This window comes from Pseudomonas helleri (assembly GCF_009600315.1).
GTDB lineage: Bacteria > Pseudomonadota > Gammaproteobacteria > Pseudomonadales > Pseudomonadaceae > Aquipseudomonas > Aquipseudomonas helleri_A.
Genome location: NZ_WIWC01000005.1, coordinates 1 through 183,996 on the forward strand (window position 1 = coordinate 1; position 183,996 = coordinate 183,996).

184 protein-coding genes, 3 tRNA genes and 11 pseudogenes are annotated in these 183,996 nt (G+C 56.3%); 89 read left to right on the top strand and 109 right to left on the bottom strand.

What is annotated here, in order from left to right:
- Positions 1-354: 354 nt before the first annotated feature.
- The 5 genes from GHN86_RS04495 to tpx all read right to left on the bottom strand — a co-directional run bounded on the left by GHN86_RS04495 (position 355) and on the right by tpx (position 10,254).
- Positions 355-1,857, bottom strand: coding sequence for an efflux transporter outer membrane subunit (locus tag GHN86_RS04495; protein ID WP_153382190.1), 1,503 nt, complete (start codon positions 1,855-1,857; stop codon positions 355-357).
- Positions 1,854-4,961 (bottom strand): efflux RND transporter permease subunit, encoded by a 3,108-nt coding sequence (locus GHN86_RS04500; RefSeq protein WP_153382188.1) that lies wholly within the window; start codon positions 4,959-4,961, stop codon positions 1,854-1,856. Before GHN86_RS04500 ends, GHN86_RS04495 begins: the two co-directional genes overlap by 4 nt.
- Positions 4,958-8,059, bottom strand: a complete 3,102-nt coding sequence (locus tag GHN86_RS04505; RefSeq protein WP_153382186.1) for an MdtB/MuxB family multidrug efflux RND transporter permease subunit — start codon at positions 8,057-8,059, stop codon at positions 4,958-4,960. Before GHN86_RS04505 ends, GHN86_RS04500 begins: the two co-directional genes overlap by 4 nt.
- Entirely contained in the window at positions 8,056-9,351 is a 1,296-nt protein-coding gene (locus GHN86_RS04510; protein ID WP_153382185.1) for an MdtA/MuxA family multidrug efflux RND transporter periplasmic adaptor subunit, read from the bottom strand. Before GHN86_RS04510 ends, GHN86_RS04505 begins: the two co-directional genes overlap by 4 nt.
- A gap of 402 nt (positions 9,352-9,753) precedes the next feature.
- Positions 9,754-10,254 carry a thiol peroxidase gene (gene tpx / locus GHN86_RS04515; RefSeq protein WP_153382183.1) on the bottom strand — a complete coding sequence of 167 codons (501 nt, stop codon included), beginning with the start codon at positions 10,252-10,254 and terminating at the stop codon, positions 9,754-9,756.
- 248 nt (positions 10,255-10,502) lie between these two features.
- On the opposite strand from tpx, the gene GHN86_RS04520 reads away from it, so the two are divergent.
- Positions 10,503-11,294 (top strand): hypothetical protein, encoded by a 792-nt coding sequence (locus GHN86_RS04520; protein ID WP_153382181.1) that lies wholly within the window; start codon positions 10,503-10,505, stop codon positions 11,292-11,294.
- A 52-nt stretch (positions 11,295-11,346) separates the two neighbouring features.
- On the opposite strand, the gene GHN86_RS04525 is transcribed toward GHN86_RS04520, so the two are convergent.
- A complete protein-coding gene (locus GHN86_RS04525; RefSeq protein WP_153382179.1) occupies positions 11,347-12,015 on the bottom strand; it encodes a DUF3313 domain-containing protein in 669 nt (222 codons plus the stop codon).
- A gap of 221 nt (positions 12,016-12,236) precedes the next feature.
- Between GHN86_RS04525 and tal the strand changes: the two genes are divergently transcribed.
- On the top strand, positions 12,237-13,160 hold the full coding sequence (gene tal, locus GHN86_RS04530; protein WP_153382176.1) for a transaldolase: 924 nt from the start codon (positions 12,237-12,239) through the stop codon (positions 13,158-13,160).
- Between the two features lie 76 nt (positions 13,161-13,236).
- Here tal and rfaD read toward each other — a convergent pair whose 3' ends face one another.
- Together rfaD and GHN86_RS04540 are read right to left on the bottom strand one after the other, a co-directional pair.
- A complete protein-coding gene (rfaD, locus tag GHN86_RS04535; RefSeq protein ID WP_153382174.1) occupies positions 13,237-14,226 on the bottom strand; it encodes an ADP-glyceromanno-heptose 6-epimerase in 990 nt (329 codons plus the stop codon).
- Positions 14,227-14,340: 114 nt separating this feature from the next.
- Positions 14,341-15,618, bottom strand: a complete 1,278-nt coding sequence (locus GHN86_RS04540) for a serine/threonine transporter (protein WP_153382172.1) — start codon at positions 15,616-15,618, stop codon at positions 14,341-14,343.
- 228 nt (positions 15,619-15,846) lie between these two features.
- Between GHN86_RS04540 and GHN86_RS04545 the strand changes: the two genes are divergently transcribed.
- Positions 15,847-16,380, top strand: a complete 534-nt coding sequence (locus tag GHN86_RS04545) for a DUF4946 domain-containing protein (protein ID WP_153382170.1) — start codon at positions 15,847-15,849, stop codon at positions 16,378-16,380.
- 30 nt (positions 16,381-16,410) lie between these two features.
- On the opposite strand, the gene GHN86_RS04550 is transcribed toward GHN86_RS04545, so the two are convergent.
- Complete coding sequence (locus GHN86_RS04550; protein ID WP_153382168.1) at positions 16,411-16,791, bottom strand: RidA family protein; 381 nt, start codon at positions 16,789-16,791, stop codon at positions 16,411-16,413.
- 196 nt (positions 16,792-16,987) lie between these two features.
- On the opposite strand from GHN86_RS04550, the gene GHN86_RS04555 reads away from it, so the two are divergent.
- Positions 16,988-18,181 (top strand): GAF domain-containing sensor histidine kinase, encoded by a 1,194-nt coding sequence (locus tag GHN86_RS04555; protein ID WP_153382166.1) that lies wholly within the window; start codon positions 16,988-16,990, stop codon positions 18,179-18,181.
- 72 nt (positions 18,182-18,253) lie between these two features.
- Here the strand turns inward: GHN86_RS04555 and GHN86_RS04560 are convergent, their stop codons facing one another.
- Both GHN86_RS04560 and GHN86_RS23940 read right to left on the bottom strand, forming a co-directional pair.
- Complete coding sequence (locus GHN86_RS04560; RefSeq protein WP_153382164.1) at positions 18,254-18,451, bottom strand: hypothetical protein; 198 nt, start codon at positions 18,449-18,451, stop codon at positions 18,254-18,256.
- Between the two features lie 43 nt (positions 18,452-18,494).
- On the bottom strand, positions 18,495-19,394 hold the full coding sequence (locus GHN86_RS23940) for a helix-turn-helix domain-containing protein (RefSeq protein WP_153382162.1): 900 nt from the start codon (positions 19,392-19,394) through the stop codon (positions 18,495-18,497).
- 297 nt (positions 19,395-19,691) lie between these two features.
- Here GHN86_RS23940 and tynA point away from each other — a divergent pair, with 297 nt between their 5' ends.
- Both tynA and GHN86_RS04575 read left to right on the top strand, forming a co-directional pair.
- On the top strand, positions 19,692-21,962 hold the full coding sequence (tynA, locus tag GHN86_RS04570) for a primary-amine oxidase (RefSeq protein ID WP_153382160.1): 2,271 nt from the start codon (positions 19,692-19,694) through the stop codon (positions 21,960-21,962).
- 177 nt (positions 21,963-22,139) lie between these two features.
- Entirely contained in the window at positions 22,140-22,763 is a 624-nt protein-coding gene (locus tag GHN86_RS04575) for a flagellar biosynthesis protein (protein WP_153382158.1), read from the top strand.
- Between the two features lie 383 nt (positions 22,764-23,146).
- On the opposite strand, the gene GHN86_RS23850 is transcribed toward GHN86_RS04575, so the two are convergent.
- From GHN86_RS23850 to GHN86_RS23595, 12 genes and pseudogenes are all read right to left on the bottom strand, one after another.
- Complete coding sequence (locus tag GHN86_RS23850) at positions 23,147-23,281, bottom strand: hypothetical protein (RefSeq protein ID WP_267129114.1); 135 nt, start codon at positions 23,279-23,281, stop codon at positions 23,147-23,149.
- Positions 23,282-23,544: 263 nt separating this feature from the next.
- The gene (locus GHN86_RS04580) at positions 23,545-23,964 is read right to left on the bottom strand and encodes a hypothetical protein (RefSeq protein ID WP_153382156.1); all 420 of its coding nucleotides are present in this window, start codon (positions 23,962-23,964) and stop codon (positions 23,545-23,547) included.
- 97 nt (positions 23,965-24,061) lie between these two features.
- The gene (locus GHN86_RS04585; protein WP_153382154.1) at positions 24,062-24,844 is read right to left on the bottom strand and encodes a glycoside hydrolase family 19 protein; all 783 of its coding nucleotides are present in this window, start codon (positions 24,842-24,844) and stop codon (positions 24,062-24,064) included.
- A 96-nt stretch (positions 24,845-24,940) separates the two neighbouring features.
- Positions 24,941-25,339 carry a hypothetical protein gene (locus GHN86_RS04590; protein ID WP_153382152.1) on the bottom strand — a complete coding sequence of 133 codons (399 nt, stop codon included), beginning with the start codon at positions 25,337-25,339 and terminating at the stop codon, positions 24,941-24,943.
- Between the two features lie 26 nt (positions 25,340-25,365).
- The gene (locus GHN86_RS04595) at positions 25,366-25,548 is read right to left on the bottom strand and encodes a hypothetical protein (RefSeq protein WP_228384972.1); all 183 of its coding nucleotides are present in this window, start codon (positions 25,546-25,548) and stop codon (positions 25,366-25,368) included.
- 40 nt (positions 25,549-25,588) lie between these two features.
- The gene (locus tag GHN86_RS04600; RefSeq protein WP_323369533.1) at positions 25,589-25,897 is read right to left on the bottom strand and encodes a hypothetical protein; all 309 of its coding nucleotides are present in this window, start codon (positions 25,895-25,897) and stop codon (positions 25,589-25,591) included.
- Positions 25,894-26,166, bottom strand: coding sequence for a hypothetical protein (locus GHN86_RS04605; RefSeq protein WP_153382149.1), 273 nt, complete (start codon positions 26,164-26,166; stop codon positions 25,894-25,896). The genes GHN86_RS04600 and GHN86_RS04605 overlap by 4 nt, the downstream gene beginning before the upstream one ends.
- 84 nt (positions 26,167-26,250) lie before the next feature.
- Positions 26,251-26,862, bottom strand: a complete 612-nt coding sequence (locus GHN86_RS04610; RefSeq protein ID WP_153382147.1) for a DUF2589 domain-containing protein — start codon at positions 26,860-26,862, stop codon at positions 26,251-26,253.
- A gap of 19 nt (positions 26,863-26,881) precedes the next feature.
- Positions 26,882-27,376 carry a DUF2589 domain-containing protein gene (locus tag GHN86_RS04615; protein ID WP_323369532.1) on the bottom strand — a complete coding sequence of 165 codons (495 nt, stop codon included), beginning with the start codon at positions 27,374-27,376 and terminating at the stop codon, positions 26,882-26,884.
- 176 nt (positions 27,377-27,552) lie between these two features.
- Positions 27,553-28,605, bottom strand: a complete 1,053-nt coding sequence (locus GHN86_RS04620; RefSeq protein WP_228384973.1) for a helix-turn-helix domain-containing protein — start codon at positions 28,603-28,605, stop codon at positions 27,553-27,555.
- A 354-nt stretch (positions 28,606-28,959) separates the two neighbouring features.
- Positions 28,960-29,496 (bottom strand): annotated as a pseudogene (locus GHN86_RS04625) (DNA adenine methylase); the annotation flags it as partial.
- Positions 29,497-29,787 (bottom strand): annotated as a pseudogene (locus GHN86_RS23595) (late control protein); the annotation flags it as partial. It abuts the pseudogene before it with no gap.
- A 164-nt stretch (positions 29,788-29,951) separates the two neighbouring features.
- Between GHN86_RS23595 and GHN86_RS04635 the strand changes: the two are divergent.
- Entirely contained in the window at positions 29,952-30,230 is a 279-nt protein-coding gene (locus tag GHN86_RS04635; protein WP_153382145.1) for a ribbon-helix-helix domain-containing protein, read from the top strand.
- Positions 30,231-30,532: 302 nt separating this feature from the next.
- On the opposite strand, the pseudogene GHN86_RS04640 reads toward GHN86_RS04635, so the two are convergent.
- The 8 genes and pseudogenes from GHN86_RS04640 to GHN86_RS04675 all read right to left on the bottom strand — a co-directional run.
- Positions 30,533-30,685 (bottom strand): annotated as a pseudogene (locus GHN86_RS04640) (tail protein X); the annotation flags it as partial.
- Positions 30,686-30,844: 159 nt separating this feature from the next.
- Positions 30,845-31,093 carry a hypothetical protein gene (locus tag GHN86_RS04645; protein WP_153382142.1) on the bottom strand — a complete coding sequence of 83 codons (249 nt, stop codon included), beginning with the start codon at positions 31,091-31,093 and terminating at the stop codon, positions 30,845-30,847.
- A 150-nt stretch (positions 31,094-31,243) separates the two neighbouring features.
- Positions 31,244-31,806 (bottom strand): annotated as a pseudogene (locus GHN86_RS04650) (phage baseplate assembly protein V).
- The gene (locus tag GHN86_RS04655; RefSeq protein ID WP_323369954.1) at positions 31,803-32,108 is read right to left on the bottom strand and encodes a hypothetical protein; all 306 of its coding nucleotides are present in this window, start codon (positions 32,106-32,108) and stop codon (positions 31,803-31,805) included. Before GHN86_RS04655 ends, GHN86_RS04650 begins: the two are co-directional and overlap by 4 nt.
- A 134-nt stretch (positions 32,109-32,242) precedes the next feature.
- Positions 32,243-32,908 (bottom strand): hypothetical protein, encoded by a 666-nt coding sequence (locus GHN86_RS04660; RefSeq protein ID WP_153386175.1) that lies wholly within the window; start codon positions 32,906-32,908, stop codon positions 32,243-32,245.
- Entirely contained in the window at positions 32,905-33,225 is a 321-nt protein-coding gene (locus GHN86_RS04665; RefSeq protein ID WP_323369488.1) for a hypothetical protein, read from the bottom strand. The genes GHN86_RS04660 and GHN86_RS04665 overlap by 4 nt, the downstream gene beginning before the upstream one ends.
- A gap of 2 nt (positions 33,226-33,227) precedes the next feature.
- Positions 33,228-33,389, bottom strand: a pseudogene (locus GHN86_RS04670) (major capsid protein); the annotation flags it as partial.
- Positions 33,390-34,167: 778 nt separating this feature from the next.
- Positions 34,168-34,791 carry a DUF6602 domain-containing protein gene (locus GHN86_RS04675; RefSeq protein WP_153381671.1) on the bottom strand — a complete coding sequence of 208 codons (624 nt, stop codon included), beginning with the start codon at positions 34,789-34,791 and terminating at the stop codon, positions 34,168-34,170.
- 175 nt (positions 34,792-34,966) lie between these two features.
- Between GHN86_RS04675 and GHN86_RS04680 the strand changes: the two genes are divergently transcribed.
- On the top strand, positions 34,967-35,290 hold the full coding sequence (locus GHN86_RS04680) for a hypothetical protein (protein ID WP_228384871.1): 324 nt from the start codon (positions 34,967-34,969) through the stop codon (positions 35,288-35,290).
- 197 nt (positions 35,291-35,487) lie between these two features.
- Positions 35,488-35,727 (top strand): annotated as a pseudogene (locus GHN86_RS04685) (site-specific integrase); the annotation flags it as partial.
- 102 nt (positions 35,728-35,829) lie between these two features.
- On the opposite strand, the gene GHN86_RS04690 reads toward GHN86_RS04685, so the two are convergent.
- From GHN86_RS04690 to thrS, 9 genes are all read right to left on the bottom strand, one after another.
- Positions 35,830-35,906, bottom strand: a tRNA-Pro gene (locus GHN86_RS04690).
- 88 nt (positions 35,907-35,994) lie between these two features.
- Positions 35,995-36,351: a MerR family transcriptional regulator gene (locus GHN86_RS04695; RefSeq protein WP_122782897.1), complete on the bottom strand. Its 357-nt coding sequence runs from the start codon at positions 36,349-36,351 to the stop codon at positions 35,995-35,997.
- A complete protein-coding gene (gene ihfA, locus GHN86_RS04700; RefSeq protein ID WP_002553164.1) occupies positions 36,332-36,634 on the bottom strand; it encodes an integration host factor subunit alpha in 303 nt (100 codons plus the stop codon). Before ihfA ends, GHN86_RS04695 begins: the two co-directional genes overlap by 20 nt.
- A 3-nt stretch (positions 36,635-36,637) precedes the next feature.
- Positions 36,638-39,016, bottom strand: a complete 2,379-nt coding sequence (gene pheT / locus GHN86_RS04705; protein WP_153380918.1) for a phenylalanine--tRNA ligase subunit beta — start codon at positions 39,014-39,016, stop codon at positions 36,638-36,640.
- 26 nt (positions 39,017-39,042) lie between these two features.
- Entirely contained in the window at positions 39,043-40,059 is a 1,017-nt protein-coding gene (gene pheS / locus GHN86_RS04710) for a phenylalanine--tRNA ligase subunit alpha (protein WP_153386177.1), read from the bottom strand.
- A 109-nt stretch (positions 40,060-40,168) separates the two neighbouring features.
- Positions 40,169-40,525: a 50S ribosomal protein L20 gene (rplT, locus tag GHN86_RS04715; protein WP_003442184.1), complete on the bottom strand. Its 357-nt coding sequence runs from the start codon at positions 40,523-40,525 to the stop codon at positions 40,169-40,171.
- Positions 40,526-40,554: 29 nt separating this feature from the next.
- Positions 40,555-40,749 (bottom strand): 50S ribosomal protein L35, encoded by a 195-nt coding sequence (rpmI, locus tag GHN86_RS04720; protein WP_002553160.1) that lies wholly within the window; start codon positions 40,747-40,749, stop codon positions 40,555-40,557.
- Positions 40,750-40,809: 60 nt separating this feature from the next.
- Positions 40,810-41,361 (bottom strand): translation initiation factor IF-3, encoded by a 552-nt coding sequence (gene infC, locus GHN86_RS04725; protein WP_169835808.1) that lies wholly within the window; start codon positions 41,359-41,361, stop codon positions 40,810-40,812.
- Positions 41,361-43,283 (bottom strand): threonine--tRNA ligase, encoded by a 1,923-nt coding sequence (gene thrS / locus GHN86_RS04730; protein WP_153380941.1) that lies wholly within the window; start codon positions 43,281-43,283, stop codon positions 41,361-41,363. Before thrS ends, infC begins: the two co-directional genes overlap by 1 nt.
- 364 nt (positions 43,284-43,647) lie before the next feature.
- Between thrS and GHN86_RS04735 the strand changes: the two genes are divergently transcribed.
- The gene (locus GHN86_RS04735; protein WP_153380914.1) at positions 43,648-43,959 is read left to right on the top strand and encodes a hypothetical protein; all 312 of its coding nucleotides are present in this window, start codon (positions 43,648-43,650) and stop codon (positions 43,957-43,959) included.
- Positions 43,960-44,251: 292 nt separating this feature from the next.
- A complete protein-coding gene (locus GHN86_RS04740) occupies positions 44,252-44,464 on the top strand; it encodes a cold-shock protein (RefSeq protein ID WP_003179963.1) in 213 nt (70 codons plus the stop codon).
- A gap of 70 nt (positions 44,465-44,534) precedes the next feature.
- Here the strand turns inward: GHN86_RS04740 and GHN86_RS04745 are convergent, their stop codons facing one another.
- Both GHN86_RS04745 and GHN86_RS04750 read right to left on the bottom strand, forming a co-directional pair.
- A complete protein-coding gene (locus GHN86_RS04745) occupies positions 44,535-44,843 on the bottom strand; it encodes an I78 family peptidase inhibitor (RefSeq protein ID WP_153380912.1) in 309 nt (102 codons plus the stop codon).
- 160 nt (positions 44,844-45,003) lie between these two features.
- Positions 45,004-45,309: a hypothetical protein gene (locus GHN86_RS04750; protein WP_153380911.1), complete on the bottom strand. Its 306-nt coding sequence runs from the start codon at positions 45,307-45,309 to the stop codon at positions 45,004-45,006.
- Positions 45,310-45,463: 154 nt separating this feature from the next.
- Between GHN86_RS04750 and GHN86_RS04755 the strand changes: the two genes are divergently transcribed.
- Complete coding sequence (locus GHN86_RS04755; RefSeq protein WP_153380909.1) at positions 45,464-45,670, top strand: hypothetical protein; 207 nt, start codon at positions 45,464-45,466, stop codon at positions 45,668-45,670.
- Positions 45,671-45,714: 44 nt separating this feature from the next.
- Here GHN86_RS04755 and GHN86_RS04760 read toward each other — a convergent pair whose 3' ends face one another.
- Positions 45,715-46,716, bottom strand: coding sequence for a LacI family DNA-binding transcriptional regulator (locus tag GHN86_RS04760; protein WP_153380907.1), 1,002 nt, complete (start codon positions 46,714-46,716; stop codon positions 45,715-45,717).
- Positions 46,717-47,144: 428 nt separating this feature from the next.
- Here GHN86_RS04760 and GHN86_RS04765 point away from each other — a divergent pair, with 428 nt between their 5' ends.
- The 5 genes from GHN86_RS04765 (at position 47,145) to lpxO (ending at position 51,422) form a co-directional block, all read left to right on the top strand.
- Positions 47,145-48,224 carry an asparaginase gene (locus GHN86_RS04765; protein WP_153380905.1) on the top strand — a complete coding sequence of 360 codons (1,080 nt, stop codon included), beginning with the start codon at positions 47,145-47,147 and terminating at the stop codon, positions 48,222-48,224.
- 201 nt (positions 48,225-48,425) lie between these two features.
- Entirely contained in the window at positions 48,426-48,677 is a 252-nt protein-coding gene (locus GHN86_RS04770) for a DUF1654 domain-containing protein (RefSeq protein WP_153380903.1), read from the top strand.
- Positions 48,678-48,681: 4 nt separating this feature from the next.
- A complete protein-coding gene (locus GHN86_RS04775) occupies positions 48,682-49,371 on the top strand; it encodes an endonuclease (protein WP_153380901.1) in 690 nt (229 codons plus the stop codon).
- Between the two features lie 154 nt (positions 49,372-49,525).
- Positions 49,526-50,254, top strand: coding sequence for a GntR family transcriptional regulator (locus GHN86_RS04780; protein WP_153380940.1), 729 nt, complete (start codon positions 49,526-49,528; stop codon positions 50,252-50,254).
- A gap of 268 nt (positions 50,255-50,522) precedes the next feature.
- Positions 50,523-51,422 carry a lipid A hydroxylase LpxO gene (lpxO, locus tag GHN86_RS04785; protein ID WP_153380899.1) on the top strand — a complete coding sequence of 300 codons (900 nt, stop codon included), beginning with the start codon at positions 50,523-50,525 and terminating at the stop codon, positions 51,420-51,422.
- A 99-nt stretch (positions 51,423-51,521) separates the two neighbouring features.
- Here the strand turns inward: lpxO and bkdR are convergent, their stop codons facing one another.
- Positions 51,522-52,010: a Bkd operon transcriptional regulator BkdR gene (gene bkdR, locus GHN86_RS04790; RefSeq protein ID WP_153380897.1), complete on the bottom strand. Its 489-nt coding sequence runs from the start codon at positions 52,008-52,010 to the stop codon at positions 51,522-51,524.
- A 207-nt stretch (positions 52,011-52,217) separates the two neighbouring features.
- On the opposite strand from bkdR, the gene GHN86_RS04795 reads away from it, so the two are divergent.
- From GHN86_RS04795 to GHN86_RS04825, 7 genes are all read left to right on the top strand, one after another.
- Positions 52,218-53,450, top strand: a complete 1,233-nt coding sequence (locus GHN86_RS04795; protein ID WP_153380895.1) for a 3-methyl-2-oxobutanoate dehydrogenase (2-methylpropanoyl-transferring) subunit alpha — start codon at positions 52,218-52,220, stop codon at positions 53,448-53,450.
- 4 nt (positions 53,451-53,454) lie between these two features.
- Positions 53,455-54,510 (top strand): alpha-ketoacid dehydrogenase subunit beta, encoded by a 1,056-nt coding sequence (locus tag GHN86_RS04800; protein WP_122782914.1) that lies wholly within the window; start codon positions 53,455-53,457, stop codon positions 54,508-54,510.
- Positions 54,511-55,785, top strand: a complete 1,275-nt coding sequence (locus GHN86_RS04805; RefSeq protein WP_153386179.1) for a dihydrolipoamide acetyltransferase family protein — start codon at positions 54,511-54,513, stop codon at positions 55,783-55,785. It begins immediately after the preceding gene.
- A gap of 2 nt (positions 55,786-55,787) precedes the next feature.
- A complete protein-coding gene (gene lpdA, locus GHN86_RS04810) occupies positions 55,788-57,176 on the top strand; it encodes a dihydrolipoyl dehydrogenase (RefSeq protein WP_153380891.1) in 1,389 nt (462 codons plus the stop codon).
- 132 nt (positions 57,177-57,308) lie between these two features.
- Positions 57,309-58,685 (top strand): nucleobase:cation symporter-2 family protein, encoded by a 1,377-nt coding sequence (locus GHN86_RS04815; RefSeq protein WP_153380889.1) that lies wholly within the window; start codon positions 57,309-57,311, stop codon positions 58,683-58,685.
- A gap of 151 nt (positions 58,686-58,836) precedes the next feature.
- Positions 58,837-59,097, top strand: coding sequence for a helix-turn-helix domain-containing protein (locus GHN86_RS04820; protein WP_153380887.1), 261 nt, complete (start codon positions 58,837-58,839; stop codon positions 59,095-59,097).
- 29 nt (positions 59,098-59,126) lie between these two features.
- A complete protein-coding gene (locus GHN86_RS04825) occupies positions 59,127-59,456 on the top strand; it encodes a DUF6388 family protein (RefSeq protein WP_323369440.1) in 330 nt (109 codons plus the stop codon).
- Positions 59,457-59,480: 24 nt separating this feature from the next.
- Here the strand turns inward: GHN86_RS04825 and GHN86_RS04830 are convergent, their stop codons facing one another.
- The 5 genes from GHN86_RS04830 to GHN86_RS04850 are packed head-to-tail and all read right to left on the bottom strand — an operon-like array spanning position 59,481 to position 64,221.
- Positions 59,481-60,086 (bottom strand): ATP-binding cassette domain-containing protein, encoded by a 606-nt coding sequence (locus tag GHN86_RS04830; protein ID WP_153380883.1) that lies wholly within the window; start codon positions 60,084-60,086, stop codon positions 59,481-59,483.
- Positions 60,079-60,870 (bottom strand): ATP-binding cassette domain-containing protein, encoded by a 792-nt coding sequence (locus GHN86_RS04835; protein ID WP_153380881.1) that lies wholly within the window; start codon positions 60,868-60,870, stop codon positions 60,079-60,081. The genes GHN86_RS04830 and GHN86_RS04835 overlap by 8 nt, the downstream gene beginning before the upstream one ends.
- Positions 60,870-61,676 carry an ABC transporter permease gene (locus tag GHN86_RS04840; RefSeq protein WP_153380879.1) on the bottom strand — a complete coding sequence of 269 codons (807 nt, stop codon included), beginning with the start codon at positions 61,674-61,676 and terminating at the stop codon, positions 60,870-60,872. Before GHN86_RS04840 ends, GHN86_RS04835 begins: the two co-directional genes overlap by 1 nt.
- Positions 61,673-62,656, bottom strand: coding sequence for an ABC transporter permease (locus tag GHN86_RS04845; RefSeq protein WP_153380877.1), 984 nt, complete (start codon positions 62,654-62,656; stop codon positions 61,673-61,675). The genes GHN86_RS04840 and GHN86_RS04845 overlap by 4 nt, the downstream gene beginning before the upstream one ends.
- Entirely contained in the window at positions 62,641-64,221 is a 1,581-nt protein-coding gene (locus GHN86_RS04850) for an ABC transporter substrate-binding protein (RefSeq protein ID WP_153380876.1), read from the bottom strand. Before GHN86_RS04850 ends, GHN86_RS04845 begins: the two co-directional genes overlap by 16 nt.
- A 287-nt stretch (positions 64,222-64,508) precedes the next feature.
- Here GHN86_RS04850 and GHN86_RS04855 point away from each other — a divergent pair, with 287 nt between their 5' ends.
- Positions 64,509-65,000: a hypothetical protein gene (locus GHN86_RS04855; protein WP_153380874.1), complete on the top strand. Its 492-nt coding sequence runs from the start codon at positions 64,509-64,511 to the stop codon at positions 64,998-65,000.
- 17 nt (positions 65,001-65,017) lie between these two features.
- Here GHN86_RS04855 and GHN86_RS04860 read toward each other — a convergent pair whose 3' ends face one another.
- Positions 65,018-66,349 carry a PLP-dependent aminotransferase family protein gene (locus GHN86_RS04860; RefSeq protein ID WP_153380872.1) on the bottom strand — a complete coding sequence of 444 codons (1,332 nt, stop codon included), beginning with the start codon at positions 66,347-66,349 and terminating at the stop codon, positions 65,018-65,020.
- Positions 66,350-66,446: 97 nt separating this feature from the next.
- Here GHN86_RS04860 and GHN86_RS04865 point away from each other — a divergent pair, with 97 nt between their 5' ends.
- The 4 genes and pseudogenes from GHN86_RS04865 to GHN86_RS23605 form a co-directional block, all read left to right on the top strand.
- Positions 66,447-67,343, top strand: coding sequence for a DMT family transporter (locus GHN86_RS04865; protein ID WP_153380870.1), 897 nt, complete (start codon positions 66,447-66,449; stop codon positions 67,341-67,343).
- Between the two features lie 153 nt (positions 67,344-67,496).
- Positions 67,497-69,035, top strand: a complete 1,539-nt coding sequence (locus GHN86_RS04870) for a cryptochrome/photolyase family protein (RefSeq protein ID WP_153380868.1) — start codon at positions 67,497-67,499, stop codon at positions 69,033-69,035.
- On the top strand, positions 69,032-69,166 hold the full coding sequence (locus GHN86_RS04875) for a DUF2256 domain-containing protein (RefSeq protein ID WP_153380866.1): 135 nt from the start codon (positions 69,032-69,034) through the stop codon (positions 69,164-69,166). Before GHN86_RS04870 ends, GHN86_RS04875 begins: the two co-directional genes overlap by 4 nt.
- A 26-nt stretch (positions 69,167-69,192) precedes the next feature.
- Positions 69,193-69,573 (top strand): annotated as a pseudogene (locus tag GHN86_RS23605) (LysR family transcriptional regulator); the annotation flags it as partial.
- A 9-nt stretch (positions 69,574-69,582) separates the two neighbouring features.
- Here the strand turns inward: GHN86_RS23605 and GHN86_RS04880 are convergent.
- Both GHN86_RS04880 and GHN86_RS04885 read right to left on the bottom strand, forming a co-directional pair.
- Positions 69,583-70,512: a 2-hydroxyacid dehydrogenase gene (locus GHN86_RS04880; RefSeq protein ID WP_153380864.1), complete on the bottom strand. Its 930-nt coding sequence runs from the start codon at positions 70,510-70,512 to the stop codon at positions 69,583-69,585.
- Positions 70,496-71,836: an MFS transporter gene (locus GHN86_RS04885; RefSeq protein WP_153380862.1), complete on the bottom strand. Its 1,341-nt coding sequence runs from the start codon at positions 71,834-71,836 to the stop codon at positions 70,496-70,498. The genes GHN86_RS04880 and GHN86_RS04885 overlap by 17 nt, the downstream gene beginning before the upstream one ends.
- A gap of 242 nt (positions 71,837-72,078) precedes the next feature.
- Here GHN86_RS04885 and GHN86_RS04890 point away from each other — a divergent pair.
- A pseudogene (locus tag GHN86_RS04890) lies at positions 72,079-72,824 on the top strand (alkaline phosphatase family protein); the annotation flags it as partial.
- A 267-nt stretch (positions 72,825-73,091) separates the two neighbouring features.
- Here GHN86_RS04890 and GHN86_RS04895 read toward each other — a convergent pair.
- Positions 73,092-73,541, bottom strand: a pseudogene (locus tag GHN86_RS04895) (DNA adenine methylase); the annotation flags it as partial.
- Between the two features lie 196 nt (positions 73,542-73,737).
- Here GHN86_RS04895 and GHN86_RS04900 point away from each other — a divergent pair.
- Positions 73,738-74,289, top strand: a complete 552-nt coding sequence (locus GHN86_RS04900) for a tyrosine-type recombinase/integrase (RefSeq protein ID WP_397462863.1) — start codon at positions 73,738-73,740, stop codon at positions 74,287-74,289.
- Between the two features lie 190 nt (positions 74,290-74,479).
- Here the strand turns inward: GHN86_RS04900 and GHN86_RS04905 are convergent.
- Positions 74,480-74,570, bottom strand: a tRNA-Ser gene (locus GHN86_RS04905).
- Between the two features lie 129 nt (positions 74,571-74,699).
- Between GHN86_RS04905 and GHN86_RS04910 the strand changes: the two genes are divergently transcribed.
- The 8 genes from GHN86_RS04910 to GHN86_RS04945 all read left to right on the top strand — a co-directional run bounded on the left by GHN86_RS04910 (position 74,700) and on the right by GHN86_RS04945 (position 79,279).
- Entirely contained in the window at positions 74,700-75,371 is a 672-nt protein-coding gene (locus GHN86_RS04910) for a Bax inhibitor-1/YccA family protein (RefSeq protein ID WP_153379259.1), read from the top strand.
- A gap of 108 nt (positions 75,372-75,479) precedes the next feature.
- Entirely contained in the window at positions 75,480-75,872 is a 393-nt protein-coding gene (gene tusD / locus GHN86_RS04915; protein WP_153379362.1) for a sulfurtransferase complex subunit TusD, read from the top strand.
- A gap of 1 nt (position 75,873) precedes the next feature.
- Positions 75,874-76,236, top strand: coding sequence for a sulfurtransferase complex subunit TusC (tusC, locus tag GHN86_RS04920; RefSeq protein WP_323369351.1), 363 nt, complete (start codon positions 75,874-75,876; stop codon positions 76,234-76,236).
- Positions 76,236-76,535: a sulfurtransferase complex subunit TusB gene (tusB, locus tag GHN86_RS04925; RefSeq protein ID WP_153379263.1), complete on the top strand. Its 300-nt coding sequence runs from the start codon at positions 76,236-76,238 to the stop codon at positions 76,533-76,535. Before tusC ends, tusB begins: the two co-directional genes overlap by 1 nt.
- The gene (locus GHN86_RS04930; protein WP_153379363.1) at positions 76,532-76,867 is read left to right on the top strand and encodes a TusE/DsrC/DsvC family sulfur relay protein; all 336 of its coding nucleotides are present in this window, start codon (positions 76,532-76,534) and stop codon (positions 76,865-76,867) included. Before tusB ends, GHN86_RS04930 begins: the two co-directional genes overlap by 4 nt.
- Entirely contained in the window at positions 76,864-77,865 is a 1,002-nt protein-coding gene (locus tag GHN86_RS04935) for a glycosyl transferase family protein (RefSeq protein WP_153379265.1), read from the top strand. The genes GHN86_RS04930 and GHN86_RS04935 overlap by 4 nt, the downstream gene beginning before the upstream one ends.
- 87 nt (positions 77,866-77,952) lie before the next feature.
- Positions 77,953-78,951, top strand: a complete 999-nt coding sequence (locus tag GHN86_RS04940) for a glutathione S-transferase family protein (RefSeq protein ID WP_153379267.1) — start codon at positions 77,953-77,955, stop codon at positions 78,949-78,951.
- 100 nt (positions 78,952-79,051) lie between these two features.
- Positions 79,052-79,279, top strand: a complete 228-nt coding sequence (locus tag GHN86_RS04945; protein WP_153379269.1) for a YheU family protein — start codon at positions 79,052-79,054, stop codon at positions 79,277-79,279.
- Here the strand turns inward: GHN86_RS04945 and GHN86_RS04950 are convergent.
- Both GHN86_RS04950 and GHN86_RS04955 read right to left on the bottom strand, forming a co-directional pair.
- The gene (locus GHN86_RS04950; protein ID WP_153379271.1) at positions 79,276-79,479 is read right to left on the bottom strand and encodes a carbon storage regulator; all 204 of its coding nucleotides are present in this window, start codon (positions 79,477-79,479) and stop codon (positions 79,276-79,278) included. The two genes, GHN86_RS04945 and GHN86_RS04950, sit on opposite strands and share 4 nt — an antisense overlap.
- 175 nt (positions 79,480-79,654) lie before the next feature.
- Complete coding sequence (locus tag GHN86_RS04955) at positions 79,655-79,987, bottom strand: YnfA family protein (protein WP_153379273.1); 333 nt, start codon at positions 79,985-79,987, stop codon at positions 79,655-79,657.
- 200 nt (positions 79,988-80,187) lie between these two features.
- On the opposite strand from GHN86_RS04955, the gene GHN86_RS04960 reads away from it, so the two are divergent.
- A complete protein-coding gene (locus GHN86_RS04960; RefSeq protein WP_314481981.1) occupies positions 80,188-80,346 on the top strand; it encodes a DUF3309 family protein in 159 nt (52 codons plus the stop codon).
- Between the two features lie 75 nt (positions 80,347-80,421).
- Here GHN86_RS04960 and GHN86_RS04965 read toward each other — a convergent pair whose 3' ends face one another.
- From GHN86_RS04965 to GHN86_RS04985, 5 genes are all read right to left on the bottom strand, one after another.
- Positions 80,422-82,509 (bottom strand): LTA synthase family protein, encoded by a 2,088-nt coding sequence (locus tag GHN86_RS04965; protein WP_153386181.1) that lies wholly within the window; start codon positions 82,507-82,509, stop codon positions 80,422-80,424.
- Between the two features lie 391 nt (positions 82,510-82,900).
- Entirely contained in the window at positions 82,901-83,776 is an 876-nt protein-coding gene (gene speE, locus GHN86_RS04970; RefSeq protein WP_153379279.1) for a polyamine aminopropyltransferase, read from the bottom strand.
- A 205-nt stretch (positions 83,777-83,981) separates the two neighbouring features.
- Positions 83,982-84,173 carry a PLDc N-terminal domain-containing protein gene (locus GHN86_RS04975; RefSeq protein WP_122782940.1) on the bottom strand — a complete coding sequence of 64 codons (192 nt, stop codon included), beginning with the start codon at positions 84,171-84,173 and terminating at the stop codon, positions 83,982-83,984.
- Between the two features lie 84 nt (positions 84,174-84,257).
- Positions 84,258-84,788, bottom strand: coding sequence for a hypothetical protein (locus tag GHN86_RS04980; RefSeq protein ID WP_153379281.1), 531 nt, complete (start codon positions 84,786-84,788; stop codon positions 84,258-84,260).
- Positions 84,789-84,857: 69 nt separating this feature from the next.
- On the bottom strand, positions 84,858-85,391 hold the full coding sequence (locus GHN86_RS04985; protein ID WP_153379283.1) for an ankyrin repeat domain-containing protein: 534 nt from the start codon (positions 85,389-85,391) through the stop codon (positions 84,858-84,860).
- Positions 85,392-85,704: 313 nt separating this feature from the next.
- Here GHN86_RS04985 and GHN86_RS04990 point away from each other — a divergent pair, with 313 nt between their 5' ends.
- Positions 85,705-85,983, top strand: coding sequence for a DUF3509 domain-containing protein (locus GHN86_RS04990; RefSeq protein ID WP_153379285.1), 279 nt, complete (start codon positions 85,705-85,707; stop codon positions 85,981-85,983).
- Between the two features lie 72 nt (positions 85,984-86,055).
- Here the strand turns inward: GHN86_RS04990 and mtnC are convergent, their stop codons facing one another.
- The 5 genes from mtnC to aroC form a co-directional block, all read right to left on the bottom strand.
- On the bottom strand, positions 86,056-86,739 hold the full coding sequence (gene mtnC / locus GHN86_RS04995; protein WP_153379287.1) for an acireductone synthase: 684 nt from the start codon (positions 86,737-86,739) through the stop codon (positions 86,056-86,058).
- A gap of 9 nt (positions 86,740-86,748) precedes the next feature.
- Positions 86,749-87,294 carry a 1,2-dihydroxy-3-keto-5-methylthiopentene dioxygenase gene (locus GHN86_RS05000; RefSeq protein WP_153379288.1) on the bottom strand — a complete coding sequence of 182 codons (546 nt, stop codon included), beginning with the start codon at positions 87,292-87,294 and terminating at the stop codon, positions 86,749-86,751.
- Positions 87,295-87,395: 101 nt separating this feature from the next.
- Positions 87,396-88,016 carry a methylthioribulose 1-phosphate dehydratase gene (locus GHN86_RS05005; RefSeq protein ID WP_153379290.1) on the bottom strand — a complete coding sequence of 207 codons (621 nt, stop codon included), beginning with the start codon at positions 88,014-88,016 and terminating at the stop codon, positions 87,396-87,398.
- Complete coding sequence (locus GHN86_RS05010) at positions 88,013-89,161, bottom strand: MFS transporter (protein ID WP_323369353.1); 1,149 nt, start codon at positions 89,159-89,161, stop codon at positions 88,013-88,015. Before GHN86_RS05010 ends, GHN86_RS05005 begins: the two co-directional genes overlap by 4 nt.
- 34 nt (positions 89,162-89,195) lie before the next feature.
- Complete coding sequence (gene aroC, locus GHN86_RS05015; protein WP_122782948.1) at positions 89,196-90,287, bottom strand: chorismate synthase; 1,092 nt, start codon at positions 90,285-90,287, stop codon at positions 89,196-89,198.
- A 146-nt stretch (positions 90,288-90,433) separates the two neighbouring features.
- On the opposite strand from aroC, the gene GHN86_RS05020 reads away from it, so the two are divergent.
- The gene (locus GHN86_RS05020) at positions 90,434-91,429 is read left to right on the top strand and encodes an alpha/beta hydrolase (RefSeq protein WP_153379292.1); all 996 of its coding nucleotides are present in this window, start codon (positions 90,434-90,436) and stop codon (positions 91,427-91,429) included.
- Positions 91,430-91,488: 59 nt separating this feature from the next.
- On the top strand, positions 91,489-92,280 hold the full coding sequence (locus GHN86_RS05025; RefSeq protein WP_153379294.1) for a hypothetical protein: 792 nt from the start codon (positions 91,489-91,491) through the stop codon (positions 92,278-92,280).
- Between the two features lie 137 nt (positions 92,281-92,417).
- On the opposite strand, the gene GHN86_RS05030 is transcribed toward GHN86_RS05025, so the two are convergent.
- Together GHN86_RS05030 and GHN86_RS05035 are read right to left on the bottom strand one after the other, a co-directional pair.
- Entirely contained in the window at positions 92,418-93,686 is a 1,269-nt protein-coding gene (locus GHN86_RS05030; protein ID WP_153379296.1) for a HAMP domain-containing sensor histidine kinase, read from the bottom strand.
- Positions 93,683-94,366: a response regulator transcription factor gene (locus GHN86_RS05035; RefSeq protein WP_153379298.1), complete on the bottom strand. Its 684-nt coding sequence runs from the start codon at positions 94,364-94,366 to the stop codon at positions 93,683-93,685. Before GHN86_RS05035 ends, GHN86_RS05030 begins: the two co-directional genes overlap by 4 nt.
- A gap of 227 nt (positions 94,367-94,593) precedes the next feature.
- Between GHN86_RS05035 and bamA the strand changes: the two genes are divergently transcribed.
- The 13 genes and pseudogenes from bamA to GHN86_RS05100 all read left to right on the top strand — a co-directional run bounded on the left by bamA (position 94,594) and on the right by GHN86_RS05100 (position 113,064).
- Positions 94,594-96,960, top strand: coding sequence for an outer membrane protein assembly factor BamA (bamA, locus tag GHN86_RS05040; RefSeq protein WP_153379300.1), 2,367 nt, complete (start codon positions 94,594-94,596; stop codon positions 96,958-96,960).
- A 486-nt stretch (positions 96,961-97,446) separates the two neighbouring features.
- Positions 97,447-98,540: pseudogene (gene wecB, locus GHN86_RS05045) on the top strand (non-hydrolyzing UDP-N-acetylglucosamine 2-epimerase).
- Between the two features lie 504 nt (positions 98,541-99,044).
- Positions 99,045-99,932 (top strand): hypothetical protein, encoded by an 888-nt coding sequence (locus tag GHN86_RS05050; protein WP_153379302.1) that lies wholly within the window; start codon positions 99,045-99,047, stop codon positions 99,930-99,932.
- A gap of 21 nt (positions 99,933-99,953) precedes the next feature.
- Entirely contained in the window at positions 99,954-101,243 is a 1,290-nt protein-coding gene (locus GHN86_RS05055) for a hypothetical protein (protein WP_153379304.1), read from the top strand.
- A gap of 31 nt (positions 101,244-101,274) precedes the next feature.
- Positions 101,275-102,921, top strand: a pseudogene (locus GHN86_RS05060) (glycosyl transferase family protein); the annotation flags it as partial.
- Between the two features lie 56 nt (positions 102,922-102,977).
- Entirely contained in the window at positions 102,978-105,776 is a 2,799-nt protein-coding gene (locus tag GHN86_RS05065) for an NfrA family protein (RefSeq protein WP_153386183.1), read from the top strand.
- A 24-nt stretch (positions 105,777-105,800) separates the two neighbouring features.
- Complete coding sequence (locus GHN86_RS05070; protein WP_194286539.1) at positions 105,801-106,799, top strand: alginate O-acetyltransferase AlgX-related protein; 999 nt, start codon at positions 105,801-105,803, stop codon at positions 106,797-106,799.
- Between the two features lie 3 nt (positions 106,800-106,802).
- A complete protein-coding gene (locus GHN86_RS05075; protein WP_228384870.1) occupies positions 106,803-107,918 on the top strand; it encodes an alginate O-acetyltransferase AlgX-related protein in 1,116 nt (371 codons plus the stop codon).
- Positions 107,908-109,488 carry an MBOAT family O-acyltransferase gene (locus tag GHN86_RS05080; RefSeq protein ID WP_153386187.1) on the top strand — a complete coding sequence of 527 codons (1,581 nt, stop codon included), beginning with the start codon at positions 107,908-107,910 and terminating at the stop codon, positions 109,486-109,488. Before GHN86_RS05075 ends, GHN86_RS05080 begins: the two co-directional genes overlap by 11 nt.
- Before the next feature lie 25 nt (positions 109,489-109,513).
- The gene (locus GHN86_RS05085; RefSeq protein WP_153379314.1) at positions 109,514-109,762 is read left to right on the top strand and encodes an acyl carrier protein; all 249 of its coding nucleotides are present in this window, start codon (positions 109,514-109,516) and stop codon (positions 109,760-109,762) included.
- 37 nt (positions 109,763-109,799) lie between these two features.
- Positions 109,800-111,272, top strand: coding sequence for an AMP-binding protein (locus GHN86_RS05090; RefSeq protein WP_153379316.1), 1,473 nt, complete (start codon positions 109,800-109,802; stop codon positions 111,270-111,272).
- Positions 111,269-111,928, top strand: coding sequence for an alginate O-acetyltransferase AlgF (locus GHN86_RS05095; RefSeq protein WP_153379318.1), 660 nt, complete (start codon positions 111,269-111,271; stop codon positions 111,926-111,928). The genes GHN86_RS05090 and GHN86_RS05095 overlap by 4 nt, the downstream gene beginning before the upstream one ends.
- 8 nt (positions 111,929-111,936) lie before the next feature.
- Positions 111,937-113,064, top strand: coding sequence for an acyl-CoA dehydrogenase family protein (locus tag GHN86_RS05100; protein WP_153386189.1), 1,128 nt, complete (start codon positions 111,937-111,939; stop codon positions 113,062-113,064).
- Positions 113,065-113,106: 42 nt separating this feature from the next.
- On the opposite strand, the gene GHN86_RS05105 is transcribed toward GHN86_RS05100, so the two are convergent.
- From GHN86_RS05105 to GHN86_RS05115, 3 genes are all read right to left on the bottom strand, one after another.
- Positions 113,107-114,117: a DUF4434 domain-containing protein gene (locus tag GHN86_RS05105; RefSeq protein WP_153379322.1), complete on the bottom strand. Its 1,011-nt coding sequence runs from the start codon at positions 114,115-114,117 to the stop codon at positions 113,107-113,109.
- A gap of 119 nt (positions 114,118-114,236) precedes the next feature.
- Positions 114,237-115,583, bottom strand: coding sequence for a glutamine synthetase family protein (locus tag GHN86_RS05110; RefSeq protein ID WP_153379369.1), 1,347 nt, complete (start codon positions 115,581-115,583; stop codon positions 114,237-114,239).
- 18 nt (positions 115,584-115,601) lie between these two features.
- Positions 115,602-116,156, bottom strand: coding sequence for a helix-turn-helix domain-containing protein (locus GHN86_RS05115; RefSeq protein WP_153379324.1), 555 nt, complete (start codon positions 116,154-116,156; stop codon positions 115,602-115,604).
- A 308-nt stretch (positions 116,157-116,464) separates the two neighbouring features.
- Between GHN86_RS05115 and GHN86_RS05120 the strand changes: the two genes are divergently transcribed.
- The 5 genes from GHN86_RS05120 to GHN86_RS05140 all read left to right on the top strand — a co-directional run bounded on the left by GHN86_RS05120 (position 116,465) and on the right by GHN86_RS05140 (position 121,400).
- Positions 116,465-116,539: transfer RNA gene (locus GHN86_RS05120), tRNA-Gln, on the top strand.
- A gap of 201 nt (positions 116,540-116,740) precedes the next feature.
- Complete coding sequence (locus GHN86_RS05125) at positions 116,741-118,381, top strand: GMC family oxidoreductase (protein WP_153379327.1); 1,641 nt, start codon at positions 116,741-116,743, stop codon at positions 118,379-118,381.
- 1,805 nt (positions 118,382-120,186) lie between these two features.
- On the top strand, positions 120,187-120,360 hold the full coding sequence (locus tag GHN86_RS05130; RefSeq protein WP_153379329.1) for an integrase: 174 nt from the start codon (positions 120,187-120,189) through the stop codon (positions 120,358-120,360).
- A 21-nt stretch (positions 120,361-120,381) separates the two neighbouring features.
- A complete protein-coding gene (folE, locus tag GHN86_RS05135) occupies positions 120,382-120,927 on the top strand; it encodes a GTP cyclohydrolase I FolE (RefSeq protein WP_048366310.1) in 546 nt (181 codons plus the stop codon).
- 101 nt (positions 120,928-121,028) lie between these two features.
- Positions 121,029-121,400 (top strand): glutathione S-transferase N-terminal domain-containing protein, encoded by a 372-nt coding sequence (locus GHN86_RS05140; protein WP_323369955.1) that lies wholly within the window; start codon positions 121,029-121,031, stop codon positions 121,398-121,400.
- A 103-nt stretch (positions 121,401-121,503) separates the two neighbouring features.
- Here the strand turns inward: GHN86_RS05140 and GHN86_RS05145 are convergent, their stop codons facing one another.
- The gene (locus GHN86_RS05145; RefSeq protein ID WP_153379333.1) at positions 121,504-122,106 is read right to left on the bottom strand and encodes a glutathione S-transferase family protein; all 603 of its coding nucleotides are present in this window, start codon (positions 122,104-122,106) and stop codon (positions 121,504-121,506) included.
- A gap of 11 nt (positions 122,107-122,117) precedes the next feature.
- Complete coding sequence (locus tag GHN86_RS05150) at positions 122,118-123,284, bottom strand: PLP-dependent aminotransferase family protein (RefSeq protein WP_153379335.1); 1,167 nt, start codon at positions 123,282-123,284, stop codon at positions 122,118-122,120.
- A gap of 82 nt (positions 123,285-123,366) precedes the next feature.
- On the opposite strand from GHN86_RS05150, the gene GHN86_RS05155 reads away from it, so the two are divergent.
- Both GHN86_RS05155 and GHN86_RS05160 read left to right on the top strand, forming a co-directional pair.
- Positions 123,367-123,807 carry a MarR family winged helix-turn-helix transcriptional regulator gene (locus GHN86_RS05155; RefSeq protein WP_153379337.1) on the top strand — a complete coding sequence of 147 codons (441 nt, stop codon included), beginning with the start codon at positions 123,367-123,369 and terminating at the stop codon, positions 123,805-123,807.
- 102 nt (positions 123,808-123,909) lie between these two features.
- Positions 123,910-124,536 (top strand): LysE family translocator, encoded by a 627-nt coding sequence (locus GHN86_RS05160; RefSeq protein WP_153379339.1) that lies wholly within the window; start codon positions 123,910-123,912, stop codon positions 124,534-124,536.
- A 219-nt stretch (positions 124,537-124,755) separates the two neighbouring features.
- On the opposite strand, the gene uraH is transcribed toward GHN86_RS05160, so the two are convergent.
- A complete protein-coding gene (uraH, locus tag GHN86_RS05165; RefSeq protein ID WP_153379341.1) occupies positions 124,756-125,109 on the bottom strand; it encodes a hydroxyisourate hydrolase in 354 nt (117 codons plus the stop codon).
- A 376-nt stretch (positions 125,110-125,485) separates the two neighbouring features.
- On the opposite strand from uraH, the gene puuE reads away from it, so the two are divergent.
- From puuE to GHN86_RS05210, 9 genes are all read left to right on the top strand, one after another.
- Positions 125,486-126,415, top strand: coding sequence for an allantoinase PuuE (gene puuE / locus GHN86_RS05170; protein ID WP_323369357.1), 930 nt, complete (start codon positions 125,486-125,488; stop codon positions 126,413-126,415).
- Positions 126,412-126,927, top strand: a complete 516-nt coding sequence (gene uraD, locus GHN86_RS05175; RefSeq protein WP_153379343.1) for a 2-oxo-4-hydroxy-4-carboxy-5-ureidoimidazoline decarboxylase — start codon at positions 126,412-126,414, stop codon at positions 126,925-126,927. The genes puuE and uraD overlap by 4 nt, the downstream gene beginning before the upstream one ends.
- Positions 126,928-126,988: 61 nt before the next feature.
- On the top strand, positions 126,989-127,984 hold the full coding sequence (gene alc / locus GHN86_RS05180) for an allantoicase (protein ID WP_153386193.1): 996 nt from the start codon (positions 126,989-126,991) through the stop codon (positions 127,982-127,984).
- Positions 127,985-128,130: 146 nt separating this feature from the next.
- The gene (locus GHN86_RS05185) at positions 128,131-128,634 is read left to right on the top strand and encodes an ureidoglycolate lyase (RefSeq protein ID WP_153379347.1); all 504 of its coding nucleotides are present in this window, start codon (positions 128,131-128,133) and stop codon (positions 128,632-128,634) included.
- Positions 128,635-128,683: 49 nt separating this feature from the next.
- Positions 128,684-129,973, top strand: coding sequence for a urate hydroxylase PuuD (locus GHN86_RS05190; protein WP_323369360.1), 1,290 nt, complete (start codon positions 128,684-128,686; stop codon positions 129,971-129,973).
- Positions 129,974-130,054: 81 nt separating this feature from the next.
- Positions 130,055-131,419, top strand: a complete 1,365-nt coding sequence (locus GHN86_RS05195; protein WP_153379350.1) for a nucleobase:cation symporter-2 family protein — start codon at positions 130,055-130,057, stop codon at positions 131,417-131,419.
- A gap of 149 nt (positions 131,420-131,568) precedes the next feature.
- The gene (locus tag GHN86_RS05200; RefSeq protein WP_153379352.1) at positions 131,569-132,354 is read left to right on the top strand and encodes an outer membrane protein OmpK; all 786 of its coding nucleotides are present in this window, start codon (positions 131,569-131,571) and stop codon (positions 132,352-132,354) included.
- A gap of 380 nt (positions 132,355-132,734) precedes the next feature.
- On the top strand, positions 132,735-133,520 hold the full coding sequence (locus tag GHN86_RS05205; RefSeq protein WP_153379354.1) for an outer membrane protein OmpK: 786 nt from the start codon (positions 132,735-132,737) through the stop codon (positions 133,518-133,520).
- 117 nt (positions 133,521-133,637) lie between these two features.
- Entirely contained in the window at positions 133,638-134,843 is a 1,206-nt protein-coding gene (locus tag GHN86_RS05210; RefSeq protein ID WP_153386195.1) for an MFS transporter, read from the top strand.
- Here GHN86_RS05210 and GHN86_RS05215 read toward each other — a convergent pair.
- Positions 134,840-135,781, bottom strand: coding sequence for a DUF808 domain-containing protein (locus GHN86_RS05215; protein WP_153381277.1), 942 nt, complete (start codon positions 135,779-135,781; stop codon positions 134,840-134,842). The two genes, GHN86_RS05210 and GHN86_RS05215, sit on opposite strands and share 4 nt — an antisense overlap.
- A gap of 133 nt (positions 135,782-135,914) precedes the next feature.
- Here GHN86_RS05215 and GHN86_RS05220 point away from each other — a divergent pair, with 133 nt between their 5' ends.
- Entirely contained in the window at positions 135,915-136,520 is a 606-nt protein-coding gene (locus GHN86_RS05220) for a TetR/AcrR family transcriptional regulator (protein WP_153381279.1), read from the top strand.
- 160 nt (positions 136,521-136,680) lie between these two features.
- Here GHN86_RS05220 and GHN86_RS05225 read toward each other — a convergent pair whose 3' ends face one another.
- Entirely contained in the window at positions 136,681-137,121 is a 441-nt protein-coding gene (locus GHN86_RS05225) for a GlcG/HbpS family heme-binding protein (RefSeq protein WP_153381281.1), read from the bottom strand.
- Positions 137,122-137,387: 266 nt separating this feature from the next.
- On the opposite strand from GHN86_RS05225, the gene gcl reads away from it, so the two are divergent.
- From gcl to GHN86_RS05260, 7 genes are all read left to right on the top strand, one after another.
- Positions 137,388-139,163, top strand: coding sequence for a glyoxylate carboligase (gcl, locus tag GHN86_RS05230; protein WP_153381283.1), 1,776 nt, complete (start codon positions 137,388-137,390; stop codon positions 139,161-139,163).
- Positions 139,164-139,219: 56 nt separating this feature from the next.
- Positions 139,220-140,002, top strand: a complete 783-nt coding sequence (gene hyi / locus GHN86_RS05235; protein ID WP_153381285.1) for a hydroxypyruvate isomerase — start codon at positions 139,220-139,222, stop codon at positions 140,000-140,002.
- Between the two features lie 38 nt (positions 140,003-140,040).
- Positions 140,041-140,931 carry a 2-hydroxy-3-oxopropionate reductase gene (locus GHN86_RS05240; protein ID WP_153381287.1) on the top strand — a complete coding sequence of 297 codons (891 nt, stop codon included), beginning with the start codon at positions 140,041-140,043 and terminating at the stop codon, positions 140,929-140,931.
- Positions 140,932-141,056: 125 nt separating this feature from the next.
- Positions 141,057-141,941, top strand: coding sequence for an urea transporter (locus tag GHN86_RS05245; RefSeq protein WP_153381289.1), 885 nt, complete (start codon positions 141,057-141,059; stop codon positions 141,939-141,941).
- Between the two features lie 39 nt (positions 141,942-141,980).
- Positions 141,981-142,802 (top strand): ion transporter, encoded by an 822-nt coding sequence (locus tag GHN86_RS05250; protein ID WP_153381291.1) that lies wholly within the window; start codon positions 141,981-141,983, stop codon positions 142,800-142,802.
- A 93-nt stretch (positions 142,803-142,895) separates the two neighbouring features.
- Positions 142,896-143,900, top strand: coding sequence for a sulfate ABC transporter substrate-binding protein (locus GHN86_RS05255; RefSeq protein WP_323369956.1), 1,005 nt, complete (start codon positions 142,896-142,898; stop codon positions 143,898-143,900).
- A 108-nt stretch (positions 143,901-144,008) separates the two neighbouring features.
- Entirely contained in the window at positions 144,009-145,937 is a 1,929-nt protein-coding gene (locus GHN86_RS05260; RefSeq protein ID WP_153381293.1) for a DNA topoisomerase III, read from the top strand.
- A 21-nt stretch (positions 145,938-145,958) separates the two neighbouring features.
- On the opposite strand, the gene GHN86_RS05265 is transcribed toward GHN86_RS05260, so the two are convergent.
- The 10 genes from GHN86_RS05265 to ccmA all read right to left on the bottom strand — a co-directional run bounded on the left by GHN86_RS05265 (position 145,959) and on the right by ccmA (position 153,552).
- Positions 145,959-146,354 carry a hypothetical protein gene (locus GHN86_RS05265; protein WP_153381294.1) on the bottom strand — a complete coding sequence of 132 codons (396 nt, stop codon included), beginning with the start codon at positions 146,352-146,354 and terminating at the stop codon, positions 145,959-145,961.
- Between the two features lie 251 nt (positions 146,355-146,605).
- Positions 146,606-147,805 (bottom strand): c-type cytochrome biogenesis protein CcmI, encoded by a 1,200-nt coding sequence (ccmI, locus tag GHN86_RS05270; protein WP_153381296.1) that lies wholly within the window; start codon positions 147,803-147,805, stop codon positions 146,606-146,608.
- Entirely contained in the window at positions 147,798-148,274 is a 477-nt protein-coding gene (locus tag GHN86_RS05275) for a cytochrome c-type biogenesis protein (RefSeq protein WP_153381298.1), read from the bottom strand. The genes ccmI and GHN86_RS05275 overlap by 8 nt, the downstream gene beginning before the upstream one ends.
- Positions 148,271-148,807 carry a DsbE family thiol:disulfide interchange protein gene (locus GHN86_RS05280; RefSeq protein WP_153381301.1) on the bottom strand — a complete coding sequence of 179 codons (537 nt, stop codon included), beginning with the start codon at positions 148,805-148,807 and terminating at the stop codon, positions 148,271-148,273. Before GHN86_RS05280 ends, GHN86_RS05275 begins: the two co-directional genes overlap by 4 nt.
- Entirely contained in the window at positions 148,804-150,777 is a 1,974-nt protein-coding gene (locus GHN86_RS05285; RefSeq protein ID WP_323369456.1) for a heme lyase CcmF/NrfE family subunit, read from the bottom strand. The genes GHN86_RS05280 and GHN86_RS05285 overlap by 4 nt, the downstream gene beginning before the upstream one ends.
- A gap of 14 nt (positions 150,778-150,791) precedes the next feature.
- Positions 150,792-151,250 (bottom strand): cytochrome c maturation protein CcmE, encoded by a 459-nt coding sequence (ccmE, locus tag GHN86_RS05290; RefSeq protein ID WP_323369451.1) that lies wholly within the window; start codon positions 151,248-151,250, stop codon positions 150,792-150,794.
- Positions 151,247-151,423: a heme exporter protein CcmD gene (gene ccmD, locus GHN86_RS05295; RefSeq protein WP_153381305.1), complete on the bottom strand. Its 177-nt coding sequence runs from the start codon at positions 151,421-151,423 to the stop codon at positions 151,247-151,249. The genes ccmE and ccmD overlap by 4 nt, the downstream gene beginning before the upstream one ends.
- On the bottom strand, positions 151,420-152,178 hold the full coding sequence (locus tag GHN86_RS05300; protein WP_323369452.1) for a heme ABC transporter permease: 759 nt from the start codon (positions 152,176-152,178) through the stop codon (positions 151,420-151,422). The genes ccmD and GHN86_RS05300 overlap by 4 nt, the downstream gene beginning before the upstream one ends.
- Before the next feature lie 85 nt (positions 152,179-152,263).
- Positions 152,264-152,932 (bottom strand): heme exporter protein CcmB, encoded by a 669-nt coding sequence (ccmB, locus tag GHN86_RS05305; protein WP_153381309.1) that lies wholly within the window; start codon positions 152,930-152,932, stop codon positions 152,264-152,266.
- Positions 152,929-153,552 (bottom strand): cytochrome c biogenesis heme-transporting ATPase CcmA, encoded by a 624-nt coding sequence (gene ccmA / locus GHN86_RS05310; protein WP_323369457.1) that lies wholly within the window; start codon positions 153,550-153,552, stop codon positions 152,929-152,931. The genes ccmB and ccmA overlap by 4 nt, the downstream gene beginning before the upstream one ends.
- A gap of 191 nt (positions 153,553-153,743) precedes the next feature.
- Here ccmA and GHN86_RS05315 point away from each other — a divergent pair, with 191 nt between their 5' ends.
- The 8 genes from GHN86_RS05315 (at position 153,744) to GHN86_RS05350 (ending at position 161,743) form a co-directional block, all read left to right on the top strand.
- Positions 153,744-155,315 (top strand): flagellar hook-length control protein FliK, encoded by a 1,572-nt coding sequence (locus GHN86_RS05315; RefSeq protein WP_153381313.1) that lies wholly within the window; start codon positions 153,744-153,746, stop codon positions 155,313-155,315.
- On the top strand, positions 155,312-155,629 hold the full coding sequence (locus GHN86_RS05320; protein WP_153381315.1) for an EscU/YscU/HrcU family type III secretion system export apparatus switch protein: 318 nt from the start codon (positions 155,312-155,314) through the stop codon (positions 155,627-155,629). The genes GHN86_RS05315 and GHN86_RS05320 overlap by 4 nt, the downstream gene beginning before the upstream one ends.
- Before the next feature lie 250 nt (positions 155,630-155,879).
- Positions 155,880-157,388 carry a gamma-glutamyltransferase gene (locus tag GHN86_RS05325; RefSeq protein WP_153381317.1) on the top strand — a complete coding sequence of 503 codons (1,509 nt, stop codon included), beginning with the start codon at positions 155,880-155,882 and terminating at the stop codon, positions 157,386-157,388.
- On the top strand, positions 157,385-158,788 hold the full coding sequence (locus tag GHN86_RS05330) for an MFS transporter (protein WP_153381319.1): 1,404 nt from the start codon (positions 157,385-157,387) through the stop codon (positions 158,786-158,788). Before GHN86_RS05325 ends, GHN86_RS05330 begins: the two co-directional genes overlap by 4 nt.
- Before the next feature lie 66 nt (positions 158,789-158,854).
- On the top strand, positions 158,855-159,463 hold the full coding sequence (gene ribA, locus GHN86_RS05335) for a GTP cyclohydrolase II RibA (protein WP_153381320.1): 609 nt from the start codon (positions 158,855-158,857) through the stop codon (positions 159,461-159,463).
- A 2-nt stretch (positions 159,464-159,465) separates the two neighbouring features.
- On the top strand, positions 159,466-160,353 hold the full coding sequence (locus tag GHN86_RS05340; RefSeq protein WP_153381322.1) for a 3-keto-5-aminohexanoate cleavage protein: 888 nt from the start codon (positions 159,466-159,468) through the stop codon (positions 160,351-160,353).
- The gene (locus tag GHN86_RS05345; RefSeq protein WP_153381324.1) at positions 160,353-161,138 is read left to right on the top strand and encodes a class I SAM-dependent methyltransferase; all 786 of its coding nucleotides are present in this window, start codon (positions 160,353-160,355) and stop codon (positions 161,136-161,138) included. The genes GHN86_RS05340 and GHN86_RS05345 overlap by 1 nt, the downstream gene beginning before the upstream one ends.
- The gene (locus GHN86_RS05350) at positions 161,138-161,743 is read left to right on the top strand and encodes a riboflavin synthase subunit alpha (RefSeq protein ID WP_153386197.1); all 606 of its coding nucleotides are present in this window, start codon (positions 161,138-161,140) and stop codon (positions 161,741-161,743) included. The genes GHN86_RS05345 and GHN86_RS05350 overlap by 1 nt, the downstream gene beginning before the upstream one ends.
- A 167-nt stretch (positions 161,744-161,910) precedes the next feature.
- On the opposite strand, the gene GHN86_RS05355 is transcribed toward GHN86_RS05350, so the two are convergent.
- The 15 genes from GHN86_RS05355 to GHN86_RS05425 all read right to left on the bottom strand — a co-directional run bounded on the left by GHN86_RS05355 (position 161,911) and on the right by GHN86_RS05425 (position 176,950).
- Complete coding sequence (locus GHN86_RS05355; RefSeq protein ID WP_153381326.1) at positions 161,911-162,303, bottom strand: DUF2802 domain-containing protein; 393 nt, start codon at positions 162,301-162,303, stop codon at positions 161,911-161,913.
- The gene (locus tag GHN86_RS05360) at positions 162,304-162,786 is read right to left on the bottom strand and encodes a chemotaxis protein CheW (RefSeq protein ID WP_153381328.1); all 483 of its coding nucleotides are present in this window, start codon (positions 162,784-162,786) and stop codon (positions 162,304-162,306) included. It abuts the gene before it with no gap.
- Positions 162,787-162,841: 55 nt separating this feature from the next.
- Positions 162,842-163,609 carry a CheW domain-containing protein gene (locus tag GHN86_RS05365; protein WP_153381330.1) on the bottom strand — a complete coding sequence of 256 codons (768 nt, stop codon included), beginning with the start codon at positions 163,607-163,609 and terminating at the stop codon, positions 162,842-162,844.
- Positions 163,610-163,693: 84 nt separating this feature from the next.
- Positions 163,694-164,482 (bottom strand): ParA family protein, encoded by a 789-nt coding sequence (locus tag GHN86_RS05370; RefSeq protein WP_153381332.1) that lies wholly within the window; start codon positions 164,480-164,482, stop codon positions 163,694-163,696.
- Between the two features lie 41 nt (positions 164,483-164,523).
- The gene (motD, locus tag GHN86_RS05375) at positions 164,524-165,414 is read right to left on the bottom strand and encodes a flagellar motor protein MotD (RefSeq protein WP_153381334.1); all 891 of its coding nucleotides are present in this window, start codon (positions 165,412-165,414) and stop codon (positions 164,524-164,526) included.
- A gap of 2 nt (positions 165,415-165,416) precedes the next feature.
- Positions 165,417-166,157, bottom strand: coding sequence for a flagellar motor protein (locus tag GHN86_RS05380; protein ID WP_153381336.1), 741 nt, complete (start codon positions 166,155-166,157; stop codon positions 165,417-165,419).
- On the bottom strand, positions 166,157-167,299 hold the full coding sequence (locus GHN86_RS05385; RefSeq protein ID WP_153381338.1) for a protein-glutamate methylesterase/protein-glutamine glutaminase: 1,143 nt from the start codon (positions 167,297-167,299) through the stop codon (positions 166,157-166,159). Before GHN86_RS05385 ends, GHN86_RS05380 begins: the two co-directional genes overlap by 1 nt.
- Positions 167,300-167,345: 46 nt before the next feature.
- Complete coding sequence (locus tag GHN86_RS05390; RefSeq protein WP_153381340.1) at positions 167,346-169,505, bottom strand: chemotaxis protein CheA; 2,160 nt, start codon at positions 169,503-169,505, stop codon at positions 167,346-167,348.
- A 71-nt stretch (positions 169,506-169,576) separates the two neighbouring features.
- Positions 169,577-170,365 (bottom strand): protein phosphatase CheZ, encoded by a 789-nt coding sequence (locus GHN86_RS05395; protein ID WP_153381342.1) that lies wholly within the window; start codon positions 170,363-170,365, stop codon positions 169,577-169,579.
- Positions 170,366-170,385: 20 nt separating this feature from the next.
- Entirely contained in the window at positions 170,386-170,757 is a 372-nt protein-coding gene (locus GHN86_RS05400; protein ID WP_194286260.1) for a chemotaxis response regulator CheY, read from the bottom strand.
- 247 nt (positions 170,758-171,004) lie between these two features.
- The gene (gene fliA, locus GHN86_RS05405) at positions 171,005-171,748 is read right to left on the bottom strand and encodes an RNA polymerase sigma factor FliA (protein WP_228384869.1); all 744 of its coding nucleotides are present in this window, start codon (positions 171,746-171,748) and stop codon (positions 171,005-171,007) included.
- Positions 171,745-172,575, bottom strand: coding sequence for a flagellar synthesis regulator FleN (gene fleN / locus GHN86_RS05410; protein WP_153381345.1), 831 nt, complete (start codon positions 172,573-172,575; stop codon positions 171,745-171,747). The genes fliA and fleN overlap by 4 nt, the downstream gene beginning before the upstream one ends.
- Before the next feature lie 116 nt (positions 172,576-172,691).
- The gene (flhF, locus tag GHN86_RS05415) at positions 172,692-174,005 is read right to left on the bottom strand and encodes a flagellar biosynthesis protein FlhF (protein ID WP_153381347.1); all 1,314 of its coding nucleotides are present in this window, start codon (positions 174,003-174,005) and stop codon (positions 172,692-172,694) included.
- A gap of 10 nt (positions 174,006-174,015) precedes the next feature.
- Entirely contained in the window at positions 174,016-176,145 is a 2,130-nt protein-coding gene (gene flhA, locus GHN86_RS05420; protein ID WP_153381365.1) for a flagellar biosynthesis protein FlhA, read from the bottom strand.
- Positions 176,146-176,380: 235 nt separating this feature from the next.
- Entirely contained in the window at positions 176,381-176,950 is a 570-nt protein-coding gene (locus GHN86_RS05425; RefSeq protein WP_153381349.1) for a hypothetical protein, read from the bottom strand.
- A gap of 174 nt (positions 176,951-177,124) precedes the next feature.
- Here GHN86_RS05425 and GHN86_RS05430 point away from each other — a divergent pair, with 174 nt between their 5' ends.
- Positions 177,125-178,234, top strand: coding sequence for an RHS repeat-associated core domain-containing protein (locus GHN86_RS05430; protein WP_153386199.1), 1,110 nt, complete (start codon positions 177,125-177,127; stop codon positions 178,232-178,234).
- 8 nt (positions 178,235-178,242) lie between these two features.
- On the opposite strand, the gene flhB is transcribed toward GHN86_RS05430, so the two are convergent.
- Genes flhB through fliL form a run of 8 tightly spaced genes read right to left on the bottom strand, consistent with a single transcriptional unit; the run spans position 178,243 to position 183,613 of the window.
- Positions 178,243-179,379: a flagellar biosynthesis protein FlhB gene (gene flhB, locus GHN86_RS05435; RefSeq protein ID WP_323369454.1), complete on the bottom strand. Its 1,137-nt coding sequence runs from the start codon at positions 179,377-179,379 to the stop codon at positions 178,243-178,245.
- A complete protein-coding gene (fliR, locus tag GHN86_RS05440; RefSeq protein ID WP_153381352.1) occupies positions 179,379-180,161 on the bottom strand; it encodes a flagellar biosynthetic protein FliR in 783 nt (260 codons plus the stop codon). Before fliR ends, flhB begins: the two co-directional genes overlap by 1 nt.
- Positions 180,162-180,431 carry a flagellar biosynthesis protein FliQ gene (fliQ, locus tag GHN86_RS05445; RefSeq protein ID WP_048360766.1) on the bottom strand — a complete coding sequence of 90 codons (270 nt, stop codon included), beginning with the start codon at positions 180,429-180,431 and terminating at the stop codon, positions 180,162-180,164. It lies immediately after the preceding gene.
- A 3-nt stretch (positions 180,432-180,434) separates the two neighbouring features.
- Entirely contained in the window at positions 180,435-181,178 is a 744-nt protein-coding gene (fliP, locus tag GHN86_RS05450) for a flagellar type III secretion system pore protein FliP (RefSeq protein WP_122783013.1), read from the bottom strand.
- Positions 181,178-181,618, bottom strand: coding sequence for a flagellar biosynthetic protein FliO (gene fliO / locus GHN86_RS05455; RefSeq protein WP_323369455.1), 441 nt, complete (start codon positions 181,616-181,618; stop codon positions 181,178-181,180). Before fliO ends, fliP begins: the two co-directional genes overlap by 1 nt.
- Positions 181,619-182,083: a flagellar motor switch protein FliN gene (gene fliN / locus GHN86_RS05460; RefSeq protein ID WP_153381356.1), complete on the bottom strand. Its 465-nt coding sequence runs from the start codon at positions 182,081-182,083 to the stop codon at positions 181,619-181,621.
- Positions 182,084-182,140: 57 nt separating this feature from the next.
- Positions 182,141-183,109, bottom strand: a complete 969-nt coding sequence (fliM, locus tag GHN86_RS05465; RefSeq protein ID WP_153381358.1) for a flagellar motor switch protein FliM — start codon at positions 183,107-183,109, stop codon at positions 182,141-182,143.
- A gap of 9 nt (positions 183,110-183,118) precedes the next feature.
- Positions 183,119-183,613, bottom strand: coding sequence for a flagellar basal body-associated protein FliL (gene fliL, locus GHN86_RS05470; RefSeq protein WP_153381360.1), 495 nt, complete (start codon positions 183,611-183,613; stop codon positions 183,119-183,121).
- Positions 183,614-183,996 lie beyond the last annotated feature (383 nt).

Sequence of the window (183,996 nt, forward strand, 5' to 3'; positions counted from 1 at the left end):
GGCCCGATCGCGGCTGGCTCGGCGTCCTGCCTCGCCACCCCCATAACAGCACCTGCGTTCAGCCTCCTGTGAGGGGCATTCGCGTCGACCCGAAAATCGCGTGGCAACAGCAAAAGCAAATCAAGAGCAAGAGCAAGAGCAAGAGCAAGAGCAAGGGCTAGGGCAAGCGGCTTCCTGATCCACGCGTAAGCGCCACCCCAACTCATCCAGCAAATCACATCCATCCCGAAGCAAAATCATCGCCACGGCCACTCCCTGTAGTCGCTGCCGAAGGCTGCGATAGCCCGAATTGACCTGCGTAATGGCCAGTAGAGGTAAACGTATAAAGCAACGTTAACACTGCTTTACGCCAGGTTACGGTCGCTCGCCAATGTGCTCATTGGCACTCAGATCAGTATTACCATCCCAGCCCCCGCCCAAGGCGGCAATCAATTGCACGCTGGCGATCAACCGGCTTTGCAACAAATTCAACACGCTACGCTCATTGGATAAGGCCGTCGTTTGCACCGTCACCACGTCCAAATAGGCAATCAAACCCGCCTTGTACTGATTAGTGGTCAAACGCAGCGACTCACGCGCCGACTCCAGCGCTTGCTCCTGCACCACCGACTCATCCCCCAGCACTTTGAGCTGCACCATGTAGTTCTCGACCTCACGCAAACCATCGAGCACGGTCTGACGGTATTTGGCCACGGTCTGGTCGTAGATCGCCTCATTGCGATCGACGTCTGCCGATCGCTGACCACCATCAAACAAGGGCAAGGAAATTTTCGGACCCACCGACCAGAATCGGTTCGGTACGCTGATCCAGTCCTGATACTGGCTGCTGCTGTAACCACCCGACAGGCTCAAACTGAAGTCCGGGTAGTAGGCCGCTTTGGCCACGCCAATGTTGGCGTTGGCGGCGATGATCGAGCGTTCCGCCGAGGCGATGTCAGGACGCCGCTCCAGCAGTTGCGATGGCAGGCTGACGGGAATCTGCGGCAAGCTCGGCACGTCCTGGACTTCGGCCAATTGGAACCCGGACGGCGCTTGGCCCGTAAGCACGGCAATGGCGTTTTCAAACTGCGCACGCTGCCAGATCAGGTCGATCAGGCTGGCTTGGGTGGTGCGCAGTTGGGTTTGTGCCTGAGCCACGGCGTCTTTGCCGGAGATGCCCGCACGGTATTGGTTTTCGCTCATTTTCAATGAGCGCTGGTACGCCTCGACCGTGGCTTCTAGCAGGCGTTTTTGCTCATCGATTACGCGCAGTTGCAGGTAGTTCTGCACCAGTTCCGATTGTTGGCTCAACCGCATCGCCGCCAGGTCGGCCAGGCTGGCTTCGGCGCTGGCTTCGTTGGCTTCCAGTCCGCGACGCAGTTTGCCCCACACATCGGCTTCCCAGCTCACCCCGACCTGTGCGTTCAAGGTGTCGCGGATACCGCTGCTCGATTGGGTCAGGCTGGAACTGGAACTGCCCGCCCCTTGGCTGGAGCGGGTTTTACCTACGCTCAGGTCAGCACTCGGGAAGAAGGCGCCACGCGCCGTGCGCACCAGTGCCTGGGCCTGACGAAACTGCGCTTCGGATTGCGCAACGCTCTGGTTGGAGCGGTTAAGCGTTTCGACCAGTGCGTTCAGTTGCGCATCGCCATACAGTTCCCACCAGGCCCCACGGGCCAAGGCATCGCTGGGGTTGGCCTGGGTCCAGCCCGCCGCTTCTTTGTATTCAAGCGGGGCTGGCGCTTGCGGGCGCTGGTAGTCAGGACCAATCGCACAGGCGCTCAGCAACAGGCCGGTGAATGCCAGGCCCAGCCCACGGGCAAGTGCCCAGCGTTGGGACGACAGGGCCGGAGCGAGGGTAAGCAAACGAGAGGTCATAGCGCAGTTTCCAGAGCAGCATCAGTGCGTACGCCACGCCATTTGTTGAAACGGTGGCGGGCGCGGTCGAGATAGAGGTAAACCACCGGGGTGGTGTAAAGGGTCAGGATCTGGCTGAAGATCAACCCGCCAATAATGGTCAGGCCCAGCGGCTGGCGCATTTCGGCGCCTTCGGCGGTGCTGAGCAAAAGCGGCACAGCGCCCAGAATGGCCGCCAGTGTGGTCATCAGAATCGGCCGCAACCGCTGCAAGCACGCACTGCGGATGGATTGTTCGGGACTGAGGCCGCCATGCCGTTCAAGTTGCAACGCGAGGTCGATCATCAGGATCGCGTTTTTCTTGACCACGCCAATCAGCAGGAACAAGCCCAGCAGTGATATCAGGCTGAATTCGCCCCCCGTCAGGTAGATGCTCAACAACGCCCCTACCCCCGCCGACGGCAGGGTCGACAGGATGGTCAGCGGGTGGATGTAGCTTTCATACAGAATCCCCAGCACCAGATACACCGCCACCAACGCGCCGAGAATCATAAACGGCTGACTCTTTTGCGTGGCCGCGAAGGCATCCCCCGTACCGGCCATTTTGGCGATCACGTCTTCGGGCAAGCCCAATTTGGCAATCGCCCGTTCAATCGCTGCGGTGCCCTGCTCCAGTGACACGCCGGGGGCCATGTCGAATGAAATGGTCTCGGAGGCAAACTGGCCTTCGTGCTCGACGCGGTCGTCTTGCAGGCTGTTTTCGTAGTGGGCAATGGTCGATAACGGCACGCGCTGACCATCAGCGGTGATGACCTGCACCTGGTTGAGGGTTTCAGGGTCCTGGGCGTATTTGGGATTGACCTCCATGACCACTTGATACTGGTTCAGGCTGTCGTAGATGGTCGAAATTTGCCGCTGGCTGTAGGCGTTGTTCAGCACTGCCGTGACCATGTTCATATCAATGCCAAGCCGCTTGGCCTGATCGCGGTCGACCACCAGCGTCACTTGCTGGGCACCCCGCCCTTCGCGGGCGTCGATGGCCGTCAGCTCGGGCAGCGCTTTAAGCGCGGCCACTACTTTCGGGTACCAGGTGCGCAGTTCGTTGAGGTCGCCACTTTGCAGGATGTAGGAGTACTGCGAACTGGTTTGCTCGCGGCCGCCGCCAAACTGCAAGTCCTGGTCAGCCATCAACATCAGGCGCCCGCCGGGTACTTTGGGCAAGGTATTGCGCATCCGTTCGATGACTTTTTGCGCGGAAATCTTGCGCTCGGACACCGGTTTAAGGCGCACGATCATGAGCGCGTTGTTGGTGCCGCCATTGCCGCCAATAAACCCGGCGACACTTTCAACGGCCGGGTCGGCCAACACGGCTTTGCGGAAGATTTCCATTTTCGGCTGCATAACGCTGAACGACAGGCCGTCATCGCCGCGCACAAAACCGATCAGCTGCCCGGTGTCCTGCTGTGGCATGAAGGTCTTGGGCACTATCACGTATAACGCCACGTTGACGCCTATGGTTACCAGCAAGCTGAACAAGGTCAGGCGCTTGTGCCGCAAGACCCAGTCCAGCGAGCGCGCATAGCCGCGCATCATGCGTTCGTTAAGGCGGATGCTCCAGCGCTGCATGGCGTTTTCGCTGCCCGGCACATGGGGCTTGAGCCAGCGGGCGCAGAGCATCGGGGTCAGGGTCAGCGACACCACCAGCGACACCACAATCGAGGCGGCCAGGGTGATGGAGAACTCGCGGAACAGACTCTCGACAATCCCGCCCATAAACAGAATCGAGAGGAACACGGCCACCAGCGACACGTTCATCGACAGCAAGGTAAATCCGACTTCCTTGGCCCCCATGTACGCGGCTTTCATCGGCGCGATTCCGGCGTCGATATGCCGCGAGATGTTCTCCAGCACCACGATGGCGTCGTCCACCACCAGCCCGGTGGCCAGAATCAACGCCATCAACGACAGGTTATTCAGCGAGAAACCGTACAGGTACATGATGGCGAAGGTGCCGATCAACGACACCGGCACGGCTAACGTGGGGATCAGCGAGGCACGGAAATTCCCGAGGAACAGGAACACCACGATAATCACCAGCACCACGGCGATCAGCAAGGTCATTTCGGCTTCGTGCAAGGTGGCCTTGATCACCGGCGAGCGGTCCATGGCCACTTCGAGTTTGACGTTGGCAGGCAGCACGGCCTGCAAGGCCGGCAATTGCGCCTTGATGGCGTTGACGGTTTCGATGATGTTGGCCCCGGCCTGGCGGTTAACCACCAGCAGCACGGCCGCGTCATTGTTGAAGAAGCCGCTGTTGTAGCGGTCTTCAACGCTGTCCTGCACTTTGGCCACATGATTGAGGCGCAAGGCGGCACCGTCCTGATAACGGATAATCAGCGACTCGTAATCCTTGGCTTTTTCCAGCTGGTCATTGGCCTGAATCTGCCAGTTACGCTCGCCATCGGACACCGCGCCCTTGGGCCGACGCACGTTGGCACTGGCAATGGTGCTGCGCACTTCATCCAGCGACACGCCGTACTGGTTCAGCAGTTGCGGTTCCAACTCGATACGCACCGCCGGCAGCGAGCTGCCGCCAATTTGCACTTCACCCACGCCCGGCACTTGAGACAGGCTCTGCGACAGGATGGTCGAGGCCAGATCGTACAGCTCGCCCTTGGACAGCACCTCAGAGGTCAGTGCCAACACCATGATCGGTGCTTGCGACGGGTTGACCTTTTTATAGGTCGGCATGCTCTTCATGCCGCTGGGCAGCAGGTTGCGCGACGCATTGATGGCCGCCTGCACTTCGCGGGCGGCACCGTTGATGTCACGGTCCTGATCGAACTGCAAGATCACCCGTGTCGAGCCCTGACTGGAGCGACTGCTCATGGTGTTGACCCCGGCAATCGAGCCGAATGAGCGCTCAAGCGGGGTGGCTACGGTGGACGCCATCACCTCGGGGCTGGCCCCCGGCAAACTGGCGGAGACCACAATCACCGGAAAATCGATTTGCGGCAGCGGTGATACCGGCAACAACCCAAAGCTCACCCCGCCCAGCAACATGATGGCCAGGCTCAGCAGCATGGTGGCGACGGGGCGCCGGATAAACGGCCCGGACAGGTTCATACCGACGCCTGCTCAGCGCGGGCTGCATCACCCCGCCAACGGCGGCCCATTCGGTCGAAGTACAGGTAAATCACCGGGGTGGTAAACAGGGTCAGCACTTGGCTGACCAGCAAACCGCCGACCATCACCAGCCCCAAGGGTTGGCGCAATTCTGCACCGGAGCCGGTGGCCAGCATCAGCGGTACGGCACCGAACAGCGCCGCCAGTGTGGTCATCAAAATCGGCCTGAAACGCAGCAAGGCCGCCTGATAAATCGCCTGTTCCGGGGCCATGCCCTGATTGCGCTCTGCATCGAGGGCGAAGTCGATCATCATGATGGCGTTCTTTTTGACGATGCCGATCAGCAGGATGATGCCGATAATCGCGATCATCCCCAGGTCATTGCCACTCAGAATCAACGCCAGCAAGGCACCCACCGCCGCCGACGGCAAGGTCGAGAGGATGGTAATGGGGTGGATGTAACTTTCGTAGAGCACGCCGAGGACGATGTACATCGTCACGATGGCGGCCAGAATCAGCAGCAAGGTGCTCGACAACGACGCCTGAAACGCTTTCGCCGCGCCCTGAAACTCGGTTTGCACGCCCACTGGCATGCCGATGTCTTTTTGCACCTGATTAATCAATTCGACGGCTTCACCCAGTGCAACACCGGGCGCAAGGTTGAACGACACCATCACCGAGGGGAACTGTCCGATATGGGAAATCGCCAGTTGCGCCTGTCGTTCTTCCACTTTGGCCAGACTCGACAGCCGGACTTGGCCGCCATCGGTGGTCTTGACGTGAATCTGGTCCAACGCCTGCGGGCCTATTTTCTCGCCATCTTTGGCTTGCAGCACCACACGGTATTGGCTGGCCTGGGTATAGATGGTGGAAATTTGACGTTGACCAAAGGCGTCATACAACGCGTCGGTGATGTTGGCCACCGTCACCCCAAGGCGTGAGGCCGCATCACGGTCAATCACCAGATACACCTGCAAACCCTTGTCCTGAAGGTCACTGGCCACATCGGTCAGCTCCGGCTGATTGGACAGCGCCGTGACCAGCTTTTGCGTCCAGGTGCTGAGCATCTCGGCATCGGGTGACGTCAGGCTGAATTGGTACTGAGTACGGCTGACCCGGTCTTCGATGGTCAAATCCTGCACCGGCTGCATGTACAGGCGAATCCCCGTCAGTTTGTCGACTTGAGGTTGCAGGCGGGCAATCACTTCAGACGCTGTTTCGTCGCGATCACCGTGGGGCTTGAGGTTGATCAGCATGCGTCCGCTGTTGAGGGTCGCGTTGTCGCCGTCCACACCGATGTAAGACGACAGGCTTTGGACCGCCGGGTCTTGCAGAATGAGCTGCGCCAGTGCCTGCTGACGCTGGCTCATGGCACTGAACGAGATCGACTGCGGCGCTTCGGTAATCCCCTGAATCACCCCGGTGTCCTGCACCGGGAAAAACCCCTTGGGTACGACCATGTACAGAAACACGGTCAGTGCCAGCGTGCCGATGGCCACCAGCAAAGTCAGCGGTTGATGCTTGAGCACCCACTGCAACATACGGCCGTACTCGCGGATCATCCAATCGATGAACGCACCGCTGGCCCGGTAGAAACGGCCCTGCTCTTCAGGCTTGGGTTCGGCTTTAAGCAGGCGCGCGCACATCATCGGCGTCAGGGTGAGCGAGACCACCAGCGATATCAGAATGGCCACCGCCAGGGTGATGGCAAATTCACGGAACAGACGCCCGACCACATCGCCCATAAACAGCAGCGGGATCAGTACGGCAATCAACGACAGGGTCAACGAAATCAGGGTAAAGCCGATTTGTTTGGCGCCTTTGAGCGCCGCCTGCATCGGGCTGTCACCTTCTTCGATGTAGCGCGAAATGTTCTCCAGCATGACGATGGCGTCATCCACCACAAAGCCGGTGGCAACGGTCAAAGCCATCAGCGTCAGGTTGTTGATCGAGAACCCCGCAAGGTACATCACCCCGAACGTGCCGATCAGTGACAGCGGCACCGCAATCGAAGGAATAATGGTGGCGCTGAGACGGCGCAGAAACAGAAAGGTCACCATCACCACCAGGGCAATGGCGATCAGCAATTCCAATTGCACATCGCGCACCGAGGCGCGAATGGTTTGCGTGCGGTCGGTCAGCACCGTCACATCAATACCGGCGGGCAGGTTGTCGGTGATGCTGGGCAGCAACGCCTTGATCCGGTCCACCACTTCAATCACGTTGGCACCCGGCTGGCGCTGGATATTGAGCAGCACCGCCTGATTTTCATTAGCCCAGGCGGCAAGGCGCTCGTTCTCGGCGCCATCGACAATTTCGGCTACATCCTTGAGTCGTAACGGCGCGCCATTGTTATAGGCGAGGATCAGCTCAGCGTATTCCTCGGGCGTTTTCAACTGATCGTTAGCGTCCAGCATCGACACCCGGGTCGGGCCGTCGAAGTTACCCTTGGGCTGGTTGACGTTGGAGGCGTTGATCAGCGACCGCACATCCGCGAGGTTGAGGCCATTGGCGGCCAGCGCTTCAGGATTGACCTTGATGCGCACCGCCTGACGTTGACCACCGGCGATACTGACCATGCCGACGCCACTGATCTGGGCAATTTTTTGCGCCATGCGCGTATCGACCAAGTCATTGAGCTTGGGCAGCAGCATGGTTTTTGACGTGATCGCGAGGGTCAGCACCGGGGTGTCGGCCGGGTTGACCTTGTTGTACACCGGCGGGGCCGGTAAATCGCTGGGCAACAGGTTGCTGGCCGCGTTGATCGCCGCCTGCACTTGCTGCTCGGCGACATCCATGTTGATGTCCAGGTTAAAGCGCAACGTCAGCACCGAGGCGCCACCGGAACTGGTGCTGGCCATTTGCGTCAGACCGGGCATTTGCCCGAACTGGCGCTCAAGCGGTGCGGTGACTGCGCTGGTCATCACATCCGGGCTGGCACCCGGATACAGCGTCATGACCCGGATGGTCGGGTAGTCGACCTGAGGCAAGGCCGACACTGGCAGCAAGCGGTAGGCAATGATCCCGGACAACACGATGGCCAGCATGCACAGCGTGGTTGCGACCGGGCGCAGGATAAACAGCCGCGACAGATTCATTCGTGCGCCTTGCCCTTGACGTTGGCTTTGGCATCCGCCGGTGCGGCATTGGCTTCAGCCCCCCCTTGCAGGTGTTGCGCCGCAGTGGCTGGCACTTCTGCGCTGTCGTTGACCACCTCTACCGTACCGCCATCACGCAGCCGGTCGGTGCCTTCCAGCACAACGCGATCGCCGGGTTCAAGCCCTTCTTCGATGACCGTCACATCACCGTCGGTGGCCCCGACTTTGATGCTGCGGATCTTGACTTTGTTGTCACCGTCCATGGCATAGACAAACGAACCATTGGTGCCGTATTGAATGGCCGCCGTCGGTGCCAGAATCACATTTTTCAGCGTGTCGGCCAGCAGATGAACATTGACGAACTGGTTGGGGAACAGCGCCTGATCGCGGTTCTCGAACAGCGCTTTGAACTTCAACGTGCCGGTGGTGATATCAATCTGGTTATCAATGCTGCTGAGAACGCCTGTCGCCAACTCTTTGGTGTCGCCACGGTTCCAGGCTTGCACCGGCAATTGGGCGCCACTGCGGTAACGCTCCAGCACCAGTGACAGGTTGTTTTCCGGCAGGGTGAAGCTGACCACGATGGGCTCGGTCTGGGTAATCACCACCAGCGCGGTGGTGTCATTGGCCGCCACCAGGTTGCCTACGTCCAGTTGACGCAAGCCCACACGGCCGCTGATCGGAGCACGAATTTTGGTGAAGTCGAGGTTGAGCTTGGCGTCGTTGACCGCTGCCTGATTGGTTTTAACCGTGCCCTGATACTGACTCACCAGCGCTTCGGCGGTGTCCAGCGTTTGCTTGGCGATACTGTCTTCGGCATACAGACCGCGATAGCGCTGTACATCGACCTGAGCGTTCTTCAACTGCGCCTGATTCTGCAGCAGCGTGCCTTCAGCTTGCAGCAAGGCATTCTGATAGCTGCGCGGGTCGATTTCAGCCAGCAAGTCGCCGGCTTTGACCATTTGCCCTTCCTTGAAATAGACCTTGACCAGCTCCCCCGCGACTCGGCTACGCACATTGATCGTATTGAGGGCCGTCACCGTACCCAGCGCCTTGTAATAAATCGGGAAGTCCCCGCGCGTCACGTCCGCCACCCGAACCGGCACGGCTTGCGTCGAACCGCCAAAGCCTGGGCGCGCCATTCCTGTTGCACTGGTGCGTGCGCCGGTTTGCGTTCCATCGGTTTTTTTTGCTGACGAGGGCCATAGCCACCAGCACAGGCCAATAATGACCAGCAAGACCAGCAGAGCAACCAGCCAGCGACGAGAAGTGTGGGAAACAGAGGATTGCATTGAATGATCAACCAGTTGGGCGCGAGCGCTTATTATCAGGAGGCTGAACGATAAGCAGTGTCGGCGGTTATGAAAAGGCTCTTTACCGGGTATTTACGTTACAGAGGGCAGATGACAGCAAAAGGGGTGGTTTAGAGCCTTCTTGTACTCGTAGCAGTTGACGAGTAATGCGAGGCTACGATCGGCGGCGTAGCCGTCGTAGATCCTTTTAACCCGGTAAATGGGTTGGCTGTTTCAGATACACCGTGCGCACAGCATTTGCGACGATTGCATCGTCGAACGTAGCCTCGCATTACTCGTCAACTGCTACGGGGGGGTGGGCGATCCACCACCCGCTACAAAATTCGCAAAAAAAAAACGGCCTGGCAATCAATGCCAGGCCGTTTGGGTCTTGCGTGCGACTTACTTCAAAACAGCCAGCGCTGCTTCGTAGTTCGGCTCTTCAGCGATTTCTTTAACCAGCTCGCTGTGCAGCACGTTGTCGTTTTCGTCCAGTACAACCACTGCACGGGCAGTCAGGCCTTTAAGCGGGCCATCAGCGATTGCAACACCGTAGTTTTCGATGAACTCGGCGCCACGCAGGGTCGACAGGTTTTGCACGTTTTCCAGACCTTCAGCGCCGCAGAAACGCGCTTGGGCGAACGGCAGGTCGGCCGAGATGTTCAGCACTACTGTGTTTGGTGCTTCGTTGGCCTTGGCGTTGAACGTGCGTACCGACGTGGCGCAGGTCGGGGTGTCTACGCTTGGGAAAATGTTCAGCACTTTACGTTTGCCGGCAAAGTCAGCCAACGTCACATCGGACAAATTACCGGCTACCAGCGAAAACGCTGGAGCCTTTGAGCCTACTGCTGGCAGTTCGCCGTTGACTTGAACGGGGTTGCCTTTAAGCGTCACTTGAGCCATGAACGATGTCCCTCTTAACAGTTTTTTGAAGAGGCCGAAGTTAAACACGAATTGCGTAAGCGACCTATGACCGGCACATGAAATGTAATCATCCAAATGACAAACGACCGTTGCCGATCGCCAAATCGTCTACTGGCCAGCCCCTGCACTGGCTAACCTGCCATCTTCAACTAGCGTCAATCACTGGCCGCAGCACAACCCGCCAGGATTCACTCACCCTTCATTGCAGCAGTCAGGGAGTCGGACCGATGTCGACGGCACGTATTACTTCTGGATGTTTCCTGGCCCTCGCCTTGATCCCCTTCAGCCTCGCGCTGGCGGATAACGCCGACATCGCCAACAAAAGTAACAACCCGCTAAGCCTGGCGCCGGGCCTGAACCTTCAGGACTACTACACGCCACAGGTCTACGACAGCAACATCCACACCAATGACGCCCTTTTGCGCGGCACATTGCCCGTGGCCGCCGGTGACTTTATCGGTGTACCGCAACTGCTGCGCGCGACCCTGCCGATCAGTACTCGACCCGACCCGCACAACGGCTACAGCACCGGCATGGGCGATCTCAACCTGTTCGATATTTTCCTGCTCAAGACCGAGGGCGTGCCGTTGGGCATCGGCCCGCAAATCACCGCTCCCACCGCCGAACATGACGAGCTGGGCACAGGCAAGTGGCAGGCCGGGCTTGCGGCCGTGGCCATCGACGCGTCACCGCGGGGTTTGCTGGGGGCACTGGTGCAATATCAAAGCTCGTTTGCCGGCGACAGTAATCGCCAGCATGTCGAGAGCGCTACGTTCCAGCCCTTTATCATCCATAACCTGCCCAAGGGCTGGTATTTACGCTCTACCGGCACATGGACCTTCGACCTGAAAAACAACACCCACTACATTCCCGTAGGGCTGGGGGTGGGTAAAGCCTGGAAGGCGGGCACGCACATCCTCAATGCGTTTATAGAGCCGCAATGGACGGTCGAGCGCAAAGGTGATGACTTGCCGCAATTCACCCTGTTTGCGGGCATGAATGTCACATTCGGCAAGTGAGAGCACTGACGGACGCCGCCTTGCACGCGTCGTCCGTTAACGACAATGGCGATTATTTTTTCAATTTCAAATAGGACTGATGCAGGTCAGACGCCCAGCCATCAATCACCGTTTTGAAGTTATCGGCTTTCAGCTCTTGGGTGTTGTTATCCAGCGATTTGCCCGTGCCTTTGCGCACCACCTGCGCGACCACATCCTGACTTTGGCCATCGATAAACACCGCCTCGGTCGACAACTGCGTTTCCTGATCGCGAATACCGGACGCGGTGCTCACCGCCGCCACCACCAGCGCCACCGGAATGTACTCATAAGGGGCCAGACTTTCGGTCTCGCTGCTGACCGCGGTAATGGCGGGCCGCACAATAATCACACCCGGCCCCGGAGCGCTGGCCAATGGCAGTGATTTGCCCAACTCACGCTTCAAGGCTTGATCGTAATAGGCGGTAATGCCGTTCAGGGTTTTTTGGGAAATTTTGCCAGTGGGCTTGGGCGCCGGGTAAAACTGGCTCGGTTCGATATACACGCTGGTGTATTTATTCACATCAAGTTTGGGATCGACCCAGCGCATAACCTCGGCCCCCGAAGGCGATTTGGCCTCGTGGAGGCGACTGTAATCCTTCAAAAAACCAGAGTATTCATTCGGCTGCACCGTCTGACTGGAACAACCGACCACCCCCAGCGAGGCAAGGCATACCGCCCCAAACATTAGCCCAAGCTTCATGCTGTAACTCCTGTAGAGAATGCAACCGCATAGATACGGAAACTTAGGTATAGCTAAACATCGGCAAAACGCCGCAGACAGGTCTTGAATCACCGAGGAAAAATCGCGTATCAGGTTGCACAATGCAGGCGTTGCGCGGCATTCTGCCAGCCTGCCTTCAACGAACTTTTGATCGAAGACACACTCCAACAGCCACTTCCTTATTCAAGACAGAGACGCCCATGACTTCCAAGCTGGAACAACTCAAGCAGTTCACCACCGTGGTCGCAGACACCGGCGACCTCGATGCGATTACCCGCCTCAAACCCGTTGATGCCACCACCAATCCTTCGCTGCTGCTCAAAGCTGCCGCGTTGCCCGGCTATGCCGATTTGCTGAAAAACGCCATCGAGCACGGCAAGGGCGATGTTGGCCTGGCCAGCGACCTGTTCGCGGTGTCGGTGGGTAGCGGTATCTTGAAGGTCATTCCAGGGCGAATTTCGACTGAAGTCGATGCCCGCCTGTCGTTTGACGAAGCGGCTCTGCTGCAAAAAGCCAACCAGTTGATCGAGTTGTACGACAAAGCTGGCGTTGGCCGTGACCGCGTGCTGATCAAGCTCGCCTCGACTTGGGAAGGGATCCGTGCGGCCGAGAAGCTGGAAAAAGCCGGCATCCAAACCAATCTGACGTTGCTGTTTTCGTTTGCTCAGGCCGCTGCCTGTGCTGACGCTGGCGTGTTCTTGATCTCGCCGTTCGTGGGCCGGATCTACGACTGGTACAAAAAATCCACCGGCATTGATTACACCGGTTCCGATGATCCGGGTGTGCAGTCGGTCACGCGCATCTACAACTACTACAAAGCCAATGACTACAACACCGTGGTCATGGGTGCGAGCTTTCGCAACACCAACCAGATCGAACAACTGGCCGGTTGTGATCGCCTGACCATCAGCCCTGACCTGCTGGAAAAGCTGGCCCAGGAACAAGGCACGCTGGAACGTAAACTGGCCCCGGGCAATGGCGGCGAACCACGCCTGATCCTTAGCGAAGCGCAGTTCCGTTGGGAATCGAACGAAGACGCCATGGCCACTGAAAAACTGGCCGAAGGCATCCGCCAGTTCGCCCGTGACCAAGAGAAGCTTGAAGCGTTGCTGGCGGCTAAATAATCCATCGCAGCCTGCGGCAGCGACTACAAATCAGCGCGATTTTGTAGTCGCTGCCGAGGCACGAAGGCTGCGAGTTTCAGCGATTCAATAACGCATCACAATACCGCTCCACCCCCTCCTCCAACGTCAACATCAGCTCGTTGTAACCCGCCTCACGCAAGCGGGTCAGGTCGGCGCAGGTGTAGACCTGATACTTGCTTTTAAGGGCTTCGGGAAACTCGATATATTGCAGAACACCCTCCAGCAGCGCGGTTTCCAGGGTGAGCGCAGGTCTGTCTTCAGCCACTCGCACACTGTTGATCGTCGCCAACGCCAGCGCATTGAATGAGCGCGCCAACCCCGTCCCCAGATTGAAAATCCCGCTGGTCTGCGGGTTGTCCAGCCAGTGCAGATTGACCTTGACCACATCCTCAACTGACACAAAGTCCCGCAGATGCCCGCCCGCCGGGTAACCGCCATAGTCCCCGAACAACTCAACATAACCGCGCTCGCGGTACTGGTTGAAACAGTGCCAGACCATCGAGGCCATGCGCCCTTTGTGCTGCTCGCGTGGGCCGTACACGTTGAAATAACGCAACCCGACTATCTGGCTGCTGGCCGTGGGCAGTACCTGACGCACCCGTTGATCAAACAGAAACTTGGAATAGGCGTACACGTTCAGTGGTCGCTCACATTCGCGACTTTCGCGAAAATCAGGACCGGCCCCATAAACGGCCGCCGAGGAGGCATACAGCAGCGGTATGGCTTGTGCCTGACAGGCCTGCAACAGGTCGCAGCTGTAGCGGTAGTTGTTGTCCATCATGAGCCGCCCGTCACGCTCGACGGTGCTTGAGCAGGCGCCCTGATGCAGCACGGCACGCACACCCGACCATTGGCGGGCAGCAAAACGGGGCAGGAAGTCGCGTTTGTCGAGGTAATCGGCAATATCACAATCGGCCAGATTGCGGCACTTGTCACCGTCAGTCAGATCGTCCACGGCAATGATGTCGCGCTCGCCGCGCAGGTTCAGTGCCTTCACCAAATTGCTGCCGATAAACCCCGCAGCGCCAGTCACGATGATGCTCATGCCTAATCACCCCTGTAAAAGAAGTGACCTTAGACTACGCGGCGCACAGACGTGAGGATTGACGCGAATCAACACAGGGTGTCGCCGCCTGGAACAGCAGCGACACCCCACCGATCAAGGGATCAGCGAGTACACCAGCGACGAAATCGCGATCAGACCGACCACCGTGACAAACACGTTGGACAGCTGACCCGAGTACTGACGCATGGCCGGCACGCGACGGATCGCATACATCGGCATCAGGAACAGAATAGCCGCGATCACCGGGCCGCCCAGGGTTTCGATCATCCCCAGAATGCTCGGGTTGAGTGTGGCCACCGCCCAGCACACCACCAGCATGAACGCAGCAGTCAACCGGTCGAGGGTCTTGGCCCCGGGCCGTTTGCCGGTTTTTAGCACCAGACCTTTAAGGCCTTCGCTGGCACCGATGTAGTGCCCCAGAAACGACTTGGCAATAGCCACGAACGCAATCAACGGCGCGGCAAAGGCAATGGTCGGGTTGCTGAAGTGGTTGGCCAGATACGACAGGATCGACAGGTTCTGCGCCTTGGCCTCAGCCAATTGCGCAGGCGACAAGGTCAGTACGCAACTGAACACGAAGAACAGCACCATGACGACCATCAGCAGGTGCGCGCGGGACAGGATCTGTGAGCTGCGCTGATCGGCGTTCTGGCCATAACGGCGCTTTTGATCGACGGCGAAGGCTGAAATGATCGGCGAGTGGTTGAAGGAGAACACCATCACCGGAATCGCCAGCCATAAGGTGTGCAACAGGGCCGACGGCGCTGGCAGGGTGCTGGCAGTGGTCAGAATGCCGCCGTTCCAGTGCGGGATCAAAAACACCGCCAAAAACAGCAGCGCGACGATAAACGGGTAGACCATCATGCTCATGGCTTTGACGATCACCTGCTCACCGCAGCGCACCACGGCCAGCAAACCGAGGATCAACACCAGTGACAGAATCGCCCGGGGCGGTGGCGTGACATGCAACTGGTTGAGCATGAAGCTGCCCACCGTGTTAGTCAGCGCCACGCTGTAAATCAGCAGGATCGGGAAAATAGCCAGGAAGTACAGGAGGGTGATCAGCGCACCGGCCGTCAATCCAAAATGCTCTTCAACCACATCCGTGATGTCAGAGCCTTCACGACCCGATAAAACGAAACGGGTTAAGCCACGGTGCGCGTAAAAAGTCATGGGGAACGCCAGCAGCGCCAGCACCAGCAACGGCCAAAAGCCGCCTATGCCTGCATTGATGGGCAAAAACAGCGTACCTGCGCCAATGGCCGTACCAAACAGGCCCAGCATCCAGGTGGTGTCATGACGGTTCCAGCGACTGAGGGTCGCTGGGGTCTCGTCGAAGCGTTCATCAACGCTATTAGCCTGGTCATTCATCCGGTCGAATCTCCGCTAGCCGGTCGTTACCACGCGGCCGGGGCGAACGGAAAACACCTTACAGACCACGCCCCGGCCATAAGAGGGGCGCGATTGTCCGGGATTAGACATAAGAAGCAAAGGGTTAGCTGAGGAATGGCGAAAATGATGTGGTACAACAAAGCAATACTTGGACACCTGTTGATACACTCTAATAGCCCATTTTTAGCTGAAAAGGCCCCGCCTGTGATGCCCTTCCCGCTTCGATTCACCGCGCTTTTAGGCGTGTTGTTGTGTACAGCCTTGCCTGCGGCCCATGCCGGCGAACTGATGATCACCTGGCCCGCAGATTGGGAGGTTCAGGCCCTGCCGCCTGCGGCTGACAGCCATAACCTGCGTCAGCGAGCGGTCAAGAATGACGCCAATGGCGATCCGCTAATGGTCATGGAACTGACCCAAACGACGCTGGCGCCCGAGCATCAGGTGAATATGGACGCGGTGTTGCTGCAAATGCGCAAGACCCTGCAAAAAAACTTCGCCAACGGCGGCTATCAAAGTGCCTGCAACAAGATTCATGACAGCACCCTGGGTGGCCTCAAAGCTCTGCAAACCACCTGCAAAATCACTCAAAACGGCAACCACGTGATTACCCAGACCCTGGTGGCCGCCACCCAGGGCAGCAGCGCATATGCGCTCTCCTACGCAGGACCTGCCGAGGGTTACAAGGCCAACGAAGCAGAGGTCAATGGCATCCGTGCCAGCTTGCAGCTAAGTCAACCCTAGCGGCGCACACGACGTGCGCCGGGTCAGTCCTCAAGCCTTGGCAGCCATGGCGGTGACTTCAACACGCATGCCTTCGACCGCCAGTGCGGCCACGCCTACGGCCGCACGAACGGGCCAGGGCTTGGCAAAGAAACGCTTGTAAACCTCGTTGAATGCGGCGCGGTCAGCCATGTCAGTGAGGTAGATGGTCAGGTGCATTACCCGGTCCATCGAGCTGCCCGCCCGCTCCAGCGCTACTTTAAGCGCCTGCAAGGTGCATTCACTTTGTTCGGTAATGCCCCCCAACTCCAGACTGCCATCGGCACGGGTCGGAATCTGGGTGGACATCAGCACACCGGCAAAACCGGCTACGTCGGATGAAATCGAATCTGCATCAGGATCAGGAGTAAAGGTGATGTCGTGGTTAGCCATGCCGTTAGCCTTGGAATCAGGGAAAAGAAGACCGCAGTATAACGGCCTGAGTCGCTGCCAGCTCGAACCTGTAGCCCGCTCACTTTGTGATATCGGGCGTAAGCCTGCGTGTGCCCACAACACCGTCGCGGTATCCGTTAGCCAGCCCTGAGATTAACCGTTAGGCTTAGCCCTTCTCCTACACGACCCCATGCCCATGATCGACTCAAAATTTTCTGCCGACATTGAAGCTATTCGCAGCATCGATGCCGTGCCGGTCATTCTAGGTATGGTCAAACACCTGACCGGAATGCGCTTTGCTGCGGTGGCGCGGGTGACTGAACATAACTGGGTAGCATGCGCGGTCGACGACTCAATCAATTTCGGTTTAACCCAGGGTGGTGAACTGGTGCTTGAGTCGACCATTTGCCATGAAATTCGCCAACACCACATGCCGGTCATTTTTGCCAATGCCAGCCATCACCCTCTCTATTCTCAACACCACACACCCAAGACCTACGGGCTCGAAAGCTACATTTCTATTCCCATCATCAAGGCTAATGGGGACTTCTTCGGCACCTTGTGTGCCATCGACGTGCTGCCTGCCACGCTTGATGAACCTGCGATCATCAAGACACTCACCCTGTTTGCGCAATTGATTGCGATGAGCCTGGACACTCAGAATCATTTGAATAGAACCCAAGCAGCTCTGGAGGATGCCAATGAAAATGGTCGTCTGCGAGAGCAGTTCATTGCTGTACTGGGCCATGACTTGCGGACGCCGCTCAGCGCCATTCAGATGAGCGCTGAACTGCTGAAAACCAAAACGACCGATAAACGATCTTTGGGGCTGATTTCAGCCATACACAACAGTTCGATTCGCATGGGCCGTCTTATCGAGAACGTTCTGGACTTCGCACGGGGACGTTTAGGGGGCGGTATTCCCATCAGGAGTCACTGGGTCGATGACCTGGCAAATACACTTGAATTGACCGTTAGCGAAGTCAGGGCCGCGCACCCCAAAGCCGTCATCAACCTGTCAATAGCGTTACCGGCCGGTATTCATTGCGACCCTTTGCGCATCAGCCAGCTACTGTCGAACTTGCTGGGTAATGCGGTCACCCATGGCGCTCATTCGAGCCCCGTCGACGTCTACGCCTTTATGGAAAAAGACCAGGTCGTTTTGTCCGTGACAAACCAGGGCGCTCCCATACCTGGCTCCTTGCTACCCCTGCTGTTTCATCCCTTTACCCGATCAGAGGCAGGACAACGCGGCGAAGGACTGGGGTTGGGGCTTTATATTGCCTCGCAGATAGTGACTGCCCATAACGGCACGTTGACGGTGACTTCAACTGAAGCCACCGGCACCCGTTTTGTAGCCCGGTTTCAGGCTGGATTACGCCGGGTTTAAACGACGAGCAACCACACTTCAGTAGCGCACCATTTCGCGTGGCCTACCGGAGCCACGCGGACGCCAAATGAATTACTTATCAGGATGTTCGCTGGTGACCGAGTCAGCGGCTTCCACATCTGACATGTCTTCTTCAAGACGCGCATCGTCTTTGGGCGTCACTGGGGTTGCAGGGTCTTTGATTTTTGGGCCAACACCCGTCTCGTTATCTGTGACCCCGGCACGAACTTTCTGCGACACATTGCCTGGTGCATTTTCGTCAATATCCATGATGGCTCTCCGTTTTGAAGCACGGGATGCCCTATGCCACGCATTAACTTCGTTCAAGGTATCGCAAAGCCGACGGCAACTCGTTAAACAGTTTCTGATACTCCAACGTAAAATAACTCGAATGACTAAACCCCCAACGCTCTGCAATATCGGCAATGCTTGCATGGGGATCTTCTTTCAATGCGCGGCGCGCACCGTTCAAGCGAACCGAACGCATATACTGAATAGGTGTAACAGCCGCCACGGATTGAAAACTGTACTGAAGTGTGCGTCGCGATACTTTCAAACGTCGACAAAACTCAAGTACGTTTGTTGAAGCTGCAGGTTCTTCTATTAACCACTGATGACAACGTTCAACCATATAACCGCGGGTACTAGGCCGCGGGATTTCCTGAGGTACATGAATCACTCGCTCCAACCACTCGACGACCATGACCGTCAGCGACTGCAAAGTCTCCCTTGTCGGTGATCCCTCCAGTAAAGACTTGAACATCACTATGCCAGACTCTAAACGGTGTGCTCGCAGGCACACTCGCTTGGGCCGATTTAGTTGCATTAATGCATGGAGTACCGCTTCGTCCAACAGCCCGCGTAACGTTGTATAGGGAATCGACATGCAAAGAACATCCATGCCCGCCGGAGTAAAAACTCGATATTCGTCGTTCGGCAGCAGCACCGTGGCGTACTTTTCGGCCATCACCCCTTGGTCATCCACTGCTGGCCAAGCAAGCGGGAATAAGAGGTTAACCGCATTCTGCGGGAGGCGGATGTGCTGGATAACCTGCTGGTTGAGACGCTCACGAAACAGCTGAACTTCACCCGCCTGGACCACATCCAGCCGTCCTTCGAGGCTGCCGCAACTGAGCTGGTCATAACGCTGACGCCAGCCTGGCAGTGCGTTGGCATGCTCGATAATATCGGTTGTACGAAGGGACTGGCGCACACTGAACCTCTACGGGCAGAACTCTGCAACGGGTAAATGTTACAAATTATTAGCAAGCGTTATGCCAATAGCCCTCCCCCCTTCACTACGTGCTACACCCCCCTGAAGATTCATTTCAAGCACCAACTTAAAGCATCCTTGCATTAAGTTAGTGCACTTCTTAAGCACCAGTAACATTAAAAGCCTCCGGCATGATGAATTGCCAATTTGTGTTAAATGCCGCCAACAACTGCACCTTAAAGTGATTGTGCCTGCTCGCTTACGATTACGTTGCCGGGAACTTTAAGGACTCCACTTATGAGTAAGACACTCAAACACCGTCACTTTAAATTAGCTCCGATGGCCTTGGCGTTGATCTTTGCCGGCCTTACTTCAACCGCCCATGCGCATGGCGGCGCAGTGGAGATGGTGCCCCTAACGTCGACCCTGGAAAATTTTGGGGCCACTGTTAAATGGGACGACTATGCCAACCTCTTCGTTATTTCCAAAGACGGGGCTTATGTTAGGGTAAAACCAAACAGCAACGTGGCGATGCTTAATGGCAAAAGATTTGAGCTTAGCGTTCCGGTGGTATTCAAAAATAACACTGCTCTTATGTCGCATGACTTCATCAATGAAGTATTTCAGTCTGGCCTGAACAAAACCTTTAGCGTCGAAACCCGTCCACATCCACTTAATGCTTTGAGTGCCGACGAGATCAAAGTCGCTGTACAGGCGATCAACCGTTCGGAGCACTACAAACCAAATTTCCGGTTCACGGAGATATCGCTCCGGGGGCCGAAAAAGAGCGAAGTGTGGGACTTTATCTATACCGGAAAACCCGTGAGTCAATCTCGCAAGGCCAATGTGACCGTGCTCGATGGCAGGCACGTTGTCGAAGCCGTGGTAGACCTCGGCACCCAAAAACTCCTGAGTTGGGAACCGATCAAGGATGCGCACGGGATGGTCTTGCTGGACGACTTCGCGACCGTGCAGTCTGTTATAGAAGGCAGCACTGAATATGCTCAGGCGCTGGCCAAGCGTGGCATCAAAGACGCCAAGAAGGTCGTCACCACCCCACTTACGGTGGGCTACTTTGATGGTAAAGACGGCCTTACGCAGGACAAACGCCTGCTGAAGGTGGTCAGCTATCTGGATGTCGGCGATGGTAACTACTGGGCTCATCCGATCGAAAACCTGGTCGCCATCGTCGATCTGGAAAGCAAGAGCGTGATCAAGATCGAGGATGCAGGGATAGTGCCGGTGCCAATGAAGCCTACGCCTTACGACGGGCGCGGACGTAAAGCGGCAACCGTCAAGCCCCTGGAGATTATCGAACCTGAGGGCAAGAACTACACAATCACCGGTAATAGCATCCACTGGCAGAACTGGGACCTGCATCTGGCACTCGATTCGCGGGTAGGCCCGGTGATTTCCACGGTCACTTACAACGATCAGGGCAAGAAGCGCAAAGTCATGTACCAAGGTTACTTGGGCGGCATGATCGTACCCTACGGTGATCCAGACGTGGGCTGGTACTTCAAAGCCTATCTCGATTCGGGGGACTACGGCATGGGCACCCTCACCTCCCAGATCCAGCCCGGCAAGGACGCGCCTCAAAACGCAGTGCTACTGGACGCGACCATCGCCGACTACAAGGGCTCGCCCACCAAAATCCCGCGCGCGATGGCGATATTCGAACGCTATGCAGGCCCGGAATACAAGCATCAGGAAATGGGCCAACCCAACCTCAGCACCGAGCGCCGGGAACTGGTCATTCGCTGGATCAGCACCATCGGCAACTACGACTACATTTTTGACTGGGTCTTCCAGGAAAACGGGGTCATCGGTATCGACGCCGGTGCAACGGGCATCGAGGCTGTCAAAGGCGTGAAGTCCAGCACCCTTCATGACGCCACAGCCAAAGAAGACACACGCTACGGTACCTTGATCGATCACAACATTGTCGGCACCACCCATCAGCACATCTACAATTTCCGCCTGGACATGGACGTAGATGGCGAGAACAATTCGTTGGTCGAACTTAATCCGGTTGTGGTCAAAAACGACCGCGGCGGGCCGCGCACCAGCACCATGCAAATTGACCAAAAGGTGGTCAGCACTGAACAGCAAGCTGCGCAAAAGTTCGATCCTGCGACCATTCGCCTGCTCAGCAACACGAGTAAGGAAAACAAAATGGGATACCCGGTTTCCTACCAACTGATCCCTTATGCCGGGGGGACTCACCCGGTGGCAAAGGGTGCCAATTTCGGCAGCGACGAATGGTTGCTCAATCGACTGAGTTTCATGGACAAGCAAATATGGGTGACCCGTTACGACCCTCAAGAGCGTTATCCCGAAGGCCATTACCCGAATCGCTCGGCAACGGACACCGGTCTGGGTCTGTTCACAGCCAACAACCAATCGATCGAGGATAGCGACAATGTAGTGTGGCTGACCACGGGTACCACTCACGTGGCACGCGCAGAGGAATGGCCGATCATGCCAACCGAATGGGTTCACGTACTGCTCAAGCCTTGGAACTTCTTCGACGAGACACCCACACTGAACCTCAACTCACCGAAATAAGTGCAGCCTCTACAGCCGTTTCCAGCGACCCCCGCTCTGACTTCGATATGTATGTCTCATACGAATAAAGCTTCGCGGGGCCGTCGGGTAATTGAGCTGTGAATTGTCTTCTACACTCCTGTGCGACGAGCTTTTTGGACATGCCTATCAAGGCGCAAACTATGAAGGAGTCAGTAGATGGTTCGAAAAATCTTGGTTGTTGCCGCACTGGTGCTGTTAGCCGGTTGTGCTACCAACAGGGCTGAAGTAAATATTTTGCCGCCAGGTAATAGTCAGACCCCTGCTCCCAGCAATGGAAAAAAAGTCTACATCAGCACCGTTGATGATCGAGTCTTTCATATCAAACCCTCCAGCTTTGATATTCCTTCATTGAAGTACGACGAGATCGACGACAAGTCGATTACCGAACGAGCGATCGCGCGTAAACGCAATAACTACAATATGGCCATCGGCGATGTATTGTTGCCCAAGGGGCGTACTGTTTCAGAACTAGTGGCCGATGCCGTTGCCACCGCTTACCGGCAGGCAGGCTACGAAGTAGTCAGCACTCCCAGTGCCCGTGATGTCAGAGAAGTTAACGTGCAAATCATTGAATTCTGGTCATGGTCCACCACCGAAGGGGTGCTCGATAAAATGCTGCAAAACAAGTCATATTTGCAGATAAAAACCCATGACGCGCCTGCATACAGTGTGAAAACGCTAGTCAACGAGAAGGTAAAAGTGGCCACCGATACCGACTGGAAGCGCGTGACCGAGGCGGGCCTTGAAGCCATTACTCAAGAAACCTTGAAGCAACTTTAAGCGGCTTCAGTGCACAACCACTCTGCGACCGCCTACATCAGTGACCAACTTCATTATTGGTCAAAGGTGTATGCGGTCACTTTTTGTTGCAGCTGGAACGAAAGAGGATTCCAGTGAGCATGGCCGCAACCTTCTCAGCTTTAAGAAAGGAGCCAGTCAGCCCCCCACTGAGTCAGGTAAGGTTTTTTCGAAATAAATGCGCTTGAAACCATCTTCCCGGCATTGCGCTACTTTTCTATAACCGCGCTTGGGGTAAATCGAGAGGTTCAGTGGGCGGAATTTTCACAAAAGCCGATCAGCGCCTTTCCTACATCTCAAGCCCTGACACACAACAAAATCAGAACTGTCCTACACCTCCGTTTCCTCAATACCAAATACTCCCCCTACCCCTTGAAGCCAATGGCGGATACCCAGGCCAGGGGCATGAAAATACAGCCTTGCAGAAACAGAATCTGGAATTTACGCGCGAACCCAAAGCGTGCGAGCAGGCGGATTCCGGGTGACAGAAGAATGGGCATGCTGATGACTCCCTTGGACAACCTGCCTGAAACGACCGACAGCAAAATGCTATGTCATTGATTACACGGGAGCTAGCAAGAAACGCGCCGCGGTTGTGGGGGCTGGAAAAACGCGATTCAACGCTGAACCGCTTGTGTGCAGTGCGCAAAAATGGGGCATAAAAACTCAACACTACTGTCGGGTTGTAATCGTGAGGAGCGCTACACACACCCTTGCGTGCCAGGTTGCACACACAAGGGTGGTCGCTGAATGGTTTGCGAACTTAGCCAGTGACTTCCCGGTGAGCAGTGAGGTCGATGTCCATATTGGTATCGCCCTCGCAACCAAACACTCGCAGGTTAGGCAGCCGTTCATGAATCAACGGTCGCAAATTCAGCCCAAACTCGTAACCGTGGCAAATGTCCAGGTACACGAGCCCGCGCCAAGTCGCAGCGGGATAGGCCAGCAATTCATCTGCGAACTCCCTCACGGAGAAATCACTGAAGGTTCCGTCGGCCTCACCGAACGCCGTCGGCTCGCCATGCGCAGTGATAATCAGGATGTCGTCGCCCTGCAGGCGCCCCAGTGTCTGCACTAGGGCAGCACGGCGGCAGCCGCTGTAGCGGAAGTTGGCCGGATAGCGACGCGCAGCGTCGGACACTTCAGAATCATTGCGACACCAACAAATCAGGGTTGTGCTCATGGTCTTGCTCCTTGAATGACATGGGTTGCGTTAATCACCCTGCCAACACACGCGGCAGGTTTTTTTTGCGCGCTAGCGCAAAGAAAGTGGTCAATTCTTAATTCACCTGCAGCCACTTGGCCCGAGCGAGGAAGGCGGCGCGATCGTCCAGCCCGTTGAAACCGCCGTTGATGATCTGTGTGATCCTGCGCAGGTTGTCTTGATCGGCCAGCGCATTGAGCTTGCGGCTTGCCCAAAACCAGCCAGCGACATCCACAGCCAAAGCCGGGTCGGTGCCGACCAGTGCCGGTGCGTCTTTATTTTCAAAATCACGATTGCATGCCCGGCCGTATTGGCGATAGTTGGCCCGGCCTGTCAGTTGGATCAGCCCGCGCCCTTTGAACAGTGGGCCATCGCCGTCCCTCTCGTTGCCCAAATCCTTACGGCCTTCGTAGGCTTTGCCAGAGGCGATTTCCTGGGTGTAAAGCAGGCACCCGCTTTCATGGCCAATCTGCGCAAGGAAATGCGCAATGCGCAGCGGTGTGTTCATCTCGTAGCGGGCAAGCACATCAAGAATCGGCTGGTAAAACTGGTCGATCCGCGCACGCGTGGCACTGATCATGATCATCCAGAGTTTCTGCGCTACCAGCCCCTGAGGCAGGCCGCGCTTGAGTGCCGTCATGGTCGGATCGCCCGGCGCAACAGGCCTGCCCGGTACGCCGCCAATACCGGTTAAAAAACTGTTGAGGGCAGCACGCGAGCCCCCTCCCCAGACGCCATCAACGGCGAGGTTGCACGTCATGCCGTGCTGGCCACTGTTCATGTTGAGCAGCAATTGCAGGCTGCGTACGTCGGCCTTGGCGTTCATGCCGTCGTCGCCAACCGTTTGAATGATGCACATGGCTTGCTCCTTGCGTGAGGCACACGCTCCCCGTCGGCGACGGATAGGCGTGCCTTGCGCTAGATCAAATTGAGGGTTGGGTTGAAGCGGTGAGAATTACCTGGAGCGGTTCAGGTCCGAGGTGAAGAGGGTCTGCCCCTCCTTGTTCAGCAATTGAATACTGAGTTTTTCCTCCCCGTTTGGCGTGCTTTTCAGGTCGCCAGAAACCAGCGGAGCACAGAGCCCCTTTGCCGGAGGCTTCAGAAAGTAGGTCTCTGTGCCGCCCTCGGTGTCCGTAAATTCGAGCTTGAAATCGCAGCTCCACTCCCCTTTAAACGCGAGCGTGCCGCCCTTCTCTTTGGCATCGGCCAGGCTGAGTGAAACCTGAACTTTACGGACGGCACCGCTAGGTGTTTTGTCCGCAATGGCGCCCGTCCAGACAACCTCCCCCGCGACAGCCGACAGCGCCGTTCCCCACATCATCACCACAGCGAACACATAAGCGATCTGTTTCATTTTGACTCTCCTTGTTAAATGGCTTCTTACATCAACATTGCCAACATACGGCCCGCCAACTGCACGACTTCCATTGCCAGATCCGGCTTCATCACCCCAAGCGCCGTGAGGGCAACCAGGAACGCAACCCCCAACGTGCACAACACCCACGTCGGTATCGACGCTCGAAAAGGCCCAGGCAACCTGGGTTTGATAATGTCTCGCATCATCTTTGTCTCCTCTTGTGAAAGGGTCAGCAACATTGAGCGGTCAGCACGCTTGGTCATCGCCATGCCCCCGGTAACGGGCCAATAAATGGCCATCAATACGAACCGTGATGTCTTCAGCCCCCTCACCCGGCACTTCGATACACAGCTCGTGCACGCTCGCCGTACCCTGAGGAGCACGCCCGATCCGTAGCGCAAGCGCGTTCAAACCATCAACGCGCTCCACGGTGGCCGCCATCGCCACCTGCATGCTCGCCACACGAGTACCCGGCCACACGCGATGCGTGGCGGTCTGTGCCCGGTGCAGTTCGCTGCCAAGCATCTGCACGAACACATCCAGCCGGCGTATCACGACGATTCCTCATCACCAGCAAGCCAATGGGGTTTACGGGCAAAACCCAAGTGATAAATCAGTGCCTGCAATACCACCTGATGTTCGCCGATGTTCAGCAACGTGAAGTTCTTTTCGATGCCCACGATTCGCCCACGAGGCGTTTCAGTGAGGCAACGGTTAAGCAGCGCCGCTTGGGCCTGGACGGCTGCATCGGGTGTCAGCTTTTCCGGATCGGTACTGCCGACCATGATGCGCTTCACGTATCCCACGTTCGTTAGATCGAACATCAAAAGTCTCCTTTCCGGAAAAGCATGACTGCCAGCGTTGGTGAATGGCCTTGCTACACGCCGGCGTTAGTAACGGCTACTCGATCAAGCAGCCTGGGTGATCGCCTTGGGCGCGACGGATTGGGCGATCATGTCGAGCACACGGGCCAGGCCTTCAGGCATGCCGTCGTCAGCGGCATGCACCTCGACGTGGTACTTGGCCGACTGGTCGGTGCTGCGCGTGTTCTCCTTGTGGGAGCTCACAGATCCCGAAATGTTGACCTTGGCGCTGAAAGGTCCCCAACCGAACTTCGCCTCGGCCGACATCGCCTTCTGGGAGTCTTCGGATTCGCGAGACTGCTCCGAATTTTTCACCTCCATATCGAAGCTGATATCGACTTTGTTGATGGACAGGTTGGGCACCTTGACCACGGCCAGCAGCGGGACTTCCAGCTCCACCGTTTCCATCGGTTGAGTCCCGCCTTCGCTTGCAACGCTCTGGGAAGGGCGATCGAAACGAAACAGCACTTTGCGCACATCACCCACCGCATTGGCATCGCCTTCAGTGGTGGGCGGCAAGAAGCCAATCACCTTGATGAAGTCAGCGGTAGCATTGGCCAGGCGTACTTGAGCATCACACGCGGCAGTGAGGGGGCCACCGATCAGGTCGCCCATGGGGAGGCCACGGAACTGGTCACCCGTCGAGAAGTTAGACATAAGTCATCTCCATTTGAACTCAGATTAATTTATCGAGGTTTTGAATCAGCCGAGCCATGCCCTCGGACGAGGGATGGGTCTCGACTCTGAGGGTGACGCGCGCAAGTGGCCCGCCCTCCCCATTACGGCGAACGCCAAGATCGACGCTCAAAGCTTGGTGAGATTCGGTTGGCCATGCAGAGGTATCGTCGTCCTCGGGCGGCATGTCGGCAGGCTGTGGGGCCGTGCCAGACTCATCGGCGTTGAGGCCCACCTCAAACGAGATTTCCATGTCTTTGATAGCCAGCAGCCGCGAGCCGACCAGCGACAGCAATGGCACGCGTACCACGCGCTCCTCGCCTTCCCGTGCATCCTGGGACGTGGAGGGCAGCCGGACGTCGATGCTGACCGGTCGGTTGTCTTCATCAAAATACTTGCTCACCGTGGAAACCTGGAAAAGCTGGATTTTGTCCTGCGCTTCGGCAACAGCACCGGCAATGCTTTGAATGAGAAGGTGAAGAGATTGATTCGCCACGCAAGACACTCCTTGTCAGATTTTGCTTCCAGGGCAGTGATTGCACCGCAAAGCAAACTTACTGTTGGTTAGTGACTGGAGGTTAGGCCTGGCCGCTTTTGATGTATTAGGCCATGCGTCCCAAAAACCTGGATGCGCGTCCCAAAATCCTACAGCCTATAAACAGTCGTCGCAGCTCAGATGCCCATCAACTCCTGGACCCAGTGCGCAAACACCGGTGCCTCTGCCGAACCACTCATCAAACCCGGCATTGCGCCGCGCTGCATGGCCGTTCTTGCCTCACGTGGCGGCATGCCAAAGGCCTTGCGAAAAAGCCGGCTGAAGTGGGCCTCGTCTGCAAAACCGTGCTCGTAAGCAACATCTGCGATTCGTCGGTTGCTGTTACACGGCTCAAACAACGCAAACAGGCACCGGCGAAGACGACGTTGAAGGAGGTAGTGACGAACACCGCCATATGTTTCGAATGCTCGATAAAGCTGGCTACGCGACACGCCCAGCTCCTTGGCCAAGACTGCGGGCGTGAGGTTGTCGCGATGTAAATTCTGCTCGATATATAGGCGCGCTCGGCGCCCCATAGGGGCTGGCCAGCCACGAGCTACCACAGCGTTGCAAGCGGCCACAAGAGACATACAGGCTGCCACCATGCCTAGCAATGGCATGCTGAGACTGAATGCGTGCTCCATTGCAAACCGGGGCGTGGCCACGGCCAGTGATGACAGCAGGCTACCCAGTAATGCGCCCGACGCCGTTTCCCTGCGCAAGACCAAACCATGTAACTGCCCAGTGTCCGGCAGCAATGGTGCAAGCGTTGTACGAGGAATCAACAGGCTGACACCTTCGCTCGCCGCCAGGCGAAAATCCGCCGGCTGCGACAGATCAAGCATCACCACGTCAAACGCACGCACGCGCAGCCCATTGCTACACGCCAAACCTTTTTGTAAAGGTAGATGAAGCAGGTAATGGTCTAGGGTGCACCATCCCAGACGAGCGGCATCGCGCCGATAACGCGCCCCGTCAAGGCGCCCGCTACAGAGCAGAAAACGACTAAAGTGATAGACCGTCACCGAGGCTGAAAAAACTTCTCTTTCCGAAGCCATCGCGTCAAACAGGATATTGATGTCCCGTTGCCAAATCTCAAACCCTTGATCGTCTGGCACATCTGTTGTCGTACGGTGAAACGTTGGAATCGCCGTAGAACCGCTCTCACCCTTAGCAAAATAAAACTCCATTACATCGCCCCATCCATGATTGAATCGGTAACTTGCTTACAGTGAGATCGGTGACGCCGCCACTAATTTGACATCATGTAACAATCTTGATATTGCAGCCATGCGCCTCTGCACTCGTAGTAACGACGCCAGCAAATGCGTACCTTCCCCGCCCCCAGAGAGATATGGACATTGAAAACAATACTCGGCGTCATATGGGCGTAAAAAGTGCTCCGAACAGACAGTCAATGCGTTCCGGCAGCCTGGGTCAAAATCGCAATAGCGACGAACCCTGGTGTGCATCCGCCTACCAACCTAAAACAATCCTCCCCAAGCCTCCGGTTCCCAATTCATAACAATCAACTCCCCCGCCACCTAAGCCTTGCCCTGCCGCTGATTGGTGGTCGTGTACCGGATCTCGGTCGTCTCAAAGTGAAACCCTTCAAGCACCCGCTGAATATCCGGATGGACGTTGATGCTGACCATCACCTTGCCTTTGCAGCGCCGCATAAAATCAGCCATGCGCTCATAGTTTTCAAACGGGAAGTCGACGCCGTATCCAGCGGTCTGCCAGTAAGGTGGATCCATGTAGTGGAAGCTGTGCGGCCGGTCGTAGCGCTCGGCGCACTCAAGCCAGGGCAGGTTTTCGACGTAGGTGCCGGACAGGCGCTGCCAGGCAGCAGACAGGTTTTCTTCAATGCGCAGCAGGTTGATTGCTGGAGCTGGTGTTGCGGTACCGAAGCTTTGACCTGAGACCTTGCCACCGAAGGCATGGTGCTGCAGGTAAAAGAAACGAGCAGCGAGCTGGATGTCGGTCAGGGTTTCGGGGCGGGTCATTTTTTGCCACTCGAAAATCTGCCGTGAGCTGAGTGCCCATTTGAATTGACGCACGAATCATTCCAAGTGGTTCTTGTCGCTGACTTTGCCACGGATCACCAGCGTGTCGGGTGGGCCGGACAGTTCGACCTCGTCCACGGTGTAGCGCCCGAGCCGGATTAAAGCGCTGCCGTTGTAGCCGAGGAACACTTCAATGCTGGCCCCGCGATTGGGCAGCGTCACGGCGTTGTCACGGTCATCAATGCGCAGCTCAAAGTCGTCGGACTCCACCCCGGGTTTGTCGGTGGTGCGCAGCAACAGCAGGCGGTCATTGATCAGTGCGGTGATGTCGGCACCCTCTGCGACGACGCGGAAGGTGGGTGTCATATATCCTCCAGACGGCAAAAGCCCCGCACAGGGCGGGGCTGGAATTTAAAAAACGTCAATTTTTACTGCCTCGGAAGACCGCACGTCATTCGACGAGACTCGGGCCTAGGCGATAAATTAGGGATGGAGTAGGTTTAAATCCTTTTTAAAAATGGGCTCTCATCATGCGCAGCACACAACAATTCAGCATCACGCTACCCAACCAAATGACCGAGGCGGTAAAAGCCAAGGTAGCAGCGGGTGAATACGCGACTGAAAGTGAAGTGATTCGCGACGGACTGCGTGCTCTGATGGCACGTGACCGCGTTCTTGAGAACTGGCTAGTGGGCCAAGTCGCTCCGGCATACGACGCCTTGAAAGCTGATCCCTCGCAAGCACTAAGCTTCGACGAAGTGCGCGCGCGGCTTGCCGCAGAACATCAAAGCACCACGCCCCAATCGTAATGGGATACACGGTCGAATTTGCACCGCAAGCCCTGGAGCAATTGACGGCGCTTTATCGTTATATTGCCTCTGCCGCCACGCCACAGATTGCCCAGCCTTATACCGATGCCATCGTGACGCATTGCTCATAGCTTCAAACACCGAGGCAATCTGCGCGACGACATTCGCCCACGGTTGCGGATCACGAACTATCGCAAGCGTGCGGTCATTGCCTTTGCCGTTGAAGCCAAACGGGTCTACATCCTGGGTATTTATTATGGCGGGCTAGACTTCGAATCAGATCTGCAATCCGATTTGGATGACTAACCCCACAGCATCACCACCTCATCACTCGGTACCGGCAAATCCGGCAGGTGAATAATCACCCCCACCCGAAACGGCTGCGCCTCATCGGCCAGCCCTTGGTTGGCATCGAGCACGACTTCGACGGTGCCGTTGAAGTGGCCGTAGTAGTTCTATTTATTACTGGTGCGGCTTTTTGAAAAACAGGAGTAAGCGAATCAAGGGCTTTGTCGTCGGGTGTATTACTCATAAGTTCTCCAGGACATTAAAAAACCCGCACAAGGCGGGTTCAGCAGAAAACATAACTTAATTTAAATTTTATCGATCGAACTTCAAGGCAGTGAATTATAAGCAGCAAGGAAGCGCTGATAAGATATTTCATCGTCAGGACCGGACGGCCCACCATCACCTCCAATAATATCTATCAACTCATATAGAGTATATTCAGTGAGCAGCGGATTAAGTAAAGTGGGTTCTACCTTGACCTCAAAATTACTAAATGTCACGGGATCGCCCGTAAGGGCTGATGTTTCAAACTTAAGCTTTATCGCAGCTAGCTGGACAGATGTTAATAATCCCACCGAACACCTCCTTTCAAATTACTGAAATAACTAGTTAAGCAGCTGACTTTTGTCCCACGCACAAACTTTCGGCCCGATAAAAATAACTGTCAACTGTCACTTTTTACAGTTGACAAAGACATAAAATCGGGCAAGAGAAGTTCAAATAAATCAATGCCTATGGTTCGGGCTATTACCATCGGTGTCGATAATTTTGCCGAGGCCCGTGATGTCGCCTATTACGTTTAAAGTACCGATGATTCTCACCGGGCCGGTCAAGTCGATGGCGCCGGCTATTAATGTCACGGCGCTATCCGTCACCATCGCCGAGCTGCCCCCCACCGCAATGGTCACGGTGCCGTTGGGCAAGGTGATGCTGTAGCTCTTGGCCTGCCAGTCGTAGACCAGCGAGCCGCCATCATCAAACCGCCACACTTCAACGTGGTCGCGGTTGTCCGGCGGTGCCCCGGCGTCGCCTATAAGCCCGGCACAAAGGTGCCCATGCCCGCTTGGCCGCTGGGGTTAAACAGCACGCCTTGCTCGCCAAGGCTCGGTGAGCGCCAGTGCCGGGCCTTGCCCGCTGCCACGCTGTGCCATCGCACCCAGGCGCTGGTCCAGTTGCCGGTAAAGACCCTGCAAGCCGGTGGCGATGCCGTCAAGTCCACGGCGACCACGTAGCACGGGATCAGCATGGCCGCGATCATCCGGTCATGCTCGGCGGTGGCGTAGCTCATTGCAGATCCTCGGGGGCGTCGTAGTCCTCACGGTTGACGCTGATTAGCAGCGATCCGGGCGGCTCATCGGGCCACGGCCACGACAGCTCACCGAGGTAGACGGTTTGTGTCCACTCGACCAGCCACACGGTGTAGCCGTCCAGTTCAGGACGCGTCCAGTCTTGGGTCGAGCGCTGGAACTCTGCGGCTTGCACGGGCAAGCCCCAGTATTGAGCGCGTAATAACACGGCCAGCTGGGTAGCCAGATGCACTGCTTGCGGATAGTGGTCGGCGCGGATCACGTCGACAAACGATCTCGGCAATGTCGAGAAACACGGCGGGCAGCGGGATGTGGTGCTAAACGTCAGGCCAGAAGCCGACCATTTGTACACCCGGCAAATGCTGCTCAATGTACTGCTCGATGGCCTGATACAACCGGTCGAGGCTAAAGGGTTGCTCAGACACGGCGCGTCCCCTTCAAGTATTTTTGCAGTTTGAAGTTCATCTCTTGCTTGAGGATCTGCATCAAACGGTCGTCGGCTTTGCGGCTCCAGGCTTCAAAGTGGGGCCGCACCGCTTCCAGTGAGATTTTGGCTTTGGGCAGCGGAAAGCGGTCGCTGTTTTCACCCACAAATCCAGAGCTGGGCCCGGTCTGTGAAGTGACGTTGCTGTCAGGGTAATCCGCCGGGTCAAAGTGTTTGCTCGCGGTGCGAATCCACACTTCGGCCTGATTGCCGTAGACCTTTTTATAAAACGCGCCCTGGTAACGCAGCCCGGCCACGGACACCCCGGTTCTGGTCTGCCGGGCGCGCCCGGCCCGGCTGGCTTCCAGCGGGTTGATGCCGAACCACAACTTGCCGCGCAGTGCGCCGCCGTCCACCGGGTAGCTGCGCAAGCGTTGGCGCACCGCTTTGACCGCGATGCGTTCATGCTTGCCCACGGCCCGGGCGATGTGGGAGCGTAACCAGCCCAGGGTTTTGTTGATCGCCCGGCGCTGCGCTTTGGCGGCAGCGCCGGGCACCAAGGTGGCCAAGTCTGCAAAGGCTTTGAGGTCTTCGGCTGAGGCCTGAATATGCAGCATGCCGCTGTTCTTTTTGACTTCACTGAAACTGCCAATATTCATGGGCGTTTGCTCATGATCAGGGACACCAGCCCGTCTCCGCTGGGTTCCAGTTGCAACAGGTCGTAATCGCCGCCACCGTCCAGCGCAGGCAGGTCGATGGTGACTTTAAGGCCTTTGTTCAGGCCGTCCGAGTCCGCGACCCGCACGATAAAATGCGGTTCGCGCAGGCCGGTATTGAGGCGACCGATTTGCGGCTGTTTCCACGGCGCTGAGAACATGCCCAGCACCGGCTCGGCGCGGCCTTCAATGTGGCCGGTGTCGGCCAGCACGTCGAAGATCACGCTGTCGATGTCGGCCACCAGATCGCGGATGCCCACGGTTACAGCTCCAGCAGGATCTGCGCGCGCGGTCGGGTGCAGATGTGCAGCGGGTTGGACTGCGCTTCGCCGGCCATGCCTTTGTTGAACGGCATCGGCTTGATCTTGCTGTAGTACGGAATGCCCTGGGTGTTGACCGTTTCCATATAGTCGGCCGGGGCGAAGGCTGGCCGTCCAAGGCTTCCACAAGGACTACATTATCGATCGCGGCCTGTTCGTCGACCCAGCCACCGGCGCCGAAGAATGGCGCGACATCAACAAAACGAACTAAGTGCGACTAATAGGTAATAGCATATGCCCCATATGAGGCAGAAGCATTGGTCGGGGCAAACGGTGCGGAACTTATAGACTTATACCGGAAATTGGTCGCTTAATTCTCGACTACTCTTTAAATCTCTTACAGAGCTAAATCATTGAACCGCCCAGGTATTGTTTCGAAGAAATTCGTCCTTGAAACAAGCAAACGGGACCACATAGGTCTCCCCATTTATCTCGATACCATGGGCAGGAACAAGCATTGACTCAGAAGCGGAAACTTTACCTCCCTCATGCTTAAATGGATTAGATACCTGAGACATTCCTGGCAATCCGTCCGACTCATAAAGATAGAGCTTTGATTCTAGCTGCCAATCCTCAAGCCCTATTGGTAGCAGTACCAAACTGCTTCAACAACCATTCACGGTTGGTTATTTTTTCTATGAATTTAAAATAGTCTAATAGGTGCTAAATAAAGGCAGCACTTAATCGAAATACTTCTTTGCGACCAAGCTTATTAAACCCTCGTGATTTTTTACCACGTTTCCGCCCACGCGCTGAGACGGCTTGAGGTACTTATGAAGATAAACTGGAAGAAGCTCCATCGATGCCGAGAGGGACAACAACGTAGAGAAAAAATGAAAAAAACATCTTCTTCATAATAAAGTCTGGTAGTCGCAATCGAGGTTAGTATTTGCTCATTTGTGAAGCAGAAGACCAACCCCCTACGATGTGATATATAACACCGACCCCAAGCACAAGAATCATGTTTGGCCAAAATTTCTTTTCTTGGCTTGACTCCCAGCCATGAAGGTTTTCAGCCAATGACTCTAATGAGTTATTCACCAGTCCATCGGCAAAAACAATTCCAAAAGGCCGAGACGCTTTTCGAGCATAAGCAATTGGACCCTTGCTATATTGAACTACAGCATCATCACTCAACATCTTAACGGATTTAATATTATCGAGAGCCTTCAGAAGCTCTTCTTTTGATAGCTTAGACTTAACTTCCACTACGCCATACACGGACTCAACCGGAAACACTTGAACGGTGTCGCTGTACAAAAGAGGTATGCCATTCATGCGATCGAATATTATCAAATCTCTCTGCTTTGATACCTCTCCATGCGAGCTGACAATCTCCCCTGTGCCGAGCCCGTATTTCGATGGCATACGATCAGACGCTAGAAAGTCTCGAAGAGCTCCCTCACGAAAACTTCCTTTATTTCCTTGGTGCTCATACATGGCCGAGACATTGAAATCACTGATTATCTTTGCGCTAACACCTCTGAAAATCCGTTTAACTTCCATGACCCGCCCCCAATCCAAAGTTTAAAGACCCTATCGTGCACGAAACAAGACGATCTTCGAATACAGAACTTAGATCTCCCCCTTCAAAGTCAGCCGCTATAGCGGAAAGGACGAAGTCAAGCCTGAAATTAAGTGCCATCACGGATACTCAATAAGCGTCGGCAATGATCAGTAGGTGTCCACCCTCACAATCGACCAAATGCATTACGCCTGCGAAACAATGGGCGAAAAGATCAAAGCTATCGAAGATGCCCCCAAACGTACGGTATGGCGGGTATGCCGTGGCGGCCTTTGCGAGGCCAACTACCGCGATGAGGATTACGAAAAAGCGGCTGACCACCTGCTTCAAATTTACCAAGAACGGTTTATGTCCGAAGCCGCTGATTGGATTGAAAAGCCACGCGGTTACCTCAACTTCGAGCGGGATCTGCCCCATATAACGCCTGAGCGGGTTTCGCAGCCCGAATATGACACCGAGTGGTTTCCCGCAAAGCCCTAGCCAAATCCATGGCGCTTTTGGCGCAGAGGTAATTTATGGCAAACGCAACAGCAGCAAAAGTATCGGCTTTGATCGGATCGAACTCGATGAGTGGGTAGATTCTTACATCGCAAGCAGGCTGATTGAAAAAAAGCAGTCAATCAGGACAACAATCGACCTCGCAGCGAGCTCCAAGGCAAAGATTACGGAGCTACGCCATGGCCCAAAAAGCAATCACCGGCCTCCAGAAAATGCCGAGCGGCATCTGGAAAATCGACAAAAATTACAGAGGAGAACGAATTCAAGAGAGTACTGGCACTTGTGACCGCAAAGAAGCCGAGCAGTACCTGATCCAATTGCTGGAAAAGCTTCGACAGGAAAAGGTCTACGGCGTCAAAAAGGTAAGCACGTGGCGAGAAGCGGCTAACCGACTCACGCGCACCAGCGCTGACGATCCTGAAGAAGAGGCAGGGATAACAGGAAAACCCAAGGTCACTCGAAAAGTCACTAGGGTAGAAATGCAAAAGCCACCCAAAAGGTGGCTAAGTCATTGAAAAATATGGTCGGGACGGAGTGATTCGAACACTCGACCCCTAGCACCCCATGCTAGTGCGCTACCGGACTGCGCTACGCCCCGACTAGGCGTTACATTTATCTTACAACTTGCAAGAACGTCGAGGAATATACCTTAAGGTTTTGAAATACGGAAGTATTTAAAACCAGGTTTATTTACGAAGCACCTGTAAAACATCTTCGAGCTCAGAGATCGTTTGACGGATTAATTGCTTGTACTGAGTGGTATCGTCCTTGGCCTCATCACCAGAAAGACGCAGTCGCGCCCCCCCAATAGTGAAACCTTGGTCGTAGAGCAATGCGCGAATTTGCCGGATTATCAACACGTCCTGTCGCTGATAATACCGGCGGTTTCCGCGACGCTTGACGGGGTTGAGTTGAGGAAACTCTTGCTCCCAGTAGCGCAACACATGCGGCTTGACACCACACAACTCGCTAACTTCGCCGATGGCGAAGTAGCGTTTGCCTGGAATTGGCGGGAGCTCGTCGTTATGACTTGGTTCCAGCATATGCCTCTACTCGGGCCTTCAACTTCTGCCCTGGACGAAAGGTGACCACACGGCGAGCCGTGATCGGGATTTCCTCTCCCGTTTTCGGATTGCGGCCAGGCCGCTGTCGCTTGTCACGCAAATCAAAATTGCCAAAACCTGACAGTTTGACCTGTTCATTGTCTTCAAGAGCGTGTCTGATTTCTTCGAAAAACAACTCCACCAACTCTTTGGCTTCGCGTTTATTCAGACCCAGCTCCTCATAAAGACGTTCTGCCATTTCAGCTTTCGTCAGAGCCCCCATACGTCACTTCCTTAGCGTGGCGTTCAACCTTTTTTCGAGCGAGGTGAGGATGTTTTGTGTCGTGGTATTCACCTCATCGTCATTAAGAGTGCGCGATGGATGCTGCCAGGTCAAGCCAACTGCCAGGCTTTTTCTAAGCGGATCAATACCTTTACCCTGGTATACGTCAAATAACCTTAGATCAGTGAGCCACTCCCCTGCATTTTCACGTATTACATCCAGTACGGCACTGGCTGCTACTTCCCGATCGACCAGCAACGCCAGATCACGACGAACCTCAGGGAAGCGCGATAGCTCTTGGAATTTAGGCATTTTGCCCAAAGCCACTTCAGCCAAAACCAACTCGAATACAAATACAGGTCGATCCAAGCCTAACGCTTTCGAAAGCTCTGGATGGATTGCGCCCACAAAACCCACTTCGCGACCTTCACGCTCGATACGTGCAGTCTGGCCAGGATGCAGTGCAGGGTGATTGCCAGGCACAAAGGTAAAGGCATCCAGTGCACCTGCAAAACCCAAGACCGATTCGACATCAGCTTTGACATCGAAAAAATCCACGACCTCACGGCCTTGCGCCCAACCTTCAGGCAACCGAGTACCGCAGACGACACCTGCGAGCATTGGCTCTTGCTTCAAGCTTTCTAACTGACCGACAAAACGTAAACCGCTCTCAAATAGACGAACACGATCTTGCTGACGGTTCAGGTTATGCTGAAGCGCTTTGATCAAACCAGGCCACAAGGTCGCACGCATAGCAGCCATATCGTTGGAGATAGGATTGGCCAGCAAAAGCGGCTCCACCCCCGGACTGAACAATTCGAACTGTTTAGGGTCAATGAAGCTGTAAGTAATGGCTTCCTGATAACCACGCGCAACCAGCAAGCGACGCAGCTCTGGCAAGTCGCTACGTGCTTCTGCTTTTGCTTGCGGTGCAAGACGGGCTTGCGGATAACGAACCGGTAAGCGGTTATAGCCGTAAAGACGCGCCAACTCTTCGATCAGGTCTACTTCAAGACTGATGTCAAAGCGATGACTTGGCACTTCAACACGCCACTGCCCTTCTCCCTCAGCGGTAATGCTCAGACCCAGCGCACTGAGCAGACGCTCAATTTCGCTGTCGTCCATTTCCATACCGAGCATCTGACTGATACGGGCTGCACGCAATGTTATGGGGGCAATCGAAGGCAAAAATTGCTCGTTGACAATTTCGACGATTGGGCCGGCTTCACCGCCTGTAATGTCAAGAAGTAGACCTGTTGCACGCTCCATCGCTTCACGGGCCAGCTTCCAGTCCACCCCACGCTCGTAACGATGCGAGGCGTCAGTATGCAGACCATAGGATCGGGCTTTACCCGCTACAGCAATCTGATCAAAAAAAGCACTTTCGAGAAATATATCGCGGGTACTGGTTGATACACCGCTGTGCTCTCCCCCCATGACACCCGCAATAGCCAGGGCTCGGGCGTGATCAGCAATCACCAGCGTATCACTGCGCAGTGTGACTTCTTGACCGTCGAGCAGTACAAGCTTCTCGCCTTCCTCGGCCATTCGCACACGAATGCCACCATTGATTTCGGCGAGATCAAAAGCGTGTAGCGGCTGCCCTAGCTCAAGCATGACGTAGTTTGTGATGTCGACGACAGCATCAATGCTCCGCACATCGGCACGACGCAAGCGTTCGACCATCCAAAGCGGCGCTGGTCGGGACAAATCAACATTGCGGATGACACGCCCTAAGTAACGCGGGCACGCCGCAGGTGCCAGCACTTCAACAGGACGCACTTCGTCATGCATGGCCGGGACTGGGGTCACTACCGGGCGAGTCACCTCAGCTGCATACAACGCGCCCACTTCACGAGCCAAACCGGCCAGAGACAGGCAGTCGCCACGGTTAGGGGTTAAATCGACTTCGATGCTGGCATCTTCAAGGTCAAGGTATACGCGAATATCTTCGCCCACCGGCGCGTCGGATGGCAGCTCCATCAAGCCGTCATTACCTTCGCCAACTTGCAACTCGGCTTGCGAGCACAGCATGCCGTTGGATTCGACACCTCGAAGCTTGGCTTTTTTAATTTTGAAGTCGCCCGGCAGTTGCGCGCCGATCATTGCAAACGGGATTTTCAAGCCAGGTCGCACATTGGGTGCACCACACACAACTTGAAACGTCTCTACACCGTTGCTGACCTGGCAAACACGAAGCTTATCGGCATCCGGGTGTTGCTCGGTGCTCAAGACCTCACCGACTACCACGCCACTGAATTCACCGGCGGCCGGCGTTACGCTGTCGACCTCAAGGCCGGCCATCGACAAACGAGCAACCAGCTCGTCACGATCTACCTGCGGGTTAACCCAACCACGCAGCCATTGTTCACTGAATTTCATCCTGCTCTCCTAAAAATTCGTTACGACTAGCGAAATTGCGCGAGAAACCGCAAGTCGTTGTCGAAGAACAGACGCAAGTCGTTCACGCCGTAACGCAGCATGGCCAGACGCTCCACACCCATGCCGAAGGCAAAGCCGGAAAACTCTTCCGGATCAATACCGGACATGCGCAGCACATTCGGGTGAACCATGCCGCAACCCATGACTTCGAGCCAGCCGGTCTGCTTGCAAACGCGACAGCCTTTACCGCTGCACATCACGCATTCCATATCAACTTCAGCCGAAGGCTCGGTGAACGGGAAGTACGAAGGGCGGAAACGTACGGCCAGCTCTTTTTCGAAGAAAACGCGCAAAAACTCTTCGATGGTGCCTTTCAAGTCTGCAAAGTTGATATCACGGTCGATCAACAAGCCTTCGACTTGATGAAACATCGGGGAGTGAGTGATATCAGAGTCGCTACGGTAAACACGCCCCGGACATACGATGCGGATAGGCGGTTGTTTCGATTCCATGGTGCGAACCTGTACCGGGGAGGTGTGGGTGCGCAACAGCATGTTTACATTGAAATAGAAGGTGTCATGCATCGACCGGGCCGGGTGGTGGCCTGGGATGTTGAGCGCCTCAAAGTTGTGATAATCGTCTTCAACTTCCGGGCCTTCGGCAATGCCGTAGCCAATATGAGTGAAGAACTGCTCAATACGCTCCAGAGTGCGAGTCACCGGATGCAAACCACCCGAGGTCTGACCACGGCCTGGCAGGGTCACGTCAATGGACTCAGCAGACAGTTTGGCGACCAGATCAGCCTCTTCAAACAGTGCCTTGCGAGCATTGAGAACCTCTGTAACACGCTCCTTGGCAACATTTATAAGGGCGCCGACTTGAGGGCGCTCTTCTGCGGGCAAATTCCCCAGGGTCTTCATCACCTGAGTCAATTCACCCTTTTTGCCAAGGTATTGAACCCGGATTTGCTCCAGGGCATTGATATCTTCAGCGCTTTGCACAGCCTCTAGTGCTTGAGAGACCAGCGCATCCAGGTTTTCCATGTACAGACTCCAGATACAAAATAGGGGAAGAGCTTGAAGGCTCTTCCCCTATTTAAGACGTTTAGCACTCAAACCCACACAGGTGAGTTCGAGTAACTGTCGGGGGTACTTAAGCCAAGGTGGCTTTAGCTTTCTCGACAATCGCAGCAAACGCCGCTTTTTCGTTCACTGCCAGATCAGACAGAACCTTACGGTCGATCTCGATGGAAGCTTTTTTCAGGCCGGCGATGAAACGGCTGTAAGACAGACCGTTGATACGTGCACCAGCGTTGATACGAGCGATCCACAGAGCGCGGAACTGACGTTTTTTCTGACGACGGTCACGGTAGGCGTATTGGCCTGCCTTGATTACCGCTTGCTTGGCAACACGGAATACGCGTGAGCGTGCGCCGTAGTAGCCTTTAGCCAGTTTCAGAATTTTTTTGTGACGTTTACGGGCGACAACGCCACGCTTTACACGAGCCATGAGTTACTTCCTCTAGTCTTAACCAAAAATTAACGAAGGCGCAGCATGCGCTCGACTTTTGCCACGTCAGACGGATGCAGCAAGCTGCTACCGCGCAATTGACGCTTACGCTTGGTCGACATTTTGGTCAGGATGTGGCTCTTGAAAGCGTGCTTGTGCTTGATACCGTTAGCAGTTTTCAGAAACCGCTTAGCAGCACCACTTTTAGTCTTCATCTTTGGCATGTTCGGATACTCCGCATTCAGTTGATAAACATAATCAGAAGGCCTGCCGTGCCCAATTGATTACTTCTTCTTTTTCGGGGCGATGACCATAATCAGCTGGCGTCCTTCCATCTTAGGATGCTGTTCTACAGTCCCGTATTCCACAAGGTCAGCTTCAACCCGCTTCAACAGTTCCATACCCAGCTCCTGGTGGGCCATCTCACGGCCGCGGAATCGTAACGATACCTTGGCCCTGTCCCCATCACTCAGGAAACGTACCAGGTTGCGCAGTTTTACCTGGTAATCCCCTTCCTCCGTCCCTGGACGAAACTTGATTTCTTTAACCTGGATTTGTTTCTGGTTTTTCTTCGCTGCGGCAATCTGCTTCTTCTTTTCGAAGATCGACTTGCCGTAATCCATCAGCTTGCAAACAGGGGGTACTGCATCAGCGGAAATTTCCACCAAATCCAGTTTGGCCTCTTCAGCCTTAAGAAGCGCTTCTTCAATCGGGACAATGCCAAGTTGCTCGCCCTCAGCTCCGATTAACCGAACCTCGCGTGCCGAGATATTCTCGTTGATCGGGGCTTTCGGTGCAGCTCGTTTATCTTGTCTCATTTCACGCTTAATAATAATTACTCCGAATCATGGCGACCACGCCGGGAAACCGCTTGTGCGAGGAATTCAGCGAATTGCGCGACGGGCATCGAGCCCAGGTCAGCACCTTCACGTGTACGCACAGCGACAGTCTGCATCTCGACTTCCCGATCTCCGATAACCAAGAGATAGGGAACCTTGAGCAAAGTATGCTCGCGGATTTTAAAGCCGATCTTTTCATTTCTCAAGTCAGACTTGGCACGAAATCCGCTCTGATTGAGAGTTTTTTCAACTTCAGCGGCAAAATCTGCCTGTTTATCAGTGATATTCATGATCACTGCCTGAGTCGGCGCCAGCCACGCAGGGAATGCACCCTCGTAATGTTCGATCAAAATACCGACAAAACGTTCAAACGATCCCAGGATCGCGCGGTGCAGCATAACGGGGTGTTTGCGACTGTTGTCTTCGGACACGTATTCGGCGCCCAGACGGATCGGCAGGTTGAAATCGAGTTGTAAGGTACCACACTGCCAGACACGACCCAGACAATCTTTCAGGGAGAATTCAATTTTAGGCCCGTAGAAGGCCCCTTCACCTGGTTGCAGATCGTATTTCAGACCTGCACTGTCAAGGGCTGAAGCCAGTGCGCTCTCAGCACGATCCCACAATTCATCAGATCCCACACGCTTTTCAGGACGAGTGGACAGCTTGAGCTCAATATCCTTGAAGCCGAAATCTGAATAAACGTCCAGCGTCAGCTTGATGAAAGCAGCAGATTCGGCCTGCATTTGCTCTTCTGTACAGAAGATATGGGCGTCGTCCTGAGTAAATGCACGTACGCGCATAATCCCGTGCAAAGCGCCGGATGGCTCGTTTCGGTGGCAAGCACCAAATTCGGCGAGACGCATTGGCAATTCGCGGTAGCTTTTCAAACCCTGATTGAAGACTTGCACATGGCAAGGACAGTTCATTGGCTTGATCGCGTAATCACGGCTTTCTGACTCGGTCGTGAACATGTTTTCAGCGTAGTTAGCCCAATGACCGGACTTCTCCCACAAGCTGCGGTCAACAACCTGAGGAGTCTTGATCTCCAAGTAGCCATTTTCGCGCTGAATTTTACGCATGTACTGCTCAAGCACTTGATAAAGCGTCCAGCCATTCGGGTGCCAGAACACCATACCCGGCGCTTCTTCTTGAGTATGGAACAGGCCCAGGCGCTTACCGATTTTACGGTGATCGCGCTTCTCGGCTTCTTCGATACGCATGATGTAGGCAGCGAGTTGCTTTTTGTCAGCCCAAGCCGTGCCATAGATACGCTGCAGCTGCTCGTTCTTGGCATCACCGCGCCAGTAAGCGCCCGACAACTTGGTCAGCTTGAACGACTTCAGAAAACGCGTATTCGGCACGTGAGGGCCGCGACACATATCGACGTATTCTTCATGGAAGTACAAACCCATGGACTGCTCATCTGGCATGTCTTCAATCAGACGTAGTTTGTAATCTTCACCACGCTGAGAAAAAAGCTCGATGACTTCAGCACGCGGCGTCACTTTCTTGATGACGTCGTAGTCTTTCTCAATCAACTGCTGCATGCGCTGCTCGATAGCCGCCATGTCATCCGGGGTGAACGGACGCTCATAGGCGATATCGTAGTAAAAGCCTTCGTCAATGACAGGACCGATGACCATTTTGGCCGTCGGGTACAACTGTTTGACTGCATGGCCGACCAAGTGGGCGCAAGAGTGGCGAATGATCTCCAGCCCCTCTTCATCCTTAGGCGTGATGATCTGCAAGGTAGCGTCGTGCTCAATCAAATCACAAGCATCAACCAGCTTGCCGTTGACCTTGCCGGCCACAGTGGCTTTGGCCAGACCGGCACCGATTGAAGCGGCGACCTCGGCAACAGATACCGGATGATCGAATGAACGTTGACTACCGTCGGGAAGAGTAATAGTTGGCATGGCGCCTCCTCTCCTAGTGGTGACCCCTACCAAAGGTCACGTGGGTTGGGATGAGCCAGTACGCGATTCGGAGGTATGCCTGCCTCACAGTGGCAGGAGCCTTACGGCAAACCGAAAACCGAACCAGAGTGACTGGAGTTCAAATCAAAAAGGTTTATGGCTCTGCTTTGATGCGCTGTGCGCATGCAATCGCATTAATGGCCAAGGGCGGCATGCTAGCACAGATGAATTCTCGTCGCCCTTCTCCCTCAAGCATGCACAGAGCAATTAAGTCGCCTTTGCAAAATTGTGAACTTGAGCTTCATTATTCCCTCAGATATTGCATGAACCACTCTCTGCCCCATCGACTTAAAGGAAGATTCACATGCGCATGATTCGTTTCCTCGCCTTTGCAGCTCCCTTGGCCATTTTCTTGCCGTTGACGGCCCAAGCTGACAATTGGCCATCCGGGCAAAAAGCTGACTACATGAAAGAATGTGTTCCTGCAGCGAACAAAACCCTCAAAAATACAAAGCTGGCGGAGCAGCATTGTGCATGCGGTGCGGACAAGCTCTCTGCCAAACTCTCCACAACGGAAATACAACAGCTGATGAACAAAGAAAAACAGCCCGACCAAAATCTGGTCAACAAAGCGCTGACAGCAATAGAGCCGTGCAAGGTAAAAGCAGCAAAATAGATCGTAACGAGGAGTACTTCAGGACCTCGGCCTGATCAAAATGGCCTTAAAAACGTCTTTTGAGTAAAAACCGTACATCTTTAAGCTCTTTTTTTTCCCTGAGAAAATGCCTCAAACCCCCCATAAAACGGGGGTTTCGACCGCACTCCAGGCCAGATAAGAGCTAACAATGCAGCAAACTACTGCTCAGGGGGGGTTCCAAACCGCACATTTCGACTATGATAGCTGAGTGTGCCCAGTTGGCCTGAGCAGCACAGTACTACTGAAAATATAAGTTTCTTGGAGATACACCATGTCTAATCGCCAAACCGGCACCGTAAAATGGTTCAACGATGAAAAAGGCTTCGGCTTCATCACTCCTCAAGGTGGCGGTGACGACCTGTTCGTACACTTCAAAGCTATCGAAAGCGACGGTTTCAAAAGCCTGAAAGAAGGCCAAACCGTTTCCTTCGTGGCTGAGAAAGGCCAAAAGGGTATGCAAGCTGCACAGGTTCGTCCGGAGTAAATCTCCTTCGAACTAAAAAACCCCGTCCATGTGACGGGGTTTTTTGTGTTTGACACATTGCTACATCCGGTTAACCGCAGTTAACACGCGTGATGATTGCGTCTTTGTCCGCGTTCAGATTCAGCCGATCCGAACGATACTCGAGAGTCATGATGTCTGAAGGCAATAAAATGCGGGCCTCTTGCGCACCAGCCTTTATACGGGCCTGCTCCAAAAGCTCGGACGATGCCTTTTGACCAATGGCAAAATCTGCCGCCTTTGCATCGCAACGACTATGCCCCGCAGCAACCACAGGCTCTTTTGCGGACTGAGTAGTACCGCATCCGGACAAGGCTAGAACCGCCGCCAACGACCCCAATGACACTAGCTTCCAAGACATGAAGCCTCCTTAAAATAAATGTTCTGAACCTTTGCGACAGCTCATGAGCAAATAGGTTGCACAGGGTCAACCGCAAAAAGTGATTACACGCGAAGGCTAGAGTTTGCTTGAGCTATTAAAGCGTGCATACACCTGTTCATGACCAAATGTGTATGACACCTCAGTAAACATCAATGTAATCAAACGCGGCAATGGGCCAGTTATCATTCAATGCATTGTAAATCTGCCTGACCCAGACACCATCACTGGCCGCAACCTTGCCAACATAACCTGACCCCGCAGCCCAGGTTTCTAATCTGAACAGCAGCCCGTCGATGTCCACGCCTCCAACTACGCCTGCAGAGATGTAGGCCAAACCGGTTTTGGTAACACGTAATTGTGTATGCATATCGTCACTGGCCGAAGCCAACAACTCGCGCACGGCTCCCTCTGTTAGCGCCTCTGGATTGTTTAAATCAATGTGCATGGCCGCCCTTCCCTAAAAATACCAGTGTGATGCACCCGAGCAGCGTGCGGAAGCTGCATTGCTAGTGATCAACAAGTGATTAAGTTTTTCCTCTTGATAGCGTCTTGCCAGGACTTTGCTAAAATCGTCGCTTGAACGCCCTCTTGAGATACTCATGACTACAGTCACCATCGATGCAAACATAAAAGCCAAATGGCCCCAAGGGCACTGTTCTTACAGCCCAGGAAGCCCTGAAGAGCTTGCGATCATCGGGATTGACCTTTTAGTCAAAGAGCTTGGTACAGATGCAGCCCGGGCCTTTACCAACCAACTATTTGAAAAATACAAAGAGTCGATCGTATCGCCGCCAACGGGAACTTGACTCCTGCGACAAGCTTTAACACCTTCGCCTCATTCGCAAACCGCTCAAGCTGGGTACGCGGCAGTCGATTCTCGCAATACAATACTCGGCGTTACGATACGCTGCTCCACCTCTCGCTCGGGTGCAGAAATACGCCGCAGCAATAACTGCGCTGCCATCTCACCCAATTGCAGAATCGATTGCCCAACTGTGGTTAACGCCGGATAGACATAGCGACTCATCTGCACATCATCAAATCCCATGACTGAAAGTTGCTCCGGCACTCGAACCTTGTATTCTGCCGCCGCACGCAAAACCCCAATTCCCATCAAGTCGTTGCACGCAAAAATGGCAGTTGGTCGACTACCTTCGAACAACCTGACAGCCGCTTGATAACCACCCACACAGCTGAAATCACTCTCCAGCATCCAGTGCTCGGGCACTTGAACCCCTGCGTCAGTCAATGCACGCTGATACCCAGCTATGCGTAACTGGGCAACGCGGGTGATAGCAGGTCCCGTAATACAGGCAATTGCCCGATGCCCCAGATCCAGCAGATGTCGTGTGGCCAAATACGCACCCAGCTCATGATCAATTCGCACGAGATCTGCGTGAATACCTTCTAAATTGCGGTCAACTATTACCATTGGGGTTCGCACACCCAGCAACCCACTTGCCAAACCCACGTCACCTCCGGCCGAAGCGACCACCAGACCGTCCACGCGCTTCTCCAACAGCACCCGCAGATAATTGCGCTGTTTGTCCGGGTCATCGTCGCAGTTGCACAAGATGACGCAATAGTTATTGCGCTCGCAGTAATCCTCAATGCCCCGCGCCAGCTCAGCGAAATAAGGATTCAGACTATTGGCTACCAGCAGGCCAATAGTGGCGGTAGTCTTTGCCTTCAGGGAACGTGCGACTGCGCTGGGCACATAATCAAGATGCGCAATGGCCTCCTCCACTTTTAAACGAACCGGCTCACTGACAGGGCGCGTCTTATTCAGCACATGAGAAACTGTTGTGTAGGAAATACCTGCCATTGCCGCTACATCTTTAATGGTTGCCATCGCTCAATTCCATCGCTGAACCCGTTAACCGGTGTAAATACCCAGTACCACCTTCGTCAATATGACAGTACCCCGGCTGCACGGGAAGAATTCCCACGTTCGTCTGGTCAACGCATCCTGTAAAACCGGCAGTCAGCAGTAGCGGTAAACCCATACGCTTGTCCACGACAGCAAATAAACTGCACAGCAGACGACCGGTCGACTCTCCGAACACAAAACCTGAAATTTGTTCGGGAATCCGTCTTTAATTCACCCCAACGATTCTCATCTTGAAATTTTTGCTTTCAAATCAACGCATTACGGAAACAATTAAGTACGCACTGTATTGGCACAGTAAGTGCTCTCTTATACATATCGTGTTGCCGAACAATGCAACGCGTCGCACCAGATGCCTGGCATCGGCGTGCTCACCAATAAGAGAGAAAACAATGAAAGCATCAGTGTTGAAATCAATTGTTCCTGGCACCTTGGCTCTTCTCCTTGCGCTGCCCTTCGCCCACGCTCAAGAAACCGCAAGCAAACCCAATGTGGTTATTTTGGCAACTGGCGGAACCATCGCAGGTGCCGGTGCGAGCGCTGCTAATAGCGCAACCTATACCGCCGCCAAAGTAGGTGTCGACCAACTGATCGCAGGCGTACCCGAGTTGAGCCAACTGGCCAATGTGCGTGGTGAGCAAGTGATGCAAATTGCATCCGAAAGCATCACCAACGAAAACCTGTTGCAACTCGCTCGTCGTGTCGCTGAATTGGCTGACAGCAAAGATGTCGATGGCATCGTTATTACCCACGGTACGGACACTCTGGAAGAAACGGCTTACTTCCTTGACCTTGTCGAGAAAACCGACAAGCCCATCATTGTTGTCGGCTCCATGCGTCCAGGCACCGCCATGTCAGCAGATGGCATGCTGAACCTGTACAACGCTGTTGCTGTAGCGGGTAGCAAAGACGCTCGCGGTAAAGGCGTGCTGGTCACCATGAACGACGAAATCCAGTCCGGCCGCGATGTCAGCAAAACCATGAACATCAAGACTGAAGCATTCAAAAGCCCGTGGGGGGCTTTGGGTATGGTCGTCGAAGGCAAATCCTATTGGTTCCGCTTGCCTTCAAAGCGTCACACCATGAACTCTGAGTTCGACATCAAAAACATCAAATCTCTGCCGAATGTGGGCATTGCCTATTCGTATGGCAACGTAGATGACAGTGCTTATAAAGCCCTGGCAAAAGATGGCGCCAAAGCCATCATCCACGTTGGTACGGGGAATGGTTCGGTGTCTTCACGTGTAGTGCCGACCCTGCAAGCCCTGCGTAAAGATGGCGTGCAGATCATTCGCTCTTCGCACGTCAATAACGGCGGGTTCGTGCTACGCAACGCCGAACAACCAGATGACAAAAATGACTGGGTGGTGGCTCATGACCTCAACCCTCAAAAAGCCCGCATTCTGGCAATGGTCGCACTGACTCAAACCCAGGACAGCAAAGAACTGCAACGCATATTCTGGGAATATTGATACACCCACGCCGAGCGCTGCCCAGCGCTCGGTTTATCGACTGCTTGTTCACCCGAACGAGCAGTTTTCACATTTGTTTCTAAAAACCTGTGCACTAAAACAAAAAAACACAGTCCCATCCGCAGCCTGAGTGGTTCAAACAGTTGCCAAATGAAGCGCAGTTAAATACTGTATGCCCATACAGCAACCAAGGATCGCATCATGGCTAAAAAACCGGCGAAAGCACCAGCCCTCCCAAGCCCCTATGAAATGTTCGGAGCGCGCATACAAAAAATTATCAGCTCACCGAAAGCCCAGAAAGACAAAATGGCCGTGCTTGAACGGCAAGAGGGGGATAACCCCGAGTTCTGGGAACGCCTGTTAGAGGAAATTTCTGAAAACGATAACGTCACGATCGCTCACCGCGATGATGGCGGGGTCAATGTTTTCTGGACCGTACCAGAGGAAGATTGAATCAATGAGGGTTTGTTTGCTGGCGTTAGTCAGCCTCTTTACCGTATTAAGTGCCCAGGCTGCGGCCCCAAAAACATTCAGTGAAGCCAAAAAAGCCGCCTGGAAACTCTACGCACCGCAGTCCACGGAGTTTTACTGTGGCTGCAAGTACACTGGCAACCGGGTCGACCTTAAAGCCTGTGGCTACGTCCCTCGCAAAAATGCCACCCGGGCAGCCCGTATCGAGTGGGAGCACATCGTTCCGGCCTGGCAAATTGGCCACCAACGTCAATGCTGGCAAAGCGGAGGTCGAAAAAACTGCACCCGCAACGACCCTATCTACAAAGTTGCGGAAGCGGACCTTCATAACCTGGTCCCCAGCATCGGCGAGGTTAACGGTGATCGCAACAATTTCAGTTTTGGCTGGCTGCCTGCACAGTCTGGCCAATATGGCTCGTGCCTGACGCAAGTCGACTTCAAGGCCAAAAAGGTCATGCCCCGACCGTCTATTCGCGGCATGATTGCGCGCACCTACTTTTACATGAGCAAACAATACAATTTGCGCTTGTCCAAGCAAGACCGCCAGCTTTACGAAGCCTGGAACAAGACTTACCCGGTCCAGGGATGGGAACGCCAACGCAACCAAACCGTGGCTTGCGTCATGGGCCGCGGTAACGAGTTCGTCGGCCCGGTCAACCTGAAAGCCTGTAGTTAAAGCCTCCATCAATCATTGTTGTGCATCAGTCTTGAGCCTCCAGGTAATCAAAGGCTCAAGACGCCCTTGCGATTGGGCTATGCCTCAGCCTGTCAGCAAAGCTTTCGACGCTCATTTATTGCCGAACCACTTATGCTCGGCTATTACTCAACGCATGATAAAACCCGCACGCTCCAACGAAAAACAAAGCGCAATTGATGAACTCGTCCATCGCATTAAAAGTGGGCTGTTTGCAGACGGCCATCCGCTGCCCGGAGAAGAGCAGCTGTCGCAGGAATTGCAGGTCAGTACCGGCACATTGCGAGAGGCGCTTGCCGAGCTGGAAAGGCGAAGGTACATCGCCATGCAAACCGAAGGTGGAGCGATCGTCACCTATGATGGCTTCACCCTTGACCAAAGCAATGGCTGGACTCAAGCACTGGCTGATACAGGTGCGCGGATTTACACCGAAGTGTTGCGACTGCAAGCCGTAGAACGCCCCGAACTGGCGTTGCAGTTCGGTATCAGCCACTTCGTAATCCTGGAGCGTCGGCGACGCCAGGAGGATGGTATCGCCATATCTCTGGAACGCTCACTCATGCCCGCCACAGGAGGCCTTGAGGGCTTGCCTCGTGTGGGCCTGATAGACAACTCATTGACTATTACGCTGGCAGCCTATGGCTTCGTCGCTGATCGAGGTGATCAGTGGATTGGCGCGCACCCGCTCAATGAACAAGATGCATTGTTACTTGAGCGCACATCGGGGACCGTCTTTATAAAAGCTTTACGCACGACCTTTGATCGCCAGAACCGTTTTATGGAGCAGGTCGAAAGCTGGCTGGACCCTCAGCACTTTCGGATGTATCAATCTTTCGGCGCCAGGAAGAAGATCAATAACTCCTGATTTTTCTCAATAAAATCATCAGCTTGAAAAACATCCAAAAACGCCTACTCACCTAGGTTCGACACCGGGTGCAACCTGCAACCCGACCAAAGACTGTAAGAAAAAATGTACAAACACGTAAGGAAAAACTGGAAAATGCCGGAAGTGCTGTTTTAACCTTATCTCTTTGGCTACCCACCGAGCAGCACCCGCGCCCGACTCCATCAACAGGATGTCGGGTTGACTGCGTGAATCCGGGCAGCATTTTCTCTGACTTGTGACGTTAATCTTGAAACTCATCATTATTGCTGTTTATGTTTTTTCCATTGCCTATGTCCATCTGCGAGGCAAAGTCCGCCATAAACTAGGACGTCAATTGAGTGACCATTCGACCTTCCTGGCACCCATCAACTGCTTTCTATACCTGTTTTCCAAGGTTCCCAGCCAGCCCTACTACAAACCCGCTGACTTCACCCAATTGCAGCTTTTGCAGGACCATTGGCTGGAAATCCGCGAAGAAGCGCGAAACTTGATGCAAGCGGGTGAAATAAAACGCTCTGATCAACCCAATGATGTCGGTTTTAACTCATTTTTCAAAAGCGGCTGGAAGCGGTTCTACCTGAAGTGGTACGGGGATAATCACCCTTCTGCGGTAGAGATGTGCCCGCGCACTATCGAACTGCTCAATAGCATCGGCACCATCAAAGCGGCCATGTTCGCCGAGCTGCCGCCCGGTTCAAAACTGGTGCGACATCGTGATCCCTATGCGGGTTCATTGCGCTATCACCTGGGCCTGGACACGCCCAATGATCCGGGCTGTTATATCAATGTTGATGGCCAGAACTACTCATGGCGTGACGGCGAAGCGGTTATCTTTGACGAAACCTTTATCCATTACGCAGAAAACACCACCGATAAAAACCGCATCATCCTGTTCTGTGATGTGGAAAGACCTATGCAATTTCGTTGGGCCGCCTCTTTCAACCAATGGTTTAGTCGCACGGTGATGGCCTCTGCCAGCTCACCTAATGATGCCAATGATAAAACCGGCAACCTGAACCGCGCCTTTACCAAACTGTATAAAATCCGCTTGCGCGGAAAAGAATTGAAAAAGCGCAATCGCACGCGCTACTACCTGGAAAAATGGGCCATTTTTGGCGCCCTGCTCGGATTGTTTTTACTGATCTAAGCCCATGCGTAGGCATGACATAGCGACTGAAGCGACTCAGTCGCTACTGATCGCCAGAGGCGGCAAAGTCCCCGGCAATCAAACAGCCGCAACCCCGCATCACTCCTCCAGCACTAAACCACCCGGCGGCAACGGCAGAGCCGTTTTGTACCTGACTTGTTTAAGGGCAAAGCTGGAGCGAATGTTGGCAACGCCCGGCACCTTGGTCAAAAAATCCATCATAAAACGCTCTAGCGCCTGAATGCTCGGCACCAGTACGCGGATCAGGTAATCCGGGTCACCCGCCATCAAGTAGCACTCCATAACTTCAGGACGGTCTGAAATGGCCGCCTCAAACTTGTGCAGGGCCTCTTCTACCTGCTTCTCAAGGCTGACGTGAATAAACACATTGACGTGAAGGCCCAGCATATCCGCGTCCAGCAACGTCACCTGCTCACGAATCAAACCGTGCTCTTCCATCGCTTTGACCCGGTTAAAACAAGGTGTCGGTGATAGATTGACCGAGCGGGCCAAGTCCGAATTGGTGATGCGTGCATTCTGTTGAAGGCTGTTGAGAATCCCGATATCCGTGCGATCCAGCTTACGCATGAGAGAAAACCACCTGTTTTTTATGTTTATGCAGAATTCTTATCTTTAAACCCTTCAAAGCACAACGAACTACAGAAAAATATTCTTCGCCGTCAGGAATATGATGGTTGTAGGACAGTTTTGACAAACAAACGTCAGACAGATCCTGAACAGGACTTTAGCTCCCGCGCCCTAATAAACACGACAAGATCGAGCGTAGAGAAAGCCATGAATGAATATGCACCGCTGCGCCTGCACGTTCCTGAACCGTCTGGCCGTCCAGGCTGCAAGACTGATTTCAGCTACCTTCGCCTGACCGATGCAGGTCAAGTGCGCAAACCCCCCATCGACGTAGAACCCGCCGATACTGCCGATCTCGCCAAAGGCCTGATTCGCGTGCTTGACGATCAAGGCCAGGCACTTGGCCCGTGGGCTGAAGGTGTCTCGTGCGAAGTGATGCGCGCCGGCATGCGTGCCATGCTCAAAACACGCATCTTCGACACCCGTATGGTCGTCGCCCAGCGCCAGAAAAAAATGTCTTTCTATATGCAAAGCTTGGGTGAAGAAGCCATTGGCACTGCTCAAGCGCTGGCTTTGAACATCGACGACATGTGTTTCCCGACCTATCGCCAACAAAGCATCCTGATGGCCCGTGACGTGCCGCTGGTGGACCTGATCTGCCAGTTGCTGTCCAACGAGCGCGATCCGCTCAAGGGGCGTCAATTGCCGATCATGTATTCGGTGCGCGATTACGGCTTTTTCAGTATTTCCGGCAATTTAGCCACTCAATTCGTTCAAGCGGTCGGCTGGGGCATGGCGTCAGCCATTAAAGGTGACACTAAAATCGCTTCAGCCTGGATAGGCGACGGCGCAACCGCTGAGTCCGATTTCCATACAGCCCTCACCTTTGCCCATGTGTACCGCGCTCCGGTCATTCTGAACGTGGTCAATAACCAATGGGCCATTTCGACCTTCCAGGCCATCGCCGGTGGCGAGTCGACGACCTTTGCCGGACGCGGCGTCGGCTGTGGCATTGCCTCGCTAAGGGTTGACGGCAATGACTTTATCGCTGTCTATGCCGCCTCCGTGTGGGCTGCAGAGCGTGCGCGCCGCAACCTCGGCCCCACACTCATTGAGTGGGTCACTTACCGCGCAGGCCCCCACTCAACGTCTGACGACCCGTCCAAGTACCGTCCAGCCGATGACTGGAGCCACTTCCCGCTGGGCGATCCTATTCTGCGGTTGAAACAGCATCTGATTGCCGTAGGCCACTGGTCCGAAGAGGAGCATGCCGCAGTCAGCGCCGAACTTGAGGCTGAAATCATCGGTGCTCAAAAAGAAGCTGAGCGTTTTGGCACGTTGGCAGGCGGGCAGATGCCAAGCGCGGCGACCATTTTTGAGGACGTCTACAAAGACATGCCCGAGCACTTGCGCCGGCAACGTCAGGAATTGGGGTTATAACCAGATGAACGACAATAATAAAATTCAAATGGAGAACGCCGTGAGCACCAGCACCATGACGATGATCCAGGCCCTGCGCTCGGCTATGGATGTGATGCTTGAGCGCGATGACAACGTGGTGGTGTTTGGTCAGGATGTGGGCTATTTCGGTGGCGTGTTCCGCTGTACCGAAGGCCTGCAAGCCAAATACGGCAGTTCACGGGTGTTTGACGCCCCCATCTCCGAAAGCGGCATCGTCGGTGCGGCCGTTGGCATGGGGGCATATGGCCTGAGACCTGTCGCCGAAATCCAGTTTGCCGATTACTTCTACCCGGCTTCCGACCAGATCGTTTCTGAAGCCGCACGCCTGCGCTATCGCTCGGCAGGCGAATTTATTGCACCGATGACCCTGCGCATGCCCTGCGGCGGCGGCATCTACGGTGGCCAAACCCATAGCCAAAGTCCTGAAGCGATGTTTACTCAGGTCTGCGGTTTGCGCACCGTGATGCCATCCAACCCGTATGACGCCAAAGGGCTGCTGATTGCTGCCATTGAAAATGATGATCCGGTGATCTTCCTTGAACCAAAACGCCTGTACAACGGCCCGTTTGATGGTCATCACGAACGCCCTGTGACGCCGTGGGCCAAACATCCTGCCAGTGCCGTACCCGATGGCTACTACACCGTCCCGCTGGATTGCGCCGCCATTGTGCGACCGGGCACTGAAGTTACCATTCTGACCTACGGTACTACCGTGTATGTGGCTCAGGTCGCGGCTGAAGAAACCGGGATCGACGCTGAAGTCATTGACCTGCGCAGCCTGTGGCCACTTGATCTGGATGCGATTGTCACCTCCGTCAAAAAAACCCGCCGTTGCGTCGTTGTGCACGAAGCGACCCGCACCTGCGGTTTTGGCGCCGAGCTGATCGCACTGGTTCAGGAGCACTGTTTCCACTACCTGGAAGCGCCGATTGAGCGAGTGACCGGCTGGGACACGCCCTATCCACATGCTCAAGAGTGGGCCTACTTCCCTGGCCCGGCGCGGGTTGGTGCGGCTTTGCAACGGGTTATGGAGGTTTAAATGGGTACGCACGTCATCAAAATGCCGGACATCGGTGAAGGCATTGCTCAGGTTGAATTAGTGGAATGGTTTGTCAAAGTCGGCGATATGGTCAGCGAGGATCAGGTGGTTGCCGATGTAATGACCGATAAGGCGACCGTGGACATCCCCTCCCCCGTGGCGGGAAAAGTGCTGGCTTTGGGTGGGCAGCCCGGCGAAGTCATGGCGGTCGGCAGCGAGCTGATTCGGATTGAAGTTGAAGGCGCTGGCAACCTGCGTGAAAGTGCTCAGCCACCCGCAGAACCTGTCGCTACACCCGCTAAAGCGGCCCCTCAAGCTCGTATCGAAGTGGCGGCGGTCTCGACTTCAGCAATCAAGCCTGCACCTGCCCAACGTCCAGCGCCTGTAGCCCGTGAAGCCAACGAACGCCCGCTGGCTTCTCCGGCGGTAAGGAAGCGCGCATGGGATGCCGGTATCGAGCTGCGTTTTGTTGTAGGCAGCGGCCCGGCCGGGCGAGTGCTGCATGATGACCTTGAGCTGTATCTGGCTCAGGACAGCCGTTCAGCGTCAGCACCCACCAGCGGATACGCCAAACGTACCGACGAGGAACAAATCCCGGTTATCGGACTGCGGCGTAAAATCGCTCAACGCATGCAGGATGCCAAACGGCGCGCTGCACACTTTAGCTATGTCGAAGAAGTTGACGTGACCGCACTTGAAGAGTTGCGCGCACAACTCAATCACAAATGGGGCGATAGCCGGGGCAAGTTGACCCTCTTGCCGTTTTTAGTTCGGGCAATGGTCGTGGCCTTGCGCGACTTCCCACAAATCAACGTGCGCTACGACGACGAAGCGCAATTAATCACCCGCTTTGGTGCGGCCCATATAGGCGTTGCAGCGCAAAGCGATAACGGTTTGATGGTGCCAGTAGTTCGCCATGCAGAAACCCTGAGCTTATGGGCAGCGGCCGATGAAATCACCCGCCTGGCTAGCGCCGTGCGCACCGGCAAAGCCACGCGAGAGGAGCTGACAGGTTCCACAATCACCCTGACCAGCCTGGGTGCACTGGGCGGCATTGTCAGCACCCCAGTGGTCAATTTGCCGGAAGTCGCCATCGTGGGTGTCAACCGTATCGTTGAGCGGCCAATGGTGGTTAAAGGCCAGATCGTGATTCGAAAAATGATGAACCTCTCCAGCTCTTTCGACCATCGTGTGGTAGACGGTATGGACGCGGCGCAATTTATCCAGGCCATGCGTGGCTTGCTCGAACAACCTGCCACTTTGTTTTTGGAGTAACCATGCAGCCCACTCAACACACCACGCTGCTGATTATCGGCGGCGGCCCCGGCGGTTATGTGGCTGCCATTCGTGCAGGGCAACTGGGCATCCCGACGGTCTTGATAGAAGGCCAGTCCCTGGGCGGCACGTGCCTCAATGTCGGCTGCATCCCTTCCAAGGCGTTGATTCACGTCGCTGAACAGTTTTACACCACGCATCGCTACAGCACAGGCACTTCGCCACTGGGTATCAAGGCACAGCCTCCGACCCTCGATATTGGCCAGAGCGTGCAATGGAAGAACAGCCTTGTGGATCGACTCACTACAGGCGTTGGCGCACTGCTGAAAAAGCATGGGGTCAAGGTTATTCAGGGCTGGGCTACCATTCTTGATGGCAAAGCCGTGGAAGTCGAAGGTCAGCGCATCGAGTGCGAGCACTTGCTGTTGGCCACGGGCTCACACTCTGTCGAACTGCCGGTCCTGCCCGTGGGCGGCGCAATCATTTCATCTACCGAGGCCTTACAGCCCACTGCGATTCCAAAGCGTCTGACGGTTGTGGGCGCAGGCTATATCGGTTTGGAGCTGGGTATCGCTTACCGCAAACTGGGTGCAGAAGTCACGGTGGTTGAAGCGCGTGACCGTATCTTGCCGACTTACGATAAAGAACTGACGCTACCCGTGGCTCAATCCCTTAAATCATTGGGCATAACACTGTATCTGGAGCACAGCGTAGAGGGGTTTGAGGCCAGCACCCATACCTTGTCGATGCGCAACCGCATGGGTGAGAGCCAAACGCTGGAAACGGATCAGGTATTGGTGGCTGTTGGCCGGCGCCCGCGGACCCAAGGTTTCAACCTCGACACCTTGGCGCTGGACATGAACGGCCCTGCGATTCGTATCGATGGCCGTTGCCAGACCAGCATGCGCAATGTGTGGGCCATTGGCGACCTGACCGGGGAGCCGATGCTGGCACACCGAGCCATGGCCCAAGGCGAAATGGTTGCCGAAATCATTGCGGGCAAACACCGCGAGTTCAACCCGGCCGCCATTGCAGCCGTGTGCTTTACCGATCCTGAAATCGTTGTAGTTGGCAAAACGCCGGTCGATGCCGAGGCGGCGGGGCTGGACTTTATTAGCGCCAGCTTCCCGTTCGCGGCCAATGGCCGGGCAATGACCCTGGAATCCAAAAGCGGATTCGTCAGGGTGGTGGCACGGCGAGACAATCACCTGATTGTGGGGTGGCAGGCTGTCGGCGCTGGAGTTTCCGAGCTGGCAGCCGCGTTTGCTCAATCATTGGAAATGGGTGCGTGCCTGGAAGATATCGCGGGCACCATTCATGCTCACCCTACCCTGGGCGAAGCCCTGCAAGAGGCCGCGTTGCTGGCTCTGGGGCATGCACTGCATCTATAAGATGCATGCCTCCATCCTGTGAGGGTCAAAAATGCCGGCTCTCACAGGGTTTATGACCTGTACCCACAAGCAACACTGGGCGTGATGGCCCAAGACCAGTAGAATCGCGCTCTTTTTTCCAGGGCGCTCGTCATGACCTCTCCCAACACTCCAAAAGAAGCCGAGTCCCAGACCAATGAATTGGTCTTTGGCCTTGAAGACCGCCCCAAGCCGTGGATCGCGTTTCTTGCCGCGTTGCAGCATCTACTGGCGATTATTGTGCCTATCGTCACACCCGGCCTGCTGATCTGTCAGGCACTGGGGGTCTCGTCGCGCGACACCAATATGATTGTGTCGATGTCGCTGGTGATCTCCGGCATTGCCACCTTTGTTCAGTGCAAACGCTTTGGCCCTTTTGGTGCAGGCTTGCTGATTGTGCAAGGCACCAGCTTTAACTTTGTCGGCCCCCTGATTGCAGGTGGCGCATTGATGGTGAAACAGGGCACACCGGTTGAGGCCGTGATGGCCGCCATTTTTGGCGTCGTGATTGCCGGTTCGTTTATCGAAATGGGCATTTCGCGGGTCTTGCCTTTTGTAAAACGCATGATCACCCCCCTCGTCACCGGAATCGTGGTGCTGATGATCGGCCTGACCTTGATTAAGGTCGGCTTGATCAGCATGGGCGGCGGCTTTACCGCTATGGGTAACGGCACCTTTGCCAATGGCGAAAACCTGATGCTGTCAGGTGTGGTATTGGCGATTATCGTCATCCTCAACCGAATCCCCCTGGTGTGGATGCGCAGTTGCGCCATCGTTATCGCGCTGGCTGTGGGCTACGCATTGGCCGGTTATCTGGGCCGACTGGACTTCACTGGCATGCACCAAGCCGAATGGTTCCAAGTGCCGGTTCCACTGCATTTTGGCCTGGGTTTCTCTTGGGCATTGTTTATTCCGATGCTGGTGATTTACCTGGTGACTTCTCTGGAAGCCATTGGCGATGTCACAGCGACCAGCAAAGTGTCGCGTCAACCTGTAGAAGGCCCGCTTTGGATGCAGCGCATCAAGGGCGGCGTGCTGGTTAACGGTGCCAACTCGCTGCTGGCAGGCATTTTCAACACGTTCCCAAGCTCGGTCTTTGCCCAGAACAACGGCGTTATCCAGCTCACCGGCATTGCCAGCCGCTATGTCGGCATCTGGATCGCTGGCATGCTGGTATTGCTGGGGTTGTTCCCAAGCGTGGCGGGTGCGATTCAAGCCGTACCTGAACCCGTGCTGGGCGGTGCAGCGATGGTGATGTTTGGCGCGGTTGCCGCTTCGGGGATCAATATTCTGGCCAGCACCACACTTGATCGTCGCGCACTGCTGATTATTGCAGTGTCACTGGCGTTGGGTCTGGGTGTGTCCCAAGTGCCCGAGTTCCTTGCCCACATGCCGGCAGCGCTGCGCAACGTATTGGAATCTGGCGTCGCAACGGGTGGTATTTGCGCCTTGCTACTGAATTGGTTCTTGCCGGAAGCCAAAAAAATCTGATCTCGCCTAAAGAGCTGTTAACCACTCGGTTAGCAGCCTGACGTGATGCGCTGTTTGGCAGAGTAAACAACCAAAATCAGCGCGAGACTTTCCCTATTTCGCTCTTTGGATTACGATTTTTGTAACCCTGAAGCCTACGTGGGCTACGAATATGAGCACTTACGGTGAACGGCTGAAACACGAGCGTTTGCGCCTCAAACTGACGCAGGCGCAGATGGCCGATGCAGGTGGCGTTAAACGTCAGGCACAAGGCTGTTATGAGCGCGATGTGAGCTTGCCGCGCGCCCCTTATCTGGCGGCCATTACATTGCTGGGCGTTGATGTGCTGTTCATCATCACCGGGCGCCCCACCTTGCAAGTAGGTGCTCCTATACAAAAGCCCAACAATAAAAGTTTGCCTTCAGGCTGCTAATGCCTTGCCTATTGTCTAAGGAGATCAGTGTGACCGAACCCGGCCCCCACCATCAAAAAGCCCTAGATCGCTTTCTCAGCGAACATCCGGATGTGGCTCAATCACTGGAAACATTGAACCCATTGGCCGCCCGCGCCATAGGCCAGTCGATGAAAGAGTATCGCCAGGAGCGCTTGAACGAAGCCTTTGAAGCCGAAGCTGAACGTTTGGGATTATTTGCCTGGGAACTGACCTTGCAATTGACCTGTGCCACCCCCCAGGAATTTGAAGAACAGCGTCTGGAGGTTCACCGCGAAGTGGCGCAAATGGCAGGGATGGCATGGGATGAATATTGCGAGATGCATGGTCTCGTGAATTGAAAGCCAACCCGGTAAACAGGCGTTCTACGAAGAGGTCAGGCGATCTGGCCGCCAGATGCTGGTACAGACCTTCTCCAGCAATGCCTGGTTATGGCTAAACACAATCATCCCCAGCTCTCGACGCTTGACCTCTTCCAACAACACTTGCCAGACCTGCGCCTGAATATGGGCATCCAGCTGTGCAGTCACCTCGTCGGCAATCAAGTAACGGGTGCGGGGGTCCAATGCTCTGAGCAAAGCAATACGGGCCAATTCCCCACCCGACAACTCGTCAGGTCGACGCGCCAACCAAGCCGGATTCACTGCCAGACGCGCTAACCACCCAGCATCCGGTGACCAAGCATCGCGCAGGCTTTCACCCGTAGTGCGATAAGGATTGAAGGTTTGCTCGGGGTGTTGCGGCACCAACTGAATGGGGCAATAGCCGGTTTGGGACAAGGGCTGCCCGCCCACTGTAACGCTGCCCGAAACTGCGGTTTGCCATTGCGCCAGCACTCTGCCCAAGGTGGTTTTGCCGTAGCCACTGGGCGCTGATATGCCATGAAGATCACCAGGATTGACCGCGAAGGACACTGAATCCCACAGTCGCCGGCCACCTTGCACAATGGTCAACTGGCGAACTTCAAGCATAGGAAAGACTCCCGTTAGCAAGGAATTGCTGTTCGGGTAACGCGGCCCACAGTGATTGCACCCATGGACTTGCAGCATGTTCACGCAACGCTTGTGGCGTCAGGGTTTCGTGCAGTACGCCACCGTGCAGCACCGCGATTTTGTCAGCAAAGCGCGCCGCCAGCGCCAAGTCATGGGTCACCCACAAAATCCCACGTCCCTGCTGACAAAAACCCTTCAAATGCATCAGTAATTGGCAGGCATGTTCGTCGTCCAGCCACGAGGTGATTTCATCAGCCAGAATATATTGGGCGTGGGTCAGGGCTGCGCAACTGGCCAGAACCCGTTTGGCCATACCGCCCGACAGTTTGCGCGGGAATTCTTCGACTAATTCAGGCTTGAGGTTGTAATGCTGAAGTTGTTCTGCCACCTCGCCCAGGCCCAGTTTGACGCCGCTTAATTGTGCCGCTCGCAGCAACTGCGGCCCCACCTTGATCAGCGGGTTCAAGGCGCTGACACCCTGCGGAACATAGCAAAGCGTTTTACCGCGCTGATCGACCTTCAGAGATTCTCCGAGCACCTGACCATCCAGCAGAATATCGCCGCGACAGCGCATGTTGCCGGGCAATAAACCCAATGTGCTTTGCAGCAACAGACTTTTGCCTTCGCCACTGGAACCTACCAGCGCAACCAGCTCGCCGGGCCTTACTTCAAATGAAATACGGCTCAACAAAGGGTGCCAGGTTTTATGACCGAGCCAATGATACTGGGCAATATCAATCGCGAAATCGGCAAATTTCAGCATCAGGTAATCCTTATCCAGAGTTGCTGCAAAGCGCGTGCAAACTGGTCAAACACCAGAACCAAACTGACCAGAATCAAACCCGGAAAAAAGGCCAGCCACCACGCACCGCTGCTTAAGTGCTTCAAGGCATCCGCCAGTAATAACCCTAGTGACGGGTCATGTGGCGCCAGACCGAACCCCAAGAAACTCAGTGCTGCAGAATGCAGAACCGCGTGGGGAAACATCAGCAAGGTGCCGATGATCCACTGCGGCATCAGCAAAGGCAGCAAATGATGGCGCCAGCGATAGAGGTTGCTGTTGCCCAATCGATGCGAAAGCATCACATAGTCTGTCTCACGAATGCGCAGGATCTCGGCGCGCAAGATCAACGCCAAACGCGGCCAGTGGGTCAGCGCCACGGCCACGATAACCCCCTGTTTGCCGCCACCCAACGTGAAGCAAATCAATACCAGCAACAACAGATGCGGCAAAGCCAGCATGCTGTCGATCACCCCGCGCACCAGATAATCCAGGGTTTTATTCAGTGAGCATAAACTAGCGGCGAACATCGCCAAAAAACCGCTGCTAAACGCCGCTGTCAGGCCGATTTGCAAACTGGTTGTCATGCCCTGAAAACATCGAAGCCACAAATCGCGCCCCAAGCTGTCAGTGCCGAACCAATCTTCGGCCGAGGGCGGTTGACGACGCGCCAGTAAATCCATTGGCACGTCCATGCCGGAGATGGACACGCCATAAGCGATCAACAACAGCAACATGAACAACGAAACACACAGCCTGAGTAACGCCTGATTTGGATTGTAGGTCATGACTGCCGCGCCGCCCCTCGGTTGAGGTGCAGTAACAGCGCATTGGCGATGCTATTACTGGTAAACACCAGTACGGCACAGAACATCACAATCCCCATTAGCAATGGAATATCACCGCGTAAACCCGCATCAATGGTTGCTTGCCCGAGACCAGGGTAGGCGAACACTTTTTCGGCCAGCAGTGAACCGCCAATCAGCTCCCCTACGGATGCAAATTGCAAGCACACAGCAGGTGTGACGGCATGCCGAACAATATGGAAGTTGACCATTGGCCAACCTTTGTCACCTTGCGCATAGGCGTAGCGAATAAATTCACTGTTCATCACTTCGGCCACCCGAGAGCGGGTATGCAGAGCGATGTTCCCTACCCCCAAAACGCCGAGTGCCAACAGCGGAAGGATCAAGTGCCTGAGCTTGTCACCCCACGTTGCTGTTTCAGCGGTGCTGCCTGGGGTCCAGGCACAGCAGATGGGTGCCCAATTAAGGGTCACGGCAAACAAAGACAGCAACAACAGGCCAATCCAGAACGTCGGCAAGGACGCCATCACATAAGACAGGGTAGAAATCAGCCGATCCGGCCAGCGATTCAAATAGCGCCCAGCCGTCAACCCAAGGGCCAGCCCGACAATCCCGGAAAAGAGCCACGCACCCGCCAACAACGCAAATGACGTGGCAAAACGCTCGCCAATGACCTGAGAGACAGGGGCGTTGTAGAGCATCGAATAGCCAAAATCGCCTTGTAACACCTGGCTAAACCAATGCAGGAACCGCTCCCACAACGGCAGATCCAGCCCCCAGCGCGCCGCAATCAAAGGGTATTGTTCAGGCGGCACGTGCAACAAATCATTGCCTATATAGGCACGAACAGGGTCGACAGGAGAAAAACTGAGCAACGTAAAGGTGCCTGCCGCCGTTACCAGCAACAGGCCCATCAATCGCACGACAAAGAGCGCTACACCGCGAATCACTGACAGGTCCATTTCCAGCCATCAAGGCTATTGAGCAACGACCATGAGCCGTGAATTTCCGGAGCGCCTTTACCCAGATCTATGCACTCATCGGTCAGATACGTGTGCTGCACGTTGAGTAACCAGGCCCACGCAGCGTCACCTTTGACCCCGGCACCCGTTTTACCGTCCCACTCCACCTGTTGCCAGAACGGCACGGCCTGCTGCCAGGTCGGCGCATCCAGTGCTTGCTGTAAATGCTGGTCGACCACCGGGTTCTGGTAATAGCCGGGGTTGTAATACTCAACGCCCGCCGCCTTGCTGCTGTAGTGATGATAAAGCTCCATCGGGTCGAGGCTGCCCCAACCGAACAAGGTCGGATTGGCGTGCATATTGCGCTCTACGGTTTCCCAACTACCCGACTTCAAGTCGACATCGATACCGATGGGCTTGAGCATTGAACGCACGGCCTGAGCCAAATCACGGCGCGTCGCATCGCCACTGGCGTACCACAGGGTCACTTTTGCCGGCAGGCCGTTTTTCTCTCGTATACCGCTGGCCGTTTCAACCCAACCCGCCTCATCGAGAATCTGCTTGGCCTTGGCTATATCGCCATCTTTGAAGGCTGCCTGCGGGTTATCCCACGGCAACCCCTGCACCCCGGTGTAAGCGGGAATGGCATGACCTTCGAGAATCTGGTCTGCCAATAATTGACGATCAATGGCGTAGTTGATGGCCTTACGGATCGCCACATCTGCTGTTACATCGTTGCCAATGGGATAGCCATGCGCATCTTTTTTGCCCGCGGGAGTGGTCGGTAGCACAATGCCGCGATTTTCGACGCTGGGCCGCACCCACAGCTTCATGCCGGATGCAGGGGTTACCGCCAATGACGGTGCGATACGCACGATGCCTAATTGCTTGCTTTGTGCCGCCGCAAACGAGCTGTCTTCATCGAGAAACACAAAGACCAACTTGTCGAAATCATTCTTTTGGCCTGCGTAATGCGGGTTGGCCTCGACAATCAGTTGTTGCCCCGGTTGATAGCTGACCAAACGGTAAGGCCCGGCACCAATGGGGTTTTGCGCATAGGTTTTGGCGTTGTACTTATCCGCAGACACGATACCCAGCGATCCGAGGACATTAACGAACGTGCTTTGCGGCGCTTTTAGCTGCATGCGCACCGTCAAGGGATCAACCGCCTCAGCCTTGAGGAAGTTACCCATATCCACTTTGCCGCCACTGGCCGCTGCGTTGTTGTAGGTATAAGCCACATCCTTGGACGTGAGTGGCGAGCCATCGGAGAATTTAAGGTCGGGTTTGAGCTTCAGCGTCCAGGTTTTTCCATCCTCACTGGTCTGGTACTCGCTGAGCAGAAAGCTGTTCCAGGACAAGTCCTCGTTTTGCTTGAGCAAAGGGCTGTGCAAGAGCAAGTAACTGCCATGACTCCACCCCAGCATTGGATCAAACCCTTCCGTTGGCTCATCACCAATGGCCAGTTTCAAGGTTCGTTCCTGAGCTGCGTAAGCAGGTGCCACCAGCACACTCAGCAAAGCAGCAGCCACTAAGGTATTGCGCATCCATGCTGGCTTGGACATCCATCCTCCTGAAATCAAACATGTTTACCGCACGGGTAAGGAACGACCACGGCCACTTGCTACCGCGCCCATCAGTAATAGCACTCTGGTTTCAAATATCCAGCAAGGATGTGATCTTTATGGACAAACCTCATACGTGCCGCATCATTCAGTAACAACCTAGGCCCGGAAAGTAGCGAAAACATCCGCTTCCCAGCCTCTCTGTCAGAGCACCTAAACAGGCTGTGCTATACCGATAGGAATGATTATTCCGTCACAGCTATTGGATTTAACTGACAGAGGTTCCTATGTTCAAAGGTTTAACGAATCACCTCAAAGAGAAGAACGTCCACTCGCTCAACGTCGTGCCGTCCAACAATATCGAACTGTTTGACTGCTATACCGGGTTAATTTTGGGCAATCTGTACCGTAACTTTCCACTGCCGATCACCCTGACGGCAGAAAACTTTATCGACTACAAAGGCGCGGGGGCTGGCAACCGGGCAACTGTTGAAAAAGAAGAAGATCTCTTTATGGGCACTTTGAAATGGCTGGCTGACGTGGGCTATATCCATTTCGACGGAATGTCAGGGGTTTCGTTTTTCGAGGTAGTGTTGACCAATCCCGGGCTGCTGATACTGCGAGCCTTCCCCGAAGGCACAGACACAGCCCAGACCATTGGCGAAAAACTGTCGCACTGCAGCAACAGCGAGAATGAGGCCGAGTTGCGGGAGTTGGTGACTGAGGCGTTGAACCTGGGCAGCCGAATGATCAGACCGATGACTCGGTCGGGGATTTGAGCCAGGTGCTCATAGCCCTATGAATAAGCCTCGACCACCCACCGGACCTTCGCCAAAGCCATTCGCAACGTCCCCATGTCCACAGAACCCAAGGCCAGTCGTATGGCATGTGGCACTTGGGCGGAGGTTGTGAACGGCTGCGCGGTCGAAACGGATACGTGCTCGCGCATCAAAGCAGAGACGACCTGATCGGCTCGGGCATCCTCCGACAAAGGTAACCAGACAAAGTAAGAAAACGGGTGGCGTACAATGGGCAGCCCTGCCAAAACTTCACCCGCAATGATTTGCCTGGCCTGAGCATCCTGACGCTTCTGTCGCTCCAGTTGGCGGACAGTGCCATCGTCCAGCCAGCCAGCGGCAATAGCGGTCATCACCCCCGGAGTATTCCAGGCCGTGACCCGAATCATTCGCTCCAACGCAGCAATCATGGAAGCCGGTGCTGCAACAAACCCAATGCGCAAGCCAGCGGCAACACTTTTGGAAAGGCCTGACACATACAGCGTCCTTTCTGGAGCCAGATCAGCCAACGGTGGAGGTGGGTTCTCGACAAGAAAGGCGTAGGCCGCATCTTCAATGATCTGCAAATCGTAAGTGCGTGCAAGGGTGACCATGCGCTGTCGCTGTTCAAGGCTCATTACCCACCCCAACGGATTGTGCAGCGTAGGCATGCAATAAATCGCGCGAACTGAGCGGCTTCGGCAAAGCTTTTCGAGCGCGTCGAGATCAGGCCCGTCATTAAGGACAGGTACTGCCAGCACCTCCAGATGCAGCGCAAGCGCCAACGCCTTGAAACCCGGATAAGTCAACGCATCAACCGCAATCACATCGCCGGGATTGAGCAGGGTCATGAGCGCTACGGTCAAACCATGTTGTGCGCCATTGACGATCAATACTTGCTCAGCTGGCACATGCAAGCCGCGTGATTCCAAATGGCGTGCGACTGACGCGCGCTCGTGTAGACGTCCGCCATGAGGTTGATAGCGCAATAGCGACTCAAGATCCCCCGATAATGCGAGCTGGCGCAATGCAGTGCGCAGCAGCTCTGCCTGACCAGGCACTGAGGGGTAGTTGTAATTGAGGTCATGCATGCCAGCCGTCACTGCGGGTTGATCAATGCCGTGACCGGGGGGCAATGAGGTCTCCCTGACGAACGTACCCCGACCGGCCTCACCACTAACCAGCCCCATGGCTTCGAGTTCGGCATAGACGCGACTGGCTGTCACCAGCGCCAAACCCTGCGAGGCTGCCAACTGCCGATGGGTGGGTAAGCGCGTGCCAGGGGGCAAGCGCCCGGTACGGATTTGCTCGGCAAAAGTATCAACCAGCGATTTATAACGGGAACGCGGCATTGTGACTGTATCCATGACAATTTTTTGATTGTCATCAATGATCCACCCTAGGATGCGCTGCATGCAATCTTGCAAATGGCCTTGGGTGTGAGACTCGATGCAACGTACCTGTGAACAGCTAAACCGAGCCCCTTCAAAAAATCTGAGCGGATGGTTCAACGGTTTTATTGGCGTCGTAATTTTTAGCGGATCGTTGCCCGCCACACGGGTTGCTGTACTGGAACTCGATCCCGTTTTCCTGACCGTGGCTCGGGCAACCATCGCAGGCACCTTGGCGCTCTGCTTGTTGGTTTTGCTGAAAAGCAAACGCCCTGAACGCAGTCAGCTTTATCCGTTACTGATAGTGGCCATGGGCGTTGTAGTGGGTTTTCCATTACTCACTGCGCTGGCGTTGCAGCATGTTACATCCGCACATTCGATTGTCTTCCTCGGCATGCTGCCACTGGCCACTGCGGTATTTGGTGTACTGCGCGGTGGTGAACACCCGCAACCGGCATTCTGGCTCTTCTCGGTGCTGGGTTGCACTTTAGTGGTGGCGTTTGCCCTGACTCAGGGGCTAACAGCGTCCCCAAAAGGCGACATTCTGATGCTGCTGGCAGTCATTGTCTGTGGTCTGGGGTATGCCGAAGGGGCAAAACTGGCGAGAGTCTTAGGCGGCTGGCAAGTCATCTCTTGGGCATTGGTGTTGTCGCTGCCCGTGATGGCACCGCTGACCTGGGTTTTAGCGCCCTCCTCCTTCGCCTCGATTGGCACACCCGCATGGCTTGGTCTTGGGTATGTGTCATTTTTCAGCATGTTTATCGGATTTATCTTTTGGTATCGGGGACTGGCCCAAGGAGGCATCGCCGCAGTCGGCCAACTCCAACTGTTGCAACCCTTCTTCGGGCTGGCATTGGCGGCGATCCTGCTGCACGAAACCGTCAGCATGGGCATGTTCAGCGTGACGGGAGGCGTGATTTTATGCGTGGTCGCGGCAAAGCGATTTGCGAAATGAACCGTCGGTGCGTGTGATTCGGCTGATCTGGACTGGGAGAGCGAGCAGTCCAAGGGTTTGGGGATTACCCATGAAGCTGGATAACAATTTCCTATACAATAAATCTTAGCTGTATAAGTTTATTGCTCGTTTCAAAATCACTGGACTCTGTTGATGAAGATAACTCGCCGGCTACTCCCCGTTCTGGGTGACCAGCTATCTTTCAACCTCGCCTCATTGCAGGGGCTGGACACTAAAAGCGATACGGTGCTCTTGGCCGAGGTGATGGAGGAAGCCAGCCATGTCCCTCACCATCCGCAAAAGATCACTCTGATTTTTAGCGCAATGCGCCATTTCGCAGAGGCTCTACGACAGCGTGGAGTTCAGGTGCAGTACGTGACGCTCGATGATCCAGAAAATACGGGATCGTTGCCGAGCGAGTTACGACGCTGGCAGGCAGTCATGCAACCAGATGAAATACACATCACGGAGTGCGGAGACTGGCGCCTTGAGCAGTCACTCAAGGATTGTGGTTTAGAAATCCAGTGGCATTGTGATAGTCGTTTTCTCTGCACACGCACAGAGTTCTCCAGCTGGGCGAAAGGCAAGAAGCAACTGCGCATGGAGTTCTTTTACCGTGAGATGCGTCGCAAGAGCACATTACTACTTAATGGTGACGGCAGCCCCGTAGGCGGCGCTTGGAACTTTGATGCGGAAAATCGCAAAGCCCTGCCCAAGAACCTCAAGCCCCCAGCACCCGCCCGATTTACGCCAGACGCGATAACCCAGGATGTTCTTGCCTTGGTTGCAAAGCATTTCACCCGCCACTATGGGGCTCTTGACACATTCGACTACCCGGTGACCCACGCCGACGCCAAAGCCCTGTGGGACTACTTCCTCGACTGGGGCCTTGCGGCGTTCGGTGACTACCAAGACGCTATGGCCAGCGAAGAGCCTTTTCTGTTTCATGCAAGAATCAGCGCCGCGCTCAATATTGGCCTATTGGATCTTCGTCAGCTTTGCAGCGATGTGGAGTCAGCCTACTGGTCTGGCAGCGTTGCACTGAACGCTGCCGAAGGCTTCATCCGTCAACTGATCGGATGGCGGGAATACGTCCGAGGCGTCTACTGGCTGAAGATGCCTGAATATGCCGACGGAAATGAGTTCAGCAACACGAGGTCGCTTCCAGAATTCTATTGGACAGGCCAAACGAAGATGAACTGCATGCGCCAAGCCATCAACCAAAGCCTTCAGCATGCCTACGCTCATCACATCCAACGGCTAATGGTTACCGGCAATTTTGCTTTGCTCGCGGGTATCGCGCCGAGTCAACTATGTGAGTGGTACCTGGCAATCTACATGGACGCGTTCGACTGGGTGGAGTTGCCCAACACGCTTGGTATGGTCATGCATGCAGACGGTGGCTATATGGGGTCTAAGCCTTACTGCGCGAGCGGCCAGTACATCAAGCGCATGTCCGACTATTGTCGAGGGTGCGCCTACAAAGTGAGCGAAAGCACCACAGATGACGCCTGCCCTTTCAATGCTCTTTATTGGCACTTCCTGATGCGTCACAGCGACCGCCTGCGCAGCAATCACCGTATGGGCATGCTGTACAAAAACCTCGACCGGATGCCTGAATCAAAGCAGCAGGCGCTTTGGCAACGAGGACAACAGTTGCTCGCAAAATTGGATCACGGTGAGTCATTTTGAAAAAGAGTGAACTCCCGGTCAAAACTTGCATGACCTGCGGCCTTCCGTTCACTTGGAGGAAGAAGTGGGCACGTTGCTGGGATGATGTGCGCTACTGCTCGGAGCGCTGCCGACGCAATAAGCTTGCTTAATGCTGGGCAAAAAAAAGGGCCTAGAGTATGCCAAGTGCCTGGGCCTAGCGCAGATGCACTGGATCGGGCCGCGGGACGGGCCGGCCCTACAACTCAGGGACGCCCCCCTGCCTATTGCGCAGTGCTGCACCCGGGCGTTGGATACAGCCAATATCCCGTGGTGAATTGCCCTGACCAGCCCCAGCGTTGGTGGCCTCTGGACAGCTGTCGCTGGCGGGCTTGGGATAACCCTGCGTACCCGTATCGGACTGCCGGGCAATCTCAGGGTCATTGACGGTTTACCGCCAATGCCGACCATGGGTTATGTACTGCATGCAAGCGCCGAGCTGCAGTCACCTGCCATCAAACTCCAGGCTGACTTGATCAAAACCGGGCTGCCAGAATGGGCGCAAGGGCTCGCGCCATAAAATAGCAGTTCAAGCCGGGATCGGTGTTGGGTAGGCAGCATCGCTAAAATGCGCGGCCAGATTGGCCAGGGTCAGGTCGGACATCGCTCGACGCGTATCCCAGGTGGCACTGGCCATATGCGGCGCCAACAACACATTATCCAGCTCCAGCAAGCCGGGATGGGGCCGCGGTTCATCCTCGAATACATCCAGCCCGGCCCCCAAAAGGCGCCCCTGGACCAATGCACTGGCAAGCGCGGCCTCGTCAACCACGCTACCGCGCCCCACATTGATCAGGATGCCTTCACTGCCCAGTGCGGCGAGCACCTTGGCATCAACCAGGTGCCGGGTCGACTCTCCACCGCCCACGGCAATCAGCAGAAAATCCACCGCGGCGGCCAGTTCGGTCAACGAGGCGTAGTACGGGTAATCAACAGCCAGCGGACGACGCCCGTGGTAGCTGATGCGCATGTCGAACGCCGCCGCGCGCCGGGCAATCGCCATGCCGATCCGCCCCAGGCCAACGATGCCCAGCCGCGCCCCGCTGACCTTGCGGGTAAAGCCGAACGGACCTTGCTGCCACTGCCCGCTACGCACGAACTGATCGGCTTTGGCAATGCGCCGGGCAGTGCCGAGCATCAAGGTAATGGCGAAATCGGCCACATCATCGGTGAGCACGTCCGGCGTGTGCGTCACCACAATGCCCCGGGCCCTGGCAGCCGCCACATCGATACCGTCGTAGCCGACGCCGAACACCACGATCACTTGCAGGTCGGGCAGCCGCCCGATCAAGTCGGCCCGCACCCGCGACTCGCCATTGGCAACCAGAGCGCGGATCCCCCGGGCCTTTGACGCATCCAGTTCGCTGCCGCTCTCACTGCATTCCAATACTTCATATCGGGCATGCAAACCCTCGCTGAGCATGTCCGGCAAACGCGCAACTTTAAGCACTGTGAACATTTTCGTGGCCCTCCAGGATGGCGTCACGCATGATTTGGCGCTTGCGTTGACCGCCCAGATACAGGCCCAGCATGCCACCGACAAGTAAGGCGACGGCAACCATCAACAAGGCGTAGTCATAGCTTTGAGTGGTGTCCTTTATCCAGCCCATGACCGGGGGCAACGCAAGCCCTGTGATATTGGCGATGGAGTTGATCAAGGCAATTGAAACAGCAGCTGCAGGCCCGGACAGGTATTCGGTGGTGGTGGCCCAGAATACCGGAGTCGCCGCCCAGTTCAGGCCAACAGCCACCACCAGCATCACGTAGGCCAGCCACTGATTGCCGGTAAACACCGCAAGGCCCAGAATGCCCCCGGCCAGCAACAGCGGCCCCCCCAGGTGCCAACCGCGCTCACCGGTGCGGTCGGAATGACGGCCATTGGCGTACATAAATACGCAGGCCAGGAAAAACGGCATTGCCGACAGCAGGCTGACCACAAACGAACCCTGACTGGATACCGACTGCACGATCAGCGGCAAAAACAGGGTGACCCCGATGGTGCCGAAAGCCTGGAGCAACCAGAACAGACTCAGCAGCCACACCTGGCGACTGCGAAACGCCACATGCCAGGCATCCTTGTGCGAGATGACGGTGCTCGCCTGTTCGGCCTCGATGGTGCGGCTGAGCCAGGCTTTTTGCGCGCTGTCAAGCCAGTTTGTAGACGCCGGGGAGTCAGGCATGTAGCGCAAGACCACAATACCCAGCGCCACTGCAGGAATGCCCTGGAGAAAGAACAACCAGCGCCAGCCGTTGATGCCCAGCAAACCGTCCAGATGCAGAAAGGCACCCGACATCGGCAACCCGATCACCGACGCCAGAGCCGCGCCGATGTAGAACCATGACATGGCCTTGGCCCGGTCACTGCGCGGGTACCACTGCGACAGGTAGTAGATGATGCCGGGGGTGAAACCGGCTTCGGCCGCGCCCAACAACAGGCGCATGACGTAGAGCTGGTTAGCGCTCTGGATCAGGCTCATGCCAGCAGCAATGATGCCCCAGGTGATCATGATTCGGGCAATCCAGCGCCGTGCACCGACCCGGGTGAGGATGATACTGCTGGGCACTTCGAACAGAATGTAGGTGAGGAAAAACAGACCCACGCCGATGCCATACATCCGCACGCTCAGCCCGAGGTCGGCGTTCATGGTTAGCGCCGCCACCGAAATGTTCGACTTATCAATGTAAGCCACCATGTACAACAGCATCAGGAAAGGAATCAGCTTCAGATTGAGCGTCTTCATGGTGCTGGCATGCAGACAACTGTCCAGCGATGGACTTGTCATAGGGAAAACCTCTTGTTGTATTTATTTTCGGAACCCGACTGCCGCCAGATCCTTTGGCTTTGTCGAGACCATAAACCAGTCTCGACAACAGTTCAATATATGGCTTTGCAACCCTATATATGGGATGAGGTCTTCTTCCAGTTCTACTTGCTGCCACAGCGCGGTCACAATCCCCTGTTAGCTTCCGGCTCAATAATATTTTGTTATATCCGATCAGGTGCCCGTATGAGCGACCAGAAAGACCAGGACACCCGACTGCTCGCCAGACCAGCCGCCGTCATTTCCTTGAGTCCCAAATCGCCTCGCTACAAGGCGACGACCCCACCGGCACGCGCGTCAAACCGTTAGACAAATCCCCGGCCAGCGCCATGACCGCCGCCCCGCAGTTCGGCCCCAGCGCCCTCACCCCGGACTGTTTTGCCGTGAACACCATGCCTCGCTCTACTGGCCTACCTGGATCCGCGATCCCGAACATCCGAACAATTAAAACTTGATTTGCCCAGCGTGCTGGTGCCCCAGACCCACGAGCACATTGGCGACAAACTGAGCAAAAAGAACATCGACTGGGCCTGGTACACCGGTGCCTGGCAAGCCACCTTGGACCAGTTCAAAGACTCGGGCACCCTTTCGAAGATTCCAAACTTCCAGTACCACCACCAGCCGTTCAACTACTTCGTCCAGCAAGGTCCGCAAAACCCGCTCGAGCGCAGCAAGCGCCTGCGTGACGACGGCCTGGGGGGCTGGTGGGAGCACGTGACGCCGCCCAAAGGCGACCGCTGGGGTCCGGGTACACGAATCCCGGCGCTGATGGTCTCCCCTTTCGCTCGCAAATGGAGGCCACACGGTGTATGACACTGCCTCGATCCTGCGCATGATCACCCGGATGCATCAGTTGGAAGTGCTTGATGGCTTCAAGGCGCATGACGATGCGACGAAAAACCGCGGACAAACGCCCATGGGCGACCTGACCAATGCATTGAAGCTCTGAGACTGGCCAACTCCCACAGGGAGCACAGCAGATGTGTAGGAGCCTGACTTGCCAGCAACGCAGGCGACGCGGCTTTACTGTTAAACCGCGCTCAAATCATCGCTGGCAAGCCAGCTCCCACAGGAGGAGTGAATCGCCTCGGGTTTCGTGACGTAAGGTGACCGCTATTGGCCGATAGCAGCCAGTCGCTAGGGACTACAATCGGCCAAGTAAGGAAATAAGGGGGGCTCTGACAAAATCATAACGGCTGTACTTTGAAAAAAAATCCTAGCTAAAAAGCCCCCCCAGATCACTAGGCATCCAATTCATAACAATCAACTCCCCCGTCACCTCAGCCTTCGCCGGCTCCTGATTCGTGGTCGTATACCAAATCTCCGTCGTTTCAAAATAAAACCCTTCAAACACCCGCCGAATATCCGGGTGGTCATTGATACTGACCATCACCCTCCCCTTACAGCGCCGCATAAAGTCAGCCATGCGCTCATAATTCTCAAACGAAAACTCCACGCCATACCCGGCCGTCTGCCAGCAAAGCGGGTCCATGTAGTGAAAAGTATGCGGCCGGTCATATCGCTCTGCGCAGTCAAGCCACGGCAGATTCTCGATGTAGGTGCCAGACAACCGCTGCCATGCCACAGAGAAGTTTTCTTCGATGCGCAGCAGGTTGATTGCCGGGGCTGTTGTTGCGGTGCCAAAGGTCTGTTCTGAGACTTTGCCGCAGGCGGGTTTGATGGGTTTTTCATCGCTCAGGGCTCGGTAGTGGGCTTGGTCGCTGGCGGCCAGCCATTGTTCCAGTGCGCGGCGCTTGCCCTGCTCCGCCAGGATGAGTGTGGCGTTGGCATTGGCCCTGTCTCACATCTATAACTTTGCCCGCGAATGAGGGCTGACCGACAAAGAAAACCCGGCTGCGGGCGTGCGCAAAAATAAGGAAAACCTGCGTGCTTTCTATGCAAGCGTTGAAATCTGGAGCGCCGTGTACAAACTGGCCTTGCCCGAATTTCGTGACGCTATGGACTTGGCCTACCTGACAGGCCAACGTCCAGCAGACCTGCTTTTTATGCGTGCTGTCGATGTGGTTGATGGTTTCCTGCAAGTCGACCAGGGCAAAACAGCCAAGAAGCTGCGCATCAGGCTGAGCCATGGCGAAAACCTGAATCAGTTAGGCGTTCTGATCGAGCACTTGCTGGAGCAGCGTCGACGCTGGAGTGTGCGCAACCCGTATCTGATCATCACTGAGCGAGGGATGAAGGTAACGGCAGCCATGTTGCGACTGCGCTTTGATGACGCGCGACGTCAAGCCGTTAAAGAGACGCTTGAGTGTCAGGACACGACACTGGCCGAAAGCGTGCGCCAGTTCCAGTTCCGGGATATCAGGCCAAAGGCGGCGAGCGAGATTGACGATCTGGGAGACGCCAGCCGGTTGCTGGAGCATACGGACAAGCAGATTTACACAGTCTGTTTATAGGCGGGTTAGGGAGATTGTGGAGCCGACCCGCTAATTGGCGTCTTTCGAACTAGAAAAAATCATTTAGTCGACATCTGCGGTTGCGGAAACGATCCCAAAAGATGCGGAAACGATTGTCTCTGCGCAGAGGTTTTTCTTAAACCCCAGAAACAACAAAGCCCGCCAAAAGGCGGGCTCTGTCGATGTAATATGGCGGGAAACCAGGGATTCGAACCCTGGGTACGCTATTAACGTACGCCGGTTTTCAAGACCGGTGCATTCAACCACTCTGCCAATTTCCCGGATGCTGCTGTTGTTGCGGGCGCCATAATACCTGAATGAAACACGTTGTCAAACTCTCTTGATCCCTTGTTTCAGAGCCTCTGCTATGATCTTTGCTACTTAACATTTCCAAACACAGGAGTTTCGCTATGCGCGAACAGGATTACGCGGTTAATAACAGCGTGCAGGCCGAGCAGCTAGAGGTTAGCCGTGTCCTGCGCAACACTTATGGTTTACTGGCTCTGACCCTCGCTTTCAGTGGTGTGATGGCTTATGTCTCTCAACAGATGAGGGTCGGCTATCCCAATATTTTCGTCGTTCTCATTGGCTTTTACGGGCTGTTCTTTTTGACCAACAAGCTGCGCAATTCGGCTTGGGGTCTTGTTTCTGCCTTTGCCTTGACCGGCTTCATGGGCTTTCTGCTAGGCCCGATTCTCAACCGCTATCTGGGCATGCAGGGTGGCGCTGAAGTCGTCAGCTCCGCTTTCGCCATGACCGCGCTGGTCTTTGGCGGTTTGTCTGCCTATGTGCTGATCACTCGCAAAGACATGGGCTTCCTGGGTGGTTTTATCACTGCGGGCTTCTTTGTGCTTCTGGGCGCCACGCTGGCAAGTTTCTTCTTCCAGATCAGCGGCCTGCAACTGGCTATCAGCGCCGGTTTCGTTCTGTTTTCTTCGGTCTGCATCCTGTTCCAGACCAGCGCCATCATCCATGGCGGCGAGCGCAACTACATCATGGCAACGATTAGCCTGTACGTGTCCATCTACAACCTGTTCATCAGCCTGCTGCAAATTTTTGGCATCATGAGCCGCGATGACTGAGTAACCCGCTAGATGAAAGCCCGCTTCGGCGGGCTTTTTGTTGTCTGTTGCAAGCATCTTTGGACTTGTGGCTTTATCATTGCCAAAGATTTGCTGACAGAGCCTTCCATGAAACTTGCCATTGCCCTTTATTCGGCAGCCCATGCGCCCTCTTCTCGCCGAGCCCTGCGCTTTGCAGAGGCAGCGTTGGCGGGTGGGCACGAGATTGTTCGGTTATTTTTTTATCAAGACGGCGTTCACAGCGCTTCTAACAATAGTGTGACGCCGCAGGATGAACTCGACCTCGCACACCAATGGGCTGCGTTCGTCAGCAGCAACCAGCTGGACGGCGTGGTGTGTATTGCGGCCGCTTTGCGCCGCGGAGTGCTGAATGAAGAAGAAGCAGCACGCTACCAACGCCGAGCTATTAATTTGCATGCACCCTGGGAGCTGTCCGGGCTCGGCCAGTTGCACGATGCTATTCAGACGGCTGATCGACTGATCTGTTTTGGAGGGCCTTGAGGTGTCTAAATCACTACTGGTAATCAGTCGTCAGGCACCCTGGTCTGGCCCTGGCGCTAAAGAGGCTTTGGACATTGTGCTGGCAGGCGGCGCGTTTGATTTGCCCATTGGCCTGATGTTTATGGATGACGGCGTGTTTCAGCTGCTTGCTGAGCAAAATGCCGCCGCCCTTCAGCAAAAAAATATAACGGCTAATCTGCAGGCCTTGTCGATGTTTGGCGTCGATGATCTTTTTGTGTGCAGCCACAGCCTGACTGAGCGCGGTCTCTCAGCCACTTCGTTTGTAGTCGACGATGCTCAGCTACTTTCGCCAGAAGAAACACGCACGCTTATTGACCGCTACGACCAAGTGATCACCCTCTAATGTCGACCCTACACGTTCTGAGCCACTCCCCCTTTTCTGATACGCGTCTGGCTAGCTGCTTACGCATTCTGGGCACTCGCGACGCGCTGTTACTGTGTGGTGATGCGGCCTATGGCCTGCAGCCAAACACCGCCGTGTGCAAACTGCTTCAAGAAAATGTTGCTTCGCAGAGGCTTTTTATCCTTGAAGAAGACCTTCTAGCGCGCCATCTGGAGTGCCCTCAGTGGGCAACCGCTGTCGATTATTCCGGCTTCGTCCAGCTGTCAATTCAGTACGACAAGGTCAACACATGGCTATGAATGTACTCAACGTCAACGACAAAACCATTGAGCTGGATAAAGACGGCTATCTGGTTGATCTCAACGACTGGTCTACCGAGGTTGCCCAAGCGCTGGCCGAGCAGGCAGGTATTGATTTGAGCCGCGAGCACTGGGAAATTCTTGAGCTATTACGTGAGTTCTATCAGCAATTTGAGCTGTCTCCGGCCACACGCCCGCTGATCAAATACACCGCTCTCAAACTGGGCGCTGAAAAAGGCAACAGCTTGCACCTCAATCGCCTGTTTAACGGCACTCCCGCCAAACTCGCCGCCAAGCTGGCGGGCCTGCCGAAGCCGACCAATTGCTTATGAATCCCCCCACTGCTATGACGCTTGAAACGCCACCCGAACACCCTTTCGCGCAATTTGTACGCATTTTGGGCAAAGGCAAACGCGGCGCCCGCAATTTGACCCGAGAAGAAGCTCGTCAGGCGATGGGCATGCTGCTGGATGAAAAAGCTGAAGACACACAGCTGGGTGCGTTTCTGATGCTATTGCGGCATAAAGAAGAAAGCCCGGAGGAATTGGCCGGCTTTACCGAAGCCGTTCGCGAGCGTCTAACTGCACCCTCCATCCAAGTCGACATTGATTGGCCCACCTATGCCGGTAAAAAACGTCATTTACCTTGGTATTTGTTAGCGGCTAAATGTTTGGCCCAAAATGGCGTGCGTATTGTGATGCATGGGGGTGGCGCTCATACCGCAGGTAGGCTGTACAGCGAGCAACTACTCAATGATCTGGCTATTCCGCTGTGCCGTAACTGGCAAAGCGTGCAAGAAACACTCAGCAAAGACCATTTGGCGTTTATCCCGTTACAGGACTGGGCACCGCAGTTGCAACGCATGATTGATCTGCGCAATACCCTGGGCCTTCGCTCCCCGATTCACTCATTGGCTCGCATCCTCAATCCTTTAAAGGCTCGCTGTGGCCTGCAAAGCATTTTCCATCCGGGCTATCAAAGCGTGCACCGTGAAGCCAGCGGCTTGCTGGGCGATACCAGCATCGTGGTCAAGGGCGACGGCGGCGAAATTGAAATAAACCCCGATACCAACAGCCATCTGTACGGCACCACGGCAGGTGTTAGCTGGGACGAAGAATGGCCTGCACTGTCCGCACAGCGCCATGTAAAACCCGCCTCGCTGGATCCCGCACATCTCAAGGCTGTATGGCGAGGCGATGTTGAAGACAGCTACCCTCAACTGGCCTTGCTTTCAACCATGGCGCTTGCCTTGCGCGGGCTGGGAACGCCCCGTGAACAGGCTTTCGTATTAGCCAAAAGCTACTGGGACAACCGCGATAAATCGATTTAACTGATAACTAGCGCCCATGTTTTGCGCTTTTTGTTCGAACTCAGCCCACTAAACTGAGTTCCAACGAAAAATGCTACGGAGTACCTTATGGGTTTGTTAATCGATGGGCGCTGGCACGATCAGTGGTACGAAAGCAGCAAAGACGGTGCCTTCCAGCGAGAGCAGGCGCAACGCCGCAACTGGGTAACGCCTGATGGCTCGCCAGGCCCAACCGGAGCTGGCGGCTTCGCGGCCCAAGGTGGCCGTTACCATCTGTATGTCTCACTTGCCTGTCCTTGGGCTCATCGCACACTGATTATCCGCCAACTCAAAGGGCTTGAGTCGTTGATAGACGTCTCGGTGGTTAGCTGGTTGATGCTGGAAAACGGCTGGACGTTCGACAAAACCTTTGGCTCGACCGCAGACCCACTGGACGACTTCAGTTTCCTGCACCAGCGCTACACCCGTGATACGCCTGATTATACAGGGCGTGTGACCGTACCCGTGCTTTGGGATACTCAGCAACAGTGCATTGTCAGCAACGAGTCGGCCGACATCATTCGCATGTTCAACAATGCATTTGACGAGTTGACTGGCAACACACTGGACCTGTATCCGTCATCGTTGAGGACTGAAATTGACTACTGGAATGAGCTTATTTACCCGACACTGAACAACGGCGTTTATCGCGCTGGATTTGCTACATCACAATCGGCTTACGAACTGGCTTTCGACGATGTGTTTCGCGAATTGGATCATGTGGAAACACACCTTCAAGACAATCGTTACCTGGCTGGCCAACATTTTACTGAGGCTGATGTACGACTGTTCACGACACTGATTCGTTTCGATGCGGTGTACTACAGCCACTTCAAATGCAATGAACGACGAATAGCCGATTACCCGAATCTATCCAACTGGCTACGCGAGCTTTACCAATGGCCTGGTGTCGCCGCGACAGTAGATTTGGGCCACATCAAAGGTCATTACTACGCCAGCCACCGCATGATCAATCCTACGGGCATCATTCCAAAAGGCCCGGCTCAAAACTTTACAGCACCGCACAATCGTAACCGACTGCCCGGTCAAGCTATTTATCTCAGATAGCACCGCACGCCCTACAAATCGGGGCATGCAGAGTATTAAGACTGGCCGCACACGCCTGCGGCCAGTAGCATCGGATGCACTGATTACGAGAGTCCCGTCCATGCTTATTCCTTACGACCAACTTGAACCTGACACACTCACTCGTCTGATTGAAGACTTCGTGAGTCGAGACGGGACTGATAATGGCGATGACACGCCCCATGAAACCCGCGTGCTACGCGTGCGCCACGCGCTCAGCAAAGGTCAGGCAGTGATTTTCTTTGACCTTGAAAGCCAGCAGTGCCAACTGGTGCCCAAACACACTGTGCCCAAAGAGTTCTTTGATTAGGGCTCGCTCGAAGGTTTGCTCAACTGTTTGGCCGCCAGCTCGGCTTTTATTCGATCGTAAATTTCCGATCGGTGCACACCGATATGCTTTGGCACCTCGATTGCCAGCCTGACCTGCTTACCGTTAGTAGAAATAATACGCACGGTCATGCCTTGCCCCAGTGAAATCATTCCGCCGATGGTGCTAGTCAGTATCCGCATGGCCTTCATCTCAAGAGGTGACAGGCCATCAAGACTGCACGCGGCAAAACAGTGCTTCAATCCCTACAGGGCAATTCATCCAACACCTACACCAATGTGAAATTTTTCCTACAAGAATTAAGGAATAGCCCTGCTTTAAACTCAGAAAACATCTCATCGACAGCTAAAAACAACTCTAGGAAGAGGTAAATCGCGGGCCCAACAAAATAATCGTTGCCCCTGCGACACACAGGCCGAGCCCTATCCAGTCAGAGCTTAATGGTCGAATACGTTCAACCACGGCGAGCCACGCGATGGACGTTACAATGTAAATCCCGCCATAGGCTGCATAGGCCCGCCCCGCATAAACCGCTTCTACCTTGGTCAATAGCACGGCAAAAATCGCCAGACTGAACATCGCCGGTACCAGCCACCAGACGCTCTTGCCCTGACGCAGCCACATCCAAAATCCGTAACAACCGGCAATTTCAAATACGGCCGCCAAAAAAAACCAAATGTAGTTAAGCATGTGCGGCATCTCCGAATGTGCAGCGCGCAACCCTACTCGCGCCCCACGCCCGGATCAATACTGAAATCTTTTTGGGCGACGTTAAATAAAGTTGAATTATCCAGCATCAACAACAGTCGGACTATATAAGCACTGCTCAACTCATGTTCTTCAAGCGGTGCTCTAAACGCGTGACCTTGGCGGAACACATCAACAAGGAAATAATCATGACCACAATCCTTCTCATCATCCTGATCCTACTGTTAATCGGTGGCCTGCCTGTGTTCCCACACTCAAAAAGCTGGGGATACGGGCCGTCAGGCATTATCGGTGTTGTATTGGTTGTACTGCTGGTCTTGCTGTTACTCGGCAAAATATAGCGCTGGCGGCTTAAACCTCCGCGCAATAAAAAAGAGGCCAAAAGGCCTCTTTTTTATTGCTTACCGCCTGACTGCTTACTTCGGATCCTCAACACCTGCCGTGTTATCCAGCAAGCTTTTAGTCGCTGTTTGCAGGAAAGATTCGAGCTTTTGCTTCAGCTCGGCCTCGTCCGGCGTATCAGCCACTACTTTAGCTTCAGGATTGGCCCCCAATGTGTACTTCCACACTTTACCGGGCATATCTTTTGGCTGAACCAGGATGTGGTCGTCACTGATGATCGCCACTGTCTGATCACTGCCCGAAGGCTTGATGATGCCTCGCCCTTTGTCACCTTCCGGCAAGGTGAGCAAATCGCGACCCCAGCACTGCTGACGGAACTCACCGCCCAGACGCCCCATGATGGTCGGCACAATATCGACCTGAGTGCCTACCGTGTCATTGCGCGCGCCAAACTTCTCTTGAATTCCCGGCCCGATCAGCAACAAGGGAACGTTAAAACGGCCCAAATCCATTTCAGAAATCTGCTGTTCGTTACCGAAACCATGATCGCCGACGACTACAAATAGTGTTTCCTTGAAGTAGGGCTCTTTACGCGCTTTTTCGAAGAACTGACCCAAGGCCCAATCGGAATAACGCATTGCGGTCAAATGCTCGTTCAACGAACCTCGATCGGTAACGGGCTCAACAGGCAGCGGTGTCGGCAACGCATACGGCGTGTGGTTAGACAAGGTTTGCAACAAGGCATAGAAAGGCCCCTTGCCTTCACGTTTTTTCAGTTCTTCCAGGCCACGGTTGAACATGTCCTGATCGGACACACCCCACGTGGGATCAGAGAACACAGGGTCCACAAAATCGTTACGACCCACAAACGTGGTCATACCCTGATTGCTAAAGAAGCCCGACTGGTTGTCCCATGCAAAATCGCCGTTGTAGACATAAACGTCATCAAACTGACGAGCACTGAGCAACTCCGGCAGACCGGACAGCTTGTGGCTGCCTTCCGGGGTTTGCATCAGGTATTCAAAACCCGGCAAGTTCGGGAAGCACGCCATGGTCGCAAACATGCCCTGATGGGTGTGCGTACCGTTGGAGAAGAAGCGTTCGAACAGCAGACCTTCTTTGGCTAACTGATCAAAGTAGGGCGTGATGTTACCCGGACGGCCTAAAGCGCCCACTGAATGGCCGGCGAAGCTTTCCATCAGGATCACGACAACGTTTTTGATGGGCAACGTTTTTTCTGCAGGCGGAGTGGTATCGCGGCGTACGGGTGCCGTATCCGGGTCAACCAGCTTATCGTTCTCGGTCAGCAACATATCGCGCACGGTCTGCTGCGCCACCGAATCTTCCAGCGTGGGCTTCCAGACATTGGTGCGGTCATCCGAGAAACGGCTCTTTGCCGCTGCAATCAATGACAGAGAACCATTGAGCCCCAACTGATTGTTGAAGTTGGAGTCTGTTGTGTAGGCATCACCCCAGCGCAGTGGAGGACCTTGGCGCAGCGTGCCTCGGGCAGCTACCACGCACACCAACAGGAGCACAACGAACACGGCAGTACGGCCATACCAGGGTGCTACGCTCGGCGCTTCACTCGATACACCCGATACACCCGATACAGCGCTTGGACGCGTCAGGCGGTCTGCACTGCGAAATGCAGCGTACAAAATGACCGTACCCACCGCCCATGCCAACAGATAGCGAACCACCGGGAAGCCGTACCAGAGCATGCTCATAACGGTTTTGGGGTCTTCCTTCACATACTGGAAAACCAGACCGTTAAGGCGCTGATGGAACTCCCGATAGAAATCCATCTCCATCAGGCCCAAAAACAACGCCAGACTGGAGGCGGCTGTCAGCCAGAAGCGCAGCACGCCTCGGTAAGCCATGGCTTTGACACTAAGGAGTGCCAGTACACACGGAATGCTGAGATAAACCACGATTCGCAAATCAAATCGCAAACCGTTTGCGAACGCCTCCAGAAAAGTAGAGGCCGGGGTATCGAGGATCATTTCTCGGTTATAAACCAGCAACGCCACCCGAAGCAGGGTGAACATCACCATCATGATCAAGGCACAGAGCAGCGTAAACGCCAGATGCGATTTGACGGTCGGTTGCAATACACGCGTAGTCGCATGCTGCTGTTTTGGGGCGTCCGGGATTGCCATGTCGTTTAAGGACCCATTGGTTCAGATTGAAGTGGCTTTTATTGTGCAGTGCCCTGCCCTTGTGATTTTTCTACGATTGGAGGCAATCGATAGATCACGTGGACTGGGCAAATGCTACATGAGCGTCAATGGTAATCCACTGAGGCATAGGCTCTTTATTACGCAAAATTTTCAAACAAGAGGCATTGCCCGCACCGTTTAAGGGAAGCAGAGTCACTCGAAAGCCGAAATTTTGCGCGGGAATTGTCTTAGACCTTCCGTGAAAATTTCGTACAGAGCACATCTTGAAACATAAGAAAACGCGGGGAAAGACTCTCGCAACAGACATAGCCGCCCCCCCCAAGCATCGTGCAGGCCTCTGGGGAGCAGGCTTGTCAGGACTAACCGTCTATTAATCGTTACTTGGCTTGTTAATGGCCTGCAGCACATATTGCGGTAGGGCGAACGCGCCGATATGGATCTCGGGGTTGTAGTAACGGGTCACGATGCCGCTGCCGGCGTAACGCTGACGCAGGGTCTCAAGTGGCAATTTGCGGTAGGACGTGTTGGTGGCCCCCCAAGCAAAGGTCATTGCACCACCAATGTAAGTCGGCACCGCCGCTTGATAGAAATGCCAGTCCGCGAAGAGACTGCGCATACGCCCGGCTGTGGTCTTCACTTCGTTCAGTTGCATGAACGGGGTGCCGTTTTGCGTGACCAGTACGCCGCCATCATTCAGGCAACGATGGCAAGCCTGGTAAAAGTTTTCGGAAAAAAGCACTTCACCGGGCCCGATCGGGTCAGTGGAGTCCGAAATGATGACGTCGAATTTTTCTTCGGTAGTGGCGACAAAACGCATGCCGTCATCAATCACCAGATTGAGGCGCGGATCGTCGTAGGCACCATTGGAGTGGTTAGGCAGAAACTCTTTACACATATCCACCACGGTGCCATCAATCTCGACCATGGTGATGTGTTCGATGCCGCGGTGCTTGGTCACTTCACGCAGCATGCCGCCGTCGCCACCGCCAATGATCAACACGCGCTTGACTGCACCGTGGGCCAGGATCGGCACATGAGTGAGCATCTCGTGGTAAATAAACTCATCGGCTTCGGTGGTCTGGATAACACCATCCAATGCCATGACCCGGCCCATGACCGGGTTTTCGAAAATCACCAGATGCTGGTGCTCGGTACGCACTTCATGCAGCAATTTGTCCATGCGAAAACGCTGGCCATAGCCTTCATAAAGGGTTTCGAGATAGTCGGTTTTTGGTGTTTCAGTCATGGGTAGTCCCTTGAATGCTGGTGGCAACGGACGGTCACCCGCCCATGATCGGCAGTCGAGCCGTGGATCGCATTCGCAATACACCGACACAACTGCTCAGGAAAGGCGCGCATTCTACGTCGAGGAACCTGACAGGTCGAACCTTGACGTTGACTGAATCAGCGGATAGCCACCTTGAAGGTGGCTTAAATCGCTGGTTAAAGGCTCAAATTCGTACATTGCCCCTTGGGCCGGCGATAGCCCAAATGATCAGACCCAGTACAGGGAGCAGGATGATCAGCAAGATCCAGAGAATTTTCGCGCCCGTTCCGGCACCGCTTTTGATCACATTGATAATGGCCCAAATATCCAGCGCCAAAATGATGAGACCAATCAGACCGTTAAACGTAGAACCCATGATGATGCTCCTGAGTGAGTACTTGTCTACTTAGGATAGTCAGCTGTGGCCAGGGTTCCGTTTTTTATTACGGCCTGTACTGGATTAAACGTGGACCGCAATTTTCAGAGCTTCCAGTGAAGGCGCGGCGCTGATGCCGACCGTCTCACACAGTTGCAACACACGCGGCACGTCTTCGCCGTAGACCAGCACAACCTGGAGTTCGTCATCCAGCGGCTGGCTCATATTCATCAGCACGTAACCGCCCTTATCCGCCGACATGCTGCCCATCTGGATCTGAATCCGGTTCAGCGCTGTCAGCGCTTCAGTCTTGGCCAGTTGTTTAGGCTTGATATTGAATGCGACACCCGGGCCAAACGACGCCACGATTTGTTCAAACAGCTCCATGTAGGTATCCGCCTGGAACAAAACAGTTTCAGGCAGGCTACCCATCACCACCCACTCTCCCAGTGAGATCGGGAAAGTATCGTCGTAGTTGATATCTGGATTGGCAGTCAGAAATGCAGCAGGGTCAGCGTAGGCCTGAGCCGCTTCATCAGCGATTTTGGCGATGTCGTCGTCGCTCAGACAGCCAGAGCTGATTTTGCTGATAAGTTCGACGAGAGCAGTTTTCATGGGCAGACCTGTTACAGGAAAAAAGGGGGCGCGCAGGATATATCAAATGCGCCCCCCGAGGACATGCCATCAGCCCAGCAGTTTTTCCAACTGAGCAGTGGTATCGACAGCGCCCATGGTCCTTGCCGCGTCCAGCGCAGTCGTACCACTGGAGTCTTTGGCTTTTGGGTCGGCGCCCTTACTGATCAGGAAATCAATGATTGCCGTACGGTTGAACATGGCCGCCATCATCAATGCCGTGCGACCGTCAAATGAAGCACCTTCGACCTGTGCGCCGCCCTCGACCAAGGCCTGCACCATCGCCAAATCGCCTTTGAACGCAGCACCCTGAATCGGGCTTTGGCCATTGTCATTGCGAATTTCAGGGTCGGCTTTATGCTCCAGCAACACTTTCACGGCTTCTACATGGCCGTGATAGCTCGCCAGCATCAATAACGTATCGCCTTTGTGGTTGCGCAGATTAGGTGGCAAGCCTTTGCTCAACAACGCTGCCAGCATGGCCGCATCACCTTCACGGGCTTTATTGAACACCTGTTCGGCAAATTCGGCGGCTTCTTCTGGGGTCATCTGCCGATTTTGATCTGCTGGCTTGTTATCTGACATATGAGGCTCCGTGTTCGCTACAAAAGAGCCTAGTTTCCTGACCCAACCCCTGCCTGTCACCCCTTTTGTGTGTACGACTCTGATAGAGACAATCAATAAGCGTGCCCATCAGCAGAAATTTATCCCGATGATTAATGGCGAATGGGCAAATTGCAGGGTGAACTTTTAGCACTCATGCAAAATGCACGAGCGAGTGAACGCAGCTATTTATCAACCTATTGATTTATAACGATTTAATTTAATCATTCGAGTGGCACAGTCCCTGCAACTCTTACTCCATACAAGCCTTTCACGCGCTAATGGAGCTGAAGACATGAGTCTGATCCAAGAAAAATTCACTTCCCTGTTCTCGAATCACAAGGTCACCGTCAAGCCTCGCCCGGATGGTGGCGTGTTGCTTACGCTGTGTGACAGCGATGGCAAGCAGACCCAGCGCTCTATTTCATATGCGCAACTGCACACCGCTGAGCAATTGACTTGGGTGATTAGTGCCATTCGCCGCGACCTGGCAGGAAACGCCAGCGAACTGCCGACCATTTCCATGCTGCAAAGCCAGCATCGATTCGCCTTGCCTACGTACCATTCCGCGTAATGGCAACGAGATTCGCGCATAGACAAAAGCCAGCAGTCGCTGGCTTTTTGCTGTGTTGCGGTGCGCCGAGTGTTACAGGTGGGTCACATCAATATCAGCAAAACTGCTGACGGTCTTGTGACCTTGCAATTGCCCCCCTTCGCGAGCCAGTCCACAGGTTTGCAAACCAGCCTCTTGAGCCGCATCCAGCTCCTCGACAATATCTGAAAGAAACAGAATTTTACCCGCTGGGCAGCCTATGGCTTCGGTGATATGCCGATAGGACTGTGCCTCACGCTTGGGGCCTGACGTGGTATCGAAATAGCCGTTGAACAGAGGCGATAGATCGCCCGCTTCGGAGCAGCCGAATATCAATTTCTGCGCCTGGATCGAACCGGACGAATACACGTACAGTTCATACCCCTGCTCATGCCAATCCTTGAGGGCTTTTACCGCATCCGGGTAAACATGGCCCTTCAACTCGCCCGCTTCGTAACCTTGCTTCCAGACCATGCCTTGCAAAGCCTTGAGCGGAGTTGCCTTGCGGTCCTCGGCAATCCATTGGGCGAGAATCTCGATGACCCGCTCGACGTCCGCTTCGGGCTCGCCGCTGTCCAATCGCACTGCACCTAATTGCATGGCCACTTCAGGGTCTTCAGCGTGAGCGCGGACAAAATCGGGCATGTGCTTGGCCGCATAAGGAAACAACACGTCAAAAACGAAGCTGACGGCGCTGGTGGTGCCTTCAATATCAGTGAGGATGGCCTTGATCGGCATGGGAGTTCCTTAATCTTCGAGACGGGGAAAGCGGCTGGCGATGTCTTCACCCGTAAAGTTCGCCACCCAGCCTTCAGGGTTATTGAACAAACGGATCGCCACAAAATGGGGATGCTCGCCCATATCAAACCAGTGAGGCGTGCCTGCAGGCACGGAAATCAGGTCGTTTTTTTCGCACAGGACTGCATAGATATAATCGCCAATGTGCAGCGTAAATAGACCTCGCCCGGCAACGAAAAATCGCACTTCGTCCTCAGCATGACGATGCTCATCAAGAAACTTGGCGCGCAATTCAGCTTTCTGCGGGTGGTCACTGTTCAGACTGATGACGTCCACGGTGATATAGCCGCGCTCAGTCATCAACTGATCAATCTGTTGACGATAAGCACTGATCACTTCTTCCTGCGTCGCACCCGGCTGGATCGGCGTAGCGGCTCGCCAACGATCAAAGCGCACACCCTGCTCGGCCAGGGTGGACTGAATGTCATCAAGGTGGGTCAACACCTTGTTTGGGAGTTCGGGGCTGGAAATGTGATAAACGGACAGGCTGCTCATGGATGCGGTTCCTCGGCGTAGGTATGCGCTTTCGGCTTTTACAGGCCGTTCAGGCAAACCATTGAATTCAGGCGGTGAGTGTCTTCACGGTGAAGTCAGCGTTAACGGTTAAGCACGGCGCGGGTTTTGAGTTCGCATTCAAACAAGAACTCGAAGGCCTCGATCTGACGCAAGGCATCGCTCATGCGCGCCCCCCAGGTGTACAGGCCGTGCCCGCGAATCAAGTAACCCACGCAGTCAGGGTGGGCCTCAAGCCACGGCTGAACCTTGGCCGCCAGACGCTCGATGTCCTGATCATTGTCAAAAATAGGCACCCGTACTTTCGACGCGTGGGTTGATACGCCACTAAAGGCTTTTTGCAGCTCGTAGTCTTCAAACTCAATGCTGTCACCCGGCGTAAGCCGCGACAGCACGGTCGCATTGACCGAGTGCGTGTGCAACACCGCACCGATTTCAGGCCGCCAGAGGTAAAGCTGGGTATGCAGCAAGGTTTCGGCAGAAGGTTTTTTGCCGGGCTCAAGACTATTACCCGACAAATCGGTCGCCAGAACATCATCCAGGCCCAACTGGCCTTTATGTTTGCCCGAAACTGTTAATAACGCCTCGGTTGCCGAAAGTCGGGCTGAATAATTGCTGCTGGTGGCAGGCGACCAGCCGCGACCATATAAAAAACGCCCGGCTTCAATGATTTCCAGGCTCAAGTCTTTACGGGTAAGGCTCATGGCCTGTCCTCTTGCAGTCGAGTTGCGATGATAACGGCTGCGGCCAGTGCTGCGGCGCTTGCCATACTAAAGGTGATAGTCGGGCCGAGTGTATTCCAGCTGTAACCGGCATACAGCGCGCCTATGGCCCCACCGATCCCCGCCAGAGTGGCATACAGCGCCTGACCCTGGCCTTGTTGGCCGGGCCCGAAACTGCGCTGAACGAAGGTCATGGCACAGGCGTGAAAACTGCCAAAAGTGGCCGCATGCAGCAGTTGAGCCAGCAACAATACCCACAGGTACTCGGCAAACGAGCCCAGCATCAGCCAACGCAAGGCGGCCAGCACAAAGCTGACCATCAGCACTTTGCGGACCGAGAAGGTCAGCAGAATGCGGCGCATGGCCAAAAACATCAGAACTTCCGCCACCACCCCCAATGCCCACAGCAGGCCAATCACACCCCGGCTGTAGCCGAGGTCTTCAAGGTGCAAGGTCAGGAAGGTGTAATACGGCCCGTGGCTCATCTGCATCAACGCCACACAGGCATAAAACGCCAGCACTCCGGGACTGCGCAACTGCTGTATAAAACCGCCGACCAGCGCATTACGCCCTTGGCTTGAGGGCTGCGCGCCAGGCACCCACAAGCTGCACAGGACAATGCCTGCCATGATGACGAGCACGGCAGCCGGATAAATATCCAGATCCAGCCACTCAAACAGGCGCCCAAGAATCACCACGGCCAGAATGAAACCAATCGAGCCCCACAGTCGGATCTGACTGTAACGCTCAGGCTGCTGACGCAAATGGGCAAAGGTGATGACTTCAAACTGCGGCAGTACCGCATGCCAGAAGAACGCATGCAGGGCCATGACCAGGGCCAGCCACCCATAGCTCTTGCTGACAAGAATCAGGCTGAAACTGAGTAAGGTGCACAGTGCACCGAGCCGAACAATCAGCAGGCGTCGCCCCGTGTAGTCGCCCAGCCAGCCCCAAAGATTAGGCGCCACACAGCGCATCAACATCGGGATAGCCACCAGCTCGCCTATTCTTGCGCTGGAAAAGCCGAGATGGTGGAAGTACAGCGCCAGGTACGGCGCTGTAGCACCCAGCAAGGCAAAGTAGAAAAGGTAGAAGCCTGACAACCGCCAGTAAGGAAGTGGTGCCACGGTCGTCAGACCACAGCACCCAAACACCCCTGCATTACAACTGACCCAGCACAGGCGTACTCACGCGCACATCAGCATTCTGCCCGCGATGGCGCAGCAGGTGATCCATGAGCACGATGGCCATCATGGCTTCGGCAATGGGCGTGGCGCGAATGCCGACACAGGGGTCATGGCGACCTTTGGTGATCACGTCGACCGGGTTGCCATGAACATCAATCGAGCGACCCGGCGTGGTGATGCTTGAGGTCGGCTTCAACGCAAGATGCGCAACAATCGGCTGACCGGACGAAATACCGCCCAAAATGCCGCCTGCGTTGTTGCTCACAAAACCCTCAGGCGTCAGCTCGTCGCGGTGCTCGGTGCCGCGCTGGGCAACACTGGCGAAACCTGCGCCTATTTCGATGCCCTTGACCGCATTGATGCTCATCAAGGCGTGGGCCAGTTCGGCGTCCAGACGATCAAAAATCGGCTCACCCAAACCTGGAATGACACCTTCAGCCACCACCGTGATTTTTGCGCCCACCGAGTCCTGATCGCGACGCAGCTGATCCATATACGCCTCAAGCTCAGGCACTTTGTCCGGGTCTGGGCTGAAAAAAGCGTTTTGCTCGACCGAATCCCAGGTCTTGAACGGGATTTCAATGGGACCCAGTTGACTCATATAGCCACGAATCACAATGCCCTGAGTCGCCAGATATTTCTTGGCGATAGCACCCGCCGCCACCCGCATGGCAGTTTCACGTGCAGAACTGCGCCCGCCACCGCGATAATCACGCTCACCGTATTTATGGTGGTAGGTGTAATCGGCATGGGCGGGGCGAAACAGATCCTTGATCGCCGAGTAATCCTTGGACTTCTGATCCGTGTTGCGAATCAGCAGGCCAATGGCGCAGCCGGTGGTACGCCCTTCGAACACGCCGGAAAGGATCTCGACTTCGTCCGGTTCCTGGCGCTGCGTGGTGTGACGGCTGGTGCCGGGCTTGCGGCGGTCAAGATCACGCTGCAAGTCTTCAAGGGACAGCTCAAGCCCGGGCGGGCAGCCATCAACAATGGCGACCAACGCCGGGCCATGGCTTTCGCCTGCGGTGGTGACAGTGAACAGCTTGCCGTAGGTATTGCCGGACATGCAGGGAGCTCCGCGAAAAACAGTTGATTAGATTCAACCTCGTTTACTATGCGCGCCAGTATACGCAGGCTGAACTACTAGTTCATCCTCCAACCTTACTCATCCGGGTTTGTAGAACCGGCACATTAGACAATGATGGCGTAACGATGCTGCGAATATTCTTTTTAACGCTGACCCTGTTCTGCACTCAGGCCCTGGCGGCCACCTCCTCTAATGTTCTGCTGCGCCCTATTGAATTGGACACTGGCTCCGGCACCCTCTATGGCTCACTGGTACTGCCCAAAAGCGACAAGTCGGTACCTGTCGTGTTGATACTATCTGGGTCCGGCCCCACCGACCGAGATGGCAACAACCCGATTGGCGGACGCAATGACGCCCTGAAAAAGCTGGCATGGCGTCTGGCCCAAAGCAATATCGCCAGCGTGCGGTTCGACAAGCGTGGCATTGCGCAAAGCCAGCCCGCGACCCCGGACGAACGCCAACTGAGCGTGGACAAATACGTTGACGATGCCGTGGCCTGGGGCGAGAAGCTCAAGGCCGACCCGCGATTCGGTAAGGTATTTGTATTGGGCCACAGCGAAGGCGCCTTGATTGCCAGCCTCGCCGCCCCTCGTATGGGTGCTGCCGGGGTCATCTCGATAGCTGGCACAGGACGTCCGGTCGGCGCATTGTTGCGTGAGCAATTGCAGCGCAATCATTTGCCGCCCGCCCAGCTAAAACGGAGCTTTGAGCTGATCAGCTCGCTGGAAGCCGGTCGCACCGACGACAATGTGCCCAAAGACCTCGAAGCCGTGTTCCGTCCCAGCGTGCAGCCCTACCTGATCAGCCTGCTGCACTACAATCCGGCCACCGCATTTGCCGCACTGAAAATGCCGGCGCTGATTATTCAGGGTACTCACGACATTCAGGTTGATGTCAAAGATGCCCACCTGCTCAAGACCGCCAAGCCAGATGCCGTACTGACGTTGATCAACGGCATGAACCACGTAATGCGCATTGTCCCTATGGACATGAAGCGTCAGGTTCAGTCCTACAACGACCCCAATCAGCGACTCGCGGGTGAATTGGGCGATAGAACTGTGCGCTTCATCACTAAAGTGAATGCAGGCAAACCCTCCAGTCCTGCGCATAACGGCCGATAAGCCGGTGTCGGCGGCCTTTGCTTGCCCGACATACCGGGCTTGCACAGGATTTTGCCGTTATGAGCGACACCCCAACACCACCCGCAGGCACTGAAGAGCCAGCCACGCCCGAGGCGATCACGCGTCCTTGGGCGGACGTGCAACCCGAGCATTTCAAAATGCTGCGCCTGGCACCTCTGCCAACGGATCGCAGCACGGGTGCTCGGCCCTTGCGCTTCGTGCAGTTCGGCTACACAGAACGTCACAACAAAGACTTCAGCCTTTTGCGTTTGAGCATCCTGCTGCCCAATCAGAAAGTGCGCAAAGAGCAGAACCATCTCGACGTCTGGCTGGACCATGCCACTCGACAAGTGAGCATCAGCCCCGAGAGCGGTTTGCAGATCGAACCCCTGAACCGAGGTATCGGTCGCTTCCTGATGGCGCAGGGCATTCAATGGGCGCAGAAGAAATATTCGCGCTACAGGTTTGAACAAATGGACTTGCCGAGCCGGGACGCCTTGAGTGAAGACACTCGACAGCGTCGTGACCACTGCTTGCGCACCCAAGGCTTTGACGTGGTGTACGAAGACACCCTGCACCTCAAAGCCCACATCAAAGCTGTAGAAGTCAGCGACCTCTACCCCATCTGGAATAATGAAAAATTGCAGTTCGTGGAAATTCTGGAAGCCGCGCAGATGCTCCAGCAAGCCGAGCAGACGTTGCAGGAGCAAGAAGTAAAATTGCGTGTCAAGGAAGACAGAATCAGCAAGTTCCAGCGCGAAGACATCGGCTTGCGCTTCACCATCACCTGTCTGGTGGCCTTTGCAGTCTTTCAGGCCGCGCTGCTGATCTGGATAGCGACGCACCGCTAGCTACAGCCGATGACGAGGAGCGTAAGGTTTTGAAGTGACCGTAAAGCCGGACAGTGGGATGTGTTTGATCTACCGGACTAACGCTTTGACGAAGGCCGCCCTCCCCGCAGCCTTCGCCCATGGTCAGGGACCTGAATCTACAGGGTTTGTCGGGGAAGGTTGATTTCTACGGTGAGCCCGCCGGAGGGCTGGTTGCTCGCGCTGATGGTGCCGCCGTGCATTCCCACCGCTCGGGAGGCAATGGCCAACCCCAGACCAAAACCACTGCCGGGCTCGTTTATTCCGCGCTCAAACGGCTCAAAAATGCTCATCAAGCGTTCGGCCTCCACCCCTGGCCCCTGATCGGTAATGCGCACCCGCAGGTTGCGGCCATCCAGACTGTTCTGGGCCACCACCAGCACCGCAGTGCCCGTCCCTGTATAGCGCAGGGCATTACGAATGACATTCTCGAAACAGCGATACAACAACTCCCCGCTGACTCGACTGATGAAGGGCGCAGACGCTTGCAAACTGACGCGACAGTGTTTGATTCCCGCTTCAAACTGCGCATCTTCGACGATCTGCGCCAGCAACTCGGTGATATCCACCGGTTCACGCTCAATGCTTTCAGGGCGCCCCTGAACACGAGCCAAGGTCAGCAGCGCTTCTATCAGGGTGTCCATGCGCACTGATTCGCGCTCGATGCGCCCCACCATGTCCACACGTGACGGGTCCTGATGCAACAAGCCAATAGCGGCCTGCATGCGCGTCAACGGTGAGCGCAGTTCGTGGGAGATGTCGTGCAACAGGTGCTGCTGGGCTTCGACCAACAATCTCAATTGATTGGCCATGCGGTCGCAATCTTCGGCCAGGTCGACAATTTCATCGCGCCGCTGCCCCATGATCGGCTTGACTCGGGTTTCAAAACGCCCCTGTGCCACATCGCTCATTGCCCGGCGCAAGTAAGCCAACGGCCAGGCCAGATAAAACGCCATATAGCCGCTGAACAAGGCACTCATCACCGTGCCGATCAAGAGCGGCATCAAGCCCGGCCCGCCCTCCCCGCCGCCCCCATTACCGGGCACGCGGGTCGACCTCAGCGACAGGCTCATGCCCTCTTTACTGATGACCGTTTGCTCGAAGACCGGGTGTTCAATGGGCAATCCGGCCAGCAATTGGCCGGTGCTGTCATACACGGCTATCGCTTCGTCGTCGGGGTGGTGCCACACGTCCAGCAGTTGTTTGCCTGCTTCGACACCGTAGTGGCGCAAGAGCTGGGCTTCGCTTTCCAGAATGGTGTCGAGATGAGGATTGCCAGGCCCCAATCGACTTAACGTCATAACGCCGATACCGACAAAAAACGTCAGGCTGGTGGCCAGCCAAAAAGCCAGGAACAGTTTCCAGAACAACCGACTGGGTTTCATCATTCCGCGATCAACAAGTAACCGAGCCCGCGAACGCTCTGAATCCAGGCTTTGGCATCAGACCGTGGTCCGAGTTTTTGTCGAATGCTGCTGATATGCACATCAATGCGCCGGTCGTAGCGCGTCAATGGGCAGCCCAGCGCATTGAGCGACAAGTCCTGTTTGCTGACCACTTGCCCGGCGCTGCGGGCCAGCTCTTCGAGCAGGCTGAATTCAGTGCTGGTAACACCCAACTCGCGCCCTTGCCACGTGGCTTCGCGCTTGCCGGGCCACAACACCAGAGCGCCCGAGCGGATCACTTCAGTGATCGGCTGCGTGGCCGGTTGTACCCGACGCATAATGGCCCGCAAGCGCGCCACCAATTCACCCGGCGAGCTGGGTTTGGGCACGTAGTCATCGGCGCCCAGTTCCAGCCCGGTGATACGGTCGATGTTATCGCCCCGGGCCGTCAGCAAGACCACCGGCACCTGGCTGCGTGCACGGATGCGCCTGAGCACTTCGATACCGGACAGGCGAGGCAACATCACATCCAGCACGACAATGCTGAAGCGTCCGGAAAGTGCCTGCACCTCACCTTCTTCTCCGGTGTGAACGGCTGTCGCTTCAAAGCCTTCACGCACCAGGTACTCACTGAGCAATCCAGTCAATTCCTGGTCATCGTCGACGAGCAATACACGAATCATGGCGAACTCTTGAAGGGGTGGGTGGTGCATTATCGGCCTTGCGTCGCTCAGCGTCATCGGCCAGGGGCAACCTTTACTTAACTTGACACTGGGTTAACCGCACCATACGCCCCGAACTTTTATGCTTGACCTCCACCAGCCTGTTTGCAAGGCGGTCTGCCGTCTTTTTGAGGCCTGCCCGCGCCCGCTTACGCTGCTTGTCGATGTGTCCTGGATAAACGATCTAAATGAATTTTCCGCGCCTGCTCTGCTCGGTGGCCCTGTTGCTCAATGCCACCCTTGCCCACGCTCAAGTCTTCAAGATTGCCGATATTCGCATCAACGGCCTGCAGCGGGTTTCCGCGGGCAGTGTGTTCGGCGCCTTACCGTTGAACGTCGGCGAACAAGCCGATGACAAACGGTTGGTGGAGTCCACGCGGGCCCTGTTCAAGACCGGTTTCTTTCAGGACATTCAGCTGGGACGTGAGGGCGACGTGCTGGTGGTTACTGTCGTCGAACGACCCTCCATCGCCAGTATCGACATTGAGGGCAACAAGGCCATTTCCACCGAAGACTTGATGAAGGGCCTCAAACAGTCGGGCCTGGCTGAAGGCGAAGTGTTCCAGCAGGCCACCCTGGAAGGTGTTCGCAATGAACTGCTGCGCCAATACGTGGCTCAAGGACGTTACTCCGCTTCGGTGGATACCGAGGTCGTGGCACAACCGCGTAACCGCGTCGGTTTAAAGATCAAGATCGACGAAGGTGAAGTGGCGGCCATCAAGCACATCAATGTAGTGGGCAATACGGTCTTTGATCAGTCCGAACTGGATAGCCAGTTCACCCTTAAAACCACCAATTGGCTGTCTTTTTTCAAGAACGACGACAAGTACGCCCGCGAAAAACTCTCCGGTGATCTGGAACGGCTGCGTTCCTACTATCTGGATCGCGGCTATATCAACATGGAGATCATCTCCACTCAGGTGTCGATCACACCGGACAAAAAACAGGTCTATATCAGCGTCAACATTAATGAAGGCGCGAAATATACGGTACGCAACGTGTCTTTGCGCGGTGACCTGAAAGTGCCCGAAGACCAGGTCAACGCCTTGCTGCTGGTACAAAAAGGTCAGGTATTTTCCCGCAGGTTGATGACCACCACATCGGAGCTGATCACCCGCCGACTCGGCAACGAAGGCTATACCTTTGCCAACGTCAACGCCGTGCCGACGCCCAATGATGAGGATCACACGGTTGACGTGGTATTTGTCGTCGACCCGGCCAAGCGGGCGTATGCCAACCGCATCAACTTTCGCGGCAATACCAAGACCGAAGATCAAGTGCTGCGCCGCGAGATGCGCCAAATGGAAGGCGGTTGGGCCTCAACCTATTTGATCGATCAGTCCAAGACGCGTCTTGAGCGGTTGGGCTATTTCAAGGAGGTCAACGTTGAAACCCCGGCCGTTGCCGGTGTCGACGATCAGGTGGACGTGAACTACAGCGTCGAAGAGCAGTCCTCAGGTTCGATCACCGCCAGTGTCGGCTTTGCCCAAAGCGCCGGTTTGATACTCGGCGGCGCCATTACCCAGAACAACTTTCTGGGTTCCGGTGACACCGCCAGCCTTGGCCTGACGCGCTCTGAATACCAAAGCAAATACAACATCGGCTTTACCGACCCCTACTTCACCAAGGATGGCGTCAGCCTGGGCTACAACGCGTTCTATAACAAAACCGATTACAACGATTATTACGATGACGGCGTGTCGTACTACTCGATCAACAGCTATGGCGCCGGTGCCACAGTGGGTTACCCGGTCAATGAAACCTCGCGGTTGAGTTTCGGCTTGACGGTGCAGCACGATACGATCGAGCCAGGTACCTACAGCGCCGATGAAATCTATGACTTTATCGAACGTCAGGGTGAGCAGTTCACCAACTTCAAAGCCAACCTCGGCTGGTCTGAGTCGACCCTGAATAAAGGCATTCTGGCGACCCGAGGTCATTCACAGAACCTCAACCTGATGATGACCTTGCCGGGCAGTGATCTGAGTTTTTACAAGATCGACTACAGCGCTCAGACCTTCCTGCCGGTCAGTACTTCGACCTCGCTGCGCTTGCATACCAAGTTGGGGTACGGCAACAGTTACGGTTCCACGGACGGTTTACCTTTCTACGAAAACTACACTGCTGGCGGCGAAGGGTCAGTGCGCGGCTTCGAGAGCGGCACCCTCGGGCCGCGTAACACCCCGGCCACTGGCACCTACTCAAGCGCGGGCCAGGAATACTATTCCGACCGCGACACCGAAGCGCTGGGCGGTAACATCATGATTACCGGCGGCGTGGAATACCTGTTCCCGATGCCCTTTATCAAGGACAACAAATCCCTGCGCACCTCGCTGTTCTGGGACGTGGGCAGCGTGTATTCGAGCAAGTGCTACCTGAGCACTACGACTGGCTGTGACGGTATCGACCTCAGCCAGATGGCCAGTTCGGTGGGTGTGGGCGTGACGTGGTACAGCCCGATGGGGCCTCTGAGCGTCAACCTGGCGCTGCCGGTACGCAAACCTGAAGATGCCGAAACCCAAGTGTTCCAGTTCTCGTTGGGACAATCGTTCTAGATCACGCCCTTTGCAACTGCATGCTGCTTTTGCCAGCATGCAGTGAATAAATGGCCGTTTAATACAGCACTGTTTATGAAAACTTTCCTGACCTTTTATAACAATTTCAATCGTATTGGATGGCGTCAAAAATCCTGACAATTGGACAGTCAAGGCTGATTACGGCACTGACTGCCAGCCGCAATAAAATCCGCTCTCTCTCCTGACTCTGTAAAAAGCCTTTTAAATCCAATACCTAGAGCGAAGAGTCAATAATTCTCTATTGCACCCTCACGCGCATATTCACACCTGCCGCGTAAAGAAAATGATTCACAACCTCTCTGCAACCCACTCGATTGACTACATTTACCCCAAATCACATTCAATTAAAGGGCTAGCGCGGCAAGAGGCACCTATCATAATGTGTGTAAAAAGCCATCATTCAGTCAGGAATACTGAGATATGAGAGTTTTGTCGGTGTTTGGTACTCGCCCTGAAGGCATTAAAATGGCCCCTCTCGTCCACGCACTGGCTCAGGTCGAGGGTATTGAAAGCGTTGTCTGCACGACCGGCCAACATCGACATATGCTCGATCAAGTACTCCAGCTGTTTGATATCAAAGCTGATCACGATCTGGACGTGATGCTGCCGGGGCAAACATTGAATGGCTTGTTTGCACGGCTCATGACCCGGTTCGATGCGTTGCTCGAAGAGGTGAAACCAGACTGCGTACTGGTTCACGGTGATACTTCAACAGCCACCGCATGCTGCCTGACTGCATTCCATCGCCGTATCGCCATTGGCCACGTGGAAGCGGGCCTGCGAACCGGCGACCTGACTCAGCCCTTTCCCGAAGAAATGAACCGGCGCGTTGTCGATATCATGGGTAAATGGCTATTTGCCCCTACGCTTACGTCTCGGGCAAATCTGCTGCAAGAGAACCTTCACGGGCAAATCTACGTCACCGGTAACACGGTCATCGACTCGCTTGAAATGACCTTGAGCAAAATCGATCACACGCCCGAACTCAAAGCCACGTTAGCCGCTCGTTATTCATGGATCGACCCCACGCGTCGCCTGATTTTGGTCACAGGTCATCGCCGTGAGAATTTTGGCGATGGCTTTCTGCAAATTTGCGAAGCGCTGGCGATGATCGGCAGACGCGAAGACGTTCAGATCGTATACCCCGTGCATTTGAACCCTCAGGTGCGCGATGTGGTATTACCCCGCCTCTCGGACATGGCAATATCCACCTCATTGAACCCGTGGATTACCTGGATTTTGTGTGGCTCATGCGCAGCAGTTACCTGATTCTCACCGACTCGGGCGGCGTTCAGGAAGAAGCACCGCACTTGGGTAAACCCGTGCTGGTGATGCGCGAAACCACCGAGCGGCCAGAAGCATTGATGGCCGGCACGGTCACTCTGGTGGGTACACAACCTTTACGCATTGTCAGCGCTGTGAAAGCGTTTCTGGATGATCCCGATCATTACCAACGGGTGGCACGCAGTGTTAACCCGTATGGCGACGGGCATGCCAGCGAACGAATCATTGCCGCGTTGACCGGGCGTGAATTCCACGCATTCAATCCACCCTGCTAAATACGCCTCATGCACTTTCGATGTATCTGTGACCTACGCGGTCGCGCGGTAAAACGCTGCATATAGCCAAAGCACAAGCTCGGCTTTTGTTTATGCCATTAAAGAGTGCACACCCACGCTAAAACACTGAGTCAGCCAGCGACTCGGCGTTTTAGCGTCAAAAAAATGGCTAAATGTTCATGAACGATACAAAAATATAAATTTTATTCAGAATATTGACAGGTAGCATTTAGAAACCACACTCTGTTCATGCCTTTACGGGATGGATCCAAAGCGTAAACACGGAGATTCTTCAGGTGATTACCAGACTTTAACGTCCTTTTTTGTTTGAGCTCATGTCGGATCATGTCAATGACCCGTCGGTCAGCGTTTACCTGAAGCTGGGTACCGTCAATGAGTTCTTGTACGACGACTGTGCTCTGTTATCGCCCTGACACACCCTGTGGTCCGGGCTTCACCGTGCAGTTGTGACCTCTAACTTTTAGATGTGGCCGATAACTACGCATGAATAATTTCAAGAAATCCAGGCAGTACCTCACTGTAATCACACAGGTTGTGCTCGCCACACCTTTGGCCATTCCTCTTTACGCCATGGCATCGCCTGGCAGCGAAGCCCTGCATGCGCTGTCGCAAAATGACTGGGTCGAACGCAGCATTTCTCTGGCGGATGTCGGTATTACCAACCCGGTGGTACTGCAAAACGCCGATAACGTGCAGTCATTCTTTTTGCCCGTGCCCAAGGGCGTGATGCTGGACAAGGCATCGATCAACCTGCAAGGCGCCTTTATCAAGGGTGAAGAGCCGCCAGCAGCGCTGACTATTTCGGTGGACAGCCGTCCTGTGTATGCCCAGAAAAAGACGGAGCACGAAGGCACACTCAATGAAGTGCTACCCGTTGAAGCGCGCCGTCGAGATGAGGGTTTCGTCGATTTCACCCTCAACTGGAGCTCGCCCAACGGCCAGAAAATCTGCGATCCGACCCAACAGAGCGCTAACACGCTGACGGTGTTGCCCGAAACCGCGCTGACCTATCGCTATTCGCTCAAAGCGCTGACCTCTCTGGCCGATGCCTGGCGAACCTTGCCGGCAAAACCGGTGATCATGATTGCATCGGGCAAGCTCGATCAGCAGAGCTTCGACAGTGCGTGGCGCTTGGGCGTCAACCTTGAGCGCGCAGACAAACGTGCGCAGATTCACGCTTTCCCGGCCGTGGGTGATGTGGTGTCTCTGGACGGCGTGAACGTGCCGGACGCACTGGCCACTGTTGCACCATTTTCAGCCCTCGCCGGCAAAGGTCAACACACCCTCGGCAATGCCGCTGAAATAGGCGCATTGCTGGTGTTGGGTGCCCCGGCAACCCAGGCCGATTTGGCCATTGCTGACACGGCGTAGATCGGTCAAATAAATACCGCATTGGATGCATTGCAAGCGCAATTGCAAACCGACAGCGACGCCGCCAAAGAGCTGCAGCAATGGCGCGCCAATCACGCCACGCTGAGCCAGAAAGTGCCGGGCAGCCAGCAAGTGCTACTGGCCAATCTAGGCTACAAAAATGTCATCAGCGTGGCACCGGATGCGGGCGCCAAAGCGGGTGGTTTATTCGAGTCGCAATGGCGTGACGTGCTGGTCTCGCCTCAGGTCACCATCACTCAACTGTCCGACCACAGCATGGGGCCCAATCAGACCGTTCGTATCGCCAGACTGGGCGGTTCGATCGGCGCGTTCGATGTGGTCAGCCGAGGCGACTGGACCGCCGTGTTCCCGCTGAGCGCCGTCGCGGTTGATGGGCGCATGCCCGGCGAAGTAGTGATTGACGTGGCAGCGGCTCCCGGTGCCTCAAGCACTCGTCCTGTCGCCACCGTACTGTGGAACGATACGCTGCTGGGCGCCAAGCAATTGAAAGCCAATGGTGAGTCTGAACAGATCGTCGCACGCGTACCTGGCTATGCTCTGGGCGTCACTAACGTGCTGAAAGTTCGCTTCCAGCGCCAGCCGGTATCACCGAACTGCTTTGAAATCCCTCAGGGCTACCCGGTAAACGTGCTGCCGACCAGCTTCCTGCGCACCTCCGATGCCGAACCGGACGGCACGTTCGTCGGCTTGCTGCCGTTGCTGGCCGGGCCGGCTCAAGTCATCGCACCTAAAGACGCCCTGGATCACCCTGCCGAGTCTTTGCGCCAGATCATTCGCTTGTCCAGCGCAGCCTCGATCTCCCCTTTGAATGCCGAATTGGTATTGGCCGACAACGGCACCGCGTTCAAACCCACCAAACCGTTCCTGTCGGTGGGCGTTCCTGTGGACGGCGCCGAACCGCTGATCGTAGTCAAGGATGGCAAAAGCTTGCAAGCCAACCATGGCGACACAACTACGCTCGACCTGACTGGCCCGCAACCTCTGAGCGCAGCCTCGGTGGCTCAATCCAACAACCAGCAAGGGGTGATCTGGTACCCACTGGGCGACGTTGCGCTGACCACACCCGGCCCGTTTGTACTCAATCGTGGCAACGCTGTGGTGTTGGGCGAGGAAGGCCCGCTCACTTGGGTTGATACCTCCGACCCTGAGCTGAGTCAGGCCCTGCGCTTGAATGAGTCGCCGATGTATCAGTGGCGCAAATACCTGTCATGGGGGCTGCCGCTTCTGGGTGGGTTTCTGGTCTTGATGGTCGTTCTGGCAATGCTGGCACGTCGTCATAAAAAGAACTAAATCCAATACCCTATAAAAGCGGGAGCAGTCCATGTCGTCGCTCTACTGGCCCTATCTGTTGGCTGACTACTATCACTACCTAGAGATTGCGACAGTGGTCGTCGGCATCCTGATCATGCTGTCCAGCATTGATGACCTGTTCATCGATGCCTGGTATTGGGTACGACGTGTCTACCGTGCGCTTATGGTCAAAAAGCGCTACAAGGGCAAAAAACTCACGGCAGAACAGTTGCGGGCCAAGCCTGAGCAACCCCTGGCGATCATGATTCCGGCGTGGCTGGAATATGACGTGATCGCCCCCATGCTCGAAAACATGGTCGGCTCACTGGAGTACAAAAATTACTCCATCTTCGTGGGCACCTACTGCAACGACGCACGCACCATTGAAGAAGTGGAGCGCATGCGTCGGCGCTATAAACAACTGATTCGCGTCGAAGTGCCCCACGATGGCCCCACCTGCAAGGCGGACTGCCTGAACTGGATCATTCAGGCCATTTTCAAACACGATGAACACCAGCCTGTTCCCTATGCGGGTGTCATCCTGCACGACAGTGAAGATGTGCTCCATCAACTGGAGTTGCACTACTTCAACTACCTGCTGCCGCGCATCGACTTCATTCAGCTGCCCGTTTCATCCCTTGAGCGCGAATGGTATGAGCTGGTTGCCGGGACCTACATGGATGAGTTTGCCGAATGGCATACCAAGGATCTGGTGGTGCGTGAAAGCATGTCCAGCCAAGTGCCTTCAGCCGGTGTAGGCACCTGTTTCTCCCGTCGTTCCTTGCTGGAATTGTCGGCAGAAACCAACAACCAGCCGTTCAACACCGACACCTTGACCGAAGACTATGACATCGGTGCGCGGTTGGCCCGTCGGGGCATGAAGCAGATTTTCGGTACCTTCCCGGTCGACTACATCGCTAAACGCAACTCCTGGTTCGGGCTGGGGCCGGTGAAAATGGTGCCGGTGCGCATGCCGTTGGGCGTACGCGAGTATTTCCCTGACACGTTTCGCACCGCCTACCGTCAAAAAGCCCGATGGACGCTGGGCATCGGCCTGCAAGGCTGGAGCCAGGTGGGCTGGGCAGGTTCGCTGGCCGACAAATACTTGCTCTATCGAGACCGTAAAGGGCTGGTGACGTCGTTTATCGCCATTCTTGCTTACGTGCTGCTGGCTCAGTTTTTGTTGATCATTCTGATCACCTCGATGGGCTGGTGGACCACCTGGTTCCCATCGGCACTGAGCCCCAGCAGCGGACTGATTCAATTGATGTGGATCAACAGCGTCCTGCTGGGACTGCGGGTTGTGCAACGAATGTACTTTGTCGGCAACCTGTATGGCTGGGAACACGCCGTGCTGTCTGTTCCGCGGATGATCATTGGTAATTTCATCAATGCCATGGCCGCAGCCCGGGCCTGGCGCCAATACCTGGGTCACCTGATCACCGGCAAGCGGCTGGTATGGGACAAGACCATGCACGACTTTCCGTCCGGCGATCAGCTCATTCAGCAGCGCCAGCGTCTGGGTGATCTGTTGATGTCCTGGCGCGCTATCGACTCCACCAAACTTGAGCAAGCGCTGGCGATTCAGGAGAAAGAACACCGCCCCTTGGGTGAAATCCTGTTGGAGCTGGGCTACCTCGATCAGGACACCCTGGATGAAGCGATTTCGTTCCAGAACACTAACAATGACGACCCCCAGGCCCAAGGCCCCACTGCGCAAAAAGTTGAGCTGACATGACTCCTCATTCCCGTTTGCTATTGCTCACTGCAGCCTTGTTGTGTGGTACTGGTCTGCTGGCACCGACAGTCATGGCGGCGGCTAATGAAGCCCCGCTGGAAGGCGCCGCCTGGCAACAGGCGGACATGGCCTACAAGAGCTATGAGTCAGGTCGCTACCGTGATGCACTCAAGCAGGTCAACGCCGCCTTGCAGCTGCGGCCCGATGTGGTCCGTCTAAACTTGCTGAAAATCTACACCCTGCAAAAGCTCGGGCGTCTGGGCGAAGCGCGGCAATTCGGCGAAGCGGCCATCAAACGCGGGGTTAATGACCCGACGTTGCGCAACACCGTCAAGAATTTGCAAAAACCGGCCACTGCCGGCGGCACGGGTACCGGGACTTCAGCCGCTTATAACAAAGGTTTCCCGCTGGCCACCAAAGGCTATGCTGCCTATAACGCCGGTGACATGCCAGCCGCCGAACAATTCGGTGAGCAAGCCTTTCGCGCTGACACCAGCCAAGGCGCCTGGGCACTGCTCTGGCTTGACGCACTTCAGGCTCAGGAAAAATGGCCTGAAGCGGTTCAGGCGGCCGAACAAATCATTGCCTTGAACCCGCCGAACAAGTCCGACATTGAAGCGCGCCGCGCCACCCTCAAGCGCAGCCTGGCGGTACGCCCGACTCAGCAGGCCTATCAAGCGTTGATTACCAATAAACCTGCCGAAGCCGCCCGCTTGGCCCGTGAAGCCGTAGACCTGGCACCCGACATCACCAGTCAGCGCCTATTGCTGGTAACCGCCCTGCTACAAAGCAACCAGTACGCAGAAGCCGAACAGGCCGCCGACGAGGGGCTGCAACAGAACGATGAAAACACCGTGATGCTGGTGATGCGTGCGTACTTGCGTCAGCTTCAAGGTAAAACTGACGCCGCCCGTGGTGACTTTGACGCGGCCATCGCTCAGGACTGGCTGGATGATGATCAGCGCCGTAACGTGCGCCTGATTGCGGTTGACGCTGCACTGGCCGCGGGTGACACGGCCCGTGCCGAACAACTGCTGGCGGCGCTGGATGCCACTGATGAGGCGACCATCAAACGCCGTACCCAGCTCGAAGAAGGCAAAAAACCGCCAGCTCGATTGACCACCGCGTTATACCCGGCTCCCGCGCAGTCCTGCACCGACACGCCCTATGGCACCCAGTGCGAACTCCTGCCGTCCGACTCAGTGACCGGCCCGCAGGGCCCTGCGACTGAAGCCTACGCGGCGTATGGGCGTCAGGATTATCAAGAAGCGATCAAACAGTCGCGACTGGCCGTCGAGCAAGACCCCAACAATGCCGATTACCAGCGCTTGCTGACTACGGCGTTGGCCTCGGGCACTGCCGCGCAAACGGCCGAAGCCGAGCAGCGCCTGTCGCGCCAGCTGGCAGTGACGCCAAACGATGCCGACCTGTTGATCCAGCGCGGTTATGTGCGCCAAATGAGCCGTCAGCCCGCCCTCGCCCTGCAGGATTTTCGTGCAGCGCAGGCCACCGGCAAGGCTCCGCCCACCGTGATTCTCAATCAGGCTTACGCACAAGCGGCCTTGGGGGACAGTCCAGGGGCAGTCAAGCAGCTGAAAAAAGCCATCGACATGGCGGATGCCCACCAGCTCGAACTGGACGATGAACAACGCTACAACACCCGCGGCGCCATTGCCGGGCTCGACCGTGAGTGGGGCGCGACCGTGTCGCTGGGCTTTCGCGGCGCGCAGCCGACCACCAATACCACCGGCGCTGGCTTGAGTACGGCGGGCGACTCGGTGTTCAGCACCAGCGAACTCTACTGGCGGCCGACGCAATTCAATGATCAGAACGGCATCCTTGAAGTTTATGGCCGTCTGACCAACACCTTGTATGACGAAGGCAGCAAGTTCCGTTCCGATGGTTTTGTCGATCCGTGCAGCGGTGCCAGCAACTCGGTTGATGGCATCGATACCAATAGCTCAAGCTCGGTCACCGGTTTCCCGAGCACCATTGGCTCCCTGGGTGTTCGCTATATGCTCGCTAACACCGGGCTGACCTTTGGTCTGGAGCGCAGATTTTTCCTGGGTTCGGCGACTCGTCAGGGCAATGCCTACCCGGCCGACAGCAACGACCAGTGCGACATACAAAATGCCGTAAATTCCGATAAAGCCCGCATAAATGGCGTCAGAGGCATGATGACCCGCTATCAACTGGACAGCGATGCAGGCGGCTGGCTGTCTTACATCACCTACGGTTTTTACAAAGGCACCGAGCTGCGCCGCAACGAGAACAGCTGGTTCACCATGGATGGCTACGCGCAACTGGGTTATGCCTGGGAAGACAACGACGCCACCTTTAAAGCCTATGACACGGATGCCGATGGCAACCGGTCGCGGGAACTGGCCAAAACGGACGGCCAACTCAAGCGCAAGCAGCTGTTTGCCAGTTCCGAAGTGCGTGTCGGGCGCAGCTACCTCTTCGATGCACTGGGCCCCAATGTGGTGGTCTTTCCACATATTGTCGGCGCCGTTGACTGGATCTGGCAGAAAGATCAGGCCACTGGTTTGAATTTCGGCAATAACGACAATATCGATTTGAGTGGTGTCAGCAGCAACTGGAACCTGACCAATGACTCAACCTCGTGGTCAATGGGCGTCGGCCCCGGTATTGCCGTGCGTTACTGGTTCCGCGAGGACCATTACAACGCGCCGCGCTCGTCCTTGAACTGGTCGATGCAATACCGCTACCCGATTGGCGGCGGTGCCACCGAACGGGCCAAAGGGCTGTTTATGAACCTTACTTTTTCTTATTAACCCAGCCAGCAAAGGATGCTACCCATGTCACTTTCATCTCGGCTAACCCATACCTTCAAGCGCCTGGGCACACCGTTGCTGGGCGCCACCCTGGTGCTGTCAATGAGCACTGTCGCCAAGGCTGACGACTCCTCTCTGGTCATTCGCGGCAGCGATGGCTGGCTGTTCCCCGGCTGGGGCAGCCTGACGGCCGTGGATGCCAAAGGTATTGACAATTCAACCGCGCTGATCAAAGAAGCCCGTACCGAGTTGAATAAAAAGGGCATCCAGTTGCAAGTGGTCGTGCTGCCTGATAAGACCTTGTTTTATCAGGACAAGCTGCCGGCGGACAAAAAACTCAGCCCTGAAGTCAAGCAGCGTTACCAGCTGATCATGAGCAAACTCAAAGGCGCGGGTATTTCCACCTTCGATGACTTCGCCCTGCTCAACCAGTTAAGAAACTCGGGCACAGACGTGTTTTACCGTACCGATCAGCACTGGACTCAGCCCGCAGCGGATGCCACCGCCGTGTCCGGCGCCGAGCTGATCAAACGTGAAGTGCCCAACCTTGCAGGCAGCCCGGGCACCGGCATGGTCCTTGGCAAAGAACTTAAGGAACGGCGTTTTGGCGACCTTGCCGAACGCTTTTTGACACCCGATCAGCAAAAGCAAACCGGCCGCGACACCTTTGTGGTCCGTCGCCAGGAAGCCGCTGCGGGCCTTCTTGACTCAGCACCGGCACCGGTTCACGTGACCGGCCATAGCATGGTTCAGCCTTATTTCGGTTTTCCGCAAAAGCTGTCCAACAGCCTCGACCGCCCTGTGTCGGTGAACTGGAAACCTGGCAACGTGGGTCCGTGGATCATGTTGCTGGAGTATCTGGAATCGGCCGACTTCAAAAAAAACCCGCCGCAAGTGCTGGTCTGGCAGATGTTTGAACCCAGTTATTCCTATGGCCCGCAAGCCACAGGTTTCTGGGACAACGCCTCGAACATGAGCGACAGCGCCTGGCGTCAACGCTTGCATGGCGCACTGGGACGTTAAACGATGGCCAATGAGCAGTTACCGGTCTCGCATCGCCGCAGTGGCGTTGCGCTTATTGCCCTGCTGACCGTCGGGTTTGGGGTCGGCGTCTGGATGCTGTACCACGCCAAACTGGAGCCGGGGCAACTCAAGCCCTCGGCCTGGGTGGATGGTTCGGCAGGTCAGGTACTGGGTAAGGTGATGCAATTACCGCTGCAGGATGAGGCCGATACCGTCACGTCCGCCGTACGCTATCGGCTGCTGGGCGATTATGGCAGCCAAGTGGTTCAGGGTTGCCCACAATGGCTGTATTACCGCGACGGCTTGCGCCCACAACCGGGTGTTACCGACGCGTATGAAGCACGCATTCAACTCATGCAGCACTGGATTGGCGACTTGAACCGTCAAGGCCTGAAAGTGCTGGTGGTGACCGTGCCCGACAAGTCACGCATCCAGACCGAAGGACTGTGCGGGCTGCAGCAAAGCCCGGTCATGCAGGCGCGCCTGCAACAGTGGCAAGACCGCCTGCAACAAGACGGCGTGACCTATGCCGACCTGTATCCGGCACTGGCGCAAGGTGCAGAACCGCGCTTTTTCCACACGGATGTGCATATGACGGCAGTCGGGGCGCAAGCTGCGGCTGAAGTGGTGGGCAAACAGGCGCTGACGTTGCTGGGCAGCAAGGGCAGCCAAACCTTCAATGTTTCGCCCCCCAGCCCCGCCGTTCCGCGCATGGGCGACCTGATAACCCTGGCGGGCCTTGAGCACGCCGCGCCGCAGTGGCGCCCACCTCTGGACAACGCCAGCCCGGTCAGCATCGAGCCTGTGCGCAGCGGTGGCCTGCTGGACGAAACACCGCAGGTGCAAGTGCTGCTGGTGGGCAGTTCAAACGGTCGTCGCAGTGAGTTTGGCGAACGCTTGAGTCAGCAACTGGGCCAACAGATCTGGAACCAAAGCATGGACGGCGGCCAATTCAGCGGCGCGTTGCTCGCTTCCCTGAAAAAACGTGAAGCCTGGCCTGCCAGCCTTAAGCTGGTCATTTGGGAGTTTTCCGAAATGGCCCTTTCCCTGCCGCTAAGCGCCGAAGAACGCGCCGTGCTGGCCACTTTGCCAGCGCAACGGGACGACCATGCTCTTTAACTCCTATTTGTTTTTATTCCTGTTTCTGCCGGTCACGCTGACCGCTCACTACCTGTTCAGTGCCATCAGCCCGCGTCTGGCTGCCGTGTGGCTGTGCATCACTTCGCTGGTGTTTTATGGCTGGTGGAACCCGCAATTCGTGATGTTGCTGATGGGCTCGATCGCCTTCAACTACATCGTTAGCCTGTGCATCCTCAGCACCGCAAACCGACCAAGACTGCAACTTGCAGTGACCACCTTTGGCGTGGCCACCAACATCGCACTGCTGTTCCACTACAAATACTTCGTTACCCTGGTGAACTTCGCCGGCGAGTTGGGCTTTGGCAGCGGGCGCATGGACGACCTCATCCTGCCGCTGGGTATTTCATTCTTCACCTTTACCCAGATCGGCTTTTTGCTGGACTGCCGGGGCGGCATCGTTAAGGAACGCAGCCTGCTCAGCTATGTGCTGTTCGTGACGTTTTTCCCGCATTTGATTGCCGGTCCCATCCTTCATCACAAAGAGATGATGCCGCAATTCGCCAAGCCTGAAACCTACCGCTTTCGCTTCGAGAACCTCAGCATTGGCGGCATGCTGTTTGTGATCGGGCTGGCTAAAAAGGTGCTGCTGGCCGACCCCATTGCCGGCTACGCCGACGCAGGCTTCGCGCAGCCAGGTGAGTTGCAGTTCTGGTCGGCCTGGGGCACCGGGCTGGCATATGCGCTGCAACTGTACTTCGACTTTTCCGGCTACTCGGACATGGCGTTGGGGCTGGCCAAGATGTTCGGCATCCGCTTCCCGCTGAACTTCTTTTCGCCGTACAAAGCCAGCGGCATCATTGAGTTCTGGTCACGCTGGCACATGACCCTTACCCGTTACCTGACCGCCTACCTGTATTACCCGGTGGCGATGGCCGTGTCACGGTATCGCAGTAAGCACAACTTGCCGGTGGGTACACAAGGCGTCTCAACCCTTGGCGGGTTCGCTTCAGCGGTTATTTTGCCCACCACATTCACCATGGCGCTGGCAGGTATCTGGCATGGTGCCGGTCTTCAGTACCTGATTTTTGGGCTGATGCACGCGGCGTACCTGTCGATCAACCACGCCTGGCGGGTCTTTGTGGTGAGCCGCACGCCGATCGCCGAACGCACCAGCAACCGGCTCAAAACCGCAGGCTTTGTCCTGCTGACATTTGCCGCCGTTATCTTCGCTCAAGCTTTCTTCAGAGCCGAAAATACACTGGATGCCGTGCATCTGGTCGAAGGAATGCTGGGGCTTCGCGGTTTCGACAGCCTGCCCTCTGTGCTGTACCCGGCAGACATCAACTGGGCAGATAGCTGGCGCCTGTTTGCGGGCCGTCATCTGGAAACCCTGCATGTTCTGGCGCTGCTCGCTATCGTGTGGTGCCTGCCCAACTCGCATCAAATCATGGGCATTCATTCACCGGCGCTGGCAAAACCGCAACCCACTAGTATCGCGTTTCTGCGCTGGGAACCTACCGCCAAATGGCTGGTGATTCTGGCGGGTCTCCTACTGCTTTGCCTGATGAACCTGCACAAGGAAGCGCGCTTCCTCTACTTCCAGTTTTAATCCTTAATCAACGGAGCACTGCACCATGAATCGTCAAGAAATCCTCACCAAGCTGGATGAGATTGTCTACAACGTGATCGGCACCCATGTCGCGCCAGATGCGGCTCTGTCAGACAGCGGACTGGATTCAATGACCAAGGTCGATCTAGCGCTGGCCGTAGGTAAAGCCTTTGGCTGCAAGATCCCGGCGACTGAAATCGACGAGTATCTGGAGTCCATTGATACCCTGGCGGCCTTTGTCGAGGAGCACCAAACCCTCAGCGCCAAGGCCTGACACACACGGATGTTCGACCACGCTCGGGGGACTGGGTATGTACTTTGATTTTGATCGCTGTGAATTCGCTGAACTGGATCAGTTCACCGACGCCCCGGCGTTGCGTGATACCGAACGCGCCATCAACTGGGCGCAGCTATATGCGGCCACCCAAGCCTGGCAGGCACGGGCAACAGCAGCAGGCGTGAAGCCGGGGCATGCGCTGGTGATCTCGGGGCATAAACAGATCGAATTCGTTGTCGCCATGCTCGGTTGCTTGCGCATGGGCGTGACGTACGTGCCCGTCGACAGCATCAACCCGCCGGAGCGTCTCAAGCGCATCATCGACCGCGTGGCGGCCGTCAAATGGTACAACGCAGCCCTCGACGCTTTCGAAGACGGTGCCGCTGAACCCTTGCCACTGGCAGAGCCGGGACTGGCGTACATCATGTTCACCTCGGGCAGCACCGGCGAGCCCAAGGGCGTGCAAATCGGCCGTGACAGCGTTGGGTTATTTGCTGGCTGGATCCGCGAGTGCCTGACACTGGGACCGCGTCCGGTATTCATGAACCAGATGCTGTTCAGCTTCGACTTTTCCCTGTTCGACCTGTGTGGTGCGCTGGCCTTGGGTGGGCTGTGCGTCCTCTGCCCACGGGAAACCATTGCCGACCCTGAGGCTTTCGTGCGCTACCTGGCCGATAACGGCGTACAAGTGTGGGCCTCAACCCCCGCCTTTGTGCGTCAACAGTTCCTCAACGACGACTTCAATGAGGCCCATTTGCCCCGGTTGAAGGCGTTTGTATTCGGTGCCGAGTCGCTGTCACCGGCCATGGCCGAGCAACTGTGGGAACGCTTCCCGAGTGCACGCATCATCAACTCATACGGCCCCACTGAAGCCACGTGCTCCACCACCTGGGTGGAGATTGAAAGGCCGCTCACGGGCGCGCGTAATCCGTTGCCCATCGGCCGCGCCAAACCCTATGCCGAGGTGTTTCTGGACGACGGTGAGATCTGTGTCGCGGGCGACCACGTCATGCGCGGCTACTTTGGTCGCCCAGACCTGACCGCGCAAAGTCTGTTTCTGCACAATGGCAAACGTGCCTACCGCACGGGCGATATTGGCGAAATCGATGACAACGGGCTGGTCTACTTTCATGGCCGTCGGGATGATCAGATCAAACTCAATGGTTACCGGATTGAACTGGGTGAAGTGGATGCTGCGCTGACAGGCCTGAACGGCGTTCATGCGGCCGCCACCATCGCCCTGCGTCGTCCCGATGGCACGTTGATACGCATGATCGGTTTTGTGTCCACGCCCAAGTCGCTCGACCCCGGAGTGCTTGGGCCCTTGCCGCCAACCCTGAGCGACTGGAAACAACAGTTGGGCGAGCGGCTGCCGCCTTATATGATCCCGTCAGAACTGGTGGCGTGCGGGCAATTCCCCACCAGCGTGTCCGACAAGGTTGATCGCAAACGGCTGGAAGCCCTTTATCGAGAAGCCAATATGCGCCCCCTCAAGGAGAAAACATGAAACCCCTCGCACTGCGTATCACCCTTGTGCTGGGCGCCTGCCTGGCGGGCCCGGCAATGGCCGAAGGCGTATTGGCGCAGCTCTATGCGCCCCGCCCGCCCGCAGGCTCGGCTTTTGTGCGAGTGGTCAATCCATCCGCCGACACCGTCAAGGTGCAAATCAGCAACGGTGCTGAACAAGCCATCGGCCCGCAACAACTGGCCAGCAACTACACCGTGGTCAAGGGCGATCAGAGCTTTACCGTCAGTCTCAATGGCAAGCCAGTGGGGCAATTGAAAGTCGCACCTGACAGCTTCAACACCTTGGTGCAACACAACGGCGAGTTCCAGATTCTGAACGACAGCAACGGCAACGAAGACGCCCTCAAAGCCGAACTGCGTTTCTATAATCTGGCCAGTGATTGCCCCAAGGGCAGCCTCAAGGTGGCCGATGGCGGCCCCGTCCTGTTTGCCGATGTGGCATCCCACGCCACGGTCGCTCGCGGTATCAACCCGGTGAGTGCATCATTGAGTGCGGGCTGCGGTAACGCCACCTCTGAAAAACTACCACTGCCCAAGCTTGAGCCCGGCGATCACTACAGCTTGTTTTTGACTGGCAGCGCAGCCGCTCCAGTACTGAGTGGCCAAATCGCCAAAACCGAAGGTTACGGAAAGTAGGACAACCGATGCGCACGATTTTTCGCGACGACCATTTAATGTTTCGCGAGCAGGTTCAACGCTTTATCAGCGAGCGCATTCTGCCGCGTTACCAACAATGGGAAAAAGACGGAATCACTCCACGCTCGCTATGGCGTGAGGCGGGAGAGAACGGCTTGCTCAACTGCTCATTGCCCGAGCCTTACGGTGCGGGTGGCGACTTTGGCCACGCTGTGGTGGTGATTGAAGAACTGGCGCGCGCCAATTGTCTGGGCATCGGCTTCTCGATCCACTCGGACATGGTCGCCCCTTACCTGGACCGACTCGGCACCGCGGCTCAAAAAGACCGCTGGCTCCCTGCAATGGCGCGAGGTGAGATCATTGGCGCGATCGCCATGACCGAACCCGACGCGGGCAGTGACGTGAAAGCCATCCGCACACGGGCCATTCGCGACGGCGATGACTTTGTCATTAGCGGGCAAAAAACCTGGATCACCAATGGCGTAAATGCGGGGCTGGTCATTGTGCTGGCCAGTACCGATCCCGACATGGGTGCCCGCGGGTTGTCGTTCTTTTGCGTGGAAGAAGGCCTGCCCGGTTTCAGCAAAGGCCCGGCCATGCTCAAGATTGGCCAGCATGCCCAGGACACCTGCGAACTGTTCTTCGATCAAGTGCGAGTACCGGCCGACTGCCTGCTGGGCAAACTTGATGCAGGCTTCGAATACATGGGCCAGGAGATGGCCCGTGAGCGCCTGGCGATCGCCTTGCGCGCGGCGGCTTCGGCCGAAGGCATGCTCGAAGAGACTAAAAACTACACCCGTGAGCGCAAAGTGTTCGGCAAGCGGGTGATCGACTACCAGAACAATCGCTTTGTATTGGCGGACGCCAAATCGCGTCTGACCATGCTGCGGGTGTTTCTCGATGACTGCGCACTGCAACTGATGCAAGGCACCCTGGACCCGGTGACGGCCGCCATCGCCAAGCTCAACGCGACCGAGATCCAGGGCCAGGTTCTCGATGACCTGTTGCAGCTGCATGGCGGCTACGGCTACAGCGCCGAGTACGGCATTGGCCGTGCCTGGGCAGACGCACGGGCGTTGCGCATTCTGGGAGGGAGCAGCGAAATCATGCGCGAAATTATTGGTCGCTCACTGTAAGCAGCCAGCATGTGGCCCGTTTGATCGGGCCACATGTCAGGCTCAGAACCACCCGTTCAGCAGCTTGTCTTTCAGGGTTTTGGCGTACTCATCATCTGCCGTCACCCAAGGCTCGATGGCAAAGGCCACGATGCTCTGTGCCCCGGTGCCCTTGGCCCACGCGTACTGACGCTTGACTCGTGAGTAATCGGCCGAACGCGCAGTAAACTCGGAAAATTTGGTGCTCTCGGAAGGCAGTTGCTCGAACAACTCGACGATCACATCAAAGGGCAGGTGCTGTTCACGCAAATAAGCGATCAGCGGGTCCACCCCGTCGAGATTGTCCCAGCCCGCCACACCGACACCGTCCTGCACCATGACGCGCAATTGGGTACGTTTGAGCAAGGACTGCCATAGCTGCAACAACGAGCCCTGTGTTTGCAGCACGCTGAAGTACGTTGAAATGGACGGCACGCCCTGATTGGCCTTTTGCGACACCTGCGACAGCGCCGTCAGCCAGTCGCCCAGCAACGCCTGCCGCACCGGACTGACCCAGTTGTATTGCTCGATCTCATAAGGAATGTACCAGCCGCTGAACTGCGGATGCATGGGCCACGTCGAGTCGCGCATAAAGGCACTGGCGGCCTGCAGCGACTGATTGAACCAGGTCGGCAACGCCTGCTCATCTTCGGATGCAATAGCTGCCCACCAGCCATTGTCATAAGGCAAACCTACGCGCACTTGCAGGCCATATTCTGCGCACGCATCGAGCAAAGCCTGCATGCTGGCGTCAGACAGCATCCAGTCGCCACCTTCAACCCCGGTGCCGGTCTGACCTACCCACTGCAAGACAATCTCGGAGCATCCGACCTGCTTGAGGAACGCCATGCGCTGGCGCCACGCTTCGGGGGGCAGATCAAGGTGGCTTTTCCAGAGCTGGAGAAATGTGGAGCGGAATTCCGGTTTGGGTGAGCACCCGGCCAAAGGCCCCAAAAGCGCCAGAACCGGGGCGCAAATGGCCAAGCGCAGAAGCAGACGTCTTTGACTACAGGGGGCTTGCGGCGAATTTCGCATTGCACGCTCATCAATAAAGGCAGTTGACCTCTCACCACTGACAAGAGGCCCAGTTTTCGAAGCGTAGCGGAATACTTCAAGAGTGCAGGGAAAAATGTTTAGAGGACTTCAGAGCTGTCTCACAAAAACCAGCGATATTCTCTGACACTGATGTCCTGCATAAACGCCAGATGATCCTGTCGCTTGTTCTCGCAGTACACCTCGACAAACTCGGCGCCCAGGCCTTCACGCAATGACGGCTGACCTTGCATGGCGCGCACTCCTTCCAGCATGTCCAGGGGAAAAGCTATGCCGCTGCTGCGATCCTCATTGAGTGAGGCAATCGGCTCCTTGCCTGCCATCAGTCCCTGTTCCAGCCCCACCAAAATCGCTGCCAGCACCAGATACGGATTGGCATCAGCGCCCGCCAGACGATGCTCGACACGCAGGTTTTTGTCATCCGATTCGGGAATTCGCAGGCAGGCATCACGATCTTCATAGCCCCAACTGGCCTGATTGGCGACATTGGTGTTGCCGCCGAAACGGCGCAAGGCATTCAGATTAGGCGCGAACATCGGCATGCTTGCGGGTAGCAGTTCAAGACAACCCGCCACCGCATGGCGCAGGGGACGGTGCTCATCAACCGCTAACAGGTTGTTGCCCGCCCTGTCGTACAGACTGACATGTACATGCATGCCGCTGCCCGGATGTTGCAGGTAGGGCTTAGCCATAAAACTGGCGCGAAGACCGTGCTTGAGGGCCACGCCTCGCGTGCTGCGGCAAAACAGTGCGGCCCAATCTGCGGCCCGTAAACCATCGTCGAGATGAGCGAAATTGATTTCAAACTGACCCGGCCCCAACTCGGCCGTGATCACCGTGGCATCAACACCTTGAGCCTGCGCCGCGCTCACCATGTCATCGAGCACCGGTGAAAAGCGCGACAACCGTTCGATGTGCATGTTCGGTTGATCGTCAGCGTCGCCCGTCAGCGCATCTCGCGGGAACTGTGGCAGCCCATCGCACAACTGTTTATCGAACAGGTAGAACTCAAGCTCGAACGCCACCACCGGGTGAATGCCTTTACCCGCCAACCGATTCAGCACTCGGGCCAACACCTCGCGCGGCTCAAACTCAATGGGTTTATCGGTGCCGTCGGAGCTGATCAGCATCTGGCCCAGCGGCTGCGCCTCCCACGTCACCGGCTTGAGCGTGCCGGGCACCAAGCGCCTTACCGCGTCGGGGTCGCCGTCGTTAAAACAGTAATCGCCAATGTTGAACAACCCGCCCTGCGTGCCCAGCAGCACGCAATTCTGCGGCAGTTTGAGGACACTGCCAGCGGCCACTTTTTCGAGCATGTCCACCGGATAACGCTTGCCGTAAAAATGCCCGGGGATGTCCAGACAAATAAGGTCGACATACCGAACATCGGGGTAGAGCTGGCGAAACGCACGCACCTCGGCCAGCAGATCAGAGCACGCAGCATCCATCATGGTTGTTTCTTCCTGTCAGGTATAAACCCAAAGCACACGCGTCACGTGCTCGGTCAGATTGGCGTAGCGGCAGCGGGTATGGCTGTCGTATTGAAAACTGTCCCCGGCGTTTAACGTGACCGGGTCATCCTCGTCCAGCCACAGCGTCAATTGACCCTCGATGACATACCCGCCCTGCTCCGAACTGTCCGTCATCGGTCGCTCACCACTGTTGGCGCCAGCCTGCAAAATGCTTTCGAGCATGGAGAATGCGGAGCCCATTTTCGGCGACACCAAGATGTCCGTAATGCCGTTGGCGAAAAACAGCGTGCGGCGCTCATCGGGGCGCGTCACCCAAGGCAACTGTTGGGGTTTAGGTTGGCGATAAAAATACGTTGTCGGCACACCCAGGGTTTCACTGATCGCCGTGAGGTCAGCCACTGTCGGCTGTGACAAACCGCGCTCGACTTGCGACAAAAATCCCACCGACCGGCCCATTTTGTCTGCCAGCTGCTTGAGGGTGAATTTCTTGTGTTTACGCAAGTCGTGGATAAGGGTCGCCAGCGCTGCGATTTCTTCATGTTTATTCATGACGGGTTACGGGCCGGTTCAGAACAAAAGTAAGACACTCAAACACCCGCATGAAATTAATAAATATAAATTTCATGAAAATTTACATTCTAAATTTCACATCAGCAAGCGTCCTTTTCGGTGAAATGGGCTTCCACACACCTGAATTTGGACTAAGCAGCTGTTTTTATGAGATTTTTTTCAAAAAAAGCTTTGCAGAATCGTAAAACGTTGGTAAATTGCCGCCCACTCTTGGAGAGAGCCAAAAAGCCTTCTCAAACAAGAGCGCAACATGTCACTTGAGTGCCAGCACTCACTGCAACAGATACAGGGGCGTCGCCAAGCGGTAAGGCAGCAGGTTTTGATCCTGCCATGCGTTGGTTCAAATCCAGCCGCCCCTGCCATTTTCCAGATACATCCTCGCATCCCCAAGACCCGCACTTGAATCTTTACTGGTTCTGCATGCGGGCTTTCGTGTGCCTGCCCTTTTTCAAACCTGAATAGTCCGTACGAGGTAAGTCGCTAGCCGGCACCTGTGAAAGGATCAAAAGGTCCGCGCCTCATTCACACAGGCCCGCCTTTGAACTCACGCAAGGGAATTACCGTTGACCGACACCTTTGACTACATCGTGGTGGGTTCTGGCTCGGCGGGAGGCACATTGGCCGCACGCCTGAGCGAAGACGGTCGCTACCGGATTCTGTTGCTGGAAGCAGGCGGCAGCCACAAGCGCTTTCTGGTCAATATGCCTGCGGGATGGGGAGCGATGACCTACAGCCCAGCATTCTCCTGGATGCACACCACCGAACCGGAAAAATACGCAGGCGGGCGCCGCATGATGATGCCCCGAGGCAAAGTGGTCGGAGGCTCTTCGTCCATCAACGGAATGATCTATATCCGCGGGCACGCGCAGGATTACGCCGACTGGGTGAGCGCAGGCGCCACGGGCTGGAGCTGGCCTGAACTGCTGCCCTACTTTGTGCGCACCGAAGATCAACAGCATATTCGCAACGCCTGGCACGGACAGGGCGGCCCGCTGGCGGCCAGCGACCCGCCACACGTACACCCGGTGTCGCACGCCATGCTCGAAGCGGCAGCACAAGCGGGCCTCAAACCGGTCAGCGACTTCAACGATGGCAAGGCCGAGGGCGCGGGCTTCTTTCAGGTCAATTTACGCGAGGGTCGACGCTCCTCCATTGCCAGCAATGCCATCGAACCCGCCTTGCGCCGCGCCAACTTAAAGCTGGTCACGCGGGCGATGGTGCAACGCATTGTGTTTGAGGGTCGTCGCGCCACTGGCGTGGAATACACCCTGCCCGACGGCAGCCTGCAACGGGCCAAGGCGGGCCGCGAAGTGCTGCTATGCGCCGGAGCGCTACAGTCCCCCCAATTGTTGATGGTGTCGGGTATCGGCCCTGCCTCACAGCTGGAAGCGCTGGGCATTGAAGTCATCGCGGATTTGCCGGGGGTGGGTGAAAACCTTCAAGACCACGTCAGCGCTCCCCTGTGCTGGAAGCTCAAAGCGGGCGTGCGAGGCATGAACCACACCTTTCGTGGCGTTCACTTGGCGGTGTCGGTGTTGCAGTACCTGACCCGTCGATCGGGCTCCATGATGAGTGCGCCCGCGCAATTTGGCTGCTACCTCAAAAGCACCCCAGACCTGACCTATAACGATATTCAAGTGTTCGGCCTGCCCATGACCGGAGCGCCCGACGCTGACAGCAAAAAGCCGCCTCAGCCTGACAGCTTCAACGGTATGACCCTGGGCCCCTTGCAAGGCCGCCCCTTCTCGCGCGGCCATGTCCGCCTCAAAAGCCGTGACATGAATCAACACCCGGCAATCACCATGAACTACCTGCACGACGCTCGCGATCGCAGCGCACTGCTCTGGTCGTTTCGCTGGTTACGCGACATGGCGCAACAACCGGCCATGGCAAGCATCATTGACGCCGAGGTACGACCCGGCCCTGAGGTGCAAAGCGACGAGCAATGGCTGACCTGGATGCAACCATTGCTGACAACCGCTTACCACCCGGTGGGCACCTGCCGCATGGGCCGCGCCGACGACCCTATGGCCGTCTGCACACCCGACCTGCGTGTTCGAGGGATCGAAGGTTTACGCGTGATTGACGCCTCCGTCATGCCCAATTTGATCTGTGGCAACACCAACGCCACCACCGTGGTCATCGGCGACAAAGGCGCCGACCTTGTGTTGGGGCGTAGCCCGATGGCAGCGTTATATCTTTGAACGTTTCCCACTGCATTACCTGACCCAACCAAACACATGAACAACAAGCACAACGCAACGTGTTTGGTCTGGCGTGATTAAAACCGAAACGACAACCCCCTTTTCAGAGTGTTGAAAATGCGTAATAAGCGAATAATATGTATCGGCTTTGTATATTTAAACCACATTTTTAAACCCAGTAAAAACCCCAACAAATGAAAACCTTAAAAACTCTTACCACTCCATCACCTCAGCTTTACTCCTGTACCCTTCACAACAACCGGACATAGGCAGGCATACAGCGCAAAAAGAAATTTTTGCTCAACCAACACCTACGCCCGAACAGCACCATAAATGCAGCCACTGATGCGACTTCTCTCTTTCGTTCGAGCAGGTCGTTTACCCCCAGAACCCAGCACTCATAACGACGGGTTCCAATTAAAAATCAGAAAGAAAAAAACAGAACATACAATAAAACAAACCAGCTTATAATTAATCTTTTTAACTTCTTTACTCACACACTCACCTTGCATCAAACCCAACGCTCACACCAGCAAGAAAGCTGCCTGCCGATACAAGGCAATTATACCCTCAAGATAATCAGCAGCCTCACTCCCCTCAACAAGGCCAGCATCATACAACGCCTCTATGTAACCCGAAGCTCTACCATACAGCTCATCCAACTTAAGCCTATCACTGGCAGCCCTTATTTCATCCTTCAGCCCTCTTAGCATTTCCAGCAGCGAAGACTCGATTGAGCCATCACATTCGCACGTTCCATATACCTCACACTTCGACGCTCGAACCTTACAACAAAACATTCATTTTCCTTAATCAGATCATTGCTCACAGCCCAATACGTTCAACGCAAAAGCATGCCCCATACTCATTAAAAAATCGCCCACACAAAAGGGCTATCACCCATAAACTTTGGTAATCGCTGCCTCTCAAAAGTCTTATATAACTATTTTTTAGAACTTGTGCTACCGGCTACTTCCAAAACAAATCCACATTTCACTTAAACAATAGACACCGCCGACTTCCGGCAACAATGAATTCGAGAGTACCTTCAGCTTCCCCTGCTAACGCACACCCACTCTGCGCGACATAAACCCAATAGAGGGGAATCAATCATGTTAGATAGGCGCCTAACTTTCAGCTCAATCTTCAAATGATCTCCAAGTGTAAATGACTTTCATTTAGTGTGGTTATTATGGATTTAATCGACATTAAATAAACGAGATAAATCTGTCAAGCATGTAGCCGCCTTGCATGTACCTGATCACCCATTGCGATGCTGTGATTGAAAAGCACCCACAAAGTGGCTAACTGATTGAAAAATATAGTCCTAGTGGTGATATCCGAACCTGGCCACCCATGCCCACACAAGCAGAGCAAATCTTCGGTTTATGACTGTTGTCACTGGCGCTTGCTGCAATCAAACAGTGACAGATACAAGGTCTGGCTGTGAATTTGTCGAAAAACACTGGGCAGGAATACTTTTAAAATCGTATTTGAAACCGTCCAAACCATTGGCTTAGCACCATCCATTAACGGTTAGCAATTCGCCTGATTAATGTGCAGGCGATTCTATGAAGGCACTGGATATTTGATGTCGAGCCTTTGCGATTCGATTGTACAAAACCGAACAAAAAAGAACCGTCAAGGGTAGTGTTTCCGCCTCAAGCTGTCAGTTAACGTCACTTAGCGATGCAGGCATTTTTGAGTGATTTGGCGGGCGCAGCTGTTCGCCAACCCTGCCAATTGCGAATTTCATCGTACGTCGCTCATGCAACGGGTGGCACTCCTACGCTACCATGTGCCCCATGGCAGGCATGAACCCTGCGTTTATCACCAATCAGCTTGGCCACAGCGTGCAAGGGTTGCTCTCAACTGACGCTCAGTGGCTGGATTCCAGTACGCACTGGAGCGAGCTCGGGACACTCGACAACAGGCTGATTGGTACAACATTGGTACGACCCGACGAAGTGCCACTATGAAACCCGCATGGAAATAGCCCTGTGACATTGGAACAAAACTACACCGCCATTCTGGGCCAGCTTGGTGAAGACGTATCCCGCGAAGGCTTGCTGGACACGCCAAAGCGTGCCGCCAAGGCCATGCAGTACCTGTGCCGCGGTTACGAGCAGACCCTTGAAGAAGTCACCAACGGTGCCTTGTTCAGCTCCGACAACAGCGAAATGGTACTGGTTAAGGACATCGAGCTTTACTCGCTGTGCGAACACCACCTGTTGCCGTTTATCGGCAAGGCTCACGTCGCGTACATTCCAAGCGGCAAAGTGCTGGGCTTGTCGAAAGTTGCGCGCATCGTCGACATGTATGCCCGCCGCCTGCAAATTCAGGAAAACTTGAGCCGCCAGATCGCCGACGCGGTGATGCAGGTGACCGGTGCTCTGGGCGTTGCCGTGGTGATTGAGGCCAAGCATATGTGCATGATGATGCGCGGTGTCGAAAAGCAAAACTCGTCGATGATTACTTCGGTGATGCTGGGTGAATTCCGCGACAATGCCGCCACCCGCAGCGAGTTTCTCAGCCTGATCAAGTAACTCGGCATGCCAGGGAAAACCGGCGTTCATCGCCGGTTTTTTTTCGCCTGCCAATTTCAGGTAAGCTTCGCGCTTTCTTACATGCCAATGAGGCTTTTACTGTGTTTATCAAAGCGCTTCGCGTAGGCCTGGGTCAGTTGATCATCGCGGGCGATTTCATTACCCGCCCGAGTAAAAAACAACGCAGCGCAGCCGCTCAGACGCGGGTCGATCAGGCCGCGAAAGACCTGACGCTGTACCAGTTTCACGCCTGCCCGTTTTGCGTCAAAACCCGTCGGACCTTGCGTCGTTTAAATGTGCCCGTGGCACTGCGTGACGCCAAGCATAACGAGCAGGATCGCCAGACCCTGCTGGAGCAAGGTGGCAAGATCAAAGTGCCTTGCCTGCGCATCGAAGAAGACGGCAAGACCACCTGGATGTACGACTCCAAGGTGATCATTGACTACCTGAACCAGCGGTTTGCGGCGGTTTAAGCACTGAGCTTGACCTGAAGCCGCTACCGAGGCCACAGGTTGCGCAGCTGCCGTAATTTACGGCAGCTGCGCGGCCGATCGCAGCCTCGTGCCTCGTCAGCGACTACCCCTGCATAGCGACATGTCGCGGGTGGCTGGCCACTCGCTCCAGCCATGCAGTGATCGCCGGATAAGCACTCAAATAAAAACCGCCCTGATGCGCCACATGGGTGTAGGCATACAGCGTCACGTCGGCGATGGAGTAATGCTCGCCTACCAGAAACGGCGTGCGGCCCAACTGCTGCTCCATCACGTCCAGCGCCTTGTAACCGCGGGTTTGCAATTTGCGATATTCCTCAAGACGCTCTGGCGGCAAACCGAGGTAAAACTCGATAAACCGCGCCACCGCGATGTAGGGTTCGTGGCTGTACTGCTCGAAAAACTGCCACTGCAACACCTGTGTGCGTAAACGCGGTTCGCTAGGCAAAAACTCGCTGCCATCGGCCAGAAAGTTAAGAATCGCATTGGATTCCCACAGACAGGTGCCGTCTTCCAGCTCCAGCACCGGCACTTTGCCGCTCGGGTTTTTAGCGAGAAACGCAGGGGTTTGCGCCTCCCCCTTGAGAATGTCGATCGCGTGCCACTGATACTCAAGGCCCAGCAAATGCAGCATCAACTTGACCTTGTAACAGTTGCCCGAGTTGTAATCGCCGTAAACCTTGAGCATCGCAACTCCCTTTAGGCCGCCTGTGCGGCCTGTGCTTGACGAACAACCGCAGCCAGACGCTTGAGACCTTCGTGCAGACGTTCAGGGTCGATATGGCTGAAGTTCAGCCGCAGGCTGCCGACGTTTTCATCCGGATTGGCGAAGAACGGCTCACCCGGCATAAACGCCACGTTCTGATCCAGCGCAGGCTTGAGCAAGGTGCGGGTGTCGAAGGGCTGTTTGAGCGTCAGCCAGAAGAACAGCCCGCCTTGCGGTACATGCCAGTCGGCCAGGTCACTGAAATGCTCTTCGAGCGCCAGTTGGAAGCCATCGCGGCGCACTCGGTAGAAGTCGCGCAGTTCGGCCAGATGATTGCTCATCTTTTCTGTACCGATCCACTGCAAGGCTTGCCATTGACCGACACGGTTGGTGTGCAAGTCCGCCGATTGCTTGAGGCGCAACAAGTGCGGGTACAAATCCGGGCTGGCGATCAGGAAACCGACACGCAGGCCCGGCAGCAAGGTTTTGGACACTGTCCCGGTGTAGATCCAGCTGGCTTTTTTCAGGCGGCTGACAATCGGCGTGGCGCTGCCGCCATCGAAATTCAGTTCGCGGTATGGCTCATCTTCAATCAGGGTGACACCGAACTCGTCCAGCAACGCCGCCACGGCATCACGCTTGGCCTCGCTATAACGCACGGCAGACGGGTTCTGGAAGGTGGGAATCAAATAAATGAACGCCGGTGCGTGCTTGGTCAGTTCAACGCGCAGAGCGGCCAGATCCGGGCCGTCGGCCAGCAGCGGGAAGCTCAGGCACTCAGCACCAAACAGCTGGAAAATCTGCAACGCGGCCAGGTAGGTGGGCGCTTCGAGCATGATCTCAGTGCCTTTGTCGATGTACAGCTTGGCAGCCAGGTCCAGCGCCTGCTGCGAGCCGCTCAACACCATCACCTGGCTGGCGTCGCACTCCACGCCCAATGCACGGGCTTCGGCGGCCAGCACTTCACGCAACGCCGGCTCGCCTTCGCTCATGCCGTACTGGCCCATCGAGGCGGGCATGTCGCTCCAGTCCACTTTCGGCAACATGGCTTCAGCCGGTAGACCGCCTGCAAACGACATGACTTCCGGACGTTGGGCCGCAGCCAGAATTTCGCGAATCAAAGAGCTTTTCAGGCGGGAAACACGTTCGGAGAAGGCCATACAGATCACCGGTAGCAGAAGTAATTGGAAATAAGTCAAACTGATTGACCGAAATTACGCCGCGAAGCCTAGATACGTCAATATGCTTGACCTTAAAAATCCAACCACTCAGCGTGCCGCCATGGAAGCGTTCTTCTTTGGCTATCAAGCATTTACCGCCAAAGCGGACGAAATGCTGGCGCGTCGTGGGCTGAGTCGGGTGCACCAGCGCATCGTTTTTTTTATCGCCCATCACCCCGGCGTCAGCGTCAAGGAACTGCTGTCGCTGCTGGGCGTGAGCAAGCAAGCGCTGAACACGCCCTTGCGGCAGCTGATTGAAATGGGCCTGGTGCGCAGCGTGGCGCCCGACACTGACAAGCGCAAGCGACTGCTGGAGCTGACAGCCGAGGGCGTAGGGTTTGAAGCCAAATTACGCCGCGAACAGGTCAAGCTGCTGCAACGGGTGTTCGCCCAGGCAGGCGAAGAAGCGGTCAATGGCTGGCTGGCAATTAATAAGGCACTGGGGCAAAGCCGCCTGCCTTGATGCACTGCAGCAACTGAAAACAATACTTGCTTTTTTTGTATACAAAGCCATAAATCGAGTGACCCGGCAATGGTGCGCGGGGGATTGTGCATGGAGGACATGATGAGTCTGGAAACCTGGCTGCTGTTCAGCAGCGCGGCATTGATAGTGATCCTGATACCGGGGCCACTGTCGCTCTTGATGATCAGCAACAGTTTGAACTATGGCCTGCGGCGCTCTTATCCGGCCTTTCTGGGCGGCGTGTTTGCGTCCATTTGCCTGCTCAGTGCTTCGGCACTGGGCTTGGGCGCCTTGCTGCTGGCCTCTGAACAACTGTTCAGCGTGCTGAAAATCGTGGGTGCGCTGTACCTGTTTTATCTGGCTTGGCAAAGCTGGAAACAATCGCGCGAGCCTGCGACGGTAGCCAATGTGCCTGAGGCTGCACCCAAACCGCGCTTTAGCGCACTGTTTGGGCGCGCGTTCGTGCTGGGCGCCAGCAACCCGAAGGATATTTTGTTCTTTGCGGCCTTCTTGCCGCAGTTTCTTAGCCCTCAGCAGCCGTTTCTGCCGCAGTTACTGGTCATGATCGCCACCTGGACCGTGCTGGACCTGCTGTGCAAGCTGGCCTACGGCCTTGGTGCCCACGGCGCGGCGGGCTATCTGCGCAGCGGCAAGGGCCAGAGCTGGTTTAACCGCGTCAGTGCCGGACTGTTCAGCGTGGCGGGTACTGCGTCGTTGTTGAGCCGCTAAAACGATGCGCCGTTCGTAGCAGCTGCCGAAGGCTGCGTTCGGCGGCGCAGCCGACGTAAACCAGATGGCGCGGTCTATCCGCTAAACCTGAGCCGCTGATTTTGCGATCGCTTCGCAATCGAACGTCGCCTTCGGCAACTGCTACGAGCGGCAATCTGCGGGCAAAAAAAAGCCCGCAGTGTGAGCGGGCAAAGAACCACATGCGCAGATCGAAAACCGTTAGCTGCCGCGATAGGTCGAGTAGCTGTAAGGCGATATCAGCAGCGGCACATGGTAGTGGTCCTGCTCGGCACTGATCCCGAAACGCAGCACCACTACATCCAGAAACGCCGGCTCGGGCAGTTGCACGCCCCGGGCACGGTAGTAATCACCCGCACTGAACTGCACCTGATACACCCCGGACTGATAGTCATCCCCCTGCAACAGCGGCGCGTCGCAACGACCGTCACTGTTGGTCAGCGCCGTCGCCACCAACGTCAATTGCGAACCGTCCACTCTGTATAGCTCGACCTTGATCGAGCTGCCCGGACAGCCGTGTGCAGCATCCAAAACGTGCGTAGTCAAACGTCCCATACGATTGCTCAACCTCCACCCAGCGGTAAAAAAAGACCAATGCCGAAGCTTTTTGGGGCCACCCAAAAAACGGCGCTGCGAAGATTAAGACACTTATTAAAAAAATTGTACACAATTAAAAACCCGTTAACCCTCAGCCTACGTATCACACGGTTTGGCGCCCGTATTCCTCAAGAGCATTAGCCTAAAGCGACTTCAGATTCATAAGCTGACCAATCAGGCAAGTTTCTTGCAAGTACCTTTCCGCGATCAGACATGATAAAAATGCACGCATGCAGGGTTACAAATGGATTATAAAGTTGTATACAATCAGGCCAACGCAGTGACGCCAGGTCTGGCCAATCAACTGTTCACACCCACAATAAGGAAGACTGCAGTGAGCGCCGACTACCCACGCGACCTGATTGGTTACGGTCCAAACCCTGTGCACCCTCATTGGCCGGACAACGCCCGCATCGCCCTGTCTTTCGTACTCAATTACGAAGAAGGGGGTGAGCGCAACATCCTCCACGGCGACAAAGAGTCGGAAGCGTTCCTCTCGGAAATGGTGTCCGCGCAGCCACTGCAAGGCGAGCGCAACATGAGCATGGAATCGCTCTATGAATACGGCAGCCGCGCCGGTGTGTGGCGCGTGCTCAAATTGTTTCGCGAATCCAACATCCCGCTCACCGTCTTCGCCGTGGCGATGGCCGCCCAGCGTCATCCGGACGTGATCCGCGCCATGGTTGCCGACGGCCATGAGATTTGCAGCCACGGGTATCGCTGGATCGACTACCAGTACATGGATGAAGCCCAGGAGCGCGAGCACATGCTCGAAGCGATCCGCATCCTCACCGAGATCACCGGCGAACGCCCTCTGGGCTGGTACACCGGGCGCACCGGCCCTAATACCCGGCGACTGGTGATGGAAGAAGGCGGCTTTTTGTACGACTCCGACACCTACGACGATGACCTGCCCTACTGGGAACCGAATAACCCGACGGGCAAAGCGCATCTGGTGATTCCGTACACGCTGGACACCAACGACATGCGCTTCACTCAGGTGCAGGGGTTCAACACCGGCGAGCAGTTTTTCCAGTACCTGAAGGACGCTTTCGACGTGCTGTACGCCGAAGGTGCCGAATCGCCAAAAATGCTTTCCATCGGCCTGCATTGCCGCTTGATTGGCCGCCCTGCCCGTATGGCTGCGCTCAAACGGTTTATTGAGTACGCCAAAGGTCACGAACAGGTCTGGTTTACCCGCCGCGTCGACATTGCCCGCCACTGGCACGCCACTCACCCTTTTAACGCAGAGACTGCCCTATGAGCGCTTTCAACACCCTCAAGCCTTCCCAACTGAGCCGTGAAGCGTTCGTGGCGGCCTTTGCCGATATTTACGAACACTCGCCGTGGGTGGCCGAAAAGGCCTACGACCTTGGCCTGGACGCCAGCGTCGATGACATCCAGACCCTGCACCAGCGCATGAGTGACATTTTGTTGAGCGCCGATCACGCCAGCCAGCTGGCCCTGATCAATGCTCACCCGGACCTGGCCGGCAAAGCTGCCGTTCAGGGCCAACTGACCGAAGCCAGCACCCACGAACAAGCTGGCGCCGGTATCCACCAATGCACGGCCGAAGAGTTTCAGCGCTTCACCGAGCTGAACGAAGCCTACAAAGCCAAGTTCAAGTTTCCCTTCATCATGGCGGTAAAAGGCAGCGACCGGCACCAGATCCTCGCCGCGTTCGAAACGCGTATCCACAACCCGACAGACGTCGAGTTCAAGTGCGCGTTGGCAGAAATCAACAAGATCGCCCTGTTCCGATTACTCCAGCTCTAAGCCGGGCCGGCACCTGTCGGCAACGGATCCCCAGCCACTTATTTAAAGGCAGACAAGAAGAATGAAAGCTTACGCCGTACCGTTCGAGAAGTTCGTCAACTTGGCCGATGCCCGCCTGGGCACCAAAATCATCTCCGTGACCGATGATTGGTTCGCCGACGCCAACCGTCTGTTCCAGCCGACCCCGGCCGTATGGAAGGAGGGCGTTTTCGATGACAACGGCAAGTGGATGGACGGCTGGGAGTCACGCCGCAAACGCTTTGAAGGCTATGACAGTGCCGTCATCCGCCTCGGCGTTCCAGGCTCGATCAAAGGCGTGGACATCGACACTTCATTCTTCACCGGCAACTTTCCGCCATCTGCCTCTCTCGAAGCTTGCTTTCTGGCCTCGGGCGAACCTGACGCCAACACGCAGTGGGTTGAAGTGCTGTCGGCCGTCGAGCTGCAAGGCAATAGCCATCACTACCACGAAATCAGCAACGATCAGGCGTTCAGCCACTTGCGTTTCAACATCTACCCGGACGGCGGCGTAGCTCGCCTGCGTGTGTATGGCGTGCCGTTCCGCGACTGGTCGGCGGTAGGTGACAACGAACAGGTTGACCTGGCGTCCGCCCTTAACGGTGGCCGCGCCCTCGCCTGCTCCGACGAACACTTCGGACGCATGAGCAACATCCTCAACCCGGGCCGTGGCATCAACATGGGTGATGGCTGGGAAACAGCACGTCGCCGCACACCGGGCAACGACTGGGTCATCGTGGCGCTGGGCCATGCGGGCGTGATCGAGCAAATCGTCATCGACACCCTGCACTTCAAGGGCAACTACCCGGATTCCTGCTCGATTCAGGGCGCCTTCGTCAAAGGCGGCACCGACAGCCAGATCGAAACCCAGAGCCTGTTCTGGCGTGAACTGCTGCCGAGCCAAAAAATGGACATGCACGCCGAGCACAGCTTCAGCGAGCAGATCAAAGCCCTTGGCCCGATCACCCACGTTCGTTTGAACCTGTTCCCGGACGGTGGTGTAAGCCGCCTGCGCATTCTGGGCAAAGTGGCCAAGTAATGCCGGGAATGTAGTCGCTGCCGCAGGCTGCGATGGGTTGCGAAGCGACCCTGCTGTTGAAGGTCCTTCAGACCTTATCGCAGCCTGCGGCAGCGGCAACACAAGCAAGACGAATAATCGACAGTCATTAGAAAAAGAAGACCGCCATGCGCACATTGACGATTGAACCTTTGACCAAAGAAGCCTTCGCGCCGTTCGGTGACGTGATTGAAACCGATGGCAGCGATCACTTCATGATCAATAACGGTTCGACCATGCGCTTTCATCGTCTGGCCGAGGTCGAAACGGCTACGCCAGAAGACAAAGCCATCATCAGCATCTTCCGCGCCGACGCGCAGGACATGCCCTTGACCGTGCGTATGCTGGAGCGCCATCCGCTGGGCAGCCAGGCTTTTATTCCGCTGCTCGGCAACCCCTTTCTGATCGTGGTCGCGCCGGTTGGCGACGAACCTGTATCGGGCCTGGCCCGCGCCTTTGTCAGTAATGGCAGGCAGGGCATTAATTACCATCGCGGCGTCTGGCACCACCCGGTGCTGACGATCGAAAAGCGGGATGACTTCCTGGTGGTTGATCGCAGTGGCAGCGGTAATAACTGCGATGAGCATTTCTTTAAAGAGGATGAGCAATTGATCCTCGCCCCCCACCAATAAGAGAAGGCCTCAACGTTCAAAAAAGAACGACGGGCAAGAGGTAAAGACTGTGGAAGCACATCTAATGGAATGGCTGAATCTGGGCGTGCGCTGGATTCATATGATCACCGGTGTGGCCTGGATCGGCGCGTCGTTTTACTTTGTCTGGCTTGAGAACAACCTCAATCGGGCGCACCCCAAAGACGGCCTGGCTGGCGATTTATGGGCGATTCACGGCGGCGGTATTTACCACCTCGAAAAATACAAACTCGCTCCCCCGACCATGCCGGAAAACCTCCACTGGTTTAAATGGGAAGCCTATTTCACCTGGATGTCAGGGATTGCCCTGCTGTGTCTGGTGTTCTACTTCAATCCCGCGCTGTACCTGATCGCTCCCGGCAGCAGCCTGAGCGGCCCGGAGGCAGTGGCCATCGGTATCGGCTCATTGATTGCCGGCTGGTTCATCTACGACTTTCTGTGCGACTCCGCCCTGGGCAAACGCCCGGCGTTGCTCGGTTTCATTCTGTTTGTGTTGTTGGTTGCTGCTGCGTTCGGCCTGAGCAAAGTGTTCAGCGGACGGGGTGCCTACCTGCATGTCGGCGCCATCATCGGCACCATCATGGTCGGCAACGTGTTCCGCATCATCATGCCCGCCCAGCGCGCACTGGTGGCCGCGATCAAGGAAGGCCGTTCCCCCGATCCGGCACTGCCGGCCAAAGGCCTGCTGCGCTCGCGTCACAACAACTACTTCACCTTGCCGGTGCTGTTCATCATGATCAGCAACCACTTTCCGAGCACTTATGGCAGCCAATACAACTGGCTGATTCTGGCCGGGATTGCAGTGCTGGCCGTGTTGGTGCGCCACTACTTCAACACCCGCCACAACAGCCATAAATATGCCTGGACCCTGCCGGTCGCCGCACTGAGCATGGTTTGTCTGGCCTATGTCACCGGCCCTAAACCACCGTCTACCGCGCCCGAAACCGCCAAGGTCATCCAATACCAACCGTTGCCTGAAACCGCCGTCGGCGGGGTCAAAGCAGCCGATGCGCCGCCACCGGCAGCCGCACCGCCAGCGCCCTCGGCACCGGTTGCCAGTGTCGATTTCGAAAAAGTCCATGCGGTGATTCAGGAACGCTGCACGGTCTGCCATTCCGCCACGCCCACCAGCCCGCTGTTCAGCGCGGCCCCGGCAGGTGTGATGTTCGACACCGCGCAACAAATCAAAGTGATGGCTGCTCGTATTCAGGCCCAAGCCGTCTCCAGTCCGATCATGCCGCTGGGCAACATCACTCAGATGACCCAGCAAGAGCGTGACCTGGTCGGCGCCTGGATCAATGCAGGAGCCCAAACCAACTGACCTACACCCTGCGGGTGCTGTTGATGGCGCCCGCATTTACACACCACTAGCTCACAACAATAAAAAAGACCGAGGTGTTGCATGTCCGAGTTAACCGAACCGCGCATACCTGCCGTGACCGCCCCGCCGCCTATCCAGCGGTTGCCGTTGTTGCAATTGATTCTGGTCGGTTTGCAGCATGTGTTGTTGATGTACGGGGGCGCCGTTGCGGTGCCGTTAATCATCGGACAGGCCGCTGGTCTGAGTCGTGAGGAGATTGCCTTTCTGATCAACGCTGACCTGTTGGTGGCGGGGATCGCAACCATCGTGCAATCGCTGGGCATCGGCCCGATGGGCATTCGCATGCCCGTGATGATGGGCGCCAGCTTTGCGGCGGTGGGCAGTATGGTGGCGATGGCGGGCATGCCGGGCATCGGCATGACCGGCATTTTTGGTGCCACCATTGCAGCCGGTTTTTTCGGCATGATCATTGCGCCGTTCATGTCCAAGGTGGTGCGATTTTTCCCGCCACTGGTGACCGGCACCGTGATTACGTCCATCGGTTTATCGCTGTTTCCGGTGGCTGTTAACTGGGCAGGCGGCGGCAGCGCAGCTACGCAATTCGGCTCTCCGATCTACCTGTTCATTGCCGCGCTGGTACTGGGCACCATTTTGTTGATCAACCGCTTTATGCGCGGTTTCTGGGTCAATATCTCGGTGCTGATCGGGATGGCCCTCGGCTACATATTGTCGGGCGCACTGGGCATGGTCGACCTTAACGGCATCGGCATGGCGCCGTGGTTTCAAGTGGTGACACCGTTGCACTTCGGCATGCCGGAGTTTCACCTGGCGCCGATCTTGTCCATGTGTCTGGTGGTGGTGATCATTTTTGTCGAGTCCACCGGGATGTTCCTGGCGCTGGGCAAAATCACCGGTCAGGAAGTCACCCCGCGCATGCTGCGCCGTGGTCTGCTGTGTGATGCCGGTGCGTCGTTTCTGGCGGGCTTTTTCAACACCTTCACGCACTCCTCCTTCGCTCAGAACATCGGTCTGGTGCAAATGACCGGGGTGCGCTGTCGCTCGGTGACCATCATGGCCGGGGTCTTTCTGATTACCTTGAGCTTGCTGCCCAAGGCCGCGTTTCTGGTGGCCTCGATTCCGCCTGCTGTACTGGGCGGTGCGGCAATCGCAATGTTCGGCATGGTGGCTGCCACGGGGATCAAAATCCTTCAGGAAGCGGACATTGCCGACCGTCGCAATCAGTTGTTGGTAGCGGTCAGTATCGGCATGGGCTTGATCCCTGTGGTGCGCCCTGAGTTCTTCGCCCACCTGCCGTTGTGGATGGGGCCTATCACCCACAGCGGGATTGCCATGGCCGCCGTTAGCGCAGTGTGCCTGAACTTGATGTTCAACGTCATGGGCGGCGCCGGGCGTGCCGCCATGAGCGGTCATGTGCATCAGCACTAAACCTTGACCCTTGACCCTCACCCCAACCCTCTCCCAAAGGGAGAGGGGGCAATAGGTGATCCGCTTTTGCCTTTAGTTCCCTCTCCCTCCGGGAGAGGGCTAGGGTGAGGGCGCTTTTGCAGTAAAAAACAATAAAAAGGGAGTTACCCATGCACTGCAAACACTGGGGCGTCACGCTCGCGGGTGGGTTTTTGGCTGCCAGTCAGGCCATGGCCGGAGATCTGTTTTTATGGCAGACCAACAGCCTGACTTACCTCTACGGCAAGAACTTCGCCATCAACCCTTCGATCCAGCAGATCGTCACCTTTGAACATGCCGACAAATGGAAGTACGGCGACAACTTCCTGTTTGTCGACCGCATCTTCTACAACGGCAAGCCAGACCCCAACAAAGGCCCGCACACTTACTACGGCGAATTCAGCCCACGCCTGTCGTTCGGCAAGATTTTCGATCAAAAACTCGAGTTCGGCCCCATCAAGGACGTGTTGTTGGCCATGACCTACGAGTACGGCGAAGGTGACAGTGAAGCCTACCTTATCGGCCCGGGTTTCGACCTCGCAGTGCCGGGGTTCAATTATTTCACCCTGAACTTCTACCGCCGCCACACCGAAGGGCCGCGCCCCGGCACAGGCACCTGGCAAATTACCCCGGCCTTCTCCTACAGCATCCCTCTGGGCCGCTCCAACCTGTTGATCGACGGTTATATCGACTGGGTGGTCGACAACGATCAAAACTCCCGCGGCACCTATCACTCCAACCTGCACATCAACCCGCAAATCAAATATGACTTGGGTCGCGCACTCAATCTGGGCGAAAAGCAGCTGTATGTCGGCATTGAATACAGCTATTGGAAAGACAAATACGGCATCGAAAGCAGCAGCCGTCTGGACACCAACCAGAACACCGCCAGCGCCCTCATCAAAGTCCACTTTTAGTTTAAACAGGTGCCCTGCCCTGCGATTGCGCTCATCTTCATTCATTGCGCAATAACAGGGCACTTGAGTGCGAAGCCCAGAGCCAGTATTCTGCGCGCCCTCTTAAAGACGAGCCTTGTTTAAAGCTGACTTCAAAGCCAACTTAATGCGTCTAAACAACGCGTTTAAGCCCTTTTCTCCACATTAATTCACTCAACTGCCCCTTGGCAGTCGAGCGATAAATGCTGGCCAAAAATCGTTATGGCCCAGTCTTTGCTCTAAGCAATAAACCTGACCTTTCAGGCAACTTTTTAATACTGATTTTATAAGCCGGAATCAAGGCGCCTATACAGAGCGCAGGTTCATGCAACGGCAGCAACCTTAACGTTTGGAGCAACCGAATGAAGCGCACACTCACCAGCCTGATGCTTGCGGGGAGCTTGTTGGGCGGGACCACGGCAGTCGCCGAAGACCTGTTTCAGTGGCAAACCAACAGCCTGACGTATTTGTATGGCAAGGACTTCCAGGTCAACCCGAAAATCCAGCAAACCATGACGTTCGAGCACGCCGACAGCTGGAAATACGGTGATAACTTCTTCTTCCTTGACCGCATTTTTTACAACGGCAAAAAAGACGGCAACGTCGGTCCTAACACCTATTACGGCGAATTCACCCCTCGCCTCTCGTTCGGCAAAATCTTCGACCAGAAGTTTGAATTCGGCCCGATCACAGACGTACTGCTGGCCATGACCTACGAGTTCGGTGAAGGCGACTCGGACGCTTACCTGATCGGCCCGGGTTTCGACTTGAACGTGCCGGGTTTCGACTACTTCCAGTTAAACTTCTACCAGCGTTTCCCGGAAGGCAGCCGCGCTGGCCGTGGCGTATGGCAGATCACCCCGGTGTGGTCATACACCGTGCCACTGGGCAAGTCTGACGTGGTCATCGACGGTTATATGGACTGGGTGGTCGATAACGACAAGAACTCGCGCGGTACTTACCACGCCAACCTGCACTTCAACCCGCAGATCAAATATGACTTGGGCAAAGCCTTGAACTGGGGCGCCAAGCAGTTGTACGTCGGTGTTGAATACGATTACTGGAAAAACAAGTACGGGATTGAAAACAGCAGCTCGTTCAAAACCAATCAGAACACCACGAGCCTGTTGGTCAAGTACCACTTCTGATCCTGATCAGTGACTGCGGACGCGCAAGGAAGCTGCGTCTCAGGGCTGTAACACAATATTCCCACTTCCCGCACAGAGCCTTTACACTCGCGCGCATTCCCAATGTGCGGAGCCTGTATGGCTAACCCTTATCGCGAGATTTTCAGCGCCCCCGGAAGCAAGGCTTTTTGTGCCGCTGGCCTGATCGCTCGCATGCCTATTTCCATGACCGGTATCGGCATCATCACCTTACTCGCGCAACTGCACGGCTCGTATTGGCTGGCGGGCGCGGTGGCCGCCACCTTTGCCCTGGCAATGGCCTTGCTGGCACCGCAAATTTCGCGCTGGGTAGACCGCTATGGGCAGCGCCGCGTACTGCCCGGCGTGGCGACGATTGGCGTATGCGCCCTGCTCGGCTTGCTGTTGTGCAGTCATTTGGGCGCGCCCAACTGGACGCTGTTTGTTTTTGCGGCACTGTCCGGTTGCATCCCCAGCATGCCGGCAATGGTCCGCGCACGCTGGAGCGAGCTATACCGCGGCTCGCCCAAATTGCACACGGCCTTCTCGTTCGAATCGGTACTCGATGAAGTGTGTTTTATCGTCGGCCCTCCAATTTCCGTGGGCCTGAGCGTGGGCCTGTTTCCCGAGGCAGGGCCGCTGTTGGCGGCCATCTTGCTGGCCGTCGGCGTGACCCTTTTTGTGCTGCAACGGCAAACCGAACCGCCAGTACACCCGCGCAGTGACGCGCACAGCGGCACCGTGCTGCGTCAGGGCGCCGTGGTGATTTTGATGATGGCCCTGCTCGGGCTGGGCACCATTGTCGGCACCGTGGACGTGGTCAGCGTGGCGTTTGCTCAGCATCAGGGGCAACCCGCCGCCGCCAGCATCGTGCTCTCGGTGTACGCGCTGGGCTCGTGCATCGCCGGGCTGGTGTTCGGCACGCTGAAGCTCAAGACACCGCTGCCCACACTGTTCCTGTTTGGCGCGGCGGCCACCGCACTCACCGTGGTGCCGCTGATGTGGGTCAGCAGCATCGCCACGTTGGCGGCCGCCATGTTTGTCGCAGGTTTGTTCTTCGCCCCCACCCTGATCACTGCGATGGGGCTGGTGGAAAATATCGTCCCGCCCGCCAAATTGACCGAAGGCCTGACCTGGATGATAACCGGGCTGGGCATCGGTGTGGCGCTGGGCGCCGTCGCTGGCGGCTGGGTGATCGACGCCTATGGTGCCCAGGCCGGTTTCAGCGTATCGCTGGCCGCGGGGCTGGGCATGCTGCTGTTTGCCGTGCTGGGCTACCGCCTGCTGCAAAACAGCACCCACCCGCACCCGGCCTCGCTGGCCTAACCTTTCACGGCGCGCCAGATCTTGCTGACGCCCGTCACCACCGCCAACACCACCGCGCCGGCAATAATGCCGGCTACGGCGTTAACCAGCGTCGGCACGATCACCGACAACGGGCCAACAAATGGGGCGACGCTGGCAGTGATGCTTTCAACCCCGTGGTGCAACACCGGGACGCCGTGGGTCAGAATCCCGCCACCCACCATAAACATGGCGGCGGTGCCAATGATGGTCAGGCTTTTCATCATGTATGGCGCGGCATTGAGCACCACCTGACCGAAACTGCGCTGAAAGCGCGGCCAGGCGCCTTCGCCGGTTTTATGGGTCAAGTACAGGCCGCCATCATCGAGGCGAACGATACCGGCCACTACACCGTACACGCCGATGGTCATCACAATCGCAATGCCCGACATCACCACCACTTGCTGAATCAGCGGTGAGTCCGCCACGGTGCCGAGGGTAATGGCAATGATTTCAGCCGAGAGGATAAAGTCAGTGCGAATGGCCCCCTTGATTTTATCTTTCTCAAAAGCCACCAGATCGACCTCGGCATTGGCCAAAGCCTCCTGCCGCGCTTTGCGCTTCGCTTGAGTGTCGTCCTGACTGTGCAAAAACTTGTGCGCGAGCTTCTCGAAGCCCTCAAAGCACAGGTAAGCACCGCCCACCATCAGCAACGGCGTCACCGCCCACGGGATGAAAGCGCTGATCGCCAACGCCGCAGGCACCAAAATCAGCTTGTTGCGAAACGAGCCCTTGGCCACGGCCCACACCACCGGCAATTCGCGATCTGCCCGTACGCCGGAGACTTGCTGCGCATTGAGTGCCAGATCGTCGCCCAGCACCCCGGCAGTCTTTTTGGCGGCCATTTTAGTCATCAGTGCGACGTCATCGAGTACGGCGGCGATATCGTCGAGCAACATCAGCAAACTACTGCCAGCCATGAAAAGGTATTCCTTGAGGATTGAAAGTGCCTAAGCATAGCGCGGAAGCACCGCTGAGCTGCAATCTTGAGCCGCTCGCAGGCCCGGTGCTACCATGCCCGACCGCCCGAGTCGGCAAGGAAAGACCCGTTTTATGAGCAGCATCCGCGAACGTAATAAACACCTGATTTTGCGAGCCGCCAGCGAAGAGTTCGCTGACAAGGGTTTCGCCGCGAGCAAAACCAGCGACATCGCCGCCAAGGCCGGTGTGCCCAAGCCCAATGTTTATTACTACTTCAAGTCCAAGGAAAACCTGTACCGCGAAGTACTCGAAAGCATTATCGAGCCGATTTTGCGCGTCTCGACGCCGTTTAATGCCGATGGCGAGCCCAATGAAGTGCTGAGCAATTACATTCGCTCAAAAATCATGATTTCCCGCGACCTGCCGTTCGCTTCGAAAGTGTTTGCCAGCGAAATCATGCATGGTGCACCGCATCTGAGCGAAACCCAGGTGGGTTTGCTCAACGCTCAGGCCAAACACAACATCGAGTGCATCCAGACCTGGATCGACCGTGGCCAAATTGCCCCGATAGACCCGCATCACCTGATGTTCAGCATCTGGGCGGCGACGCAGACCTATGCTGACTTCGACTGGCAAATCTCCGCCATCACCGGCAAGGCCAAGCTCGACGACAGCGATTACGAAGCGGCGACCCAAACGATCATCCGCCTCGTGCTTAAAGGCTGTACGCCGGACTAAAAGCCCCGCATACGCTCCGTAGCAGCTGCCGAAGGCTGCGTCCGGCCGCGAAGCGGTCGTAAAATCAGCGTTCAGGGCGTGTCAGGCACACCCCAGGTTCTGGTTTGCGACTGCTGCGCAGCCGGACGCAGCCTGCGGCAGCTGCTACGGGTTTGCGCGTTTAAACCGCCACACCCGCATCCGCACGCAAACCTTGCGCCTCAACCGCGCTGATTGCGCATTGTTCGTCTATGTCCGACGTATCGCCGCTGATCCCCACCGCGCCCAATACGTTACCGGCCTCATCACGAATCAACACCCCGCCCGGCACCGGCACAATATCGCCCTGCCCCATGCCATTAAGGGCCGCGTAAAACGCCGGGCGCTGCTGCGCATCCAGCGCCAGCAAACGCGAGCCCTTGCCCAGCGCAATCGCGCCCCACGCCTTGCCAATCGCAATACTGGGCCGCAGCAGGGTGGCGCCGTCTTCGCGCTGCAACGCCAGCAAATACCCACCGCTGTCGAGCACCGCAACGGTCAATGGCGCAGCGTTTATCTGACGGGCTGCGCCCAGCGCCTGCGCGGTCAGGTTTAAAGCGACTTTCAAGGTTAAAGCACTCATGGTTGCCGTCCTTATCGTGTTATTGGAAAGCCTTTGGACGCCTGATGACAGGCAATCAATAAAGCCAATAGAACACAATATTTACATGCTTTGTATACAACTTTTAACTGATCAAAAACCTTAATAAGTACTGAACCTAGAAATACAGGGCCTTTCAGCGCAAAACCATGTCTTCAATAAAACTCATTGACCTCTTGCTGCGAGGATGAATACACTCGACTCACAGCCACTTGTATACAATTACAAAACGTAAGAGGCACAAAGCAATGAGCAAAATGAGAGCAATCGAAGCCGCCGTTTTGGTGATGCGTCGCGAAGGTGTCAATACTGCATTCGGTATTCCTGGCGCTGCCATTAACCCGCTGTACTCAGCCCTGCAAAAGGTGGGCGGTATCGATCACGTCCTTGCTCGCCACGTGGAAGGCGCCTCGCACATGGCCGAGGGCTACACCCGCACCAAGGCCGGCAATATTGGTGTGTGCATCGGCACTTCCGGCCCGGCTGGCACCGACATGGTGACCGGCCTCTACAGCGCATCCGCCGACTCGATCCCGATTCTGTGCATCACCGGCCAGGCTCCACGGGCACGGATGCACAAAGAAGATTTTCAGGCCGTCGACATCACCAGCATCGTAAAACCAGTCACCAAGTGGGCGACCACCGTGTTGGAACCCGGCCAAGTGCCGTATGCCTTCCAGAAAGCTTTCTTTGAAATGCGTTCCGGCCGCCCTGGCCCGGTACTGATCGACCTGCCCTTTGATGTGCAAATGGCCGAAATCGAATTCGATATCGACGCCTACGAGCCATTGCCACTGGCCAAGCCTTGTGCGACCCGCGTGCAAGTGGAAAAAGCCCTGGCCATGCTTGATCAGGCAGAACGCCCGCTGCTGGTGAGCGGCGGTGGCGTGATCAATGCCGATGCCAGTGACCGGCTGGTGGAATTTGCTGAACTCACCGGCATCCCGGTGATTCCGACCCTGATGGGCTGGGGCACGATCCCCGACGATCACCCGCTGATGGTGGGCATGGTCGGTCTGCAAACTTCGCACCGCTACGGCAACGCGACCCTGCTCAAGTCCGACGTGGTGCTGGGCATCGGCAACCGCTGGGCCAACCGTCACACCGGCTCGGTGGAGGTGTACACCGAAGGCCGCAAATTTATCCATGTCGACATTGAGCCGACCCAAATCGGCCGGGTGTTTACCCCCGATCTGGGCATTGTGTCTGACGCAGGGGCTGCCCTAGATGTGTTCCTGGAAGTGGCTCGCGAATGGAAAGCCGCAGGCAAACTGAAAAACCGCAGCGCCTGGCTGCAAGACTGCCAACAACGCAAAGCGACCCTGCACCGCAAGACTCACTTCGACAACGTGCCGGTCAAACCGCAGCGTGTGTATGAAGAGATGAACCAGGTGTTCGGCAAAGATACCTGCTACGTCAGCACCATCGGTTTGTCGCAGATTGCCGGTGCGCAATTCCTGCACGTGTACAAGCCGCGCCACTGGATCAACTGTGGTCAGGCGGGCCCGCTGGGCTGGACTATCCCGGCCGCGCTGGGCGTGGTCAAGGCTGACCCGGATCGCAACGTGGTCGCATTGTCCGGCGACTATGACTTCCAGTTCATGATCGAAGAACTGGCCGTGGGCGCGCAGTTCAACCTGCCGTATATCCACGTTGTGGTGAACAACTCCTACCTCGGTTTGATACGTCAGGCCCAGCGCGGTTTCGAGATGGACTACTGCGTACAGTTGTCTTTCGACAACCTCAACGCACCGGAACTGAACGGCTATGGTGTCGATCACGTGGCGGTTGCCCAAGGTTTGGGTTGCAAGGCCATACGCGTATTCGAACCCGATCAGATCCAACCCGCGCTGCGTCAGGCTCAAGAGATGCTCAAAGAGTTCCGCGTGCCGGTGGTGGTCGAAATTATTCTGGAGCGTGTGACCAATATTTCGATGGGCACCGAAATCAACGCCGTCAATGAGTTTGAAGACCTGGCGCTGGTGGGTAACGATGCACCGACCGCCATTTCGATGCTGGATTAATTAATCGCCCATACCCACCCTCTCCCGGCGGGAGAGGGACAAAGCAGGAGTTCACCATGCCGCGTTTTGCCGCCAACCTGTCCATGCTGTTCACCGAGCAGGATTTCCTTGTCCGTTTTCAAGCGGCTGCCAACGCCGGTTTCCACGGCGTCGAATACCTGTTCCCTTATGACTACAGCTCTGCCGAGATCAAGGCGCAGCTGGAGGCCAACAAACTGACCCAAGTGCTGTTCAACCTGCCGGCCGGAGACTGGGCCAAAGGCGAGCGCGGGATTGCCTGCCACCCGGATCGGATTGAAGAGTTCCGCGCCGGGGTCGATCTGGCCATCGCCTACGCCCAAGTACTGGGCAATGACCAAATCAACTGCCTGGCGGGCATTCGGCCACAAGGTGTGGACGACGCGACCGTCGAAAACACCTTTGTCGCCAACCTCAAATACGCCGCCGACAAATTGCAGGCCGTGGGCATCAAGCTGGTGATGGAGTCCATCAACACCCTCGACATTCCCGGCTTCTACCTGAACAACACCCGTCAGGCGCTGGCGATACAGGACAAGGTCGGCAGCGCCAACCTGTTCCTGCAATACGACATCTATCACATGCAAATCATGGAAGGTGATCTGGCCCGCACGATGCAAACGCACCTGCGCCAGATCAACCATATCCAACTGGCTGACAACCCTGGCCGTCATGAACCGGGCACGGGTGAAATCAATTACCGCTTCCTGTTCGACCACCTGGACCGCATCGGTTATCAGGGCTGGGTGGGCTGCGAATACAAGCCGCTGACCAGCACTGAAGCAGGCCTTGGCTGGCTCAAAACCCATAACGCGGTTTAACGGCGCGCCAACACTCAATAAAAACAAGAGGATTTGTCATGGCTAAAATCGGATTTATCGGCACCGGGATCATGGGTTCGCCTATGGCCAGCAACCTGCAAAAGGCCGGGCACAGCCTGTTCCTGTCGACCCACCACGGCGCCGCACCCGCCGAGCTGTTGGCTGCAGGCGCCGTGGCGCTGGCCAGCCCCAAAGAAGTGGCTCAGGAAGCCGAATTCATCATCGTCATGGTGCCGGATACCCCGCAGGTCGACGACGTATTGTTCCGCGAGGACGGCATCGCCGCGGGCCTGAGCCCGAACAAAGTAGTGATCGACATGAGTTCGATCTCGCCCACCGCCACCAAAGCCTTTGCAGAAAAAATCAACGCCAAAAAAGCGTTTTACCTCGACGCACCCGTGTCTGGCGGTGAAGTAGGCGCCAAAGCCGGCACCCTGAGCATCATGGTCGGCGGCGACGAAAAAACCTTCGAGCGCGCCCTGCCATTGCTGCAAAGCATGGGCAAGAACATCACCCTGGTCGGCGGCAATGGCGATGGCCAAACCGCGAAAGTGGCCAATCAAATCATCGTCGCCCTGAACATTCAGGCGGTGGCTGAAGCCTTGGTCTTCGCCGCCAAAAACGGAGCGGACCCGGCCAAGGTACGTGAAGCGCTGATGGGCGGCTTTGCCTCCTCCAAAATCCTCGAAGTGCATGGCGAACGCATGATCAAAGGCACCTTTGATCCGGGCTTCCGCATCAGCCTGCACCAGAAGGACCTCAACCTGGCACTGGCGGGCGCACGTGAACTGGGGATCAACCTGCCCAACACCGCCAACGCGCAACAAGTGTTCAGCACCTGTGCGGCACTGGGCGGCAGCAACTGGGATCACTCGGCGCTGATCAAAGGCCTGGAACACATGGCCAACTTCTCGATTCGCGACAAGTAACCCGCGCACACCGGCAAACGTAGTCGCTGACGAGGCACGAAGGCTGCGATGGGCTGCGAAGCGGCCCTTTTTTACGCCCCAACGACCCTCTACCTGTGTCAGCGACGCTACCCAGAGCAGCCACCATGAACGCCCCTCCCCTCAGTCATCACTGCCCCGACTGGGCCACCGCCCTGTGCGCAGGTTTTGCCCAAATCTTCCTGCAACGCCAACCGCTGTGCGGTGTGTTGTGCCTGCTGGCCATTTTGTTCTGCGCCCCTGCGCTGCTGGGCGGAGCCCTGCTGGGCGGCCTTGCCGGGCTACTCACCGCGCAGCGCCGCGACTACCCCAAAGCGCAGCGACAGGCTGGCCTCTACAGTTACAACGGCATATTGCTGGGGCTGTTACTGAGCTATCACTTTGAATGGTCGGCCATGCTGCCCCTGCTGATCATCGCCAGTGCCGGGGTCAGCAGCATCCTTGTTCATCATTGGCTCAAACGCGCAACCAGCCCTTACACCGCGCCTTTTATCGGCATCGGCTGGATACTGCTGTTTCTCGAAAACCCTCCTGCATCAGGCTTTATTCAAGAGCAAGCGATTACCGGTCTGACCCTCATTGAAGGGCTGTTCAAAGGCGTCGCCCAAGTCATGCTGCTGGATCACCCGTTGGCCGGGTTGTTGATTGTGCTGGGCTTGTGGCTAAGCAACTGGCGCGCCGCACTGTGGGCACTGGCGGGATCGTTGGCTGGATTGGTGTGCGCCCTGTTACAACAAGAGCCACACACTGCATTAAGCGGCCTGGGCGGTTACAACCCGGCGTTGGCAGCGCTGGCCCTGAGCCAACTGTCACGGCGCATGTGGCTGCCGCTGCTGGGCATTATCGCCACCCTGCTGATAACCCCCGCACTGATCGCCCTCGGCCTGCCTCCGTTGACCGCGCCTTTTGTACTGGGATGCTGGCTGGTGCTGGCCTGCGTGCGCCTGTTTGTCCCGTCGAACAAACAATCCGAGTTGCGCATTGAGCGCTAATCCCTGACTCTGCTGGGATTCAGGATCAGAGCCATTTGCATGAACAACCAAGATTGGCGCCAACGCCTCTACGTGATGGTGTTTCAAACCGACACGGCGGCCGGACGCCGCTTCGACAAGACGCTGTTGCTGATCATCCTGTGCAGTCTGGTGATCGTCGTACTCGACAGTATCGACAGCATTCACCGCAACTACGCCCATGCGCTGGCCTACATCGAATGGGGCTTTACCTTCGTCTTTGCCATCGAATATGGCCTGCGCTTGTACTGCTCGCCCAAACCCTTGCGCTATGCCTTCAGCTTTTATGGATTGGTCGACCTGCTGGCCATCTTGCCGGGGATTCTGGCGATTTATTACAGCGATGCGCAGTACCTGCTGATTATTCGCATCATCCGCATGCTGCGCATCTTCAGGGTGCTCAAGCTGGTGCCCTATTTGAGTCAGGCCAATTACCTGCTCTCGGCCCTGCGCGGCAGCAAACAGAAAATCGTCGTGTTTCTGGTCAGCGTCTGCACCCTGGTGACGGTGTTTGGCACCTTGATGTATGTGGTCGAAGGCCCGGAACATGGCTTCACCAGCATCCCGGTAAGCATCTATTGGGCCATCGTCACCCTGACCACCGTGGGCTACGGCGATATCGTGCCCAAAACCGTCATCGGGCAAATCATCTCGGCGATGGTGATGATCACCGGCTATTCGATCATCGCTGTACCCACCGGGATTTTCACGGCCGAGTTGACCAACGCCATGCGCGGCGAAAAACTCGAACACGACTGCCCCACCTGCAAGAAAAACCGCCACGAATCTTCGGCGTCTTTTTGCTCCCGTTGCGGTAATGCGCTATTTACTAAAAACGTATAAACAAAGTGCTTTTTAATCTTTTAAGGACTATGCGCCAGCCGCTATAGTCGCTGGCAAAGTGCCCCTATTGCTCCCTATAACAAGGACTCTGCAGTGAAAAAACTCTTTACCGCCTCCCTTCTGGCCGCTGGCCTGGCGCTGAGCGCAGTCGCCCACGCCGCCCAGCCACCGCTGCTGAACGTGTCCTACGACGTGATGCGCGACTTCTATAAAGACTACAACCCGGCCTTCCAGAAGCACTGGGAAGCCGAACACAAAGGCGACAAACAAACCATCCAGATGTCGTTTGGCGGTTCCAGCAAACAGGCGCGCTCAGTGATCGACGGCCTGCCGGCTGACGTCATCACCATGAACATGGCCACCGACATCAACGCCTTGGCAGACAACGGCAAACTGGTCCCCGAGAACTGGGTCACCCGCCTGCCGGACAACAGCGCCCCGTTCACCTCGGCCACCGTGTTTATCGTGCGCAAAGGCAACCCCAAAGCACTGAAAGACTGGCCCGACCTGGTGAAAGATGGCGTACAAGTGATCGTGCCCAACCCGAAAACCTCGGGCAATGGCCGCTACACCTTCCTCTCTGCATGGGGTTATGTGGAGAAAAATGGCGGTGACGAAGACAAGGCCAGAGCTTTTGTTGCAAAGCTGTTCAAGAACGCGCCAGTGCTGGATACCGGCGGCCGTGCTGCGACCACCACGTTTATGACCAACCAGATCGGCGACGTACTGGTGACCTTTGAAAACGAGGCTGAAATGATCGCCCGTGAATTCGGTCGCGACCAGTTCGAAGTGATCTACCCGAGTGTGTCGGCCGAGGCTGAGCCGCCGGTGACTGTGGTCGATAAAGTGGTCGACAGAAAAGGCACACGTGAAGTGGTCGAGGCTTACCTCAAATACCTGTGGTCGCCTGAAGGTCAGGAAATCGCCGCCAACAACTACCTGCGTCCTCGCGACCCGGCAGTGCTGGCCAAATACAGCGATCGCTTCCCGAAAGTTGACTTCCTGTCGGTGGAGAAAACCTTCGGCAACTGGCGTGACGTGCAGAAAAAGTACTTCAACGACGGCGGCGTATTCGACCAGATTTACAACGGTCAATAAGCGACAACCCCGCATAACTGTATAAAAACACAGTTAAAACGATTGCCCTTTGTCCATTCTCTGCCCATGCTGTGCACCTTGTGTACAGCATGATGAATGAGTGGACCAATGCGGCTGTTTCTGTGTGAAAAACCCTCCCAGGCCAAAGACATTGCCGCCGTGCTCGGTGCCAGCCGACGCGGCGATGGCTGCTGGGTGGGCGCCAATGCCACCGTCACCTGGTGCATCGGCCATCTCCTTGAAACAGCCCCGCCCGACGCCTACGACGAGCGCTACAAACGCTGGGTGCTGGCCGATCTGCCGATCATCCCCGAAAAATGGAAAATGCGCGTCAAGCCCAAGACTGCCAGCCAGTTCAAGGCCGTCAAGCGCTTGCTCGGCGAAGCCAAAGAGCTGGTGATCGCCACCGACGCCGACCGTGAAGGTGAAATGATCGCCCGTGAACTGGTGGAGCATTGTCGTTATCGCGGCCCCATTCAGCGCCTGTGGCTGTCCGCACTGGACGACGCGTCTATTCGCAAAGCCTTGAACGCGCTCAAGCCCGGCGCAGAAACCTTCAACCTCTACCACTCGGCCCTGGGACGTTCACGGGCTGACTGGCTGATCGGCATGAACATGAGCCGCCTGTTCACCCTGCTGGGGCGTCAGGCCGGTTATCAAGGTGTTTTGCCAGTGGGACGTGTACAAACGCCGACACTGCGGCTGGTGGTCGACCGTGATCGCAGCATCAGCGACTTCGTCCCCGTCGCCTTCTGGGCCATCGATGTACAGCTCAACCACGACCATCAGCTGTTCACCGCTCAATGGCGCGCCGACCCCGACACCTGTGACGATCAAGACCGCTGCCTTAATCAGGCCCACGCGCAGCAGGCAGCGGCAGCCATGCAAAACGCCAGCAGCGCGCGGGTGGTCAAACTGCGCACCGAGCGCATGCGCGAAGTGGCGCCGCTGCCCTTCGATCTGGGCACCTTGCAAGAAATCTGCTCGAAAAAACTCGGTCTCGGCGCTCAGGAAACCCTCGACATCGCGCAAGCGCTGTACGAAACCTACAAGCTGGTGACCTACCCGCGCAGTGATTGCGGTTACTTGCCACAAAGTCAGCACAGCGAAGCGCCTGCCATTCTGGCTGCCTTGGCTCACGCCGACCCGGCGCTGGCGCCGCTGGCTGGGCACCTCGATCCACAGCGCCGTTCACGGGCCTGGAACGATGGCAAAGTCAGCGCTCACCACGGCATTATTCCCACGGCGGCGGCAAAGAACCTTGAGCGCCTGAGCGGCAAACACCGCGCGGTCTACACCTTGATACGCGCACGCTACCTGGCGCAATTTCTGCCCAACCACGAATACGACCGTACCCAGGCTGACTTTGATTGCGCGGGTCAGGCCTTGCGCGCCGTGGGCAAACAAATCGTCGAACCCGGCTGGAAGCGCGCGCTGCCCGAAGCCCTGACTCCGGCCAAAGGTCGCGAAGCCCCGGCCCCACAACCGTTGCCACGATTGCACGAAGGGTTGGACTACGCCGTTGCCAACGTCCACCTCAAAGACCTGTGGACCCAGCCGCCCAAACCGTTCACTGAAGGCGATTTGATCAAAGCGATGAAAAACGTCGCCAAGCTGGTGCAAGACCCGCTGCTTAAACAAAAACTCAAGGACACCACCGGCATTGGTACCGAAGCGACCCGTGCCGGAATTATTCAGGGTTTGATCGACCGCGGTTACATGAGCAAAAACGGCAAGGCCCTGGCGGCCACGCCAGCTGCCTTCAGTCTGATTGATGCGGTGCCCCGGGCCATCGCCGACCCCGGCACCACCGCCATCTGGGAGCAGGCACTGGATATGGTGCAAAGCGGCGAAATGACCCTCGACATCTTTGTCGCCAAACAGGCGGCATGGATGCGCAAACATATCGAGCGCTGCAGCGCCATGACCATGACCATCAACGGCCCGGCCAGCCCGGCGGGGACGGCGCCTGCGTGGAAGAAAAAGCGCAAGGCCCCGGCGGGCAAAGCCAAGGTAAGACGGGCGACTAAAACCTAAGGCCCCTATACCCCACAACCCTTATTTGAATTGACGGCTCAACCCTGGCGGCACGCCGCTGATGTCAGTCTCTTCCCACGGCCCATTGGGGCTGACGGCGCGACTCCAGCCGTTGTTCCAGCGGTAATAGGCGCGCTGTCGATAGAAGACGTTGGTCTGGTCATCCAGCACATACACCCCAAGGCGAGCGTCCCAATGGCTCGGGCCACCCGGCGGCGGCGCGAAGGTAGCCGAGGTGCGCGGCAGCGGCTTGGGCGGTTTGGGAATGGGCATGTCCGGCAGCGGTTTGCCGGAGGGCTGTGTCGAGGGCTGCGGCGCAGGCGTGGAGGGCTTGCTCGGTTCGTAAGGCTGATGAACCGCACAGGCGCTCAGGCCTAACGCCAGGCTGAGCACAGTGATGCGTGCAAGTGGATTCATGGCAATTTCTCTTGTTTACACATTATTCAGGCAATGATTGTGGGGATGGACCCGTTGGCGAAGGCATGCAAATACCCTGTAGCAGCTGACGAGCTCCGCGAGGCTGCGATCGGCGGCAAAGCCGTCGTAAACCTTTAAATCCGGTGAAGCAGGCACAACCCATAGAACGTGCGACGATTGCATCGTAGAACGCAGCCTCGCATTACTCGACAGCTGCTACGTGTTTTGGCGTGTACCTCAGTCAGCCATTGTTATGGCGTATCCGGGCGGTCAATCGTCAACTGCTGCAATTCCCGGGTGCTGCTGGCCATCGGCTGGCTGCGCCCTACCCACTCACCCGCCGTCGGCTGACCAGCACGTGAGATGCGGGCCATCAGTATGACTTCAGGAAAGTTGGACAGTTTCAATTGCGGCATCATCGCGTCCACATCGCCCAGCTCCAGGGTGATGGGCAAATCCGCCACGGTGACGCGTTTCACGGCCAAAGGCGCCGGTGGGCCCGATACCGCACGGGCGAAGATAAACACGCTGTCCCCCGGCAAAACGCTCGCTTTGGCTGCATCCGCAAGGTCCACGCTGACCTTGATCGAGGCCAGCGATTTGGGCGCTGCCTCTGTTTTTGCACCACTGGCCAGCAGTTGCTCACGGGCTTTTTCGATGCCGCCCTGCAAGGCCGCACGCGCCTGATCGCCTTCGGGCAGTTCATTCATCAAGCGCTGCCAATAACCGATCGCCTCTGCAAAGCGCTTGTCTTCAAAAGCGGCGATCCCCAGCAAGCCAAGACTGGCTACTTCTTTGGGATCAGCCTTCAAGGCTTCATCCGTCAGCGCCTGCGTCTTCTCGCTCCACTGCTTGTTGTCGGCAAAGTACTGCGCCTGCGCCCATTGGCCCAGCAGTTCAGGTTGACGACCGGCCAGCGTGGCGCTGCGTTCAAACACCCGGGCAGCATCGGCCGGGCGATTTTGGGCCATGTAGGCGCGTCCCAGAAAGTACCAGCCCTCTGCCGATTCAGGCTGCGCGGCGGCGGCACGCTCCAGACGCGACACCATGTCCTCAAGGGACTGCGGCGGCTGTGAGAATTCTGCCGTCAGCTCAACCTTGTCGCTGGCGCCAAAATGCAGGTACAGGCCCAGACCCAACACCGGGACCATCACCGCTGCGAACAAGGGCAACGCTTTGCCCAAACTCGACACCCGCGCCGGGGCCACACCTTCGGTGTCGGCCAATAATTCGCGCGCCGCTTCGGCACGGCCGTCTTCCAGCTGCTGCGGGGTCAACACGCCGTCATCGAACTGGGCCTGCAACTCGGCTTGACGTTCCTGATACAGCGCAACATTCAACGCGGTACGGTCTTCCTCACGCTGGGCACGGCGCCCGCGCAACAGCGGAATCAATAAGAAACTGAGGGCGATCAATAGCAGCAAACCGGCTGCGAGCCAGAATTCAATCATCTTGGTTTTTATCCAGCAAAGCGGCGAGGCGCTGACGCTCCTCGGCAGAAAGGGAGTCCGCACCGTCGGCCTGGGTAACCCGTCGACGGCGCCCGACGATGACTGCGATCAACACCAGTCCGCCCACCAGCAAGGCCAGCGGGCCAAACCACAGCACGGCGGTTTTGCCGGTCAGGGCCGGTTTGTAACGCACAAAGTCACCATAGCGATCGACCATAAAGTCGATGATCTGCTGGTTACTTTTGCCTTCACCGAGCATGCGGTAGATCTCGCGGCGCAAGTCGGTGGCAATCGGCGCGTTGGAGTCGGCAATGTCCTGATTCTGGCACTTGGGACAGCGCAGTTCCTGTGTCAACTCACGAAAGCGCGCGCGCTCGGCGTCATCGGCGAACTCATAGGTGTCGATGGCCGCATGGGCCGCGCCGGCCAGCGTGAAACCCAATGCAACAGCGGCTAACCAACGCTTCATGGCCGGGCCTCGTCAACCAGCGCCTGATAACGGCTGGCCAGTTGCTCGCGCCAGACCGTTTCATCGATAACACCGACAAATTTGTGACGAATCACGCCGTTGCTGTCGATCAGAAAGGTTTCAGGGGCACCGTACACGCCGAGGTTCAAGCCTAACGAACCGTCAGCGTCATTGATGTCCAGTTGATAGGGGTTATGGAAGTCCTTGAGCCACTTCTTTGCATCGGCATTGACGTCTTTGTAGTTCACGCCATAAATCACCACGCCCTGCTCGGCCAGCTTGGTCAGCACCGGGTGCTCGACCCGGCACGAAATACACCAGGTGGCCCAAACGTTAACCATCGCCGGTTTGCCCTTGAGGTCGGCTTCGGTAAGGGTCTTGTCGCCCTCCACCGACGGCAGGCTGAACGCCGGGAACGGTTTGTCGATCATCGCTGACGGCAACTCGGTCGGGTCCAGGTACAAGCCTTTGTAAAGAAACCACGCCATGCCCAAAAACACGGCCAGCGGAATCAGCATCAACCAGCGTTTCATACAGCGGCTCCCGTCATGCCCAGCGCATCACGCACGCGGCTTTTCACCTTGACCCGATAACGACGGTCCATCGCGGCCAGCAACCCGCCAAAGCCCGTCAGCAAACCGCCGAACCAGATCCAGCGAACAAAGGGTTTTACATGCACCCGCACCGCCCACGCGCCGTCACCCAAAGGCTCACCCAATGCCACATAGAGGTCACGGGTGAAACCTGCGTCGATGCCGGCTTCGGTCATCATGGAATTTTGCACGGTGTACAAGCGCTTCTCCGGGTGCAGCACGCTGACTTCCTTGCCGTTGCGGATGACCCGCACCGTGCCTTTATCGGAGGTAAAGTTCGGCCCCTCGAAGTGCTGTGCGCCGTCGAAAATAAAGTGATAACCGCCCAGTTCCATCGACTCGCCCGGCGCCAGACGCAAATCACGCTCGGCACTGTTCTGGCTCGACAACACCACGCCCAGCGCGCAGATCGCGATGCCCAGGTGGGCAATCTGCATGCCCCAATAACTGCGGGTCAGGCTGCGCAGCCCTTTGACCAAGCCTTTGTGACGGGTTTTGTCGCCAATGTCGCGCACCCCGGCCAACAGCACCCACGCCGCCAGCATAAAGGTGGCTAACACCGCCCAGTTGAAATCGCCCCACGCCACACCCGCAATCACGGCGAGTGCCGCACTGCCCAGCAACACCGGAGTCAGCATGCTCAGCAACCATTTGACCGGGGTGTCTTTCCAGCGCACCAGCACACCCACCGCCATGACCATCATCAACAGGGCCATCAACGGGATAAACAACGCATTGAAGTACGGCGGGCCGACCGACATTTTGGCGCCGCTGATGGCGTCCAGAATCAACGGATACAAGGTGCCCAGCAAAATCATTGACGCGGCCACGACCAGAATCAGGTTGTTGCCCAGCAGCAAAGTCTCACGCGACCACAGCTTGAAGCTGACGTGGCTCTTGACCACAGGCGCACGCAGCGCAAACAGGGTCAGTGAACCGCCCACCACAAACAGCAGGAAGATCAGGATAAACACGCCGCGCTCCGGGTCGGAGGCAAAGGCATGCACCGACGTCAGCACCCCCGAACGCACCAGAAAAGTGCCCAGCAAGCTGAGTGAAAACGCGGCAATGGCCAGTAACACCGTCCAGCTTTTGAACACGCCGCGTTTTTCCGTGACCGCCAGCGAGTGAATCAGCGCAGTGCCCACCAGCCACGGCATGAAAGAGGCGTTTTCGACCGGGTCCCAGAACCACCAGCCGCCCCAGCCCAGTTCGTAGTACGCCCACCACGAACCCAAGGTGATGCCGATGCCGAGAAAGGCCCAGGCGACGATGGTCCAGGGGCGCGACCAGCGGGCCCATGCCGCATCCAGTCGTCCCCCGAGCAAGGCGGCGATGGCAAAGGCAAAGGCCACCGAGAAGCCGACATAGCCCATGTACAACATGGGCGGGTGAACGATCAGGCCAATGTCCTGCAAGAGCGGGTTAAGGTCATTGCCGTTCGCAGGAATTTGCGGCAACAGGCGCGCAAAAGGATTTGACGTGACGATCAAAAACAGCAAAAAGCCGATACTGATCATGCCCATGATCGCCAGTACCCGCGCCAGCATCACCTGCGGCAATTGCCGCGAAAAGATCGACACGGCAAAGGTCCAGCCACCCAGAATCATCGCCCACAACAGCAACGAGCCTTCGTGAGCGCCCCACACGGCACTGAATTTGTAGTACCACGGCAGCGCGCTGTTGGAGTTGCTGGCGACGTACCGGACCGAAAAATCATCGGTCATGAACGCGTAGGTCAGGCAACCGAACGCAAACAGCAAGAAGGCGAATTGGCCCCAGGCCGCAGGTTGCGCCAGGCTCATCCATAATTTGTCGCCGCGCCAGGCGCCCAGCAGGGGCACGGTGGCCTGCACGATGGCAAAGCACAGGGCCAGAATCATGGCCAATTGGCCCAATTCAGGAACGATCAATCCAAACGTCATCACTTAACCTCTTGGGTCGGTGCAGGTGCCGACTGGCCACTTTCTTTGAGTGCCTTGGTGACTTCGGGCGGCATGTACTTTTCGTCATGCTTGGCCAGCACTTCGTCGGCCACCACCACGCCTTGAGCATTAAGCTTGCCCAACGCCACGATGCCCTGCCCTTCACGGAACAGGTCGGGCAGGATGCCGCGATACTGAATAGTCACCGACTTGTTGAAGTCCGTGACCACGAACTCGACATCCAGCGAATCCCCGGAGCGTTTCAGCGACCCGGCCTGCACCATGCCGCCTGCGCGGATTCGCGTGTCCAATGGCGCTTCGCCATTGGCAATCTGAGTCGGGGTGTAGAACAGGTTGATGTTCTGTTGCAAGGCACTCAACGCCAGCGCTACAGCAGCACCGACGCCGAGCAGAACAGCCAGAATGATGATCAGACGTTTTTTGCGCAGCGGGTTCACTTCGCGCTCTCCCGGCGCAGACGACGCGCCTCTTGTTGCAGATACCGACGGCGCGCCAGCACCGGCAGCGCCACGTTCAAAGCCAGCACCGCCAGGCAAATGCCATAGGCCGACCAGACATACAGCGCATGTTGGCCCATGGCCAAAAAGTCGCCCAAAGAATCAAAGCTCATCGCGTGCTCTCCAGCGCGTTCAACACCTCAGCCTTTGCCCAGCTGCTGCGGGCTTCGCGCTTGAGCACCTCAAGGCGCATGCGCAACAGCAGCACCACGCCAAAGAAGCAGTAAAAGCCAATGACGGTCAGCAGCAAGGGCAGCCACATGTCCACCGGCATCGCGGGCTTTTCGGTCAGAGTAAAAGTGGCGCCCTGATGCAGGGTGTTCCACCACTCCACGGAGTATTTGATGATCGGGATATTGATCACCCCGACTATCGCCAGCACCGCACAGGCCTTGGCGGCGCTGTCACGGTTGCTGATGGCGTTGCCCAAGGCAATCAGGCCGAAGTACAGAAACAGCAGAATCAGCATTGAGGTCAGGCGTGCGTCCCAGACCCACCACGCGCCCCAGGTCGGCTTGCCCCAGATGGCCCCGGTGATCAGTGCCACGGCCGTCATCCAGGCACCAATGGGCGCAGCGCTTTGCAGGGCGATGTCGGCCATTTTCATCTTCCAGACCAACCCCACGACCCCGCACACGGCCAGCATGACGTAGCAGGACTGCGCCAGCATGGCCGCAGGAACGTGGATATAAATAATTCGGAAACTGTTGCCTTGTTGGTAGTCAGGTGGTGCAAACGCCAGCCCCCAGACAACCCCGCAGCCGATCAGCAACACGGCGGCAGCGCTTAACCACGGCAACAGCCGCCCACTGATGGCATAAAACCATTTAGGCGAGCCGAGTTTGTGAAACCAAGTCCAGTTCATCACGCTGTTTCCATCACGGTGCCGGTCACAACAGCTTGAGTGCCGTGCCAGCCAGGGTCTTTACTGGCCTGTGTAGGGCCAGACCTCATTATTCGCCGATGCTGATTTTCAGCCCGGCCGCTATAGCAAAAGGTGTCAAGGTTACGGCCAAGGCAGTCAAACTGCCCAGCCACAACAAATATCCGGTCGCAGGCATGCCTTGCAATGCCGCCTGCAAGGCGCCACTGCCGAGAATCAGCACCGGAATATAAAGAGGCAAAATCAGTAGCGCCAGCAATAGCCCGCCACGTTTGAGGCCCACGGTCAACGCAGCACCCACGGCACCGAGCAAACTGAGCACCGGGGTGCCCAGCAGCAGCGACACCAGCAGTACCGGCAGGCAGTCCACCGGCAGCCCCAGCATCAACGCCAGCAACGGTGAAAGGATCACCAGTGCCAGACCGGAAAACGCCCAATGCGCCAGCACTTTGGCCATTACCAGCAGAGCCAGCGGATGTGGCGACAACACCCACTGTTCGAGTGAGCCGTCTTCAAAATCACTGCGAAAAAGCCCGTCCAGCGAGAGCAACACCGATAACAGGGCCGCAACCCACAGCAGCCCCGGAGACAAGGTTTTCAACAGCTGTGTTTCGGGCCCGACCGCCAGTGGAAACAAGGCGATCACCAGCGCAAAAAACACCAGCGGATTGAGCAGCTCAGCCGGGCGGCGAAACAACAGGCGCGCTTCACGCGCCACTAAGGTGGCGAACACATTCATGGTGCCCAACGCCCAAGGTCAAGGTCGCGATAACCGGGCGGTGTGCGGCTCAAGGTGTGGTGGGTGGTCAACACCACCGCGCCGCCGCGCTCGCAATGGCTGGCCAGATGTTCTTCAAGCTCGGCTACGCCCTGCTTGTCGAGGGCGGTAAAGGGCTCGTCGAGAATCCACAGCGGGGGGCTGTCCAGAAATAAACGGGCCAGAGCAACGCGACGCTGCTGACCGGCCGACAAGGTGTGGCACGGCACATCTTCAAAACCCTTGAGGCCAACGCTGGCCAAGGCTGCCCAAATAGCCTCACGGGAGGCAGGCCGATGCAAGGCACACAACCAGGCGAGATTTTCCTCAGCACTGAGCAAATCCTTGATGCCGGCCGCGTGACCAATCCACAGCAGGTGGCGGCCCTGCCCCTCAAGCACTTCGCCTTTGAGGCGCACTTCGCCCGCAGTGGGCTGCATCAGGCCCGCCAATACACGCAGCAGGCTGGTTTTGCCGCTGCCATTGGGGCCACTGATTTGCAGCATGTCGCCACTGGCAAGATGCAGGTCGAGATGTTCGAACAACATCCGCCAGTCACGCTCACACGCGAGCGCTACGGCGTCTAGAAGAGGGCTGGTCACGTAATTGAGGCCTTCACGGTTCAAGTCGGCTCAGGCGCGGCCGTTAAAGTGATGCAGGATAAATGCATTTGCGGCCTGTTTCAGAGAGCTGGATCAAACATTTGTAATGTTTTCACAGGCTTCAAGGGACGGGGCGGGATTATACATGCCATGTCCTACATAAATGAGGGCATTTTCGACAGGTTGTAACGATGAAAAGCGACATAACTATTCCGCCCATCCTACCTGCCAATCCGGCCAGTGTCCGCCCCGGAGTCGCCAGCGCGCAGGTGCTCAAGCTGTTGTCTCCCCTGGACGGGCTGATCAGCCCCGGGCAAAGCGCTCAAGCACAGGTGCTGTCGCTGAAACAAGGCGATGCCAGCTTTCAACTGTTGCTTAAACTGACCCTCGATAGCGGGCGTCAGACCAACGTGCAGGTCAGCAGTCTGCAACCCTTCGCGCTGGGTACGTTGTTGAACGTCAGCCAGTCTTCAGCAGGCAGCCTTGCTATCAGCATTCAACAGGCCCTGAGCAGCGCCGCCGCCCCGCTCAGCCGCCTTGACCTGCAACAAGTACCGGCGGGAACGCTGCTGCAAGGCAAAGTGCTGAGCACCCAAGTGCTGGCCCAGACTGCCGCGCAACCGACGGTTTATCGTTCACTGGTCAGCGTGCTCAACAGCGCCCTGAGCACCCGCACCTTGACGCTGGACAGTGCGCAACCGTTGCGGGTGGGCAGCTTGTTGAGCGCACAGGTTGAAGATGCACACACCTTGAATTTTGTCCCGCTCAGCGGTCGACAAGATCAACTGGCACTGGCGCAACAACTGGCTGCCCAGCAAAGCCGTCAAGGCTCACTGCAAGGGTTGCTTAATGCCCTGCAAAAACTTGCACCCGGCGGCGACCTGCCCGCCCCGCTGCGTGCTTCGATCGATACGTTGCTGGCCGGCTTACCGACTGCACCCCAATTGAGTTCACCCGACACCCTGAAAACCGCCTTGCTCAACAGCGGCGCATTTCTGGAAGCCAACCTGCTCAATGGCCAGACCCAAACGCTGACCCCGGACATGAAAGCGACCTTGCTGCGCCTGATTGCACAAATAATGCCCGGCCTGCCCGCCAACCCCAACTTCAACCCCGGCATCGCCGCCAGCACGCAGGCCCAAGCCATGCCAACTTTTGTGCGCAACGCGCTGGGCATGCTTGGACAGGTCAGTGCCAAACCGCAAACCGGTGGCTTTCCGTTGCCATCCCGTACGCTGCACAGTGGTGACGGCGAAGACAGCCTGGAAAATTTACTCAAGCTGGCGGCCGCCGCTCTTTCGCGCCTGCAAAGTCACCAATTGTCCAGCCTGGAGCAAAGCGGTCGCAGCGCTGAAGGCAACCTGCTCACCACGTGGCAGCTGGAAATACCGATGCGCAATGCCCATGACATCGTCCCGTTGCAGGTCAAGTTCCAACGCGAAGACCCGCCTGAAAAAGAGACAGCGGACAGCCCTGAAACCCGCACCATCAAAGATCAGCTGTGGCGCGTTGAATTGGCTTTCGACCTGACGCCGCTGGGGCCGCTGCACGTGCAAGCCCAACTGATTCGCGGAAGTCTGTCAGGGCAGTTGTGGGCTGAGCGCGTCTATACCGCCGAACTCATCGCCAGCCAATTGGGGCATTTACGACAACGTTTGAGTGATGCGGGATTGAGCGTGACCGATCTCGATTGCCATCTCGGCACCCCACCGCAAGGTGGTCATACCCCATTGGAACAACGCTGGGTGGACGAAACCGCATGACCACACAACCCGAACCGCGTCAGGCCATTGCGCTTAAATACGACGGTAAACAAGCGCCCACGTTGACTGCCAAAGGCGACGACGCTCTGGCTGAGGCGATTTTGCAACTGGCGCGCGAGCACGAAGTGCCGATTTACGAAAACGCCGAACTGGTGAAATTATTAGCCCGGATGGAGCTGGGCGACAGCATCCCGCAGGAGTTGTATCGGACACTGGCTGAAATCATCGCCTTCGCCTGGCAACTGAAGGGCAAATTCCCGCAAGGCTTTGACCCCGATGAACAGCCCGTGGAGCGCGACATCACCCCAGGCTAACGCCCTTGAACAGCCATAGAGCACGCGGTGCTTCACCGCACTTTAAAGCGTGCTTTTGGCTTCTGATAAACACAACCACACAGACTTCCAATTACAGCCATCGATAAAAACGAATAAGTTATGTAGGAGTATTCTTCAAACTCTAGGGATTAGTCCTACGCGCCTTTAAATTGCACTTATATATAGACCCACTATAACTAAAACACCTTCAAGCAATGGCTCACCCAGCCATCCATCGCGAGGCCGCTTTATGTCAAATTTAGCGCAGGGCCTTTCATTCAGTATTGCAACGCCGCACTTCAAATCATCGACCATGGGCATGTCTGAATATTTATTATCTGCCAAAGCCTGTAACGCGGCATTAAGCGCTGCACTTTCACTGACCTTCAACCTCCCGCACTTATGTGGCCTGGGTGGCGATGCAATTATTATGCAGTCGCGCCAGGGTCAGATCGACATGCTTAACGGCACCGGAAAAACAGCTCGCAATCAACACCCGCAAAGTTATTTAACACGAGGATTAACTTCCACTCCACGCCGTGGCATTTACAGCACCATGATTTATGGCTGCCCCAGCGCATATGACCGTTACGTTAACGCTCACACCCTTGATATTAATCAGATTACCCACTCACTGATAAAACATGATTTAAGCCATGGTTTAGTCGCGACCGACAGTTTGTCCCGAACGGTTATAAATGCACTCAACGAAACCACACCCTATACCCGCCTCGCTCAATGGAGTCATTGTTTTACTCACACTCACGGCTTTGAGTTGTTGCATCGCCACACATTGAATGCATTAAACCGTGAAGGTTTCTCATCACTGTATACCGGCGTGTTAGCCGAGCAGGTACTCAACGCATTGGCATCCTGCGACCCTTCGCTCTATACCACTTCCGACTTTTCAGACTTTGAACCTAATCTGCCAGAAACTCGCACCACGGAGTTTATGCAAGCGACGATCACCGCTCACGGCAGTAACAGTCCCTGGCGAGAATTGTTTTTACTGTTAAAGATTTATCAACTAAGTGCGCAAGACACTGAGGAGCTCACCCCGCGACAGATGTGCACCGCGGCTGGGCTTATAGACACGCTACTGGCAACACAGCCACCGGCACCTGCGGATAACGATCACACCTTAAGCCAGCACGCGGCCGCCCTCTATGAGCAACTTAAATGGGGTGATCGCGAACCGGTGGCGCAATCATCAAAGCCTTCTCACACTGTTTTTATGGCATGCGCCGAGGCCGACGGAACACTGACCGGCATTACCAACTCCATCTTTACGCCGCTGGGCGCTTTATTTGAAATTGAAGACACCGGCATTCTCCTGTCCAATCGCGCTTTTTCTTTTAATGGCCCGCACTGGGGGGCTCACTTCAAAGGCTCGGTCGCCGCCAAACACACAACCAATTGCGTGCATGTCCGTTGCCGTGATCTTGAATTTATTATTGGCACTTCGGGCGGGCCTGTTCAGTCGCAAACCCTGGCCTTCATCATTAATAAAATCGTAGCGCAGCATTGTCCGATTCAAACCGCTGTCGCCAGTCCCCGTTATGCCAATCTCGGCTGTCATCCTAAAACCGGAGTGCCGACTTATTTAAGTGAATCGGCACAGGCAGATCCTGTGTTCACCTGGACCCACGGGCTGTCCGATAAACTCGGAGTCGTCCAACTGGCCGGCATCAACACTTTCAATGGCCGGGTGTTTGCCGCTGCCGACCCGCGCAGCACTGGCGTAGCGCTGGCGCTATGAACGCGCCCACCCGTACTGCGAGCAGTGCACAGATCCTGACCGTGGCCGCTGCGTTCTTTCTTGAGGTGCTGGATGCCACCGTGATGATTGTGGCCATCGTGCCCATGGCCAACGCTATCAACGCCAGCATCAGTGAAGTCACGCTGTCATTGGCCACGTATGTGTTGGCGCTGGCCGTTTTCACACCGCTCAGTGGTTATGTGTTCAATCAACGGGGGCTTGCCGGAAAGTTTCAATCGGGCGTGCTGATATTTTTCGTCGGCTCATGGGTCTGCGCCCTCAGCCCCGACCTGTACACCCTGTGTTTTGGCCGATTTATTCAAGGCTTTGGCAGTGCGTTAATTGTTCCGGCCGGACGCGCCTTGATACTGGCCAACACCCCCAAACCTCTATTGCCCAGAACCATGGCCTGGTTGATCGCCCCTGCGCTCACTGCCCCGATGGCGGCCCCTTATATCGCCACGCTGATGTTAAGCGCCGGTGGCTGGCGTCTGATCTTTGTGTTTGTCGCGCTGCTGGCCGTGGCGCTTTTTATAGCCTGCCGGCTTTTGCTGCGGTCACTGCCCAGCCCCGTCGCCAAACGCACACCACTGAACCGCCGGGCCTATGCCCTATGGACCTTGTTTTGCGTGGCATTGTTTATGGTGTTTGTGTTCAGCTCGACTCATCAAGGCTACTACGCCGCTATGGCCGCAGGCTGGATGCTGATCGGCGGCGCATTGTTGACCTTGACGCTGCGTAGTGCTCGCCACACAGCACTGTTCGATCTGCAACTGTTGAACAACCCGCTGTTTAAACTCAATCTGGTTTCCGGCAGTTTATTTCGCATCAGCATCTATGCCTTTCCAACCCTGTTAATCATTGGCCTGATGGAAAACGCCGATGCTCCGGCGGTGTTTACCGGGCACTGTCTGTTTTTTATCTTCGCCGGAAACGTTCTCGCCAAACCGATTGCCGTAAAACTGCTAACCGGTTGTCGGCACCTTAAATTCTTTTTTATCTGCGCATCACTCGCCACCACCCTGAGTCTTGGGCTGTTCTATAACACGCCTTTGATTCAGGAGCCGATCACACTTTGGGGGTTATGTTTTGTCCATGGCTGCGCGCGCTCCGTTCAATTTCTCGCCTACTCCACTACCAGCCTGTGGGGCATAGAACATACCCGTCTGCATAACGCCACGGTGTTGATGAGTTCAGTGATGCAACTTAATGCCCTGATCGGACAATCAGTGCCTGCGCTGCTGGCCGCTTTTTATAACCCCGCCCGCTGGTTACCGGGTGAATCTGACCTTGTTTTTTTCCACATGGGGTTGGCAACAGTGATCGTATTGTCAGGCATAACCGTGCTGACGGCGGCGTGTTTGCCCAGCGCTATTAGCCCCCCATCCCGCACTCAATAACGCATCACTTCTTCAATGTCTCATTATTTTTTCCTGCCCTCGGCAGGTATATGCAAGGAGCTGAAGATGAATACCGTGACTTTAAAAACGTCTGTTGAAATCCCGATAGAAGGGATTCCCCTTCTGACCCAGTTTGTCTCCTTTAACGGAATGGATGAAGAGCATTTTGCCTTATTGATTGGCAACTACCGAACCCTGCCCGTCCTCACTCGCATTCACTCCGAATGCCTGACGGGCGATGTATTTGGTTCCAGGCGCTGCGATTGCGGCGCGCAATTGAAAGAAGCCCTCCAGGAAATGGCACTGCGCGGCGGTGGCGTATTGATTTACCTGCGACAGGAAGGCCGCGGCATCGGTTTATATTCAAAGTTCGAGGCCTATCAACTTCAATCCCAGGGCATTGATACCTTCACCGCCAACCAGATGCTCGGGTACGCCGATGATTTAAGGGAGTTTGAGGTGGCCGCCGCCATGCTCAAAGCATTACACATTCAGACCATCGACCTGATTACCAATAACCCGGCCAAAGTTTCCGCGCTGATAGCGTGCAACGTCACCATCCATAAAACCATTCCGTCAGGGGTGTTCCTGACCACCGAAAACGAACCTTACTTGCGAAGCAAAATAAACCTGAAACAACACACCATTAATTTAAATAACAAAAAGGAGTCCTGAACATGTCCTCCTATATTTTGAACTTCTCACCCACCGGCATGGTTCCCACCAAACAACTCAATGTCTATACGCCCATCAGCGTGAGTGAAATCATCGAGGATGTATTGATGGCCGCCGACATGGGCGCCTCGATTGCCCACTTGCATGCTCGAGACGCCAAAACAGGCGAACCCACCTGCGACCTCACGACCTTCGCGGCCATTATTGAAGGCATTCGCCAGCATGACCGGCAGCTGATTTTATGCGTGTCCCTGAGCGGTCGAAATATTGCTGACCCCACGTTACGGGCCTTGCCCCTGACACTAGATGGCGAGGCGAAACCGGACATGGGATCACTGACGCTTTCATCCATGAATTTCCCCGCCCAGCCCAGCATCAACGCCCCCAGCACCATTCAATACCTTGCCCGGCAAATGGCCCTCAAAGGCATCTCCCCCGAAGTGGAAATTTTCGATACCGGCATGTCGAACTACCTTCAAGTGTTGATCAACAAGCAGTTAATGCCGCCTACGGTGTACGCCAATATTTTGCTGGGCAATATTTTTGGTGCTCAACCCAGTTTTGCTCATATCGCCGCGCTGATCAGTGCATTACCCAAGGAGGTCGTCAGTTCGTTCGCGGGGCTGGGCAGCTACCAACTGCGCAGCAATACACTGGCGCTGGCCGCTGGCCACGGCATTCGCATAGGGCTTGAAGACAATATCTGGCTCGATGGCGCGCGCACCACACTGGCGAGCAACCGCAGCCTGCTGCAACGCATTACGGCGATCGCCAGCCATCTGGAGCTGACCCCGGCAACCCCCGAGCAAGTGCGCAAGCAACTGGGTTTGAACCCCGGCAACGGGCGTTATGGGCTGGCTGATCCGTTAACGGTTGAAGGAGACGCCTGATGGACAATATCTGGTTGACCCCACAAGGCTATCAACGCACCTCCAAACACTTGCAAAAACGCTGCCTGGAGTTGCTGCTATCCTTCGCCCCGGCCAAAGGAACGTTACTGGATGTGGGCTGCGGAACCGGCAATACCCTCCTATTCACAGACCCCGACAACATCGAACACTACACCGGCATCGACATCTCCAGGGACATGGTGGCGTACGCCAGCCTCGCCCACGCTGCGCCCAATGTCAGGTTTATGGTCAGCGATTTTCTGGAGTGTTCACTGGAGCCTGCGCGATATGACGCGGCGATCTGCGCAGCCTGCCTGCATTGGTTTATCCCAAGAGAGCAAGCGGTGATCGACAAGTTGTCCGGGCTGATTAAACCGGGCGGCCTGCTGTTTTTGTCCTGTGCCTTTGAATTTGATTATGTGCCCGGTGAGCGGGCCATTCATGAGCAGGTACTGACAGAAATCCGTCAACGCTACCCGAGCATTGGCGAGCCCGTGGTGTTCGATGACTTTCGCTTCAATCGCGACTCGATCATCAATGCCCTGCGGGACTTCACGATCATCCGTTCTCACCGCCTCGAAGAACAGGTTCAGTTCGAGAGTTTTGAAGACTTCAAGGATTGGCATCTGGGCAGCGGCTCAGTCGTGTACGGCCAATTTGAAGCCAGCATCCGCGACCTGGCCATCAATGATTACTACCAGCGCCTGTATGAGCACTACTGCGCAGGGCGCTACCACACGGCCTATTCAACGGTGCTGTTGCTGCTTGAAAAGAGGAGCGCCTGATGTATACCGGCATTGTTCAAGGCACCGCACAGGTCACATCCATCGAGTTGGACGCCGGTCATACCCGGATTGTTTTGGCTCATCCGCTGTTCGACACCGTTGATATCGGCGCCAGCGTATCGGTCAATGGCACCTGCCTGACCGTAACGGCTTATGGATCGGGAACGGCGTCGTTCGACATTTCACAACGAACAGCCGAAATCACCACCCTCAAGGACCTGCGCCTTGACGAGTGGGTGAATATCGAGCGCTCGCACCGAACGGGAGAGGAAAACGGCGGGCATGCGCTCTACGGGCATGTTGAAACGACGGCCAGGGTTGTTTTATGGCATGTGCGAGGTGATGCCGTGGAGGCAGAATTTCAACTGGACCCCGGCACCTTGGCGTATGTGTTCAAAAAGGGCTTTATCGGGCTGCACGGTTGCAGTTTGACCATTGACCGTCTCGACGAAGCGCGGCGCACACTGACCGTGAACCTGATCCCGCAAACGTTGGCATTGACCACCCTTAAGGGCTTGCAGGTGGGGGATCGGGTCAATGTCGAAATTGACCAGACCACACGCACGCTGGTGGACACCTTGCACCGAGTGCTGCGTAAAGTCTAAACGTTGCCCTCGTAGCAGTTGACGAGCAACGCGAGGCTACGGTCGGCGGCGCAGCCGTCGCAAGCCGAACTTATCGGTGGATCAGATATAACGAGGACTCCGGTTTGGCGACGGCTGCGCCGCCGAACGCAGCCTCGCAGAGCTCGTCAGCTGCTACAAGATTTGCACTAGCCCTTGTGCATCTTGCTCATCAACTCGGCTTCAGCCTGAGTCAACCCGCACGACTGGGTCAGTTCATCGACGCTGGCGCCCATGCTCACCAGACGCGCGGCCTGATTGAACGACAGGCTGGTGGGATCACGTTGCTCCAGCTGCGCCAGCTTCTCGGGCAGCGGCGCCACCACCGCGCTCAGCTCCAGCAAATCTTCGCCCATCTGCACGCTGCCGTTCTGGTAGGTGTCCAGACGCCGCGCCAGCTCCTTGATGCGCCGGTCACGCTCGGCATCCGCCGTTGCCTGCTGCGTCGCCAGATCGCGCTGGCGACGCAGGTAAGCACGCAACTGCCAGAGGCTGATCACCCATGCGAGCGCCAGAACGATTACTGCTGCCTCAAGGATCAATCAGATGTTCTCCAGGTCCGACCATTCTTCTTCGGTCATCATTTTGTCCAGCTCAACCAGAATCAGCAGTTCGCCGTTCTTGTTGCACACACCCTGGATAAATTTGGCCGATTCATCATTGCCCACATTCGGCGCCGTTTCGATTTCAGACTGACGCAGGTAAACCACTTCGGCCACGCTGTCGACCAGAATGCCAACCACTTGCTTGTCGGCTTCGATGATCACGATGCGCGAGTTATCGGTGATTTCAGCGTTATGCAAACCAAACCGCTGACGGGTATCAATCACCGTGACGACGTTGCCGCGCAGGTTGATGATGCCCAACACGTAAGAAGGCGCACCCGGTACAGGGGCGATTTCGGTGTAGCGCAGCACTTCCTGCACTTGCATCACGTTGATGCCGTAGGTTTCGTTGTCCAGCTTGAAGGTGACCCATTGCAGGATCGGATCTTCACTACTGTGTTGTGCGGCTGACTTGTTCATGCATCAAACCCTTGACTAAAAAAACCGCTGATGGTGTTCACGGGCACTGGCCCCACTAGCCCTTGCCCTGGGTGATCAACTCGGCCAACTGTTCCACGTCCAGCAGCGCGCACATGTGTTCAATCACTGTGCCGGCCAGCCAGGGGCGTTGTCCGCGCTGAGAGCGCCATTTGATCTGATTGGGGTCCAGGCGCAACGAGCGGCTGACTTGGTGAACGGCCAACCCCCATTCGTAGCCCTGTACCGAAATAACGTATTGCAAGCCCTCGCGAAAATCATCGCGATAGCGGTCGGGCATCACCCAGCGCGCCGTGTCCAGCACCTTGAGGTTGCCGCTTTGAATGGGCAACAGACCCAAAAACCAGTCAGGCTGACCAAACAAGGGCGTCAATTCGCGCCCTTCGAGGGAATATATGGAACCCAGGCAGACCAGCGGCACCGCCAAGGTCAGACCGGCAACATCAAACAGCAAGCACTCGAAGGGTTCGGTGGCCCACGCGGGGCGGCCGTCTTCGGATGTCGGCACAGGTGGCGCAACCACGCGCGGACGATGAGCCTCAATCAGCGGATTAACGAAGGCTTCAGCCGCCACGCCCACGGTGGCCAGCTCTACTGGCATTGCGGGCGCGCGGGCATCGCGCACTTCTTCTTCGAGCATGGCGGCACGGAACTCATCCAGCTCGGCGCTGTGCGACTCGGCAACAGGGACCTGAGGCTCATCTTCGATGGGCGGCAACGCCTCGGTGGCATCAAACAGCAAATCATCGAGATAAGACTGCAACGCCAATTGCGGACGGGTCGAAACGGCTATCGGTTGTGTCATAAGGTGACCCATTCAACGGCCTCATATCTGAGGCTTGTAGACGTTATCGGCTGCACGCAGCGGATACTTGAATACACCCTCACCTCACACCGCCTGCGGTGAAAGCTGGCGGGTCAAGACGTGTTTGAGCAGCGCACGGTAAGCGATCACGCCACGGGTTTTGTCATCGAACTGCGACGGTGTCTGCCCGGCCCGGCTGGCATCGCGCAAGCGCGTATCCACCGGTATAAAGCCCTGCCAGAGGGTGTCCGGGTAGGTATCGCGCAACACCCGCAAGGTGCTGATCGACGCTTGCGTGCGGCGGTCAAACAAGGTCGGCACGATGCAGAACGGCAGCTCTTGCGGGCGCGAACGGTTGATCATGCTCAAGGTGTGAACCATGCGTTCCAGCCCTTTGAGGGCCAGGTGTTCGGTCTGTACCGGAATCAACAGCTGCTGGCTTGCCGCCAAGGCATTGACCATCAACACGCCCAGAATCGGCGGGCTGTCGATAATCGCGTAATCGTAGTCCTGCCACACTTGCGCCAGGCTGCGCGCAATCACCAGCCCAAGACCGCTCTGACCCGGCGCTTGACGCTCCAGTGTGGCCAGTGCCGTGGTCGCTGGCAGCAAGGCAATATTGTCGTGGCTGGTGGGCAGCAACAACTGCGCCGCCAAGCCTTGGGGCACTTGGCCTTTGTGCAAGAACAAATCGTAGACGCTGTGTTCAAGGCCATCGGGGTCATAACCGAAATAGCTGGTCATGGAACCGTGCGGGTCAAGGTCGACCACCACCACGCGCTTACCCGCTTCGGCCAGCAAACCGGCCAGTGCGATGGATGTGGTCGTCTTGCCGACGCCACCTTTTTGATTGGCTACTGCCCAGACTCTCATTTAGTGGTTCCTCCCGGCTTCGTACCTGCCGGCCGAAAATCTTATAAGGGCGACGACGGAGAATTGACGGCATCCCCATCAACCCGTGGCTTTGTTGGTTGCGGTGCAGTTTGTGTGCCAGCGCGCTTGAGGACGGCATCGGCGGTGGCATTGGCGCTGCCTACACCCGTGAGGCTACGGCGCACTTCAAGGTTGCGCGACACCACCAGCACCACCCGGCGGTTCTTCGCCCGGCCTTCTTGCGTGGCGTTATTGGCCACCGGCTGAAATTCGCCGTAGCCCACCGAGGCCATGCGTGCCGGGCTGACGCCCTGCATGGCCAGCATGCGTACGATGCTGGCTGACCGAGCTGACGACAGTTCCCAGTTGGTCGGGTATTGCGACGTGCGAATCGGCTGGTTATCGGTAAAGCCTTCGACATGAATCGGGTTATCAAAAGGTTTAAGGATGGCGGCCACTTTGTCGATGATGGTGAAGGCCATATCACTGGGCATGGCGTCACCGCTGCCAAATAACAAACTGGAGTTCAACTCGATTTCGACCCACAACTCATTGCCGCGCACCGTCAATTGGTTGGAGGCGATCAAATCGCCAAACGCACGAGAGATGTCGTCAGCAATGGTTTTGAGCGGGTCAGTGCTCGTCTGGCCAATGCCTGCATCGGTGCGCTCACTGTCTTTTATCAACGGCTCGGCAGGTGTGGTGCTCAGTGGCCGCTCATCACCGATCGGAATAGGCTTCATGCTGCGCTCCGGGTCGTTGAACACCCCCACCAGCGCTTGTGAAATGACTTTGTATTTGCCTTCATTGATCGACGAAATGGAGTACATGACGACAAAGAAAGCAAACAACAAGGTGATGAAATCCGCGTAGGACACCAGCCAGCGTTCGTGATTGACGTGCTCATCCTCGGAGCGGCGGCGACGACTCATGGTTAACCTACAAAGCCTTGCAGCTTGAGTTCGATGGAGCGCGGGTTTTCGCCTTCGGCAATCGACAGAATGCCTTCGAGCAACATCTCGCGGTACAGCGACTGGCGCTGGGCAATGGCTTTAAGTTTGCTGGCCACCGGCAACAGCACGAGGTTGGCACTGGCCACGCCGTAAATGGTCGCGACGAAGGCCACAGCAATGCCGCTGCCCAATTGGGTCGGGTCTGCCAGGTTGCCCATCACATGGATCAAGCCCATCACCGCACCGATGATGCCGATGGTCGGCGCATAACCGCCCATGCTTTCAAAGACTTTGGCCGCCTCGATGTCGCGGCTCTCCTGGGTCATGTAGTCGACTTCAAGGACGCTGCGAATGGCTTCGGGTTCTGCCCCGTCGACCAGCAGTTGCAAGCCTTTGCGCGAATAACTGTCGGGTTCGGCATCGGCCACGCCTTCAAGGCCCAGCAGGCCTTCCTTGCGTGCCGTCAGGCTCCAGTTGACGACCCGGTCAATGCCGCCGGCCATGTCGATGTGCGGCGGAAAAAGAATCCAGCGAAGGGTTTGCATGGCCCGCTTGAACGCGCTCATGGGCGATTGCAACAACGCTGCGCCCACCGTTCCGCCCAACACAATCAACGCAGCCGGGCCATTAGCCAGCGCGCCCAGATGGCCGCCTTCCAGGTAGTTGCCGCCGATGATGGCGACAAACGCCATGATGATGCCGATCAGGCTCAGAACGTCCATCAGTGGCAGGCCTCGATCAGGTGGCGACCAATATCGTCAAGGCTGTACACCGCATCCGCCAGATTGGCTTTAACGATGGCCATCGGCATGCCGTAAATCACGCAACTGGCTTCGTCCTGAGCCCAGACCGCGCTGCCGCTCTGCTTGAGCAAGCGTGCGCCTTCACGGCCGTCGGCGCCCATGCCGGTCAGCACCACTGCCAATACTTTGTCACCGTAGGATCTGGCCGCCGAACCAAAGGTGATATCCACGCACGGCTTGTAGTTAAGGCGCTCGTCACCGGGCAGGATGCGCACCGCACCGCGGCCGTCGATCATCATTTGCTTGCCGCCGGGGGCCAGCAACGCCAACCCCGGACGCAAAATATCGCCGTCCTCGGCTTCCTTGACGCTGATGCGGCACAGTTTGTCGAGACGCTCTGCAAAGGCTTTGGTAAATGCTGCCGGCATGTGTTGAACCAGCACAATGGGCGCCGGAAAGTTACCCGGCAATTGGGTCAGCACCCGTTGCAATGCCACGGGCCCACCCGTTGAGGTACCGATGGCGACCAATTTGTAGGCTTTGCGCTTGGGGGCTGCCGACACTGGGGCAGGCGCTGAGCGACTGGCAATGGGTGTGGTGCGGGCCGGAGCAACTGGCGCGGACGGCGGCACAAAGCCGCCCACAGCCGGCTTGCTGGACACAGGTGCAGGCGCAGGTGATGGCGCGGGCGCGGGCGCTGCACTGTAGTTGGACAGACGACGGTTGCTGCGCGAAATGCTGTGAACCTTTTCGCAGAGCATGTGTTTGACCTTCTCGGGATTACGCGAGATGTCTTCAAAGTTTTTCGGCAGGAAATCCACTGCCCCGGCATCCAGCGCGTCGAGGGTCACGCGGGCGCCTTCGTGGGTCAGTGACGAGAACATCAACACCGGGGTCGGGCAGCGCTGCATGATGTGGCGCACGGCCGTGATGCCATCCATCAATGGCATCTCGTAATCCATGGTGATCACGTCAGGCTTGAGGGCCAGCGCCTGATCAATGGCTTCCTTGCCATTGGTGGCCGTACCGATCACCTGAATCGTGGGATCAGCCGAGAGAATTTCCGAGACACGGCGGCGGAAAAAACCGGAATCATCCACCACCAGGACTTTGACTACCATAAACACTCCGTTAAGCGGCGCGAACGCACCGCCCACACCACTAGAATCAAATACGCCGCGAAGCGTAGTGCTTGAGCATGCTCGGCACATCGAGGATCAAGGCAATGCGACCATCACCGGTAATGGTGGCGCCCGACATGCCCGGCGTGCCCTGAAGCATCTTGCCCAATGGCTTGATGACCACCTCTTCCTGTCCCACCAGTTGGTCCACCACAAAACCGATGCGCTGGGTGCCCACCGACAGAATCACCACATGCCCTTCGCGCTGTTCTTCGTGGACCGCAGAGGCCACCAGCCAGCGCTTGAGGTAGAACAGCGGCAGCGCCTTGTCCCGCACAATCACCACTTCCTGACCATCGACCACATTGGTGTGCGACAGGTCGAGGTGGAAAATTTCGTTAACGTTGACCAGCGGGAAGGCGAACGCCTGATTGCCCAGCATCACCATCAGGGTTGGCATAATGGCCAGCGTCAGAGGCACCTTGATGACGATTTTCGAGCCACGGCCCAAGGTTGATTCGATGCTCAAGGAGCCATTGAGCTGGGCGATCTTGGTTTTCACCACGTCCATGCCCACGCCACGCCCGGACACGTCGCTGATCTCGGTTTTAGTCGAAAAGCCGGGCGCAAAAATCAGGTTGTAACAATCGGACTCGCTCAGGCGATCAGCCGCGTCCTTGTCCATCAACCCCTTCTTCACGGCAATTGCTCGCAGCACGTTGGCGTCCATGCCTTTGCCGTCATCGGAGATCGACAGCAAGATATGGTCGCCCTCTTGCTCGGCAGACAGGATCACCCGGCCGCAGCGGGTTTTGCCCGCGGCTTCGCGCTCTTCGGGGGTTTCGCAACCGTGGTCAACCGCGTTGCGCACCAAGTGAACCAACGGATCGGCCAGCGCCTCGACCAGGTTTTTGTCCAGATCGGTTTCTTCGCCCACCAGCTCCAGGCTGATTTCTTTTTTCAACTGGCGAGCCAGGTCGCGAACCAGACGCGGGAAGCGTCCGAACACTTTTTTGATCGGCTGCATCCGCGTCTTCATGACCGCCGTTTGCAAGTCGGCCGTGACCACATCGAGGTTGGAGACAGCCTTGGCCATCTCTTCATCGCTGCTGTTAAGGCCCAGTCGCACCAGACGGTTACGCACCAGCACCAGCTCGCCGACCATGTTCATGATGTCGTCAAGGCGCGCCGTGTCCACCCGTACGGTGGTCTCGGCTTCGCTGGCGTGGGCCTTTTCCGGCTGTGCAGCAGGTGTGCGGACCGCAGCTGTACGGGCCGGGGCCGCTTCGACTGGTTTGGCCGCAGCCACAGGCGCTTCGAGCGCAGGGCTTTGGGCAGAAAACTGGCCCTTGCCGTGCAACTCATCCAGCAACGCTTCGAATTCGTGATCACTGATGTGATCGGGGTTGACCGCCGCTTGCGCATCGCTCTGCACGGGCGCTGTAACCGCCGCGTCCAACCCATCGGAATTGAATGCGCCTTTGCCATGCAATTGATCGAGCAAGGCTTCAAATTCGTCGTCGGTGATTTCATTGCTGGCAGGCGCAGGGGCTTGCACTACCGGCTCTGACGCAACGCTGGTGACCGTATCCGCAGAGAACTGCCCTTTGCCATGCAGCTGATCGAGCAACGATTCAAACTCGGCATCGCTGATTTCATCGCTGGCCTGTGCGGGCGGGTTCGCGGGTGCAGGTTCGGCCGCAGCCGCCTTCACCGCATTGAGCGAGTTGAGCAGTAATTCAAATTCGCTGTCGGTAATGTCGCCTGCTGGCTCTGCTTGCCTGGCCGGTTCAACCGCAACCAGCGGCTGGCTGGTCGCAGGCTCGGCCAAACGCGCCAGAGCCGCCAACAGGTCGGGCGTGGCAGCCGTAACCGGGCTGCGCTCACGCACTTGGGCAAACATGCCATTGACCGCATCCAGCGCTTCGAGGACAACGTCCATCAGCTCGGCGTCTACGCTTCGCTCACCCTTGCGCAGGATGTCGAACACGTTTTCGGCGATATGGCAGCACTCCACCAGCTCATTGAGCTGCAGAAAGCCGGCGCCCCCTTTTACAGTGTGAAAACCGCGAAAAATTGCATTGAGCAAGTCCGCATCATCCGGTCGGCTTTCCAGCTCAACCAGTTGTTCGGACAACAGCTCTAGAATCTCGCCGGCTTCAACCAGGAAATCCTGAAGGATTTCTTCATCGGCGCCGAAGCTCATGTACGTGCTCCTTGAAATAGGGCCTTTGGACGCCGCCGCACAGAACCGCACGGGGCGTATTTACTCAGCGCCTAGAAACCTAAACTGGACAATAAATCGTCAACATCATCCTGGCCGGACACGACATCTTCACGTTTATCGGCATGAATCTGCGGACCTTCACCCTTGGTCAGGTTTTTTTGCGAATTATTTTCAGCACGCAGTGCCTCACGGTCGTGTTCGATACCGGCAAAGCGATCAACCTGACTGGCCATCAACACCAGTTTGAGCAAATTACTTTCAACGTCAGTGACCAATTGCGTCACCCGCTTGATCACTTGTCCCGTGAGGTCCTGATAATCCTGGGCCATCAGAATATCCGTGAGGTTGGCCGATACCTGAGCGTTCTCAATGTCGCTGCGCGTCAAAAAACTGTCTACCCGACGCGCCAGCTCGCGAAACTCTTCTGCCCCGACTTCGCGACGCATAAAGCGTCCCCAATCGGCGCTCAACGCTTTGGCCTCCGTGCCCAGCGCATTGACCAGCGGTGTACTGCTTTCGACCAAATCCATCGTCCGATTGGCCGCCGCTTCCGTCAGCTTCACAACATAAGCCAAACGGTCGGCGGCATCGGTGATCTGCGACACTTCTTCGGCACGCGGCATGCCCGGATCTATTTGAAAGTTGACGATGGAGCTGTGCAACTCGCGGGTCAGCTTGCCGACTTCCTGATACAGCCCGCGGTCGCGGGTCTGGTTCAGTTCGTGAATCAACTGCACCGCTTCGCCGAACTGCCCTTTTTCAAGGCTTTCGACCAATTCGTGCGCATGTTTTTTCAGGGTCGATTCAAACTCGCCCTGAGTCGCTTCTTTATGCTCCATTGCGCCCCCCTTCCAGCCGATCAACCGATGCGTTCAAAGATTTTTTCGATCTTGTCCTTGAGCGCCTGAGCCGTGAACGGCTTAACCACATAGCCGTTAACCCCGGCTTGGGCCGCTTCGATGATTTGCTCGCGCTTGGCCTCGGCCGTCACCATCAGGACGGGCAAGTGCTTGAGCTTTTCGTCGGCTCGCACTTGGCGCAGCAAGTCGATACCGCTCATGCCGGGCATGTTCCAGTCGGTCACCAGAAAATCGATGCTGCCCAACTTGAGGATCGGCAACGCGGTGTTGCCGTCGTCCGCCTCGACCGTGTTCGTGAACCCGAGGTCACGCAACAGGTTTTTAATGATCCGACGCATCGTTGAAAAATCATCAACGATAAGGATCTTCATGTTCTTGTCCAATACGGCCTCCAAGCGGTCTTTGCCGCGCTCACGCTCTGAGCGCGCCATTCAATCAATTCGGTAATTATCAAAAGCCCGTCAATTTCGTAGCAGTTGCCGCAGGCGACGTTCGGCGGCAAAGCCGTCGTCAATGCAGCGACTGCGGTGTATCAGCCACACCACGGGCTCTGGATTGACGATCGCTGCGCAATCGAACGCAGCCTGCGGCAGCTGCTACGAATGAATCAGTTTTGTTTCAATGCGCGCGCCATTGGCCCAGACGCGCGCGCAAACGTGCGGCGCACTGGCTGTGCAACTGGCTGACCCGCGATTCGCTGACCCCCAGCACTTCGCCGATTTCCTTGAGGTTCAATTCCTCGTCGTAATACAGCGCCAGCACCAGACGCTCACGCTCCGGCAACAAGCTGATGGCCTCGGTCAAGGCCACCTGAAAGCGCTCGTCTTCCAGATCCCGCGAGGGTTCAAGGTGCGCGCTGGCGCCATCTTCATGCAGCCCTTCGTGCTCGCCGTCCTGCAACAGATCATCGAAGCTGAACAGGCGGCTGCCCAAGGTGTCATTCAAAATGGCGTAATAATCATCCAGGCTTAACTGGAGTTCGGCCGCAACCTCGTGATCTTTAGCGTCACACCCGGTTTTTGCTTCAATAACGCGAATTGCGTCACTGACCATGCGCGTATTGCGGTGAACCGAGCGTGGCGCCCAGTCGCCCTTGCGCACTTCATCGAGCATGGCACCGCGAATGCGAATGCCCGCGTAGGTCTCAAAACTCGCACCCTTGGTCGCGTCGTACTTGGTCGAGACTTCAAGCAGGCCGATCATCCCGGCCTGAATCAAATCATCCACCTGCACGCTGGCGGGCAAGCGCGCCAGCAGGTGATAGGCAATACGCTTGACCAACGGTGCGTAGCGCTCGATCAGTTCGTACTGATTGTCGCGCGACGCCTTGCTGTACATGCGATAGCCGCTAGCGGTCATCAATGCCGTCCTCCACCTGCTTGCTGCACAAGACGCTCGACAAAAAATTCGAGATGGCCTCGGGGATTGGCCGGTAAAGGCCACGTGTCGACTTTCTGCGCGACGGCCTTGAAGGCCAGCGAGCATTTGGAACGCGGGAATGCTTCATACACGGCTCGCTGTTTTTGCACGGCCTTGCGTACGCATTCGTCGTAAGGGATAGCGCCTACATATTGCAGGGCAACATCCAGAAAGCGGTCAGTGACTTTGGTCAGCTTGGCAAACAGGTTGCGGCCTTCCTGCGGGCTTTGCGCCATGTTGGCCAACACGCGAAAGCGATTCATGCCGTAATCACGGTTCAGCAGTTTGATCAGCGCGTAGGCGTCGGTGATTGAGGTAGGCTCATCGCAGACCACCAGCAACACCTCCTGGGCGGCGCGAACAAAACTCACCACTGAATCACCAATCCCGGCGGCGGTATCAATCACCAGCACATCTAGGTTGTCACTGAGGTCACTGAACGCCTGAATCAGACCGGCATGCTGCGCCGGGCTCAGGTTGACCATGCTCTGGGTGCCGGAAGCGGCCGGCACGATACGAATGCCGCCGGGCCCTGTCAGCAAAACATCGCGCAGCTCACAACGGCCCTCGACCACATCGGCCAGGGTGTATTTGGGGGTCAGCCCCAGCAGGACATCGACGTTGGCCAACCCAAGATCAGCGTCCATCAACATCACACGTCGACCCAGTTCGGCCAAGGCGATGGACAAATTCACTGACACGTTAGTTTTACCGACGCCACCTTTGCCGCCGGTCACTGCGATCACCTGTACGGGATGCATGCTGCCCATGATCTTTCTTACCTTGTCTTACTTAGACGCGGCTACAACGGCTGGCTGCGCGTGCCGATTGGCACCACACCTTGCAAACCATCGATGTAGGTACATTGCAAATCATCGTATATCGCTCAACCGACCCGTTCGGGGGGGCTGGTATAGATATCAGCAAACATATCGGCCATGGCCTCTTCGCTGGGATCTTCCTGCATTTGCACACTGACTGCGCGACTCACCAACTGATGACGACGCGGCAGGTGCAGGTCGTCCGGGATCCGCGGGCCGTCGGTCAGATACGCCACCGGCAAATCGTTGCTGATTGCCAGGCTCAGCACCTCGCCCAAACAGGCGGTTTCATCGAGTTTGGTCAGGATGCAACCGGCCAGCCCGCAGCGTTTATAGCTGAGGTAGGCAGCCTGCAACACTTGCTTCTGACTGGTGGTGGCCATCACCAGGTAATTGCGTGCCTTGATGCCGCGCCCCGCCAGGCTTTCCAGTTGCAGGCGCAGCGCCGGATCACTGGCTTGCAGGCCAGCAGTGTCGATCAACACCACGCGCTTGCGCACCAAGGGTTCGAGGGTCTGGCCCAGCGACTGACCCGGCGCTACATGCGTCACCGGAACATTGAGAATCCGGCCCAGGGTCTTGAGTTGCTCCTGAGCGCCAATACGAAAGCTATCCATGCTCACCAATGCGATGTGTTGCGCGCCGTACTTGAGTACATAACGCGCCGCCAGCTTCGCCAGCGTTGTGGTTTTACCCATACCAGCCGGGCCGACCATAGCGATCACACCGCCTTCTTCAAGGGGTTCGATCTCCGGGGTCGTAATCATCCTCGCCAGGTGCGCCAACAGCATGCGCCAGGCCTGACGTGGCTCTTCAATTTCGGCAACTTGGGCCAATAAATCACGGGACAACGGCCCCGACAAACCAATGCGTTGCAACCGGCGCCACAAATTGGCTTGCGCCGGTTTGGCGCCTTGCAACTGGTTCCAGGCCAGCGAGCCCAGTTGCACTTCGAGTAATTCACGCAGGCCATTGAGCTCGGACCGCATGCTGTCAAACACCCGTCGGTCAATACCGGGTGCAGCCACAGGGGCCGGACGCGGCGGCTCTTCGAGCGTCGGCTCAATCAACGGCTCGGCGGCGGTCAAAGGCAAACCGGCAAACAGTTGGCGGTTTACGTCACCGTCGCCTTCGCCACGCAGGCTTAACTCGGCCTGCGCGGAGACTATTTTGGACTGGGTCTTGCGCAGTTCTTCTTCAAGCTCCGCGTTCGGCACACGGGGCGCCAAGGCAGACAGCTTGTAATCCAGCGCTGCGGTCAGCTCAACGCCGCCAGCGATGCGGCGGTTGCCAATAATGGCGGCATCAGCGCCCAATTCATCACGAATCAGCTTCATGGCCTGACGCATGTCGGCGGCGAAAAATCGCTTCACTTGCATTATCAAACCCTCAGCCGTTCGGGCCTACTGTCGCAACAATCGTCACTTGCTTGTTATCCGGGATTTCCTGGTACGCCAGCACATGCAGGTTAGGCACCGCCAAGCGGCCAAACCGCGAAAGCATTGCGCGTACCGGGCCTGCTACCAGCAAGATCACCGGGTTGCCTTGCATTTCCTGACGCTGAGCCGCGTCGATCAACGAACGCTGAAGCTTTTCAGCCATGCTCGGCTCCAGCAAAACGCCCTCTTCCTGGCCTTGTCCGGCCTTCTGCAAACTATTGAGCAATATTTGTTCCAACCTGGGTTCCAGGGTGATCACAGGCAGCTCGGACTCAACGCCTACAATGCTTTGCACGATGGCACGGGACAAGCCGACACGCACGGCGGCCACCAACGCGGCGGTATCTTGACTCTTGTGGGCATTGTTGGCGACGGCTTCGGCAATGCTGCGAATATCGCGCACAGGGACTTGTTCAGCCAGCAGCGCCTGCAACACTTTGAGCAGTTGTGAGAGGCTCAATACGCCCGGCACCAATTCTTCTGCCAGCTTGGGCGAAGACTTGGCCAGCAACTGCATCAATTGCTGCACTTCTTCATGACCAATCAGCTCATGGGAGTGTTTGTACAGAATCTGGTTCAAGTGGGTCGCCACGACCGTGCTGGCGTCGACCACCGTGTAGCCCAGCGACTGGGCCTGATTGCGCTGGCTGACCTCGATCCACACCGCTTCCAGGCCAAAGGCCGGGTCTTGGGTGGTGATCCCGTTGAGTGTGCCAAACACCTGCCCAGGGTTGATAGCCATTTCTCGATCCGGGTAAATCTCGGCCTCGGCCAGAATGACGCCCATCAAGGTCAATCGGTAGGCGCTGGGGGCCAGATCGAGGTTGTCGCGAATATGCACCGTGGGCATCAGAAAACCCAGATCCTGAGACAGCTTCTTGCGCACACCCTTAATCCGCGCCAGCAATTGGCCACCCTGATTGCGGTCCACCAAGGGGATCAGTCGATAACCCACTTCAAGGCCAATCATGTCGATGGGCGTGACGTCATCCCACCCCAGCTCTTTGGTCTCTTGAGCGCGGGCCGGGGACGGCAACAGGTCTTGCTGCAACTTCACTTCCTGCAAGGCCTGATTTTTGGCAGCGTTTTGCTTCTTCCACATCAAATACGCCACGCCACCGGCGACGGCCGCCAGGCTCAGAAAGGAAAAGTGCGGCATGCCCGGCACGATACCCATGATCGCCATCAAGCCCGCCGACACCGCCAGCGCTTTGGGCGAGGCAAACATCTGCCGGTTGATCTGTTTGCCCATGTCTTCAGAGCCGGAGGCACGGGTGACCATGATCGCTGCGGCGGTGGACAGCAATAACGAAGGCAACTGCGCCACCAAACCGTCACCGATGGTCAACAAGGCGTAAACCTTGCCCGCGTCGGTAAAGGTCATGCCGTGCTGGAAGATACCCACCGCCATGCCGCCAATCAGGTTGATAAACAGAATCAACAGACCGGCGATGGCATCACCGCGTACGAATTTGCTGGCACCGTCCATGGAACCGTAGAACTCCGCCTCCTGAGCGACTTCCTGACGACGCAGCTTGGCCTGATTCTGATCGATCAGGCCCGCGTTGAGGTCAGCATCAATGGCCATTTGCTTGCCGGGCATGGCGTCCAGGGTGAAACGCGCGCTCACCTCGGAAATACGCCCGGCACCTTTAGTTACCACCACGAAGTTGATGATCATCAAAATCGCAAAGACCACGATACCGACCACGTAATTGCCGCCGATCACGACCTCGCCGAAGGCCTGAATGACCTTACCGGCGGCGGCATGCCCGTCCTGACCGTGGAGCATCACCACGCGCGTGGAAGCCACGTTGAGCGCCAGCCGCATCAAGGTCGCGACCAACAGAATGGTGGGGAATACGGCGAAATCCAGCGGCCGCAATGCGTAGACGCACACCAGCAGCACGACAATCGACAGCGCGATATTGAACGTGAAAAACACATCCAGCAGAAAGGGCGGGATAGGCAGCATCATCATTGCCAGCATCACCAGCAACAACAACGGCACGCCCAACTGCCCTTGGCCCAAACCGGCCAGACCGCTGCGCGCTGTGTTGATTAACTGAGAACGATCCAATGACATTGCGACAAACCTTTAGCAAACTTTTGACGCTGAGTGCGCCGTGAAGCCTGCCTTTGCAAGAAGCCTTCCAACTTTGGCCATTTGCCACATCAGAATCATAAGCTTCCCTCACCCCAACCCTCTCCCAGAGGGAGAGGGAGCTTGATTGGGGGCGTTGCACAGATTTGCTTTTGCCTTTAGTCCCCTCTCCCTCTGGGAGAGGGCTAGGGTGAGGGTAAAAAACCCACCCTCAATTCCAGCGCCATTCACCCAAATCAATCACCAAACACGCGCTGCTGCTGGCTCCAAACACCACATCAATCTTGCGATTTGGTTCATACCGCTCGCTGCCATGGCCGCCGATCAAAATATCGCCGCAACGATCATCACGGGTACGCGGGCGGTCTTTCCACACCGGCACACTGTCCAACTGCAACTGACGTACCAGATTGCACAGGATAAAACTGCGCACACAACGGCCATTGATGCCCTCAAAGCTCAGCGATTTGCGCAGAAATTGCAGGATGCTGTCCCGCTCCTTGAAACACCGATCCATGATCGCCGCGTAATATTCCTCGCTGCCCCACCCTTGCGGTGCGGTAGGCAAAGAAATCACGGCCAGCAAGTTGGAGCCTTCGGTGCTGAACCCAACAATTCGGGGGGCGGGTAACTGATCGATCCAGAAAATGGCGAAGGTGCTCTCCAGCGCAGGGAATTTGGGGAACAAACCGTCAATGTCCACGTGCGCAGTCGCCAGAGAATCATTCAACGCATACGTACGAACGGCACCATCAGGAATCAGGGTTAACTCGATCGACATCGTGCCTCTCCATTGCCTGTACACCGATCAAAATGACACTCGCTGTCACAAGTTAAGCAGATTTGCACAAAGCAACTACTGATAACAATGACAGTCCACCGGGTAGTCCTGACAGTACCCAGCTAATCGCGCATAGCTCAGCATGTCGGCCTTCGCCTGAAGCAAAGAGCGCATATGAAAAAAGCACTGAGCTGCACCTATCATTACGACCCTATAAATCGATTAAGCCGCGTGCTGCCTGAAGGTCAACCAAGCCACCAGCGGTTTTATTGCCAGAGCCGAATCGTCACACATATCCAAGGCAGCACGCAGTATTCGGTCATGCACCACGGGGAACAATTGCTCGCCCAACTGACGCACGAATCCCCTCACCTAAACACCACCCTGCTCACGACCAACGCACAGCGCTCTGTAATGCACTCAGTGAGTGGTGCGCAAAAACTGGCGATTGCCTATTCACCTTTTGGCCACACGCCAACCACTCACACTCATCATCTTTTAGGGTTTAACTGCGAGCTGGTCGAATCGATATCAGGGCATTACTTATTAGGCAATGGTTATCGGGCGTTTAATCCGGTGTTGATGCGGTTCAATAGCCCGGACAGTTGGAGCCCATTTGGCAGAGGCGGCATCAACTCCTACGCCTACTGCGCGGGAGACCCCATCAATTACCAGGACCCCACAGGGCATGTGTTGAGCAAGATTTTGAAGTGGGTGCCATTGCCACCTCCAAGGCCAGCATCAACGCTGAGCAAAAAAGCAATCATCACCCGCGTGCCTGCACAGCCACCAAAAACGCATCAAACCCGTCTAGGCAGAAGGCATTCAGACGTGTCGGATTCGCTCAACGCTAAAAAGCGCCTGCAACACGACCCAATGATTAATGGCAGTCAGAAAAATGACTTGATTGCCTTCCACGGCTCTACTCAGCAGCAGGGTGAAAGCTTGGCCGCAGGACTGAATACAAAGAAAATGGGCACCCGAAATGGGCTCGATAGCGGCCCGGGGTTTTATACAACACCCAGCTTTCAATCCGCTCAAGTATGGGCAGGCACCTCAAAGCGGGCCGAGATCAGTACACCCCAGGTGTATGGGGTTTACGCCATGAATTTTCACACTCTCAAAAAAGGCCGCGACTACACGCTAAGCAGTGAACTCAACGCTGAAATGGCCGAGCACATACAAATTATTTTTCGAGAATCAGCTTATCCAGCATTATCGATAGCGCCGCTGGCCCGTAAACAAACCACCATTCGAATGACATCACTTGAGGCGCCGTTTTGACGTTCCGATTATTCGTCGCGACGTAAATCCGCTGGGATCGGCAAATCGCTCAGTGGATCAGGTCGCTTGCCCTTGCCTGCCTGGTATTGGCGAATCTGATACACGTAGGCCAGCACCTGCGCCACGGCCAGGTACAACCCGGCCGGAATTTCCTGCTCAAGCTCGGTGGAGTAATAAATTGACCGTGCCAGCGCGGGGGATTCCAGCAGCAAAATGTTGTGCTTGGCGCCGATCTCGCGAATTTTCAACGCCAGAAAATCACTGCCCTTGGCCAGCAACATCGGCGCCCCACCCTTCTCCGGGTCGTATTTAAGTGCCACCGCGTAATGCGTCGGGTTGGTGATGATCACATCAGCGTCCGGAATGGCCGCCATCATGCGTCGCTGGGACATTTCCCGTTGCAACTGGCGAATGCGCTGCTTGACCTCAGGGCGGCCTTCTTGATCCTTGTGCTCGTCGCGCACTTCCTGCTTGGTCATCAGCAATTTCTTGTGGCTTTCCCACAACTGCACCGGCACGTCCACTGCCGCGATCAGGATCAACCCGCAGGCCATCCACAAAGCGCTCCAGGCCACCACTTGCAGGCTGTGAATCACCGCCAGCTCCAGTGGCTCCTGGGCGATGCGCAGCAAGTCGTCAATATCGGACTTCAATACCAGCAACGCGACAATCAGGATGATAAAAAACTTGGCCAACGCCTTGAGCAACTCGACCAGCGCCTTGGCCGAGAACATGCGCTTAAGCCCGGCAGCAGGGTTCATGCGGCTGAATTTTGGCGCCATGCTGCCCGCCGCAAACAACCACCCGCCCAGCGCGATAGGCCCCACCAGCGCCGCGATCAACAAGGTGATCAATACCGGCTGCACGGCGAGCAAAGCGACTTTGCCGGAGTGCAGTAAAAACGCGCCCATCGAGTCGGTGTTAAACAAGGTTTCGCGGCTGATGCTGAAGTTGTAGCGCATCAACTCCATCATGTCCTGAGCCAGCGCACCGCCAAAAATCAGTAACCCTATAGAGCCGGCCAGCATGATGGCCAAGGTGTTGAGCTCTTTGGAGCGAGCGATTTCACCCTTCTCTCTGGAGTCCTTTTTTCGCTTCTCCGTGGGGTCTTCTGTTTTGTCGGCACCGCTTTCGCTTTCTGCCACTATTTGGCCCTCGCCAATTCGCGAAGAAACTGTAAGGCCTCAGAGGCCAGCGGCTGATACTGGTTGAGGATGTCAGCCATGCTGACCCACAGAATCACCATGCCCAACACCAACGTCAGCGGAAAGCCGATGGCGAAGATGTTCAGTTGCGGCGCGGCACGGGTCATCACCCCAAAGGCAATATTGACCACCAACAAAGCGGTGATCGCGGGCAATACCAGCAACAAGGCCGCGCCCAGCACCCAACCGAGCTTGTTGGCGATTTCCCAGTAGTGGTTCGTCAATAACCCGCCACCCACCGGCAAGGTGGTGAAGCTTTCGGTGAGTACCTCAAACACCACTAAATGTCCGTTCATTGACAAAAACAGTAACGTCACCAGCATTGTGAAAAACTGCCCGATGACCGCCACGTTGACGCCGTTGGCCGGGTCGACCATCGAAGCAAAGCCCATGCCCATCTGGATCGCGACAATCTGCCCGGCGACCACAAACGCCTGAAAAAACAGTTGCAGCGAGAACCCCAGCAACGCACCGATGACGATTTGTTCGGCGATCAGCATCAAGCCGCTCAGGTCCAGCGGATTGACGGTGGGCAGCGGCGGCAAGCTGGGCATGATCGCCAGGGTGATCGCCAGCGACAGAAACAGCTTGATGCGCTTGGGCACCAGGGTCGTGCCTATGATTGGCATGGTCGTCAGCAAAGCACCCACCCGGAACAGCGGCAGCATAAAGCTGGCGACCCAGGTACTGATCTGCGCGTCTGTCAGGGCGAGCAGCGACATTTAGCCGATCAACTGCGGAATGCTGCCGTACAACTGCAGGATGTATTCCATAAAGGTTTGCACCAGCCACGGCCCGGCCACGATCAAGGTCACCAACATAACCAACAAGCGCGGCAGAAAGCTCAGGGTTTGTTCGTTGATTTGCGTGGCCGCCTGAAACATCGCCACCAGAAGTCCCACCAGCAAACTGGGGATCACCAGCACCGCGACCATGACCGTGGTCAGCCACAACGCACTGCGAAACAGATCAACCGCAACTTCCGGCGTCATGCCCTACACCCCGCCAAAACTGCTGGCCAGGGTGCCAATAATCAGCGCCCAGCCATCGACCAGTACAAACAGCATGATTTTGAACGGCAACGAGATGATCAACGGCGAAAGCATCATCATGCCCATGGCCATCAACACACTGGCCACCACCAGGTCGATGATCAGGAACGGGATGAAAATCATGAAGCCGATCTGGAACGCAGTCTTCAACTCGGACGTCACAAAGGCTGGCACCAGAATGGTCAAGGGCGCGGCATCGGGTGTGGCAATGTCGGTGCGCTTGGACAGGCGCATAAACAAATCGAGATCGCTGGTCCGGGTTTGCGCCAGCATAAAGTCCTTGATCGGACCTTCGGCCTTGAGAATGGCGTCCTGAGCGGAAAGCTTTTCTGCGAGGTACGGCTGCAGGGCGTCGTTGTTCACCTTGTCGAACACCGGCGCCATGATAAACATCGTCAGAAACAGTGCCATGCCGGTGAGGATTTGGTTCGACGGTGTTTGTTGCAAACCCAGCGCCTGACGCAGGATCGAGAACACGATGATGATCCGCGTAAAGCTGGTCATCAGCATGACGAACGCCGGAATAAAACTCAGCGCGGTCATGATCAGCAGAATTTGCAGGCTGACCGAGTATTCCTGCTGTCCGTTGGCACCGGTGCCCAGCGTGATGGCCGGGATGGACAGCGGATCAGCGCCCCACGCCAATGGTGCAAGCAACGCTAAAAACAGCGCGACAACTAAACGCATTACGGCTTGTCCTTTTGCTGACCCAATACTTCCATCAACCGCTTGGCAAATTCGGGGGTTGCCTTATGTGCAGCGTCCGGCACCTGCACGGGTTCTTTAAGCACATGCAAGGGCGTAATGCGCCCCGGCGTTAGACCCAGCAGGATTTGTTCGTTACCCACCTGCACCAGCACCAGACGGTCACGCGCACCCAGTGCCCGCGAGCTGATCAACTCAATGACCTGCCCCTGCCGTGTACCTGTGTTCTGCACCCGTCGCAGCAACCAGGCCAAGGCAAAAATCAGCCCCAGCACCAGCAACAGACCCATGACCAACTGCATCAGTTGGCCGCCCACGCCTGCACTCACTGCAGGCGCAGCCGTGGCCGCCGCACTGACCACCGGCTCTGCTGCCAGTGCACTGAGGGGCAACGCCAATAAACCGCCGAGTAGCCACTTCACTTAGCGCAGCTTCTTGATGCGTTCGCTTGGGCTGATCACGTCGGTCAGACGGATGCCAAACTTTTCGTTAACCACCACCACTTCGCCGTGAGCGATCAGGGTGCCGTTAACCAGAACATCCAGCGGCTCACCGGCCAGACGATCCAGTTCGATCACCGAGCCCTGATTGAGTTGTAGCAGGTTGCGGATATTGATCTCGGTGCTGCCCACTTCCATGGAAATGGACACCGGAATATCCAGAATCACATCCAGATTGGGGCCGTCCAGCGTTACCGGCTCGTTGTTGCGCGGCACGCTGCCGAACTCTTCCATGGCAAGGCGACTGGAAGCCGGTTTGCTGGCCGCATCGGCCGCCAGCAGCGCATCAATGTCCGCCTGACCGACATCGCCGGTTTCCTCCAGCGCGGCCGCCCATTCATCAGCCAGTGCCTGGTCTGCAGCAGTTGTATCGTGTTCGTTAGCCATGGGTGTCCTCGGCGAGCAGTCAATCGTTAACACAGCATTTTTTAAAAGTGTCGGCGCTTAGCGCCGACCGACAGGCTCAATCACTTGCAAGGCAAGATTGCCTTTGTGCGAACCCAGCTTGACCTTGAACGAGGGCACGCCATTGGCGCGCATCACCAGTTCGTCATTCAGCTCAACCGGGATTACATCCCCCGGCTGCATATGCAAAATGTCGCGCAGACGCAATTGACGTCGGGCCACGGTGGCACTCAAGGGCACGTTGACGTCCAGCACGTCTTCACGCAGGGCCTTGCTCCAACGCTCGTCCTGATCATCAAGGTCGGACTGGAACCCGGCATCGAGCATTTCACGCACCGGCTCAATCATCGAGTACGGCATGGTCACGTGAAGATCGCCGCCGCCGCCATCGAGTTCGATATGAAAGGTCGAAACCACAACGGCTTCGCTGGGGCCGACGATATTGGCCATCGCGGGGTTCACTTCCGAGTTGATGTACTCGAAATTGACTTCCATGATCGCCTGCCAGGCCTCCTTCAAATCGACGAAGGCTTGTTCCAGCACCATGCGCACCACCCGCAACTCGGTGGGGGTGAACTCACGGCCTTCGATCTTGGCGTGACGACCATCACCGCCAAAGAAGTTGTCCACCAGCTTGAACACCAACTTGGCATCGAGGATGAACAGCGCCGTGCCGCGCAAGGGTTTGATCTTGACCAGGTTGAGGCTGGTGGGCACGTACAGCGAATGCACATACTCGCCGAACTTCATCACCTGCACCCCGCCCACCGCCACGTCCGCCGAACGACGCAGCATGTTGAACATGCTGATACGGGTGTAACGAGCGAAACGCTCATTGATCATTTCCAGGGTCGGCATGCGGCCCCGGACAATCCGGTCCTGACTGGTCAGGTCGTAACTTTTGACACTGCCGGGCTCGGCAGCTACTTCGGCCTGTACCAGACCGTCGTCGACGCCATGTAACAGCGCGTCAATCTCATCCTGGGACAGCAGGTCTTGCACGGCCATGTCGTGGTCCTACTGCAATACAAAGTTAGTAAAGAGCACCTGATCGATAACTACTTTTCCGAGTTCTTTCTGCGCGACTTCCTGCACGCTGGCAGTCGCTTTCTGGCGCAGCATTTCCTGGCCGACCGGAGTGGCCAGGTCATCGAACGACTGCCCGGAAAACAGCATTACCAAGTTATTGCGAATGACCGGCATATGCACCTTGAGCGCATTGAGGTCGTTCTGATCGCGGGCCTGCAGGCTCATGCTCACTTGCATGTAACGCTGACGACCGTTGGCATTGAAATTAACCACAAACGCCGGCGACATAGCCTCGTAAATGGCCGGCAGCTTAACGCCGGATGCCGGATCCACAGGCGCGGAATCCTGACTGGCAGACTTCATGAAATACCAGGTCGCGCCCACTGACACTCCCATCGCCAGCAGCACGGCCACCGCGATCAGGATAATCAGCTTGAGTTTGCCTTTATCGGCGGGATCCTTTACTGCGTCGCTCGTCGCCATGCCAATAATCCGTCACTTTTAGGGTTTCACAGGTGCAGGCAAAGGCAGAGCAAGTGTTATGCCAGAAGCTGGGTTGAGCAGAGATAGATACCCTTAACAGGATGCTGCGTTGTTGTCAGGGGCAGGTTCATCGTAAAGTCGAATCACTTTGATGCCGGCTCATGATCAGGTGAACGCCATGCTGCTTGAGCAGGGCCATGTATTGAATAAAACTGCTCTGATAAGCGAGCTTGTGATCTGCTTGTGATCTGGCTTGTGACTTGGCTTTTGATCTGCCGCCCCTTCGGGAGGCCGAGTGTAGGTTTTGCGGAGTGGGTCGACCGGCATGGATGCCGGGAGAGCCGTGTTGGGCCAAGGATGGCCCGTCACGGCGTGCCCACGGA

Excerpts from the sequence above, each read along its gene's own strand:
- GHN86_RS04495 (WP_153382190.1), bottom strand. The coding sequence starts at position 1,857 with ATGACCTCTCGTTTGCTTACCCTCGCTCCGGCCCTGTCGTCCCAACGC.
- GHN86_RS04500 (WP_153382188.1), bottom strand. The coding sequence starts at position 4,961 with ATGAACCTGTCCGGGCCGTTTATCCGGCGCCCCGTCGCCACCATGCTG.
- GHN86_RS04505 (WP_153382186.1), bottom strand. The coding sequence starts at position 8,059 with ATGAATCTGTCGCGGCTGTTTATCCTGCGCCCGGTCGCAACCACGCTG.
- GHN86_RS04510 (WP_153382185.1), bottom strand. The coding sequence starts at position 9,351 with ATGCAATCCTCTGTTTCCCACACTTCTCGTCGCTGGCTGGTTGCTCTG.
- tpx (WP_153382183.1), bottom strand. The coding sequence starts at position 10,254 with ATGGCTCAAGTGACGCTTAAAGGCAACCCCGTTCAAGTCAACGGCGAA.
- GHN86_RS04520 (WP_153382181.1), top strand. The coding sequence starts at position 10,503 with ATGTCGACGGCACGTATTACTTCTGGATGTTTCCTGGCCCTCGCCTTG.
- GHN86_RS04525 (WP_153382179.1), bottom strand. The coding sequence starts at position 12,015 with ATGAAGCTTGGGCTAATGTTTGGGGCGGTATGCCTTGCCTCGCTGGGG.
- tal (WP_153382176.1), top strand. The coding sequence starts at position 12,237 with ATGACTTCCAAGCTGGAACAACTCAAGCAGTTCACCACCGTGGTCGCA.
- rfaD (WP_153382174.1), bottom strand. The coding sequence starts at position 14,226 with ATGAGCATCATCGTGACTGGCGCTGCGGGGTTTATCGGCAGCAATTTG.
- GHN86_RS04540 (WP_153382172.1), bottom strand. The coding sequence starts at position 15,618 with ATGAATGACCAGGCTAATAGCGTTGATGAACGCTTCGACGAGACCCCA.
- GHN86_RS04545 (WP_153382170.1), top strand. The coding sequence starts at position 15,847 with ATGCCCTTCCCGCTTCGATTCACCGCGCTTTTAGGCGTGTTGTTGTGT.
- GHN86_RS04550 (WP_153382168.1), bottom strand. The coding sequence starts at position 16,791 with ATGGCTAACCACGACATCACCTTTACTCCTGATCCTGATGCAGATTCG.
- GHN86_RS04555 (WP_153382166.1), top strand. The coding sequence starts at position 16,988 with ATGATCGACTCAAAATTTTCTGCCGACATTGAAGCTATTCGCAGCATC.
- GHN86_RS04560 (WP_153382164.1), bottom strand. The coding sequence starts at position 18,451 with ATGGATATTGACGAAAATGCACCAGGCAATGTGTCGCAGAAAGTTCGT.
- tynA (WP_153382160.1), top strand. The coding sequence starts at position 19,692 with ATGAGTAAGACACTCAAACACCGTCACTTTAAATTAGCTCCGATGGCC.
- GHN86_RS04575 (WP_153382158.1), top strand. The coding sequence starts at position 22,140 with ATGGTTCGAAAAATCTTGGTTGTTGCCGCACTGGTGCTGTTAGCCGGT.
- GHN86_RS23850 (WP_267129114.1), bottom strand. The coding sequence starts at position 23,281 with ATGCCCATTCTTCTGTCACCCGGAATCCGCCTGCTCGCACGCTTTGGG.
- GHN86_RS04580 (WP_153382156.1), bottom strand. The coding sequence starts at position 23,964 with ATGAGCACAACCCTGATTTGTTGGTGTCGCAATGATTCTGAAGTGTCC.
- GHN86_RS04585 (WP_153382154.1), bottom strand. The coding sequence starts at position 24,844 with ATGTGCATCATTCAAACGGTTGGCGACGACGGCATGAACGCCAAGGCC.
- GHN86_RS04590 (WP_153382152.1), bottom strand. The coding sequence starts at position 25,339 with ATGAAACAGATCGCTTATGTGTTCGCTGTGGTGATGATGTGGGGAACG.
- GHN86_RS04595 (WP_228384972.1), bottom strand. The coding sequence starts at position 25,548 with ATGATGCGAGACATTATCAAACCCAGGTTGCCTGGGCCTTTTCGAGCG.
- GHN86_RS04605 (WP_153382149.1), bottom strand. The coding sequence starts at position 26,166 with ATGTTCGATCTAACGAACGTGGGATACGTGAAGCGCATCATGGTCGGC.
- GHN86_RS04610 (WP_153382147.1), bottom strand. The coding sequence starts at position 26,862 with ATGTCTAACTTCTCGACGGGTGACCAGTTCCGTGGCCTCCCCATGGGC.
- GHN86_RS04620 (WP_228384973.1), bottom strand. The coding sequence starts at position 28,605 with ATGGAGTTTTATTTTGCTAAGGGTGAGAGCGGTTCTACGGCGATTCCA.
- GHN86_RS04635 (WP_153382145.1), top strand. The coding sequence starts at position 29,952 with ATGCGCAGCACACAACAATTCAGCATCACGCTACCCAACCAAATGACC.
- GHN86_RS04660 (WP_153386175.1), bottom strand. The coding sequence starts at position 32,908 with ATGAATATTGGCAGTTTCAGTGAAGTCAAAAAGAACAGCGGCATGCTG.
- GHN86_RS04675 (WP_153381671.1), bottom strand. The coding sequence starts at position 34,791 with ATGGAAGTTAAACGGATTTTCAGAGGTGTTAGCGCAAAGATAATCAGT.
- GHN86_RS04695 (WP_122782897.1), bottom strand. The coding sequence starts at position 36,351 with ATGCTGGAACCAAGTCATAACGACGAGCTCCCGCCAATTCCAGGCAAA.
- ihfA (WP_002553164.1), bottom strand. The coding sequence starts at position 36,634 with ATGGGGGCTCTGACGAAAGCTGAAATGGCAGAACGTCTTTATGAGGAG.
- pheT (WP_153380918.1), bottom strand. The coding sequence starts at position 39,016 with ATGAAATTCAGTGAACAATGGCTGCGTGGTTGGGTTAACCCGCAGGTA.
- pheS (WP_153386177.1), bottom strand. The coding sequence starts at position 40,059 with ATGGAAAACCTGGATGCGCTGGTCTCTCAAGCACTAGAGGCTGTGCAA.
- rplT (WP_003442184.1), bottom strand. The coding sequence starts at position 40,525 with ATGGCTCGTGTAAAGCGTGGCGTTGTCGCCCGTAAACGTCACAAAAAA.
- rpmI (WP_002553160.1), bottom strand. The coding sequence starts at position 40,749 with ATGCCAAAGATGAAGACTAAAAGTGGTGCTGCTAAGCGGTTTCTGAAA.
- thrS (WP_153380941.1), bottom strand. The coding sequence starts at position 43,283 with ATGCCAACTATTACTCTTCCCGACGGTAGTCAACGTTCATTCGATCAT.
- GHN86_RS04735 (WP_153380914.1), top strand. The coding sequence starts at position 43,648 with ATGCGCATGATTCGTTTCCTCGCCTTTGCAGCTCCCTTGGCCATTTTC.
- GHN86_RS04740 (WP_003179963.1), top strand. The coding sequence starts at position 44,252 with ATGTCTAATCGCCAAACCGGCACCGTAAAATGGTTCAACGATGAAAAA.
- GHN86_RS04745 (WP_153380912.1), bottom strand. The coding sequence starts at position 44,843 with ATGTCTTGGAAGCTAGTGTCATTGGGGTCGTTGGCGGCGGTTCTAGCC.
- GHN86_RS04750 (WP_153380911.1), bottom strand. The coding sequence starts at position 45,309 with ATGCACATTGATTTAAACAATCCAGAGGCGCTAACAGAGGGAGCCGTG.
- GHN86_RS04755 (WP_153380909.1), top strand. The coding sequence starts at position 45,464 with ATGACTACAGTCACCATCGATGCAAACATAAAAGCCAAATGGCCCCAA.
- GHN86_RS04760 (WP_153380907.1), bottom strand. The coding sequence starts at position 46,716 with ATGGCAACCATTAAAGATGTAGCGGCAATGGCAGGTATTTCCTACACA.
- GHN86_RS04765 (WP_153380905.1), top strand. The coding sequence starts at position 47,145 with ATGAAAGCATCAGTGTTGAAATCAATTGTTCCTGGCACCTTGGCTCTT.
- GHN86_RS04770 (WP_153380903.1), top strand. The coding sequence starts at position 48,426 with ATGGCTAAAAAACCGGCGAAAGCACCAGCCCTCCCAAGCCCCTATGAA.
- GHN86_RS04775 (WP_153380901.1), top strand. The coding sequence starts at position 48,682 with ATGAGGGTTTGTTTGCTGGCGTTAGTCAGCCTCTTTACCGTATTAAGT.
- GHN86_RS04780 (WP_153380940.1), top strand. The coding sequence starts at position 49,526 with ATGATAAAACCCGCACGCTCCAACGAAAAACAAAGCGCAATTGATGAA.
- bkdR (WP_153380897.1), bottom strand. The coding sequence starts at position 52,010 with ATGCGTAAGCTGGATCGCACGGATATCGGGATTCTCAACAGCCTTCAA.
- GHN86_RS04795 (WP_153380895.1), top strand. The coding sequence starts at position 52,218 with ATGAATGAATATGCACCGCTGCGCCTGCACGTTCCTGAACCGTCTGGC.
- GHN86_RS04800 (WP_122782914.1), top strand. The coding sequence starts at position 53,455 with ATGAACGACAATAATAAAATTCAAATGGAGAACGCCGTGAGCACCAGC.
- GHN86_RS04805 (WP_153386179.1), top strand. The coding sequence starts at position 54,511 with ATGGGTACGCACGTCATCAAAATGCCGGACATCGGTGAAGGCATTGCT.
- lpdA (WP_153380891.1), top strand. The coding sequence starts at position 55,788 with ATGCAGCCCACTCAACACACCACGCTGCTGATTATCGGCGGCGGCCCC.
- GHN86_RS04815 (WP_153380889.1), top strand. The coding sequence starts at position 57,309 with ATGACCTCTCCCAACACTCCAAAAGAAGCCGAGTCCCAGACCAATGAA.
- GHN86_RS04820 (WP_153380887.1), top strand. The coding sequence starts at position 58,837 with ATGAGCACTTACGGTGAACGGCTGAAACACGAGCGTTTGCGCCTCAAA.
- GHN86_RS04830 (WP_153380883.1), bottom strand. The coding sequence starts at position 60,086 with ATGCTTGAAGTTCGCCAGTTGACCATTGTGCAAGGTGGCCGGCGACTG.
- GHN86_RS04835 (WP_153380881.1), bottom strand. The coding sequence starts at position 60,870 with ATGCTGAAATTTGCCGATTTCGCGATTGATATTGCCCAGTATCATTGG.
- GHN86_RS04840 (WP_153380879.1), bottom strand. The coding sequence starts at position 61,676 with ATGACCTACAATCCAAATCAGGCGTTACTCAGGCTGTGTGTTTCGTTG.
- GHN86_RS04845 (WP_153380877.1), bottom strand. The coding sequence starts at position 62,656 with ATGGACCTGTCAGTGATTCGCGGTGTAGCGCTCTTTGTCGTGCGATTG.
- GHN86_RS04850 (WP_153380876.1), bottom strand. The coding sequence starts at position 64,221 with ATGTCCAAGCCAGCATGGATGCGCAATACCTTAGTGGCTGCTGCTTTG.
- GHN86_RS04855 (WP_153380874.1), top strand. The coding sequence starts at position 64,509 with ATGTTCAAAGGTTTAACGAATCACCTCAAAGAGAAGAACGTCCACTCG.
- GHN86_RS04860 (WP_153380872.1), bottom strand. The coding sequence starts at position 66,349 with ATGCCGCGTTCCCGTTATAAATCGCTGGTTGATACTTTTGCCGAGCAA.
- GHN86_RS04865 (WP_153380870.1), top strand. The coding sequence starts at position 66,447 with ATGCAACGTACCTGTGAACAGCTAAACCGAGCCCCTTCAAAAAATCTG.
- GHN86_RS04870 (WP_153380868.1), top strand. The coding sequence starts at position 67,497 with ATGAAGATAACTCGCCGGCTACTCCCCGTTCTGGGTGACCAGCTATCT.
- GHN86_RS04880 (WP_153380864.1), bottom strand. The coding sequence starts at position 70,512 with ATGTTCACAGTGCTTAAAGTTGCGCGTTTGCCGGACATGCTCAGCGAG.
- GHN86_RS04885 (WP_153380862.1), bottom strand. The coding sequence starts at position 71,836 with ATGACAAGTCCATCGCTGGACAGTTGTCTGCATGCCAGCACCATGAAG.
- GHN86_RS04910 (WP_153379259.1), top strand. The coding sequence starts at position 74,700 with ATGCGCGAACAGGATTACGCGGTTAATAACAGCGTGCAGGCCGAGCAG.
- tusD (WP_153379362.1), top strand. The coding sequence starts at position 75,480 with ATGAAACTTGCCATTGCCCTTTATTCGGCAGCCCATGCGCCCTCTTCT.
- tusB (WP_153379263.1), top strand. The coding sequence starts at position 76,236 with ATGTCGACCCTACACGTTCTGAGCCACTCCCCCTTTTCTGATACGCGT.
- GHN86_RS04930 (WP_153379363.1), top strand. The coding sequence starts at position 76,532 with ATGAATGTACTCAACGTCAACGACAAAACCATTGAGCTGGATAAAGAC.
- GHN86_RS04935 (WP_153379265.1), top strand. The coding sequence starts at position 76,864 with ATGAATCCCCCCACTGCTATGACGCTTGAAACGCCACCCGAACACCCT.
- GHN86_RS04940 (WP_153379267.1), top strand. The coding sequence starts at position 77,953 with ATGGGTTTGTTAATCGATGGGCGCTGGCACGATCAGTGGTACGAAAGC.
- GHN86_RS04945 (WP_153379269.1), top strand. The coding sequence starts at position 79,052 with ATGCTTATTCCTTACGACCAACTTGAACCTGACACACTCACTCGTCTG.
- GHN86_RS04950 (WP_153379271.1), bottom strand. The coding sequence starts at position 79,479 with ATGCGGATACTGACTAGCACCATCGGCGGAATGATTTCACTGGGGCAA.
- GHN86_RS04955 (WP_153379273.1), bottom strand. The coding sequence starts at position 79,987 with ATGCTTAACTACATTTGGTTTTTTTTGGCGGCCGTATTTGAAATTGCC.
- GHN86_RS04965 (WP_153386181.1), bottom strand. The coding sequence starts at position 82,509 with ATGGCAATCCCGGACGCCCCAAAACAGCAGCATGCGACTACGCGTGTA.
- speE (WP_153379279.1), bottom strand. The coding sequence starts at position 83,776 with ATGACTGAAACACCAAAAACCGACTATCTCGAAACCCTTTATGAAGGC.
- GHN86_RS04975 (WP_122782940.1), bottom strand. The coding sequence starts at position 84,173 with ATGGGTTCTACGTTTAACGGTCTGATTGGTCTCATCATTTTGGCGCTG.
- GHN86_RS04980 (WP_153379281.1), bottom strand. The coding sequence starts at position 84,788 with ATGAAAACTGCTCTCGTCGAACTTATCAGCAAAATCAGCTCTGGCTGT.
- GHN86_RS04985 (WP_153379283.1), bottom strand. The coding sequence starts at position 85,391 with ATGTCAGATAACAAGCCAGCAGATCAAAATCGGCAGATGACCCCAGAA.
- GHN86_RS04990 (WP_153379285.1), top strand. The coding sequence starts at position 85,705 with ATGAGTCTGATCCAAGAAAAATTCACTTCCCTGTTCTCGAATCACAAG.
- mtnC (WP_153379287.1), bottom strand. The coding sequence starts at position 86,739 with ATGCCGATCAAGGCCATCCTCACTGATATTGAAGGCACCACCAGCGCC.
- GHN86_RS05000 (WP_153379288.1), bottom strand. The coding sequence starts at position 87,294 with ATGAGCAGCCTGTCCGTTTATCACATTTCCAGCCCCGAACTCCCAAAC.
- GHN86_RS05005 (WP_153379290.1), bottom strand. The coding sequence starts at position 88,016 with ATGAGCCTTACCCGTAAAGACTTGAGCCTGGAAATCATTGAAGCCGGG.
- aroC (WP_122782948.1), bottom strand. The coding sequence starts at position 90,287 with ATGTCCGGCAATACCTACGGCAAGCTGTTCACTGTCACCACCGCAGGC.
- GHN86_RS05020 (WP_153379292.1), top strand. The coding sequence starts at position 90,434 with ATGCTGCGAATATTCTTTTTAACGCTGACCCTGTTCTGCACTCAGGCC.
- GHN86_RS05025 (WP_153379294.1), top strand. The coding sequence starts at position 91,489 with ATGAGCGACACCCCAACACCACCCGCAGGCACTGAAGAGCCAGCCACG.
- GHN86_RS05030 (WP_153379296.1), bottom strand. The coding sequence starts at position 93,686 with ATGATGAAACCCAGTCGGTTGTTCTGGAAACTGTTCCTGGCTTTTTGG.
- GHN86_RS05035 (WP_153379298.1), bottom strand. The coding sequence starts at position 94,366 with ATGATTCGTGTATTGCTCGTCGACGATGACCAGGAATTGACTGGATTG.
- bamA (WP_153379300.1), top strand. The coding sequence starts at position 94,594 with ATGAATTTTCCGCGCCTGCTCTGCTCGGTGGCCCTGTTGCTCAATGCC.
- GHN86_RS05050 (WP_153379302.1), top strand. The coding sequence starts at position 99,045 with ATGAATAATTTCAAGAAATCCAGGCAGTACCTCACTGTAATCACACAG.
- GHN86_RS05065 (WP_153386183.1), top strand. The coding sequence starts at position 102,978 with ATGACTCCTCATTCCCGTTTGCTATTGCTCACTGCAGCCTTGTTGTGT.
- GHN86_RS05070 (WP_194286539.1), top strand. The coding sequence starts at position 105,801 with ATGTCACTTTCATCTCGGCTAACCCATACCTTCAAGCGCCTGGGCACA.
- GHN86_RS05075 (WP_228384870.1), top strand. The coding sequence starts at position 106,803 with ATGGCCAATGAGCAGTTACCGGTCTCGCATCGCCGCAGTGGCGTTGCG.
- GHN86_RS05080 (WP_153386187.1), top strand. The coding sequence starts at position 107,908 with ATGCTCTTTAACTCCTATTTGTTTTTATTCCTGTTTCTGCCGGTCACG.
- GHN86_RS05085 (WP_153379314.1), top strand. The coding sequence starts at position 109,514 with ATGAATCGTCAAGAAATCCTCACCAAGCTGGATGAGATTGTCTACAAC.
- GHN86_RS05090 (WP_153379316.1), top strand. The coding sequence starts at position 109,800 with ATGTACTTTGATTTTGATCGCTGTGAATTCGCTGAACTGGATCAGTTC.
- GHN86_RS05095 (WP_153379318.1), top strand. The coding sequence starts at position 111,269 with ATGAAACCCCTCGCACTGCGTATCACCCTTGTGCTGGGCGCCTGCCTG.
- GHN86_RS05100 (WP_153386189.1), top strand. The coding sequence starts at position 111,937 with ATGCGCACGATTTTTCGCGACGACCATTTAATGTTTCGCGAGCAGGTT.
- GHN86_RS05105 (WP_153379322.1), bottom strand. The coding sequence starts at position 114,117 with ATGCGAAATTCGCCGCAAGCCCCCTGTAGTCAAAGACGTCTGCTTCTG.
- GHN86_RS05110 (WP_153379369.1), bottom strand. The coding sequence starts at position 115,583 with ATGGATGCTGCGTGCTCTGATCTGCTGGCCGAGGTGCGTGCGTTTCGC.
- GHN86_RS05115 (WP_153379324.1), bottom strand. The coding sequence starts at position 116,156 with ATGAATAAACATGAAGAAATCGCAGCGCTGGCGACCCTTATCCACGAC.
- GHN86_RS05130 (WP_153379329.1), top strand. The coding sequence starts at position 120,187 with ATGGCAGGCATGAACCCTGCGTTTATCACCAATCAGCTTGGCCACAGC.
- GHN86_RS05145 (WP_153379333.1), bottom strand. The coding sequence starts at position 122,106 with ATGCTCAAGGTTTACGGCGATTACAACTCGGGCAACTGTTACAAGGTC.
- GHN86_RS05150 (WP_153379335.1), bottom strand. The coding sequence starts at position 123,284 with ATGGCCTTCTCCGAACGTGTTTCCCGCCTGAAAAGCTCTTTGATTCGC.
- GHN86_RS05155 (WP_153379337.1), top strand. The coding sequence starts at position 123,367 with ATGCTTGACCTTAAAAATCCAACCACTCAGCGTGCCGCCATGGAAGCG.
- GHN86_RS05160 (WP_153379339.1), top strand. The coding sequence starts at position 123,910 with ATGAGTCTGGAAACCTGGCTGCTGTTCAGCAGCGCGGCATTGATAGTG.
- uraH (WP_153379341.1), bottom strand. The coding sequence starts at position 125,109 with ATGGGACGTTTGACTACGCACGTTTTGGATGCTGCACACGGCTGTCCG.
- uraD (WP_153379343.1), top strand. The coding sequence starts at position 126,412 with ATGAGCGCTTTCAACACCCTCAAGCCTTCCCAACTGAGCCGTGAAGCG.
- alc (WP_153386193.1), top strand. The coding sequence starts at position 126,989 with ATGAAAGCTTACGCCGTACCGTTCGAGAAGTTCGTCAACTTGGCCGAT.
- GHN86_RS05185 (WP_153379347.1), top strand. The coding sequence starts at position 128,131 with ATGCGCACATTGACGATTGAACCTTTGACCAAAGAAGCCTTCGCGCCG.
- GHN86_RS05195 (WP_153379350.1), top strand. The coding sequence starts at position 130,055 with ATGTCCGAGTTAACCGAACCGCGCATACCTGCCGTGACCGCCCCGCCG.
- GHN86_RS05200 (WP_153379352.1), top strand. The coding sequence starts at position 131,569 with ATGCACTGCAAACACTGGGGCGTCACGCTCGCGGGTGGGTTTTTGGCT.
- GHN86_RS05205 (WP_153379354.1), top strand. The coding sequence starts at position 132,735 with ATGAAGCGCACACTCACCAGCCTGATGCTTGCGGGGAGCTTGTTGGGC.
- GHN86_RS05210 (WP_153386195.1), top strand. The coding sequence starts at position 133,638 with ATGGCTAACCCTTATCGCGAGATTTTCAGCGCCCCCGGAAGCAAGGCT.
- GHN86_RS05215 (WP_153381277.1), bottom strand. The coding sequence starts at position 135,781 with ATGGCTGGCAGTAGTTTGCTGATGTTGCTCGACGATATCGCCGCCGTA.
- GHN86_RS05220 (WP_153381279.1), top strand. The coding sequence starts at position 135,915 with ATGAGCAGCATCCGCGAACGTAATAAACACCTGATTTTGCGAGCCGCC.
- GHN86_RS05225 (WP_153381281.1), bottom strand. The coding sequence starts at position 137,121 with ATGAGTGCTTTAACCTTGAAAGTCGCTTTAAACCTGACCGCGCAGGCG.
- gcl (WP_153381283.1), top strand. The coding sequence starts at position 137,388 with ATGAGCAAAATGAGAGCAATCGAAGCCGCCGTTTTGGTGATGCGTCGC.
- hyi (WP_153381285.1), top strand. The coding sequence starts at position 139,220 with ATGCCGCGTTTTGCCGCCAACCTGTCCATGCTGTTCACCGAGCAGGAT.
- GHN86_RS05240 (WP_153381287.1), top strand. The coding sequence starts at position 140,041 with ATGGCTAAAATCGGATTTATCGGCACCGGGATCATGGGTTCGCCTATG.
- GHN86_RS05245 (WP_153381289.1), top strand. The coding sequence starts at position 141,057 with ATGAACGCCCCTCCCCTCAGTCATCACTGCCCCGACTGGGCCACCGCC.
- GHN86_RS05250 (WP_153381291.1), top strand. The coding sequence starts at position 141,981 with ATGAACAACCAAGATTGGCGCCAACGCCTCTACGTGATGGTGTTTCAA.
- GHN86_RS05260 (WP_153381293.1), top strand. The coding sequence starts at position 144,009 with ATGCGGCTGTTTCTGTGTGAAAAACCCTCCCAGGCCAAAGACATTGCC.
- GHN86_RS05265 (WP_153381294.1), bottom strand. The coding sequence starts at position 146,354 with ATGAATCCACTTGCACGCATCACTGTGCTCAGCCTGGCGTTAGGCCTG.
- ccmI (WP_153381296.1), bottom strand. The coding sequence starts at position 147,805 with ATGATTGAATTCTGGCTCGCAGCCGGTTTGCTGCTATTGATCGCCCTC.
- GHN86_RS05275 (WP_153381298.1), bottom strand. The coding sequence starts at position 148,274 with ATGAAGCGTTGGTTAGCCGCTGTTGCATTGGGTTTCACGCTGGCCGGC.
- GHN86_RS05280 (WP_153381301.1), bottom strand. The coding sequence starts at position 148,807 with ATGAAACGCTGGTTGATGCTGATTCCGCTGGCCGTGTTTTTGGGCATG.
- ccmD (WP_153381305.1), bottom strand. The coding sequence starts at position 151,423 with ATGAGCTTTGATTCTTTGGGCGACTTTTTGGCCATGGGCCAACATGCG.
- ccmB (WP_153381309.1), bottom strand. The coding sequence starts at position 152,932 with ATGAATGTGTTCGCCACCTTAGTGGCGCGTGAAGCGCGCCTGTTGTTT.
- GHN86_RS05315 (WP_153381313.1), top strand. The coding sequence starts at position 153,744 with ATGAAAAGCGACATAACTATTCCGCCCATCCTACCTGCCAATCCGGCC.
- GHN86_RS05320 (WP_153381315.1), top strand. The coding sequence starts at position 155,312 with ATGACCACACAACCCGAACCGCGTCAGGCCATTGCGCTTAAATACGAC.
- GHN86_RS05325 (WP_153381317.1), top strand. The coding sequence starts at position 155,880 with ATGTCAAATTTAGCGCAGGGCCTTTCATTCAGTATTGCAACGCCGCAC.
- GHN86_RS05330 (WP_153381319.1), top strand. The coding sequence starts at position 157,385 with ATGAACGCGCCCACCCGTACTGCGAGCAGTGCACAGATCCTGACCGTG.
- ribA (WP_153381320.1), top strand. The coding sequence starts at position 158,855 with ATGAATACCGTGACTTTAAAAACGTCTGTTGAAATCCCGATAGAAGGG.
- GHN86_RS05340 (WP_153381322.1), top strand. The coding sequence starts at position 159,466 with ATGTCCTCCTATATTTTGAACTTCTCACCCACCGGCATGGTTCCCACC.
- GHN86_RS05345 (WP_153381324.1), top strand. The coding sequence starts at position 160,353 with ATGGACAATATCTGGTTGACCCCACAAGGCTATCAACGCACCTCCAAA.
- GHN86_RS05350 (WP_153386197.1), top strand. The coding sequence starts at position 161,138 with ATGTATACCGGCATTGTTCAAGGCACCGCACAGGTCACATCCATCGAG.
- GHN86_RS05360 (WP_153381328.1), bottom strand. The coding sequence starts at position 162,786 with ATGAACAAGTCAGCCGCACAACACAGTAGTGAAGATCCGATCCTGCAA.
- GHN86_RS05365 (WP_153381330.1), bottom strand. The coding sequence starts at position 163,609 with ATGACACAACCGATAGCCGTTTCGACCCGTCCGCAATTGGCGTTGCAG.
- GHN86_RS05370 (WP_153381332.1), bottom strand. The coding sequence starts at position 164,482 with ATGAGAGTCTGGGCAGTAGCCAATCAAAAAGGTGGCGTCGGCAAGACG.
- motD (WP_153381334.1), bottom strand. The coding sequence starts at position 165,414 with ATGAGTCGTCGCCGCCGCTCCGAGGATGAGCACGTCAATCACGAACGC.
- GHN86_RS05380 (WP_153381336.1), bottom strand. The coding sequence starts at position 166,157 with ATGGACGTTCTGAGCCTGATCGGCATCATCATGGCGTTTGTCGCCATC.
- GHN86_RS05385 (WP_153381338.1), bottom strand. The coding sequence starts at position 167,299 with ATGGTAGTCAAAGTCCTGGTGGTGGATGATTCCGGTTTTTTCCGCCGC.
- GHN86_RS05390 (WP_153381340.1), bottom strand. The coding sequence starts at position 169,505 with ATGAGCTTCGGCGCCGATGAAGAAATCCTTCAGGATTTCCTGGTTGAA.
- GHN86_RS05395 (WP_153381342.1), bottom strand. The coding sequence starts at position 170,365 with ATGGAGCATAAAGAAGCGACTCAGGGCGAGTTTGAATCGACCCTGAAA.
- GHN86_RS05400 (WP_194286260.1), bottom strand. The coding sequence starts at position 170,757 with ATGAAGATCCTTATCGTTGATGATTTTTCAACGATGCGTCGGATCATT.
- fleN (WP_153381345.1), bottom strand. The coding sequence starts at position 172,575 with ATGGGCAGCATGCATCCCGTACAGGTGATCGCAGTGACCGGCGGCAAA.
- flhF (WP_153381347.1), bottom strand. The coding sequence starts at position 174,005 with ATGCAAGTGAAGCGATTTTTCGCCGCCGACATGCGTCAGGCCATGAAG.
- GHN86_RS05425 (WP_153381349.1), bottom strand. The coding sequence starts at position 176,950 with ATGTCGATCGAGTTAACCCTGATTCCTGATGGTGCCGTTCGTACGTAT.
- GHN86_RS05430 (WP_153386199.1), top strand. The coding sequence starts at position 177,125 with ATGAAAAAAGCACTGAGCTGCACCTATCATTACGACCCTATAAATCGA.
- fliR (WP_153381352.1), bottom strand. The coding sequence starts at position 180,161 with ATGTCGCTGCTCGCCCTGACAGACGCGCAGATCAGTACCTGGGTCGCC.
- fliQ (WP_048360766.1), bottom strand. The coding sequence starts at position 180,431 with ATGACGCCGGAAGTTGCGGTTGATCTGTTTCGCAGTGCGTTGTGGCTG.
- fliP (WP_122783013.1), bottom strand. The coding sequence starts at position 181,178 with ATGCGTTTAGTTGTCGCGCTGTTTTTAGCGTTGCTTGCACCATTGGCG.
- fliN (WP_153381356.1), bottom strand. The coding sequence starts at position 182,083 with ATGGCTAACGAACACGATACAACTGCTGCAGACCAGGCACTGGCTGAT.
- fliM (WP_153381358.1), bottom strand. The coding sequence starts at position 183,109 with ATGGCCGTGCAAGACCTGCTGTCCCAGGATGAGATTGACGCGCTGTTA.
- fliL (WP_153381360.1), bottom strand. The coding sequence starts at position 183,613 with ATGGCGACGAGCGACGCAGTAAAGGATCCCGCCGATAAAGGCAAACTC.